Genomic DNA, 230,686 nt, shown 5'->3' with positions numbered 1-230,686 from the left:
GGCGGATTTAAAGACATTACACGCATTGCATCTAGTAGCCCGAAAATGTGGAGTGATATTGTAAAGCAAAATCGTGAGCATTTAATGGTATTATTAAAAGAGTGGATCTCTGAAATGGAAGAATTATATGATACTGTTTCTACTGGAGATGCAGGCGAGATTCAAAACTATTTTGCAGATGCGAAAGAATACCGTGATTCTTTACCAGTACGAAAAAGAGGGGCAATTCCTGCCTATCACGACTTATACGTCGATGTTTTAGATAAAGTAGGGGCATTGGCTCATATTACGAGTATTTTGGCGCGTGAAGAAATTAGTATTACGAACTTGCAAATATTAGAAGCGCGAGAAGGATTGCTTGGCGTATTACGCATTAGCTTCCAAAGAGAAGAAGATCGTATGAAAGCGAAACTAGCGCTTGGAGAAGAAGAATACCAAACTTATGAAACAATTTAAATGAGAAGGTGAAAACGTGAAAGAAAGAACGATACAACCTATAAATAGCGGATTGAACGGCAACATTACAATTCCAGGTGATAAGTCCATTTCACATCGTGCTGTTATGTTCGGCGCAATTGCAGAAGGAAAAACGACAATTAAAGGTTTCTTGCCCGGTGCAGACTGTTTAAGTACGATTTCGTGCTTTAAGGAAATGGGAGTAGAAATCACGCAAAATGGTGATGAAGTAACTGTAGTCGGAAAAGGAATTGAAGGCTTACAAGAACCGAAAGCTGTATTAGATGTTGGTAATTCTGGTACAACGATACGATTAATGTCAGGAATATTAGCAAATACACCATTTTTCTCTTGCGTACAAGGTGATGCGTCTATCGCAAAAAGACCGATGAAACGTGTTACAAATCCATTAAAACAAATGGGCGCAAAAATTGATGGCCGAGAAGAAGGAACGTTTACGCCGCTCACAATACGTGGCGGAGATTTAAAAGCAATTGAGTATATTTCTCCTGTTGCAAGTGCACAAGTAAAGTCAGCTATTTTACTTGCAGGTCTTCGGGCAGAAGGTGTAACAGCTGTTACAGAACCACATATTTCGCGTGATCACACGGAAAGAATGCTTGAAGCATTCGGTGTTAACGTAACTCGTGAGGGAAAAACAGTGAAACTGGCAGGTGGACAGAAGTTAACAGCGACAGACGTTCAAGTACCAGGTGACGTATCATCAGCAGCATTTTTCTTAGTAGCGGGAGCAATTATTCCAAATAGTAAACTAGTCTTACAAAATGTAGGAATGAATCCAACTCGTACAGGTATTATTGATGTTTTAGAGACAATGGGTGCTACATTTACTGTAGAGCCGATTAACGAAGGGGCATCAGAACCAGCTGCAAACATTACGATTGAAACATCTTCATTAAAAGGAATTGAAATTGGTGGGGATATTATTCCAAGACTAATCGATGAAATTCCAGTTATAGCTTTAGCGGCAACACAAGCAGAAGGTATTACAGTTATTAAAGATGCACACGAGTTAAAAGTAAAAGAAACGAACCGTATTGATACAGTCGTTGCGGAGTTAACGAAACTAGGAGCTCGCATAGAAGCAACTGATGATGGCATGATTATATACGGAAAATCAGCTCTAAAAGGCAGTACAGTAAATAGTTACGGTGATCACCGCATCGGAATGATGCTTGCGATTGCTGGCTGTCTAGCAGAGGGAAAAACAACAATTGAAGATGCAGAAGCAGTAGGCGTATCATACCCTACATTCTTTGAAGAACTTCAAAAGTTAGCAAAATAAGGTGATGAGAAGCAGATACATTATGTATCTGCTTTTTTATGTTAGGTTGTTGTAAAATCGATATTTTTTGTTGAAACGTCTGTGTAATTTCACTTACCGAACTAAAATAGTAAGAATTATGATACAATTCAATCAGGGAATGGAGGAGAATTATATGAATGTCATACAATTACAAGAAGATAAATTTAGAGAAGCATTATGTTTATCAGAATACGCTTTTCAATATAAAGTAAATGAGGAACGATTGCAGCAGCAAATCACTCGAATGAAAGAAAGTCATGAAATATACGGCATTATGGAAGGGGAAGACTTAGCAGCAAAACTACATCTTATTCCATTTCATATATACATAGGAAAAGAAACATTTAAAATGGGCGGCGTTGCAGGGGTAGCGACGTATCCTGAGTATAGAAGAAGTGGGTATGTAAAAGAGCTACTTCAGCATTCTCTTCAAACGATGAAAAAAGATGGATATACAGTATCGATGTTACATCCATTTTCTGTTTCATTTTACCGTAAATACGGCTGGGAACTTTGTGCGAATCTTCTCGTATGTCATATGACTAAGAGCGATTTAGTGATGAAAAAACAAGTAAATGGCACCGTGAAACGTTTCAATAAAGAAAATCATCCAGAAGAAGTCGAGAAGCTATATGAAATCTTTGCAAAACGTTTTTCAGGTATGTTAGTTCGAGAGAAGAACTGGTGGTTACAAGTGGTTTATGATGATTTAGCATTAGCGATTTACTATGATGAAAATAAAACGGCAGCTGGTTACATGTTATATAAAATAGAAAACTATAAAATGACAGTAGAAGAATTTGTACCACTGCATAATGAAGCACGAAATGGTCTGTGGAACTTTATTTGCCAGCATGATTCTATGATTAAAGAACTTGAAATGACAGTAAGTGAAAACGAACCGTTGTTATATACATTGCAAGAGCCACGCGTGAAGACAGAAGTGAAACCATATTTTATGGGCAGAATTGTAGATGTAGAGCAGTTCTTAAAACAATATGAGTTGAGCTGGAACAATGTACAGCAAGAAGTGATCTTACATATTACAGATTCATTTGCTCCGTGGAATAACATAACAGTGAGACTTGCAAATCATGAAATAACAATTATGAAAGAAGAGACAATTGATAAAGGAATAAAGCTGGACATTAATGCGCTATCTACAATAATGCTTGGCTACAAACGTCCGTTAGAGCTAAGTAAGCTGGAATTAATTAGTGGAAGCGAAGAGGAGATACGAACATTTGAAAATGTAGTCCCGGTGCGTGAAGCGTTTATTTATGATTTCTTTTAATTGTATATTTGAAAGTGAACTGTACCAAATAAAGTTTTGGTACAGTTCACTCTTATTTTGTTGTCTTTTGTCGTTAAGTCGATATATCTTGAAAATCGCTGATCAAATTTGAGTTGCGTAGATACGGGATTAAAAACACAACGGAACGGTGTAGCGCACTTGACTTTTCATCCATCTAATTTATAATTAAAAGCGGAATGAATTTTCATTCCTGAAAATTGAGGTGAAAAAATGGCTAAAAACAAACAAGAAGACATTTTTGATGCTGCAATACAACTTTTTGCAGAGCGAGGTTATGATGGTACAACAATTCCGATGATTGCTGAAAAAGCAAAAGTAGGTGCAGGTACCATTTATCGTTATTTTGAAAATAAAGAGTCGTTAGTTAATTCTTTATTTACGAAAAGCGTTTTACAACTATCAGAATTAATAAAAACCGATTTTCCAGTCAATGCAAATATTCGTGAACAGTTTAGCCATACGTACAACCGTTTATTTGAATTTGCGAGACAAAATGCAGATGCTTTTCTTTTTACAAATTCTCACTGTGATAGTTATTTTCTCGATAAGCATAGTAATGAAATATTCGAGGACTTTATGGGTTTCTTTATGAACTTAATTGAAGATGGAATCGAAAAAGGTTTTCTTCGTCCATTACCACCAATTGCTTTAATTATCATTGTATATCAACCAATTGAAAAATTAATTAAAGTAATGGAAACAGGGCAATTAGAATATACAGAAGAATTGGTAAAAGAACTGGAAGAAAGTTGTTGGAATGCTATTAGAATCATTTGATTCTATAGCTTTATAAGGACAGGAATGAACATTCATTCCGTTAAAGGTAATTTAATAAGGTTTTAAAAAAATTTAATAGAGTGATAGGAATGAACGTTCATTCCGGAATGATAGTTTTAAAAGGGTAGGAATGAATGTTCATTCCGAATTTAACATGAAACGCTAAAAACGGGAGATGATTGAAATGAGCAACCTAAAAAGTTGGAGAAGTTTATCTTTTCTATTATGGATCGTTATTACTATTACAATGGTCGTAACGATGCCTAATATGGATAAACTAGTGAAGGAAAAAGGGAAAATTACAATTCCTAATACAGAACAAAGCAGTATTGCTGACAAAATGATCAAAGAAATGGATAAAGAAGGGGTTGAAAAATACGAAGTTATCGCCGTATTTAATAGTGGCAATAAAGCAGCTTTAACTACTGAGCAAAAAGAGGAAATAACAAAAACAATCAACGCTTTGCAAAATGAAAAAGAGCAATTAGGAATTAAGGAAGTTGTTTCACATTTAGATAATAAAGAACTGGAGAAACAATTAGTTTCTAAAGATAATACGACGATTTTAACGCAAATATCAATAGATAAAAAGCATGGTGAAATATCAAAAGTTGCAAATAATCTTCATAAAAAAGTACAAACGAAAGGAGTAAAAACGAAAGGAGTAAAAACGTACTTAACAGGAAGTGACTTAATAGCAGGTGATTTTCTTACATCCTCTCAAGAGGGAGTGAAAAAGACTGAAGTTATTTCAATCATTTTCATTCTTATAGTATTAATCATTGTATTCCGTTCACCAATTGTTCCGATTGTTTCTCTTCTTACAGTTGGTGTGTCTTATTTGGTTTCAATGGGGATTATTGCACATCTTGTAGATCAATTTAATTTTCCGTTTTCTAACTTTACGCAAGTGTTTGTAGTTGTCGTACTGTTTGGAGTGGGAACAGATTACAACATTTTATTATATACGAGGTTTAAAGAAGAATTAAGTAAACAAGAAAATGCATTTTTGGCCACGAAAGAAACATTTAAATCGGCAGGTAAAACCGTTTTATATAGCGGGATAGCGGTGCTAATTGGTTTTGCATCACTTGCTTTAGCGAGTTTTAAATTATATCAATCTACTTCAGCGGTAGCAATTGGTGTTTTAGTATTACTACTCGTAATAACCACTTTAAATCCATTTTTTATGGTGCTTTTAGGAAAAGGAATGTTTTATCCAGTTAAAACATTTAAAGGTCATGAGGATAGCCGTTTATGGGGATTCTTTGCGAAAAATTCAGTAGCAAGACCATTTGTTGCTTTAATCATCGTATTCGTGATATCGATTCCTTTCGTATTAAAGTACTCTAATACACTGAATTACAATGATTTGTTTGAAGTGGATAATAAGTATGAATCAAAAATGGGTATTAATGTGATAGAAGAACATTTTCCACCAGGATTTTCTTCACCAAGTACGTTAGTGATTCAATCTAACAAAAAATTAGATGAAGGAACGTCTCTACAAACTTTAGATGAATTAACTGATAAAATTTCGAAAGTTAAAGGTGTTTCAGAAGTATATGCACCGACGCGTCCAACTGGTGATAAGATAAAAGAATTATATTTAAATAAACAAGCGGGAGAACTAAATACTGGTTTAGGCGATGCCAATGGTGGCATAAAGGAAATTAATGATGGCTTAACGGATGCGAAAGATAAAATGGGTAGTAATGACTCAAATAGTCTTGCAAATGTTCAAAAGTTAATTGATGGAACGAACGAAGCGAAAAATGGGGTATCAGCATTAGGAACAGCTTTAAATCAATTATCCACTGGCATAAACGAAGGTGCACAAGGAGCGCAGCAAATTGAGAGTGGGTTAACTTCAGTAAATGAAAATATAAATGTCCTATCGGGTGCAACGTCACAGCTTCATGCTGGTTATGCACAGTTAGAAAAGGGTTTAAGTTCTTACGATCAATACTTCGGAAGTATTTCTCAAGCGATTGACGGTGCGAAAAAAGGATATGAACAAATTGAAGTGTTAATGACTAATTTCATTCAAACGAAACCAGAAGTAGCAAATGATCCTAATGTACAGCAAACGATAGGAATTGCGAAGGAAGCTCAAAAGCAATTAAGTGGACTTTCAAAAGAATTAAATCAATTAGCAGTGCAACATAAAGCTGCGGTGAATTCATTTAAAGAAGCGAATCAATCATTACTGAAAGTAGATAACGGTTTAAAGGAAATGAATAATGGCGTTACCGAGTTACAAAAAGGAGCTGCCGGACTAAAAACTGGATTAAACGAAGGAGCTACAGGTTCAAAACAAATTGCAAACAAATCATCTGAGCTACAATCCGGCTTAACAAAAATAAATGATGGGCAAGGGCAGCTTTTAACTGGATTGAAAGACCTGCAAGAAAAGATGGGGCAATTACAATCCGGCTTATCTAAAAGTACAGAAGGGCTTGGAAAAGTAAGTAACGGCCTAGGGGATGCTCAGAAATATTTAGGCGAGCTTAATGAGTCAAAAAGCTCTGAGAAATTTTATATTCCTAAAGAAGTGTTAGCGGGAGAAGATTTCCAAAAAGCATTGAATACGTACATGTCACATGATAGAAAGACTGCTAAAATGACAATCATTTTAGACGTAAATCCGTATTCAAAAGAAGCGATGCCAATCATTCAAGAAATTAATAAAACGATAGATGGTACGCTAAATGGTACTGAATTAAAAACGGCGAAAAAAGCGATGGGCGGGACAACAGCTAGAAATGTTGATTTAAAAGAAGTAACCGGGCAAGATTTCTTGCGTACAGCTACGATTATGTTGATTGGAATTGCGATTGTATTAATCGTAATTACACGCTCATTACTAAACACAATATTTATTATTGGCTCATTACTATTAGCGTACTTTGCATCACTTGGTATAAGCGAACAAATTAGTGCACATGTATTACATGTAGATTCATTAAGCTGGAATGTTCCATTCTTTAGCTTCATTATGATTGTCGCTTTAGGAGTGGATTATAGTATTTTCGTAATGATGCGCTATAACGAGATAGAAGGGGATTCGGTAACGAAAATTGTAACTGCATCTCGTCATATAGGAGGAGTTGTATTATCAGCGGCGCTAATTTTAGGTGGGACATTTGCCGCATTAATTCCATCAGGTGTATTGACACTTATACAAGTAGCATCAGTTGTTGGCGTTGCACTATTACTATTAGCTTTAATCGTGATGCCGATATTGTTACCTGCTTTAATAGGGTTAACGAGTAAATTGAAGAGTTATAAAGAGAAAATAATAAATACGAAATAAGAAAAAACTGTAGGGAATGTTTTCCCTACAGTTTTTTCTGTATATAAAAATTAAAAATAGGAAATTAATCCAATGTATTACAGAGTGAGAATCGATAAAAACTATCCGATTTCATTGTAGAAAGGTAATCAACCGTTGCTATTCATCCAGCTTCTACTATATAATAGCTATAGTCTACAATAATTGAGTCGTAATATGCGATTTTTTAAGACAATCGGTGAGAAAACGCTGAAATAAGCGGTATTAGTAGGAGGACACAAATGATTACAGTAAGTAACGTTAGTTTGCGTTTCGCGGATCGCAAATTGTTTGAAGATGTTAACATAAAATTCACGCCAGGTAATTGCTACGGTTTAATTGGAGCAAACGGTGCTGGTAAATCAACATTTCTAAAGATTTTATCTGGAGAAATTGAACCATCAACAGGTGACATACATATTACGCCAGGTGAGCGTCTAGCAGTATTAAAACAGAACCACTTCGAATATGAAGAGTTCCCAGTATTAGAAACAGTAATTATGGGTCACACGCAACTTTATAAAGTAATGCAAGAGAAAAATGCTATTTACATGAAAGAAGACTTTAGTGATGAAGATGGTATGCGTGCTGCTGAACTTGAAGGTGAGTTCGCTGAGCTTAACGGTTGGGAAGCTGAGTCAGAAGCTGCAATCTTACTAAAAGGACTTGGTATTGGTGAAGATCTTCATGATAAGAAATTGTCAGAATTAACTGGGGCAGAGAAAGTAAAAGTATTACTTGCTCAAGCTTTATTCGGTAAACCTGACATTCTATTACTAGATGAGCCTACCAACCACTTGGACTTAAAAGCGATTCAATGGTTAGAGAACTTCTTAATGAACTTTGAAAATACAGTAATCGTTGTATCCCATGACCGTCACTTCTTAAATAAAGTTTGTACGCACATGGCTGATCTTGATTTCGGTAAAATTCAACTTTATGTTGGTAACTATGACTTCTGGTATGAGTCAAGCCAATTAGCTTTAAAATTAACACAAGATGCTAATAAGAAAAAAGAAGAGAAAGTAAAAGAGTTACAAAACTTCATTGCACGCTTTAGCTCAAACGCATCTAAAGCGAAACAAGCAACCTCTCGTAAAAAATTATTAGATAAAATTACATTAGATGATATTAGACCATCATCACGTCGTTATCCATTCGTTGGTTTCACACCTGAGCGTGAAATAGGAAATGACTTATTAACTGTTGAAGGACTTTCTAAAACAATTGATGGCGAAAAAGTGTTAGATAATGTGTACTTCACTTTAAATAAAGGTGATAAAGTTGCATTTATCGGTCGTAACGATATTGCGATGACAACATTATTTAAAATCCTTATGGGTGAAATGGAGCCAGATAGTGGTTCATTCAAATGGGGTGTTACAACATCTCAATCGTATTTCCCAAGAGATAACTCTAAATACTTTGAGAACAGTGACTTCAACTTAGTTGATTGGTTACGCCAATTCTCTCCACAAGATGAGTCAGAGAGCTTCTTACGTGGTTTCTTAGGCCGTATGTTATTCTCAGGTGAAGAAGTTAAGAAGAACGTTTCTGTATTATCTGGAGGCGAAAAAGTTCGTTGTATGTTATCTAAAATGATGTTAAGTGGTGCGAACGTAATCACACTTGACGATCCGACGAACCATTTAGACCTTGAGTCTATCACTGCATTAAACAACGGTTTAATTGCGTTCAAAGGTACAATGTTATTCACATCTCATGACCATCAGTTCGTACAAACAATTGCAAACCGCATTATCGAAGTAACACCAAACGGTGTAATCGATAAAGAGGCAACTTACGATGAGTACTTAGAAAATGAAGAACTTCAAAAACAAGTAGATGCAATGTATAAAGGTCAATAATATATGATGAAAACCCCCGCTCTTTGTTAGAGCGGGGGTTTTGTTGAAAAGAGATGAAGACCAAGGTACGAAATAAATAATTATTCAAATATAACATTTATGGTGGTAAGAAGTAGTAATGTTATGATTGCATAGATTTTTGACATATAGATGACATGTAATGTGTTTAGAATTGAAGGAGTTAATTGTAACAGGAGAAGTGTATTTTGAGTAATAAGATTAAAATACACTATTTTTTTATGTGAAAAATGTACCAAAAATGGAGATAGATTAGTTTGCGAAGTAGTGAATAAAGGTTTATAGTATGTGGTGTCATAATTAGTGGATGAAACTTGGGAGAAAACAGGAAATGTTACAAATGTATTTTGTTAAATAGAAACCAAGGTCAAAATGTCTAGAAAGAAATAGTTGAATAAATACTAGCTTCAAATTATAATTACTAATATTCTTCATATAGTTAAATAAAAATAATCTATTTGAAGAAGAAAAAATGAATAGAGAGACAGACTTATAAAAAATAAGCCTTGGATGATCAAAAGAGGTGGAGAAATGAAACAATTCTTATTAAAGAGCAAAAGTGTGTTAAGTAATCATTTTGGATTCTTTCTGTTTGCCGTTATTTTATTATGGCTCAAAACATATGCAGCCTATGTAACGGAATTTAATTTAGGAATTTCAAACACAATCCAAAAATTCTTGCTGTTTTTTAACCCGCTTAGTTCAGCAGTTCTATTTTTAGGACTTGCATTATTTGCAAAAGGGAAACGATCTTATATTTGGGTAATTATTATTAATTTGTTATTGTCGATACTTTTATACGCAAACGTAGTATATTATCGCTTTTTCAGTGATTTTATTACGTTCCCGACATTAACACAAACGAATAACTTTGGAGATTTAGGTGGTAGTATTTTCGCTTTACTACACTTATATGATCCACTATATTTCTTAGATACAATTATTTTAATTGCTTTAGTCGCAACAAAATTTGCAAATCCAAAACCTATTCGTGTTGCGAAACATAAACTATCACTAGTATTTGTAGCGGGTATTTTATTATTCAGTGTGAACCTAGGGCTTGCAGAATCTGACCGTCCTGAATTGTTAACAAGAACGTTTGACCGTAATTATATCGTGAAATATTTAGGGGCATACAATTATACGATTTATGATGGTATTCAAAGTGCGAAAGCATCAACAGAACGAGCATTAGCTGATGGAGATAATATGACAGAAGTTAGAAATTATCTTGCATCAACATATGCAAGTCCAAATCCTGAGTACTTCGGTAAAGGAAAAGGAATGAACGTAATTTATATTCATTTGGAGTCATTCCAAAACTTTTTAATCAATTATCAATTAAATGGTCAAGAAGTTACACCATTTCTAAATTCATTTACAAAAGATGCGAATACGTTATACTTTGATAACTTCTTCCATCAAACAGGACAAGGTAAAACATCTGATGCGGAGTTCATGTTAGAAAACTCAATGTACGGATTACCACAAGGATCTGTTTTTACAAATAAAGCTCATAACACGTATCAATCGGCACCAGCTATTTTAGGGCAACAAGGATACACTTCAGCAGTGTTCCACGGTAACTACAAAACGTTCTGGAACCGTGATGATATTTATAAATCATTTGGTTTTAATAAATTCTTTGATGCGTCATACTATGATATGAACGAAAAAGACGTTGTAAACTATGGCTTAAAAGATAAACCGTTCTTTAATGAATCAATTCCATTATTACAAACGTTAAAACAACCGTTCTATACGAAGTTCATTACGTTATCAAACCATTTCCCTTATCCTATTGATAAAGCGGAAGCAACGATTGAACCGGCGAAAACAGGTGACTCATCAGTAGATACGTATTTCCAAACAGCAAGATATTTAGATGAATCTGTAAAAGGGTTCATCGATTACTTGAAACAATCTGGTTTATACGATAACTCAATTATCGTTATGTACGGTGACCATTACGGTATTTCAGATAATCATAATGCAGCAATGTCACAAGTAATGGGTAAAGAAATGAACTCATTTGAAAATGCACAGTTACAACGTGTACCATTAATCGTTCGTGTACCAGGAGTGAAAGGTGGCGTACAACATCAATATGGCGGTGAAATTGACGTTCTTCCAACGTTATTACACTTACTAGGTACAGATACGAAAAATTATGTTCAATTCGGTTCAGATTTATTATCACCAGATCATAAACAAGTCGTTCCATTCCGTAACGGTAATTATGTAAGCCCAACAGTTACGGCATTGAACGGAAAATATTATGATACAACAACTGGAAAACCTGTAGAATTAACAGATGAAATAAAACAAAATGAACAAATGGTTCAAAACTCATTAAAATACTCTGACCAAGTCGTAAATGGTGACTTATTACGATTCTACACACCAGAAGGCTTCACTCCAGTAGATCGTTCAAAGTATAACTATAACCATCGTGATAAAAATAAAGCGAAGGTAAAAACGACTGAAGACGGGGAAGCTAAATAAATATGAAAAAGCGCTACTCATATGAGTAGCGCTTTTGTTTGTAACTATAATCACATTGACATTATATAGTATCATCTTTAGTTTTTTGTTTCATCTTTCCGAAGAATACCACACCGATGATGATAATAATGATGAATGCCCATTTCATGAAAGGGTTACTTTCGAAAAATCCAGCGAACCATTTCTCATCTACAATCATTTTTGCGGCAGTATAAGCTAAAACAGCTGCTCCAATCGTAATGATGACAGGGAAACGGTCAACCCATTTTAAAATTAAGGTACTGCCCCATACAACTACTGGAATAGACACTAATAATCCGATGATTACTAAAGAAAAGTTACCATGGGCAGCTCCCGCAACAGCGAGTACGTTATCAATTCCCATTAACGCATCAGCTATAATAATGGTTTTAATAGCAGACCAAAATCCTTCTTCAGCTTTAATATCATGATTTTTGCCCTCAGCAATTAATTTGTAAGCAATCCATATGAGGAGTACACCACCAATTAGAAGTAATCCTGGTATTTTTAATAACCAAACGACAATTAAGGTGGCGAGGGCTCTAATAGCGATAGCCCCGACAGTTCCCCATATAATAACTTTCTTTTGTTGATCTTTCGGTAATCGCCTTGCTGCTAATCCAATTACGATGGCATTATCTCCAGCTAACACTAAATCAATTACAATAATGGCAAGCAAGGCAGACAAATATTCAGATGAAAGAAAATCCATATACATATCACTCCTTATGATTAATATGTACTTATAAGCTATTCAGTATTAAGAATTCTAACGATTATTTAAAAGCATAACTGTAAAATATAATCTCTTCAAATAGTAATCGAGGATTATAATTATAGTCGTAAGCACTCAAAAAGATGGCTTCGGTATAATTCCGGAGCCATCTTTTAAGTGCTTAATTTTTAACAATCATTTTATGTTTGAAGATTTACTTTCGTATCTTTTGATTACTACTTTTTTGGGCATGAAACTTGCGATAATCAAAGCTATAAAAGATAAGACTAACATAAACACGTATGCATCACTTGAGCTGAAGATAGAAGATAATTTTGTTACTTGCGTAGCTGTTATATTTCCATTCCCACTAGATAACTGTGATATGTGTGAAGTAGATTGAATTGTATACACCGTGATGATAACTGCTGTCCCAATCGCACCTGCTAATTGGCGAATTGTATTATTTACTGCTGAACCATGTGAACCCAGTTCTATTGGCAAAGCGTTTAAGCCGGCTGTATTTAAAGGCATTGAAATGAAACTTAACCCAATTCGTAAAATAATGGTACGAATCATTAAATACATATAAGTTGTGGAGTCGGTCAAATCAATTACACCCCACATCGAAATAATGACACAGATTAAACCGGTAATAAAGAGTGGTTTCGCTCCATATTTATCAAACATTTTGCCTGTGATAGGTGATAAGAAGGCGTTAATGACAGCTCCAGGTAATAGAAGTAAACCTGATTCAAATGCAGTAAAACCTCGTCCGTTTTGTAAGTAAATTGGTAATAGAATTAAATCTGCATACATAATCATCGTAATGAGTACGTTAATGACGGAAGTAAGAGTGAAAACTTTATATTTAAATACTGATAAATTCAATAATGGATTATTAGACTTTATTTGACGTAAACAGAATAAAGCTGTAACGATGATACCGATAGTAATTGTTATAATAACAACGGGATGATTCCATCCTTTACTTCCTGCACTACTGAATCCGTATATAACACAACCAAAGCCAATTGTTGATAAAATGACACTTACGATATCTAATTTTGCTTTTGTTGTATTTGCAACATTCATTAAATATTTAAGCGCGAGAATAATTACGATGAATATAAATGGAGCTAATCCAATAAATAGCCATCTCCATGATACATATTCAATAATAAAGCCAGATAAAGTTGGAGCGATAGCTGGCGCAAAAATTATAGCGAATCCGATGGTCCCCATAATACTTCCGCGTTTTTCACTAGGGTACAAATATAAAATAATAGTCATCATGAGTGGCATAATAATTCCTGCTCCAACTGCTTGAATCATTCTTCCTGTTAACAAAATGCTAAAATTCATGGCGCATGCACAGAGAACGGTCCCAATAAACAAAGAGAGCATTGAGCTAATAAATAGCTGCCTTGTTGTAAATCGTTTCATTAAAAATGCAGTAATTGGAACTAGAACACCATTTATGAGCATAAAGCCTGTTGATAGCCATTGCACTGTTGCAGCTGTTACATCAAATACCTTCATTAAATTACTCATTGCCACATTTAATAGCGTCTGATTTAAGGTTGATAAAAAACAGCCGGTAATGAGGACAACTAATATAATTTTTTTATTTCTTTCTGATATTTCCTTTTGCATTGGTAATCTCCTTCATTGTTACCTTGATTTATCGACATTGTGTCGATAAAATTAATGGTAACAAAATACGTTTTCTCTGACCATGAACAGTTTTGTTGAAAATGTTCACTACTCGACAGAGTAGATATGTACTGTCGAGAAAGTAAAGAGAAAATCTATAAAGGAGTTTCAAAATGTCTACACTTAAAAAAGAGGACCCTCGTACAGTTCGTTCAAGAGAAATGTTTAAAAATGCTGTTTTTTCTCTTTTATGTGAGAATCCTACTATTTCAAGCTTAACGGTTCAGAAAATCGCAACAAAAGCAGGATTAAATCGAACAACATTTTACTTACATTATCAAGATATTCAAGATTTACTAGACCAAATCAATAGCGAGATTTTAAATGAGCTTTCTAATAAAATTGTTGATTTAATACATGCAAAAGATTTATCAGAAAAACAAAAGCTAACACAATTGCTAGATTATTTATATATCCACCGGAATTTTTTATTTATATTATTTAAAATGAATCAATTTGAAGAACAATTATTTTTATTTTTAAAGCAATTAATAGAAACGAGAAGAGAGAATACGAAAAATAAATTACCTGATGATTATGTTGCAGTTGATATTAAAACAGCCTCTTTGGTAGGTATTATCATGTGGTGGATAAGGAATGGACTTCACTTTAGTTCAGATTATATAGCAAATCAAATATATTTAATGTATAAAGGATAATATGTTAGAATCAGTCATGTGTATTAATAAACGAAAATCATTATATTTAAGAATTGAAATTAACAGGAGATAGAAAAATAATTGTCTTGCAAGTAAAGGCTTATATATTTCAAATTTATAAAGTAAAAGTTTTATAGCAAGAAGGGGAGCAATTTATGGATTTTCAAAATGAAAAAGTAGCATTACATTTAGAGGTGGTGAGATACCAATTTAAAGATGCAAAAGAGGAGTGTGATAGAAATTGGCTTATAGTAAAAGCGAAACTGTCAGAAGGAAATAAAGTTTTTGAAACGATGGATCCTTTTCTACAAACTTTCGACTTACAGCATATGAAAAAATGGTTTCAATCATTACCGAATCCTACATATACCGAACTAGATTTCATAGAGCCTAATATAGCGTTTGAATTAATGGGGAAAAATGAAGGTGAGTTTCAAATTGTAGTCCGATTATCTCAGGAACTTATCCCTTCATGGTGTAAGGAAGAGGAGTACGAATTTTCTATAAGTATTACGCATGAGGACAGAGAAAAGATTATTCGTTTTATTGAAGAGCAACAAAGAAACTTTCCAAAACGTTAAAAAAGACTTGATATCCTACTAGAGGGAATCAAGTCTTTTCATTACATACGATTATCATGCCAGAAGTTTAATGGGAAGTGTTCGTTCTCATTATAGGCTTCTAATTCATATCCTTTTTCTTTCAGTCCTTTTATAATTCCAGGTACTGCTTTAACTGATTGTGGGTGAATATCGTGCATAAGGATAACTTCTGTTGGATTTGTAGCACCATGTAGAACGTTTTCTACAATTTTAGCTGATGCAGCATCAACTTGCATTTTGTTGTATCTCCAGTCTAAAGAATCAATTGTCCAATCCCAAACTTTCAACCCGTTTTCCACCACTTTGTTGCGAAGTGCTTCGTTTAATCCTGGCATTGAGCCGTATGATGGACGAGTTAATACGGGTGATTTGCCTAGAACGCCAGCGATTAAGCCTTGATCTTCTTTCATTTCATCTACGTAATGTCCTTCTGTGTATAGTTTCTTATAGTTATGAGTCATACTGTGCATCCCAACATAGTGGCCTTCAGCATCTTCACGTTTCACAAGATCAGGGAAAGCTTTCACGTTTGAACCAATTAGGAAGAATGTTGCTTTTGCATTTTCTTTCTTTAACATATCTAAAAGCTCAGCTGTGTATTTTCCAGGACCGTCATCAAATGTTAAGTAAGCGACTTTTCTAACTTGCCCATTATAGTGTTTTGGAGCTTCTTTCGGTGCAAGAGATGTTTGAATTTCACTTACAAATTGAACAGACTTTGCTTCATCTTCTGTACTTGCTAGAGCAGTATGTACCGATCCTAAAGCGGCCTCATATGTAAATAATACCCCAGCGCAAATCAACATAGCCCTTTTTACTAAAGTTGTCATTCGAATTCCATTGTGCATAATTTTCCTTCTCTCTATAAAAGTTCTACTCTACTATATTAGCAATTATAGGTAGGGAAATGCAAAAAAACTTTTTTACAACTGTAAAAAAGTTTGGTCAAAAATATGCAAGATTTTGTATCAACTGCATTCTTGAAAAATTGGAAGGTTTTAAACTTTATTATGAAAATCTTCAAGCATCAAATTTAATTCTTCTAATAATGATGCGGATGCTTTTTTTGGTGAACCTGTATCAAAAGGAGGCTGTGGGTCGTATTCTAACATGAGCTGAACTGCTTTACTCTTTTCATCTCCGAATTCCCAAGCCATCAACTGGAGAGCCATATCAATACCTGCAGATACACCAGCTGCTGTTATGATTTTTTCATGGCGAACGACTCTCTCTTCAGTTGGAATAGCCCCGAGAGAACGAAGTAAGTCAAAAGAGCTCCAATGACTAGTGGCTTTAACACCATTTAGTAGGCCAGTAGCACCTAAGATTAAAGAACCTGTACATACAGTTGTAGTCCATTTAGTAGTTTCATGTATTTGGAGAATCCAATTGAGAGTTTCTTCGTCCTCCATAAGTTGTTTAAAGTTAGGCGGGCGACATCCAGGAATAATAAGGATATCAGCTGAATTAACTTCAGTAAAATTATAATCGGCATGTAAATAGCCCATTTTTGAATCTAATTTAATTAAGCCCGTAGTTTTAGCAACAAACTTTATGTTGTTATTGCTTTCTGCTGCAAATACTTCGTACGGACCAATAGCATCTAATGCAGTAATCCCTTCATAGAGCATAATAACGATTTCCATTATAATCTCCCCTTAAGTTATTACAAATTTAATCTAGTAACGATTAAAAAAGAATTTATTCAATATTCTTTTTTATCGTTACTTTAAATATACTATACCCCAGATGTGTATTAGTTTATACTACTGTGTCAAACTTGTGACAAGAACTATGAATAGGTTCATTTATTTCGTATAGAGTTACTCTTTCATGTAATGATTGAAAAATTTAACTTACTAGATATTACGACTGAAAGTAAAATGTAACTTCCCAGAAAGAAGAAATATAAAATATAGTAATTAGACTAAAGTCTTAAATAGAAGGGGAATAATCGTACTTTCGTATGACTTCATTTTAGTCACAATTATTGATTTAATTATTTTCGTTTTTTATTAAAATATTGGTAAAGAATCAATTACATTTAAAAAGGGAGTGGGAATATGGTTCATTATATTTGCACGACATGTGGAGTTCAGTATCCCGAAAATAAAGAGGCACCTTCTCGTTGTAAAATTTGTAATGAGGAAAGGCAATATATGAATCCAGTGGGGCAGTCATGGACAACATTAGAAACAATGCAACATAGCAATTTATACAAAAATGAAATAATAAAAGAAGAAACTGGTTTGTATAGCATTACTACTAAACCTAAGTTTGCAATTGGACAAACAGCATTTTTAATACAAAGTAAAACTCTAAATGTTTTGTGGGATTGTATTAGTTATTTAGATGATAAAACGATACAACGTATATATGATTTAGGTGGTATTCAAGCAATAGCACTTTCTCATCCACATTATTACTCTACACAAGTAAAATGGGCGGAAACATTTCATATACCTATCTATATTCATGAAGATGATAAAGAATGGGTGGTCCGCCCGAGTAAGCAAATTAAATTTTGGTCTGGGGAACATTTGATATTATCGGAAGAACTTACATTGTATCGGTTAGGTGGCCATTTTAAAGGTGGAACTGTTATGCACTGGAAAAACGGTAATGAAGGGAAAGGTATTTTGTTATCAGGTGATATTATACAAGTAGTTTCGGATCGAAAATGGGTAAGTTTTATGTATAGTTATCCCAATCTTATCCCATTACCAGCGAATAAAGTTAGAAAAATGGCAGAGAAAGTAAAAGGAATCCAATTTAGTCGACTGTATAATGCGTTTCATGGTGTTGTGATGGAAGATGCGAATAGGGCTGTACAAAGATCTGCTGATCGATATATAAAGGCCCTACAAGGAGAATTATTTCATACGTAATAATATATATGGAAGAAATCGTTATTTTATCTCCATATTTGTATAACTAAGTTTATATGAATTTTATACTAAAGTCCTACTATGTATGAACGAATAGGTCTTTCAACTTAAGCAGTTCTCACACTAATGAGGGATATTAAACTAAATATATGTAACTTATAATGGCTACTATAAAGCTTTGGAAAATGAAAAGGAGGAGATTTGCATGAAGAATTGGGTTCAATTTAGAATTGCAAGACCAACAGATAAATTTGAAGAAGTTATAAGTTTTTACGAAACAGGATTAGGGTTAAAACGTATAGGGGAATTTCACAATCATGAAGGATATGACGGGGTTATGTTTGGATTACCGGGTGAAGAGTACCATTTGGAGTTTACTACGCATGTAAATGGAAGCCCATGCCCAGCACCGACAAAAGATAATTTACTAGTTTTTTATATGCCGAATAAAGATGAAATTGAAATAATCGCGAATCGGTTAAGTGAAATGGGCTACCATGAGGTGGAACCGGAAAATCCGTATTGGATAGAGAAAGGTACTACAATAGAGGATCCAGATGGCTGGAGAATTGTGCTTATGAATGCATTTGAATAAAGAAGTTCTTTTCGTATGTAATAGAGTGCAACAAAATGATTTAGACAAAAATCCCTACAACGTTTGTAGGGATTTTTTATAGGAAAATATAGTTAATAGCGTAATTGAAATATAGAAAGTATTTTGACTAAGAACAAATGTTATAAATATGATGTATGACGGAGGTATAAAAGTATGATAGTAAACCATTTTGAAGAGTTTTCTAAAAATGTTGGAAATACCCCTCTCATTAAATTAGAATGCGAAGAAACGAAGAATCTTTCAATCTATGCTAAATGTGAATGGCACAACCCTACAGGATCGATTAAGGATAGAGCAGCACTTGGAATGATCAATAAATATTTACAAGAAGCGAACAAAAAACAACATATTTTAGAGTATAGTGGTGGAAGCTTAGCGAGGTCAATTGGCTATCTTTGTTATTATTTAGGAATTGAATGCACGTTAGTGTTAAGTTCTGCAACTGGTCAATCTCTATTAAATGAACTCGAATATTATGGTGCTAACGTAATCTTAGTTGATAAATGTAAGGGGTTTTACGCTGTAATTGAGAAGACAATAGAGATTAGCAAACAAAAACAAGAGTTATACTTTTTGTTCCAACATTATAATAATGCAAATTTATTAAGTCATATAGAAGGAACAGGCCGAGAAATTATTGCGCAAATGAACGGAAAATCAATACACGCATGGGTAGCATCCGCTGGTACTGGTGGAACTCTAATCGGGGTCTATAAAGCAGTAAAGAAGTATACAAAAAATGTTGAGCTACATTTAGTAATGCCTGCCGAATTACCATATGGATCTGAACAACCGCCAAATGCTTTAAAGAAATATGCAGGATCAGGTGGATTCGGCCTAGGACGGAAACAACATTTCATAGAAAAGGAAGACAATTTGATAGAAAAGCAATGGACTTATTCATATGAAGAAACCTTGTATGAAATGGCCCGTTTTTATAAGGATACTGGTATGAAAATAGGAACGTCTGCGGCAGCAAATTTATTAGCTGCAAAACAACTAGGAAAAGAAAAAGGCGCGAATTTTAATGTAGTTACCGTTTTTCCGGATGCAGGCTCTATAGAAGAGTGGTCAGATGTAAAGAGTTTAGCCAAAATATAGCGGGGAAAAATTATTGAGAGAACGAACAAAGGTGGTTCCTTCGTTTATTTCTTATTTTATGGAAATTTGACACCATGAAAAACCTGTCTGTTTACAATGTACAGGTTTTTCATGGTGTGATTGCGTAGTATACAAAAAATTTCACATACCGTATTAAAAAAATAAATATAGGAAAATCAAAAAATAATGTAGAATATATCGTACATACCTATATGAAGTCAACAGAAAACATAAAAAGAGGTGGACATATGCTACTAGAAGAAGTCATGCAGCAACTAGAGGAATATGGAACGGAGCAAAATCGAAAAACGTATAAAAATCATGGGGCGAAAGAGCCGCTATTCGGAGTCAGTTTTGCGAATTTAAAATTATTAAAAAAGAAGATAAAAATAGATCATAATTTAGCAATTTCATTATGGGAAACAAAAAATATGGATGCAATGACTTTAGCAACGTATATTTTAGAACCGAAGAATGTAACATCAGATCAGCTGAATAGTTGGATTAGGGATGTTGATTATTATTGTTTAATGGACGTTCTTATGACAGCTATATGTACGTCGCCAATCGCGATAGAAAGAATGGAAGAATGGACGAAATCTGATGATGAATGGATTGGGAGAGCAGGTTGGTCATTATTAGCGAATATCGCAATAAAAAATAAAAAGTTAGACGATAACTTCTTCATGCCGTATTTAGAAGAGATTAAAGTTCATATACATAATGAAAAAAATAGAAAAAGAGAAGCAATGAATAGCGCTTTAATTGCGATAGGGATTCGAAATGAAGCTCTAGAGCAACAAGCAATTGAAATTGCTCGTGAAATTGGAAAAGTAAAAATTGATCACGGTGCAACGTCATGTAAAACACCAGATGCAGAACCGTATATAAAAAAGGCTCGAGAAAGAGCAGAAAAAAGAAAGTAAAATAAGCGAAGGAGAAAAGAAAATGAAACCAATTGAAGCGGCACAAAGCATAATTACATCACAATTTCCGAATTGTGATGTAGCTTTACTGGGAGGAAGCGTTGTACGAGGAGAAGCGACAAAAACATCTGACCTTGATATTGTTATAGTCGATCAAAGTTTGTCATCTTGTTATAGAGAATCCTTCTATAGTAATGGATGGCCCGTTGAAGTATTTGTACATAATTTTGTAACGTATAAAACCTTTTTTAAAATGGATTGTGATCGCGGGCGACCTTCTCTACCTCAATTAGTTTCAGAAGGAATTGTATTAAAAGGGGAAAGTGAAATTGTTGAGAAATTAAAAAAAGAAGCGAACGATTTACTAATTAAAGGACCAGATAAATGGACCGAAGAAACGATGAAACAGAAGCGCTATTTTATTTCGGATACTTTGGATGACTTCATTGGTGCATCAAAAAGAGAAGAAGAACTATTCATTGCTAATTTATTAGCGGAATTAATACATGAATATGTATTAAGAGTAAATGGCCAATGGCTTGGAAATTCAAAATGGTTTATTAGAGTTTTAAGAAGATATGATGACCATTATGCAGAACAATTTGTAGCGGCTTTTGATCATTTTTATAAAAACGGGGATAAAAATGTATTAATTAATTTTACAGAAAAGACGTTAGAACTATACGGAGGAAGAGTGTTCGAAGGATTTTCTATTGGCAAATAAAAAGGGGATAGTAAAATGAAAATACCATTCGTTCAATTAAGGGAATTGACATTAGAGGATGTAGAAGATCGATATCAATGGTCAGTAGATACAGAAGTGACAAAACACTTAGTCGTACCAGATCAATATCCTCCGTTCACTCGTGAAGATACGAGAAAATGGATTGAAGCATGCATAAGTCGAAAGAATGGTTATGAACAAAGGGCTATCGTTACAGAAAACGATATACACATTGGCTGGGTAGACCTTAAAAATTTTGACAAAACAAATAAAAATGCGGAACTAGGAATTACGATTGGGGATAAAGAGTATTGGGGAAAAGGGTATGGAATAGCATCTCTATATAGTATATTACAACTCGGATTCTTTGATTTCGAATTGGAGAAAGTTTGGATACGTGTAGATGAGGATAATTTACAAGCTAGAAAGAGTTATGAAAAGGCTGGCTTTGTTTGTGAAGGACTAATGAGAAATGATCGATTACGTCAAAAGAAGTTCATTCATCGCTATCGTTATAGTATGTTAAAAGAAGAATATCAATCTATAATTAGTGGTTTATAAAAATATTATGTAAATTAAAAAGGGGTAGAGATACATGATTCGATTACTTACGAAAGAAGATGCAAAAAAATATTGGGATTTACGTTTACAAGCATTACAAGTAAACCCAGAGGCGTTTATAACAACTTATGAAGAGGCGATTCGTCAGGAAAATCCTATTGAGCGAGTTGAAGGGAATTTAACATCTACTATTAGTTGTACACTTGGCGCGTTTAATGAAGAAAAATTAATTGGTGTAGTCACTTTACTAACGGAAGAGAAAGTAGCATATAAGCATAAAGGCCATATCGTTGCGATGTATGTAGACGCACAAAACAGACGAAACGGGTTGGCACGTGAGCTAATTGCAAATGCAATTCAAAGAGCGCGGGATATACAACTAGAGCAATTGACATTAGGTGTTGTATCTACAAACGAACCAGCAAAAAATTTGTACGAATCAATGGGCTTTAAAACATATGGAATTGAAAAAAGGGCTATAAAGATTAATGGTGCGTACAGTGATGATGAACATATGGTGCTGTTCCTTTAAAGGACGGAGTTTATCATGAAAGATCTTTATTTAGAAAAAAACATGAATCCGCAAGTAGCAATTTTGTATGCAACGGTTCGAGATACATATATACGATTGCGAAATTTAGTAGAAAGTACTGAAGAGAAGGAATTATCTTTTAAAGGGTCTGAAAATAATGAAAATAGCATCGGACAGCTACTTCAGCATTTAGCAGTTGTCGATTTACATTGGGTGTATCGCTTAAAGGAAGAAGAAGTTCCACTGGCACTAAAAAATAAATATGGGCCTATGTTGAATGAAGTGGGAGAACTGCCAGTTTTAAGAAAACACACGTTACAAGAGTTAATGCAAGATTATGAAGCAGTGCAACAATTGTTTTATCCCGCATTAACGGGCAGCCCGATTGGTTAAACTAATAATCAGTGGGGGATGAACAAAACCCCCACTGATTAAAGTTTCACTTTATGAAGAATGTATGAAACTAACAGAAAATGATTTAACACGGGAAGTTTTTTATGAAAAGGGCGAAAATGCGACAATAAGATGGGGCATATGGCATATAGCTGATCATAATCGGTATCATCAAGCGCATATTGGTCAGTTAAGAAAATTATATAGAGCTAGATTACATGTAAGTTAAAGTGCGTGAATTTTAATTATATTCATTTTGTTGTATAGTAATAAGAAGAAACTAAACAAGGGGTTTTATAATGAAAGCAATTGCAATAGGGATATTGGCATCATTTTTCTTTGCCTTTACCTTTGTTTTAAACCGGGCGATGGACTTAGAAGGTGGAAGTTGGATTTGGAGTGCATCATTACGGTATTACTTTATGGTACCAATGCTACTACTTATTGTCATGTATAGAGGCAACTTAAAGCAACTCTTTCAATATATGAAAAACAATCCGAAAGAATGGTTGGTATGGAGTATTGTAGGTTTTGGTCTTTTTTATGCACCACTTAGTTTTGCTGGCGCATTTGGACCAGGGTGGCTTGTTGCATCAACATGGCAAATTACGATAGTCGCAGGGATTTTGTTAACACCATTTTTTGCGGCAGACCCATTACATAAAAAACTTCCGATGAAAGAACTAGTAATGTCGGGTATTATTTTATTCGGTGTTGTACTCATGCAAGTAGAACATGCTTCTTCTTTAGGAATTCGTGAAACCATTTTATGTGTAGTTCCTGTTCTCATTGCGGCGTTTGCGTACCCTCTTGGAAATCGAAAAATGATGCAAGTATGTAAAGGGGAATTAGATGTATTCCAGCGAGTTCTCGGGATGACATTAGCAAGTTTACCATTCTGGTTTTTACTATCTGGTTACGAAGTATCAACAGGTGGATTACCGTCAAGTAGTCAAGTTTTTCAATGTTTTATTGTAGCAGTTAGTTCAGGTTTAATCGCGACAGTATTATTTTTCTTTGCGACAGACCTTGTGAAAGATGATTCGCAAAAACTAGCAACGGTTGAAGCGACACAATCCGGTGAAGTTTTATTTGCTTTAGTAGGAGAGCTTATTTGGCTTTCTGCTCCAATTCCATCTTCTTTATCTTGGGTTGGAATGAGTCTCGTTATTGTCGGAATGATACTGCATAGTTATGTGGCGGTCGTTGTGAAAAAAGAAGAAAAGATAACAGCGTAATGAGATTAGCTCTTTTTTATAAAGAGCTAATCTTTTTTCATAGAAAGGGGTGAAGATATGAATTTGCAACGTGTTGAACAAATTGGAAGGGATTCAATTTTAAATGTGCTACAGTATGCAGTCGGTCCAAGTGAAACAAGCTTAAAGAAAGCAGTAGTATTTTATCAAAGCAATAAAGGTAGATTATATAAATATGAAAAAAAGGCTTGTATAGGTATTGAAATAATCGGAGCAAATGAAGCGAGAATATGCCACATAGCAGTCGTTCCAGAATATCGTCATACAGGAATTGCGTTTCAAATGATAAGGGAAGTAGTAAGAATGCATCAATTGACTTATGTCGAAGCTGAGACAGACAATGAGGCAGTAGAATTTTATAAGAAAATTGGTTTTAAGGTTAAAAGTTTAGGAGAAAAATATCCAGGGATAGAAAGATTTCATTTGTATTTTAAAAATAAAACATATTGAATTAATCTGAGAATATAATATCCGGAATAGGAATTGAAGAGATAGTTCGTTTTTTATTTATCTGTTCTATTTTTAATAGAAGATCTTTCTTAGTTTTTGACGAAAACTTAAGAAAGATTGGAATGTTCATTTGATGTTAAGGAAGGAAGTAAAATATGGATAGATCAATAAATGATAGAACAATTGAAAAAAAGCGTGCAGTCTCATTGGATTTAGCAAGAGGCACTATGCTACTGTTAATCGTACTTGCTCATGCACCGCTTTACTTGTATGCAGCAGATCCTGGAATTATGCATAGAGTGGAAAGCAGTAGTTTCTTTGATCAAATTGTAAATCTTTTTGGTATATTCATAATTGATAACCGTGCAAGAGCAATGTTTGCCGTATTATTAGGCTACGGTTTAGTTCTAGCATTTGAAGGGCAAATATCAAAAGGGAAAAATGAAATTCAGGCTGTAAAAATAGTAAGAAAACGCTCCTTGTATTTAATACTGTTTGGGATTGTGTTAGCGGTCTTAATTGGAGGGCAAGATATTCTTATGGCCTATGGTTTAGCGGGTATTTTTGTTAGTCCACTATTAAAGTGTAAAATGAAAACATTAATTCGAACGTTTATAATTATCGCTATATTGTATACCATTTTTATTCCAATAATATGGGGACTTAATATGCAATCAATAGGTGATTATGGTTTTTCACCAGATGTTTCGGCAAAAGACACGTATCTTAGTACTACAATGATACGATTACTTTTCTTTCCTATTATACCTGTACTCATCCATTTTATGTTCCCAATTCTTCCTTCTATAATTCTTGGTTTATGGATTGCTAGATATAAGTTATTAATAAAACCAGAGCAACAGTTAAAAAAATTATATTTTATAACAACTATAGGATTAGCAATTTCTTTAATAGGTGCTTTGCCTTTATCTTTTATAGGGACTATATGGTATCCAACTGTATTTACAGCTGGAATGATAAATGGAATCCATATTTTAACTGGAATTGCTGGAGGATTAGCATATGCAACAGGTTTCGGGATAATAGGGAGTAGATTGAAAAATCCAGGGTACTTTAGCCTTGCATTAATCGCTCTAGGAAAACGTTCATTAACATTTTTTGTTTTAAATGAAGCACTGCTTGTTATATTTTTATCACCAGTAGCATTTGATTTAGGAGGGCATGTAAGTAACGCTTTTGCTGCATTGATAGCAATATGTATTTGGATATCGTCTGTCATAGTAGCTTTAATAATGGAAAAAAATAATCTTAATGGACCATTAGAAATTTTATTGAGACGTTTAGTATATAAAAAATAAATAAAGTGAAAGACGACATAAAACAAAATCGTCTTTCACTTTATTTAGGTGTACAGATAGACAATTCGGCTATTATAATATTTCATTTTCATTTAGGGAATAAATAGCATGAAAATATGTAAATATGCATATTGAGTATAGTTTGTAAAAAGTGATATTTGCATTATATAATATAGTTAAATGGAAAAATATAGATAAAAGAAATTAGGTGTATAGCACATGAGAATGGAAAAAAATAAATTTTTGAAAGTCGCTGCTTCAATTGGCGTGTCATCTTTTTTATTAACAGGTTGTGGTGACTATGAAGAAGAAAATGTACAACAAGAAAATACCGCTGTTAAAACGGATGGTGGGAAGCAAGGGAGCGAACAAGAACCATTAAATTGTGATGATAAAGCCCCAACTACTGAAAATGTAGAAAAAGATGAGTTATGCAAGGAAAATAATCCATCATTTTCATCGTATCAAGAAAACTCTCACTTACCGATATTACCGTTCGTAGCAGGATATTTATTAGCAAGTAAAACCTCAAATATGAACTATACAGCCAAACCAAATGTAATGAAGAAACCATATACAAACAATGTTCTTTCTTATCGTGAAAAAGATGAACGGAGAACTGGTGGCAGCGGTGGCGGAGGTTATTACGGCGGAACTACTAGCAACAACGATTCTTCAAAGAAAGTGGATTTAAATAAACAACAGCCCAATCCATCAAATAAAGTGACGCCAGATACAAATACATCTAAATCATCTACGACACAAACGCCGAAAGTAAATTCTGGTTCAAGTGGAATTGGGAACGCAAAAGCGCCGGCCGGATCATAAAGAGAAAGGATAATAGAGACATGTATACAGAACAAGAACAGAAAGAGTATATGAAAATATGGTTTTCACTTGCGGAAGAGGCTGGTAGGAATGGTTTTACGTGGCCGAGTCTATTAGAGAATGAAGAGTGGAATCAGTATATGGCAACAGGGATGTTTCGTATGTCGGTAAACACATATACCGCTATTTCGAAAGCGACAGAAGAAATAATGTATGTGTTATATAGAACGTATCAATATATTGTACATACGACAGAAGATTTTCAAAAGCTCGGATTCCCGCCTGAAACGTGGGAGATTGCGAGAATGAAACATACTGGTTTGTTTTCTTATTTTACAAGGCTCGACTTTATTGTAAATGGTGATGTTATTAAATTAATAGAAGTGAATTGTGATACACCAACAGGATATTTAGAACCTTCTGTTGCAAATGAAGTGTTGTGCCGTTATCACGATGTGAATCACCCGAATCATATTGAGGAGCATATTGTACAGGCATGGGAACAAATTAAACATGACTATAATATTGATCCTGAAGAAACGATATATTTTAGTAGCTATGATTGGCACGATGAAGACCATCAAACAGTCCAGTTTTTAAGAAGTTATTGCCTAAATCAGCCCACGGAATATATAGGAATTCAAGATATTGTAGTTACAGATGATGGAATATATACGCCAAATGGCAAGCGAATTCATTATTTATATCGACTGTATCCAATTGAATATTTAGTTACAGATGTTGATAAAAATGGAAAAAGAATTGGTCTGCAGTTTTTAAATCATATAGCGCAAGGAAGAGTGAAAATTATTAATCCACCAGCCGCATTCGTAATGCAAAATAAAAATGTGCTTGCATTAATTTGGAAGCTTTATGAAAAAGCGGTTTTCTTTGAAGAAGAAGAGCGTGTTATTATTAATAAATACTTCTTACCAACATATTTTACAAATAAGCCATTTAAAGAAAGAAATGAGTCATTTGTTTCTAAACCTTTATATGGACGTGAAGGTGGGGGCGTATCTATATACGAAAATGATGAACTGTTAGCTGAAGATAAAACGGAATATTACTTTGAACAACGGAAAATATATCAGCAATACATAGAAATGCCTGACTATACCATTGATACATGGGATGGTCCGTATACTGGTAAATTATTAATTGGCTCACATTGTATTAGTGGGAGAGCGGCAGGGTTATTTTTACGAGTTGGTGAGAAAATAACGGGAAACTTATCGATGTTTACTGGGGTTACGATTGAAGGATAAAATGAAAAGAAAAGCCCATCATTTTTGATGGGCTTTTTCGTCTATCTATAAAGTGTAAATTGAAATGGTAACTTTTTATTGCTGTGATGTAACACTTTCATCTTTCTTCATTTCAAAGATTTTCTTTCCATCTTCATCTACAATTTTAATAGTGTTTCTAAGTTTTGGTACACCAATATATAAAACGGGATTTTCATCTTGCCCTTTATCTTTTTCAATATGTAATACGATAACAGATGTGTCTTTTTCGTCTTGTACTTCTTTTACTGTAATTTTATCGTTTTTATACTTTTTTCCAAATGCTACATACACCATTCTTTTTCCTTCACTAATACTACCATTTGAGTAATGAATCATAGTTGGATCTTTTTGTGCTTTTTCATATAAATTTAATGGGCCATATCCGCCTTCATTATATCTGGATTTTTCTAATACCCAATACCCCTCATAGTCATTGTTAATAGAAACACATGCATGTAAAGAAATGAGCCCAAATAGTAGAAAAGGAAATAGAATTTTTTTCATTTGTTCACCTTCTTTTATTAATTCAAATGAATATACCATAATTTAACTATTTTTTACGTAATAATACTACCATTTTTTTGTAGTATTGAATACGATCAAGTTAAAAATTAAGAAAAATATGATAATATATTTATATAAAAGTTTAAATTTTAATATACGTGGTTAGTGGGGGAACCGTTATGAAAATGAATGAAATAGTTGAGAGTACACATTTTCCGAATACAACTCAAACAATTACAAACGATTTAAAAGCACTAGGAGTCGAAAAAGGAATGACAATTATTGTTCATTCATCATTAAGTTCTATCGGCTGGATATCTGGCGGAGTGGTTGCAGTAGTAGAAGCTTTAATGAAAGTCGTTACAGAAGAAGGAACAATTATAATGCCAACACAATCTTCGGATTTATCTGATCCGAAACATTGGTCAAGACCGCCTGTACCTGAAGATTGGTGGCAAATTATACGTGATAGCGTCCCAGCATTTGATCCACGTATAACACCAACAAGAGGAATGGGGAAAATAGTTGAATGTTTTCGTACATACCCGAATGTAGTACGAAGTAATCATCCATTAGGAAGTTTTGCTGCATGGGGGAAACATGCAGAGGAAATAACAATGAATCATTCGCTATCGATGAGTTTGGGAGAGGAATCACCATTAAAAAAAATATACGATTTTGATGGGTACATATTATTAATTGGTGTTGGCTATGACTCGAATACGTCTGTTCATTTATCTGAAGTACGTTCTGGTGCATGTGAATTAATAAAAGTAGGAGCACCAATTATAGAAAACGGTGAAAGAGTATGGAAAGAATTTGTTGAAATGGATTACGAATCAGATACGTTTGTAGAAATTGGTGTAGAGTTTGAGCGAAAAGGAACTGTAACAATGGGGAAAATAGGTAATGCAACGAGCCGTCTTATGAAGCAACGTGATATAGTTGACTTTGGAACAGAATGGTTTCTTAAGAAAAATCAGTAAGGGATGGTTACAATGAAGGGGAAAAAGGTATTAATTACGAGCGGTGGTTGTTTAGAAAAATGGGATCAAGTACGCGGACATACGAATATGGCTAAAGGTACGATTGGAAGAATAATCGCAGAAGAACTTATAGCTAAAGGGGCACACGTTATATATTTACACGGTTATTTCGCTGAGAAACCGAACGATGTAAATAGAGGATTAGAGTTACATCCATTTGAGGGAATTGTTGATTTGCAAGATAAAATGAAAAGTATCATTACGCATGAAAAAGTCGATGCGGTTATTATGGCAGCGGCTGGATCAGATTGGGTTGTGGAAAAGATTTGTGATCAAGATGGCAATGTTCTTAATATGAATGGGAAAATTTCAAGTGATATAGCACCAATTATACATTTTCAAAAAGCTCCAAAAGTTTTGAAGCAAATAAAACAATGGGATCCGGAAACAGTACTCGTTGGTTTTAAGCTTGAAAGTGATTTAAGTGAAGAAGAACTGTTTGAGAGAGCGAAAAATAGAATGAAAGAAGCGAAGGCGAATGTAATGATAGCAAATTCACCACATTCTTTATATTCGCGCGGGGCTGTACACTATGTAATTGGACAAGATGGTAAAGGAAAGTTATGTAAAGGGAAAGATGAAACAGCGAAAGAAATTGTCAAAAGCTTAGAGATATTATGTAATCGTATTACTGCTTTGTAAAATTAAGTTTTTAGATAAGAATGAATCCGCATAGTATATAGGTAAGCGAAACTTTAATTAGTGGGAATTTTACTTTTACACGAATGTGAAGCATAAACCAATCAAGAGCTATACGCAGAATAATTGGTGAGGAGTGGATTCTATGGAACATTTATTAAAGCAAGCTATTAAACTTAGAAATGAAAAGAAATATGCGCAGTCTAGAGAAATACTTATAGGATTAACAAACTTTACAAAAGATGCAGAAGTACTGTACCAATGTGCATGGATACACGATGTCATGGGATTAGAAACAGAAGCAGTTCCGTATTATGAGCAGGCGATCGCAAATGGACTTGATGGTGAATCCCTTTGCGGTGCCTATATCGGTTTAGGGAGTACATATCGTTGCATTGGAGAGTATGAAAAGGCAATTGTGGTACTAGAAGCTGGAGTAAAGAAATTCCCTGAGAACGATCCGATGAGAGTATTTTTATCATTAGCAAAGTATAATGTAAACGAACATGAATCCGCAATGAAATTATTACTTGAAACAGTCGTGAAAGTAGATGAAGTAAAAGAATTTGAACGTGCCATTTCATTTTATAAAGACCACTTAAACGAGGTGTTTAAATAGAGGAGTGAACGTATGAGTGTCACACTATCGCGAAGGCGAAAAGGTATTTGGATTGGACTCGTATCTTGCATTATGTTATCCAACTATTTATTGTATGCCCTTCCCATTGTACCAGCTGCTCCAAAAGAAGTAGTGCTTGGGTCATTATTAGATTGTATGTTTGTAATTCCAGTCATCACGTATTTCTTTATTATTCGAAAAAGATACTCGTTAACGTATATCTTTCCTGTCGTAATAGCTGGATATATATTTGCGAGATTTATAATTCCAAGCGACTATTTACAAGCTTTTTCATTCGTTTCTTATATAGTAGTGACGGGGGAAATTGCATTTGTAGCTTTAGAACTGTTCCTTCTATATAAAATCGTGACAATGCTTCCTAAAATAATTAATAAATATAAAGCATATAAAAAAGAGTATTCTTCATTCTCTTATTCAATTGATGCAGCATTTGATGACACTATGAAAAGAAGTAAAGTTATAAATATCATGCTTACTGAGTGTAAGCTAATCTATTATGCGTTATTATCTTGGCGTGCAAAAGTACCAGATGACGAATTTACCTATTCCTACCATAAAAACACCGGTGCTATAGGTGTTTATATCATGATAATTCACGCAACAGCAATTGAAAGTATCGGTTTTCATTATTTACTTCATCAATGGAATCCAGTAATAGCTTGGATTTTACTTATTTTAAACGTATATGCGATGATTTATTTTATAGCTGAAATACAAGCGATACGTAAAAATCCAATTATCATAACAGAAAAACAAGTAATGATTCAAATCGGATTAGGAAAGAAAATCGTTTTGCCATTTACACAAATTGATAATATTACGTTTTACAAGGGGGAATCACAAACGGCAAAAGAAGAGAAAGAGGTATTGGATGCAACTGTTATGGAGTTCATAAAAGAACCTGCTACTTTTGAAATAACGTTAAAAGAGCCAGTAAAAGCGCAGGTGTTATATGGTTTTTCTAAAACAGTAAATCGTGTGCACTTAAATGTTGATGAGGAACGGAAATTTTATAATGCGATTTCTGAAAGGTTAAAACTTATAAGTCATGAATAGTGAAAAACTCCTTCTAAAATAAGAGGGAGTTTTATTGTGTAATTGTAGAAAACAATATAAACAACTATATACTTCTTAATTGATATATAAATGGATATAATTAAGGATAGAAACAGCATAAGGGGAACAAAATAATGAATCAATTACGTACATCAAAAATTGAAATTACAGAAAGAAAAATTCGGTATGATTCGACAATAGTGGATTACGATTGCTTATTGCTGAAAAAACAATCGGAAAGTATCGTGTTATTCCACGAGGTCCAGTATTCATTTACAATGACGGCACACGATACAAAGTTAACTATTCAAAAAGGAAGTTACACAATTGCATACTACTGGGAAGATCGTCCTTACAATTTATACGTATGGAGAGATAAGGAAGAGAATTATGTAGGCGCCTATTTTAATATCGTAAAAAATACACAAATAACAGAAGAAGTAGTTTCCTTCGAAGATTTAATTATCGATATTATGGTACTTCCAAATGGAGAATATTTCATATTAGATGAGGATGAATTACCGGAGCCGATAGAAAACTTTGAAGATGGATTTGTAAAAGAAGCTCTTCATACATTGACGGATACAATTCAAGAGTTGCTTCCTAAAATTATAATAGAAACTGCTACTATCTTTAAAAATAAATAATGTTCATTAAAACCTAGTTGACTTATCGGAAATATTTGTATAATATGTAGTTAATTCTATAACAAGTGGCTGATTGGAGAAACCAAAGGCATTTTATCTATTGATAAAATGCCTTTGGTTTTTTTATTAGTTACATAACAGCATAATCAATTAATCCAAATGATTCATAGTAGGGAGGATGAACGTGTGACAGTTTCGATTAAAGGGGTATCTAAGAAATTTGCGAAAGCAGCAGGTAGTGTTCAAGTTTTAGAAAATATTCAATTTCAATTAGAGAAAGGGGATTTTGTTACAATAATTGGTCCGAGTGGGTGCGGAAAAAGTACATTACTAAAAATTGTTGCAGGTCTAGATAATGATTTTGAAGGTGAAGTTGTTATTGACGGAGAGCCTATCTTAAAACCGAGTAAGAAACAAGGTTTTATTTTTCAAGAACATAGGCTTTTTCCATGGTTAACAGTTGAAGAAAATATAGCGGCAGATTTGTCGTTAAAAGATAAGTATGTGAAAGATAAAGTGAGAGAATGGGTTGAAATCGTTCGGTTAGATGGCTTTGAAAAATCGTATCCGAAAGAAATTTCAGGTGGGATGTCACAACGTGTTGCGATAGCAAGAGCTTTGTTAAGAGATCCGAATGTATTATTACTTGATGAACCTTTTGGAGCGCTGGATGCGTTTACTCGAAGTCATTTACAAGAAGTATTGCTAAATATTTGGGAGCAGAAGAAAACAACAATGATATTCGTTACACATGATATAGACGAAGCGATATATCTTTCAAACCGAATCATCATTATGAGTGCAAAACCAGGGGAAATACATAAAGTGATTGAAAATAAGTTGCCTTATCCGCGAAATAAAACTTCACAATCGTTCCAACAACTTCGAACGAAAGTATTACAGCAGTTTGAATATGGAGGATTGATTCAAACAAGTATATAGGAAAAGGGTGATTTTATATGTATAAAAAATTTATAGTTCTTTCTTTTGCTTTAGCTATATCAGTATTTTTATTAGGATGCGAAAAAAGTACAGCAAGTAGTAAGAAAGAAGATGTAACAATACAAATTGGTATACAGCAAGGATTAAGTCCACTATTACTAGCAAAGAAAAAGGGGTGGTTTGAAGAGGAGTTTAAAAAAGAAGGAGTTAAAGTGAAATGGACAGAGTTCCAAAGTGGACCTCCTTATTTTGAAGCAATCGCATCAAACCGATTAGATTTTGGTGAAGTAGGGAATTCTCCAGTCATTTCAGCGCAAGCAGCAGGTATTGGATTTACCGAAATCGCCAATACAAGTTATGCGAGAAAAGGAACTGGAATTCTCGTTCAAAAAGATAGCAAGATTGCGAGTATAAAAGATTTAAAAGGTAAAAAAATTGCAGTAGCAAAAGGAAGTAGTGCCTTTAATTTATTATATCGAGCACTTGATAAAGAAGGTATTGATGCAAAAGATGTAAATGTCATTCAATTACAACCAGATGAAGCGCAGCCTGCATTCGAATCAGGATCAGTAGATGCATGGGCGATTTGGGATCCATTTATTTCGTTACATACGGTAAATAAGGGCGCGAAAGTGATTGCAGATGGTGAAACATTAGATGTCTCTTCACCAGAATTTTTAATTACGAGAACAAAATTTGCGAAAGAACATTCAGAATTAGTTGAGAAATTTCTCAAAGTTTATGAGAAAGCACGTGTATGGCAAGAGGCTAACTTAGATGAAGCAATAAAAGTATACACTTCTGTAAAAAAGATAGATGCGGAAATCGTAAAAGAAGTTTTTAATCACGACAAACCAATTTTAGTTCCGGTAACGAAGGAAATAATAGCAGAACAACAAAAGACAGCAAAATTTCAATATAAGCTCGGTTCTATAAAGAAAGAAATTAAGACGGAAAAAGTTGTAGATAATTCTTTCGTAGAAAAAGCGTTGAAAGCGAAGTGAAAAGAGGTTTTGTAAAGTGGAAAATACGAAAGCTGTTATGAAACCAGCGAGTATAATGATTGAGAAAAACAGCGTAAAGAAGGTGCGGAAGTTAAATATAAAAGTTTTAGTAAGGGCGATTACTATACCGGTTATTATATTAATAATTTGGCAGTTGGCTGGCGTATTCGGTCTTGTCACTAAAACAGTTTTACCAACACCATTAGATATTTTTCTAGCTTTCCAAGAGCTTATTAAAACAGGAGAGTTATTCGGCCATTTAAGTATTAGTGTATTCAGGGCCACAGCTGGTTTCTTTATTGGCGGGGGCTTAGGGGTTATTTTAGGAACGATTGTTGGATTTTCAACGAGAAGTGAGCAATATTTAGATCCATCTGTGCAAATGTTAAGAACTGTACCTCATTTAGCTGTTGCGCCACTTTTCGTATTATGGTTTGGTTTTGGCGAAACATCGAAAGTATTATTAATTGCGGACGGTGCATTTTTTCCTTTATACGTAAATGCGTTTTTAGGGATACGAGGTGTAGACTCAAAGTTATTTGATGTTGCGAGAGTATTAGAGTTTAATAAACGAAAATTAATTACGAAACTAATTTTACCAGCTGCATTGCCTAACCTTTTACTAGGAGCAAGGTTATCGTTAGGTGTTGCATGGGTGAGTTTAGTAGTAGCAGAACTTATGGGATCTACAGAAGGTATCGGTTATATGATTATGGATGCAAGGCAATTTTCAAATACAGATATCGTATTTGTCGGTATTATAATCTTTGCATTCGTCGGGAAGTTTTCTGATTCACTCGTCCGTTTACTAGAAGTGAAGTTTTTAAGGTGGCGAGATAGTTTTAAAGGTGAGACAGGGAATTAATATGTAAATTATTAGGGGTAATTTATATACAGATTTTTAGTTTGCGTTTCAAAATAAATAAGGGGTGTGCAAGAGTATGGAAATATTATGGTTTATTCCGGCTTATGGAGATGGTCGATATTTAGGAACGACAAAACGAGGAAGAGCAGCTGAGTATGGTTATTATAAACAAGTTGCTGAGGCGGCTGATTATTTAGGATATACGGGTGTTTTACTTCCAACTGGTCAAGGATGTGAAGACCCTTGGGTGTTAGCTTCAGCTCTTGCTGCTGAAACAGAAAAACTAAAATTTTTAGTAGCAGTGAGACCAGGATTAATGTCACCTACAGTTGCAGCGAGGATGGCATCTACATTTGATAGAATTTCAGATGGTCGATTACTTATTAATGTAGTAGCTGGAGGAGATCCCGTTGAACTACAAGGAGATGGATTGTATCTTGAACATGACGAAAGGTATGAAGCAGCGGATGAATTTTTAAAAGTTTGGAAATCGACCTTGCAAGGTGAAACGATCTCATTAGAAGGAAAACATATTAAAGTTACAGAAAGTAAAGTCGTGTTCCCGCCAGTCCAAACACCGTATCCTCCTATATATTTCGGAGGGTCATCAGCTGCTGGAAAAGAAGTTGCAGCTGAACATAGTGATGTATATTTAACGTGGGGAGAGCCACCTCAGCAAGTAAAAGAGAAAATAGAGGAAGTAAGAAAACTTGCAGAAGAGAAGGGGCGTACGGTACGATTCGGTATCAGGTTGCACGTAATTGTAAGAGAAACAGAAGAAGAAGCATGGGAAGAGGCAGAACGTTTAATTCAATATGTAGATAATCAAACGATTGAGCTTGCTCAAAAGACATTTGCAAGATATGATTCAGTTGGCCAAAAACGGATGACATATTTAAATAAAGGAACAAGGGAGTCGTTAGAGATAAGCCCAAACTTATGGGCTGGAATCGGACTTGTAAGAGGTGGTGCAGGCACTGCACTTGTAGGAGATCCGCAAACGGTAGCGGAAAGAATAAAAGAATATGAAGCGTTAGGAATTGATACATTTGTTTTATCGGGATATCCTCATTTAGAAGAGGCATATGAAGTGGCAGAACTGTTATTCCCTTTATTGAAAGATGAGAAGAAACAAGAAAATAAAATTGTTGGTGAAATGATAGCTGATGCATTTGCATTAAAAAAATAATGAGAAAAAACCCGCAAGCGATTCGCATGCGGGTTTTCATCGTAAACTATCAGAAAATATGGTAAAATTAAATAGTAACTTAAGGTACGGTTGGTTGTTCAATTATCACTTCTCCGAATAGGAGGGGGGTGATAATACATGAGTGAAATAGCGTTGCTACTGCAGGGTGGACTGTTTCTCGTTGCATTGTTAACGTTCGTCGTCGTTTTAATAGACAAGCTCAAAAAATAACAACCCACCTAAGCCAATAGAATGTGGGTTGTTTTGTTTGTAAGAAACAAATAGGATAAGTGAACAATCCAATCTGCTAAGTTACGTGGACTAGTGTGTAGCCGCACACTAGTCTTTTTTATTTATATACAATTTATAATTAGTTTATGTGATTGTATTGTTCTTTTCATACTCATTATAACACAGTGTCTTTTCATGAAGAAAGGAGACCGTATGTTCTGATTTTGATTAAATAGTAGATGATGTTTCTTTAAATAACCCATCCATATACTGTTTTAAAGTTTGGACATAAAATTCTTGCTTATTCACATTATTTACGCCGACAATTGGCGATGCAAGTTCATATCGCTTTTCTGATAAATGAACGACAACATCAAAGATGTCAAACAAACGAATGAAGCAGAATAGGCCGTCTTTATCGCTAAGTAAAATAAAGTAATGGTTTTCACTATTTGTATTTAATGTATTCCATAATGAACTTTTGCTTAAGTCACGAACAATACTCTTTTCTTTTAATTCCATGAAATCGGCATTTGATAGAATATTAGAAATATCAATTGCATCTGGATCTTCAAAGTAGCCATCAATTGTTTGTACAGCGAAAGCGTAAGCCATTTTTAATACGCTCATTTTGTATTTACGGTTATCTAAAAGTAATTCACGTTGAATAGAGCTAGCTACTTTCGTTACACGTTCTTCTTTCCAAATTTCATTATGTAGAGAAATATCGTGCTTTTTACATAGTTTCATAATTAATGCATTGGAATAAAGTATTTCATCACTTACTTCAACAACATCTGTCTCAGCCGCCGCAAGTTCCTCACCATGCTCATTTGTATAGAGAGGGGAGTCGATTTGTTTTTTCATTTGCTCAATCTTAAATTGACTTAATTTATGCCTAATTAAAGGGCGATCAATATTTGTTGTCATTTGTTCATGACAAGTATCACAAATTGAGTTTGTGAAATAATAGCCACATAATATTTCTGGGATGACATATTGTTCACTCAGTTCTTTCGTATCTTTTCTGCAAATGATGCATTTTGTCATTTTTATCACCTTTACCTGCAAATTTGTATGTATTCTCATTGTAGTGTATTTATTGGTATTTTGGAATATTGTAAAGGAAAATATTATGTGAAATTAAAGTTTAATTTGGTACAATAAAGAGAAGTGCTAGTTTAAAGGAGGACGTTTGTTTGAAATCGAAAGTGCACTTTTGGACATTAGAAGTGCTAATGGTTGTAGGAATCATATTTATTTGCACAAAAATATCGTTTCTATTTCAACCGATTGGTATCTTCATATCAACATTGTTTTTCCCAATCTTAATCGCGCTTTTTTTATACTTCATATTTAATCCTGTATTAGTCTTTTTGGAGAATAAAAAAGTACCTAGAAATTTAGCGATTCTACTGTTATATCTTTTTATCATCACATTAACTGCGGTTGGCGTTGGAGTAGTTGTTCCGACGATTTCACAACAGTTAATGGATTTAGTGAAAAATATGCCAGGGTATATAAAAGAGGGAAAAGTATACATACAAGATTTATCACATCACAGATTGTTTGAATGGTTATCTACACAAAATTACGTATCCATTGAAACAATTGAAAAAAATGCAATTGAATACTTAAAGGATATACCAAATACAATTACGTCGAGTGCAACGGCTTTATTTGGTATCATCACGAACGTTGCGTTAGTTATCTTTACAGTACCGTTCATTTTATTTTACATGTTTAAAGATGGGCATGCCTTTCCAGGAAAAGCGGTTAGCTTATTACCAGAGTCTTACCGTGAAGAAGGGCTTCGTATCATAAAGGAAACGAATGAAACGTTATCTGCATATATTCAAGGGCAAGCGCTCGTTTGTATATTTGTTGGTGCTTTTACTTTCATCGGTTATTTAATTATCGATTTACCGTACGCTTTTGTTTTAGGAATTATTGCAGCATTTACAAATATCATTCCTAACTTAGGTCCATTTATCGGTGCGGCACCAGCTGTTATTGTAGGTTTGTTCGTATCTCCGATGCAAGCATTGTACGTAATTATTATTGTTACAATAGTACAACAGTTTGAAAGTAATATTATTTCACCACGTATTATGAGTTCGAAATTAAATATTCACCCGTTAACAATTATTATCTTAATTTTAGGGGTAGGTAATTTCGCGGGAATTATCGGAATGATTTTAGCAGTACCAGTTTATGCAGTAACAAAAACAGTTGTTTCAAACTTAGTAAGATTGTTTAAAACGAAACGAAATAATCGAAAATAGTATATGTTGAGGAAGATACACCGCTTTTTAAGTGGTGTATCTTTCGTTTGTTAATCAATATAAAAAAGTGTATTAATGCGATTTTATTATATGTTTTTTATATATCAAATTTAACGGTAAACTTGTGGGATTTAAGGTCTATAAAACTATGTGGAATCCCTCTGAACTATCCAAATCATTTCTTTACACCGTACTATCAACATCATAATCGACTCCTTTCAAGTTAATTCATATAAATTATAGGTGAGTGTAATATTTACTTTTACAATCACGAATTTCATCAATAATTTGTTTATACTGTTGCTCTTGTTTTAATTCATTTTGAGAAATCGTTTCTTTTTGAATCGTAATAGTTAAAAAGAAAAGGTGAAACTTCATATGTGAATTCCTCCTTTCAAATGGGAATTACAAATGACTACAGTAATGACTCTGTCTTTCTTTTACATAATCCATAGCCTGATTAATTTGACGTTCGTGAAGCATTTCAGTTTCAGAAAAATTATGTTTTCGAATGGTAATGCTTAAAAAGAATACTTTAAATTTCATTAGATTTTTACCCCTTTATAAGTTATTTAGAACAGACGATTGTAAAAAGAAGATTGAAGCTCTTTTACTTCGTCCATAGTAGTTTGAACGTGTTGATCGTGTAAAACCTCATTTTGTGAAAGTTTACGCTTTTGAATGGTAATGGTTAAAAAGAATGCTTTAAATTTCATTGAATTATTACCCCTTTAGGATTTATTTAGAACAGACGATTGTAAAAAGAAGATTGAAGCTCTTTTACTTCGTCCATAGTAGTTTGAACGTGTTGATCGTGTAAAACCTCATTTTGTGAAAGCTTACGTTTTTGAATGGTAATGGTTAAAAAGAATGCTTTAAATTTCATGAAGATATTGCTCCTTTAAAATATATTTTTAATACATTTGTGTATAGTATGAAATTTTAATGTCAGTTATTTTATCAGTTGTTTGTTTTACTTGTTGTTTACGAATGATTTCATCTTCTGATAAAGTGTTTTTCTGAAGTACAGTCGTAAAAAAGAAAATATGAAAAGTCATAAATGAATTCCTCCTTTCGAAAAGGAATTACAGGTGATCACAATAAAGCACTTGGCGCTCCTTAACATCATCCATAGCTTTTTCAATTCGCTCATTATGAAGCAGTTCCGTATTGGAACGTCTATTTCTTTGAATCGTAATACTTAAAAACAATACGCTAATAGTCATTGAATGTTGCTCCTTTCTTTAAAAAATAATGTAAGAGACTAAAAAACCGCACAAAAAAACCACAGGAAGATACAGTTCTCCTACGGCTGGGCGTGAAAAAGCCACAGGAAAGTATACGACCTCCTGTGGCGAATTTATGAATTAAAAGAAATAATATACGATCTTCAATTCTCCATTAGGGTGGTCGAATTCATATTCAATTGTCCGAAAAACAAAGGTGCAGCTAACGCAAAAGTTAATGCATGTAATTGTAATTTCATCATTTTCTTCGACCTCCTTTTAGAATTTTTTTCTTACGTTAGTAAGTATATACAATTAATGGATAATTGTAAACATAAAAATTGAAAATTTTTAATTTTGATTAAAATGCTTATGTTTAAAAGGGATTTGAAAAGCAGTATAGTAAGTAACGAAATATCGCTAAAAATGGGGGATGCTAAATGAAATATATGCATCGTAATGTGCTCGTTATGCTAACAATTTTTTTATTTATGACGGCTTGTTCTAACGGAGAAAGAATAAAAGATATATCTGATGTTAGGTCAGATGATTTTAAGAAATATACTGGAGCGTACGTTGGTAATAATTCAGATGTGGTTGCAATTGTTAAAAATTTACCCGGTGGTGGAACAGTTCAAAGTATAAGTTTAGAAAATGAAAGTATAAAAGTGAACTATGGCGTAAAAGAGAGTGGGACTCTTACAGAAGAAATGATTGAGACGTATTGGTTTGATGGGAAGGATACGATGAAGAAGAATTTTCTCTTTAATGCTATATATCTAGTGATTTTAGTACCAAATGCAAAAGCGTATGAGTTTCAAATAGAAAATAAAAACTTTAAGATAACGAGGGAAGAAATGTTATCAATTTTGCATAGGAAATTCGATGATTTTCCAAAAGAAAAAGATATATGGGATAAAAATAAAGTTATAAAGTTTTTTAAGGGCAATGAAGAAAAAATTAAAATGCTTGTGAATGATAAAGATTTTAGGCAATCTTTATTTGCTAAATATCGAGTGAAGCAGTTGGAATAATTGTTGAAACTACGAGTTTTTTTAGGGAATCATTCTTAAACGAATGATTCCTTTTTATGTATAAGAAATTTATGGAAAAAACATTTGTAATGTGCTATGGTTAATTACATGAGTAATGAACCTATGAACCTAAGGGGGTGAAATTGTGAAACCTACTCTGGAGCAAAATAAATTAATATACTTACAAATTGCGGAAACAATTGAATCTGATATTTTAAAAGACATATTGCTTGAAGAAGAACAAGTGCCATCGACAAATCAATTTGCAAAGATGTTACAAATAAATCCAGCTACTGCAGCTAAAGGGGTAAATGTATTAGTGGATGAGGGGATTTTGTATAAAAAGAGAGGGATCGGGATGTTTGTTGCAAAGGGAGCGAAAGAATTCGTATTAAAGAAGCGTCAAAATACTTTTATGACCGAATATTTACCTAAAGTGTGGGAAGAAGCAAAAGTACTAGAAATATCAAAAGACGAATTGATGAATATGATTCAAAAGATTACAAAGGAGGGGAAAGAGGGATGATTGCACTTGAAACGAAAGATTTAACGAAAAAATATAAAAAGAAAATAGCTGTAAATGAAGTAACTATTTCATTGGAAGAGCATAAAATATATGGTTTGCTTGGAAGGAACGGAGCAGGGAAAACGACACTATTAAATTTACTCGCAGGGCAAATTATTTCAAGTAGTGGAAGTGTATCAATATTAGGTGAAAATGTATTTGAAAATAGTAAAGCGATGCAAAATATTTGTTTCGTTAGAGTGAAAGAAGGAGCTCATTTAAGTTATAAAGTAAAAGAAATTTTTAAGATGTGTAGCATGTTTTATAAGAATTGGGATGGAGAGTACGCTGAAAAACTTGCTGATAAATTTCAGCTTAATATGACAGAGAAATACCATAAACTATCACATGGTATGCAAACAGTCGTTGGAATAATACAAGGACTAGCAAGTAGAGCACCAATTACTATTTTTGATGAACCAACTACAGGTTTAGACGCAGCGCATCGTGAGTTGTTTTATAGTTTACTATTAGAAGATTATGGCGAGCATCCTCGAACAATTATATTATCAACACATTTAGTAGAAGAAGTAACTCATGTAATTGAAGAGGTAATCATCATAAAAGAAGGAAGATTAGTTGTTCAATCATCAGTGGAAGATTTATTACAACAAGGACATATTATTTCGGGAAAAAAAGATAAAGTGGATGAGTTCTTAATTAATAAAAAAGTTTTAAATCGAGAAGTTTATGGAAATAAGGGGATTACTATTATATGGGAAGAACTTTCTAATGAAGATTATTACTCTCTTGAAATAGAAGGGTTAGTAGTTGATAGAATTACATTACAAAAATTATTTATTCACATAACTGGTGGTGAAGTGGAATGACAATGTTAATGAAGCAGTTGAAGTTACATATAAATTTTCATTATAAAGCAATTTTAATATTTTGGATTACAGCTTTACTTATAAAAGGAATCGCAAGTGTAATGGATTTTAAAGAAATAAGAGAAGGATTTTTACAACATATATTAAATAACCCTTCGATTGTAATTACATTGTTTATAGTAGTAAGTACTTTTATTATACAGGATGATGTGTTTCGTTTAGCAGTTTCATTTGGAGTAACGAGATTTCAGTTTTTCATTGGATCAGTTTGCTATATCATATTACAAGCTGCGGTTTTCTCATTCCTTCAAGTGATTATTTTACAAAATACATTGTATAGAACAGTAAATATTAGTTTAGGAGAACACTCAGTTAAACAGTTTATTGTACAACTATTATTGTATGTTACAATTGCAACTTTTTTTCAAGTAGCAGTAGTGATTAAGAAACGTTTTAAGTGGATTGGTCTTATGATAGGCGGAACATTTTTTATATCATTGAATAGTGTACTTTATGCAGAAGTAGGAATACAGGATTTAAATTCTACATCTAATCTATCTTTAATAGATATCCCATACTTTATTGTCATTTCAATTGTTTTAACTATCGTCTATATCGTGACTAGCGGTATATTTATTCGAAAAGTATCATTTGAGCAAACCATTTAAAGTGTAATTAAGTATATATTTTGGGAGAGTAGGAAAAACAAATGGGAGACACTTCTTCACTAATAACCGTCTTTGTATGCATTGCACTACTAATATTTTGGCGTCGTTACCGTTCTATGTACAAACCGATAAAAGGAACAGGAAAACGAATTTTGTGGCCATTACTATTTTTAACGCCAGGGATAATATGGTTTTTTGGTCCCGTACATCCAGCTATTTTACAAGTAGTTTTAGCAGCATGCATTGGGATTCTTTTCGCCGTACCACTTATAATTTTAACAAATTACGAACGAAGAGATGATGGGAATATTTATACGAAAAAAAGCACAGCTTTTCTAATTACTTTTATTGCACTTGTTGTTTTAAGATACGGTTCAAGGCAATATATTGTTGATTTGGATCCACAAACGATTGGTTTATTATTTTATGTCGTTGCCGTTTCGTATATTATTCCATGGAGAATTGCTTGTTATATAAAATTTAGGAAAGTTTGGCGGGAAAATAATAATCCTGCTATATGAAAACTTCTCATTTGAGAAGTTTTTTATTTTTAGATGTAAGCAAAACAATTTGTTGAAGTACAGGCTGCCATACAATATGATAAATATAAAAAATCAAGGGGAAGTAGGGGGATATAAAAATGCGTACCATTTTACTTTTTCTAAACAACATGTCCATCCATGAAATAGAGGACATTAGACTAGAGCATGATCCTTTATTCGGATTAATCCCACCGCATGTTACAATTGTATTTCCATTTGAAAGTCCTATTTCAAATGATGAGTTGAAATTACATATTTTGAATGTATCAAAAAAGATATATAATATAGAAATTGAATTTGCGAATCAAATAACGAGTGAAGGAGCATATTTGTTTTTACGAGTTGAAAAAGGGAAAGAACAAATAGAAGATCTACGTAATATCCTGTATACAGGACCTTTATTACAGTTTTTGAAAGAAGACATTCCGTACATCCCGCATGTAACAGTCGGGAGAAAAGAAAGTGCCGAGCTAGCTGCTGAAGTAGTTAAAAGTATTCCTAGTTTTCATGAGAAATTAAATTGTGTGATTAATAGAATTAGTGTGGAGCGAATTGGAGAGAACGAAGAGTCAATTATTGAATTTGAAGTACCATTGCAAAAAAGCTGACAAAAGTCAGCCTCTTTATTTTGTAGCATGAAGTAAAGCGCCAATCGCACCACTATAACCATTATCTTGTAAAAAGATTGGTGTTTTATTTTGATATTTTGTGTAACTTCTAATAATATTTTGAAGGTGTACATTATTACATAGAGTCGAACCGATATAAATAATATGGTCAATGTTTTTTGCTTCGGCGAATTGAAGGCTTAATGCAGTAACGACTTCACCGACAAGTCCTTGTACAGTAGCAATTATATCTGAGCTACTATAATTTGAGTCTGTAATAGCGGCTTTACCAAAATTGCTTGCAGTTAAACTATTATCAATAGGAGAGAGAATACCACCATAAATATCTCCCACCGTAATATCTAGTTCTTTTCTAGAACCTATTTTTGTAAGAGGGATTACATCTTCAAAATGATCAATATTTGTTAATAATTTTGAAAGTCCCATAATAGTACCTCCGCCAACTCCAGTTCCTCCAGCTCGAATATAATGGTCATTATAAACGTAATGGATAGAAGTACCTGTACCGATATTTGTTAAAATAAAGTTGTTTATAGAATGTTTTTCTTCTTTTAATATGTATCGTACACCTGCAAGAGTAGCTTCAAATTCATTTAGCTCTACTATTGTATATGCATCCGAAAGTAGTTGTTGTAATAGTTTCGCTTTACCACCTGTAATACATATTTGTTTCATTCTATTATTGCTCTGAAGCCAATCTATAATTTTATCTTGTTCATGTGAATAAAACTTTTCAAAAGCTAATTCCTTTTTTTCATTAATATAAGCAATTTTCGTTAATGTTCCTCCAGCATCGATACCGATAGTTCTTTCCATTTTCCTACTCCTAACTACGTAATATATTTATCTTATAAGCCCAATTGGCGTGGGATAGATATCCCGGGCGGATCAAATAGTGATTAATCTGCTTGATATATTAATAGTTTTTTTATAGTTACAATAGGGTGGCTGTTAACTGTTGCCGTACCTGTACCGAGAACAAACCCTCGACGGTTACGTGTTAGCTCATAATGTAAATCAAGTTTATCACCAGGGTATGCTTTCTCATGGAACTCAACTCCATCTAATGAGGAGAGAAAGCCTAATCCTTCAGAGTCACTTGTATTTACAAATGCACTAAGCTGAGCAAGTGCTTCTACAATTAACATATGAGGCATATGTTTTTGCGTATCATTTATAAACCATTCGTTATTTGTAATGAGTTTGTATCCTGTCACGGATTCACCTTGTTTTATACTTGTTACTTTATCAATCATTAAAAATGGATAACGATGGGGTAGTGTATCTTTAATGTGCATATGAAAGTACCTCCAATAAATAATACCCCTGCTAAAGTTAAGCAGGGGAGTAGTAACTAATTTTTAACTAATTCCTCTATTATTTCAAGAGAAAAAATGCCGCTATTTCTAATGTTTTCAACGACTTGTTGTAATACCGCTTTATCTTGAACAAGAGCAATACGTACAAAGCCTTCTCCGTGAGGTCCGAATGCATGACCTGGTGTTACAACGACATTTGCACGATCCATTAATGCATAAGCGAATTCTAGAGAAGTCCATCCTTTCGGTATTTCAGCCCATACGAACATACTGCCAGCTGGCTTATCGACATTCCAGCCAAACGTTCGGAACCCATTGACTAAAGTATCTCTACGTTCTTGATAAATGGTGCGGTTTTTCTCGCAAAACTCCGCACCATTTCTTAGTGCTGTAGATGCTGCTTTTTGAATAGGCAAAAATACACCGTAATCTGTATTAGACTTAAATTGCGTAAGCGCTCCGACAATTTCCTCATTTCCAATCATATAACCAATGCGGCTACCTGCTAAACTATAACTTTTTGATAAAGAGTTTATTTCTACGCCAACTTCTTTTGCACCAGGTACAGAGAGGAAGCTAATTGGTTTGTTGCCATCGAAATAAAATTCAGCATAAGCAAAATCATGGACAACAATAATATTATGTTTTTTCGCGAATGCGATTACTTCTTTAAAGAAATCTTCATGTGCCATTGCTGGAACTGGATTCCCTGGGAAGTTCAAAATCATCATCTTTGCTTTATCGGCGATCTCTTCAGGGATAACTTGTAAGTTAGGTAAGAAATCATTCTCTTTCTTTAATGGCATGTAGTACGATGTTGCACCAGCCATTTGAATACCTGTTTCATAAGCTGTATATCCTGGATCAGGAATTAATATAATATCTCCTGGATTTGCATAAACCATCGGTAAATGAACGAGTCCATCCTGTGAACCCATTAATAATAAAATCTCTTTTTCAGCATTTAATATAACGTTATGAGTGTTATTGTAATATTCAGTTACAGCTTCGTGAAATTCTTGAATACCTGTTAATGTGTATCCATAGCTTTCTTTTTCACTTGCTGTATGTACCATTGCTTCTCTTACGAAATCAGCAGGAGGCATATCAGGATTTCCGATGCTTAAATCAATCATTTTATGACCTGCTGCAATTTTCTCTTTTTTATAGGCCCCTAATTCACTAAATATAGAAGATTGGAATGCTTTCATTCTAGTTGCTAACGTGTAAGTCATCAAAACCCCTCCTAAAAACAGTGCTTTCTTTCTACGTATTTAATTATTCTGAAAACACATGTTTACATTTTATCACTTTTTTATGAAAATTAAAACGATTGACAAATTTAGAGGAAGGGTTAGTCTATTTTGAAAGAGGAAGCTGTATATAGGCTAGAATGGTTAATTGAAATGTCTATTATATCTTTCTACGCGGATTAGGATGACGGGACAAATTGTTGATATAAGTAAGGAACTTAAACTTCTCATAATAAGCACCTCACAGTGAAATTATTTAGATTATTAAGTAATTATACATTCAAATTAAAAGATTAAAAAGAGGGAAATGTTTTTGAGAAAGCTTTCTAAAGTGAAATAACGCAGAAAATATTTCCTGCGTCTCATCTGAAATGTAATCATTTCTTTTTATATGTACATAATTTTTCAGTTGTCAAAAAATATACATTTAATGTATCATCGACAACCTTTAAAGTTTGATCTGATGTAAATGAGTTGCCATAATCAATGTGATATACAGTAGAATTTTTGACAAATGAACCTTTATATAAATCTTCTTTTTTATTTGTAGTTTGCATTTCTACTAAATTTTGAACAATTTCCTCTTTATTTTCTTTTTTGACAACTGTTTCAAATTTATAATATACAGGACATTCACCGTTTTTATTGTCAACGACTTCCCAAGAACCGTATATATCATTCTTGTTGCAGCCACTAAGTAAAACGATCAGTATAGGAAATATAAGTAGATATTTTTTCATTTTGTGCTCCTTTCTTATTATGGCTAATAAACGTGCGAATACGATAGAAATATTGTAATAAATAAAGTTTAAATTTTTTTAAAGAATTACTTAATTTCACATAAAAATTGGGAAAAGCATAGCAAAAATAAAAGACATGAATTTACCGTAATACTAGTTTTTCATGCCTATCAGTATAATTTTTGCTATGCCTTTTTGAGGATAAATGAGGAGGAAAGTAGGATGACTATTCCATTTAAAATATATACACTTGCAATAATAAAGGCTAACGTACCTACGCTAAATCCACTTTTATCGAATAAAGAAGCGAATGCTGTAGTAGTCAAAAAGACAATGGGAGTTAACAATAAGAAAACGAAACCTGCCACAATTCGCCTTTTAAAGCTATGTTGAGAAAGGGAAATGGTTAAAAAGTTTAGGATGCTAAATATAACTATTACAAAAATAAAGATAATAAATAACTGCATGCCATCATACATTTTCGCAACTCCTTTATTTATTATTTATATACTATATTCGAAAGCGAAAGGGGGACTCCTTTAAATCGTTTCACTTAACATATTAAATGGTTTTTTATAAAACAAAAAGGCATGGCCCAGTATAAAACTGAATCCATGCCCAATAATGTTTACGTTATAAATTCGCAGATTGCGAAGGTTGTTTTTCATAATGTTTCTGTTTAGAAAGGGAAATAGAAATAATCAACAACGAAACGACTCCGAAGATGAGAACCATATATTGCAACCCAATCGTATCTAAGAAGAAGCCAGTTCCAAGTAAGACAATTTGGAACATAACTCTCTCAAACATATTACGGAATGAGAAGAGGCGGCCGTGATAGCTTTTTTCTACTTTCGTTTGGAAAATTGTCGACATAATAGGGAAGAAACAGCCGACACTAAAGCCAAACAAACCAAATGATGTAAGAGCCATCCATTTTATATCGCTAAAGAACAATGAAAGGTGTGCAAAAGCGGTACAAACTGCGAAGAAATATAGTAATTTTTCAGGTTTAAAATGATCAGATAAACGTTTAATAACGAAGGCACCTAACATAAATGCAACACCTTCAATTGTATATATGAATCCTTTAATCGTTGGATCATGTTGCATTTCACTAATGTTAATAACCATTAAATTAAAACCAGCAATAAATAATAGTGGGATGATACTTAATATAAGTGCTGTGAAAGCAATAGGAATTCCTTTTAAAATACGAAATACTTCCATAAAACTATTATCTTTTGCAGCCTGTTTACTTGGCACTGTTGATTTTTTATCTTCAAATTGTAGAAAGAAAGTTGAAAGGAACAATAGAGCATATGCAGCCATTGAGAAGGCATACATATATTGTAAACTCATTACAACTAAAAGAATTCCACCTAGTGAAGTACCTGCAATACGAGCGATTGTACCAACATTCATATGTACACCGTTCATTTGTAATAACTCATGTTCACGTACGATGAGTGGAATTACAGATTGTAATGCAGGGAAATAAAATGCGGCTGAAATTTGAAGTGCAACCATAAAGGCGATCATAAAGGCTATACTTTCAAATTGAATAGCGAAAAACATAAAAATAACACTTAAAACCCGACCAAACCCAGCATAAAGAAGAACTTTTTTCTTATCATACTGATCGATGACCCGACCAGCCATTGGACCAACGATAACACCTGCTAATAGTCCGATAAATAATATAACTGATTTCATAAAATCAGAAGGGACATATTTTTGCATAAATTCTAAGTTGCCAAGAATACCAAGCCATAAACCTAGACCAGCAATAAACTCCCCAATTAAAACGATCCAAACATTTTTATTACGCCACATAATGTAAAACCTCTCCGTCTTTTAAAGTGAAAAACTCGTATATAAAACCTCCTTATTTACGTAGTATTTTTTTACGAACTTTTTTCGAGTCAGAGTCTATATTACGTGTTTCATTAGTGGATTTCAATCTTTTTGATTTGGCGAAAATTGGATTTATGAGTTGATGAAATAAGCATTAAAAATAAAATGAACTTTGAATTAATTACATATAAAAAATAAAAAAAGCAAGAGCGTAATAGTACGTCTCACTTTTCTAAAATACACTTTGTAAATAGAGTTGCTTAATAACTATTATGACCTTGTCCAATTGCTAATGCACTAAAGGTGAGGGGGCCAATAACATCTGCACTTGCAGCACTTGTTAAATTTTCCACAGTTAAAGTGTATTCGTGAATCCCACAGCTTATATTTTTATTAATTGTTTGAAATGTTTCAACGTAATATTGTTCAGAATCTGTAGATCTAATACTTACTTGTGTGTTGAAAATTTCAATGTTGTTACGGAAAACCCTAAACAATATTTGTGATATATCAGTTATACCTTTAACTCCAACTGTAGCAATTAATTCTACTCGATTATCACGTGAATCTTTTATTGGAATTTTTAATTCAATATTTGCTAGAATTGCTTTGTTTGGGGAATCGGGAATTGTAAAAGTAGTTGCGTCAGTTTTATTTATTGGCTGAATAGCTTGGTAATCAATGATATGAGTTATGGTTGTCACCTCCTCATATATTAAAATATGAAGGTAATGACGGATTAGATTGGACGTATATTAGAAGATAGTAATAGAATAGGGTTGAATATAGGGGAATAATATAAAAGTATCAAGAAGAGAACCACGAGTATGTGGTTTATTTCTTGATGCCCTTCCTACATTAAGCAGAATATTCTTCTTTACGAACTTCGAAAAATTCATTACGTCGTAAGTAATTATAAATTTTTTCTGAAACCTCTTCTTCTTCAGACACTAAGTAACGATGATCAAACGCATAGAATGATTTTCCTTTAATTAATTTTACGTAATAGATTTTGCACGCCTCCTCTATCGAATGTATTACTTGCTTTATATTATGGTGGCCTATATACCTGTTAATCATACTTTGGGTTTCAAAAGGTAGAAGTAAAAATGTTAGCATGTTGAAATAGCTTACAAATCTGTAATGTTTTTGTCACCTTTTCCGATAGTTAAAAATAACCAATCTCTTCTATACTACAAATAAGTTACATAAAATAAGGAGGGAAAAAGATGGATGAAGTAATTGGAGAAGTTGTAGCAGGTATTTGTGAATTTGTGGTAGAAGTAACGGCAGATGCTATAGGAAATTTAGTTTCTGGAAATGATGAGGAAAAGGAAACATTGTAATAGGTTGTAAAAGTATAAAGGTAACTAAAATATAAAGGCTGATTCCTAAAGGGAAGTCAGCTTTTTTATTTTTTACATTTTATTAACTTTATTTAAATATTCATTTGTTATGATATTAGTGAAGCTAATTAAGGGGGTGAAAAAATGAATATGCCGAATTTGGGGACTGATATATCTGATTTTCGTTTGATTGTGGCGAATGTAGATGAAAGGGAATATCATTTTATTGTTCGGGAACATCCGATTTTAGGGAAAATTATATCGCTATTTGAAAATGGAAAAGAATATGGCTTAATAGACAAACAAATCGCTATTAAAGATAAATTTATTAAATCGGAGCTTACTAAGTTAGATGGTTTTAATATCGATATACTTCATCATACACCTGGATGGATATGGATTGGCATGAATCAATTTGGTTTACATGCTCGAGAGGCTACTTATAATGAAGTAGAAGTTATTATGAAGTTGAAAGAGGATTTATATTACATAGATATATATAAGGAAATAAAAATGTAATAGATATTTAGTTGGGTTAGGGGATTAGTTCCCATAACCTTTTTTGTTTTAAAGTAATATTCATATCATTTTGACGACGGTCTGTCTGTATTACAAGAGGTGAGCTGAAAAGAGGATTTGAAAATACATAAAGAGAACTTTAATTATTATATGAATCATATATGTTAATAACAATAGAAGGAAGATGATAAAATGAGTAAGGAAGAGCTTATGAAACAACAGTTTGGTAATAATGCAGAAAAGTATGTAAAAAGTAAAATTCATGCTAAAGGATTGGATTTACAATATGTAGTTCAACAAGTTGAACCTCGTCATAATAATCGTCTTCTTGATATTGCTACTGGTGGTGGACATGTTGCAAATTTATTAGCACCATTGTTTAAAGAAGTAGTTGCATTAGATTTAACTGAAAAAATGTTAGAGAATGCGAAAAAATTCATTTTAGGTAATGGGCATGACAATGTATCTTTTATCGTTGGACATGCTGAAAAATTGCCATTTGCTGATAAAGCATTTGATACAATTACATGCAGGATTGCAGCACATCATTTTACAAATCCGACGCGATTTATTTATGAAGTAAATCGAACGTTAGAAGATGATGGATTATTTATTTTAATAGATAATGTTTCGCCAGAAAATAATGAATATGATACATTTTATAATTTTATAGAAAAAAAGCGTGATCCGAGTCATGAAAGAGCTTTGAAAAAGACAGAATGGATTACTTTATTAGAAAAAAATGGTCTGCAAATGCAGTCATGCTTCACTTTTGATAAAAAGTTTGATTTCGACTGGTGGTGTGACATGCTGGAAGTACCTATGCAAAAGCGTGAAAAATTAACAGAGTGTATGATGAAAACACCAAACGAAATGAAGGAATACTTTCATATTCTATTTGAAAATAATAAAGTAAAGTCGTTCTATACTGAAATGGCTATGTTTATTTGTAAAAAAAGTACAACATTAAAAAGATAAATTTCTTGAAGTCTTTTCAAAGTGCGTTATACTTAGTACTGAGAAAATGAGAATTGAGGAATTGCAATAATGATTCGCGTACGTATTGAAGGAACTGAAGAAGAAATGCTTGAATTTATGGAGAAAATGCCGGACATTCCTGGATTTGAAAAAACGCATATGAGAGAACCGAGAAAAGGAAACAATCCAAAATACGATTCAAGTAAGAATGTATTAGCATATTTGTCTTATAAAAAGATTGAAGTCGCCAATAAATAGGCGGCTTTTTTAGTTTGCATCGTTTCACCGCCTTGTCTTTTTCACATAATAATAATAGTAGATTATGCTGAAGAGAGGTGAGGATTGTTAATAAGAAAATTATCTTTTTTGGAGACTTTGGTATTGACGATGCAGTTGCGTTAATTTATGCAAATAAAACTTGTAAATTAGATATTATAGGAATTGTCGCAGAGTATGGGAATGTATCGCGAGAAATCGTTACAGAGAATGTATATTTTTTAGAAAAATACTATGCTACAGAAGTGAAAATCATCGAAGGTGCAGCTAGACCAATGACAGCTGAAAAGCCTTTATTCTTCCCGGAAATTCATGGGGATCACGGTTTAGGGCCAATTATTCCACCTGAAATGAGAATTTGTAAACGGGAAAATTTTTGTGAATTAATTAAATTAATTGAGCCTTGTCCAGAAGATATAGTTATTGTGGCGACAGGAAGATTAACAACACTTGCAACGTTATTTTTATTATATCCAAATGTAATGAATCGTATTTGTTCTTATTATATTATGGGAGGCGCTTTCTTATTTCCAGGTAATGTTACACCCGTGTCTGAAGCGAATTTTTATGGCGATCCAATTGCGGCGAATATTGTTATGAAGTATGCACAGAACGCTACTATATATCCGTTAAATGTAACACAGGCTGCGCTTATTACTCCTGAAATGCTTGATATTATTAATAAAGAAGGAACGGGACAGGCGAAACTCATTAAACCAATGATCGATTTTTATTATGAAAACTTTTATAAAAAGGAATACCCGGGTATTACTGGGAGTCCTATTCATGATTTACTGCCGTTTATTTCGTTTATAAATGATGATATTTTTGAATATAAAAAATCAGCAGTTTGGATTAGTACGACGAATGATGTAACGAGAGGACAAAGTGTTGCGGATTTTAGAAAAATAGCTAAGCCAACGACGTTTGATAATAGGCCTGTCCAAAAAATTGCGGTTGGTTTTAATTATCCAGCTTTTAAAGAAGAATTTATGAGGACGATATTAAAGCCTGATTGTCCTTAATATGTAAAATGTGAAGTTGTAAAATCATTTGTCCAGTGAGCTTCGTTCTCAAATAATCTAATAGTTAAGCTGTATGAATAACTTATGAAAAATGAAACATAACTAATGGTAAGCAATTGTTCCTGATTATATTTTGATTGGTGAATTATAAAGGAGGTTATCATATGATTTGGTCTTTAATTGTCGGTGGTATATTAGGTTGGTTTGCAAGCTTAATTACTGGAAGGGATGTACCTGGCGGTGTAATTGGTAATATTATTGCTGGTATTGTCGGTTCTTGGCTTGGTACAGCGTTGCTTGGTAAATTTGGACCTATTATAGGTGGATATGCGATTGTTCCAGCCTTAATAGGTGCGATTATTTTGATTTTCATCGTAAGCCTTATATTCCGGGCAATGCGAAAATGAATACAGGGGGCTGTTTACATTTGTAAGCAGTCCCTTTGAATTATATGGCCTAATCTGTTATGCTACTGTTATACAATCAGGAGGTGTCAGCATTGAAATCATATACAGTAAATTTCCATCAAGAAGATAATGCAAAAGCGACAACAGTACATAAATTAAGTGAAGAGGACTTCAATAAAGCAACAGAAAAAGGTACTCGTCATCTATTTGATTTAGATACAAACGTTGGTTTCTTCGTATTCTTTGACGCAGAAGATGCAGAAGGAAATGATCAATACTTAATGTTACAATATGAAGGAGATCACGAAGAGCCAAGTGCTTGCTACGGATTTGATTTGAAATTATACTATCAATTTTTAGCATTATACTTAAATGATCTTGAATTCCAAGGTGAAACAAATGAAGAAGAGGAAGAATATGGTCCAATTCATCATTTAGCGCACTTACTTTATCATATTGTAGAAGATGGTAAGTCAATCGAAGTGTAATATACATATTTGAAGCTGTCCAATATTGGACAGCTTTTTAATTATATAATAAAGGTACATGTATGTTGTATGCTAAAAAGTTGAGGGAAAATGGAATTTTCCGAAGGGTTGTTTATTTCTTCCATGTTTCAATCGGAATACATCTGTTATAATGAGCATAATTAAATTCATGGGGGCTAATTCAATGCTTGTAGATGTAAAACATTTTATTAAAGCGGCAAGTTTAACATGTATAACGGCACTGAGTGGAGATAATACATTTGCTCATAATTTTGAAACTGTAAAAAGTACGATTTCTACATACGTAAAGAAAGTAAGACTTACCTCTTAGTTTTGCTTTTAAAGCTTATCTACATATGTTATTTTGGAAAGAATCTGTATTATTTCAGGTTCTTTTTAATTTATACTAAAGTATAGATAAGTTCATCTATTATTTTAAAATCTTTTTATATAAATGTATTATTATAAAGGTCATAAATTTTAGAAAAGAGGTGAATTTCGTGAAAAGTTTTGGCATGCTAGCAAGCTCTGCTTTGTTTTCTCTGTTTCTGTTATTATTTAATGTTCAATCGTTTTATAATAAATACACAGAAGAAAATACATATTATTGGATAAATGGTGTATTAGCAGTGATATTCCTTATATCGTTTATCATACATATAAAAGATATTATAAAGAAAAATTATACAACTTCATTAAAACAAGAGTAGAGAGAATCATATGTTTACTAATAAGAAATGATGTAATTAAATTTCAAACCTTAAAAATATGAGACCAGCAGGGAAATGTTACGTAGTTTCTGTTGGTTTTTTGCGTTTTTGTGACGTACTTTATTCAAGGTGACAGAAGAAGGATAAAGCATGTAAGAAGAGAAGGTGTATAGTAAGGAAAAACAACACATCTCAACCTGTTTGAAATCAATGTAAGATAAAAATCATGTTATAGAGTGTTTACGAATGGGAGGTAGTAAAGAATGAAAGCGCATTTGAGAATATTGTTCACTTTAACATGTGTATTAACATTGATGGCTTGTACGAATAATGAGGAAAAGAAACAGACGAACCCAACATCTGAAAAAAATACGGAACAAAAGAATGAAGGAACTGCACCTCAAAAAGAGAACGAGTCAGCGAATAACCCCAAAAATCAAGATTCAACAAAACCTTCGACAGGGCCAGATTCAAAAAGTCCAACTCTTAACCAAAAATCAATTAACTATGTTAAAGAATTATTTGAACTAGCGAAAGAAGGGAAAGTACCTAATGTTCCATTTGCTGCTCATACAGGAGATATCGAAGAAATAGAAAAAGCATGGGGGAAAGCAGATAAAACAGAACAAGCAGGGAGCGGAATGTACGCAACCTTTACAAATAAAAATGTTGTCTTCGGTTTTAATAAAGGATCACAAGTTTTTGATGTACGTTCGTATCAAACAGAACTAGAATCAATTACATTAAAAGAAATTGAAAAGGCGTTAGGAAAACCAACTTCAGTTAAAGTAAATGGTGAAGATCAAATATATGTATATAAAGTAAACAATCAGTTCGAGTTAAAATTCATCATTCCAAAATCGATCGGTAAGGTAGATCATATTTCGGTATTTTCGCCAGAGGATAGTATTAATAAAATGGCAGGATAAAAAATCAAATAATCTCCAGAACACCTCACTTATTTTAAAAGTGAGGTGTATTCAATTGTAAACAAGGTATGTTTCCGACCTTATGATACATACTTTCATATGGCGAAATAATTCAATTATATTTTTGAAAAAAATACAAAGCAAGTAAAAAAACGCTATCTGCCTATAGATTTATAGGGAAGGATGACGTTTTTTATAATTCATCCAATAAGAGATATCGATTTATTAAAAAAGTAGCATCCTATAAAACTTGAGGGGTATGTTGCGAATTATCTTTTTGGACATTTCCCTTTATTTTTTTACGTTCTAAATTTTGAACAAAAAGTGCCTGAACAATACCTCCAACTATTAAGAAACATGCACAAATATAAAATAGCATATTACCGTTTAGTTTACTTAATAATACTGCACCAATAACAGGACCGCACGTTCGAGATATATCCCAGTGTATGCCATAAATCGAAAAATACAATCCACGTTTATCTGTAGGAGCGATCTCTGAAACGAATCGCAATAAATGGTTTAAAGCAATACTTTCTCCAATGACTAAAAATAGTAATGTGAAAAATAGTGACGAGATTGTTGCTGAAAGCCCGTAGCCAATTGCGGCTATCGTATAGCAGGCGTAAGAAATAAGGATGATTTTCGTCATGGAAAATCGTTCAGACCATTTTACGAGGAAAATTTGTAGAATGATTTCCAAAATGGCTTTGCAAGTTGAAATAAATGCGAGTATGAATACGAAATTCGGAAATACATGTTCTGCGAAAATACGATAATTTGTTTCCGTTTGTGCATAGAAAAAGCTAATAGGAAGTGTAGAAGCCATAAGTCCAAATACAGCGTAATGTTTGCGTACAAATTGTTTTGGAGATGATGCTACTTCAAGTTTTTGTTTTGGCGTTGTAATTGCTGGAGCAGTTTCTGGGAGCTGCGTCCAAACAACTATTGCATATATCATAAGTGTAATACTTTGCATCATAAATAAATATTCAGGGTGAGTAGTATAAAAGATAGCACCAATTAAAGGACCGATTACGGATCCAATTGCTCCCATCGTTTGCAGGAGAGCAAAAATTTCTGCTTGCTGCTTTTGTTTTGTTAAATCGGCAATTTGCGCACGTTGAGCTGGAATGTATAAAGAACGACCAATACCATTAATAACGTATAACAGTGCAAATATAAAAATGGATTGAGCAAAAATAAAACTACCGATTGCAACACCTTGCAGCAATAGGCCGAGTAACATAATTTTTTTTCTCCCATATTTATCAGTAACGCCTCCAGCAATAAGTGTAAAGACAATGTCTGAAAGTGGTTGTAGTCCGAAAATAAGCATAGTCATCATTATATTGCCGTTTAACATCTTATTAACGTATATAATCATAATGAGGGCTAACATTGATTCCGTTGTTCGGGTTAATAATTCACCACACAGTCTAATGATAATAGGTTTATTGTAACGTAGTAAGAGATGCTTCAATTTGATTTCCTCCTTTCTATATTGAAATGATAAGATGAAAGGAGAAATGGAAAAAGGGTAGAAATAAAAGGGAGTATTTTTCACCTTTTAGGGGGATTATGATGTTTATTTTAGATCAATACATTGAATTATGGTTTGCCTATGGGAAAGGGAAACGAGAAGGAGAACAATTAGAGATAACAGTGCAAAATATATCTGAAACTTTATTTTGTACAGAGCGTAATAGTAAATTAATTATAAAAAAATTAGAAGAGTTACATTGGATCGTTTGGTTTCCAGGTCGCGGGAGAGGAAATCGTTCTAAATTAATATTTAAAAAGAATCCGGCACCATTGATTTTAGATAGAGGAAAAGAAATAACGAAAAAAGGGGATGTGAAAAGCGGGATCTCATTTGTGGAACGCTATAGCGCACATTTTCCATCAGTAAAGGGAGAATACCAGTCTTGGGTTGATTCTATATTTGGTCATAAAATTGAAATGACTTCTGAAGGGAGAAAAGATGTACTCCGTTTACAAGTACAAATGAATCTGGACATCGCTTTAGATCCAGTTTACGCTACAATGCGCTCGGAATGTCATATGGTTAAACATATTTTTGATACACTCGTATATATCAATGAAGAAAGAACTGCTATTGAGCCGAGACTTGCTTTTCACTGGGAATATAATGATGAGGAAAAAATATGGACATTTTATTTACGAAAAGGAGTTCACTTTCATAATGGAAAACGCCTTACTGCACATGATGTTATATATTCATTGAATCGATTTATGACAGCTGTAGACAACCCGCACGCATGGATGTTACAGCATGTGGAAAGTTTTCATGCAGTAGGTGAATATGTTTTAGAAATTAAATTACATACGGAAAATATGATGTTTTTACATATGCTAAGTTTAGAACAGTGTTCTATCGTAAGTGAAGATGAAGCAGGAAAATTAATGGGGACAGGACCTTTTCAGTTATACAAAAGTAATGAAGATCTGTTTATACTGGAAGCGCATCATTTATATTTTCGTGAGAGACCTTTTCTAGATCGCGTTGAGTTGTGGAATGTAGAACAAAGTGTAGATACATATGATGTTTTAGTAAAGGCACAGTATAAAGATAAAGAGAAACATAATAAAGAACTGTCTCGACTTGAGTCGAACGTGACTTATGTAACATGCAATCTTACGAAAGAAGGACCAATGCAAGATAAGTTATTTCGGAAAGCGTTATATAAAATCATTCATGGCGATATAATCGTTCAAGAACTCGGTGGAGAACGTGGAGAAGTGGCAAAGGAACTAATATCAGCAAAGGCCAGCATAGTAGAGATAGAGGAAGATATAGAAAGTTTAATGAAAAGAAGTATTTATCATAATGAAGTGCTACAACTGTATACATTTAAAGGACGAGATCACGTTGAAGATGCACAATGGATACAAAAAGAGTGTGCGAAGTATGGAATTTGTGTAGAGATTAATTTTCTTGAAATAGAAGAACTATTGCAAATAAGTACGATACAAAAAGCTGATATCATGCATGATAGCGCAACAATTAGTGAACGAATAGAAGATAGTTTGCTATATATGTTTCTGACAAAAAACAGTTTTATTCATGGGCATAGCAGCATGAACTTTCACGAAATGTTGTCCCCTTATTTTAAACAAGAACAAGTAGAGAAAAGAGTTGCACTGTTACGCGATCTTGAGGACACATTGTTACGTCAAATTCATATTATTCCTTTATATCGTAACAAACAAGAGGTAAGTACACATGAAAAAGTACAAAATATAATGATTAATTCGCAAGGTTGGATTGATTTTTATGAAATATGGTTTAAGTCTTGATATATAAAGGTTCTTACGCATTTTTCAGAAGATGTGTCAGAGCCTTTTTTCTATGTAAAACAAGTTTGTTTTACACATTGTTACGCTACTTGTAGTCTAATTCTATTTACAGCGTAACAGTGTTATGTTACATTGTTGTTAGGAAGGAGTGTTACACAGTTGAGTACAGATTTAATTTCAAAAAAAGATTTATTAGAGCTTACAGGTATTTCATACGGACAGTTATATAGGTGGAAGAGAAAAAATTTAATTCCGGAAGATTGGTTTGTACGAAAGTCAACATTCACTGGTCAAGAGACATTTTTTCCGAAAGAAAAGATTTTAGAGCGTATTGATAAAATCCAAACGATGAAAGAAGATTTATCACTAGATGAATTAGCAAATATGTTTTCACCGAGTGTGACAGAAATCCTTTTAACGAAAGAAGATCTCATCCGTAAAGGGATTACATCAGAACCTGTTTTACAATTTTTTATTGAGCAAACGAACAAAACGGCAGACTTTCGATTTGTAGATATTCTTTATGTGTATATGTTAGAAGAGTTACTACAATCAGGAGAAGTTAGTTTAGAAGAAGGTAAAATGGTTCTGCAAGTTTTACGAGAAAATTATGAAGCAATCAAACATAAAAATTGTGATTTAGTTATGATTCGAAAAATAGGAATTTCTACATGTTTCTTAGTATCAAATATTGAGGATTTAATTTTTGAAAAGGGAACGAAGATTGTTTTACGAGAAGCGATTATGAAGTATACCGAAGCATTAAAAACTAAACTGTTGTAGTGGAGGAGAAATAATGCGTACAGAAAATTTAATTATAAATGGTTACGGTTCATCCAATGGCGGTGAATTTCATAAAGTACAACTAAATGGAAAAGGCACTGTAAACGGAAATGTTGAATGTGATGAATTTCAATGTAATGGTTATGGTGCAGTAACTGGTGATTTGAACAGTAGCAATGCAAGAATTAGTGGATCAGGTAAAGTCGATGGTACAGTTAATGCAGAAACGATACGAATTGATGGGAAAGCAACAATTACACAAGATGTAAAGGCGAATAGTTTAAAAATTGCAGGAAAAGGTACGATAGGTGGAAATGTTAAGGGTGAAGAATTTAAAATCAACGGTCAAGCGACGATTGATGGGAATTGTGAAGTTGATATTTTTTCTTCAGAAGGACAATTTACAATCGGTGGTTTATTAAGCGCAGATGAGATTAATATAAATATTCACGGTACATGTAGAGCGAAAGAAATTGGCGGCCAAACGATTAAAGTAAGACATAGATTGAGTACATTTAGTAGACTGTTTAAATCAGTATTTGGCTTGCAGTTAGAAGCTGAATTGTTAGAAGGTGACAATATCGATATTGATTATGCTCACATAAAAACAGTAAGAGGAAACAATGTAACAGTAGGACCGAACTGTGAGATTGAACTGATCGAATATAGCGGTGTTATTACTGTTGATAAAAGCGCAAATGTAAAAGAAATTAAGCAAGTTTAACGGAGGGGAGTAATCAGTATGGAACATCAACATAGTCTCACAGTAAATGGTTCCGGTAATTCAGCGGGCGGAGATTATAACAAAGTGAAGATTCGCGGTGAAGGAACAATTACGAATGATATGAGTTGTAATGAGTTTAAAACATACGGCACAAGTGATGTGCGTGGCAATATGAAAGTTATAAACTATGTCGTGTATGGAGATAGTGAAGTACAAGGAAATGTAGATGCAGCATACGTAAAAGTATATGGTAATACACAAATGCATGGTGATGCTCATATTGAAAAAACAAAAGTTAGAGGTATGATAGATGTTACAGGGAAGTTTTCAGGTGATTTCATAGATGTGAAAGGTGCTTTAAATGTGAAGGGAGATATTGAAGTAGAAGAATTATCACTAACTGGTGGTCTTGAAAGTGATGGTTTGCTTAATGCTGAACATATTGAAATCTCACTTCGTTATGAAGGAAGTAAAGTAAGAGAAATCGGTGGCAAAAAGATTACAGTGCGTAAGAAATCAAGATTTATTCCTTTTACTAGTCATGCTGGAAACCTCCAAACTTCAATTGTAGAAGGGGATGATATTTATTTAGAACATACAATTGCTGAAGTAGTAAGAGGAAACAATGTTACAATTGGTCCTGGCTGTGAAATTAGTGTTGTGGAATATCATACTAGTTTTAACCAAAAAGGTAATGCAGTCGTAAAAGAACATAAACAAATATAAGTAATGCGAGGGAGAGCAAGAGATATGGTTGAGAAGAATAATAAGCTTGGCTTTATTGTGGCGGGCTTATTGCTAGGTATTTTAATGGCATCAATGGATAATACCATTGTCGTAACAGCGATGGGAACGATCGTTGGTGACTTAGGAGGTCTTGAAAACTTTGTATGGGTCGTTTCTGCCTATATGGTCGCAGAAATGGCAGGTATGCCGATTTTCGGTAAACTATCAGATATGTATGGAAGAAAGAGATTCTTTATTTTCGGTTTAATCGTCTTTATGATTGGTTCGGCACTTTGTGGGACTGCTGAAAATATTACACAATTAGGCATTTATCGTGCCATTCAAGGTATTGGCGGCGGGGCATTAGTGCCGATCGCGTTTACTATCGTGTTTGATATTTTTCCACCTGAAAAGCGCGGGAAAATGGGTGGATTATTCGGAGCAGTATTTGGATTATCAAGTATTTTCGGGCCATTACTTGGCGCATATATTACAGATTATATTAGTTGGCACTGGGTATTTTATATTAACTTACCGCTTGGCATTTTAGCACTTATTTTTATTACATTCTTTTATAAAGAATCACGAGTTCATAAAAAACAAAAAATTGATTGGTTCGGCGCAATTACTTTAGTTGGTGCAGTAGTTTCTTTAATGTTTGCACTTGAACTTGGCGGACAAAAATATGATTGGGATTCTAGCTTTATTTTAAGTTTATTTGCTGGATTCGCTATTTTAATAATCGCATTTATTTATATCGAACGAAAAGTAGAAGAGCCAATCATTTCATTTGAGATGTTTAAACAACGTCTGTTTGGAATGAGTACAATTATTGCATTATGTTACGGAGCTGCATTTATGTCAGCAACTGTGTACATTCCGTTATTTATTCAAGGTGTATATGGTGGGACTGCAACAAACTCAGGATTGTTACTTTTACCGATGATGTTAGGGTCAGTCGTAACAGCACAGTTAGGCGGATTTTTAACGACAAAGCTTAGCTACCGAAACATTATGATTATTTCTGCTGTTATTATGCTAATCGGATTATTCTTATTAAGCACGTTAACGCCAGAAACAAGTCGGGCATTATTAACGGTTTACATGATTATTATCGGATTCGGAGTTGGTTTCTCATTCTCTGTACTAAGCATGGCTTCAATTCACAACTTCGGTATGGAACAGCGCGGATCTGCGACCTCAACGAGTAACTTTATTCGTTCATTAGGTATGACACTTGGTATTACCATCTTCGGAATGATCCAAAGAACAGGTTTCCAAGATCAATTAGAAGAAGCATTTAAAGGTATGAGCGGGGGAATGAATTCAAATGCTGTAGGAGATTCAAGAGCCATTTTATCAGAATCGGCTAGATCTCAAATTCCGCCACAAATATTAGATAAAATTATTGACGCTCTTTCTAGTTCAATTGTTCAAACATTCATGTGGGCATTGGTACCAGCTGGTTTAGCATTCGTATTCATTTTCTTTATGGGAAATGAACGCATGGTATTTCAGAAAGAACAAAAGAATATAAAGAGTGAAGCATCAAAATCTTAATGAAAAAGCTCCTTTCAAATTTGAAAGGAGCTTTTGTCGTATGTACGGTGTTAGATTAGCCTTCGATGATTTCGTATTCTTCGTCTGCTAATAATAAAATTTGTGTTTTTTTACCTTTGTTTTGAACTTCGATTACATCATATGTACCTAAGTCTCTTAGTTTGCTTTGAGAAGCATTAACCATAACTTCCATAGAATCAATTAAGATATCTTCTTCAATGTATGATTCAGGCAATGCCATATCTTCAGTTTCTAATACACATGCGTATAGATTTTGTAAGTTTTCAGCAGTTGGGTTTTGTTCCTCAACATCAATGATGTTTTTTACTGCGTCCATATTTTCTTCTTTTGCTTGATATACTTTAATTTTAGCCATTGTTTTAATCTCCTTTATAACGTAATCGTAGAGGCTACACCTTTATTATAACGTTTTTTTCATGAAAGATGAAATTGTTATATGTATTTATAGTAAAAAATATGTGTTATTACTTATTATTGGTGTAAATCCCTTATTAACCTAATGAGTAGCTAACTATCTCCTTACGTTAATATTATATTGTCCAACCTTTTCTTATCTTCCGCTCATATTATATGTATTAGATAAAAACATATAGGGAAAGGATTGAATGTAAGTGGATTGCGAGCCGAAACGAAATTGTGGGTGTTGCCAAAATAGTATATGTGAATTTTTACAAAGTCTAGAACCTTTTACTCAAGTTGAAAGTATCGTAATAGCTGGAAACGAAATCGATGTATCTTATTTTCTTTCATTTAACAAGAGGAAGGGCATTGTATCATTTGTACAAGAAGACAATGAGGTAATATTTGTAGACTGTTCAAAAATTGATGCGATTCGAATAGGAAAAGTGTGTAGTTGTAAAACGAAAGTTAAATTTATTGAAGAGGACTTTAGCTTGCTAGGAAATGTTTGCCCGCAATGTTTAACGGCGGGTAGTACAATCTTTTTTGATTTTAACAATCCTGAATTAAATGTGTCTTTCCAAGCAACCACAATTAATCCACCTAGATGTACTGAATTTACAGATGAACTCGGGAATGTAGTAAAGCAAATTACTATAGTAGGTGAGGCAATTGTTTCTAAAGATTTCGTTCAAGTGCCTGAACTGGTAGGTTTTCGACTGCTTTTATCGCATCCAGCTGGAGATCCTTTAAACTACGGATTGTTATTTATTAATTTTCCTGATACGATTTTTATTTTTATATTGGCATCAAGCGGATACCTTTCCATTTCGAACTGCTTAAAAATAGAGAGTGGAACTGGTAATGCTGAAATAGAAGAGCTGAAAAAAATGATAAACGATGATGATAACACGTACAAATCAGTTGTTAAATTGACTAAAGTATATAAAAATGGTGAGACGGAATCCTTTATTTCTAAGAAGGAGTTATAACGTATCTATTGATTAACCCTCTTAAAATACAGGAGGGTTTTTACATATAATAGGAGCGTTATAGCGGCGGGAAAATCACTTTTGTCATATGTACGGTGTTAGAAGTAAATAGAGTGGTTAGTTGTACTATGATTTGTTATGGATAATCTCCTATAATGCGGTCTTTTGCAGCAAAATATGAAAGAAGCCATTACAGAAAAGCTAGGGGAATAGTATGTAATTGATTTAAATAAAGTGACGGAAGAGCATACAATATTGATAAAGCAATTAAGAAAAGGGCTATTGAAGCAGCCCTTTTCTTAATTATGTACATAGCTGTTGCTATTTTTATTGTGTTTACATAGCTATCCAAACTTGATAGCATGTTTAATCAAAAGTTGAGTAATTTATTTACTAAATTCCTTTTGAGCTCCCATATAGCTTCCTATGATATTTTGATAACTTGGAAGGTGTTTAGCAAGTAAAGCTCCAAAGCCTTCAACATCATTTCGCCAGTCACGCTGTAATTCTGCTGCAACGCTAAACCAGTTCATTAGTTGAACCCCGCCATGAGCCATACGCATAAGAGCGGCATCACTTTTTGAAAGACGAGAATAGAAATCAGTCATTTTATAATCCCCCTTAAAAAGCTTATTTATAAATCAATCTTACAGTGATTCGACTGGATTGGGTATATGTTAAAATTTCATCAATAAATATGTTTTATTTGGATAATAAGATATATATTTTAAAATTGAAAAAGTGAATTTTTATTTTTTGATTTGATGTTATAATGATTTTGTATTTGTGAATAATTTATAATTATATGAAAGTTAAGTCTAAGGGGTGTTTGCTTGTATGCCGAATAAATGGATGTGTAAAAAGGGTATAAGTTACCTCATGAAAATGTAGAGTTATATTGATTTGTAGAAAGCAGGAATGTAAATGATATATGAAGCGAATATACATACTAGAAGAAAATTAGTTTCCATGTTCGAAGATTTTAATAATGTTATATTACTTTCTTATTTACAAGGACATATGGGAAGAGCCTGGGTAAACGATCTTGAAAATCCAACAGTAGCACAAGTTACAGTAGGGATTTTCACATTTTATACTGGAGATCCAAATGTGAAAGAAGCAGAAGAGTTATTACGTAATATTCCTGAAAAAATGTTAGTAATCGTAAATAGTGAAGAATGGAAAAAGCGTTTAGAAACATTTTATGAAAGAAAAATAGATAAGTTTTTACGCTATAAATTCAAACGTAATTCGGAATTTTTTAATCGTTCAAAATTACAATCTTTTATATCAACACTTCCAAAAGGATACGAGTTAAGAAGAATAGATGAGCATATTGCAAATAATTCTACACTACATAAGCTTTCTGAAGACTTTACAAGTCAATTTCAATCGGTAGAAGATTATTTAAATCGAGGTATAGGTTATAGCATTTTGTATAATGGAGAAGTTATATGCGGTGCATCCTCGTATAGTATTTACGATAAGGGGATAGAAATTGAAGTTGCGACGGATCTGAACCATAGAAGAAAAGGTTTGGCGACCGTAGTGAGTGCAGCGTTAATATTGGATTGTTTAGAAAAGGGAAAATACCCAAACTGGGATGCAGCGAATACGACATCTGCCAAACTAGCAGAAAAGCTAGGATATGTTTTTGATAAGGCGTATGATACTTATTTTGTGGATAATAGATGAATGAGCAGAGATTGTAAGAGTTGTACAAAATAAAGAATTTAAAAAGGGAAAGACAAATGACTGGAATGTTTCGATAGCATTGTTAAAAACTCCTATGGAAATATTAGGGGATAAAATGATTATTTCAATAATAAGGAGATTTTATAATCTATTGAGTACAAAAACCGGCTTTTTTAGCCGGTTTTTATTTTTTATAAAGGGGACAATAGTCGTGATGTTCTGTTTTGTGGATAGTATTAAGTTGGCAGATGGTTCTTATTAAATGTATTCTTTGTTAGATAGAATAAAAGACTCTTGAAAAATTAATTTTGGAACACCTATTAGCTCTATCATAAAAAAGTCGAGAAATTCTATTTTATATAGGTAGATATCAGTATAGGCTCCATATATTAATTTATGTATTTTTAACTATCAAGAGGAATTGAAGCTTTTACTATGCAATTGATAAAAGTGACTATGATACAAACCCACGCATTAATAGAAAAAGTACATATACAGTAAAGAGAGTTAAAAAACTCTAAATTTTATTATAAAGGAGATTATAAAATATGAGTGAACAATGTCCAATTAATGTACCATGTCAGGTAGTAGGACAAACCCAAACACCATTAAGTGATGCACCTGCAACGCCAATTACTACTCCGGGAGCACCAATTGTAAAAATACCGGTTGTATTAGCAGAAAGAACAATTCAAATTGTTGTAGAATCTGATATTTCATTAGATCCTCCAGCGGTTGAAATTAAACGTATCTTAAAAAATGCATTTTTAACACAATGTAAGTTAGTTCCTGTAGCATTCGAACCAGTACCAGGTACACCTTACCGTCGAGTTACAAGAGCAAAGTTATTTGTACAAGGATATATTCGTAAAAATATTGAATATGCAAATGACGAGTGTAATGGAGTGCTATATGACCGCATTGCTAATGTTCCATTTTCTGGTTTTGCTGATTTAACAGCTGGTGATTTTCTATCACTAGCTATAGTGGCTGCTTCCTCAGATACTACTTCTCACTTTATTAATCCTAAAAATGGTGATCTACCACGTTTAGACAAATACTTCTTCGAAAATACAGTTTTTTATAATGAACAACCGTATTGCGAATTAGTCAGCGCTCAATTTTTTGAATTAGACTTTTCACCTTGTCCAACAGACCTAAACGAACCATTTGATACTCTTCGTGAAAAAATTGTACTAGATCTTACTTTAAAAGTTTTACAAGTACAACAAGTACAAGTATAAAACTAAAAAAGCATTGTCTTTGATAAAAAGACAATGTCTTTTTTATTATTATAAAACATATATAATGATGAAATGGTCGCGTACAAAAAACATATTTTTATGAATTTCATTAGACGGGGGGATGGTGATGAAAAATCCATGGGTTGGTCAGGAAATATGGAACAAAGTTTATAAAGGGAAAAAGCTGAATGTTCAAGATGATGCACGCGAAATAAGAAAAAAGGAAAAAATTGAAGAAACAGAATCAGAGAAAGAAGATAAAGCATTTGAATTAAAGAAAGAAAGTAAAAAAACAGAATCAAAAAAGGGAGATAAAGCGATTGAATTAGAGAAAGAAAATAAAGAAACAGAATCAAAAAAGGGAGATAAAGCGATTGAATTAGAGAAAAAAAGTAAAGAAACTGAGTCTAAAAAAGAAGAAGAAACAATTGAATTAGAGAAAGAAAGTAAAGAAACTGAGTCTAAAAAAGAAGAAGAAACAATTGAATCAGAGAAAGAAAGTAAAGAAACAGAATCAAAAAAGGGAGATAAAGCGATTGAATTAGAGAAAGAAAGTAAAGAAACTGAGTCTAAAAAAGAAGAAGAAACAATTGAATCAGAGAAAGAAAGTAAAAAAACAAAATCAAAAAAAGAAGAAGCAGTTAAATCCGAGAAAAAGAGTAAAGAAACAGAGTCACAGAAAAAACGTCAAGATTCAGAATCAAAAATAGAGACCTTAGTACGTTCAAAAGTAGTAAAAACCCCATTTTCTATTATTTCAGATGTGACTAGTTTTATAAAATTCCCTAATATGAATGTGAAAAATCAAGAAGTATTTGTATTTCGGAATCAAAAAGATGAAAGGGGTCGTGAATTGGATACTAAGTTATTAACTACAGTGCAACATTATCAAGGAGAAGTTAATTGTAATTTAGTTTCTTCAAACCTTTATGAAAAGAGAGTGCTTTTAGAACTTTCTAATCAAAAAATAAAAAGTAATATGGAAGAGAATTGGGTAGGAACATCTTCGTGGATTCCTATACACGGAATAATTTTAGATAAGGAAGATGAAGGAGGAGTAAATAATTATATACCTGCGAAATTACCAATAGAAATAGGGAAGTATAAAGGTGAAATTAATTTACGAGAAAAAGTGGTATTTAAAGAAAAAGTTATAGAAATAAAAGAGGTGTCACAGGAAATTATTTTAACAAAAAAAGAGTTTTTATTACCAAAAATAATAAGGAAAGGAAATAATCCATCTAAAATTGAAAAAGGGAGCTTACTCGTAGAAGGTTATATTTTTCAATGTATTGAATTTATATCGGAACGAAGTACACCGCATGATAACGCGTATCAGTTAATACAAAACCTTGTATTGGAATTAACTGTGCAATTGTTACAAGAACAGGAAGTTTGGGTGCGGATTAGATAATTAATCATCTCTACATCAATTAGTTAAAAATTTCTTCAGGAAAATGTATTAGAGAAACTTAAAAATAATGCTAGCAAGTTTGTAAATGAGCTTGCTAATAAGCGTTTGGGAAAGATATGAAATACAATTGATGGATCGCTTTAAAAAACTAATTCTTTTAATAGATGAAATGGATAAATATTTGTTAAAACATGAGGTGTAACACAAAGTGTATCCACCCCCATTATAGAAAACTTACAATTTAAACAGTAATACATGTTTATCATAATGTTTTAAACACCAATTATATTTTTTTAGAATAATTGGATGGACAACTTCTTTCGTAGTATCGACCTCAGTATAGCCATATTTCTTATAAAAGTTTTCTAGTTCCTCAAAAGGAAGACAATACACATTTTGTACTTGTAATTTTTTCGCAGTTTCTACTAAAAATGAAACAAGTTCCCCAGCTAATTGTAGACCTCTAAAATTTGGGAGAATAAAAATCCCACCCATTTCTATAGTATTATCATCTATTTTGACTAGTCGTCCAACACCTGCGTACTCATTGTTGTATGTAATGATTGCAACTTTATCTCGCTTTAAATCGCTCCGTACAAATCCTATTGATTCGTATTGATTATTAATCCATTCTAGATCATTATATGTAGCCAGTTGAATACTCATATGCATCCTCCTTCAGAAAACTTTTACTATTTCCATTATACATAATATATTTTCAGGAAAAAGTGGTTAAAATGGCATGATTTTTATTAACAGTTCAAGTTTTGGAGAATAGTGCATACAATATAAAGTGTTTTCCTTTCTTCATTTAAGTTTTACGTATATAATTTAAAAGTACTATTTTTATTTTATTATTTTATATTTATAACAGAATAGAGGTTTAAAAATGGGTGTTAAAATCATTACGGATAGTGCGGCGGATTTACCGGTAGAATTGCTGCAAGCATATGATATTGATTTAATTCCACTCCGTGTATATGATGAAGCAGAAACAGAGTATTTAGATGGAGTTACATTAGAGTCAGTTACATTATTGCAAAAAATGAGAGAAGGCGCTGTTTATAGAACATCATTGCCTTCACTTGAAACTTTCCAAGAAAAATTTGTTTCTTATGCAAAAGAAGGTAATCCTTGTATATATTTAGCTTTTTCATCTGAACTGTCTGGTACATATCAATCGTCAATTGTCATTAAAGAGGAAGTAAAAGAAACATATGCAGATTTAGATTTAGAAATTATCGATACGAAATGTGCTTCGCTTGGTCAAGGGCTTGTCGTTTTAGAAGCTGCTAAAATGGCGAAAGACGGCGCATCAAAAGAAGATATTTTAAAACGTGTCGCTTTTTTAATGAACCATATGGAACATATCTTCACTGTAGCTGACTTACAGTACCTTGTTAGAGGTGGACGTTTAAGTAAAGTAGCAGGTTTTATCGGCGGTTTATTAAACATTAAGCCGATCTTAAATGTGGAAGAAGGAAAACTTGTACCACTTGAAAAGGTAAGAGGGAAAAAGAAAGTACTTGGCCGAATTGTAGATATTATGGAAGAGCGCGGGAAAGAACTTAAAGGTCAAACAATCGCAATGACTCATGGCGACGACTTAGAAACAGCTGAAGCGTTAAAAGCATTAATTACGGAAAGATTCGGCTGTGAAGTATTTATCGTAAATACAATTGGAGCAGCAATTGGAGCACATACAGGACCTGGCGTTATAACATTATTTTTCTTAAATGAAGTAGAGTAAAGGATTGATCTTTTGATCAATCCTTTTTTATTTTTAATCTGTGATAATTGGGCGATATGGTATTGGTGAAGTGATACTTATATCAATCATCGTGTAAAGAAATAATAAAGTCGGTTAAAAAATGCTAGTCATGCTATTCAACAATCGAGCTATATAACGGAACGATTTCTTGTCAAAATTAAAAATATTTGAAATAATTGTTATTAAGTTAAAGGAGGGCGATTACAGAAAAAGGTGATACGACTTTCTCTTACTTAAAAATTGTGGAATATTTAAAAAAATCGATTAATTATATTCCGAAAGGGTGTGTGTAATATATTATCAACTAATGTTTTTACTTATAAATCTAAGGATGGAAAAACAGTAATAATTAGAGAAGCTAAAGAACAGGATGCAGAAAGAATGCTAAATGCTGCTTCAAAAGCTTTAATAAATGCTCCATACATGCTAAGTACGGTTGAGGGTGTAAAAAAGATGAGTGTTGATGCTATTCAAAAAACGTTAAAAGCTTATCATGAAAATCCAAATTATGTACAGTTTATTGCTGAAGTTGATGGTAAGTTAGTCGGTGCAATCGATTTTAAGAATGGAAACAAAGAAAAAATTAGTCATCAAGGGGCTTTTGCGATGACCATATTACCTGAATATCGAAATTATGGTATTGGAAGAGCTCTTCTAGAAACGTTAATCAATTGGGCTAAAAATAACAGTAAGATTGAAAAAGTTTGTCTTGAGGTAATGGAAGATAATCTAGGTGCAATCCAGTTATATAAGAATCTAGGATTTTTTGAAGAGGGTAGAAAAGCAAAGGGTGTAAAATTGGATGACGGCTATCAAAATTTAATATTAATGGCTTTATTCGTTTAAAATTGAACATTATTCAACAATAGGCGCTATTGTTGAATAAAACTTAGATTTTCAAACGACTTTATTGTTATATTTTTAAGTACAGTGAAGTATCTTATATCGAAAATTATACAACTATATTTTAACCCCGTCCAAAATTTAGAACGGGGTTATGCTTGTTTTAGGTTTAAAAGTAAATAACTTTATTGTCTTTTTTACACATCGTATCATTCATGTGTTTATGCTATTTGTGATTGAGTGGTGAAAGAAACGAATATAAATCTAGTCCTGCTCATCAAAAAACGAAATATTTAAAGATATTAAAAAATTGTAGTTTCATATATAATTGGGTAGGGAGAAATATCTGTAACTATTTGTAAAAATAGGAGGCGGCTATAAAAATGCATGAAATTGCTAGGTGGGATTTAGATCGATTATATTCGTGTGAAGATATTATATTTCCGATATTAGAGTTGAAAGAACAATATATAGTGACAAAGGATGTGGAAATCCTTTCAAAACTTATACAGGCTATTGAAAAGGCAGAATACTATTTGTATTGCCGATCGGCTGAAGAAAGTGTTTCATCTGATAATACTATATTGACTGTGAAAGTAAAGGAACTAAAAAGTGAAGTACAGCAAGTAATACAACAAAGTGAGGTGGAACTTTCTGATAATATTAATACTAGGTTCATAAAAGATGAACTTAATGCGTGGGAAAATATGTACATACAATTAAGAAATAAGATAGAAATAGAGCACAATAATAAACAATTATCATTTGGTCAAGCAAATCATATTGCAATGAATAGTGATAATGAAAAGGAAAGATTAGAAGTATTTGTGCTACTAATAAATGCATTACATAAGGAAAAAGAAGTCTTTGCTACTGTATTAAATCAAATAGGGAGATTGCGTAATACAAAGAGTAATGAAAAAGAAGATAGAGAGATTTTAACACAATCTCTTCATGTGAATGGTATTTCTGAAACTGTATTATTACAAATGTGGAATGCGACAGAAGAAAATCTTGATAAATTAGTTAGTGCTTTAAACATGTATAAGATAGGGGAAGCTTCGATTACATGGCATGAACTTATGACAATGAAGGAAAATAATGAGGCTATTATTCCTTTTGCACTAGCAGTACAAAACATATATGATGCATTAAAAGCTATTGATGAAGAATTAGCAGAATTTGCACGTAATGCGATAGAAAGTGGATGGGTAGATGCTGAACCGAGAGAGAATAAACCACCAGGTGGGTTTTGCGCTCCTTTTTTCAGTGAGAAAGAATCCCGTATTTCAATGCGTTATGACGGAAGTATCGATAGTGTAAAGGTACTTGTCCACGAACTAGGACATGCTTGGCATTTTTATAATATGAGTTTTGAACAAACTACTTCTTTCTTAGATGATTATTTGCCAATGAGTACGGCTGAATCCGCGTCTATTTTCTTTGAAACAGTACTCATAAACTATTTAATTGAAACAACAAAGTGTATAGATATGAAAAAGTCATTACTTAGCTGGAAAATAAGAAATACGTTTAATTATGTTATGGCCATTCGAGCATCATTTCAATTTGAGAAGAATTTTTATGAAAAATGTAAAGAGGGTCCTTTAAGTGTTGACGAAATTGAGACGTTATCTATAGCAGCGCAAGAAAAAGCATACGGACATGCTTTAAGTGAATATCAGCCGTTCGTGTGGATGAAATATATTCAATTTTATATTGCGGATGTTCCTTTTTACAATTATCCGTACACATTTGGATATTTAGCAAGTTTTAGTTTAGTAGAAATAGCGAAGCAAAACTCAAGTACATTCCATTTAAAGTATAAAGAATTTCTACGAGAAACAGGAAAGGCTCCAGTAGAAGAGCTCATGAAAAAACATTTTCAAATAGATATAACAAGCTATGAATTTTGGGATAAAGCTTTTATACAAATTTCTAAAGATATTGATGAATATTTGCAGCCTATGTAAGGAGAGGACGACATGTTTCAAGCACTAATTTTTGATATGGATGGAACGTTATTTCAAACAGATAAAATTTTAGAAGTATCGCTAGATGATACTTTTGATCATTTACGGTCACTACAATTATGGGATACAGTAACACCAATTGATAAGTATCGTGAAATTATGGGTGTGCCGTTACCGAAAGTTTGGGAGACGTTATTACCAGACCATTCTATTGAAGTAAGAGAACAAACAGACGCATATTTTTTGGAAAGATTAATTGAAAACATAAAGAACGGAAAAGGTGCTTTATATCCAAATGTAAAAGAAATATTTACGCACATAAAAGAAAATAATTGTTCAATATACATTGCTAGTAATGGCTTAAAAGAATACTTACAAGCAATCGTATCTTATTATGCTTTGGATCAGTGGGTTACTGAAACATGTAGTATTGAACAAATACAATCGCTAAATAAAAGTGACTTAGTCAAAACCATTTTGAACAAATATGATATAAAAGAGGCAGCGGTAGTTGGAGACCGACTATCTGATATAAATGCAGCAAAAGATAACGGTTTAATTGCGATTGGATGCAATTTTGATTTTGCACAAGAAGATGAACTGGCTCGTGCCGATATAATAATAGATGATTTAATGGAGTTGAAGGGGATATTGTCTGAAGTGCAGAATACGCATGCTACGAATTGAATAAGGTAACAACCATAAAAATGCTCAGAATAAATGATTCTTGAGCATTTTTATATATTTTTATATTAAGGGAGGGAATTTACTTGAAAGATATACATATTCAACAAATAGACAATTTAATGAAATATGAAATTAGTCATCTCGTTCAAGACAGTAAGGAAGGAGGTTTTAACTTCCTAATAAAATTAATAAATGAATATGAAAACAAAATAAATGTATTTAATAAAACTGGAGAATGTTTATATGGTATTTTTCAAGGGGAAAAGTTAATTGGAATAGGAGGGCTAAATGAGGATCCATATACAGAAAATAATAAGATTGGTAGGGTAAGGAGATTTTATATTGCAAAAGAATACCGAAGGAAAGGATTAGGGAGGTTACTGTTAGTGCGAATTTTAAGTGATGCTAAAAAATATTTTAATATCGTTGTCTTAAATACAGATACGGAACAGGGTGACAAATTTTATACTTCGGGTGGATTTGTGAAAGGGAAAAAATATGTAGGAGCGAGCCATTATTTGAACTTATATAAAAGGATGTAGTGAATTATTATTTATCCACTCTGACAGAACTTTCGTTCTATTTTTATGTGGATTGATGATATAATTCATTTGAATCTATTATTAGAATGGGGAATTGGATGATGGGAGAAAATAAAATTATTCATGATTTCAATGAATATTCAATTTGGTTAAATACATTGAAAGGTATGAAAGAAGAATTGTGGGTGGCACCAATATCAGAGGGGAAATGGACTATTGGTGAGATTGTATCTCATATTATGAATTGGGATGAATGTCTTTTAAGTAAGGTCTTACCATCAGTGAGAGAAGGACAGGGAGTGGAGTTCCCTGACTTTAATACATATAATAAAATAGCATCTAGTTATGCCAAATCGGGTATATCTAAGATGAAACTTCTTGAAGAAGCAAAAGCAAAAAGAGAGTTACTCGTAAAAGAAATTAGATTATTGCCTGCTGGAAACCTAAAGAAACCTGTAACTGCCAATGGAGTATCACATTGTCCTCATACTGGAACGCCGTATTCTCTTATATATATTATTAAAGAATTTGTAGATCATGATAACCATCATAAAAGACAGGTTATGCATTTTTTAAATGAAAATCAAGTTGTTAACCAATAAAGAAAGATCCCGCAAATGATATTTGTGGGATCTTTCTTAAATTATAATGTAACATTCATTTGTTTCAATAATCTATTTGGATCACCTTTCACATAATAAAAATGCGGATTATTCTCATCATCATATAGCATAATATAAGGTTTTTCATTTTGTGGGAGCAGTATAAGCACTTCGTCTATTGTAGTATGTAACCATTGATTGGCAATAGAAACAGGTTTAGTTAAAGGGATTTTTATCATATGTCCATCTTTCGGAACGACATTTAAGTTTTTAAATGGTCCAGTTATTGCTTTAGCGTATTGAACAGCTTCTTTTTCGATTGTTGGATCTAAAGATTGTTTTTGAATGACCATTTCTTTTTTGCAATCAAACACTTCAATTTGTTGATTTGTATTTGCGAGCGCATTTGTTGATAATAGGAAGAAAAGAAGAGAAATGACCCCGATTTTTTTTATCATAATACAACACCTCATCTTTACTATACCCTCAAAAGGTTTAAATATTTTTCTGTCACATACATGTAACAAAGAAGTTGTATGATACAATTGGTTTTTGTTTAAAAGCAATGGAGGATAAATTATGAAAGTATTGATTGCAGATGATGAACAAGATATGTTGAAAATTTTAAAAGCTTATTTTGAAAAAGAAGGCTTCGAAGTTTTACTAGCAAAAGATGGAGAGGAAGCACTTCGAATTTTTTATGATGAGAAAATAGATTTAGCTATTTTAGATTGGATGATGCCGAAACATAGTGGTATTACAGTCTGTCAGGAAATAAAAAAGAATTCAAGTGTAAGAGTGTTAATGCTTACGGCGAAAAGTGAAAGTGAAGATGAATTAGCAGCGCTTCAAAGCGGGGCAGATGAATATGTGAAAAAACCATTTCATCCAGGAGTGCTAATTACCCGAGCGAAAAAGCTTGTACAACAGGATGATGTAATTCAAGTGCAAGATGTAAAGATAAATTTCGCCAAAAATAAAGTATATAAAAATGATATAGAATTAGATATTACAAAAACAGAACTAGAATTAATAAAGTGCTTTTTAAATCATAAAGGAATGATTTTAACGCGTAAAAAATTGTTAGATATCGTATGGGGATTTGACTATTTTGGAGAAGAGAGAACGGTTGATACACATGTGAGGAGATTGCGTAAAAAAATCGGAGAGAATATTATAAAGACGCATCGTGGTTTAGGTTATAGTCTGGAGGAACAAAGTGAATAAACTTGGAAAAAAGCTATTTTTCAGCATTTCTTTAACGGTTATTCTTATTTTTATGATCTCTTTATTATTAATTAATTATCTTTTACCGAAATATAATATTTATAAAACACGTGAAAACTTAAATAAATTTACAACGCAAATACAAGATACATCAGTAAAAGATTTAGAAGATGTTATCCATACAATTGAAAATGAAAGTAATGTTTCAATTGTGTATACGCCAATCAATCAGTCAATAGTTGATATGAACGAAGCACTACACACAAAACTTATGAGAAAGAAGGTAACATTAAATAAACTGTGGATTACGAAAGACGAAGTCATAAAAGTGAAAACGGAAGGGCAATCGAATAAACTATATGATCAAGGAAAGGTAAAAGCAAGCTTTTTTGCTAAGTATATTGCGAAAGATGATACGATAATTTTAATTGGGACTTCTATTGCAAATTCAAATGAAATTATTAATACGTTAAATACATTTTACTTATACATTTTGTGTTTCTCACTCCTTCTCATTATTTTACTTGTGTGGATACTTTCAAAAACAATCACGACACCATTGAAAGAATTAAGTGATGTCGCAGAAGGAATTTCACGTTTGAAGTTTAAAAGAACGAAAGTGAAAACGAACGATGAAATAGGAGACTTAGCCAATAGTATCAATATTATGAGTGATAAATTGCATGAAGCACATCAAGATTTAACAGATCGTAATGAACATTTAAAACAATTTATGGGTGATATGACTCATGAATTAAAAACACCTATAGCATTAGTAAAAGCATATTCTATGGGAATAAAAGATGGGTTAGATGATGGTACGTACGTAGATACAATTATTAAACAAATTGATCACATATCAAATCTAATTGAAGAGTTATTACGATTTTCTAAACTAGAAAGAGATATATTACAAAAAGAAGAATTCCCTATTGAGCCACTAGTCCAAAGTATAATAGATAAACATAAGATTGAACTGGAATCGAAAAAAATCAATTTGCAAGTGAACAATACTGTTGGTGATACAATCATTTATGCAGATTTAAATAAAATGGGAATGGTGTTTCAAAATTTAATTTCTAATGCGATTAAATATACAACGAATCAAAATGTGAAAATTTATTTACAAAATAGAAACGATGGTATATATTTTCAAATTCAAAATGGTATTCATGCTGAACAAATTAAAGATATCGATAAAATTTGGGAACCATTTTACGTCTTAGAGTCTTCTCGTAGTAAAGAAAAATCAGGTACAGGATTAGGACTAGCGATAGTAAAAAGTATTTTAGAAAGACATGGTTTTGAATATGGAGTTTCTACTATAGATGGAGAGATACAATTTGATATTTATATGAAGAGGGGCTAATTAAAAACTAAAAAAACATCGTCTATTTTCAATAGGAGACGATGTTTTTTATGATTATAAGACAGTATTAAGTGGCACTATATAATTTTGAAGGCTCGTAGGGAGAGTGTTCTACAAATTTCTCAAGTTATTGCATAAAATATAAACTGAATTTTCAGTAATTTCGTTGTATAGTAAGAGAAGGAATATTTGGGGAGGGAAGGGCATGGGGAAAAAGAAAATTGCAATTACACTATCAGCTATTTTATCTTTATCAATTACATCAGGAGTTTCTACTATGACTGCGTATGCAGAAAATAAAGAAACAAACAACAGAAATGAAAATGGCGTTAAGTTAAATGGAAAAGTTTCAGAAGCATTACATTCGAACACGAAAATTGAATTAGAAAATGGGATGACAAAACCTATTTACTCACTTGATGAAGCGATTATTGAAAATTTGTTTGTAGAAACAGAAGTTGATAGTGATCGCGATGGTAAAAAGGATCGTGTATCAGTAAAGGTTATGCGTCCAAAAACTGATCCGAATGTGAAAGTTCCTGTTATTTATGAAATGAGTCCATATCGAGCTGGATTAAAAGATGTTCCTGTATATAATGTAGATGAAGAATTGTATGCGTATGAAGGAAAACCGTATGGAGCGGTTAATCTTGGTTCGTACGGAAACTATTACGTGCCAAGAGGTTATGCAGTTATTTTAGGAGAAAGTATCGGTACTGGAAAATCAGATGGCTGTCCTACGACTGGAGACGCACAGGAAATATTGGGGACGAAGTCTGTCATTGATTGGGTAAATGGGCGTGCGAAAGCATATACAGAAGATGGAAAAGAAGTAAATGCAAATTGGTCTACTGGAAATGTAGGTATGACAGGGGTTTCTTATAATGGTACGTTACCAAATGCTGTTGCGACGACTGGAGTTGAAGGGTTAAAAACAATTATTCCAATCGCAGCGATTAGTAGTTGGTATGATTATTATCGTGCAAATGGCGCAGTCATTGCGCCAGGTGGGTATCAAGGGGAAGATGCAGATAATATGGCAGAAGCAGTACTAACAAGGGAAAACCCTGAAGTTTGTGGACAAGTTATAAAAGAGCTCACTGATGGACAAGACCGGAAAACTGGTAATTATAATGATTTTTGGGATAAACGTAACTATGTGAAAGATGCTAAAAATGTAAAAGCGAGCGTATTTGTCGTTCACGGTTTAAACGATTGGAACGTAAAAACGAAGCAGTTTTCACAATGGTGGGATGCGCTTGGAGAAAATGATGTACCTCGTAAAATGTGGTTACATCAAGGTGGACACGGCGGAACATCAAGTAATAACTGGCAGCAAACACAAAATAAATGGTTAGATTATTGGTTGTACGGAATTGAAAATGGAATTATGGATGAACCAATGGTTGATGTTCAACGAGAAAATAAAACATGGGAAAGGTTAAAAAATTGGCCAGATCCAGCGGCTGTGCCGTCAAAAATCCGAATGTATTTAAGTAATAAAGCAGTCAATTTGCCATTAAGTATGGGATCTGCTAATAAGGTTTTCTCATTCGTAGATGATGCAAAAATGAAATCGAACCAATTAGTAGCAAACCCAGAACTCGAAGTAGCCAATCGATTAGTGTATACAATGCCTGTATTGCAAAAAGATACGCGTATAAGTGGTACACCAAAGATTTCAATTACGGGAAATATTGATCGATCTGTATCAAATTTAACCGCTTTACTTGTTGATTATGGAGGAGCGAAGCCAGAGGTCGTAACGAGAGGCTGGATGGATCCTCAAAACTTAAAGAGTATAGAAAATTCAACAGCGATTCAACCGGGCAAAGATTATACATTTACATGGGACATGCAGCCAGATGATTATGTCTTTAAAGCGGGGCATCAAATTGGAGTGGTTTTAATTGCTAGCGACTATGATTATACAATTAGACCGAAAGCGGGTACGAAGCTTACAGTAAAATTAAGCGAATTAATATTACCGATCGTGAAATAAATGATTTTTAATGAAGAGCTTACTATATAGTAAGCTCTTTAAATTTTGGGGTGTAATTGTTTATCAATACGAGGAGGCAATTATGAATTTCTATTAAAAGTACTTACAACAAATAAAAAAATTGCATTTAGGATTAAAATGCCACTGGCAATTTTCTATATTCGCCTATACTTCTTTGCAATAAAGAAAATTAGAGCATTAAAAGTGATAAGAAGAAAAAGAAATCCAATTAATGAATTCATCATATCATCCTTTCAAAATAAGTCTGAATTTTCGATTTCTATATATTCATTTTGAAGGAAATATTATACAATGTGATTATATTCTATGGAAAGCGAGTGATATAGTATGACAGTCAGCTCTTTCGAATTTTCATTAAAATTAAAGGTACAGGAAGATTAATTGAATTGAAATCTTCCGTACGTATAAAACGGAGGAGAAAATAAATGTTTAGTTTTTATAGTACACTTTGTACGGAACTTTATGATTACACAAAGCCTGTCGGTTATTCTTTAAATGGTGATATTGAGTATTATGAAGAACGTTTAAAAAATTGTAGAGGAAGAATTCTCGAAGCAGCGGTAGGATCAGGGCGTGTCATCATCCCACTTCTAGAGGCTGGATTTAAAGTAGATGGGATAGACTATTCACCTGAAATGCTAGAATCGTGCCGTATACGATGTAAAGAGAGAGGATTACATCCTAATCTATATGAAGGAAGCTTACAAAAATTTTCACTGCCACATAAATATGAGGCAATTATCATTCCTACTGGATCTTTTTGTTTAATTGAAAATCGTGTGGATTCTATAAACGCATTGAAATGTTTTTATGAGCACCTTAAGCTAGGTGGTCGGTTAATCGTCGATATTATGCTTCCGCATGACTGGAAGACTGGAGAGATTCATACATCAAATTTTTCTTTGCCGAGTGGTGACGGAATTACATTAGAAAATAAATCAATTGAAATAGATTGGCTGAACCAAGTTACTCTATCCTATTTAAAATATGAAAAATGGAGTAAAGGAAAGTTAGTACAAACAGAACTACAACGCTTCGCACTGCGCTGGTATGGAATAGAAGAGTTTAAACTTCTGTTAGAAAGTATAGGATTCTCTAACATTACTTGTTCGGCTGACTATGTTTATGAAAAAAAATCGTCAAATGCAAATCAAATGTTTACTTTTGAAGCTGTGCGAAAAAAATAGTACAGAAACTATTAATAAAAATAAGGCAATCGATACGAAATCGACTGCCTTATTTTCTATTTTATGTAATTGTTTATAGAGAGCGATAGGAGGGAAATAAATGAAATTCATATTAATATTTGGCCCACAAGCAGTTGGGAAAATGACAGTGGGGCAAGAATTAGCAACATTAACCGGTTTAAAACTTTTTCATAACCATATGACAATTGATTTAGTAAGTCCAATTTTTGATTACAGTACGAAAGAAGCAAAAAGACTAGTAAGTTTATTTCGTAATGAAATATTTGAAGAAGTATCTAAAAGTGATTTATCTGGAATGATTTTTACTTATGTATGGGCATTTGACCTCCAATCCGATTGGGATTATATACATCATGTAGTAAGTATTTTTGAATCAAAAGGTGGGACGGTATATTTTGTAGAGCTGGAAGCGGAATTAGATGAAAGATTAGAACGGAATAAAAGCCCGCATAGATTAGAACATAAACCGAAAAAAGAGATATTGAATGGTCTGAAAATAATTTAAAAGAAACGATGAAAAAGCATAGATTAAACTCTCTTCATGGTGAAATTGAAAAAGAAGAGTATATGAAAATTAATAATACTTACTTGAGTCCAAAAGAAGTAGCGGAAATGATTAAAGAGAAGTTTCGATTGTAAAATTTTTAAATGCTGATACGTTTTCATTGTCCAAGCATTCTTCTACTACCTACATATACTATTTATGTTAAAATCGGTCACTATTTTAAACAGGACTGCTATTTTAATATATATAACTATTCAAGGAAAAGGGGAGAATAAATTTGGAAAAAGAAGAACAAGGAAGAATTGAAAATCAAGTGTATTCTAATCGGGTAGTTAGATCAGAATTTGATGAGAATTGGGAAACGTGTATTTCAAAAAGCGGTTATGTAATCTATGTAGCTACAAGTGATCATGCGGAAGTAATAGTACTTCTTGCAGATGGTTCAAGTAAATTGTTAATCTTTGGAAAAGGAGGTAAAGTAGTAGTAGGTGGCGGCGGAACGAGTCATTACAGCAAACCACATATTGCAAGAAATATATAAGGTAGAACGTGTTTATTAAAAAGACACTCGAAAACGGTTAGCCACTCATGTTTAGAACATGGGTGGCTAACCGTTTTTATTTGTTTAAGTGATTTTAGAAAAACTTAATTTATTATTAACTTATGCATCATTCATATCATTTCGTCAAATGAATGTCACATAAAGGCTTTATAGTGTGAGTAGGAAGTGAAACATACACAAAGCAGGAGATGAAATGATGAAAAAAGCGTTACAATATATATTCATATTACTTACGTTAGTAACAGTAACGAATGCTCTTTATTCAAAATATGAGAAGTATAAAGAGATTGAAAATAATAAGAAAATAATTGGTGAAGTTGCTAAGAGGTATGATATTCCAGATTGGATTCCACTATCTATCGCAGACCATGAAACAAAATTGAATCGAAAAGCGATAGGGGATAAGGGCACATCATTTGGATTATTCCAATTGCATCGGGGCGGATTAGCACCAGCCTCTTTATCTGAAGAAAGTTTAATGGATTCACAAATCAATGCAAAAATAGCAATCACTAATATGGTCAAATCATATGAGCGCGGTGTGAAAAAAGGATTAAAAGATTGGAAGTTATTAAAATATGTCGCTAATACATCAGGATGGCCAGGTAATTTAGGAGAAGACTGGACGGATAAAAACACGAAATATAATATAGGTTTGGAAGAATCATATAAGCAATATAAGAAAGTGAATTAAGAACAAGCATTTCCTATTTCGGGAAATGCTTGTTCTATGTTATAGTATAATAGTGTTTTAAAATGATGTTATTTTAATATACTTCAGATTTTGTTAAGTATTATTTTCATATTAAATAATCATTTAAAGTATTTTTTTATATAAGGAGCAATAATTAGAGAAATGAAAAATATAGACTTTATACTAGAAAGTGATGAGACATTAAAACCGTCAGAACGATTAGTACTATTATTATTAGAAAAGCATAGAATGTTATATACGAACGATCTATTGGCATTGTCTAATTTATCATATAAAACATTAACGGATTCATTAACTGCGCTTGTTTTAAGATCATATGTGTTAAAGGAAACAGGTAAGGGGAGAAGGCAAAATTGTTATAGATTAGTATGATAAGTCTGCTCATATTAGAGGGTTTATACGTATTTTTTCAAACGAAAGGTTAAAATTCATTTTAGCTTTCAAATGACAAATGTTTAATAGGTAGCTATTTTTTGATATGCATAATGCGCTCGGTTTTTAATATATATTTTTATTTCATTATTATAAATCCAATTCAGTTAAGGTAAAAACAATTAAATTATTTAAAAAATTATAAAAATGAAACATAAAAACAATCCATTTGTTAGATGGATTGTTTTTTATTGGGATAATAAATTATAAAAATAATAGTATTATGTAAACAATTTAAATGGAGAAGTAATGCGCCGTTAGTAATAGAGTTTATCCCGCTATTTGCCGGGAAGTAAAACTCCCACCTCAAAACTCGGCTGGGGCAAAGAAGTTAGGTGGGAGTGGGGCTGGACCGATTGGTGAGGGCTGATAATTAGTGGGGGTGAACATAACCCACATTGATTAAAGTTTTACTTTATAAAAATAAAAACATTATATATTAATAAAAAGATGTAATTGTAGAATGATTCATATTAATATTAAAAGTAGTTACAGGTTGGCATAAAATTCAACTTGTAGTCTGTAGTAAAATGGAACGATTGAATTAAATAATAATTTATTTTTAATAAAGGTGTGAGATTAATGGATGAAACGCAAGTAATGGTTTATTTCAATCTGTCTGGAGATGAATTTCCAGTAGAGGTTGTTTCTGAAAGATTGCAAGTAAGCCCAACTAAAAGTTATAAAAAAGGGGACATAATTAGAAAAACAAACGAAACTGAAAACATAACAAGAAACTATACATCTTGGCAACTAAGTACAGGATATCAGGAATCATTAGATGTAGGAGATGTAATGGAGCAATTAATTCTAAAACTAAAAGATAAGTCAGCCATTATTAATGAACTAAAAAGAGAATTTGGATTAGAATGTAGATTCACTATTGTAATTAAAATAAATGATAGTCATACACCAGCTTTTCATTTAGATAATCCAGTAATTGATTTTGCTAACAGTATTAAAGCTGATTTTGATATTGATTTATATGCGAATCCTTATGTTGAGGAGATAAAGTAAAGTGCTAAGTAAAAAACTCTTCTACAATAGTAGAAAAAGAATAACATAAACTACTATTTTATTGCAGCATACATAAAAAATCTCGATGCAAATATGGAAATGTCGTCGAATGCTATCTTTAATTGGTTAATTTGTGAGATATTTTTGTGAAGGAACTTATTTTATAAGAATAGAATTTAGTTTAGTAAGAAAGCGTGCCTATGGTAGTGAAAAATATGGGTTAGGGGGACTTGAAATGAGGAAACTCAAAAGAGTAAATGTTCCTAATATACCAGAGCAACTATCACAACCTAGTGACAATCGTACTATAAACAAAAAGAAGTTAAGACGACTTATTTTAATGGTTCTTTTTATTGCAGCGACTACTTTGTATGTTCAATATATTTTAACGAAACAGCAAGAGATAATAATGAATAAAAAAGATACGATTACAAATCAAAAGAAACAATTAGTTACATTAAAGAAGGATCAATCGTTTCTAAAGACTAACATTGAGAATTTAACGGATAATGAAGAGGAAATTTTGAAGTTTGCGAGAAAAGAGTACCAATTTTCTAAGTCAAATGAAACGATTTTCGTATTACCAAAGTAATGAAACAGTTAGCGTTGGCTAACTGTTTTTTATTTGTAAATGAAGTACGAAAACAGAAAAGCTAAATTTTTGCATGGTACAAGGAGTTCTAACATAATGTAAGATGTACAGTTGAAGCCATTACATCAATGGAATTCACAATTATCCATAATTATGGAATATGTGTAAAGATAAATGTTGTTAAAATTCTGATAATTTTATATAATATTCATAAGCGGATACATTTTTTAATGAACGTTGAGTTTATCGCTCGTACGACTATTAAGAAACCCGTTATCCTCGTATAAGAAAGGAAGATAGCTGTGTATGCTTCAAATACAATTTATGTCGTAGGGGATGCGAAAGCGCCTCAAAATAATCCCATTACGGAAAAGTTTAAAAGCTATTTTGTAGCATTTATACTTGTGAAGGAGACAGGGGAAATTGTAGATGCAGATTGCTCAGCGACAATTGCATTAACATCTCAATTCGTTAAATATTTATTTCTACATAAAAATATTAATGATCCAGCGCTAGTAACAGAAATAAAAGATCGTTATTTCGGTTCATCTCAAAAGGCATTATTAGTAGCGCTAAAAGATGCGCAAAAAAAATATAATCAGATTGCTGCTTTGTCTACTCAATCATAGACAAAATCCAGCCGTAAGGAAGTTCTTGCGGCTGGATTTTTTTATTGGACAACGAAAGGATGAGCGAAATGAAAATTACGGATATAAAGGTGAAGCGTCGTTGTGTAAAGCTTCATACTCCATTTAAAACCGCACTTCGTACCGTAACTGAAATTGAAAGTATTGATGTGTTTATTCATACAGATGAAGGAATTGTTGGAAAAGGAGCTGCGGTCGCAACACCGGTTATTACGGGAGATTTCGCTAGTGGGATTGAGGAAGCTATATTAGGGCCGCTGCGTTCATGCTTAATTGGTCAAGATATAATTCAATTTCAGCAGTTATTACAGCATATCCAAATGAGTTGTATAGGAAATACAAGTGCGAAAGCAGCGGTTGATATCGCTTTATATGATGTGTATTGCCAATATCAAAACGTTCCACTTTACGCATTATTAGGCGGTAAGAAAGAAATCTATACAGATATTACAGTAAGTGTAGATGATCCTATTATTATGGCAAAAGAGGCAAAACAACATGTAGAAAAAGGATTTCAAACTTTAAAAATTAAAGTTGGTAAATCTGTGCATTTAGATTTAGAGCGTATTGAGGCGATTCGAAATAGCGTACCAAAAAATACAACGTTACGATTAGATGCAAATCAAGGATGGAATCCAAAAGAAGCGGTTTCTATTGTTAAAGAGATGGAAAATCGTAATTTAAATATAGAATTCATTGAACAACCAGTTCACGCGAAAGATTGGGATGGATTAAAGTACGTGAAAGAAAATGTACAAACGCCTATTATGGCTGATGAAAGTATATTTTCAGCAAGTGACGCATTAAAACTCGTGCAAGGAAGCTACGCGGACTTAATTAATATTAAATTAATGAAATGCGGTGGTATACGTGAAGCGTGGCGTATTGCAGATATTGCAGAAGCGGCAGGTGTGAAATGTATGGTTGGCAGTATGATGGAATCTTCACTTTCCGTTAGTGCTGTAGCACACTTAGCTGCTGCACATCCAAATATTCATTATTTCGATCTTGATGCACCGCTATGGTTAATGGAAGAACCGGAAGGAATGACTTACTCCGGCTCAAAGGTAAACCTTCATTCTAAAGTGAATATGTAATCTTAGAAGAAATGACTAGTAACTTACCTTTTAAGGAGGATATATATGAAAAAAGTAGGAACTGCATTATTAACAACTTTATTTATATTTTCATCGTTTACATTGGCAAATGCTGAAGAGAAGAAAGATAGCAAAGCGTTTATAGATGTATCTGCCGCAACATTATGGACTGCACCTGATTCGTTACGGCCAATTGATGCACCGAGTGCAACAAATCCAGTTGATTTATGGAAATGGACGAAATCAATGACGCTCGATGAAAAACTATGGTTAACAAATGCAAATAAATTAGAAACACAAGCACTACTCGGTCAAGAAGTAACGGTTGTTGATAAGAAAGGTGACTGGGTAAAAGTGTTAGTACACGGACAACCGACACCGCGAAATGAAGAAGGTTACCCGGGATGGATGCCGGAAAAACAATTAACGTATAATCAAGAGTTTGCAGATAAAACAAACGAACCGTTCGTATTAGTAACGAAACCGACCGCAATTTTATATATAAATCCTTCTGAAAAACAAAAAGCACTTGAAGTTAGCTATAATACGCGACTGCCGCTACTAAGTGAAGATACCATTTCATACCGCGTATTGTTGCCAAATGGACAGAAAGCATGGCTACGAAAAAATGATGGAGCGGTTTACCGTTCTCAAGATGATATTCCAACACCGACAGCCGATGATTTAATCAACACAGGGAAAATGTTTTTAGGTTTACCATATATATGGGCTGGTACAAGTGGGTTTGGATTTGATTGCTCTGGATTCACACATACGATTTATAAATCGCACGGTATTACAATACCGCGCGATTCTGGACCGCAATCAAGAGCGGGGATTGCTGTTGATAAAGAAAACTTACAAAAAGGGGACTTAATCTTCTTTGCGCATGATCAAGGGAAAGGTAGTGTCCATCACGTTGGGATGTATATTGGTGATGGTAATATGATTCACTCACCAAGAGCTGAAAGATCAGTTGAAATAATCCCGTTAAATACACCAGGATATATAGAAGAATACGCTGGTGCTCGCCGTTACTTACCGTAAAAAATAGAGGGGGTTTGGAAATGAAAAAGGTAGTTCGCTACTCGTTAGTTAGTACTCTATTAGTTTCTTCATTTTTAGTTGGTTGCGCAAAAGAAAAAACAGCTACAAAGCCGAAAGATGAGAAAAAAGTATTGCAGCTACTAGAAACGGGTGAAATTCCATCATTAAATTCAGGGAAAGTAACAGATGCGATATCATTTAACGTTTTGAATAACGTAATGGAAGGGCTATTCCGATTATCGAAAAATGATGAAGTAATTGAAGCCGGAGCGCAAAAATATGAGGTTAGTAAGGATGGAAAGACTTATACATTTCATTTACGTGATGCGAAATGGTCTAACGGAGATCCAGTAACGGCTCACGATTACGTATACGCTTGGAAGCAGCTTATTAATCCAGATACAGCTTCTCAATATGCATATATTGCGTATGATGTGAAAAATGCGGAGAAAATAAATAAGAAACAACTAGGATTAGATGAATTAGGAGTAAAAGCAAAGGATGATAAAACATTTGTCGTAGAGCTGGAACATCCTGTACCGTATTTTACGAAACTACTCATTTTGCCATCTTTCTATCCGATTAATGAAAAATATGCGAAAGAGCAAGGTGATAAATACGGATTAGAAGCAAATAAAACGGTATATAATGGACCGTTTACATTATCAGAATGGAAACATGAAGCTAGCTTTACAATGAAGAAAAATGATAAGTATTGGGATAAACAAGAAGTGAAGTTAGATGAAGTAAACTATCAAATTGTTAAAGAAATTTCAACTGCGGTAAATTTATATGAAACAGATAAGGTTGATAGAGCGGTCATTTCTACAGAATTTGTAGATAAATATAAAACGAATAAGGAACTGAAACAATATACAGATCCAGTCATGTATTTCTTCCGTTTCAATGAAAATGTACCGATTCTTAAAAATAAAAATGCGCGTCTGGCACTAAGTACAGTGTTTGATAAGAAGGGCCTTGCGACTTCATTTTTAAATGATGGTTCTGTTGCTGCAAACTACTATGTACCAAAAGGGTTTTTAAAAGGGCCAGATAAGAAAGACTTTAGAAGTACAGCGGGCGAATTTAATAAGACAGACGTAAAACTGGCAAAAGAATATTGGGAAAAGGCAAAGCAAGAAACAGGAACGAATGAAGTAACGCTTGAGTTATTAAACTATGACTTAGAAAACTTTAAAAAAGTAGGCGAATATATTAAAGAACAGCTTGAGAAAAACTTACCTGGCTTAAAAGTAAATGTGAAATTACAACCACATACGCAAAAACTAGCGTTAGAGAAGAAAAAAGAATATGAAATGTCGTTGTCGCGCTGGTTACCTGATTATCCAGATCCGATGACTTACTTAGAAGTATTCCTTTCAGGAAGTACTGTAAATAATACAGGGTATGCAAATCCAGAATATGATGCGTTAATTAAGAAGATAAAAACTGAATTAGGTAACGATGAAAAAGCACGTTGGAAAGCACTGCAAGATACTGAAAAAATGCTTCTGGATGATGCAGTAATTGCACCGGTATTCCAGCGCGGTCTATCTTACTTACAAAAACCATATGTGAAAGACTTATATGTGCATCAATTCGGTCCAGCTACAAGCTTAAAATGGGCAGATGTACAAAAATAAAGTGATGGAGAAACAGACTTCACGTATGTGGTGGTCTGTTTTTTTCTTATGTAATACATAATCGGATGAATTATAGACATTTCATTTGTTTTTTCGACGTTTAAAAATAAAATTATTACTAAAATTCCAGTGTGAAATTTATGTAGAATCTTGTATAATTAACGTGTTTCTATGGAAACATTTGCTTGCGCTATTTGTATAGGACTTAATAGAACAAGGAAGGAAATACATACATGTATATAATAGATAAATAGAATGGAACATGTATAGAGAAAAAGGAGAGAAAAGATGACGTGTCAAAAACAAGGGTTACAATTTAATAGTAATGGAATGAGGAATATTTAATGAAGATGAAGCATGCTTTCGGACCAATTATTTTAGCCTGTGTACTTTTTTTCATTGTATTGCTTATTCCGTCTAAAAGTTTAGTATCGCTAATTAGTGATAAAAAGATAGAAGATGCGGCAACGTCCTTACAAAAAGAAAAACTACAAAGTGTTTTCTTACAACAGAAAATGTTAGAGAATTCGCAGTATTTACCGATGTACGGTTCATCTGAATTTTTACGAATGGATGCATACCATCCATCTAACTATTTCAAAGTAAATCCAGCAGGTTTTACACCATTTTTAATTGGAACTGGCGGTACGCAAAGTTTAGCTCATATTTTAAATATGACGTCTACAATGGATGATTTGGAAGGTAAAAAAGTCGTCTTTGTTCTTTCGCCACAATGGTTTACAAAAACGGGTGTATCACAAGGAGATTTTACTAATAATTTCTCCAAACAACAAGCATATCATTTTATTTTTAATGATGACATTAAACCTGAAATGAAGAAGCAGATCGCGAAACGACTATTAGATTATAAAGTTGTGCAAAAAGATGATATATTAAAAAATTCATTAGAAGGTATTGTTTATAATGATACGAAACATAACATAAAAGCAGGTCTAGCCAAACCACTTGCTTATATGTACCGAAACATTTTAGATCATAGAGATTTATTTAATTCTTTATTTAAGATTGAACCGATGAAAGAGAAAACAAATATGGGACTACGTTCAATTTCTTGGGAGAATGCACGTAAACATGCGGAACAAGAAGGGCAAGCGGAGTCTACTACAAATACATTTGGAATTGAAAACCCGTATTACTATAAACATAATTTAAAGAAAAAATTAAAAGGCCTAAAAAATTTTAGAGCAAATGAATCGTATGATGAATCACCAGAATATGATGACTTACAAATTGTTTTAGATCTTTTCAAAGAAAAAAATGTTAAGCCACTCTTTATCTCTGTACCTGTAAATGGACCTTGGTATGATTACGCTGGTTTCCCGAAAGAACGCCGTGAAGTGTATTATACAAAGGTTAGAGAGCAAGTTGAGAAAGCAGGGTATCCAGTAGTCGATTTCTCTAGCCATGAATATGATAAGTATTTCTTAAAAGATACGATTCATCTAGGCTGGAAAGGCTGGATCTATTTTGATGAAGCTGTGCAGAAGTTTTATTCTGAGAAATAACAACTAAGAAACAGGAACGGCTATGAGCTGTTCCTGTTTCTTAATAAAGAGGATTTTGATGTGGGCAATTCGGAAATGCGTGTATATCTTGAATTTGTCTGAAATCATAATGTTTCATCGCGAACTGAGATTGGTAAAGGTATTCATACACATATAATTGGCCATCATGTGCTGAACATAATACCCCAGTAGTTCCTTGCCCATTCATGAAGGAAATGCCGATAGGGCGTCCAATTAAGTATGGTATTTTTTGTTGCCAGTGCATTGGGGGAATCACTCCTTTTTGGGATAATATACGAAAGGAATGCCTAAATTGTTGCTTATCCATGTAAATATGGGGGCTTTTCATACAATTTCTAGAAGGTGTTATTAGGAGTGGGTTATAAATGGCAGAAAGGAATGAAAAATGAAGAAAGAAAATATTATGGATGAAAAGTTAAGTTTAATAGAATGATGTTAAGCATTGAAAGAGATATGCGATGATATATGGTTTAAGCCATTAAAAAAAGGTTCGTGGAGAATTGCGGATGTGATTTCACATTTTATCGTTCGAGACGAGTTTGTAATGAAATATCGAATTTCTTATTTTCTAAGTACTCAATCTGTACCTAATGTTTCGATAGATGTAGAGCAAATTGAGCGGATTCCCACCCGATATTTTTATAATGACTACTAATTTGATACAAAAAAGTGAGATTAAATAATTACTTTTCATTACTCATTCAGCATGACTTGAAGCATAAAGAGGAAATAATACAATTTTTAATACATAGTCGAGCCTATAATAAAAACCGCTATAATTCTGAATGAATTTTTAGCGGTTTTTTTATTATCTTAAGCAAGTTTTTTACGTTTTTTTGTCCACTTTTTTATTACGAAATATAAAAGAATAAGTACGACGCCACCGATAGCGAATGATTTCACATACGGTCCAGCAATATCATTAATATTCTCCCAGTTTTCACCTAGTTTTTCACCTAAATAAATAAAAATAATAGACCAAGGGATGATTGCAAGTGCCGTTAACGTAGTGAAACGTAGTAATGGCATTTTTGTAATACCAGCAGGGATTGAAATCGCATGACGCACTACCGGAATGAAGCGAGCTGTGAAAATTACGCCAGTTCCGTAACGATTAAACCAATCTTCGGCAGCATCGATTTGTTTTTTATGAATGAAAATATATTTTCCGTAACGTTCTAATATAGGGCGTCCACCGTATCGTCCAATCCAATAAATAAAGATTTGAGCAATAACGCCGCCAATAGTACCAAATACAACTGCGCCTATAAATGAGATGCTACCATTGAATACTAAGTATCCTGCATAAGCGAGAACAATTTCGCTTGGAATAATCTCGATCATAAGTCCAAGCATAATGCCCCAATAACCTAATCCTTCAAAAAACGTTAATACTGAGTGAATAAAACTACTTAACATTGTTGCACCTTCTAATGTATGGATTTTTGAATGTAGGCCCTTTTACTTAACAAAATAAAAGGTTCACTATATGTAGATTATACCTTATTTATATAGGGGATTGCTATTTCAATTCTTTTATGTCTCGTATAAGTATTATAGTAAAGGATATAAGCCAAGCTTTCATGCAGAAATAATGAAAAGTTTATTAAAAATTTCTCATATGTTAATGAAAATAGACTGAAAATTAAGTATGATAATATAGGTTTTAATTTATAAAATAGGAGGAGAATGTATGCATGTTGCAGATCCAATTTATGGCCCAATCTCTATTCATGATAGAGATATCCTTCAATTGATAGATACAAAAGCATTTCAAAGGTTGGCCTATATTAAACAACAAGGACATACTTATTTTTTACATGAGAACGCAATACATACGAGGGAAGAACATTCGATAGGTGTATATGTACTAGTAAATAAAGTGATCGAACACCTTACTGAGATTGGTGATATACATTTATCGAAATATGAACGAAAGCTAGTATCTACTGTAGCTCTTCTACATGATGTTGGACATGGTCCGTATTCACATTGTTTTCAGCAAATATCAGGTGAAGATCATGGTGAGTGGACGATACGAATCATTCAGGAGGATGAAAAAATACGCGCGATTTTAAACCAAACTCCTGGATTATTAGATGATATAACGAAAGCTTTAACAGAAGATGGAGTTTTTCCAATTATAGATGAACTATTATTTAATTCATTAGGAATGGATCAATTAGATTTTTGGAATAGAGATTTATATTATTCCTCGCTTGAATTAGAAGGTTTACAGATAGAAGAATTGATTGCTAGTATGCGTTTTATTAACGGTAAACTTGTTATTGCAGAACAAGGAATCCCATACATTGAACAACTAATGAAAATGAAAGAAGGGCTTTACAATAATGGCTTTGGCCATCCGTTTGTAGTAGGGAAAGATTTATTGTTGCAATCCATATTTCAAAAGATAAAGGAGAAAAATCTTTCGTTCCATACTCCTGAGCTACAAAATTTCTTTTATAAAAGAAAGAAGATAGAGGACTTTCTTCCATTACAAGATGAAATGATTATAAATGAAATAAAGTGCTTTGCAAAATCAGATGACATAGAAATAGCAGCATTAATCTATCTTTATTTCTCAGCAACTAAAAGTTTGTCATTTGAAAAAGGAAAAGAGGGCGATTATAAAAAGGAAAATAGCACCGCAGTGGTAATAACTGAGAAAAAGGCTTACAGTTCATACGTAGGTGGTATTTATGTGTATAGTGAGGGACAGCTAGATGACATTTTAGAAAAATCGAATTTTATTCAAGAGATAGTAAAATTGCCTAAAAAAGAATATGTGTATTTTTTTAATTAGGTGTAGTAATTTGAAATGTAGATGAGGTAAAAATATGGAGTGGCATGAACGTTTATTACAAATAGATGATTTATCAATTATATTAGAATGGTATAACAATGAAGAATTACATAATATAGCAGATGTGAAATCATTTAAGCGATATACAATTGAAGAGCTTCGGCAGTATTGGACTGAAAAATTGTCGCGGTCTTATGCGAGCTATCATGTAATAGTAGTAGAAGATGAAGTAATAGGGAGAGTCGGATTAAAAAAGAAGAAATATGAAGATGCGTACGTGATGGAATACTCTATCCTCATTGGTGTTTCGAATTTATATTCAAAAGGGCTTGGAACGGAGATTACAAAGTATTTTATTAGTAAATCATTTTTAAATCCTGATATAGAAGCTGTTGTATTACAAGTTAGGGAAGATAATAAGAGGGCCATTCGTTGTTATGAGAAAGCTGGATTTAAAAAAGAAAAATCGTATATAGAGAATCAAGTGAAAGTGTATGATATGCACAGAGTTAAGAAAGAAGAAACAATATAGAAAAATACATGCAGTTAATTCGGAATATAATGTTAATTTAGGGGGATGAAATACATGAAACATAAAATTGCTGTACTGGCAGATGTACATGGAAATGCAACTGCTTTAAAAGCAGTTATCGAAGATTCTTTGAAAGAAGGTGTGACTGATTATTGGTTTTTAGGAGATTTAATTATGCCTGGTCCTGGATCGAATGATTTATTTGAAATGTTAGATAGTATTAACGTTGATACTTATGTACAAGGAAACTGGGAAGATAGCTTTCTTGACGTTCTTAATAAAAACATTGATATTGATAACGCAACTGATATTTATGTTTCTAGATTAGTTCAGTATCAATGTGAAAACTTGGATAAAAACTATATTAATCATATTAAAAATTTACCATTACATATAACAAAACAGGTTAATGATTTATCAATCAGTATTAGTCATAATCTACAAAATAAAAATTACGGAGGGGATTTATGGCCCACTAATAATCAAGAACAGTTTGATCGGTTATTTGATCGTGATTATGATATTGCGATTTACGCTCATACCCACCATCAATTGTTGCGCTATAGTAGCGATGATCAATTAATTATTAACCCAGGAACAGTTGGACAACCTTTTTACAAGTGGAATAAGCTAAACTCTGACTTACGTGCTCAGTATGCAATTCTTGAAATTGATGAGGCAGGGATTACCGATGTGAGGTTTAAAAAGGTTTTTTACGATGTAGAAAAGGAATATAAAAATGCCACTAATAAACATCTTCCTTATATTGATTTATATCGAGAGCTGTTAGAGACAGGAAGAACTCATACGCATGATATTGAATTATTACAAGAAATTAATGAAAAATATAATTATAAAGATGAAGTAATTAAGTTTATCGAGAAAATCTGATAGGAATTTAATAGAAAGAAATGAACATTGTAGAATGAATGATAGGTTAGTAATGATAATTACATAATCAAGAGCTATTGTAAAATGAAACTTAGATGTAAAATGATTTATTTATTTTATATTGATCGAAAACAAGCATCCCCCTGTCATATATGTAGGACAGGGGGATGCTTGTTTTTTACGATTTCACATCTAAGTTCTGTAAAAATAAAGTTGCTGTTACGTAACGTTTCGCTAACATTTGTACATATGCGGTATGTACAGAAAGGGTCGCAATAATAATAGCGTTACGAATTGCTTCGCGTTGTTCGTTATTAATTTGATCGAACTTGCTTGCGATTTTATCAGCTTTTTCTTTTACGATGTTTTCAATTGTATGAACGGTATCTGTTGCATTTAATTGTAAGCAATTCCCTTGATTGAGTTCTTCAAATAGAGAAGAGTATGCTACATATAAATGAACAGGATTGATTAAATCATCACTTCGATCGGCTGGGTCATTTACGATAAGACGTAATAGCTTACGAATGGATTCAAAATCAAGTGCTGTTTTTAAATCTTCGACAATAAATAGTAAGGCTGCTTGTTCAATTGAATATTTTTTCCCTTTTTGAGGAGAGCCAATCATTTCTTTTATATCTCGTTTCACCCAGTTTTGCATAGCAGTTACAGAGAAACTTGTGTTTTCAATCTGATTGCCAAGCGCAACTATTTCATTTAAAGAAAAACCGACATCAGTATCGTCAATTTTAATCAGCTTTTCAAAAATAGGTGAAAGTGCGGTAGTAATAAAAGCTGTAACGCTTTGTCCGCTTTCAATATCTTTTTTATGTGACTTTGCCCAAGCTTCTTGTAAAATACCGAGAGGCTTTTTCGTATTCCATCCTCTTAGTGATAGAAGAAGGGTAGCCATTTCGTTTCGTGTGAGATGAAATGTTTCCATCTTTTCACCTCCAAAATAATAAAAAGTTCTTATGAACTTATAATATGTTTTGTTTCATTTAAAGTCAATTCTGTTTTGCTTAATTTTTCCTTTGTGACCAAACTGTTGAAAGTAAATAATACTTGCATATTTCGACAAAAGTTCATATAATAAGTTCATAAGAACCTTTAAAATGTTCTTAAAAACAAATCTATCATTCTAAATTTAAAAGAAAGATAGATTTCACATATATCTATATAAAAGGAGAATGGATATAATATGTTGAAAAAACTTGTAGCAGTAATGACAGCATTCATGGTTATCTTTGGAGCTAGTAGCTTCATGTTTGTAGATCACGCAGCAGCGAAGAGTTACAAATCTGGTAAAAAATCTTTTACACCAAGTTCAGGTCAAAAGTCAAAAGTTGATTTAAACAAAAAAGACTCAAACGTGAATTCTCAAAAAACGAATCCAGATTCAAAAACAAAAGCAACAAACACAGCGCCAAAAAGTAATAAAGGAAGCTTTATGAAAGGTTTATTACTAGGTGGTCTTGGTGGTTTACTAATGGGTAGCTTATTTGCAAATATGGGAGCTCTTGGTTCTGTATTAGCGTTTATGGTAAATATGTTAGTAATGGCTGGTATCGTAATGTTAGCAGTTCGTGCATTTAAATACTTCAAAGATCAACGTAAGAAAAAGGCAGATGAAGTAGCATGGAAACAATAAAAATTTCTGAGCAAGAGCTTATAAATGCGCTTTGCGTATATATCGCTGAAAAAAGACAAGTGGGTCCAGAAGAAGTATTAGTTGAACTAATGTATGATGATGAGTATGGTTTCTCTGCTGAAGTAGAGGTAAATGGTCGTCAACAAATTTTAATTCAAGCGAACTTAATCGAGGCACTACGCTTATTACTTGACAGAGAATACAATGTCAATTCATTCGCAGCAAGATTACAACTTGAATTAGATGATGAAGAAGGCATTTATGCATTAGCGAAATTTAATAACTCGGATGAGTAGTGAAAAGAGCTGTTGAGAGTAATCTCAGCAGCTCTTTTTAGTATGTGCATATGTGGTGGAATAATCACACCAAATTTCATTCATCTTTCGTCTACCAGCATCAATCATTGGATTAAACTGAATCGCAGCATGATGGCGTACGGTGTGAACATGTTGGATTGCTTGTTGTAAGTGTTGTTCAACTGAATTTGATTTTATATTAGCTTGTTTTACGATTGAATATCCAGCGACACTCCCTTGCGCCATCGCGATTTTCCCACTTTCAATCCCAGTAATATTTCCGGCTACAAATAAACCTGGAAGAGAGGTTTCCATTGTTTCGGAATGAAGAGGGACGTGTCCACCTAATTCTGGGATGTAATGGAAAGGGCATCCAGCTACAGCAGCAAGCTCAGCAAGCGGATATAAACCTCCAGCGATACAAACGAAATCTGCCTCATATATCTTCTCTGATCCATTCATAATGTTTCCTTTAGAATCAATAGTAGCAACACGAACACCTTCAACTTGATCTGTTCCAATAATTTCAAGTGCAGCTTTCCGAAGATGAAGTGGTGTCCCGTTTATTTTCATTCCGTTATTTGGATAGAAGGTTAATCCGGCTTTTCGAATCCAATCATATTTCATAAAACGGCTACCTATACGCAAAAAAGCAGAAGGAGCGAGATGAGCTGCATTTAAAAGGGAGTTCAAAACTTCTTCTGGTTCACCCGCTTTTTGGCTTAACTCACTTTTTTCAGGTAGTACGATATGATCCACTTTAATTCCAGCTAATTGCAATTCATTTAAAATGGCGAATGATAAAATGTTAGCACCAATAATGATTCCTTTTTTTCCGACTTGCACGCGATGAACATTTGTCATAACTTGAGCCGCTCCAATTGACATAACTCCTGGAAGTGTCCAGCCAGGAAGTGGGATAGAATACTCCGCAGCGCCAGTAGCAATTAATACGAACGGAGCTTCTAACGTACCGATATTTGTATGTACGAACCAAGAACTATCATCTTTATCTAAATTATAGACGGAAACACCGCACCGAATATCGACTGACAGTGATTCGGCTTCTTCGTAAAGATGTTTTGCTTCTTCAATTCCGTTCCACCATTCTCCAGTAGGCTCTTGATGTAACTGTCCTAACAATCTCCCGCCAGGTTTCATAAATTCATCAATAACGAGTACGTTAAGTCCAAAACGTGCACAAGAGATGGAAGCTGATAATCCTGCCGGCCCTGCACCAATAATAATTACATCGATCATCGCTTTTTCACCATCTCTCTCACGATATTTGGATGCTGTTTTCCGCTTTCAACAATCATATCGTTTTCTACAACTGTTAAGCATGCGCGTACATTCGTTTGATTATTTACTGTCACACGGCATTCTGAACAATGACCGATATTACAATAAATACCTCGCGGGTTCCCGCTATCTTCATGTACGCGTAGCGTTCGTATTCCATTTGCTAGCAGGGCAGCAGCAATTGTTTCATGCCCATATGCTTCATATTGTTGCCCGTTAAATTGAAAAGTGATGCGCTGACTATTATGTAAACTACCTAAAATAGGGTGATGTGTAATTCTACTCATTTATTATCACCTACCGCTCCAAAGGTAACAGCACGTATTGGTGGTTGATATTTTAACGGTATTTCATTAGGAGTTACGTCAGGATTTGCACTTTCAATCATTCGATCTAACATCATTCTACATGTGCGGCCACCGCAAAATCCCATACCGGCACGTGTTCTTAGTTTTAATTCTCTTGCCGAGCATTTATATTCAGCAATTGTCGATTGAAGTTGTCCGTATGTAACCTCTTCACAACGACAAACAATTAAGTTCTCTTTATTCGTCATATGTATTCCTCCTCTAGTTCGGTTTGCACAAATTATAATGCAAAAACTATGCCAATATAGAGGAGTTAAGAATTATCCCGCATTAACGGGCAGTAAGACCCCACCGCAAAATCCAGCGAAAGTAAAGAAGTTAGGAGGGGGATCAACTGCCCGTAAAAGCCTGATTGGTGAGGACTGATAATCAAGTGGGGATGAACAAAACCCCCACTGATTAAAGTTTCACTTTATTGTAACCCAAGTTTTTTTAAACGATTATATAAAGTGGCTCGCGTTACCCCAAGTTTTTTCGCACATTCTAATTTATTCCCCTTTAAAATGTGTAAAGCTCTTTCAATGACTTTTTTCTCATGCTCATCCATCTCTTCTTGTAAAGAAAGAATCGTATGATTATTGCTGAGTAATAGGGAATGAGACGTATGATTGTCTAAAGTATCATTTGTATGAAATGGCAAATATTCTTGTTTTATAATACCGTCTGTCGCAAATACGACGAGTCTCTCAACTACATTTCGAAGTTCACGAATATTACCAGGCCAATCGTAATGAAGTAGTTCATGCATAATGCTTGAAGGTAAGTCACGAATAGGTCTGTTATAGTTAATCGAAAAATCGTTTAAGAAAGAGTATGTTAATTCAATAATATCTTCTCGTCTTTCTCGCAGCGGTGGAATCTGTAAGCTAACTACATTTAAACGATAGTATAAATCTTCTCGGAAAGTTCCTTTTCGCATTTCTTCTTGTAAATCACGATTTGTAGCAGCGATAATACGGAAATCAATATTTATTTCTTTCTCTCCACCAACTCGGTAATACTTTCTTTCTTGCAATACACGTAAAAGTTTCACTTGCATATCGAGAGGCATTTCACCTATTTCATCAAGGAACAAAGTACCACCTTGAGCGAGCTCTATTTTACCTTTTTTTCCTTTACTATTCGCTCCAGAAAACGCCCCACGTTCATATCCGAATAATTCACTTTCAAATAACGCTTCTGGAATTGCGCCGCAGTTAATTGAAATGAAAGGCGCCTTCGCTGCCTCACTTGCTTCATGTATTGCTTTCGCAAATACTTCTTTTCCGACACCGCTTTCGCCGAGTATTAATACGGTTGATTTCACTGAACAGACCTTTCTAGCTAATTGAATAGTCCTTTGTATAACAGGGCTTTTTCCATTCATCGCGAGGAAAGGATCGGATGTGTCTTTATATTTTGCTACTTCTTGCTCTAATCGGTGCATTTCATGTGACATATTAAATAGTTTTTCATTCAATACAACTTGATTTGTCACATCTGTTTCTGAAACGACTGCTCCTATAATTTCATCGTTACAGTAAACGGGGTTTGAATTTATTAATACGAACAAATCAGGACGAGGCTGATGGAATTGAGCGATTATACTTTTTCCGTCATGCAATGATTGCAAGATTTCCAAGTCTTTATAATCAAAAAAACGAGTAATTGGTTGTCCAATAATTTCATTATGATTAACCGAAAAGATTTTTTCAGCACCATCTGTCCACGTACGGACACATTCTTTTTCATCAATGACTGTAACAGAAGAATCAGTCGTTTGAATTACAGTGTTATAAAAAGATTGTAGCTCAGTGTAAGACTTATAAAGAAACGGAATCATTTGCTGAGCCGTTATACAACATATTGGCTCTTCGTTTTTGTTAATGATGACAACGGCTAATGCATGTGAAAGTGCATCAATTAAAGTAGTGAACGAGTCGTCCTCATATATATAGCCGCAACTATATTCTTCTGTAGTAGAAGGGAGGTAATAAAATGTCCCATCTACTTTGTTAATGTGTTTCATGCTACTTGTATAATCGATAGACAAAATTTTCATAAACTCTTTGATTGTTGGAAATGAAAATGTCATAGCGTCCTCCTGATATGTATAAAAATTTAGACAGTGATAAAAAAATAATACACCTATTTACGATAAATTTAAAATATTTTTACAAATAAAAATATTATTTATAAAAAGTGTATATATGTAGAGTTGGCACGTCAATTGCATAAAAGAAAATGAGAGATGTAAGTGAAAGGAGGGGTGTTTTGTGAGGCACTGTGACGTTTTAATAATAGGTGGTGGAATTATAGGATGTTCTATTGCATATTACACTTCAAAATACGGAAGAGACGTAACAATCATTGAAAAAGGTGAGTTTGTCAGTGGGACGTCTTCACGGTGTGACGGAAACATTTTGGCGATTGATAAAGACCCAGGGTTTGATAGTCAAATGTCATTAGTAAGTCAAAAATTAGTAACAGATTTAAGTGAGGAGTTGGAGCACTCATTTGAATATAGGGCGCCAGGAAGTATTCTAGTCTGTGAATCAGACGAAGAGATGGAGGCAGCGCAGCAATGGGTGAATCGTCAAAAAGATGTTGGGTTACCGTTTCGAATGCTTGATAGGCAAGATATAAGAGAGGAATCACCATTTTTTGCGGATGATTTATTGGGTGGTTTAGAATGCGCAACTGATTCTACTGTAAATCCATATCTCCTTGCATTTTCACTTCTAGCAGAGTCGAAAAAAATGGGTGCGAAAGCGATTAATCATACAGAAGTAAAAGAAATGAAAAGAGATATAGACGGCTCCTTTATTGTAGAAACGACAAATGGGACGTTTACTGCGAAGCAAGTTGTGAACGCAGCCGGTGTGTGGGCTCCTAAAATCGGGCAGATGTTAGATGTAAATATTCCAATCGAACCGAGAAAAGGGCATATTATTGTAGCCTCAAGGCAACAACATGTAGGTTGCCGTAAAGTAATGGAATTTGGTTATTTAATTTCTAAATTTGGCGGAAAACGAAAAGTGGATGCTTTAACTGAAAAATACGGGGTAGCTCTTGTATTTGAACCGACAGAAAGCCAAAATTTTTTAATTGGTAGTAGTCGAGAGTTTGTAGGATTTCATACGAGAATTAACAACGAGGTTATTAAATGCATTGCGAACAGAGCAATTCGTTTTTATCCGAAAATGGCAGATATGATGGTGATTCGTTCATATGCCGGCTTACGTCCGTGGACAGAAGATCATTTGCCAATTATTTCACGAGTGGATCATATTCCGAATTATTATATTGCAGCTGGACATGAAGGTGATGGAATTAGTCTTGCGGCAGTTACTGGGAAAGTGATTGAAGAGTTATTAAATGAAAAAGAAACAATTATTCCTATTGAACCACTTCGTTTGAGTCGTTTTACAGAAAGGGTGTTAAACGGATGAGGTCACAAAGAGTCTTTACGACGATTGATACACATACGGGCGGGAATCCAACGAGGACATTAATTAGCGGACTTCCTAAGTTAATTGGAGAGACGATGGCAGAGAAGATGTTACATATGAAAAAGGAATATGACTGGATTCGCAAATTGTTAATGAATGAGCCGCGTGGTCATGATGTAATGTCTGGAGCATTGTTAACAGATCCGTGTCATCCTGAAGCTGATATAGGCGTTATATACATAGAGACAGGTGGATATTTACCGATGTGTGGTCACGATACAATTGGTGTGTGTACAGCTTTAATTGAATCAGGTTTAATTCCAATAGTTGAACCGATTACTTCTTTAAAGCTTGATACACCAGCCGGCTTAGTTGAAGTGGATATTACTGTTCAAAATGGAAAGGCGAAAGAAGTTTCATTCTGTAACATACCAGCTTTTTTACTGAAAAATATTACTGTACAAGTCGAAGGAATTGGAACTGTAGAGGCTGATATTGCGTATGGAGGGAATTTTTATGCCATTATCGATGCGAAGTCAGTAGGTTTAGAGTTAGTACCAGAAAATGCATCCATAATTATTGATAAGGCGATTCATATTCGAAACACAATAAATGAGAAGTTTGAAATTATTCATCCAGAGTATTCGTTTATAAAAGGATTAACACATGTTGAATTTTATACAGATCCCACTCATAAAAGTGCGCATGTGAAAAATACAGTTGTTGTTCCGCCAGGAGGAATTGATCGATCTCCATGTGGTACAGGAACATCAGCGAAGTTAGCTGTATTATACGCTCATAAAAAAATCGACATCGATGAAGAATTTGTTCATGAGAGTATTGTAGGTTCACTATTTAAAGGGTGTGTCATGAATACAACATATGTAGAAAATATTGAAGCGGTAGTAACAAAGATTACCGGCTCAGCTTGGCTTATGGGGATGCATAGATTTTTCTACAATGAAAAGGATCCACTGAAAGAAGGCTTTTTGCTAATTCCGCCGATGGAACATGAAACGGAGGATGTAAAATGAACATTCAAAAAATGTATACAGCAGTAGATGTGCACGTAGCTGGCGAAGCGTTTCGTGTAATAAAGGACGTACCATGCAAATACTACTACAGTTTAGAACATTTAAATGAACAATTTTCAGGCGAATTAGCAGAAGAAATGCAGCTTTTATTAAATGAACCACGTGGTTTTATTGGGTTAAATGGATGTATTGTCGTTCCTTCTATTCATAAGGAAGTGGATGCAGCTGTGTTATTTTTTAATCATGAAGGAACCATTCCTCTTCATTATGGAGGTATTGTGGCAGTAATAACGATGTTACTAGAAAGTGGATATTTAAAAAAGAGAGAGTCTAATCAATACAAAATTGAAACACTATCTGGAATATTTTCAGTCCATGCCTATGTAGTGGATGATGAAGTGATATCGGTGTCGTTTGAAAGTAAACTATGTTATATGGTTGAGAAAGATTTGAAGATTGGTAATATACGTTACTCTCTTATACAGGCTGATAAAGTATATGCAGTTGTAGAAAAGGATGCGTATTCACCAGAAATTGGTATTAAAAATATCTCTGAATTAAAGAAATGGGGAGAAGCTACACTTCAAGCGATACAAAAACAGTCGCTTATAAAAAGACTTATTTTAGTAGATTCTTCGCAAACAGAAGAGAAACATATAAAGTCGATTACATTTCATGAAGATAACTTTATTGTCCGTTCTCCCGGTTTTGTTTCTACTATTGTGTCCTATGTACATGCGTTATTTAATAATGAGTATATAACGGATAAACCTTTTAAAAATGAAAGTATATTTAATAGCTTTATAACAGTAGAAAAAGTGAAGAGAGAAGAATTAGGATATATTTTCCGTTTTGAGAGTAGAGGATTTATTACAGGGATGCAGACGTTTCTATTAGACCCTACTGATCCATTTCCAACAGGTTTTTTATTAAAATAAAATGTTAAAGGGAGAGATAAATATGCAAAAAATTAAAGGGGCATTTCCAGTATTAATAACACCAATGGATGAATTTCAAGAGATTGATTGGAAAGGTGTAAAACAAAACGTAAACTACTTTATTGAGCAAAAGGTAGCTGGAATTATTATTAATGGAAGTACGGGGGAGTTTGTTAGTTTATCAAAAGAAGAACGATTTAACATGGTAGAAACAGTATTAAAAGAAGTCGATGGCCGTATTCCAGTCATTGTTGGAACTGCAGCAGAAACGACGAAAGAAACGATTGAATATACGAAACATGCAGAAGCACACGGAGCGGATTGCGCATTAATTATAAACTCTTACTATTGTAAACCGAAGGAAGAGGAAATTTATTTTCATTTTAAAGAAATCTCACACGCTGTAAATATACCAATTATGTTATACAATAATCCATTTACTTCTGGTGTTGATATGAGTACAGAGCTAATGCTTCGAATTGGAAAAGAGTGTGAAAATGTTACACATATTAAAGAGTCTAGTGGAGATATTCGTAAAGCAAGAGATTTAGTAAGACAAGGCGAAGGTGCTTTTCAAGTTTTCTGCGGATCTGAAGATTTAGTTATGGAGTCTTATTTAGTTGGTGCCTCGGGATGGGTTTCAGTTGCAGGAAATATCGTACCAGGACTCGTTACGAAAATGTATGAGCATTTTCAAAATGGTGAATTAGAAAAAGCATGGGAGATAAACGATACGATTTTACCGCTTTGTGAATTTCTTGAAGGTTCAGGGAAATATGTGCAAATCGTTAAACGGTCAATGGAATTACACGGGCAAGTTGGAGGACCTTCTCGTTATCCGAGATTAGGATTAACTGAAGTAGAAGATCAAAAGCTTCAAACGATATTATCTGAAATCGCAGCTCATGCAGCTGTTTAAATAGGGAGGCGTGTATATATGTTAACGACAAACATTGAGCTAAAACCAAAAGTGAAAGCGTTTTTAAATGAAGAAGTTAAAATGTTTATTAATGGTGAATTTGTTCCTTCTATTAGCGGGAAGACGTTTGAAACATATAATCCAGCAACAGAGGATGTTCTAGCTGTCGTATGTGAAGCACAAGAAGAAGATATTGATGTCGCAGTAAAAGCTGCGAGATTGGCCTTTGAATCAGGCCCTTGGACAGAAATGACTACTGCTGAAAGAGCACATCTTATATATAAACTAGCGGATTTAATTGAAGAAAATAAAGAAGAATTAGCACAGCTAGAAGCATTAGATAATGGAAAACCATATCAAGTAGCACTTGAAGATGATATTGCAGCGACGGTTGAAAACTACCGTTATTATGCAGGTTGGGCTACAAAAATTATCGGACAAACAATTCCGATTTCAAAAGATTACTTAAATTACACACGCCATGAACCGGTTGGTGTTGTAGGTCAAATTATTCCGTGGAATTTTCCGCTCGTTATGTCTTCTTGGAAAATGGGAGCTGCACTTGCAACTGGTTGTACGATTGTATTAAAACCTGCAGAACAAACACCTTTATCATTGCTATATACAGCAAAACTTTTTAAAGAAGCTGGTTTTCCAAACGGTGTTGTAAACTTTGTACCAGGTTTCGGCCCTGAAGCAGGAGCTGCGATAGTAAATCATCATGATATTGATAAAGTTGCTTTTACAGGATCTACTGTTACAGGAAAATATATTATGCGTCAATCTGCAGAAACAATTAAACATGTAACGTTAGAGCTTGGTGGTAAGTCACCAAATATCATTTTAGAAGATGCTGATTTAGAAGAAGCGATTAATGGTGCATTCCAAGGGATTATGTATAATCATGGCCAAAATTGTAGTGCGGGATCCCGCGTATTCGTTCATCGGAAGCATTATGAAACGGTAGTAGAAGAGTTAGTAAAAAGGGCAAATAATATTAAACTTGGAGCTGGGATGGAAACAGATACAGAAATGGGGCCACTCGTATCTAAAAAACAACAAGAGCGTGTGCTGCATTATATTGAACAAGGAAAGAAGGAAGGTGCTACTGTTGCAGCTGGTGGTGAACGTGCATTTGAAAAAGGCTATTTTGTTCAGCCAACTGTATTCACAAATGTTACTGATGATATGACAATTGTTAAGGAAGAAATCTTTGGACCGGTTGTCGTTGTACTTCCATTCGATTCAACAGAAGAGGTAATCGAAAGGGCAAATCACTCTTCATATGGACTTGCAGCAGGCGTATGGACACAAAATATTAAAACAGGACATCAAGTTGCCAATAAATTAAAGGCAGGAACAGTATGGATTAATGATTATAACTTAGAAAATGCAGCTGCACCATTTGGTGGATATAAGCAATCTGGTATTGGGCGCGAACTAGGTTCCTATGCGCTTGATAATTATACAGAAGTGAAGAGTGTTTGGGTAAATATTAAGTGAAAAACTAGTTTGTGAGAGTCTTGCAGACGATGAATAGTGAGATAAAAGAATGATGAAATAGTATGAGAAGCGGACAACTGGAATGTGGGATAAAGGTTGTCCGTTTTCTTATATAAAAAATTACTTTTTTAAAAGAATGATAAGGGGGATTTGGATGGAAAAGTTAGTAGAGTGGTTAGTGGGGCAAGTATGGAGTATAGGTTTAGTTGTTTTCGCATTAGGAGCAGGAGTGTATTTTACCATTGCGACTCGTTTTTTACAGATTCGTTATTTTAAAGAGATGATTAAGCTACTTTTTGAAGGAAAAAGTTCAGAGACTGGAATATCATCCTTCCAAGCATTTTGTTTGGCTCTATCAGGAAGGGTTGGAATAGGTAATATCGCAGGGGTAGCAACAGCAATAGCTTTTGGGGGACCGGGCGCTGTATTTTGGATGTGGGTGATGGCACTTTTAGGAGCCGCTAGCGCATTTGTTGAATCAACATTATCTCAAGTATATAAAAGTAAAGTAGGAAATGAATATCGTGGTGGTACACCATATTTCATTGAGAAAGGTTTAAAAATGAAATGGTTTGCAGTCATTGTAGCGGTAGTTGTAACACTTTCATACGGCGTTTTATTACCAGGTATTCAATCGAGTAGTATCGCTGTTGGATTTGAAAACTCTAACGGTATTAGTAAATATGTAACAGGTATATTTTTAGTTGTGTTACTAGCAGCGATTATTTTTGGGGGAGTAAAAAGAATTGCTGGTGTGTCACAAATGTTAGTACCTTTTATGGCAATTGGCTATGTAATTGTTACATGCATCATTTTAATTGCAAATGTAACAGAAATTCCAAGTATGTTTGCTTTAATTTTCTCAAGTGCATTTGGTGTAAATGAAATGTTTGGCGGGATCGTTGGTGCAGCAATTGCATGGGGTGTAAAGCGAGCGGTGTTTTCAAACGTTGCAGGTGTTGGAGAGGCAACATATAGTTCGGCTGCTGCAGAAGTATCGCATCCTGCAAAACAAGGTTTAGTTCAAGCGTTTTCTGTATATATCGATACAATTGTAGTTTGTACAGCGACAGCGCTTATGGTATTAATAACAGGTATGTACAATGTTATACCTGAAGGGAAAAGTGCAATTGTACAAAATATAGGCAATGTAGAAGCAGGTCCTATTTATACACAACAAGCAGTTGAAACTGTTATGACTGGATTTGGTCCAATATTTATTTCAATCGCAATCTTCTTCTTCGCATTTACAACTTTGCTTGCTTATTACTATATCGCAGAAACGACTCTCACTTATTTAGATCGTGAATTGAAATATGGATGGTTAAAACCAGTTTTAAAAATTGGATTTTTAATTATGGTATACATCGGTAGCGTAGAATCAGCTTCACTTTTATGGAATCTTGGAGATTTAGGAATCGGTAGTATGGCATGGTTAAACCTTATTGCAATCCTATTATTAAGCAAAACCGCATTAAAAGTGTTAAAAGATTATGAGGCGCAGAAAAAAGAAGGGAAAGATCCAGTATTTGATCCTAAAAAAGTAGGAATGGAAGGTTTAACGATTTGGGAAGAGCGAAGTAAAGAGGGAGAAAGGAAAAGTTCTAAAGAAAAAATGTCGGTGGATGATGGGCTGAAACTGTAAACGTGTAAATTTAAAAGTTTAATAAACTGAAAATTCTTTCTATTTTTAAAGTGAGTATTTGTATATATCATTCATTTTATCTCATACTAAAGTAAGTGTAAATAAAATGAATGGAGGATATACGATGGAAAATCAACAATTTGGCTCTATAAATGATGTATTACTTCATTACAAAGAAGGTATTGGGAATTTCACAAAACAAATTCCTGAAATTGCAGAAACCTATAACGCTTTTACACAAGCGTGTTTTCAGGAGGGGGCATTAACTAAAAGAGAAAAACAGCTTATTGCATTAGGGATTAGTTTAGCAACACAAGACGAATATTGTACGATTTATCATACAAAGGGATGTATTGACCAAGGATGTTCTGATAAAGAAATTTTAGAAACTTGTGGTGTTTCGGCCGCGTTTGCTGGCGGAGCTGCAATGAGCCAAGCAGTAACTTTAGTACAAGAGTGTATGGTGGAATTAAAAAATCAAAGTCATTAAACTAGAAAACCCTCCTTAAAATAATATTTTAAGGAGGGTTTTCTAGTTTATCCTAATTTTTTTGAAAAAGTTTCAATTGCTTCATATAGTCGATAGCTTTTGTTTTATTTCTTTGCTTAGAAACATATTGTGCCTCGTTTAAATATCTATAATAATTTTTAAATATTTCTTCAGAAAGAATTCCATCAGACATGGCTTTTTTAACCGCGCATTGTGGTTCATTTGTATGTGAACAGTTAGAAAATTTACATTTCCTAGAGATATCAACTATATCTTCATATCCAATATTTAAGTTACCTTCATGATTTATTAAGTCAAATCCTATTTTACTAATAAGTAATCCCTCCACTTTTAAATGAGTTTTTTAGAAGCATACTTACAAATTGTATCGTTTTTAAGTTATGCTTGTTTTAATATTCTGTATGCTTATAAATTGATTTCTCTACATCAGGGAGAAGGGTGTATATGCTCTTCCCAATTAAAGATTCTAATTCATTCTTAATTGTATAGAATCCTTTCCAATGTAAAGAAGTATGAGAGGTTGTGCCATGACGTAAACCAACAGAAACCAATCTTCTTTCAAGCGTAGTAAAACCATCTGCATCAGCGAGAGCGTCGCAAAGAGTAATTACTTTATTGTATAAGTCATAGTCACTATGTTCATTCAATATTTCAATTAACCGGCTTTTCATATAATCAGGAACAAGGCTCCACTCTGCTGCGATATCTATATGCTCATTTTTGCAAGGAAATGAATGCGTCACACATATAACGGCGTTTCCTGTATACCCTAAATCATTCATATACATGTAACCATCATAGGAATGAATAACAGATTTAGTAAAACCTTTATATCTTCCTATATCATGCAGGAGAGCGGCATTGTATGCTATATCAACATCTAAGTCATACCCGTTTTTTATAAGTTCTACAATTATTTTTTCAGTTGCATTGGCAACATGAATTGAATGTTCGAACCAAGGACCTGGGTTTTGTTCATATGCCCAATCCAGTAATTTTCTTGCGTATTTCCTGTCTAATATATATTTCATATAGTGATCCTTTCTCTAAAAAATCGTATCTTAATTAATTTCATCTTAATATTTAATTATTCCTGCTATAAAAATTGTTAAAATGAAAACAAAAGGGGGAAAAGTAATGCGAAATTTAGTAATTGAAGAAATGAAGCAACTAGAAAATGAGATTGAAGATCTTTCTAAACTTTTGACAACGGTTGTAGATGATGGGGCATCAATTGGTTTTTTACCTCCACTGGAACAAAAAGAAGCAACAAATTATTGGCAAACGGTATTAGCACCAGAAGTAATATTGTATGTTGCTAAAATAAACAATGAAGTGGCAGGAAGTGTTCAATTACATTTAGTTACAAAGCCTAACGGGACCCATAGAGCTGAGATTTGCAAGTTAATGACTCATCCGAATTTTAGACGTAACGGTATTGGACGTTCACTTATGCAAAAAGCAGAGGAAAGAGCGAAACTAGAAAACAGATCTCTTTTAGTATTAGATACTAGAGAAGGAGACCCTTCCAATAGATTGTACAATTCATTAGGCTTTCAAGAATCCGGTAAAATACCGGGGTATGCAATTTCTCCGGATGGTGAGTTAGATGCAACGGTTATTTATTATAAAATGATTTAGTTTTTTCTTTTCATTCTTTAACTTCAAATTGAACGTTCAATTTGAAGTCCAGTTTATATAAGAGTTTAACAGGTTTTTAAGAGGTAGTATTAAAATAGGGATTTTGAAGCCATTTGGTGAATAGTAAATATTAATCTAAAAGATGGAGGTTGCTGTGATGTTGAAACTGTTTCAATATAACTGGCAAGTTCGTGATGATTGGTTTACATGGTGCGAAGACATGTCGGCTGAAGAACTGGTAAAGAAACGGGTCGGTGGGTTCGGCAGTATACTACATACCCTATTTCATATTGTAGATGTGGAATGTATGTGGATCTTAGGGTTGCGCGGTGAATCAGTCCCTGAGGAACCAGTGTTTGAAGAGTATGCCAGCTTACAAAAAGTGAAAAATCTTTCAGCTCAATACCACGAGAAAGTGAAGCCGTTTGTGACTTCTTGGACAAATGAAATGGATTCTCGGAAACTTTCAAAAGCTGACTTCAAGGAAGAGCCGATTAGCTCAAGAGACGCACCAATTAGGCGCCGAGTCATTGAATGTACACACGGAGAGTTAATACGTCATGTCATTGTCCACGAAATCCATCATATCGGCCAGTTGTCTATATGGGCACGTGAGATAGGAAAGGAGCCAGTTTCCGCAAATCTGAGAGGGAGAGGGCTATTTGATAACTAGACTACCTTTGCCAAATTCGTAATTGCACGCTTTAATGGCACAAGGATCAAGTAATAATCAACCTTTTTCAAAACCCACTTTTTCTATTTATTATTTTATCTAGGTTTATAGAGTTAATGTAATCAAACTTTTTTAAGCGCTACACTGTGATATATAATTGTAAGTAGTTAACAATAAAACGACAAAATAAATAATAGATGTGATAACTGGTAATTAAAATGCGTGAAGAATTGATATTGTTGTAGTTAAACGAATTTGAGAAAGTTTTTAGAGGGTTCTTTTAGTAATGCTCTTCCACTTATAATGGATGTAGAGAAGATGACTAGGCAACTATAGTTATTTTCGTTTCATTTTTGGGAAGGGGATGAAAGAATGAAAAAGACAAGTTTACAAAAGATGAAAAAGGTTATGTTAAGTGGTGGGATATTACTTACGGGATTATTAACATTTGGGTTTTCAGAAAAGGCTTCAGCTCATGGGTATGTAGAATCACCAGCGAGCCGATCTTATTTATGTAAGCAAGGAGTAAATGTAAATTGCGGTCCAGTTCAATATGAACCGCAAAGTGTAGAAGGAATAGGCGGCTTTCCGCAATTAGGACCTTCTGATGGACAAATTGCAGGTGCTGGTCATTTTCCTGCTTTAGACGCTCAATCAGTGGATAGGTGGAAGAAAATTACGTTAAACGGCGGGACGAATACATTCAAGTGGAAACTAACGGCTCCTCATAGTACGAAAGAATGGAAATACTACATTACAAAGAAGGATTGGAATCCAAATATGCCTTTAACAAGGTCTAGTTTAGATATAGTGCCGTTCTATGTGAAAAATGATGGCGGAGTTAGACCGGGGACAACAGTAACGCATGAAGCAAATGTACCAACTGATCGTAGTGGCTACCATCTTATTTTAGCTGTTTGGGAGATTGCGGACACTGGAAATGCATTTTATCAAGTTATTGATGTGAATCTTGTGAATAATGGTTTAAATTCCAATGTTGCATTTAACAATGCAGTGCAAGTTCCTACACTATTTTAAATTAAATATACATTTTGATCATCTAATTCATTTTAGATGATCTTTTTTATGAAAAATATAGAGGAAAGTACAATTATTTATAAAAAATTCGGCTTTAAATATTGTCATATTTGCTTCTTTAAGATATCCTTTTCATGAAGAGGTGGAAAACATGGAAAAAGTACTAGTTTTCGGGCATAAAAACCCAGATACAGATGCAATTTGTTCTGCAATTGCTTATGCAGAATTGAAAAAAGAATTAGGAATGAATGCTGAGCCTGTACGTTTAGGCGAAATCAGCGGTGAAACTCAATTTGCGTTAGACTATTTTAAAGTAGAAGGACCGCGTTTTGTTGAGACAGTTGCAAGCGAAGTGGACAACGTTATTTTAGTTGACCATAACGAGCGTCAACAAAGTGCTAACGATATCGAATCTGTTCGTGTGTTAGAAGTAATCGATCATCACCGTATTGCTAACTTTGAAACAAGCGATCCTATTTACTACCGTTGTGAGCCAGTTGGATGTACAGCTACAATCTTAAACAAAATGTACAAAGAAAATGGCGTTAAAATTCGTAAAGAAGTTGCAGGTTTAATGTTATCTGCAATCATTTCAGATTCTTTATTATTCAAATCTCCAACTTGCACAGAACAAGACGTAGCAGCAGCTCGTGAATTAGCGGAAATCGCTGGTGTAGATGCAGATAGCTATGGCTTAGAAATGTTAAAAGCTGGTGCTGACTTAAGCGGAAAAACAATGGAGCAATTAATCTCTCTTGATGCTAAAGAATTCCAAATGGCTAACGCGAAAGTTGAAATTGCACAAGTAAACGCTGTTGATACTAACGACGTTCTTGTACACCAAGCGGAACTTGAAAAAGTTATCTCTGCAGTAGTAGAAGAAAAAGGTTTAGACCTATTCTTATTCGTTGTAACTGATATCTTAACTAACGATTCTGTCGGTCTTGCGATCGGTAAAGCAGCAAACGTTGTTGAGAAAGCATACAACGTATCTCTAGAAAACAATACAGCTACATTAAAAGGTGTTGTATCTCGTAAAAAACAAATCGTACCAGTATTAACTGAAGCATTCCAAGCTTAATACTATTCAGTACTGATTAGCAAAAAGGACAAGTAGTCGGATGGCTACTTGTCTTTTTTATTTGTTACATAGGATACTGGTATGAAAATAAGGACAGCATTAGCTATCCTTATAACTGTTTATTCCGCATTAACGGACAGTAAGAGCATTACCTCAAAGTTCAGCGAAAGTAAAGAAGTTAGGTGAGGGATCAACTGTCCGTAAGAGCCCGATGGGTGAAGGCCAATAATCCGTGGGGGATGAAGAAAACCCTCACGGATTAAAGTTTCACTTTATTCGTAAGACTTTTTCCTGTTTATATAAAATGTAATAACAGCAGTAATGAGGAAAATGGGTATTGCGTACGCTTGCCCAACAAACAACTTCCAACTAATAGAATTATAGCCTTCAGATGCTGGAATAATCATAACAATAACACAAACGATAAAATAGACGAATAGTGCAGGGATAATATTTTTCATTATTGTTCACCTCCTTTAAAAAAACAATAAAATAAATATATTCATATATTAAAATTTTTATGATTCGTTTTGAAGATTAAGCTCACAAAATGTTTATGAAGTAGTATTATATTTGTAAAGAGTGCAGTGTACTACGTAGATGTAGAACGAAAAAAATTGGACTATGCTTCTGAAAAGAAGTGAAATATGAGTGGAAATCGATATAAATATGGTAAAATATTCAATTGTGACGTTTGGAATTATTATATAGTATTTTGCGAGGGAAATGTATGAAATAATTGATTTAACATAAGGAAGAAAAGAGGTAAAAAATATAGATGAAAAGATTATGTATAATCCCATGTGGAAAGAAGAAAATCTGGGATAAGTATGTAGATTATGGACCTACTGAGGCGAAGAATGTATATATTAGTCCTTTCGGGAAAGCATGTCAGGCGTACGCAACTGAGTTTTTTGATGATTGGGTTATTTTATCAGCAAAGCATGGATTTTTAAAGCCGAATGATATTGTACAAGAAAACTATGATCTTGCATTTGATTCGAAGAGTGATGAAGTTATTAGTATAGAGCAACTACAAAAACAGATGATTGATAAAGGTTTAATACAGTTTGACGAAATTGTTTTGCTTGCGGGAAAGAAGCATAAAAAAGTAGTCACAAAGTTATATCCAGAAGAAATCATTACATATCCGTTAGAAGGATGTAAAGGGATCGGGTATATGCTGCAGAGGTTGAAAGGAGCTGTGGCGGAGGTAAAGGAACTATAGTAGTGGTGTTTCATATTTAGTTAACGTAGTAGTTACCTATTATTATGAACGAGAAGTAAGAAAATATACATGAATGTAAAGCCCAAGCATTGGGCTTTTTTATTTGCAATATTTCCTACGAATATTTAATAGAAAATTTTTAAGAAAGTGTAATACTTAAAAAACTATTGTTTAAAAGTAGAAAATAGACTAGTAAACAAGCCTTTTTCTACTTTTAAACATAGAATATGATGAATTCTATTGAGGAGGAAGCATATTCATGGGGAATCATTGTCATTGTGGACGTTCATTTTGGGATGATTTAATGTTTGGAAGATGTAGATGTAAACGCAGGGACTGTGACGAATGTTGCTGCAAAGAGAAACCGAAATGTGATTGTGACGAGTGTCGTTGCAAGGAAAAGCCGAAGTGTGATTGCGAAAAATGTCATTGTAAAGAGAAACCGAAATGCCATTGTAAACAGGAAGGGTATTAATAATAAAAGAGTACTTTACGTACTCTTTTATTTTATGAGTTTATATTCCATCTTGAACTAATTTTTTTTCAATTTCCCATGTATCTCGCTTTTTAATTTTTATAGCTACATTAGTTCCGCCAGATTCTTTATAAAAAATATAGCCATTGTTTGCGTTTACGTATGTTATTGGTTCACTTATGCAATCTCGTGAACAAGATGTATTAACGAGCTCAAGTAAGGATAGCTCGCTCGGGTCGGTTTTACTTTCAGCTATAACGGCATCAATGTTTGTTTTACGATAACCTTGTAAATTCACATGGAAAATCTGTTCAATTTCTCCTGTAATGCTAGTATTCATTACTTCTACTGAATTCTTTTTTTCTTGAAGAAATCCATTTTCATAAAGTAATTTTGTATATCCAAGCCAGGCGATTAAAACTAGCATGATAAACATACTAGACATTTTTAGTGTCCGAAGTCTTTTACTAACAATTGTTTCTGAGTATTTCATTCAGTCTAATCCTCCAATGTTTTTAATTTAAAGTATGCCTGGATACATACCTTTAGAAGAGGATGGAAGGCAACAAGTTGTTGATTCAAAAAAGAAAACATCAGAAGTTAGATGCTTTCTTTTTGAATGATTATTGTTATCTGTTCGTTACTTGTTTCATAAGCGGTCTTATTTCTTTAACAGGTGGTTTTTTATCATAGGCATCAACGTAAGAAAAGTAATAATTTAAATTTCTAAGAAGTCCTTTTCCTATTTTAGCGCTTAAAAAGGGGAATACTTGTCCAGTATAATCATCGAGAGATTTACAGTAGTATTTTTCATCTAAATATATACTGTATTTACAAGTGAGTTCTACTAATGAGTTACCTTCATCATCAATTACCTCTTTAGAATCAATAATGTCTATTAATGCAAATTTTTCATTCAAATACACTTTCTTCTTTTTCTCGTGTTTATTTGTGAGTATAAATACGAGACCGATGGCGTTAATCAAACTATTTCCTCCTATAAAAAACGGATATAAATAAAATATATCGATATACGTTAAATGTAAAGAGGAGAGGCGAAATAACATTGAGAGAAAGCTAAATAAGCCGATTTTTTTTTGAAATCGGCTTATGCTTATTTTTATCCCGCACTGACGAGAAGTAAGAATCACACCTTGAAATTCAGCTTAAGTAGAGAAGTTAGGCGGGAGATAAAATGCTCGTGAAACCCTGATTGGTCTGGGTTAGTAATCGGTGGGGATGTACAAACCCACCACTGGTTAACGTCTCAGTTTATTGAAATACTTGCGGGAATTGTTTTACGATTGCGTTTGTTATCATGTCGGCCATTTCTAATGCTTCTTTTTCAATTTTATCGTAAAGTTTTACCCCTGCTTCATAATCTTTATTTAGGAAGGCAAGCGCTTCTGCTTTCGTTAGTGCTAAATGTTCATAAAACATTTTTCTAAATTCCTCTTTATCTATATGTGGATTGATACTGTGAAGAAATTCAATAATTTCATCACCATTAGCGTACCATTTCTTCTCTATAGCGGCAGCTGCATTTTGATCACCAGCTTTTGCGGCTTTCACAAGATCGGCTGCAATTACTAAATGATCTTTAATTAATGCACTATATTTCTTTACTGCATCCTCGCCATAGAAGGGCTCAAGTGATAGTCCCATATGTGTTGCGTTTTGTAGAAGCCGTCCAACAGTAACGTTAACATCGGGTAAATTAAAGACAATACTTATAATAGCCAATCTCGTCCAAGCGACGTGTTGTTCCCATAAAGAACGCATATATCCTTTTAAAAAATTCTCGTTTTTACTTATTCGGTAGTTACGTACGGATAAATCATAGTTTACATAAAGGTTATGATAGGGGGAGTAATACGATTGCCAATAAGAATACATAAAAAGTAACACTCCTTTGAACATGTATAACTCAAAGTATGATAAAGATTTATTTTTAGTTACGTGTCCTAGATAATTTTCAGGTAATTTGAAATGGAGAAATTCAATGAATGATATTGTGATATATATAAATAAGTTGAATATAAAGTAAAAGAGGCTCTGCAAGGGAAGTTGCAGAGCCTCTAAAGGGTATTGCCGAGATGTCGGACTCGACTACGTAATATTATCATAAAATTCTTTAAAAAAAACCTGGTAAATGTGTCCAAATGAAAATGGAACTTTAATAAAGTCAAAGGGACCTGCTTCCCGCGGCAGGCCCCATTAACTAGATAATGTAGATGAGCAAAAACTCATCTGGAGTACTTTTATAGTAACAAGTAAAATGCGTTTTGTGTATTGAGAAAAAAGAATTGCATAATTACATGTGAACAATTTATATTTTACTTTTTATGATTATCATGAATTGTTGGGATTTAAATCTGGTTATAAAATGGAGAAAAGACTTGGAAGTGAAATTGAAGTGCACAGAAATATGTAATCATGAAAAAGACCTGCTAATATGAGCAGGTCAACTTAAGGGGTTTATCCAACAGATTATTATATATGGTAGCAACTGAATTGTAGTAAGTCTATACGTTTCATATTGAGAAAACTTCTGTGAATGATCTATTTTTTGCGCATATATTAACGTCTAAAAAGTTGAGAAAGAAAATTCAAAAAATTCCTATAAGAAAATAAGGGCTGGTACTTATAATATGATTCATATTTCCACGCATCATTATTAGAGAATTGGAGTTGTTTTGTTTTTGCTTTGATGGAACTCATATTACGATGCTTCATATAGTAACCTCCTGCATTTATATGTATACGATTAGTAGTATTCAAGAAAGGGCAATAAAATGAATATTTAAATTGAAATGCTTTCTTCATGTGTAATGGATGTATGTTTTAAATGTTGTGAAACATACAAAACACCGATGCTAATTAATATTAAATACGAGGTGAAATATAGAATAATGAAAAAATAATAAGCATTTATTCATCGCTTTCAAGTCGCATAAGTGATGATATAATAGAAGTAGATGAAAGATAAAGAAAAGCAGGTGAATCTTTTTTGTTTACAAAAGCACAAGAACTTTTAGCGTCTTATTTCGGTTATTCGTCATTCCGAAGAGGGCAAGATGAAACAATTAAAAATGTATTAGAGGGGAAAGATACAGTTTGCATTATGCCTACGGGCGGAGGTAAGTCAATTTGTTATCAAATTCCCGCATTAGTATTCGAAGGAACGACGTTAGTAATATCACCTTTGATTTCACTTATGAAAGACCAAGTAGATACACTAATACAAAACGGTATATCCGCTACGTATATTAATAGTTCTATTTCAATGACAGAAGCTAATCATAGAATTCAATTAGCGAAACAAGGGCATTATAAGTTACTTTATGTCGCTCCTGAGCGTCTTGATTCAATGGAGTTTGTTGATCAACTTATCGATATGAAAATCCCGATGATTGCGATTGATGAGGCGCACTGTATTTCGCAGTGGGGACATGATTTCCGTCCAAGTTATTTACATATACATCGTATACTAGATTATCTCCCAGAAAAACCGCTCGTATTAGCGTTAACAGCGACAGCAACTCCGCAAGTACGTGATGATATTTGCAAAACGCTTGAAATTAATCAAGAAAATACAATTATGACAACTTTTGAGCGTGAGAACTTATCATTTTCTGTCATTAAAGGACAGGATCGTAATGCTTATTTAGCGGATTATATTCGTCAAAATCAAAAGGAATCAGGGATTATATATGCAGCTACTAGAAAAGTAGTTGATCAGTTGTATGAAGATTTAATGAAAGCGGGAGTTTCGATATCAAAATATCACGCTGGTATGAGTGATCATGATCGAAATGAGCAACAAGAACTCTTTTTACGAGATGAAGTAAGTGTAATGATAGCGACATCTGCATTCGGAATGGGTATTGATAAATCGAATATTCGTTACGTTATTCATTATCAGCTGCCAAAAAATATGGAAAGTTACTATCAAGAAGCAGGACGTGCTGGTCGTGACGGATTAGATAGTGAATGTATTTTGTTATATTCTTCTCAAGATGTGCAAGTACAACGCTTTTTAATTGATCAATCAACAGGAGAATCACGTTTTTCGAATGAACTTGAAAAATTGCAAAATATGACTGATTACTGTCATACAGAACAATGTTTACAATCATTCATTTTGCAATACTTTGGAGAAGAACCGAAAGAAGATTGTGGACGCTGCGGTAATTGTACGGACGACCGTGAGAGCATCGATGTGACGAGAGAATCACAAATGGTTTTATCCTGTATGATTAGAACGAACCAACGATTTGGAAAACAAATGATTGCACAAGTATTAACTGGATCGAAAAATAAGAAAGTTATTGAATTTAATTTTCATACTTTACCAACGTATGGCCTTTTATCAAACCGTAGTGTAAAAGAAGTGAGTGACTTTATAGAGTTTTTAATTTCAGATGAGTTAATTGCAGTTGAACATGGTACGTATCCGACATTAAAAGTAACGGGAAAAGGGAAAGAAGTATTACTTGGTAATGAGAATGTTCTACGAAAAGAACGAGTAGAGACGAGACAAATCGTCCAAGATCATCCTTTATTTGAAGTGTTGCGTGAAGTGCGTAAAGAAATCGCACAAGGAGAAGGTGTACCTCCGTTCGTTATTTTCTCTGACCAAACATTAAAAGATATGTGTGCAAAAATGCCGCGAAATGATTCCGAACTGTTAACAGTAAAAGGTATTGGAGAACACAAACTTGTGAAGTATGGCTCGCACTTCTTACAAGCAGTTCAGCATTTTATTGATGAAAATCCAAACTATGCAGAAACAATTAAGACAGAAGTTGTTTCTGAGCGTAAAAAATCAGGAAAAGCTTCAGCGAATTCTCATTTGGAAACGTATGAAATGTATAAACAAGGAATTGACCTAAATGAGATTGCAAAAGAACGTGATCTATCAAGACAAACAATTGAAAACCATTTAATTCGCTCTTTTGAGGATGGGATGGAAGTAGATTGGCAAAGTTTTGTACCAAAAGAGTATGAATCTCTTATAGAAACTGCTGTACAAAATGCAGAAGGTGGTTTGAAATCTATTAAAGAACAGCTTCCAAATGAAGTGAGTTACTTTATGATCCGTGCTTATTTACAAATAAGAAAGTAGAGACATATAAAGGGGATAGGGATTTATGTATCATGTTTTCGTTTATGGCACGTTAAGAAGAGGGCAAACGAATGCTCATTATATGCAAGGTGCAACATGCATCGCAGACGGAGCATGGACGTATGGGGAATTATTTGATACAAACGAAGGATATCCGGCCATGATTTGTTCTAATGAAGTAAAGGTATATGGGGAAGTTTATGAAGTAAATGATGATGTTTTGCATAAGTTAGATGAACTAGAAGAATATACAGGTAATGCAGAGACTGATTTATATGACCGAATAACGCAAACAGTGTATGTTGCTGATACGGAAATACATGCGTATGTGTATATTGCTCAGGATAAAAAGATGTTAAAGAAAGTGATTGATTCTGGGGATTGGCTTTTATATCAAAAAGTATAATAGAAGTAACTATATAAAATTGGAAAGCAGATAATGAAATATTTCATTATCTGCTTTTTATTGTTTCTTTTAATTGAACTTCTCAAATTAATAAAGAATGTTTTAAATATGTTATATCGAATTAAAGCAAAGCAGAGTAGGGATTAATGGTTACTCTTTTATATTTTAGAAAATTCTCACTAGAACTATTGACTTTGCGAATGGATTTTTAATACAATTGTATTTCGACTGAAAAATTAGAACGGACAGGAGGGAATCGTCGAAATGAGCAACATATTTGAAGATGAGTTACAAAAAATGAGGGATACTTTACATACGATGGATGATCAATTAGAACAGCTTGAAAAAATCCCGGTTTATTATGGAGAAGATTTTAAAGAGCAAATTCTTGAAAGCATGAGGGAGTCAAATAGACAGAACTTACGTATCGGTGTGGAAGAGCCGTATTTTGGAAGACTAGACTTTCAAGAGGATGGAAAAGAACAAGTTATGCCGATTTATATCGGTAAAGTAGGTGTTTCAGATAAGGACACGATGAAACCAATTGTTATCGATTGGCGAGCGCCTGTCGCAAGTATGTTTTATTCATTTACCGGTGGAGAAGAACTAGCGTTTTATCAATCACCAGATGGGTTAGTTGAAGGTGATGTGTATTTAAAACGAAATATTTCCATTCGTAAAAGAGAACTTGAACGTGTTGTTGATACATATGTGAAAGGAAATGAAGATGTATCGCATGCCGATGATTTTCTTCTATATCGATTAGGTGAGAATAAAGATAATAAACTAAAGGATATTGTTTCAACGATTCAATCGGAACAAAATGATATTATTCGAGCGGAAAGAAATTTACCATTACTTATTCAAGGGGTTGCAGGGAGTGGAAAGACAACAATCGCTTTACATCGCCTTGCTTTTTTAATTTATGAATACCGTGAACAGTTAGAGGCAGAAAGAATGATTGTATTTGCTCCGAACAGCTTGTTTTTAGATTATATTTCGAGTGTACTGCCTGAATTAGGGGTAGGGAATATTAGTCAAACAACGTTTCCAGATTGGGCATTGCGTACGTTAGATGATTCAGTGAAACTAAAGCAAACAGAAGAGAAATTGAAGGAAGCATTTTCAATTAATCGTCATGAAAGTAAGGTAATGCTCGGTAAATTAAAGGGTACACTGGAATTTAAGGCGTTTATTGAAGAGAGAATGATTCAATTTGAAAATGACTTAGTTCCGACAAACGATTTTGAGGCGTGGGATAAAGCGATTATTCCAGTGGAAGACATTAAAAAATGGATGCAAGTTGAATATAAACATTATCCACTAAAGAAAAGAAGAGAACGTTTAGTAGGCCGCATGAAGCGCTGGATTGAAATTGAACTTAAAAAGTTTGGGGAAACGAACGAGAAAAAATTGCTCAAAAAAGAAGCGACTAAGAGATTGAACACATATATGAAGTTTTGGCCAAAAATGAGTGCTCTTTCACTGTATAGTTCAATATTGAAAAGTAAAGAAATACTCGAAGTTTTACCTGAAGAACTTGTTAAAGAAACAGAAAAGAGTTGTCGTAAAAAAGAAGTGTATGTAGAAGATTTACCTGCCTTAATTTACATCCATCATCGCATAACAGGTATTGAAATCGGTCAGAAGTTTCATCATGTCGTTATTGATGAAGCGCAAGATTTTTCGCCATTTCAAGTGTATGTATTAAAAGAAATTACACTAGGTAATTCTTTCACTATATTAGGTGATTTATCACAAGCGATTTATGATTACCAAGGAATTGAAGATTGGAACGCATTTAAGGAAGTATTCCAAGAAACAGGTTATTTTGAATTGACTAGAAGTTATCGTTCTACAAAAGAAATTATTGAATTCGCAAATGAAATAATTAAAAATGCAGAAATACCAGTGGGGCTCGCAACACCAGTTTTCCGTAGCGGTGAAGACGTAAAAGTAATCCATGCAGAAGATCAATTTACTGAAGTTTTGAAGACAATAAAGCATTTGCAAAATGAAGATGTGAAAACAATTGCGGTAATAGGTAGAACAGATGATGAATGCCGCGGTATGTATGAGAAATTAACGAATGCAGGATTGACGGTAAATGTCATTGAAGCAAATCAAAGTAAATATGAAGGTGGTATTTCAGTAGTACCTGTATATTTAGCGAAAGGTTTAGAATTTGACGCTGTAATTCTAATAGATGTTGATGAAGAACATTATAAAAATACAAAGCATGATGCGAAGTTACTGTATGTCGCATGTACGAGATCACTGCATGATTTATGGATTTTCCATAGCGGTGAAGCGTCGCCTTTAATTGAAGGATTAAAATAAATGTAAAAAGAGGATTTTCTAGTAGGATATGAAAATCCTTTTTTTTATATTTAAAAGCTAGATGAATTAACGACCTGAGCGGTTATTTAAATAATATAATAAAGTAAAAAAAGTGCAATGGAGTTATATGCATTAATATGTGCGTTTAAGTATAAATCTTGGTGATGGAAGTGTTTCTTGTTCTGCTTCAAAATACGCAACTTGATTTGTAATTGAGTATAGAATAGAAGGCATTCCCATTCCAACAGCAGCCTCTAATGCGTCCAGCAAAGGGAGTGTTTTTCCATCGATTTTTGTGTCCCAAAATATGGCGTAACAAGAATCAACAGCCCCATGTTTTTTTAACAGATCTCCTATATCAATTGGACAAGAATTAGGCTTAGGAATTTCAATCATATATTCTTCACGTAACGTAGTTCTGTAATTATGGCAAAGTCGACCGATCGCATCTTTACGTTTTTTTGAAGAAGAAAGCTCAAATAGTACTCTATTTTGAAGGCGCTTAGTAAAAAATGATTTTACAATGATCTCTTCTAATTTTTTATCCATTGAGATTCTCCAATCAACTAATCATTTGTTGGAAATTTTAGTGTTATTATATCATTACATATATTAAAAAAGGGGAAAAGCTATGATTACAAAAGTAATAACAAAAAGAAAATGGGAAATCGCAAAAACAATTGGAGAAATTCATGAAGAGTCACTTATAAAAGAGGGGTTTATTCATTGTTCATTATTTGAACAAGCTTTAAAGGTTGCAGAAAAACATTTCTTTCATGAAGAAGAGGTTTTATTACTTACAATAAATCCATCCTTGGTAAAAGCAGAAATAGAATATGAACTTGCTTCAAATGGTCAAGAATACCCGCATGTATATGGAGTAATCAATGTTGAGTCGATTGTAGGGGTTATCCCATTTCCTAAAGAAAAAGGAGAGTTTATATTACCAGAGGTACAAAGTTAAGCGTGTTATAAATATATAAGTTAGCTAGAAAAGCACAAATCGTATAGTTCGTGCTTTTTTTATCCGTTTTTTGGTAAATGATAATTGTTTTTGTCACACGAATACTGTACGATACATAGTATAAAACATATACTGTATGACATATAGTAATAAAAATGAGGTGGGTGAATGGATACTTTATTAAATTCATTAATTACTGAGTTAAGAAGAGGGACATTGACATTAGCGGTTTTAAGCCAATTAAGAACGCCGCAGTATGGATATTCACTTGTCCAATTATTGGAGCAATCAGGGATTACAATTGATCAAAGTACTTTATATCCACTACTTCGTCGATTAGAAAAGCAGAAACTAGTTACGAGTAGTTGGGATAAAACGGAGAGTAGACCTCGTAAGTATTATGTTTTAAGTGAATATGGACTAGAGATATTTTTACAATTGAAAAAGGAGTGGATAAAGGATTCGAAAGAACTTTATAACCTATTAAAGGAGGAGGACGAGAATGAGTTTGAGTTTGATTGATATGTACGTCCAAGAAGTGGCGAAGAGATTACCTGAAAAAAATCGTGAAGATATTACGCTTGAGCTACGGTCGACAATAGAGGATATATTACCAGACGATTATAATGAGGATGATGTGAAGAGCGTTCTCGAAAAATTGGGAAGTCCGGTTTCATTGGCTAATGGGTATTTGGATAGACCGATGCATTTAATTGGACCACGTTATTTTGATGTATATACGACGTTATTAAAAATGATTATACCAATTGCAGCTGTTATCGCACTCATTGCAATGGTTGCAGAAAATTTTATAGGCTATACTGGTAATCAAGCAGTATTAGATGTTATTTTAAAATTGATAGGTAAAGGCATTGGGGAAATTGTTGAAGTAGGCCTCCATGTGTTTTTCTGGTTGACACTTGTATTTGCTGTTTTAGAAAGAACTGATAAAGAAAAGGATCCACACCCATTAACAACAAGTTTAAAAAAATGGACGCCAGATGATTTGAAAAATATCTCGTATATCCCGAAGAAAAAGGCAATCTCAAAGTTTGAAGTTTTTGGAGGTTTAATGTGGACAGCAATATGGGCTACCCTTTACTTTTATGCAAACCATCTTGTAGGCGTATATAATGGTACGGAAAACGGACTGAAGTTTATCGCGCCAACGTTTAATCAAGATGTTTTACTTCAATATTGGCCGATTATTTTGGTTGTGATTGTTTTTGAAGTAGCTATATCTCTTTATAAGTTAGTACAAGGACAATGGACGAAAAGATTGGCAATTGGAAATGGTATTCTTCAAGTAGTCGGAACGATAGTATTCATTGTAATTGTAGTAAATCCATATATATTTAACGAAGGATTTATTACGTATTTGGCAAATGTGTTTACTATTTCCCCAGAAGGATTTAAAACGTGGTTAGTTGGCGGTGGAATTATCATTTATACGTTGTCCGCTGCGATTAATATATTTGATGGTTTCCGAAAATCAAGTATTCGTATGTGGAAATAAAACAGAAATTTCGGTAAAATAAAATTATTAAAAATATAGTGAAAGAAGATAAGCATTAGGGAAGGAAGAAAACAATGATCAGGGAAGCAACGAAAAGAGATGTAGCATATATTTTAGACATTTATAATGATGCGATACTTTATACAACAGCTGTATAAAGTATAAACCTGTAACCCTTGAAAATAGAATAGATTGGTTTGAACAAAAAAAAGCTGATGGCTATCCAATTTTCGTATATGAACTAGATAATAAAGTAGTGGGATTTGCGACATTCGGCTCATTTAGAGCGTGGCCTGCTTACAAATATTCAATTGAACATTCTGTGTATGTTGATAAGGAATATAGAAAAAATGGCATTGGCTCCTCTTTGATGGAAGAATTAATCGCAACCGCAAAAGAAAGAGAATATATGACCTTAGTTGCTGGAATCGATGCGGAAAACGAGAAAAGTATAGCCTTGCATCAAAATTATGGATTTGTTCATGCTGGAACAATACAAAAAGCTGGTTATAAGTTTAATAGATGGCTGAATTTAGCCTTTTATCAATTGGAGCTTAACGGGCCTGAAAATCCTATAGAAGAATAAAAGTCTTTCGTGAAAATGAACGTTTTAGGTAGCAAGGAGTAATTCATGCTACCTTTTTCTAATTGTCATTACAAATATAACCTGTCAAAAAGGTTTTTTATATTCCATATTGAATTATTAGGAGGTGATATAACGATGTGAAAAGAGGAATGGAAATGGAAACTGTCATTTAAAAAATGAAAGAGATACATGTTGGTCATGTAGGAGTAGCTATTTATTCTACAAAAAACGAATGTATAATTACTTCATATAATAGTGAATTATATATTCCATTAACATCGTCAGCAAAAGTAGTAATTGGATTTGTAGCAGCACAAATGGTGAAGGAAAATAAACGTAATTGGAATGATATACTTCATCACATTAAATTTCATCCACACGAAGATAGTGCACAGTTATATCCGCATCTACAAGGAAGAAGTACTTTAACACTTAGTAAAGCAGTAGAAGTGATGATAGCTTGTCACGACAGTTATATTGCTCACTCGGTTGTAAAGCACTGCGGTGGATGGGATGCTGTGAAAATAAATGCCCAAACGTATTTTTCAAAAATTTATATACATGAGAATGCTAGAGATTAGAAAAATGTTGGAGAATTAAATCAAGTTCTTTCGCTTTTAGTACATATTTTTCAAGAATATAAAGTAGAACCAGCAGTATGGGAACCAATTATTAATGGAATGGTAAGACAACAAGGGGATTATGAAAATATACCGTATTATCATTTAGCTCATATGACAGGTGGATTGTCTACAGCTATAATAAATATTGGTATAATGGGAATGTTTAACGAATTCCCGTTTCTTTATGTAATTGGAGGAAAAGATTTACCCGAGCGAGTTCATAATATAGAGGTTGATGAAACAATTACAACAGCTTTGAAATACATATACAAAGCATATAGTGAAAGCATGCTAGGAGTGAGCGATTGAAACGAAACTTAAAGACTTCAACAATTATTATTTTAATTGTAACGATTATTGCTCTTGAAGTTGGAATCGCACTATATGATCACAATTTGTCATTAGATACCATTTACTTTGCAGCGATTCTTATTTGTATTGTATCGCTTTTTGGTACACGTGTTTCTGAAGAGAAAGAACGTACATCGAAACAGAGACGAAGAAAAACGGCTCTAATATTTTGGCCATCTATAATAATGTTAATTATTAGTTTTGCAGTTATAAGTTATGTACGAACAGGCTAGGTCTCTGTACCTGGGATAATTGGTTTTTCGTGTTTTGTTACATATGGTGGATTTGTATTCATTAGTATTTTAAAAAGGCGAAATAAAAATTAGATGTAATTTACTAAGTTGAAAGGAAGAAATATATATGAAACACATAGAGAATGGTACTCGTAATGAAGGAGAATACATTAGAAATAAAGTCATTCAATATAATATGTCCATCTTAACAGATGAAGTAAAGCAGCCGATGGAACAAGTAAGCCTTGTAGTGAAAGATGAGGAAGGGAAAATCTTTGGCGGCGTAACAGGAACGATGTATTTTTATCATCTTCATATCGATTTTTTATGGGTTGATGAATCCGTTCGTCATGATGGTTATGGAAGTCAACTGATACATAAAATCGAAGACATTGCGAAGGAAAAAGGATGTAGACTCATATTACTAGATTCATTTAGTTTCCAAGCACCGGAATTTTATAAAAAGCACGGCTACCGAGAATATGGTGTCGTTGAAGATCATCCGAAAGGGTATAGTCAACACTTTTTAGAAAAGAGATTATATAATAATATTATGTATACTAGTTGATGGGAGAAAGAATATGTACACGTATAAATTACAACATGAACGACCAATTTGTGCAGAGAAAATAAAGAAGCTTTACGACTCTGTCGGTTGGTGGCCAGAAAGAAAAGAAATCGATATTGAAAAAATGTTAAAGAATAGCATAGCAATTAGGGTATGGAAAGAAAATGAGTTAATTGGGTTTGCTAGAGTCGTTTCAGATGGTGTTTTTCGAGCGTACATAGAAGATGTTGTCGTACATGAAAGTGTAAGAAATAAAGGCATTGGAAAGAATATGCTTACAATGTTACTGGAAGAGATATCTCATATTGATATTGTTAGTCTATTTTGCGGAGAGAAACTCATAAAGTTTTATGGGGAACAGCAATTTAAAGCGACGAAGCAAATTGTGATGCATCGTAATCAAATAGTGAAAGAATAAGAGGTGCCATTTAAAATGAATGCAACGAGAGCATATTGTTTATCAAAAAGAAAAGCGACAGAGGATTCTCCAGATGGCTGGAGTGCAACATGTATGAGACTCAATAATAAAATATTTGCGATAGTGAACCATGAAGAAGGTGAAAAAGCTGCGATTACATTAAAATGTGATCCTGAGCTCGCTTTACGAATAAGAGAAGATTATCCAGACACAATAATTCCAGGGTATCATATGAATAAGAAACATTGGAATACAGTGTATATACATAAGGGAGTAGAACAGGAGCAAATTAATAAAATGATCGATTGGTCGTATGAGTTAGTACTACAATCATTTTCAAAGAAAAAGCAGCAAGAGTTAATGGATTAATATGTATTAGGGGTGGATATAATGAAAGACGCAGTCAAAGATACGTATGATAAATTAGCGAGTACATATAAAGAAAATGTAGATTTGGCAAATCCATATAATAGTTATTATGAAAGACCTGCGATGATGGAGATTATTCCAAGGGAACTAGAAGGGAAGAGAATACTAGATGCTGGATGTGCCGCTGGATGGTATACTTCTCAATTCGTAGGAAGAGGGGCTAACGTTACAGCAATTGACATAAGTCCTGAAATGGTAAAAGCCGTAAAAGAAAGTATGGGAGAAAAAGCAACGTTCCTTTGTCACGATTTGCAAGAAACACTGCCATTTGAAAATAATACGTATGATATCATTGTAAGTTCGTTAACTCTTCATTACTTAGAAAATTGGACGCAAGTATTTCAAGAATTTCAGCGCGTATTGAAGCCGGGTGGAGAACTTATATATTCCGTTCATCATCCTTTTATGGATTTCACAAAGTTTACATGTGAAGATTATTTTGAAAAACAATTATTAGTAGATACTTGGGTTAAACCAAATATTACAATAGAAGTTAGTTTTTTTAGGAGGTCGCTCCAAGACATAATCAATGAAACAACAAACTATTTTGTATTAGAAAAAATAGTGGAACCGAAGCCGATTGAAAAGATGAGAGAAGTAGACAGAAAATCATATCATTATTTAAGTACAAATCCACATTTTCTTATTATGAAAGCAAGTAATAAATAGCTAGTAAAATGATTGTATTTTACTAGCTATTTGCAGTTTTACATGATGAATTAGGAGCTTTTGAAATGAATATAAAACGAAATCAATTACTATATGTAATGTTTACTATAGTTGTTATTATGTTAGGTCTTAGTTCTAGAAAGTTTGCTTTTGCGTTACCTCATTTATTAAATGATTACTTAGGTGATGCTTTATGGGCATTAATGATTTTCGTTGGATTCGGATTTTTGTTTCCTAAAATAGAAACGAAGAAATTAGCTTTTATGAGTTTAATATTTTGCTACGGGATTGAAATTAGCCAATTGTACCATGCACCTTGGATTGATAATATTCGTGCAACGACTATAGGGGGACTCGTTTTAGGTTACGGATTTTTGTGGAGTGATGTAGTCGCTTATACAATTGGTGTTGGAGTGGGAATGCTTTGTGAATTTATGTTACGGAAGAAATAAGTGAATTTTAAAAGGGGTATTTGTATATGGAGGATATATTAGAAATTGCAAAGTTTTGGTTTCAAGATAAAGATGTCACAACTACTGAAGTTCAACCAAATGTAACGAAGATTCATTGTAATAATAAAGCGTATATTTTAAAGGAAATGAGATCGATAAAACAGTTTCTAGTTGAACTAAATGTATTAGAACAGCTTGATGAAAAAGGAGTTAAAGTACAAAAACTAGTAAAAACGAGAAATGATGAAAGGTACGTATTTTATAAAGAGAAGTATTATTGTTTGTACGAATATATTGGTGGAAGTGTTTTAGAAATAAAAGATACAGAAAAACTAAAAGAGCTAGGAAGTACAATTGGAGAGAAGATAGCTAATTTACATCAAGCACTATATTCAGTGAAAAGTGCTAACGAGTTAATAAAAAGAGAATTGTATAAAGTGGTATACGAATGGGCCTTACCAATTTTAGAAAAGAATGCATCTGTCCATCGGAATGTCGTTCGAAAAATGGATCAAATACGTACGGTTTTCAAGGAAACGGTTCACCCACTACCGAAACAAATTATTCATCGTGATATGCACTTATCGAATGTAATTTTTCATGACAATGAATTTCAAGGATTTATAGATTTTGAACTTTTAGAAAGCAATGTAAGAGTATTCGATTTATGCTACTGCTGTACAAGTATATTAAGTGAGCTATTTAGTGATGAAACAGGAAGAGGGAAATGGTTACATATTGTCAGCAAAATCTTTGAAGGATATTATAAACAAAGCATTTTAACGAGAGAAGAACTACAATCCATTTGGTATGTCATGCTTTCTATTCAAGTTATCTTTATTACTTATTTTGTTCAGTTACCAAATTTATTAAAGTTGAATGAAGAGATGTTCTTCTGGATTTTTGCAAATAAGGAAGATATTGAAGAATCTATAGTAAGGACCGTATGAATATGAAAAAAATCATATTAATTGGTTCTGGTGGTTCAGGAAAATCTACATTAGCAAAGAAGTTAGGAAATAAACTAAATATTAAGGTGCATCATCTTGATGCATTGTTTTGGAAAGCGAACTGGGAAGGTGTTCCTCGAGAAGAACAAAGAAAAGTTCAAAAAAACTTAATTAAAGAAGAAAAGTGGATTATTGATGGGAATTATGGCGGGACGATGGATTTAAGACTGAATGCAGCGGATACAATTATCTTTCTTGATATTCATAGAACGATTTGTGTTTATCGTGCTTTTAAAAGAATTGTACAATATCGAGATAAAACAAGACCGGATATGGGTGCCGGATGTGAAGAAAGACTTGATTTACAATTCTTTAAATGGATATGGGAGTATCCGAATAAGAAAAAACCTGCCATTTTAAAAAGACTAGATCAATTAAGTAAAGGAAAAGAAGTGATTATTTTAAAATCTCCAAATGAAGTGAAACGGTTTTTGAAGAAGTACGATAAGATAAGTAGTTAGATTTTAAAAAGAAGTAATATGGGGGGATACTATTGAATACATTCATTCGCTCGATTGATTCTAATATGATGGAAATTCCAGCAGGAGAGGTAGTATTAAGAGATGATCGAATAAAAAAAGAATGGCAAGTTCAAATAAAACCATTTCTTCTTGCAAAGTATGCTGTAACAATGGAAATATATAATGCCATTACAAATCCTACATTAAATAATGATAAAGATAGTAATAAACCAATTGTAAATATTTCATGGAATGATACAATTGCTTTTTGTAATTTACTTTCTAAACAAGCGGGATTAACAGCGTATTATTCTATTAGTGATGATGGAAAAAAGGTTAGTTGTAATATAGAATCTGACGGCTACCGATTGCCATCTGAGGCAGAGTGGCAATACGCATGTAAAGCAGGTACGACGGGATATACATATGGGGAACTTCAGAAAATAGCGTGGTATAATGAAAATTCAATTGGACAAATTCATGACGTCGGTAAAAAAGAGCCGAATGCATGGGGACTTTATGATATGTTAGGAAACGTTTGGGAATGGTGCTATGATTTGTATGATGAAAAAGTGTACGGATCGTACCGAATTTTTCGTGGTGGTAGTTGGGCTGAAGCAGCTAGGGGTTGCGGTGCGACTTGTCGCCGTCGTAGCCATCCTACATTTCATATAGACGATCTCGGTTTTAGGCTTGCTAGGTCAATTGAGCAGGAAAATGATACATAAAATACCGTGAAGAGTATGGAAAATATCCATACTCTTTACAACATAGAAATTTTAAAATGTAAGGAGTATTTTGAATGGCACGTATTTTATTCATTAACGCTGGATCAGAAGGACATATAAATCCAACATTACAAGTTGTAGAAGAACTGATTTCTCGCGGTGAAGAGGTCGTATATTTTTCAATAGAGGCTTTCAGGGAGCGTATTGAGAAGACAGGTGCTACTGTACGAACAATAGATGATCAAAAATTTATACAAGCATTTCTTTCCGGTGGTCGAAATTATTTACAGGAAAGAATAAACGGCCTTCTACATACAGCAGATATTGTAATACCTAGTGTTTTAGAGCAAATTGAAGGAGAATATTTTGATTACATGATCCACGATTCTATGTTTGGCTGTGGTCATTTAATTGCCCAAATTCTTAATCTTCCGGCCATAAATTCCTGTACATCTTTTGCGCAGGATGAAAAATCATTTAAACAAATGTTAGACGATCTTTCTAAAAATATCCCAGTGGAAGTGCAGAATAGAATACATAATGATTTTCAAAACTTAACTAGAGAAATTGCAGGAAAATATGGTGTTGAAATAAATTCACCGTATGAAGTTTTCTGTAATCCAGCACCGCTTACTATTGTGTATACGATTAAGGAATTCCAACCTTTTGGTAATACGTTTAATGAAACATTTAAATTTGTAGGTCCATCTATTTCTGCACAAGGGGAAAATGAAGATTTTGATTATACTTCAATTGAAGAACAAATCCTGATTTACATTTCACTAGGTACTGTTTTTAATGAAGCAATTAATTTTTATAAACTTTGTATGAAGGCATTTGAAAATAGTAAACATACAATTGTTATGTCTATTGGTAGTAAAACGAAAATATGTGATTTAGGTGATATTCCTAAAAACTTCATTGTGAAAAACTATGTACCGCAAGCTGAACTACTTACATATACAAAATTATTTATTACACATGGCGGGATGAACAGTATGCATGAAGGGCTATATAACGGGGTTCCACTCGTTGTAATTCCGCAAAGTGCAGATCAGCCAGTAATCGCAAAGCGAGTGGAGAGTCTCGGAGCAGGAGTTAAATTGCAAATGCAAGGATTAACTGCGAATCAACTTAGTAAAAGTGTAGAAAAAGTATTAAGTAATCCATCATATAAAGAAGCTGCTTTGAATTTGAAGGAGTCTCTCCGAAAATCAGGTGGGTATACGCAAGCTGTTGATGAAATTTTTAAATTTACAGGCCGGTATTAAAACTATATATGTAAAAGGGTGTCTATATTAAATGATGTAGACACTTTTATGTATATGAAGCGAGGAATTGATTATATGGAAAGAATGAAAATATTAAATGTGAATTTTGAAGATATGACAGCTACACCATTTTTTCAAGTGGAGGAAAAAAATAGAATTAGATTCGATATAGAATTATTTGAGGGGAATTTGAGGGAATTAAGAGGGATACTGACTGAACTTTTTAAAAGCCCCGATACAATTGACGTTTCATTTATTTCCGGATATATAACATATGGTAAAAGTAAGAGAGTAAAGGAGAAAACAAAAATTGGAAGGTTCATGAAGATTAAAAATTGGACCGAAACGCAAGTAGACATTGATGATCTTGAAAGTACAATCATATTTACTACGATTAAAGGTGTCCATGAAGATGAAGTATATAAGTATTGCAAGTATGTCGTTAATGGTGGTCAGCAAGCTTATATTTCTTTTTATAACGATACTTATTTGTTGTATATAAGTACAGACGTAATTGAAATTATTTCACCAGATACAAGTTTAATAGAAAAATTAAAAATCCAATACTATAAAGAGTATGACAAGTTTTATGAAACTATTTTGAAACATTAAGGATTATTCGCAATACATAAGTAATTTCACGTACCCAATAGAGACATATATTGAATATGGAAATGCAAGGGTGTTACAAAAAAATATAATCTTACATCGCTATGCATATCAAGTTGATTAACAAATATTTCGAGAAGACTTGGTGCAATCCATCCGCGTATACAAAATGCTTTTATATGGCCTTTTTTTACAAGATTTATAATTGCTATTACGAACTTTTACTTTATAATTTTAAGATGTAGTTTTATGTGTTAGTAATAATTTCACTGTTTCTGCACAACTTCTGCACGTGTTTAGGTAATTTCTATGTCATGATATATTCAGTAAGTGAAATATATCACATGGAATGAAATATTTCTTTACTACGGTGTATGCATAACTTACGCATACAACACTACAATATTGTCTCGTGTTATTCTTTTACATCAAAGCCCACATTACACTACGAAGTATAACAAGAAGGGGACATGAACATGAATAATCGAATTTTAAAACATCTACAGAACATGAAAATGAACAAAAAAAGTCTAGGAGCTGTTGCATTAACAGCGGGAATTATCGGCACGACACTTATTCCTCAAAATGCTTACGCGCATGGTTTTGTTGAAAAGCCTGGTAGCCGTTCCGCTTTATGTAGTCCAACTTATGGTGCACTAAATGTAAACTGCGGAAGTGTTATGTATGAACCACAAAGCTTAGAAGCACCAAAAGGATTCCCGCAAGCTGGTCCAGTTGATGGACAAATCGCTTCTGCAGGCGGAAAATTTGGTGGTATTTTGGATCAACAAACAGCAGACCGTTGGTTTAAAAATACAATCACTGGCGGAGAAAATACGTTTACTTGGAAGTTTACAGCGCCACATTTAACAAGCAAATGGCACTACTACATTACTAAAATAGGCTGGAATCCAAATAAAGCACTAACAAGAGCAGACTTTGAGCCAATTGGAACTGTACAACATGATGGTTCCGCAGCTTCAAATAATGTAGCACACAAAATCAATGTACCTACGGATCGTAGTGGCTACCATGTGATTTTAGCTGTATGGGATGTAGCTGATACAGCAAATGCGTTCTATAATGTAATTGATGTAAATCTCATCAATAATGTGAAACCAGACACAGAAGCGCCAAGTATTCCAAATGGAATTCAGACACAAAAAGTAACAGCGAATAGTATAGAACTAACATGGAACACTTCTACGGATAATGTAGGAGTAAAAGGGTATCAAATCTTCCGTAACGGAGAGATGATTGACACCGTACCAGGCACTCATTTTATTGATAAGAAATTACAACCAAGTACAGAATACTCTTATACTGTAAAAGCAATTGACGCAGCTGGCAATGTATCGAAAGAAAGTACAGCGCTTACAGCAAAAACAACAGTTGAGGCTCCTGATACAGAAGCACCAACACAACCAAAAGGATTACATAGTATGGGAACGACAGCGTCAAGTGTGGACCTAATGTGGAGTCCATCTGACGATAATGTTGGTGTAGACCATTACGATATTTATAGAGAAATAGAAGGAACAATGAAAAAAATCGCAACATCTAATACGACTTCTTATATGGATAATAATTTACTCGCTAATAAGACTTATAAATATGTAGTGAAAGCTGTTGATGTAGCTGGAAATGAATCCGTACAAAGTGATATATTCACAATTACTACAAAAACTGAAAGCGTTTCATATGGAGAGTGGGATGCAAAGAAAGCGTATAAAAAGGGTGATAGAGTCCTATACGAAGGAAAAGTGTATGAAGCAGTACAAAATCATCAAGGAAATGGGGATCCAAACTGGATTTATGCTTTATCCTTATGGAGAGCAGTGTAAGTTTTACCTCAAAATGAAATAAAAGATAATGGGCTTTGATGCAAAAAAAGGAAGCTTGAGAATTCACTTTTCTGCTTATAAAAAAGACGACGTATTCAGCGTCGTCTTTTTTATAAATTTTACTTTCCTCCATTAAATGATGATAAGTCCCGTAATTAAACAAAAGCGTTAATATAATAAAAAAGGAGAAATGAGAAATGTATAGAAAAATCGTTGAGTATGATTCTAAAATGTTTTTAAAAATGTGGTGAGTGAAAAAAAGAACCCTTTATAAAAGGGGTTCTTCTGGTGAGTGAATCTATTAATTGCAATCTTGATAATATTCATCACATGAATCGTTATTCTCGTTACAGCAAATACAAAATATTTTTTGGACAAATAAACTAACTATACTAGTAGAACCTTCCTGTTTTGTAAGAGTAAGACTTTGAAAATCTTCAACTTGAAATATTTTTGTTTGAACAGGTTGTAATGTTGTAGTAATTGGGCGGCTAGATTTTCTTGTGAGAATAGTTACTTGAACGGGTGCACTCATGCCGACGACGAATAACTGAATTAATGTTTTATTATGATTGTTTGTAAAATCCTCGAATACAGTTTGTGGAGCAGTGGTTTCAAGGAAAACAGATACAGGTATATTTCCATTTGCATTTTCTGCAGAACCAGCAATTGTATGGGTTTCAATAAAACAGTTATTTTTTTGATTGTCCGAATGTGATTGTTTTTTATAATATTTTTTACCATCTTTATAAAAATAATTTGCCATACTTATGTTACTCTCCTTTCTTTGAGATATCAATATATATTATTAAACAAAAGGAAAGAGTGCTTGTACAAAAGGTTAACATCCGCTATCGTAAATAATTGAAAACGCTATTTGATATGTATATAATTTGAGAATGTTTTAGTTTTTAAGTAAAAATAAAGCACACATTAAAGTGTGCTCCTATGAAAGCTTTAAATTTGTATGACTAAATAGTCACCATACAATAAAATATGCTTATTTAATATAAATGTGTGTCGAATCTATAAAAATATATTTCGGCTCACATTGAGTTTTTATTACCGAATTTGTGCAACCGTTAACGCTGCCGAACGAATGTCTACAGTACCAATTACTTCAACGGGTACAATTTGAATTAAATCACCAGGGTTTAAGTTAATGAGAATGACACCACTGGATACATCAACTTCACCAGTGCCAAAAATATTAGAACGGACTGCGGTTCCAGATCCTGCAATAATATTAGTTGATGAGTTTAGTGTCAAGAAAAATCGTGCTGCTTCCGGTGCTATGGGAACATTATCAAGGCTAATTGTTAGTGTATAACTAATTTGATATATACCAGCTATTTGAATTCTAATACCAGTTCCAATACTAATTGTATCATTTATTACGGGAACGGTAATATTAGGATTTGGCCCTGTACTAGGTAATAGTAGTGGGGTGAATAATGTTGCAAATTGAGGTGAAGTAGCATTGAAAGCAAAACCAAGGGCAGGTAGTGTACTAGGGGCTTGTGCACCACAATTAAAGTGCGTGAATTTACGACTAGATGAGAGCATATTTTCACTCCTTTCTTTCATTTAGATAACGTAAGTAATAATCTCACGTTTTGGACAAGCATAATACAATATATGAAAATTTATAGTACAAAGTGCAGAAGTGTTACTATTACGGATAATTTTTAATTTTATATAGAAAAAAAGCAGCTAGCCGAATTAGCAAACTACTTGGTAGGTTTTTAAAGAGAAAACAGGAGAATATTGACGGGATATAGATCTTTATTCAGAGGGTTCAAATACCATTAAAGAAAAAAATATAGCATACCGCATTCCAAATCATGCAATCTAAATAATTGTAAAGGTTATATATTATAAAATCTATATAAATAGTCCTCTTGAAAAATTTTGAAATTGGCTAGCAATACAGGGATAGGTGTAATAGTATCAATTTTAAATTTTATATAGAAGTCACTATTAGGTACATGAATGTATGACTCTCAATACATGGTGATTAAATTTTTTGTACAAGAATTTCATCTTGCGGGTCGTTGTTTTTAATAACTCGAAAGCGGTAGGAACATTATACTGCCAGCAAATTGAAAGTTTATAGACATGATATTAGAATATCCACCAAAAATAATTCAAAACGAATAAGATACAAAAAAGGTTACTATAAGAATACTTCATGTAAATTCATATAGTAACCTTTCTATTATGATAATACTTTCGTCATAAGTATATGTGGAATGCTATCTTCCATAAATACATTGGAAGAAGTTTGATAGTCTAATTTTTTATAAAATCCTTCAGCTTGTGTTTGCCCGTGTAGTTTCACCTTTGTAGCTTTTTTACTACGGGCAATTTCTTCTAACGTTTGAATAATTACTTTACCTAATCCGTATGTACGATAATCTTTTAAAATACAAATGCGTTCTAATTTTCCGGCACCATCAACAAATCGTATACGACCTGTACCTACAGGAAGCTCATTATAATAAACTAAAATATGTTTACATTCTTCACCGATTTCATCAAATGTATCGAATTCATCTTCAAGAGGAACACCTTGTTCTTTTACAAATACTTCTTTTCGAATGTGAAAGGCAGTTTCTAAATCTGTAAGTTTTGTTATGAGTTTGGATTGCAAATTGTTCAGTCCTTTCTAGTGTAATCAGTTTTTGTTTTCATAGTATATCATAATAAATAGCTATAAAGAGAAGAAGAAAATAATAAAAAGCCGACTTTAAAAAGTCAGCCTTCATTATAGTTCCTTTATCCCGTTTTTAGTACCGATAATGGCTTTCCTTGTCATATTTATAAACAATCCTGAATCAACTACACCAGTAATCATTTTTAATTGTTCGTGTAAATTAGCAGGATTAGATATATGATTAGGAAATATACAATCGATAATCATGTTATTATTATCGGTAATAAAGGTTTCATTATTTTTTATACGTAACGTTGTTTGACACCCTAAAGATTGAATTTTACTTTCGGTTTGTTTCCATGAAAAAGGGATAATTTCAATAGGCAATGGGAAATTACCTAAACGAGCCACAAGTTTTGATTCATCAGCAATAATAATGAGTTCTTTAGAGGAGGAGGCAACAATTTTCTCACGAAGTAATGCGCCACCGCCGCCTTTTATAAGCTGTAAATCAGAATCAATTTCATCCGCTCCATCAATTGTAAGATCAAGACTTTGTACGTCATTTAAAGAAATCAGCGGGATGTTTAGTTGCTTTGCTAAAGCTTCAGTTTCCTTTGATGTTGGAACAGCTTGAAAGTATAGTCCTTCTTGTACAAGTTGACCTAATTTTTGTATCGTCCAATATACGGTAGATCCTGTGCCTAGTCCAATGTTCATTCCATCTTTTACAAAGTTAGCAGCATATTCGCCAACAAGTTGTTTTAAATTCATCATTTTACTCCGCTGGGCGTGGACCGGCAGCTAATCCTGAATTTTCAACTGTAAGTACCGGACGAACGACTATATCTTTATGTACACGCATTTGACAAGATAATCGTAAATGATCTTCAATCCCTTTTTCTGTCATCGCATTTTTTTCATTCGCACTCGCTTCACAGAAATCACCCGCTATAATTTCTACTCTACAAGTTGTGCAACGTGCATTTCCACCACAACGATGAAGAATGTTTACACCGTTATCTTCAATTGCTAATACTAACTTTGTTCCTTCTTTCACATCAAAAGTGCCAGCACCTTCAATTGTTAATTTTGGCAAATTTGTTCCTCCTCACGTAAAATTGTACATAACATATTTATGACCGCGAATTATTGAACATAAACATTATTTTTTTATAAGTCCCGTAACTTTTTCGTTTCATCAATCGTTTATTAAGTAAGCGCTGAAAAGGAGTGGTTATTTTGTGCACAAAAGTAACGCAATTGTTTAAGAAACATATCGATATGAATCATTCAAATATAAATTTTTTGATTGAAAATTATGCAGAGTTAAAAAGGTATTGTACGTTTTTAACGAAAAACAGATGGGATGGGGAAGATCTCGCCCAAGAAACAGTTTGTAAAGTTCTTCAAAAATATAGTAATAAAGATATTTGCATGACACTTGTATATAAAATAGCTAGAAATCGTTGGTTAGACCAGATAAAGTCAAAATCAGTTCATGAAAAAATAAGGGAACAAATTACTTTCGAAGAACCACATGAAAAAATTGCAGATTTGCATGAAATGGTAGGGAAAGTATTATCTTCATTAAATGTACAACAATCCACAATTTTATTATTAAAGGATGTTTTTCAATATAGTATTGCTGATATCGCTAAAGTATGTTCTGTATCGGAAGGAGCAGTGAAAGCTTCTTTATTTCGGAGTAGAAATAGGCTGAAAACTGTAAGTGAAGAAGGGCTTGAAATCGTTGAATTCACAGAAGATATTGATATTGTTGTAACGTCTATTCGTGAAGAAAGGCCGGAATTGTTAACTAAGCTTCTTCCAACAATAGATTTTACGAAGTTACCAACTAAACAACCTGTCTTATTACTCAGTGCGAAAAACTCTTCTTCCTACAGTTGTATGCTTTGTGCGGCATAACAATTATTGGAGGGATTTAAAATGAATGCAATTCCATATGTAGTAGAGCAAACGAAATTAGGAGAACGTTCCTATGATATATATTCAAGGTTATTAAAAGACCGAATTATTATTATCGGTTCAGAAATTAACGATCAAGTAGCGAGTAGTGTTGTAGCTCAATTATTATTTCTAGAAGCGGAAGATGCAGAGAAAGATATATATTTATACATTAATAGCCCAGGCGGATCAACGACAGCAGGTTTTGCAATATTAGATACAATGAACTTAATTAAACCAGACGTGCAAACACTTTGTATGGGATTTGCAGCATCATTTGGTGCGTTGTTACTCTTATCAGGTGCAAAAGGAAAACGATTTGCATTGCCTAACAGTGAAATTATGATTCATCAACCGCTTGGTGGTGCGCAAGGGCAGGCAACTGAAATCGAAATAACAGCAAAAAGAATTTTAAAGCTAAAGCATGATATTAATAAAATGATTGCAGAAAAAACAGGGCAACCGATTGAAAGGGTAGCACATGATACAGAAAGAGATTATTTTATGACTGCAGAAGAAGCGAAGGAATATGGGATTGTAGATGATGTTGTTACGAAAAAATAAGATAAAATAGGCTAGAGAATATGCGAATTCTCTAGCCTGTTTTATTAATCTTTTATCCATTCAGCAACTAACGATTGATTCTTTTCAATCCATTTTCGTGCTGCTTCTTCTGGATCTTTCGTTTTATTTAGCATGACCATTAATGTACCAAGCTGCTCATCGTTCATTTTCCATTTATCAAAGTATTTCACAATATCCGGATGATCTTTTTCGAAACCTTTACGAACGGAGTAATAAATGTCATCTTTTTCACCATATACTTTCTTAGGATCTTTTAAATATTTTAAATCAAATTCTGAAAAACCCCAATGAGGATTCCAAAGCGTAACAGCGATTGGTTTCTTTTTCGTATATGCCTTTTTTAATTCACTCATCATCGCAGCTTCTGAAGATTGGACAAGTTTTAGTTTAATATCATATTCCTTCATCGCCTTATTTGTTAAATTCATTAGGCTGCTGCCAGGTTCGATTCCGACAATTTTGTTATCTAGTTCATCTTTATGTGCATTTAAATCCTCGATACTGTTTATGTTTTTCAAATAAGAAGGAACGACAAGGCCAAGCCCTGTACCTTCATACCATTTTGATTTTAAGACAATGTCATTTTTATATCGATCATTTAATGGTTTATCCGTAACAGGCAGCCATACTTCTAAATTTGCATCAACATCACCACGAGCGACACCAGTCCAAATTGCCGCTTTTTCTAAATACATGAGTTCAACTTTGTAGCCTTTTTGTTCTAATAACACTTTCCACATGTTTGCAGTTGCAATATTTTCTTTCCAACTTGTTACACCAAGTTTAATTTTCCCTTTCGAATTTGCATTTGTTGCATTACATGAGGTGAAAATCATAGTAATAAATAATGCAAGGCATATAAGCCATATTTTCTTTCTCATTGAAAACCTCCTAAGAAACGTTTGCCTTTTTAAATAAATGTATAAGTAAGCATTCTTATTATGAACGGAAACGAGAATTTTAAAGAAATCTTATGAATGTCATTTTTATGTAATATTTCTTTGTAAAATCGCAACACTATGTAAATAGATGGGTAGAAAAGGAGTAGTGACATGGATAATACAAAGGTGCGTGTTGAAAACGTAACAAAAGTATTTGGGAAACACCCGCAAAGAGCCCTTTCTTTATTAAAAGAAGGAAAAAGCAAATCCGAAATTTTAAAAGAGACCGGAATGAATGTTGGTGTGAAAAAGGCAACGTTTGAAGTATACACCGGAGAAATTTTCGTTATTATGGGTTTATCCGGTAGCGGGAAATCAACGCTAGTTCGAATGCTAAATCAATTAATCAAACCGACAGCGGGGCATATATACATAGATGGTGAAGACATCGCAACGATGGGAAAAGAAGAGTTACGAAGAGTGAGAAGAACGAAAATGAGTATGGTGTTTCAGAAGTTTGCTCTATTTCCGCATCGTACTGTTTTACAAAATGTTGCATACGGATTAGAAATACAAGGAGTTCCAGTAGAGGAACGAGAGAAAAAAGCGTTAGAGTCACTTAAGTTAGTGGGACTCGATCATCATAAAGACAATTATCCAAGTCAACTTAGTGGTGGGATGCAACAGCGAGTTGGTATTGCGAGAGCGCTTACGAATGATCCGGATGTTTTACTTATGGATGAATCATTTAGTGCATTAGATCCGCTTATTCGAAAAGAAATGCAAGATGAATTGTTAGAGCTGCAAGATAAAATGGAGAAAACAATAATATTTATTACTCATGATCTAGATGAAGCGCTTCGAATTGGAGATCGTATTGCATTAATGAAAGATGGAGAAATTGTTCAAATTGGAACGCCGGAAGAAATTATGATGAGCCCTGCTAATGAATTTGTAGAGAAATTCGTTGCGGATGTGAATTTAGGAAAAGTAATTACGGCGGAGTCTATATTAAAACGACCGGAGACTTTATTAATTGACCGTGGACCTCGTGTGGCACTACAAATTATGAGGAATGCGGGCGTTTCTACAGTATATGTTGTAAACAAAAAGTATGAGTTTTTAGGTATATTAACCGCAGATGATGCAAGTAAAGCAGTACAAAAACAGTGGCCGATTGCTGATTTATTACTTAATGATATTCCGCACGTTTATTTAGATACTTTACTTGAAGAGACGTATGCAAAAATGGCAGAGATGAAATATCCGTTACCCGTTATTGATGAGAAGAAAAGGTTAAGAGGAATTATTAAACGTGAAAGTGTCATTCAAGCTCTTGCAGGTAACATTGAGGAAGAGGTGAAAGACGATGAATAGTATACCGCGTATTCCATTAGGGGAATGGGTCGACTCGTTTGTTGCAAGTTTATATGAGAACTTTGAAGGTTTGTTCCGAGGATTCTCGTATATTATCGGCGGATTCGTTGATTTACTCACTAATTTTTTAACAATAATACCAGCCATATTGATGATTATTATCCTATGTTTCTTCATTTGGTACACAACGAGAAAATTATCTTTAGTTATTTTTACACTCATCGGATTGTTATTTATTTTAAATATTAACTATTGGGCACAAACGATGCAAACATTAGCACTCGTACTTACGTCTGTTATTATTTCGATTATTGTCGGAATTCCAATCGGTATTTTAGCATCTCAAAATGAGCGTTTCTCAAAGTTTTTAAAACCAACATTAGATTTTATGCAAACAATGCCAGCATTCGTATATCTCATACCAGCGATTACATTTTTCGGAGTAGGTGTAGTACCTGGCATAATTGCATCAGTAATCTTTGCGATGCCACCAACAATCAGATTTACAGACTTAGGAATTAGACAAGTTCCGGAAGATTTAATTGAAGCAGCGAATGCATTTGGATCCACAGCATCACAAAAACTATTTAAAGTACAATTACCACTCGCAACTGGGACGATTATGGCCGGAGTGAATCAAAGTATTATGCTTTCGTTATCGATGGTTGTAACAGCGTCACTTGTAGGAGCACCAGGACTAGGAGTAGATGTGTACCGTTCTGTAACACAAGTTAATATCGGAATGGGATTTGAAGCGGGACTAGCCATTGTTGTCATCGCGATTATATTAGACCGCATTACACAAGGATTTCATCAAAAAAGAAAATAACAAAAAAACACACTTTATTATACAAAGTGTGTTTTTTTGTTCGAAAAGATTACATACGAACGATAACAGAACCGCCAGCTGGTGCACAAACTTGGTTTTGTTGTTGTTCCATTGATTTTATTAATTGATTATTTTCTTCGATTAATGAGATTAATTTAGCTAACTGACTTTCAAGGCTAGCGATGCGCTGCATCATATATTGAGAATCGTGATGCAGTGTATTTCTTACGGGATGGGGGGAGTAAGCATATTGTTGATTTATATTTGGATTCCAATGAGGATACATTTGAATCGTTCCTCCTTCAATGAATAACTGATCTTTCTTATAGTAAATGCCTATGTAGATGTAATGGTGACTTGAAAATTCTTTCATATAAAGAGGATTAAATAGGGGGAATGGAAAAGTAATAAAGTACATTTTTTGGAAATTTTCAAGTGGGATAGAAAATATATTAGGAAATAGCAACATTCATGTAAATATTATATTGGGAGAAATGATGAGAGGAGATGCTATTTTGGCTAATAATAAAAAAAGAAATAATGCAATGACAATTGGTGTCGCTATAGGCGTTGTAATCGGCGTAGTACCTGGCTTATTTACTGATAATGTAGTAATTGGAATTGCGATTGGGATTGTAATTGGAATGGGGATTGCGGTTTTGAAGAAGGAATGAGGTGCAAATTATTAAAATGAAATAATGTAAAAATTCCTAATTAAAAAGATTGAATTTTCGGAATAAAAAAATGTTTTTTCCTTTTTTTATGATATTATATATAAAAAGGATGGTGATGGATATGTCAATATACAATCCAGCAGAACAAAACTGCTTCATTTGTGAAAAACATAAAGGAAACATTATAGTTCCAGGTGGCGCTATTTATGAAGACGATCTTATATACGTTGGACATGTCCATTGGGATACAGAAGAAACATATCTCGGTTACGTAATGATTGATATAAAAAGACATGTACCTGGTCTTGCTGAATTAAATGAAGATGAGGCGAAAGCATTTGGACTTATAACAAGTAGAATAAGTAAAGCGCTAACAGAAAACGAAGGTGCAGAACATATTTACACGTTTGTTTCGGGTAATGGTGTACCGCATTTACATAAGCATATTATTCCCCGTTATCCGGATACACCAAGAGAATTTTGGTCGCCTACTGAAGTAGAAAATTGGACTGGTGCACCATATGGAGGTTCTGAAGAAATTAAAAAACTATGTGAAAGAATACGAAAGTATATGGTAAATGAGTATGCATACAACAAATAATAACCAATATTCATGGGTTGGAAATACGGAAATGTGTTTAGGGGAAATCTCAGTTAAGCAATATGATGACATTGTACTTGGTAAATACGGTGGGAATATAAGTGCCGGAGCAAAAAAGAATGAAGACGGTGCGTTAGTTTGGTCAAATGATGATTGGGAATTTGCAGCTATTTTAGACGGGCATAATAGCGCAGAAAGTGTTGATTTAGTTATACATACAATCGAAAAAGAATATGAAAATATAAAAATAATGATGAATGAACGAATTGAAACAGTTTTTCAATCAGTTGCAAATCATATACTTACAATTTTTCAATCCTCTTCATTTAAAGAAAAGTGCAAAAGAGTTAAAGGTGAAACAGCTTTTTTACTATGTGTAAGAAAAGAAAACTACATATGGTGGCTATCTATTGGAGACTGTCTCGTTTATGTATTTCATGATGAATTACATAAATTAGGGCAATACGCACTAAATCAACGTCATTTTTACGAATGGATTGGCAATGTAAATACATTTGAATTACCTGTACCTTGCTATTCATCAGGAATTCGTGAATTACGTACTGGCAACAATCGAATTGTAATGGTGACAGATGGGGTATTAGAATGTGGGGAACGTCGTTATGAAACGTCATTAAATCTGTATAACGATATGAATGAAAATAAGATAGAGCTTAAAGAAAATGTTCACAATGTTTTAGAACACGTGCATCATCAATTGGGGCGAGATAGTGCAACAATTATTAGTTGGGATGTTGAAAATAAAAAGAATGCTACGTATCCGAGTGATCAGCCGGAGAAAATGAAAGTAAGAAAATAAAAGGAGGGGGGTTCGTCAATTACAAAAATGGCGCTATTAATTTTATAGGTACTATCCATATTCGCTTATGAAAGAATAGCAAGAAAAAAGTTAAACATCCTGAAACAAAAAGGATGAGAAATAGATTGTTGTTGTACAATACATAAAACATGTCTTGATAAAACTACTACTTAAGCATAAAGAAAATGAAAACATTATCGAAACATGGAAAAATTATATAGTCTACTTTATTAAAAATATAATTAATTTAATAGGAGGGAATGCAATGGGCAACTCTACTATTTGGATTATAGTTATTAGTATGATAATTGGAGGATATTTTTTAGAAAAGTTTTTAAGAAGAAAATTAAATATGCCAAAGGGCAATGTTTGGATATATAAGCATGTAAATAGTTTACATGTAAAATTAGAAATAGGTCTTTTTATCGTATATCTTATATTAAGTTTTATTTATCTGTTCAAAGCAGAAAATGCTAATATAGGAATTGTTGTACTTATTTATTTTGGAGCAATTTCCTTATTACGCGTATGGATGGAATGGAAGTATAGCAGAGAGACAAAGGAATATATTCTTTCTATAATTGGATTCTTTGCATTTGTTTTTATGGTTTCAATGTTGTTTTATTTTGATCCTCTTTCTACATATTGATATCGTTTGGGTTTTTAATGATGAATATTTAATAAGAGTAGCTACCATTATTTATCTTGATAGTTACTCTTTTTATTTACATCTTCCTAAAACTCCTCAAAACAAGAAATTCCCACAATCTCCAAGGAAGAATCTTCTTCGCAAAAATCATAAATTTTACACCTTTTCCAATTGGATATCGTAAATTAGTACGCTTTGCTTCAGCAATTTCAACGATTTTATTAGCAACATCTATCGGATTACCAAATGTATCACTGCCGCTATTAATATGTTTTTGTATTTTATCCATATATTCTTTGTAAGGAGATGCTGTATCAGATTGGTTTCCAGCTAGTTGTTTACCAACCTCCCATATGTTTGTGTTATAAGAACCTGGTTCAAGTAAAGCAACATCAATTCCGAAAGGTTTTACTTCTAAGCGAAGGGATTCACTCCAGCCTTCTAATGCATATTTTGAAGATACATAAGGAGATAAACCAGGGAATCCAACTTGGCCGCTAATGCTACTTATATTAATGATTTTTCCACTTTTTTGTTCTCTCATATATGGTAAAACAAGCTGAGTGATTGATATAGCGCCAAAAAGATTCGTTTCAAATTGTTTACGATATTCCTCTACTAGAATTTCTTCTACAAATCCTCCATTTGCATATCCTGCATTGTTTATAAGGAGGTCTACTCTATTAATTTCTTTTAAAAACAATTGGAAGTTATGTATAGAGTTTTGATTTGTTACATCTAATTGTTGAATTTTTATGTTTTGTTGTAAGTTTAGTTTAGTAGCTTGAGATAGTAAGTTTACTTGTTTTTCAAGGTTTCGCATTGTAGCAATGACAATATAGTCTTTTTTTGCTAGTTCAAGTGTCGTTAATAGTCCGAATCCACTGGATGCTCCTGTAATAACCACGATTTTTTTATTCATTGGTCGCTCGCTTTCTTTTTCTTTTATCATAACGAGTTATAGGAATAAAATCTATTAATGATACATGTTGTTTTAATAAGATTATATGATAAAGTGCTTTAGTTTTTTCATTTATATATGTATTGGAATGATTTAAAAAGGGAATTGTGTAGACTCAGCGTATATAGAGAAGTAAGTATTATATAAGCCAATGAAATGAGGGAAGAAAAATGGTCCATGTGAAAGACGTATTAGCAGATCAATTGTTAGCAAATGCGAATGATCCTAGTTGGTATATGCCATTTTCAGATGCAGTGAAGGATTTATCTGAGAGAGAAGCTTTCTGGAAACCGAATGAAGAGAGTAATAGTATAGCAGAAATTGTACAACATTTACTGTATTGGAACTCAACGTGGCAAACTAGGTATAAAGAATCAAATGTTAATGCGGTACCCGCTATTGGTGACAATAACAAAAGCTTTATGCTATCAGATAATCAAACATTCGAAGAGTTAAGGGAAAAATTATTAGAGAAATTGTTACAATGGCAAAATCTCATTAATGAAGACAAGGTTGAAAGTGATGTAGTTGGATTTCCTGTATCCGCGAAGTGGTGGGAAGTGCTAGGTAATGTAACTACTCATAATGCGTATCATATTGGTCAAATTATTTACATCCGGAAACTACAAAAAAGTTTTGATAGTGAATAAGGGAATGATTCTCTAGTAAGGTGAACAAAAGTGGACAAAACGAGACAGCTGTCTCGCTTTGTCCACTTTTTTATTTTTAAAAAGAAGAGAAAGTCTATTAAATCAAGGTTAGAATTTGGCACGCTTCTTGCAACATAAAAGATGAACAAGAAAATAGGAGGGCTGGACATGTTAAAAACAACTGAAAGTAAAGGGAATGAAATTACGAAAGAACAAGCTCGCTGGATGTATGAAAAAATGTTAGAGATTCGTAAATTTGAAGATAAGGTACATGAATTGTTCGCGCAAGGTGTTTTACCAGGTTTCGTTCATTTATATGCTGGAGAAGAAGCGGTAGCAGTTGGTGTATGTGCCCACTTAACGGATAGTGACAGTATTACAAGTACACATAGAGGTCACGGACATTGTATTGCAAAAGGTTGTGATTTAAATGGTATGATGGCTGAACTTTTCGGGAAAGCGACAGGATTATGTAAAGGTAAAGGCGGTTCCATGCATATTGCCGATTTAGATAAAGGAATGCTTGGTGCGAATGGCATTGTAGGCGGGGGTTTCCCACTTGCTTGCGGTTCAGCATTAACAGCTAAATATAAAGGAACGAAAGATGTAAGTGTTTGCTTCTTCGGTGACGGAGCAAATAATGAAGGAACATTCCATGAAGGGGTTAATTTAGCGGCGATTTGGAAGTTACCAGTTATTTTTATCGCTGAAAATAATGGTTACGGTGAAGCAACTACATTTGAATATGCTTCAAGTTGTGATTCTATTGCTGATCGTGCAAAAGCATATAACATTCCGGGAGTTCAAGTAGATGGAAAAGATTTACTAGCGGTATATAAAGCAGCGGAAGAGGCTGTTGAACGTGCACGTAATGGCGGTGGCCCAACTTTAATTGAATGTATGACATATCGTAATTACGGCCATTTCGAAGGAGAAGCACAAACGTATAAAACTTCAGAAGAAAAAGAAGAACATTTAAATGAAAAAGATGCGATTGTGAATTTCCGTAAGCATTTAATTCATGAAGGTTTATTAACGGAATCTGAACTTGTTGATATGGAAAAAGCAGTAGATGAAGCAGTGCAACGATCAATTGATTTTAGTGAAAATAGTCCATATCCAGAGGATGAAGAATTATTAAAAGATGTATACGTTTCTTACAAATAAGAGGAGGGTGAAAAATAATGACTAGAACAGTAAGTATGTCAACTGCTATCAATGAAGCGATGAAAATATCAATGCACCGTGATGAAAATGTAATTTTAATAGGTGAAGACGTTGCGGGTGGTGCACAAGTTGATCATTTGCAAGATGATGAAGCGTGGGGCGGTGTTCTTGGCGTTACGAAAGGGCTTGTACAAGAATTTGGCCGAAATCGTATTTTAGATACACCAATTTCTGAAGCTGGTTATATGGGAGCTGCGATGGCAGCGGCGGCAACGGGATTACGTCCGATCGCTGAATTAATGTTTAATGATTTTATCGGTAGTTGTCTTGATCAAGTTTTAAACCAAGGTGCAAAATTCCGTTACATGTTTGGTGGAAAAGCAAAAGTACCAGTTACAATTCGAACGATGCATGGTGCTGGATTTAGCGCAGCAGCTCAGCATTCTCAAAGTTTATACGCGTTATTTACGAGCATTCCAGGTATTAAAGTTATCGTTCCGTCCACCCCGTATGATGCAAAAGGCTTATTATTAGCGGCAATTGAAGATGATGATCCAGTAATCTTCTTTGAAGATAAAACACTTTACAATATGAAAGGTGAAGTGCCAGAAGGATATTATACAATTCCTTTAGGAAAAGCAGATATTAAACGGGAAGGCTCTCATATAACGATTGTCGCAATTGGGAAGCAAGTTCATACTGCGCTTGCGGCTGCGGAGCAATTATCGAAAAAAGGACTTGAGGTAGAAATTATTGATCCACGCTCTTTATCACCGCTTGACGAAGATACAATTTTAGCATCTGTTGAAAAAACAAATCGTCTTATCGTTATTGATGAAGCAAACCCAAGATGTAGTATCGCAACAGACATTGCAGCAATTGTAGCTGATAAAGGGTTCGATTTATTAGATGCACCTATTAAACGAATTACAGCACCACATACACCAGTTCCGTTCTCACCACCACTTGAAAAACTATATTTACCAACGCCAGAGAAAGTAATTGAAACGGTATCAGAAATGATTGGGGACCGTTCTTTATTGAATGTGTAATGAAACGATGAGAAGGGAGAGAGAAATATGGCTGTAGAAGTTGTAATGCCGAAATTAGGAATGGCGATGAAAGAAGGTATTATTACGAGTTGGAATATTAAAGCTGGTGATAATGTAGCAAAAGGAGAATTAATTGCTAGTATTAATTCTGAAAAAATCGAGACAGAAATAGAAGCACCCGCTGATGGGACGGTACTGGATATAGCTGTAAGTGAAGATGAAGGAGTTCCACCTGGTACTGTAATATGTTACATCGGAAAACCCAATGAACAGGTATCGGTAAATGAAACCGTACATGCTACAGAAGAATCAATACCGAAAGTAGAACCTCAAAATGTACAACATCCTGAACCGTACGCGGAAGAAAGATCAAAGAAACAAAGAATAAAAATATCTCCTGTAGCAAAGAAAATGGCAACAGTTGAAAATCTTGAGATTTCCACATTAATAGGAACAGGTCCTGGTGGGAGAATTACAAAGGCAGATGTATTAAAAGTGCTTGAAGAAAAAGTTGCTATCCCAGAAATGTTTGTAAAAGAAGAAAGTAAAGTAATTCCTATTACCGGTATGCGGAAAACAATTGCAAATCGTATGCAAGTAAGCCTCCAAAATAGCGCACAATTGACATTAACGATGAAAGTAGATGTTACGGATTTAGTTGCTTTACATAAAGAAATAGCGGAAGTTGTACAAAAACGGTACGATAACAAACTAACCATCACTGATTTCGTTTCTCGTGCTGTTGTATTAGCGCTTCAGGAGCATAAAGAAATGAACAGCGCTTATATAGATGATGCAATCCATCAATTTGAACATGTTCATTTAGGTATGGCAGTAGCGTTAGAAAACGGCTTAGTCGTTCCGGCTATTCGCTTTGCAAATAATCTATCTTTAGTAGAGTTATCTAAAGAGATTAAAAATGTGGCACAAAAGGCACGAGCAGGTAGTTTAAATAGTGATAATATGCAAGGAACGACATTTACAATTAGTAATTTAGGAAGCTTTGGTATCGAATATTTTACGCCAGTATTAAATACACCTGAAACTGGTATTTTAGGTGTAGGTGCAATTGAACATGTTCCAGTATATAAAGGAAAGAAAATAAAAAAAGGTAGTATGTTACCTTTAAGTTTAACATTCGATCATCGTGTATTAGATGGTGCACCAGCAGCTGTATTTTTACGCACAATTAAACAATACTTAGAAGAACCTGTAACAATTCTTTTATAAAGAGAAGGTGAGAGAATGAATAAATTAGTGGTTATTGGAGGCGGACCTGCTGGATATGTGGCGGCAATTACCGCAGCTCAAACTGGGAAAGATGTTACTCTTATTGATGAAGCTGATCTTGGTGGAACTTGTTTAAATGTCGGGTGCATGCCTACGAAATCTTTGTTAGAAAGTGCTGAAGTATACAATATTGTTAATCATGCGCAACGTTTTGGTGTACTAGTAGACAAACAAAGTATATCAATTGATTGGAATCAAATACAGACGAGAAAATCACAAATTGTTGTGCAGCTCGTACAAGGAATACAATATTTAATGAAGAAAAATAAAATTAAAGTTATAAAGGGGAAAGGAAAATTTGAAACGGATCATCGTCTACGAGTTACGCAGAGGAATAAGGAAGCGATAGTGGATGGAGAACAATTCATTATAGCGGCAGGTTCAGAACCTACTGAATTACCTTTTGCTCCATTCGACGGGGAATGGATTTTAAATAGTAGTCATGCGATGTCCCTTGAAAAACATACCAGCTTCATTACTTATTGTTGGGGGCGGCGTAATAGGTTGCGAATTTGCTAGTATATATAGTCGTCTTGGAACGAAAGTAACGATTGTTGAAATGGCACCGCAATTACTACCTGGTGAAGATATCGCAAGCATTTTAAGAGAGAAATTAGAAAATGACGGTGTAGAAATTTTCACAGGAGCAGCTTTAAAGGGATTAAACAATTATAAGAAACAGGCTTCGTTTGAATACGAAGGAAGTATGCACGAACTAACTCCAGAATTTGTTCTCGTTTCTGTTGGCAGAAAACCTCGTGTACAAGATTTAGGATTAGAAAAAGCAGGAGTTCAATTTTCAAATAAAGGGATTACTGTAAATGAGCATATGCAAACGAACATAGCACATATTTACGCAGCCGGTGATATTATTGGAGGAATACAGCTTGCTCACGTAGCCTTTCATGAAGGAACGACAGCAGCATTACATGCGAGCGGAGAAGATGTGAAAGTAAACTATCATGCTGTACCTCGTTGTATATACACAGCTCCAGAAATAGCTAGCGTCGGTTTAAGTGAAAAAGGTGCAAGAGAACAATATGGTGATATTCTTATCGGAGAATTTCCTTTTACAGCGAACGGAAAAGCTCTTATTTTAGGAGAACAAATGGGAAAAGTAAAAGTCATTGTGGAACCTAAATATCAAGAAATTGTAGGGATTTCTATTATCGGTCCTCGTGCAACTGAATTAATTGGTCAAGGCACCGTAATGATTCATACAGAAGTTACCGCTGATATTATGAGAGATTATATTGCAGCACATCCAACTTTATCTGAGGCAATTCATGAAGCTTTATTGCAGGCGGTAGGACATGCTGTACATGTTTAAATGAAAATATAATAAACCACTATTCTCTAAATGAATGAGAGAATAGTGGTTTGAATTTTTACTATTTAATTTCAATAGCTGAAGTTATATCGTTCCAATCAGCAGCTAAATTAGCAGTTTTACCATACCAATCAGCGTGTTTAAATAAAACACCTTTTCCATATCCTTGTGTAGAAGTATGCTCCCAAAGTGTCGTTGAATAACTTGCAGAAGGTGACGCTGTACTTACAGAAGAAATTCTGTCGTTCCAGCTGGATGGTAAGTTTTTAAAGCCGCTGCTCCAGTAAATATATTGGCCACCTTTATCTTTATGTTCATAAAAATCAGTACTACCAGCACCACTACCTAAAGGATTAATTTTATTTTTAAGTACTTTTTTATCCTTTTCAATATAAGCATCCAATGTTTCTCTACTAGTAAAACCATAAGCTAGCCAATCTCCATTTTCATTTTGCTCTGGTAATACCATAGTAATTTGGATGTCTTTCTTATCCTGATCACTTAATTTTGCAAATGAAGTAACATTCTGTTCATCCACTTTTAAATAATCAAATGACTTAATTGTGTTACCTTTTTCTTCAGCACTTGCTACGCCTAGTCCGCCAGTTAATGCAAAACCCGCTACTAATGTTCCTGCTACTAATTTCTTCAACATATAACCATCCCTTTTTGTTTAGATTTTTGTACAGGTGAATCTTGTACAACTAAAATGTATTCTAATTTCTTATTTTTGTAAATATTCTGAAGTTTTAGAAATAATAGGCGGAATATTTACATTTTTACATTTTTTCTTTAGAAAAAATGGTTATTGGAATGATATAATAAGCGGATACATTGCTTTTCTTGGATGATAAAATGTTTTAGGAGAGATGTAATTGAAATATTTCACAAAAGATTGGTATAAAGAAATGCAAATTTCAGGATTTGTGCATTTCATAGAGTCAATAGAAGAATGGAAAGACATAGATCCCGATTATATACAAAGTTTGAAAGACGAAGTAGAAGAAAGGAAAGAAGTTTTATTACACTATCTTCCTGAAACACTACATCCATACATTCATAACAACATGTTTGATTCAGTATATCTACCTAATGAATTAAAGAAACTTTTGTTAGAGTGGACAGCAGATTATGAGGCAAGAATGGCACAATTAGATCAATCATACTTAAAACATTTTAATTCCATTAAGAAAAAACTTCCGTCTCATGTCGCTCAGCTACATGAGATGTCACTACATGATAGTGTGATTAAAGTAGTAAAGAGAAAATCAGAAGATACTTTGTCTATCGTATTAGATTGCAGTGGTACTTTTAGTGAATTTGATAAACTTGAATTGACTTTTATAGGAGTAACCAAGTGTTCTATGCTAGAAAACTTTGAAAGTGCTTGGTGGCTATATCATGAAATAGCTCTTACTGAAGATGGTTTTGAACTAGGTGTTTTATTTGACTGTCCATTTAGAGAAGTGACGATTTGTGCAGCAGATGTATTCCTTGAGAAAAAATGATTAAGTTACATGTATATTAACTAATAATAAAGAGAGTTTCTTTAGATGGTATTTACAAGTTCAACAATAAAAAAACAGTCAATAAAGACTGTTTTTTTATTTTGATGCTAGATTCCCAAGCTTCCAATATGTATTTGTTAATGGAGCAACTTTACTATCAATATACAAATACATGTTATTTAAGTCTTTAGGAGAAGTTTTCATTTCAAATACAACGTCAGTAGTTAAAGAAAATTTGTGTGGAACATTTTTATAGTGCTCGTCATCTATCGGATGAGCTTCACCTTCATATTTCTGACCAGTTTTTTCATCTTGTATGAAATATTTTATTTTCGAAAGATCAATAGTTTGTCCATCGTCTCGAACATTATTAATCATAACACGAGTAGTAAGGCGCCACTCTTTGTCTATTTTTTCAAATTTTGCATTTTCAACTGTTGCTCTATAATATTCATTTTTAACTATTTCTCCATAGTGCATTGCATTCTTTTCGAGAGCGCTCTTTTCTTGTTTTGGTGTAGTATTGCTATTACATCCTGTTAATATTCCTGTAAATAATAATGCTGTACATGTCGTTTTGATTAATGATTTCATAGTAATTCCTTTCTGTATTAAAAAGTAAAACATAGGAATAATTTTACATGAATAAGGAAATAAATAGAAGTCTTTTAGTAGAATATGCAAATGTGCATTTATTTTATGTAAAGTTAACAAAATAGAAAAAGAGAGAAAACCTGCATAAGGACGGAAGAAAAAGGATTGAAAATATTGTGAAACGGAAGAAACGTGCATATAATTAACATAAAGTTCAAATTTCTGAATCTTCAATAACGGTGGTGATAACATGTTTACTGAAGAACGTCGGGAGAAAATTTTAGAACTACTTAGTACAGATGGAAGAGTAATCGCAAAGGATCTTGCGGAAAGATTTGATATGTCTATTGATTCTATAAGAAGAGATTTGTCTATTATGGAAAAGGATGGTTTATTAAAAAGAACGCACGGAGGTGCAATTGAACTTACGCGAGTGAGGAACTTAGCTGAGGAACCAGCTAAACGTTATAGTGATAGCTCAATATATGAGGACACAATTGCAAAGGTTGCGGCATCATATATACAAGAAGGTGATTCAATTTTTATTGGTGGGACTTCCATTCATAATGCTATGCTGAAATATTTACCGGAAGTATCATTTACAGTTATTACGAATTCTATAGAAATAGCGGGTCATCTAAGAGAATATAAGAATATTGATACGTATTTAATTGGCGGAAAAGTAAAACCTTCAGGAAATATTACTGATACACTTGCCTCTGAATTGATAAGTAGATTTTCTATTGATCTTTATTTCTCTACAGGTGGAGGCATTTCATTACAAGGTATTAGCACTGCAACACCTGAAGTTGCTTATTTTAGTAAAAGAGTAAGTGAAATTGCTAGAAGAAATATTTGTTTAGCTCCGCATAATAAACTTGGAATAGATTGTTTTATAAGAGGAGAGTCTCTAAAAGAAATTGACCTTATTATAACTGACGAAGAGGCTAGTAAAGAAACTGTTCAGGACTTTGAGAAACAAGGTAAACAAGTTGTAATAGCGCCATTATATTCATTTGAAAGGAGTTTGACATGATTGTAAAAGAGCAAAAGTTTCATATAAATGGATTAACTTATACAATTCGTTCTGCAGCTGAGAAAGATGCTGAGCAGTTATCGAAAATTAGAGTTCAGATTGATGGAGAAACTGAAAATATGGATAGAGATGCTGGAGAGGGATTTATAGATAATCTAGGGTTTCAAAAAATAATAAAAACAGATATTGAAGAGACGAGGAATCTCTTTTTAGTTGTAGAAGTGCACAATCGAATTGTTGGATTTTCAAGATGTGAAGGATCAAATTTTAAGAGATTATCTCATAAAGTGGAGTTTGGCGTTTGTATTTTAAAAGAGTTTTGGGGATATAGAATGGGTAAGAGCCTATTACAACAATCTATTAAATGGGCTGACGAAAATGCAGTAAATAAAATATCTTTACAAGTATTAGAGACAAACGAGAAAGCTATTCATCTTTATAAAAAATTAGGTTTTGAAGTAGAAGGCGTTTTGAAAAATGACAAAAGACTATCTGATGGAAAGTATTATAATACGGTAGTGATGGGAAGGTTTACTGATACTTTTCATAAAAGAGGTGAAGAAGTATGTTTTACAGAAGGAAGTACTATGTAGTGAAAAATGAATTCATAGAAGTATTTAATGATCATTTCAATAACACGAACTTACCTAATCAGTTACAGCATGGTTCTAGGCTGATAGGACGCTGGATGAAAGATAATAAGAATGGTACGTCTGAAGTATTTGCCATATGGGAATATGATAGTTATGAACAGTATAAAGAAATAGAATCGAAAATTAGAAGTGACGAGATGCATGTTAGAAGAATACATGAATGGTATGAAAACTATGGCGGGAAAGAATATGTTTTACAAGAGTACATAGTAGAGATGAAAAATGAAGAGTTAGTATGTACTGTAAAATAATAGGAGTTAAGACTAATGCAGGTCAGAACGAAATTATATATTAGTTTATCAGCCGCTATTTTATTTGCAATAGCCGTGATTGTTTTCTTTATAAATGGTAATCCACAAAAGTGGTTTTGGTTATGTATTTTCTTTGCGTCCATTATACAAAATATAGTAGTGCTACTAAAAAAGAATAAAGAAGTGCATTAAAATATTCAAATTATTAACATATTTGTGTCGTCTTTCTAGTTGTATTGAAAACGCTTTTATTCAGTTTTATAATAAAAGTATGTTTTATAAAGTGAAACTTTAATCAGTGGAGGTGTTATTCATCCCTCACTAATTATTAGTTAAACCAATCAGGCTTTTACGGGCAACCGGACCCGCACCTAACTTCTTTGCTCTAGCTGAATTTTGAGGTGGGGGTCTTACTGCCCGTTAATGCGGAATAAATCTCCAAAACAATTAAAAGGGAGATGATACAATGTTAGCTTCACCGTTTTACTTACATACATGGAAAAAGATTATTGATAAAGGAGTCCTTGATTCGAACCGTATAAACGAAAGAATTTCAGAGTCATGGCATCGATGTAAACAAGCAAATGTGAATCCTCATATGAATAAAGGTCAGAAAATTTTGTCTTCTAATATTTTTCAAGAACAAAAGAAAAAGAGTGAAATTTTCCTTGATATAGCATTACCTCAAATACAAAATATGAGAAAAACCATTGATGAACTACAAATGATGGCATTATTAATCGATCCAGATGGTTATGTTCTATCCTTAAGTGGAAATAAACAAACGTTAAAGCGAGCGAAACATATTAATTTTATTGAAGGTGTAAAATGGACGGAAGCAGCTGTGGGGACAAACGCAATAGGAACAGCATTAGAAATTGAAGAAGCTATTATGATAAGTGGTACTGAACATTACTCCGTGGCATCTCATAGCTGGAGTTGTGCGGCTGCTCCCATTCATAACGATGACGGGAAATTAATTGGTGTTCTAGATTTCTCCTGTCCAATTGAATTTTCGCATCCATATATGCTCGGTATGGTAACTTCAATTGCACATGCGATAGAACGTGAATGTAGCATAAGAGTTCATCAAAATGAATTACACTTAATTCATCGTTTTTTAGATGTCATTGATAGTGATGAACAAGTAGTTATTTGTAATCATCGTGATGTTATCGTTTCTGCGAGTAAGAGCGTTCGGGAACGAGTAACTAATTGGTCAAGAATGAAACTTGAAGATTTAATGCGCTATGGATTGGAAACTAAATTAGAGATACCAGTATATAGTAATGAAAGAATAATCGGGAAACGTATGTATTTAAAGGAAAACAAACAAATGAATACATATTCTGCTTTCACATTTATAAAAGGAATTACTTTTTCAGGAGTTACCGGGACAAGCAAAGCATTTCAACACACACTAGAAGAAATTAAGCTTGTTTCACCGACTGATGCTAGTGTGTATGTATGTGGTGAGACAGGAGTAGGAAAGGAATATGTTGCGAGAGCGATTCATGAAAATAGTCCAAGAAAATACGGGCCCTTTATAGCTGTTAACTGCGGTTCTTTGCCTAAAGAATTAATGGAAAGTGAATTGTTCGGTTATGCTGAAGGTGCGTTTACAGGTGCGCGACGTCAAGGATATAAAGGAAAATTTGAACAAGCGAATGGAGGAACGTTGTTTTTAGATGAAATTGGTGAAGTACCATCAGAGATGCAAGTAGCATTATTGCGTGTTTTACAAGAACGCACAATAACTCCAATAGGAAGTTCAAAAGAGGCACCAGTAAATATTCGTATTATTACTGCCACACATAAAGATTTACTGCGGTTAGTAGAAGAAGGGAAATTCCGTCAAGATTTATATTATCGTTTGCACGTTTATCCGTTATATGTTCCATCGTTACTAGAAAGAAAAGAGGATATTCCATATTTTATACAACACTTTTGCGAACGGAAGAATTGGAATGTTGTATTTCCGAAGAGTATTTGCAATCAATTTTTACAACATACATGGCCCGGAAATATTCGAGAACTAGTAAATGTATTAGAACGCATTTACATTTTGTCGCAAGGACGGGAAATATGCGAAAAACAAGTCGCTTTTTTGATACAAACAATGATGGGAAGTGAAAGACAATCCCAGTTGCAAACAGAAAATAATGAAGAACATACATTAAGTTTCCGTGAAAGAATACAGCATGATAGTATGATTGAAGCGCTTCAAAAGACGAACGGAAATGTTTCGTTAGCCGCAAAACTATTGGATGTACCCCGTAGTACATTTTATAAACGAATGCAAAAATTTAATCTATAAAAGTAGATTTTTGTAATCTGCTTTTTCTTTTTGAGCTCATGTTCTGTCGGAATGTGCGCTTCCCAGGGAAATAATAAAATAGTTAGACGGGAAATTCCCTAAAGGAGGTTAGTATGTGAAGTATATTGAAATTGGTATCGGGAATAGATGGTTCGTTCGAACAGAGACCGAAAATACAGACGGTACTGAATTTGAGGAAAAAGGAATTGTGAGACCTATTTATTTTGAATCATTTTATGTCCGTGTTTGGTTTCGGAAAACGTGTTTTATTTTTGATACGAAAGAGGGCTTTAAGAAAGTAAGGAAAAGTAGAGCTGAGTATAAGTTTATTATTGGAATTGTGAGTAGGTTAAAACAATAAAATAAAACAGGTTGTATTCTTATGATTATAATAATCACATACATACTCGCAATTATTATAATAGGCTATTCCATTTATAGTTAGAATGATGATTTTAAGAAAAAATAGCACACTTTAAATATGTGAAGTGCGCTATTTATATAATCCCGTTGTATACATCTCCGTTAATGTATACACTATTTCTTCTAGTTTTACTTCTTTGTTATTTTGTACAATAGTCCAAAGAAACATTTCATTCATTGCGAACCAACCGCGTGCCACGAGCTCTTTATTTAATTCAGGATGCGCTAATCCACTTTCTTGAGAGTAAGTAATATCCTGCGAAATACTGTTTATAAAGCGTTCGCGAATCTCACCCCATTTTTGACGTATCTCTTTTGATAATCCGATTGCTTCTTCGACAACTTGCAAAATAGCTCGTTCTTCTTCTGCTAATTGTAGGAATGCTCTAACTTGATTTTGAATCAAGTCACGTGCTGCTGCTTTCGTTTGAGGGAAGAAAGAGCGCCCAGCAATATTATAAAAACGATTCATAACATCTTCCATTAACACGATAAGGAGATCATCTTTGTTTTTAAAGTATACATATGCTGTTCCATAACCAGTTTCTGCATGTTTAATAATTTGCGTGATTGTCGTTTTCTGAAATCCATTAGTAATAAAAATAGTGTAACCCGAATGTAATAGTTTCTTTTTTGTTTCTAAGGAGCGGTGCTTTCTTGTTGAAAGAGTAGTGTTTTTCAAAGAATCACCTCTTTATACTGAAATATCTGAAAATATAATTGTATTGTAAAAGAAGATAGTATGTAAAGTCAACTGACATAATATCATTGACGTTATATCAACTAAGGTGATATATTTCAATTAGTTAGAATAAAAAGAAAATTAAGAGAAGGTGACACCATGTATAAAGAACCATTTCAACCAACTTATGAGTATGCGCTTGAGTGTGATAAACATGATGAACTGAAAGATTTTCAAACTGAATTCTATAAAAAAGAAGGAACTATATATTTAGATGGAAACTCATTAGGACTACTTTCGAAAAGAGCAGAAAAATCGTTACTTACTTTACTAGATTCATGGAAAGAGTATGGCATCGATGGTTGGACAGAAGGCGAACATCCATGGTTTTTCCTTTCGGAGAAATTAGGTGAACTGACGGCACCTCTTATTGGAGCTTTACCAGAAGAAACTATTGTAACCGGTTCCACGACTGCGAATATACACCAAGTTATTGCGACGTTTTATGAGCCGAAAGGAATACGTACAAAAATTCTTGCGGATGAATTAACTTTCCCGTCAGATATTTATGCACTTCAAAGTCAAATTCGTTTAAAAGGCTTAGAGCCAGATGAGCATTTAGTAAGAGTGAAAAGCCAAGATGGTCGAACACTTTCTGAAGAAGATATTATTCAGGCAATGGAAGATGATATCGCTTTAATTTTATTACCTTCAGTTTTATATAGAAGTGGTCAAATTCTTGATATGAAACGTTTAACAGCGGAAGCTCATAAACGCGGCATTCATATCGGATTTGATTTATGTCATTCAATTGGTTCTATTCCACATCATTTTAAAGAGTGGGATGTTGATTTCGCTGTATGGTGCAATTATAAATATTTAAATGCAGGGCCGGGTGGTGTTGCAGGCCTTTATGTAAATAGTAAACATTTTAATAGACTGCCAGGATTGTCTGGATGGTTTAGTTCTAGAAAAGATAAACAGTTTGATATGGAGCATACATTAACAGCTGCTGATCATGCAGGTGCTTATCAAATTGGTACACCTCACGTATTAAGTATAGCACCATTAATTGGTTCTCTTGAAATTTTCAAAGATGCTGGTATGGAACGTTTACGTAAGAAATCTTTACATATTACGAGATACATGCTGGATTTAATTGATCATGAATTAAAAGATTTCGGATTTACAATTGGAAACCCGTTAGAGGATGAAAAACGAGGTGGACATATTTATTTAGAGCATGCGGAAGCAGCGCGTATCTGTAAAGCACTAAAGGCAAATGGAGTAATTCCAGATTTCAGAGCACCAAATGGGATAAGACTTGCGCCAGTAGCTTTATACAATACGTATGAAGAAGTATGGAAGTCTGTTCAAATTTTAAAGAAAGTTATGAAAGAGGAAGAGTATAAACAATTTGAAAATAAACGAGAGGTTGTGGCATAAGAATGAAAACATCAAAGTGGATTGATATTTCACAGCCATTAAATAATGATATTGCAACTTGGCCAGGAGATACACCGTTCTCGTATGAAGTTTCATGGTCAAAAGAAGAGAGCGGTTCAGTGAACATCGGAAAGTTAACGATGAGTATTCATACAGGTACTCATATTGATGCGCCTTTTCATTTTGATAATGACGGAAAGAAAGTAATAGATTTAGATGTTCAAGTTTATGTCGGACCTACGCGAATCATTGACGTTTCTAACCTTGAAAGCATCGGAAAAAAAGAATTAGAAAGTTTTCATTTAGAAGGTGTAGAACGACTATTATTACGTACATCTTCACATGGTAAAGCAGAAGAATTCCCAGATGTGATCCCGCATTTACGTGCTGATATTGCACCGTTTCTTTCTGATAAGGGAATTCGTTTAATCGGAGTGGATGTACCATCAGTTGATCCGTTAGATGATAAAGAACTAGCAGCACATCATCAATTGTTTAAATATGGAATTCACATTTTAGAAAATGTCGTACTAGATCATGTAGCAGATGGCGATTACGAATTAATTGCATTACCACTTGCGTTAACAGATGCAGATGGAAGTCCAGTTCGAGCTGTCATTAGACCAATATAAGTAGAAACATATAAAAGGGGTGTTTGACTAATATGAAAGAAAACGAAAAGGTAATTATGGAAAAAGGGATTCACACGGATTTTAAGGAAAATATGACGTATGGTGAGTATTTACAATTAGATAGTTTACTATCTTCTCAAAAGAGATTATCAGACCATCATGATGAAATGTTATTTATCGTTATTCACCAAGCTAGTGAGCTTTGGATGAAGCTTATTTTACATGAACTAAATGCAGCAATTGAATCGATTAAAAACGATAAATTAGCACCGGCATTTAAAATGTTAGCACGTGTATCAAAAATTCAATCGCAAATTATTCAATCTTGGGATATTCTTGCGACATTAACGCCATCTGAGTATATTGAATTCCGTGATTCACTCGGTCAAGCTTCAGGCTTTCAATCGTATCAATATCGAATGATTGAGTACGCACTTGGTTATAAAACACCACATGCATTAAAGATTTATGAAAAAGATCCAGAATTACACGCTCGACTTCATAAAGCGCTACACGCACCAAGTTTGTATGATGTTGCGATACAGGCGCTTGTTAAAGAAGGCTTCCCAATTCATAAAGATGTGTTAAATCGTGATATTACGCAGCCTTACGAAGAAGATGCAACTGTAGAAGCGGCTTGGATAGAAGTGTATGCGGACGTGAAGAAATATTGGGATTTATATCAGCTTGCTGAAAAATTAATTGATATCGAAGATTGGCTACAACAATGGCGTTTCCGTCATATGAAAACGGTAGAACGCATTATCGGAAATAAAATGGGAACTGGCGGATCTTCAGGTGTATCTTATTTAAAACGAGTACTTGATCAACAGTTCTTCCCTGAACTTTGGAATGTTCGTACGAAATTATAGGAATAAGCTTGTCAGCTAATTATGGTTGATAAGCTTATTTTTTTATTTGAGCACAATTATGTTTTAATAAAAGGAACAAGATATAATAAATGAAGTAACTATTTTAATGGAGGTAAGATTTTTGGATTTTAAGCTACTACAAAATAAATTTGAAAAGAAAAAAGTGAATACATTTCTTGTTTATCAAAAAGGGGAATTAACAACTGAGTATTATAAAACACCCGAATGTGCAAATAACTTATATAAAATAAATTCGATTACAAAAAGTATCGTGTCTTTATTAATTGGTATTGCAATTGATAAGGGCTATATAAATGATATACATACACCGATTACAGAGTGGATTGAAAATGTACCTGGGGAAAAACATGATTTAACGCTGTATCACTTATTAACAATGACTACTGGTGAGGATTGGAAAGAGTTTGGGAATGGAGTAGTATTCCCAAACGACTTTGTAGAATCAGAGAACTGGGTACAGTACATATTAGAAAAGCCAATAATTGAAGAACCTGCTACAAAAATGAATTATAATTCAGGTTCTTCACATTTACTTAGCTATATTATTCAAGAAGCTACTGGGATGTCGACAGAGCAGTTTGCGAAAAGATATTTATTTGAGCCATTAGAAATTAGCGAATATGAGTGGCAACAAGATCCGCAAGGTATATATGTCGGCGGCTTCGGTATGAAAATGAAATCAATAGATTTATTAAAGGTAGGAAAATTATGTTTGCAAAGTGGATATTGGAATGAGAAAGAAATTGTATCAGCGAAATGGTTAGAAGAGTCAAGTAGGGCGCAATTTGAAACATATGAACATGTCGGCGCATATGGATATCACTGGTGGGTATTACATAACGAAAGATTTCACATACCGTATTGTATATATTTCGCTATGGGATACGGCGGACAATACATCGTTATCATTCCTCAGTTAGAAGTAGTAGCTATTATAAGTAGTCATATGCCAAAACGTGGGCTCGTTCCATTAAAATTATTTATTGAGCATGTACAGGGAAATTCCAATTATATATAAGAAAAGGAGGGAATGTATGAGGAATGAAAAAACTTTATCTTTATTTAGACTATGTTTAAGTCTTCTAGCATGTAGTGCCATTATTACGCAATTCATAATCAGGGCACAATTGAAACCGTTCAATCCAGTTAATTTTTTTAGTTTCTTTACGATTGAAAGTAACATTTTAGTTGTATGTATTCTCCTTTTAAGCAGTATCGGAACAGCTACATTTGGTCGCTCAGAACAATTTAGTATACTTCGAGGTGCGGCAACGGTATATATACTTACGACAGGACTCATTTATTTTTTGCTATTAAGAGGATTAGAAGAGTCACTTCAAACGGCAATACCATGGGTAAATACAGTGCTACATTATATCATGCCGATTGCAATGCTTTTAGATTGGATTTTAAATCCACCTATTAAGAAAATCACTTGGAAACAATCTGCAAGTTGGCTCTTATTCCCGTTTTTTTACGTTGTATATAGCTTAATACGTGGCCCAATCGTGAATTGGTATCCATATCCGTTTTTAGATCCAAGAATAGGTGGGTATGGTAAAGTACTTTTATACAGTATAGGGATAGCGGTTGTAATTGGCGCTATTTGTATATTGGTAAGGTTTTTAGGGAATCGAAACTTTAGGAAAGAATTTTAGAAATGCAAGGAGCCCCACTGTTTCCGTTTTTAACAGTGGGGTTTCATTTTATCCCGCATTAACGGGGCAGTAAGACCCCCACCTCAAAATTCAGCGAAAGCAAAGAAGTTAGATGGGGGATCAACTGCCCGTAAAAGCCCGATTGGTTCAACTAATAATCAGTGGGAGATGAACAAACCCCCCACTGATTAAAGTTTTACTTTATCTACTCGTCTTCTGAAACGACAACTTTATAAATTTCTCTGTCTTCGTTTCAAATTCTACATCAACAAAAACACCATATTCTTTTCCATCTTCACGTAGCCACAATTTAAACTTTTCAACAGTTATTTGAACCGTTTTTGGTTTTCTACCTATATGAAGATAATCAACAATCTCTGCTTTCGGATATTGTTCTTTCGTCTTTTCTACAGCAAGTTTACCCCATTTTGCATAAGGCGGTTGTGCATGAACAATCGATGACCCGGTATATATATTTAAACATGTTGTTAATAAAAGAATGACGAATGCGATACGCTTTAACAATTGCTTCATAATGAACTCCTTTTCTCCTTTTTGTATATTGTTTACATATTCTTTCAACGATATAAGTTTGGATTTTTTTGTCTTCTTTACATAAAAGCGAGGCTTTTACAAAACATAACCAAGAAATCATTTCTGTAATTAAGGAGGGAAAATTATGCGCCAAAAAGCTATTTTTAAAATAGCAGTTTTACTTGCGTTCATAGGACTGTCTTTAATGGTCAGTAGTATACAACTAAAGAATGTAGAAGCTTTTTCTAATCAAGTCATTCAAAGAGGAGCATCTGGCCAAGATGTCATTGAACTGCAATCTCGTTTGAAATATAACGGGTTTTATACGGGAAAAGTGGATGGTGTTTTCGGATGGGGTACATACTGGGCACTTCGGAATTTTCAAGAGAAATTCGGATTACCCGTTGATGGTTTAGCTGGAGCTAAAACGAAGCAAATGCTCGTGAAGGCAACGAAGTATGACAAGTCAACTGCTAATAAAGGGACGACAACGAATAAAGGAAATAGTGGTGGCTCTGCACAAGAGAATAAACCACCTCAAAATAAAGGGACAAATGTTCCGAACGGTTATTCTCAAAATGACATTCAGCTCATGGCAAATGCAGTATATGGAGAATCACGTGGTGAGCCGTATTTAGGACAAGTTGCAGTAGCTGCAGTTATTTTGAACCGTGTTACAAGCGCATCATTCCCAAATACCGTTTCAGGTGTAATCTTTGAGCCGAGAGCGTTTACAGCGGTGGCTGATGGACAAATATATTTAACGCCAAATGAAACAGCGAAAAAAGCGGTTTTAGATGCGATAAACGGCTGGGATCCAACAGGAAATGCTTTATATTATTTCAACCCAGATACTGCGACAAGTAAATGGATTTGGACTCGTCCACAAATTAAAAAAATTGGTAAACATATTTTCTGTAAATAGAGCGGAGGTGGGACAATGTTAAGAGGTATTATCATTGTATTATTAACAGTTGGTGTAGTTGGAACAGGATATTGGGGCTATAAAGAGCACCAAGAGAAAAATGCGGTTTTAATTCGAGCGGAAAATAGTTATCAACGAGCATTCCATGATTTAGCATACGAAGTTGATTTATTACACGATAAAATTGGTACAACACTTGCGATGAATTCACGCTCATCTTTATCACCTGCATTAGCAGATGTATGGCGTTTAACATCTGAAGCTCGTTCAGATGTAGGACAACTCCCGTTAACATTAATGCCGTTTAATAAAACGGAAGAGTTTTTAGCAAATATCGGTGATTTTAGTTACCGTGCAGCCATTCGTGATTTAGAAAAAGAGCCGTTAAATGAACAAGAATATAAAACGTTGCAAACTTTATATTCAAATGCGGGAAATATACAAGATGAACTAAGGAAAGTACAACATCTTGTTTTGAAAAATAATTTACGCTGGATGGATGTTGAAATGGCACTTGCATCAAATCGCGATCCAGCAGATAACACAATTATTGATGGATTAAAAACTGTAGAGAAAAACGTAACATCATACTCTTCTACAAACTTCGGACCGACCTTTACAAGTGCACAAAAAAATAAAAAAGGTGGATTTGAAGCAGAAGGAAAGGCAATTTCTAAAGATGAAGCAGCAAAAATCGCAAAATCATTTTTAAATTTAAAAGGAAATGAAAAAGTCGATGTAGAGAAAAGTGGAAAAGGTGCGAAAGAATCATTCTATAGTGTGAAGATTAAAGACTCTGCAACGAATAATGAGTTTTACATGGATATTACCGGAAAAGGCGGATATCCAATTTGGGTAATGAATAATCGAGAAATTAAAGAACAGAAAATTAGTTTAAACGATGCAGGAAGTAAAGGATTGACGTTTTTAAAGGATCATAAGTTTAATAATATGGAGCTTTATGATAGTTCCCAATATGATACTATCGGCGTGTTTACTTATGTAGTAAATGAGAATGGCGTACGGATCTATCCGGAAGCAATCCAAATGAAAATTGCTTTAGACGACGGATCTATCGTTGGATTTTCTGCAAAAGAATATTTAGCATCACATCAAAAACGAACAATTCCGTCTGCCAAGCTAACTGCAGCAGAAGCAAGGAAGAAAATTAACCCTGATGTGAAAGTGATGGAAGAGCGAAAAGCAGTCGTAGTAAATGATTTGCATAATGAAGTACTTTGCTATGAATTTGTTGGAACGTTAGGGAAAGATACGTATCAAATTTTCATCAATGCGAATAGCGGAGCAGAAGAAAAAGTGAAAAAAATGCAAGCTGTTGAAAAAATTTATGATTAAACCTTAATAGTAAAGTGGTGAAAAGAATGAAAATTCTAATATATGTGTTGATGCTTTGCTTTTTTATAACTGGATGCAGTATTGGAAAAAAAGACAATCCAAATGAAAAGCCAGAACAAAAAAATGTCTCAATGAAAAATGTTAATTATACAAACAAATCAAATAAGCCAAATGAAAAAGCAGCGGATCATTTAGCATCTTTAGCGGCAAGTGTGCCAGGTGTGAATGATGCAACAGCAGTATTTGTTGGAAAATATGCTATTGTAGGTATTGATGTAAAAGCGAAACTAGACCGAACTCGTGTTGAGTCAATTAAGTACTCTGTTGCAGAAAGTTTAAAAAACGATCCGGATGGTGCGAATGCAGTCGTTGTAGCTGATGTTGATACGTATGAACGGCTGAAACAAATTGGAAAGCAAATTAAAAAAGGGAAAACTGGCGAAGGTATACTGGATGAATTAGCAGCAATTGTTGGCCGCGTGATGCCACAAGTTCCGAATGATATGATTGAAAATAGAGAAACGAATCCAATTAAAGATAATGACAAGCAATTACCAAAAGATGAAGAACAAGAACTAAGAAAAGAACAGAATGACCAATCTAATAATCATTTGAATAAGTAAAATGAGCCTCGTACTAAATTGTACGAGGCTTTTTAAATATAATATTAAATATTCAGTTTATTTTTAAGGGAATATATGGTTTAATTATTGTGGGAGGGACAACTGTTATGATGAAAAAAAGTGCATTTATTTTATGTGGTTTCTGCCTAAGTTTCAGTATGACAGCGTGTGAACAAAAGAAAGAAGTGAAAAAGCAAACAGCGACTTCTTCTACTGTGATGGAAAGTCAGAAGAAAGAATTTATCAATATAAATCATTTCTCAAAAATAGATGAAGGAATGACTTATACAGAAGTGAAAGATTTAATCGGTTTTGAAGGGAATTTACTTATAGAAGAAGGGGTAGAACATTCTACACAAATTAAACAAATTTTTGCTTGGAAGGGGAATAATCCAAATTCATTTGTTGAAATTACATTTTTGGATGGAAAAGTGCATTCTAAATCACAGCAAGGTTTAAGTTAATTTGATAAAAATGGGAGAGTATAGCATGAACATACATACTGGGGAAATACAATTAGTTCCGTATAAGGAGACGTATAAAGAAATTATACAATCATTTACTTTACCAAGTGAACAAGTTCAATTCACATCAGATCCAGGCGAATTATTGAAAAAAGCAAAAAGCGATCGCACAAAAAATGTAATTGTTATTTTAGATTACAACGGGGTACCTGTTGGTCTTTTCGCATTACAAACAGGCGAAAGAGTACAAGAGTTCACAGAGAATGAAGATGCTTTACTTTTAACATCATTTTCTATAAATTATAATAAACAAAGAAGAGGATACACTAAAAAATCATTGGCATTATTACAAGATTTTGTAAAACTTTATTTTCCAATAAAAAATGAAGTTGTACTTGCTGTAAATGAAAAAAATATGCCAGCACAAAAGTTATATGAAAAAGTTGGCTTCGAAGATAGAGGCTTTAGAAGAATGGGACCGATTGGTCAACAAATAATAATGCATTTACCTATAATAAAATAACGGGATAGAAAACTTACTCTTGAACATTCATGTAGTAAGTTTTTTTTATTTTGTGTTATGTTAGTAAAAACGAAAGTAGGTATCCAAAAAAGATAAAGGTTTCAACATATATAATTGAAAGGTCAATGAATATGCGAGGAGTAATGATATGACAATTTATATTGCGTTACTAAGGGGAATCAATGTAGGTGGACATAAAATAATCAAAATGGCAGATTTAAAACGATTGTTTGAATCAATAGGATTAAAACAAGTGAAAACATATATTCAAAGCGGTAATATCGTGTTTGAATCTGAGGAAGATATAAACGCTCTAAAAGTAAAAATTGAATTTGAAATTAAAAGGGAATTTAATTTTGATGTTACAGTCATGCTAAGAACAAATGAAGAATTTATAAATACTATAAAATATTCCCCTTATACAGCGGATGCTTTGTTAGAAGGAGAAAGTATGCACGTTGCCTTTTTAGCTCATCCACTTTCTGAAGATGAGAGGAAGCAGTTACTTATGTACAAAAGTGAACTTGAAGATTGCTATATAGATGAGAAGGTTGTATATTTGTATTTCAAAAATAGCATTCGGAATTCTAAATTAATGAACCAATTTCAGAAGTTACATACACCAGCTACAGTAAGGAATTGGCGAACTGTTAATAAATTAAAAGCAATTGTAGAGGGGATGTAAATATAAAAAGATGAGGTTTTCCATATATAGAAAACCTCATCTTTTATTTATATTGTTTTGCAACTATGATTTCGACAATAGGATAAATAAAGAATGAAGAACAAAGTGCGATAAAAAGAGGAAGATTCTTTATTTCATCGAGTAATAGGAATGCAAATCCTTCTGAAAATATTAAAATTAGAAACATAAAACATATAAGTACAAAATAAGCAATTTTAAAGCTTTTATATTTGATTTGCTGTCCCATTTCATCTTGGCTTTCTACCGTTATTCCGTCTGGATCTCCCCAAGTAATTTGATTAATTAAATTACCGAGTATTAGTGAAAAAGCGAATATTGTGCCTCCAAAAATAGAACCTTCTGTTACATATTTATATGCACTATGTATGAGGACTCCGATTAATGATAAAACGATAATTATGAAAATATATTTTTTATGATTCAATTTAGAAATGACACCTCCTATAGTGTAAAAAACTCTTTACATACATAGTATAAAATTGGAAAAGATTAATGTCAAATACTTTTTACATAAAGGGTGCAATAATATGATATTTTGTTTTTACGATTAATAAAAAATTACATTACATTTGAATGTAAAAGAATAGGCTCGCATATATTTGGAAGGGATGTCAGATTAATTTAGGGGGTAGTTATGTCTATACTTTTAAAAGCTGGTGCAGATGCAGGAAATAACGGTTTGAAGTTAATGGTGAAAGGGCAAGACCCTATTTTTATTCCGAGTATTTATTCTTTATATATAGGTGAGCCTACAGGATTGTTAGATGAGGGAGATGTGTCATTATCTGAATTAGAAAATCATATCGATGTGACCATTAGTTCTCCATCGCTAATGTTAAATAATGTACGGTACATCGTTGGAGAAAAAGTGATTCAAGATCAATTAAAAGGTACTGAAGTGGAGAAGAAATCGAATAAGTCGACGGATGAGCTAATGGTTATTACAATACTATCGGGTTTAGCAGTAAGTGCTATGCGTCAAAGTCCAACTTCTAGTCATATTAACATTCGATATGATTTATCTGTCGCTCTTCCTATGCAGCTTATTACACAAGAAATAGCTGCCGAAAATGCAAAACGTTATATGGGAAATCACAAGGTTGTTTTCCATTATCCGAACGGTCGTGATGTTACTATTAATGTTTCTATTGAGTTTTGTAAATGCCTGCCTGAGGGCGCTTCTGGGACGTGGGGCATTGTATATGATGAAGAAGGAAATGTTGTGAAACATAAAATAGAATGTGAACAAAATCAAGTTTCAGAAATTGATTTTGTTGATAAAACTTTATTGTCTTTTGATATTGGTGCGGGGACAACAGAAGAAGTTGTTTCGTTAGGGGTAAATTTCCGTCCGCAATTAAGTAAAGGATTATCGTACGGTGTAAAAGAAACGTTACTACAAATTATTACGAGATGGAACCGGAAGTATCCAACAAAGACGATTGATAGTATTACAGAATTCAATCAAATTTATTTAAATGATAAACATCCTAGGAATGCATTATTAGTTGAGGAATCACAACCAGCACTATTAGGTTTAGCTGCGCGCGTCGCAACTGATATTATTAATAAAATTGATGATATGAAAGACGATCCATACGTGTTTATTTATGGTGGGGGCGCAGTTATCATTAAAAATAGCTTGAAAATGATTTTAAAACAAAAAGGGCGTTTAACAAATGTTATCTTTGTAGATAATCCACTATTTACAAATGCAAGAGGATTATTAGTCTACACTTGTTCGCCAAAATATAGAGAGCATAAACAAAAAGAGTTAGGGTTTACAAACTTAACGATAAGTTAGTTGGTGGAAACATGCGATCTAGGCGATATAAACGTGGTGATCGAGTGAAAATCAATATTCATAAATCAGTATCACCTGAAATGCTTGCATGGCTTAATAAACAATCAAACCCAACTAATTTCTTTTTCTTTGCAGCACAGCAATTATTTAAACAAGTAGGAGATATTGATGTGTCAAAAACTTTACCAAATAGCCATGTTTTCTCATTATATATGGAGCCATCGTCCTTATTAAAAGTCGAAGTAAATCCTTTTAAAAACGTACCACTAGAAGCGAATAAATCCACCGAAAGTGTAAAAAAAAAATCATGGGAATCTGTTGATCAATTAGATTGTCCATTTTTTTAAACATAGAAACATTTATGTAAGCCCATCACTATACATATGGATACAGTGATGGGTTTTTGTTAGTGTATCGCTATTCCAATAAATAGAAGGGGCACAAATTTGTGCCCCTTCTATTTATTATTTATCTATATTTTAGATGTATGTTCTGTTACTGCTTGAATAATGTTTTTCCAGTCATCAGGATGGTTTTCATGTCCTGCTCCTTCAAGAGTTAAAAGTGCTGAGTTTGGAATTTCATCAATAAGTGCGAGACCATGTTCAAATGGTAGTGCTGTATCGTCAGTTCCGTGAATTACTAATGTGGGTGCTTGTATGGAGCTAAGTACACCTTCATAAGCATCATCACCTTGAAGTAAAGCGTGATTAAACATACTTAATAGATTGTTAGCCCTTTCTATTTCGAGTTTTACTTGTGTATAAACTCTGTTTTCATCAAATGAACGTTTTGAGCCGCACAATAGACGAGAGCCTGTAACTAAATACTCTGTCACAGCGTTTTGATTTGACCAATCTAAATTTGCACCATTTGCATGATGTATTAAAATTCTTTCATCCATCGGAGGTAAATCGCGAGTGTTGTTATCTGAGCCTATAACACTTGTTGCTAGTAAAGTTAACGTTAAAATTCTTTCAGGATGTTTTACAGCGGCAATTTGAGCAATCATGCCACCTAATGACATACCAAATAAGTGCGCTTTATCAATATGATAGGCATCCAGCACCCCAATTGCATCTTCAGCCATAGTTGTTACCGTATAATTGGAAGTTCCAGGTTTGTATGTAACAGAGCGTCCTACATCACGGTTATCAAAGCGAATGACAAATTTCCCTGTGCTAGCTAACTGTTCACAAAATTCTTCATCCCAATAAACCATTGAACACGTAGCTCCCATAATTAATAAAATTGCTGGATTATTAGGATTTCCAAAGCTTTCTGTACAAATATCAGTCCCGTTTGTTTTAATCATCTTTTCGGTCATAGTGTTATCTCCATTTCTTTTGGATTTAATTACAAACATAGAAAATAAAACTCTGTATGATTCTAAGATGTACACAAAATTGAATTTGGAACTCACATTAATTAATAGCGTAGCATAAATACCACCTCTAAACATGTTTATTGTCATTCAAAGCAAAAAATTTTGAAAAATAATTGTAAGTTATTAAAATAAACAGCAAGGAGGAGAGGAAATGAAAGCAATTGTTATTGATCAATATGGTAGTGTTGAAGAACTAAAAGAAAGACAAATTTTAAAACCAGTTGTTACATATAACGAGGTATTAATACGCATTCTCGCAACATCTGTTAATCCAGTTGATTGGAAAACTAGAAAAGGAGACTTACAACAACAATTGCAATTTTCATTTCCAATTACTTTAGGGTTAGATGTAGCTGGAGTTATCGAAGAGGTTGGAGAAGAGGTAGAAGGTTTCAAAATAGGAGATAAAGTGTTTACGAAACCTGAAAATATAGGGAAGGGATCTTATGCTGAATTCATTGCGGTAAAATCAGATTTAGTAACTTATATGCCTACTAACCTAAGTTTTGAAGAGGCAGCTTCTATTCCACTCGCAGGACTTACTGCTTGGCAAAGTCTTGTAGATTACGCAAAAATAAAAGAAAATGACCGAGTATTTATTCACGCTGGAGCTGGTGGTGTCGGAAGTTTGGCAATCCAAATTGCAAAATCATTTGGAGCTTTTGTTGCAACTACTGCAAGTGGTAAAAATGAAGAATTTTTAAAGGATTTAGGAGCGGATCTCGTTATTGATTATAAAAAAGATAAATTTGAAGAGCTACTATCAGATTTTGATATTGTATTAGATACAATCGGTGGCAAAGTACAAGAAAAAAGTTTTCAAATTATTAAACCTGGCGGTGTTCTAGTTTCGATTGTTCATGAACCAAATTATAAAGTGAAAGGGATAAAATCAGGATTTTTATGGCTAAAACCAAGTGGAAAACAATTAGAAGAGTTATCAAATTTAATTGTACATGGAAAAATCAAACCGATCATAAGTAAAGTTGTGTCACTTAATGAAGAAGGGGTTAGAGAAGCTCATATTTTGAGTGAAGGGCAACATGTTAGAGGTAAGATTGTAATTAAAGTGGAATGATGATAGCCGCTGTATATTGACTTGTAGTGAATAAAGATAAATTGGAGTACTCCATAATTTTATAATACCCCAAAGTACTTTTATTTTGGGGTATTAGCTTTTCTTAGTTTGATGGGCTAGTGAACATACTTTTAAAAATTAAAGTTTCGTATTGTATCATGTAATTTCTCTAATCCAATCGCCATATCTTTTTCATTTAACATGGAATAGCTAATTCTTAATTGGTTATTATTTGTATCGTTATTTAATAGACAAGCTGTTCCAGGTAAAAAAGAGACATCTGCTTCATTTGCTTTTTGTAATAAGTTAAAAGGATCAATTGTATTAGGAAGTGTAATCCATAAATTAAAGCCGCCATTTGGTATTTTAAAGTGTATTTCTTTTAGTGGCGATAATATAGCGATTGTTAAATCACGTCTAATTTGTAAAGCGGTGCGTAATTTTTCTAAATGATTTTTCATACGTTCTGCACGTAAGAAAGGAAGTAGTGCTTTTTGCGTTAATAACGGGCTACCGATATCCATCGAACCCTTCACAGCATATAACCATTCAAAAATAGGCCCATCGGCTATAAGTGCAGCGATACGTAGTCCAGGTGCTAACGTTTTACTAAAACCTTTTAAATATATTACATGACCATTCGTATCAAAACTTTTGATTGGAGGAGGGACTATAGCATCCTCAAAATATATTTCTCCGAAAGAATCATCTTCAATTATAAAAAACTCATATAACTCCGCTAGTTCTATAAGTTCCAATCTCCGTTCTTTACTCATTACTGTACCTGTTGGGTTTTGAAAAGTAGGATTCACATATAACAAAACAGGATTCTTTCTTTGACAAAGGTCATCTATTAAGTCTGAGCGAATGCCGTTTTTATCAAGACTAATAGGTATAATCTGCACTCCTTTGTTGAGAAAAACATCAAGTGCTGCGCCATAACAAGGGCTTTCTACTAATACTATATCTCCAGGTTTTAATAATGTTTGAGCGATCAAATCAATTCCTTGCTGGGCACCACTTGTAATTAATAATTGAGAGGGGTCTGTCACTAATTTCTGATGTTCTTTTAGATAATTAACTATTTCAACTCGAAGTTCATAATCGCCTTGAATAGGTCCATAAGTTGCTAGTAACATCGGATTTTTATCCAGCAATTTGTGCATTTCGTCTGCTAGAAATGGATTTGGTAATAGACGTGGATATAAAATCGCTTGTGAAAAATCATAATATTTTCGGTGTTGATTCATTGCATATTGAGAACGCATAACATTAATAGTTTTCGTTTGTTGCCATTTATAAGGAATAGTTTTGAACTCTTTCTTTACACGTTTATATATATAAGCCCCTTTTCCTTGCTCGATGCGTATATATCCTTTCGTTTCTAGCTGCTTATACGCCTTACGAACAGTCAATAAGCTAATTTGTAAATCTTCGGCCATATAACGTAATGATGGAAGGGAGTCACCATATGAAAGCATGCCACTTTGTACTCTTTCAACAATTTGCATATATATTTGTTGATAATACGGTATGTTGGATTCTTTCCGTATTACAATCTTCATGGCTTCACCTTGTTTCTTTTTTATTTAATTAAAGCGAAAAAAATAAAGAGAATCAACTACAATTTGATGTAACTGTTATAAGCATAGATACACTGTTATACACGAAACCCTCTATACTCATGTTAAGAGTAAAAAGGAGGAAGAAAAATGGTCATTTTCAATTATATTTTAGTATGTATTATTTTCGGCACAACATTTTTAACGATTAAAATCGGAATTGAAGCAGGAGCGCCTCCATTATTTTCAGCAGGAATTCGTTTCTTTTTAGCAGGAGTAATCTTGATGTTTATATTTAAGTTGAAGCGAAAAGAAATTATGCCGCATGTATTTTCAAAACGTATTATGTATGCTGGCTTTTGTTTAACGTTCATGACATTCGCATCTTTGTACTGGGCTGAACAATATATTTCTTCTGGGTTAGCTGCTGTACTTTCTGCAACAGGTCCTATGATGATTTTATTATTACAAGCAAGAAGAAATAAGAAAAAATTGCAAAAGGAGCAATTTTTCGCTTTAATTATTGCGTTAATAGGCGTTGTTTTTGTTTCTTTACCAGGAATGCATCAAGAAGTAAGTTTCATATGGAGTATTGCTTGTATTATTTTAGTAGTAGGGGAGTTATTTTACGGAATAGGTTCTATTCGCTCAAAAGAAATACTTTCGGATTTACGAAGTGTATCACCATTTCTTATTAATGGTATTCAAATGTTTTATGGAGGGATTTTGCTACTAATCGTATCATTCATAGTAGAGCAGCCGAATGTAACTGTATTAACCTCATGGAGCGTACAGTGGCCTATTTTATACCTCATATTTATCGGATCAATTGGTGGGCACGGATTATATTACTGGCTTTTATCAAAAACAAATCCTGTATTCCCATCGACGTGGTTATATGTATCACCATTAATAGCAATTATTGTAGGATATATTGTATTAGGAGAACCATTAAATCCTGCAATGGGTATAGGTGCTTGTTTCATATTGATAGGTGTATTTTTGGCCAATCGTTCAACACTACGGACTTATTTCAAACAAGGACGGTTATTAGAGAAGGAAATGTAGTTGGATAATGTAACGGCCCTGTATATTACCGGGCTAGTAAAATCAAAAACACAGCTGGGAAAATAACCAACTGTGTTTTTATAATTAATTCACTTTTTTAATAAACCCTTTGTAATGACGTTTCACAAGTTGACTTTCTAACGTCTTCATCGTTTCTAGTGCTACACCGACGATAATAAGTAAGCTTGTACCACCAATTTGAGCAGAAGGTGGTAACGTAGCAATTTTCGTAAATACGAGTGGTAATATTGAAATTGCACCTAAGAAAATTGCACCGATAAATGTTAAACGGTATAAAATTTTGGTTACATATTGCTCTGTCGCTTTACCAGGACGAATACCAGGAACATAACCGTTTTGCTTTTTCAAATTCTCAGCCATTTGTTCAGGATTTACTTGAATAAATGCGTAGAAGTATGTGAAAGCAACGATAAGACCGACATAAAGCGTCATTCCAATTGGATGTGCAAAATCAAGATTTGCGACTAACCATTTGGATACGCCTGAATCAGGGAAGAGCTGCGCAATTGTACGCGGCGTCATTAAAAAGGCTGAAGCAAAGATTACTGGAATTACACCAGCACTATTTACTTTTAGAGGTAAATGAGTGTTTTTTGCTCCTTGATATGGATTGTTTCCTGATACAGCTTTTGCGTATTGAATCGGTATTTTACGAACAGCTTGTTGAATGTAAATGACACCAACAACTATCGCTAAAATTACAAGTCCAATTAAAACCATTTTTATTATGTGCATGAATAATTGATCGCCTGCATTTTGAAATTGTTGCAAGTAAATTTGATTAGCAACATTCGGAATTGCCGCAACAAGACCTGCGAAGATAATCATTGAAATCCCATTACCAACACCATTAGCGGTAATTTGTTCACCTAACCAAAGTAAAAATGCAGTACCTGCAGTTAAAACTGTCGCAATAAATAAGTATGTAGTCCAGCTTTGATCTGTTATTAATTGCCCACCTGCTATATTATTAAAACCATAAGACATCCCAATGGATTGTATGAATGCAAGAATGATTGTAAAGTATCGAGTAAATTGAGCTGACTTCTTACGGCCCATTTCACCTTGCTTTGCCCATTCCGAAAATTTAGGTATAACGTCCATTTGTAGTAATTGTACTATGATGGAAGCTGTAATATATGGTGTAATACCTACAGCGAAGATCGAGAAGTGTTGCAATGCTCCTCCACCAAATACGTTTAGCATACCTAAAACGTTGGCTTGATCTTGTACCTTTAATACCTCTGCGTTAGTATGAGGAACTGGAATAAACGTGCCAATTCGAAAAACAATTAGCATCGCTAGTGTAAAAAGAATTTTGTTTCTTATCTCAGCTACTCTCATGAAATTTGAAATCGTACGAAACATTATGTCGCCTCCTATATTTTTATCAGTTCAAAACTGATTATTATATCCCGATGAAGTAACCACAAACCTCCTTCCGCATTAAATTCATTTGACAAATGGAATTTCATACATTTTGCAGTTTTCACGGATATAAAAATATAAGGTGTTATACGAGCGATCTATTATCTTTTCGTAATCATTCAATACCCATAATATATCGAATAAATTAACAAATGTACATACATACGCATGAAAAATGAATAAATAGGGTGATTTTTTACATTTACTTAATGCTAGATTGATAATTAGGAACGTTTTACGTAGTTGTATTGAAAGGATTCAGTGGAAAGTATTATGGTGTAGCTGTAGCACATGAAAACCTCAAGGATGTTGAGAAAACGCATATATTTCGTCGTGAATTAGAGAAACTATTAAAGCAAGAAAAGATTTGATTGAAATAGTAGTGAAGGAAAATCTTTTTTCTATAGAGAATATTTCTAACGTAGGAATCTAAGTATGTAGGTTCTAATGAAAGGAGAATTCACATGAATACATTTGTAAATGACAAGTTTGATGAAACGAGAAAGCAATTATTTGAGGAAATTACTTTGTTAAGTGATGCTCAATTTAATAGGAAACCAGATCAAGATAAATGGAGTATAGCACAAGTTTGTCATCATTTAGTTTTATTAGATGAGAGAGTTATAACAGTTATTTCGTCAGGATTAAAAAAGATGGATAGTATCCTAAATGAGCGTAAAGAAATTCACACTATTGTATTAGATAGATCGATAAAATTTATAGCCCCAGAAATGATTGAACCAAGTATAGAAGCATTTGAAGTGCCGAAAATGGTTGATTTGTTAACCAACGCTAGAAAAGAATTGATGCGTTTCCTGAGTACAATAGAAGATGAATCTATATTAGCGAAAAAATCAGTGATGCATCCAGCTCTTGGAGAATTACTTCTAGATCAGTGGATAGAACTGATCTATTTGCATGAACAGCGTCATATAGAACAAATCAAAGAGATAAAATTGCTTTGTGAAGTTGAAAAGTAAAAATCATTATCTTTTTATTGAGTGATTTTGGATAGCGTCCAGAGTTCGAGTGATAAAATACAAGTCCGGATTAAAATTATGATGAATTTAGTTGAAAGCAACCAATAAGCAGAAGAAAATACGAAACTAGCAGATCTTACTCCTGAAGAGGAAACGAACATTCAAAAAAAAACTGAATCCGATTTGCTGTATAAGTGGAACCCCGTCTTAAATGAAGAGCGGGGTTATTATTTTTGGAAGTGATCTCAGTATTTTCATATAGAAGGAAATAAATTGGTAATGAAATCCGAAAATGAGTTATATGTCCAAAATTTTGAAAGCACATATACATCTACCGTTGGTTTAGCGCTCTTCACACGTTGGAGGAAGAAGTATTTTGTTAGAAAACGATAACATACTATTCTGTTAGGGGAAATATGCATTTGATTCTCTATATTTTCACAGTAAAACCACCTCCAAAATTATCTTTTGTAGTTGAATTTTTCCGAATAATAAGTTACATTTTTAAAGTTCAAGCAACTTTATGCCAGTACAAAAAGGGGAGAAATATTGTTATTATGCAAAAAATGAAATGGAAGAACTATGTATGCTATTTTATTATTCTTATGCTTCTTGTAACAGCAGTAACAGTCAAACCAGCTATTTCTAAGGCTGAGGAATCTGATGTTAACATTACATTGTTAGGTACTGCAGATATTCATGGTAGATTTATGCCTTGGGATTATGCGCTTGATGGAGCAAATATGAGTGGAAGTTTGACGCAGCTTTATACGGTTATAAAGAAGGTACGTCAAGAAAATCCAAATACCATATTAGTAGATGCCGGGGATACAATTCAAGGAAACTCAGTAGAATTATTCAACGATAAGCCACAATCGCCAATGATGGTAGCAATGAATACAATGGGATATGACGCCTGGGCATTTGGAAATCATGAATTCAACTTTGGATTAGATACATTGAAAAAAGTTAGTGAGCAATATAAAGGAAAGACGTTAGCAGGAAATATTTATAAGGAAAATGGAGAGCGTTTTCTTCCTGCATATACGATTGTTGAAAAAGGTGGAATTAAAGTCGGGATTATTGGTATGAATACACCAATGATTAGTGATTTTGAAAAAGGGACAGATCATTTGGATGGTTTAGTAGTGAAAAATCCAGTAGAAGAGACAAAAAAGGCAATTAAAGAATTAGAAGGTAAAGTAGATGTAATGGTAGGGGTTATGCATATGGGACTAGAAAATGAGAATGGAATCCCAGGTACAGGTGTTCAAGATATTGCGAATGCTTGTCCGGAACTAAGCGCTATTTTTGCGGCTCATATGCATAAACTTGTAAAAAAAGAAGTTGTAAATGGCGTAATTATTACAGAACCAGATAAATATGGAACGCATATTTCACGTATTGACCTTACTTTTACAAAGCAAGATGGAAAGCTTGTTTTAAAAGATAAAACAGCTACCGCTATACCTGTAAAAAATGCTGATGGAACAACAGTATTATCTGATTCTGCACTTGAAGAAACATTAACACCTTTTCATGAGTATGCAAGAGGAGATGCAAATGTTGTAGTTGCTCAATTAAAGGGGAGAAACCTTGTTCCTGAAAATGAAATAAAGGGTATTCCAAGTGTGCAGATTCAAGAGACACCTTTATCAGATTTCTTTCATGAAGTCATGCTCCATTACAGTAAAGCGGATGTAGTAGCCCATCAAATTGATAATGATTATGCCCGTTTGGATATAGGTCCTATAAAGAAGAAAGATATTGCGTATAATTATCAATATGCTTTGGGAGAAATTACAGTTTACAAGATAACTGGAAAAGATTTAAAAGACTATATGGAATGGGCAGCAGGATATTTTAACTCATCTCGTGCCGGAGATGTAACAGTTAGCTTTGATAAAAACCGTCGCGCGTCTAAATACAGTACGAACGATTTCTTTGGAGGCGTAAAATACGAAATTGACTTAACAAAACCATATGGAAGTAGAATTACAAATTTGCGCTCTATTCGTACAAATAAACCAATCAAAATGAGCGATGTTATGACGCTAGGAATGAATGCGTATAGAATGGAGGCTCTACAGGCAAAAGGGGGAGCATTAGAGGGACGTAAATTTGAACAAACTTGGTCATCTAAACAAGAGAATGCATTCGGAGAAACAGGTGGAACCATTCGTAACCTTGCTATTACGTATTTAAAAGAGGTAAAGAACGGTGTATACACGCCAAAAGTTATGCGTAATTGGAAAATTACTGGTGTAGATACACATTCTTCAGAGTATAAGGCTGTAGTTGATCTTGTTAATAAAGGGATTTTAGAAATTCCAAAAACAGAAGATGGAAAATATACAAATATAGCATCTATAAATACTAAAGATTCAATTACAAAAGAAGAGATTGTAGCACTCTCACAAAAAGCTAATATTAATCCAAATCAGTTTAATCATGTAAAAAGAAAAGGTGAATTTTACAAAAAACTTAGTAGGATAATTAAATAAATATAAAATAGATGGATCTCATACAAAAAAACTATTAAACTTGGATATACTATTATTCTAAAAAAGTTTGTAATCGGTATAGAAATATAAGGAATCATCGATATAAAATCCCCCGGATTATTAAACAGATCCGGGGGATTTTTCATTTGAATAATTATTGTTTTATTTCTTACTATGCATATTTAAAATATGCTTTAAAAGAACATACCTTGAGCTTATAACATGCAATAGATGTGTCCTTTTCTATATTTAAATGGGAAACAAATTTATCTTTAAAAGATATTTTTGACAAAATAAAATAGCCTGAAACTCAAATGAGACTTCAGCTATCTCATAATGTTACAATCCAGGCAGCTATAGGTATACATAACAAAATTATATTAAAAAATCTAAATTGTAGATGCACTGCCTCACTAAAGTATGTATCTACTATATACATCATAAAACAAAACACACACTTTCATTTTCTTGTTTATCAAGGGCATTAGTATTCATTTGATTCATCTGTATTCTAAATTAACTTCATGTCCGAAATAACAATTTTAAGGTGTCCTATAATAATTACTATTTTAATAGCATTAAACCTACTCTTAAAATAGTAAAGAGTGGGTTTTTATGTTGTTATTTAGATGTAAGGGTACTTTGATTAGAATGGATATAGATAATTAACAACTAACCAATTGGTGAGCACCTAAAGGGGCTCATTTTTTATTATATTGACCACATATATGTAATTTTGCATAATATTACATAAATTTTGTATTTTCTCTTTTTTTCGACAGAAATAGACAGTATACTTTGTACAAGCTTTCTATTTCAAAAATTATACGAGGTGAAAAAATGAAAAACACAAAGACATTAACTAAGGTAGCGTTAACAACAGGATTAGCTTTAACAGCTGTGGCACCCTACGGAATAGGTCATGCAGAGGAAACAGATCAACTACAAGTTCAAATTCAGGAGGAATCGTTCCGTTCGGGTGAACTTACACAACCGTCACAAAAGGCACCAGAAAATGTGGTAAAGGATGCACTTAAGGAGAAAACAGAACAAGCTCTGTCCCAAAAACAAGTCAATGGAGAAACAGGAGTAGATTATAAAGTTCTTCAAAAACGTGATTCGTATGATGGGACTACACTCGTACGTATGCAGCAAACATATGAAGGAAAAGAAGTATATGGCCATCAATTAACTGCACACGTAGATAATAAGGGTGTTATTAAAAGTGTATCAGGCGATAGCGCGCAAAATTTAAAACAAGAGGAATTGAAAAAACCTATAAATCTATCAAAAGATGAAGCAAAACAATATATTTATACGAAGTACGGGAACGATATCAAGTTTATTTCTGAGCCAGAAGTTAAGGAAGTTATTTTTGTTGATGAAAATAATGGACAAGCTAGCAATGCATACCAAGTTACATTTGAAGCTGCAACACCAAACTATGTTTCTGGAACTTATTTAGTAAATGCGCAAAATGGCGATATGTTAAAAAATATGGTACAAGAATCTAACTTAAAAGCAAGTGAAAAACTAGTTGGAGCCTTAAAGGAAAGTAAAAAAAGCAGTCTTACATCATTAACTGGAACAGGAAAAGATGATTTAGGTATTTCTCGTTCATTTGGTATTTCTAAACAAAGTAATGGCAAATATGCACTTGCTGATTATACAAGAGGGCAAGGAATTGAAACTTATGATGTGAATTACAAAGATATTACTAAAGAAGAAAGCTATTATCCTGGTACATTAGCAACTAGTACTTCAACAACATTTAACGATCCAAAAGCAGTAAGTGCTCATTACTTAGCAACAAAGGTATTTGATTTTTATAAAGATAAATACAAGCGTAATAGTTTTGATAATAAGGGACAAAAGGTAGTATCAGTTGTACATGCTTGGGATTCTGAAGATACGAACGATCCGAAAAATTGGCAGAATGCATTAAGTGCTAATAATGGAAGTATGCTTGTATATGGCGATCCTATCGTTAAAGCATATGACGTAGCTGGACATGAATTTACACATGCTGTTACTTCTAGCGAATCTAATCTTGAATATTACGGTGAATCTGGTGCAATCAATGAGGCACTATCTGATATTATGGGAACATCTATTGAGAAATACGTAAATAATGGAACATTTAACTGGACAATGGGAGAACAAACCGGATCTGTTTTCCGTGATATGGAAAACCCAGCTTCTGTGCCATCTTCACTTGGAGTACCTTATCCAGATGATTACAGTGAATTTAACGATTTTAATGGCTGGGATCAAGGCGGCGTTCATTTTAATTCAAGCATTATTAATAAAGTTGCGTATCTCATCGCAAAAGGCGGAACTCATAACGGAGTAACTGTTAAAGGAATTGGTGAAGATAAAATGTTTGATATTTTCTATTATGCAAATACAGATGAGTTAAACATGACTTCTAATTTTAAAGAATTGAAGTCTGCATGTATTCGAGTGGCAACTAATAAATATGGAGCGAATACAGCTGAAGTTCAAGCAGTTCAAAAGGCATTTGATGCAGCAAAAATTAAGTAATTTAGAAATATAGTTATTATTCATATATTAATACATTATGAAAAAACAGCTAATATCATTTTAAGGATATTAGCTGTTTTTTTACGTAGCAATGTATTGTTGAAAATAAACTGACTAAGCAATAATTAGGTGCGTTATCTGTAAGAAGTTACGACAAATAAATAAGGTTTAAAGTGTGTAAAAACAGAAAATTAATAATATATTGACCTCTTGATAGAAAGTCTATAAAATGAAAGCGATAACAAACGATTGCTTTAAAATGATTTCCCTGACCTTTTAGCATTTACAAATATATGAGGGCATACACAAATCTATTTTTTTAAGTATTAATGCAAACGCTTTCGTATTAAAAGGTCATTGAAATGCATAGGTGAAAATAGACAATATGGAGGTGAATTAAAAGAGATTTCTAGATTAATTTAAGCAGTGTTATTCAGTGTAAGCATAATAAATCGCTAGTAATATTTGAAGAAAGGGTGTATGTGGTGCAAATTACAAAAAGGTTAATTAACAAATCATTCTTATTACTTTCCATAATCGTTATGTTATCATCTGTTTTCTCCTTTCAGAGTGTGAAGGCAATTTCAAATTCGAAAACAACTGAAATTATCATTCATTACAAAGAAAAGCTTGGAAATACAAAAGACTGGAATCTTTGGTTATGGGGAGAAAATGCGAATGGTACATCTTATGAATTTACTGGTGAAGATGAATTTGGAAAATACGCTAAGATAAAAATAGACGGTGACTATAATCGTGTAGGATTTATAGTTCGAACAAATGAATGGGAAAAAGATGGTGGGGATCGTTGGATTGAAAATATAAAGGACGGTCGTGCTGAAGTATGGATTCTTTCGGGTGATGAAAAAGTATATAACTCTAAGCCTTCATCGGATCTCTCAATTCAAAAAGCAACTATTGATAGTTTCCATGAAATTACTGTAACGACTAATGTTCCTTTTAATAGTAAGGAACAGAAAATTGAAATTGAGGGCATTAAAATTAAGGAAATTAATCCTTTTGATAAAAATGGTGGAGATATTACTAATAAGGTGAAAATAATTACAGAACAGAAAATTGATTTAAAACAGACTTACAAAGTTAAAATAGAAAACTTAGCTTATACGAATACTGAAATCGGTAAAGTCATTCGTAGTGAAGAGTTTGATAAATTATTTTATTATAGTGGTAACGATCTAGGGAATATATATTCCCCGCAACATACAAAATTCCGTGTATGGGCTCCTACTGCGAGTGAAGCAAAGTTAGTTACATATAAAAAATGGAACGATAAAATAGGTACTGAAATAAACATGCAACAAGGTGAAAAGGGAACTTGGAAAGCAGAAATTAAAGGGAACCAAAAAGGTCTCTTTTATACGTATAAGGTGAAAATTGGGGATAAATGGACTGAAGCAGTTGATCCATATGTGCGTGCTGCTTCTGTAAATGGAGATAAAGGTGTAGTCATTGATTTAAACGAAACAAATCCGAAAAAATGGAAAGCAAATAAAAAACCGGAATTTAAAAAACCGGAAGATGCTATTATTTATGAATTGCATGTACGCGATCTTTCCATCCAACCTGAAAGTGGCATTAAGCAGAAAGGGAAATATTTAGGGGTAACAGAAAAAGGAACAAAAGGTCCTGAAGGTGTTAAAACAGGACTTGATCATATGAAAGATCTTGGTGTTACGCACGTTCAGTTTTTACCGATATTTGATTATGCATCAGTCAATGAAGAGACTTTAAATGAACCGCAATATAACTGGGGATATGATCCTAAAAATTTCAATGTTCCAGAAGGCTCCTATTCTACAAATCCATATGAGCCGACTTTTCGAATAACTGAATTAAAGCAAATGGTTCAAACACTGCATGATAATAATCTTCGTGTGGTGATGGATGTAGTATATAACCATATGTATAGTGCTGCTGAATCTAATTTTCATAAGTTAGTTCCAGGTTATTATTATCGTTACAATGAAGACGGAACATTTGCAAATGGAACTGGAGTAGGAAACGATACTGCTTCAGAACAAAAAATGATGAGGAAATTTATGGTTGATTCTGTAACATACTGGGCAAAAGAATACAATTTAGATGGATTCCGTTTTGATTTAATGGGCATTCATGATTATGAAACGATGAATGAAATACGTAAAGCTGTTAATCAAATTGACCCTTCAATTATTCTGCATGGGGAAGGTTGGGATTTAAATACACCTCTTGCAGCTGAGTTGAAAGCAAATCAAAAAAATGCGGAGAAAATGAAAGGGATTGCTCATTTTAACGATAATATACGTGATGGATTGAAAGGTAGTGTATTTGAGGAGAAAGAAAATGGTTTTGTAAATGGAAAAGAAAACATGGAAGATCGTATTAAAAAAGGCATTACAGCAGGTATTGACTATGATACAAAGTCGTCTACCTATCAAGATCCAGAGCAGGTGCTAACTTATGTGGAAGCACATGACAATCATACATTATGGGATAAACTTGAGTTAACTAATCCAGGTGATAGTGAAGAAGTGCGAAAACAAATGCACAAATTGTCTTCTTCGATTTTATTAACATCACAAGGGATTCCATTCTTACATGCAGGACAAGAGTTTATGCGCACGAAATATGGTGATCATAATAGTTACAAATCTCCAGATTCAATTAACCAGATGGATTGGTTGCGCCGTGCAGCATATAATAATGAAGTAGATTATATGAAGGGCTTAATAGATTTACGCAAAAAGTACCCAGCTTTTCGAATGACATCTACTGAGCAAATTAAAAAGCATATATCATTTATAGATGCTCCCAAAAATGTTATAGCTTATTCAATAGATGGAAAGGGCAATGGGAATAAAAATGAAAACTTTATGGTGGCTCACAATGCAAATAGAGAATCCGTTGACATAACTTTGCCATCGAAAGGTCCTTGGAAAGTACTAGTAGATGGTAAGCAGGCAGGTAGTAAAACACTTTATGTTGTCCATAATAATAAAATTAAAGTTCCTGCATTAAGTTCATTCGTTTTAAAAACAGCGAAACCGATTAAATAAAAGCAAGTCATGTGGAAGTATATACTGAATTGGGTACATGTAATAAGGATTGTACATGCAAAAAGCGAAGTGACGATTATGTTCACTTCGCTTTTAAAGTTAAATTAGTATAATTTCACATACTGTAATTATACTACAATTTAATAAAAAAATAGACAAGAGATCATTTCTATTGTAACAGGAGGAGGAGAAGATATCTTTGTATTTATTTATAAAATTATCCGAAGCACATTCTTAATTTATACAATTTTTATTATATATTCGAACATTTAACAGGCTAGATGTTCGAGTTGTATTAATTCCTACAAAACGTTTAAAAAATAACAACGACGTAAAAATAATATGGATTTAAAATAGCGAAAAGACACCTTAAATGGTGTCTTTTCGCTATTTTAAATGAGAATCGGCTATTCTATTTATGAGTAGTTCTCTTATAAAGTGATTAAGCCTCAACCTTAGAGACTCTTTTGAAACCAGTCTTTACTGCCTGTACCATTTCGTTCACAGCGTAAATAGATACATCGGCACTTGGATTCAATCCTTCAAACCAGTGATAGGAATTTGGATATAAATGAAATTCAACATCAACACCAGCTTGGGCTAGTTTGCTTACATAGGTTAATGTTTCACTACGAAATGGATCTAATTGACCAACAAATGTGTAAGTATATGGTAAGTCACTATAATCCTCAGCCCGAGAAGGCGCTGCATAGGCAGGGATTTGATCCGTTCCATACATTTCTCCTAAATACATTTTCCACCCAGCTTCATTTGCCTTTTGGTTCCAAACAAACCCCTCTTTAATTTCATTCGCTGAAGGTGTATTATTTCGGTCATCAATCATTGGATAGAGTGGCATTTGTAAACAAATTGAAGGATATTTTCGATCACGGGCTAATAATGATAATGCTGCTGTAAGTCCACCGCCAGCGCTTGCTCCAGCAACACCAATTCGATTCGAATCAATGTTTAATGACTCTTCATTATCAGCAATCCATTTTAAAGCTGAATAACAATCCTCAATTGGTGCTGGATAAGGATGTTCAGGAGCTAAGCGGTAGTCTACAGACACAACCACACAGTTAGCTTCTTTTGCAAACCTCATACAAGTATCATCGTTATCATCTATAGACCCTAAAATATAACCACCACCATGTATCCATAATAAGACAGGTAAAGGTTCATTATTTGATTTTGGACGATAAATTCTTAATAGTAACGGATTAGTTTCTGGCCCAACAATGACTTTATCTGTTAACGAAAGGGATTCATCAACAACGGTAGGTGGTCTCATTTGAGCTATTCCTTCTCTAATTGATTGCAAGTTCTCGGGGCGTAAATCGAGATCTGGAAACATCTCTAACCCTTGTAATAATTCTGGATTTACTCTTGTTTTCATTTTAGCACCTCTATTTGTAATTGTTTTCAAATAAATGAAGTGTATCCCAGTAGTTTAATGGTGAAAAAACATCATAAATAAATTTTAAATTGGATATGTCATAACAGTCAATGAAATATTCAGAAATTAAAATCTTTCTCAAGAAGGAGTTTTTTGCAACTAGTAATACAAGTACGTAATTTAGGAGAAAAGTGTATTCATATCATTGGGTAAGTGTGGGGAGTTCAATCGATTTTGAATAAAATTGATAGTATCAGTTGCAATTTTTTTACGTTTAAAAACAATCCCAGCATGCCCACATGTATAAATATATCGAGTAGGTTTTCCCCAAGATGCCCACAAGTAGTCCGTATCCTCAGGGTGCACATATAGATCGTGCTTGCCTGAAATTAATAAAATATTTTCTTTTTTCACTTTTGGTAATGCTTGACTCGGTTCAGTGATTTTCCAATAATCTATTAAATCATTATACGTTACACCATGATGTTCCAAATCTTTTCTAATGAATTTACCTGGATTTGTCTTCCAAATTGAATAAGAAAGTCGATTCGCGTAGAAAATGGATGCTAATACATCAATGTCTGATTCAACAAGAGCTGTTAGGTTAGTAATAACCCCACCTAAACTGATTCCTATTAAAATCAAGGGGCCATTTTTATTTGCTTTAATCCATTTAATCAAAGTTCGTAAATCAGCTACCGCTTGTCTAGTGGCTTGTACAGTTCGTTCAATATTAGCACTTATCATGTACTCTCCACTGAATAGGGATTGGTTGGGTTTTCTTTCAAAATGATAGGGTAGAGTGAAATAATACATATTCCACTTCAAGTTAGTCATATGGTCGTGAAATATTTTTTTTATACGTTCGTTAGAATCCATTCTCCAACCGTGAACAAAGATGACATGAGGTGCATCTTCATTTTCATGTAAAAATAATTCCCCAGTTACAGAGTCGTTGCGTGAATCACCAGATTGAACCGAGCTTTTATATTTGAACTGTCCAACCATGTATTCCTTTTCTTGCTTTGCATGCTTAATGTTAAAATGAATATTAGATGGTTGTCCTTTATAAAAAAATTCTATGTCCTTTATATCTATTAAGGTGTTAGAAAGAGAAGTATATTGAAACTCTCCACTTCTTTTTTTGTGCAAATCATACAAGGCGTATCGATCAATGAGTTTTGAAAAAATCAATTTACTTCCTCCAAAATACATATTGTTTAAAACATGGACAAAATTTATGTTTTATTTATGCTGTATATTAAATTTAAAATATTCTTTTCGTCTAATATTACGTGCTTGAATTATAAAGCTAGGTAATAAATTTGTATATTATATTATAAAACTAACAATAAAATAAAACCATAAATAATTTATACTACAATTTAAAAGAAAAGTTAATATTCTCATTTATATGAGAGAACATTAACTTGCTTATTTTCGTATCAAAAGATACACCGTTTGAAGTGATGTAATTTATATGATAAACAATGTGTCAATTAATATATATTATTCAGTGCTAGTTACTATAGTTTTCGAAGCCAATAGTCAATGAACCTTACAATATGCGTCTTTTTGGTATATAAATAACAATATTCATTAAAGAAAAAGTTTTAATCCTTCATGAGAATCTTTAAATCCTAATTTCTTATAAAATTGCAAAGCTTCCTGTCGTTCTTTATCTGTTGTTAACTGTACTAAATGACATCCCCGTAATGTAGCACGTTGAATAGCCCATTTAATAAGTTTAGTTCCTATACCTTTACCACGTTTTGATGAGGCTGTCCGTACACCCTCAATAGTAGCTCTCCAACCCCCTTGACGTGCAATGTAAGGCGTAAATGTAATTTGTTGAAGACCAACAATCTCCGTCCCATCACACGCTACAATCAACTCATTATTTGGATCACAATCAATAGCATGAAATGCTCTTATATAACTATCAGGGAGTGGTGTTTCATAGCGCTCTCTTTTATTTCCTAAAACATCATCAGCAAGCATTTTTACAATTTCATCTAAATCATCTGCCGTAGCAATCCTAAATGTTATAATTTCTGCCACTATTAAAAAACCTCCTTAATGTATGCACTTATTACTTTTATTTTACTCGTTTAAATACAATAGGTTAAATTATGAAATATTATGAGTCTTTATAACTTTTTCTTATAGATAACATAAAAGCCTAACTTATAAAATGATAAGTTAGGCTTTTTAACACAATATTATTATTAAAAAATCTGACCAACTTCAATAAAGCGCCATATTCATTAATGGATTTTCATATTTAACAAACACACATATAACCATTCAAATAGGGTGCTTTTAATTTGTTCTATAGAAATTACATAATAAGCATAGATTTGTATGCTCTCATTCAATGAATCTTAATATATATGCTCCTTACCAATATTCTTCACCAAGTCATTGAATAACTACACATAAACTCCTTATATCTCTAGATAAACTACCGATTAGCTCCATATAGACTCTAGATAACCTATATAGAATATAAGTTATCAAGGAGGTAAGAAAAAATGAACTTTATGAAACGAGCAATTCTCAGTATGAAAAAAAGAATAGGAACATCATTAATTTTGATGGCAGTCTTCCTAATTGTTACAAATTTAGTGTTGGCAGGATTTACAATCCAAAATGCATCAAAAAAAGCTGCGGATGCAGCAAGAAAAAAACTAGGTGCAGATGTTACTTTAAGTCTTGATTTTGACAAATTAGGTCAACAAGCTCGGGAAACTGGAGAGATGCCTAATCCACCGAAGCTCAACATGAAAGAAGCAGATCAATTAGCGAAGTCAAAGTATGTAAAAGACTATAATTACATAAGTAATACTTTCGGAATCTCGGATGGACTTAAACTAGTAGGAGCTTCAGAAGGAGAAGAAGAAGGAAAAGGTAAAGCGGGAATGGCGGCTGTACGAGGCGGTTCAAGCTCCGGTACAGAAATAGATATGAATGCTTCCTTTATGATTGAGGGAGTTCGCAAGACTGCATTACAAGAAAGTTTTAAGAATGGAAAAAGTAAAATTATTGATGGGAAACCAATTACAGAACAGATGAAAGACCAGAATGTAGCTTTAATGGAAAAACGATTAGCGGAATTAAACAATTTGAAAGTAGGAGACAAAGTTAAAGTGCAATCAGGGGATAAGAAGGAAACCCTCGAGGTTGAAATTATCGGTATTTACGAAACGAATGAGCAAGCAATGGGTCAACAGGCGCCTCCTATAATGGATCCAGCTAATAAACTATATATGCCGCATTCAACTATGAAAAAATTAGAAGTAGATCAAGGTATAAGTAGCATTCAAGTCGTGTATTTCTTGAAAGATCCACAAAACATTGAAGCATTTAAAAAAGAAGCAAAAAAATCTGATATTGATTTTAATTATTATAAATTAGATGCACATGATTCGTTGTACAAACAAATGATTGGGCCTATCGAAAATATCTCATCTACTTCTCAAATGATTATTTATATTGTATCAATTGCAGGTGCGATTATATTAGGGTTAATCATTATGTTATCGATTAAGACACGCCGTAAGGAAATGGGGATTCTATTGTCCATTGGAGAGAAAAAGTGGAAGCTGATGGCGCAGTTCGTAGTAGAAGTAGTATGTATCGCTATTTTAGCATTTGGATTATCCATAACAACAGGAGCTAAAGTTTCTCAATATATAGGGGATAATTTACTTTCAAGTGAAGTTGCTACAGCAAGCGAAGAAACAAACACCCCGCAAAATGGTACTGTAATGATGTCTGGACCTGGTGGAACTGTACAAAATCAAAAAGAGGACCCGATTGATAAAATTGATGTAAGTGTAACAGGAGAAGATGTAGGGAAAATGGGAGGGATAGGACTAGCTATTGCTATATTAGCAACGCTTCTTCCAGCATCATCTATTCTACGTTTAAATCCAAAACAAATTCTTTTAAAAGATGAATAAGGAGGCTCGATATGGAAACGATTTTACAATTTAAAAATTTAGACTATTACTATGAAAGTAATGGCAAAAATGTAGCGATACTAGATAATGTTAATTTTTCTTTTCAAAAAGGGCATTTCTACACAATTTTAGGACCATCCGGATCTGGCAAAACCACAACTCTAAGCTTAGGTTGTGGACTAGATATCCCTAAAAATGGTTATGTACTGTATAATGGCAAAGATATTAGAAAAATTGGTTTGGATCGATACCGTAATCAACATGTATCTGTAATTTTCCAATCTTATAACTTGATTACCTATATGACCGCTCTTCAAAATGTCCTAACAGCAATGGAAATTACAGGTGTTAAAGTGCAAAATAAAACAGCAAGAGCATTAGAATTATTAGAGCGGGTAGGACTCACAGAAGCTGAAGCGAAACGAAACGTCCTGCAACTAAGTGGTGGGCAACAACAGCGTGTAGCAATTGCTCGAGCATTATCTTGTAATGTTGATTTACTGATTGCGGATGAGCCAACAGGAAACCTCGACGAAGAAACGGCAATGGATATAATAGAACTGTTTCAAGAACTTGCACATAAAGAAAATAAATGTATTATTGTTGTGACGCACTCTCAGGAAGTTGCTAAAAAATCAGATCGTGCAGTTTATTTAAGTAAGAAGAAGTTAGTAGTAAACGAAATTTAATATAAACACTCTAGCTTTTCAATTCACATAATTTTCAAGAATTGGTTTCTTCAAATATTAATATTTGATATACAATAAAACCAAGCCATAATCAAAATGGTCTCACTGTATGGAATGTTAAGATAGTTTGTTGTTCCTTTTTTTAACAATATTTGAAAAAGAACTTGTAGCATATTCTACAAGTTCTTTTTGTTATGACCGGTTATATTATTTAGGAATTACATATAAAAAAAGGGACAGTATTTAGATCATACATCTAGAGAATGTCCCGTTTAACTGTTTATCTGTATAGTTATTGAAGAATTAAACCTACAATCATAATGAAACTAAATACTATCATCCAACCAAACGCACAATATCCGAAAATTCTAATCCATTTAGGCAATTGATTCATGTTAACTTTATTTGTGGGAATTCCTTGCATAGAAAACATCATTTTTTGATCTCTATCCCTATTATTTTGTTGTTCATACATAATATCATCACCCTTCTAGAACGATTGTGTTTATAGTATATCAGCCTGGAGGTAACTAAGCACAGAATATTCGACAACTATAGTGAATTAATCTGTTTTCCAGTGCTGCATACTAAATTTTAAAAAACTAAAATTGGATTACTCAACAGCTATATACTAAAGTATTTGCTCATTTAAAACATAGTAAACCTTTTAACAAGAGATGCTTATTATTTGGTATTGAATAATGTAAATACATTCAATAATACTTCTTAGCGTTTAGATACGTAATTGTCTTTCAAACGATATGTACCGTAAAGTAGGAGCAGCTTACATTCATGACTATTATTATTTATTCGTTACTTTTAAAACATCTAACACTATTTTCGTTGCATCTGCAATAAGCTTATCATCGTACTTCGCATCCTCTTTCGCATGATTAGAAAGTATCGCAAGAATAATTGGCTTCTTATTTGGTGGCCAAATGATTGCGATATCATTCCTTGTTCCATAAGATCCAGAGCCAGTCTTATCGGCTACTTCCCATTCTCCTGGAACTCCAGCACGAATTAAGTTGTCCCCCGTAGTATTTCTTTTCATCAAATCTATTAAAAAGTTCCGATTCTCAATTGAAAGTATATCGCCTAGCGCATAAGCTTGAAGACTAGTAGCTAATGCCTTTGGGGTACTAGTGTCACGTGTGTCTCCTGGCTGCACTTCGTTTAATTCTGGTTCAAAACGTTCAGGATTTGTGACAGTATCTCCTATTTCTCTCAGTGATTTTTTGAATTCACTTGGCCCACCTAATTGCGTAAGAATAAGATTTTGTGCAGTATTATCGCTATATCGAATGGAAGCATCCGCAAGTTCTTTCAAAGTCATACCTGTATCTATATATTTTTCAGTAATTGGATTGTAATTCACAAAATCTTTGCTAGTATACTTAATTCTTTGATCTAAATCTTCTATTGATTTCTTTTGTAACAGTGCTCCAACAGCAAGTGCTTTGTGGGTAGATGCGTATGCAAAACGTTCATCTGAACGATAAGTAACAGTTTGATTCGTACTTGTGTCCAATGCATAAATACCAAGTTTAGCATCATATTCTTTTTCAAGTTTAACAAAAGAATGATTACTTGTATTTTCTTGTTTTGTTTGTTTCGGAGGTTCGGATTGAATATTACTATTGGAACAGCCTATAAGCGTTACACATGAAAGTAATACTACAGGTAGCATCTTTTTATAATGCGAAATGTGAAAAAACTTCTTTGGAACGATCATACATTTTCAACCTCTTTCAAGAATTTATGGATTTTGTATTGGTATTTTACATACCAATACAATTAACAAATGTACAGGATAGGACTCATCTTGTATTTCTTGCATTACAAAAGGAGAGAACTACCAAGAACACCTTTTTATACGTAATAGACAATCTAAGTAACACATTTGTTCCATTTATGAGTACGGTTATTAATATATCCATTAATTTTATTTATAAAAATCACAAAAACAAGAAGCTCCATCACAATATCATCGGAAATATTATCTAAAGACGATGATTTTTCAAATGGCTTTTATACTAGACGAATTAATGTCATGTTGTGGCTACGCGGATACATTGCTAACCATCTGCACGTTTAGAAGTCTGAAGACCACTTTATCTTTAGTAAACAAAAAGATTTGCAAAGTGAGAAACAATGAGAGGATTCTTTTTTTTCAACTAAAGGGGTGCTTTAGTTCATGGGACCTTCCTCAGTCTTTCTTTTTAGGGAACACATCACCATCCAGCTAAGGAAAGCTGCCTTTAAACTAGAAACTTATTCTATCCAAGGAAATATATTGCATTATATAATAAATACTATACCATTCTTACAAATAACGGGAGAGACTCTATGAGAAATGTAATAATTTATTTCGGAATCTTTTTTATGATTGTATTAAGCGGTTGTATCCGATTTGGAAAAGACACCACAAATACGATTTATCTCATTCCTGAAGCGTACGTAGGAGATCTAGTGGTACTATACAATGTACCTGGAGCGGAATTATTGCCAGAAGAAGACGGTTTTCGTGTAGTTACATTCACCGCAGACGGAACCGCAGTAACATCTACAGCCGATATGAAATATGGTACGGTTAACGATACCTATTACACGGTAAACAAGGAAGGGAAGCGCACTAAACTTGACGAGAATTGCATACGCGCTGGTTCAAATGGAAGCACTACTGAAAACGTTGGTGAAGAAAATGAGTACACTTTCCCATATGCAAAATTTGAAGTTACACAAAGTGCATGCTCACAAAGCTTTTCATCAAATGGAAGAGAAGTACCAGAAAATCAAGAACATCCTGTAAAAAATAAGATGATGGACTTACTGGCACGTGTAAAAGAGCAGTATATGAAAGTGAAAAGCTAGATTTTTAAATTTTAAAAAGGGTGAATTGATGTATGATGTTAGGGATAGGATTGATTGTGTTAGGCATTTTAATTGTTAGCATTGTATCTTACCGAGAAATAAAAAAAGCAGGGGGCGTAACCTGGATCGAAATTGTATTCTATCCCTTTGGATTATTAATAGGTGCGCTACTAGACCACTTTGATCTACCAGAGTTTCTAATCCTGTTAGGTTTACTGTGTATTGTATTTGGTAGCTGTATGGTCATGGGCGTCAATATTTTATTCTGTAATTCTTATTTTTACTGTCTTGTATGGTGAAGACTAAGGCACATAGGGATAGCAGTGCAAGTATAAAGCTTAACCAGTTAAATGTACTGTCTATAATAAGTATTGAGATGAAGATGCCAGAAAAATAAATTAACATCGCAATAAAAAGATATGCATCACGTTTTAAAGACTTTAAAGTTCCTATTCGTTTCATCTCTACTTTCTGATGCTATGTTACAAAAAAGAACCCGCACATCTGCAGATTTTCCAGATTGTGATTTTTAAATATGTAACTCAGTTCTAACGATATAATATGTTGAGTTACTAAAAAATCAAATATAAAATTGTAAAAAACTTTTATAAATCTTGATGCGTTAGAAATATAGGGCGAATCTTTACGAACTGTTTCCTATGAATACGATTCTATTAATCAATTAAGGAAAGAAACATTAGCAGATGGAACGATCAATGCGTATGAATATGATGGATTTGGAAACCGTACGAGTGATATCATTTTAATTCTTCTGCAAATGGTAGTAGTTCATCTTGAATCGAGGGATTCATTAGAAAGGATGACGCTTTTGAGTATTTGAGGGTATTAAAACCTCTTGAGTTGATGGACATGTATGGTGACCCCCGTTTATGAAAAATAAAATTCTTTAAAAATGGAGAGCCGCGACCATAAACCTGCATTATTAATGTAGAATTGTGATGCCGGCTCTTTATTCACTAAAACGGCAAGTTAGTGAATAAATTGTTCATATGTATTTAAAGCTTATTTTCGGGAGGAGCTTAAACAATGAGAGCATCATATCAAGTATTGATTTTTCCTTATATAAAAACGGATGATTCCATTCAATATGCCATTTTTAACCGAAGTGATTATGGTTATTGGCAAGGAATAGCTGGTGGTGGAGAAGATGGTGAGACTCCTATTGAATCAGCAAAACGGGAAGCGTTTGAAGAGGCTGGTATTATAAGAGAATGCCCATATATAACATTAGATTCTGTGTCGCCATTACCAGTAGAGGATGTAGTTGGCGGATTCCTTTGGGGAGAAGAAGTTTATGTAATAAAAGAATTTTCTTTTGGAGTTAAAGTTCCTACAAAAAATATTTCATTATCTAAGGAACACTTCAATTATAAATGGTTATGCTTTGAGGAAGCAGTAACCCTTTTGAAATGGGATAGCAACAAAACAGCATTGTGGGAATTAAACAAAAGGCTATTAAAACAATTAAAGTGTTAGCTAACAAAGACGTTAGTGGAACAACAATTGAGCAATTTAAAAAAGCTTTGCCACACTTCAAATGCAGCAAGGCTTTTATTTTTCTTAGTGTGGTTTTTTTTGATTTGCGGTCTGTACCTCAACATCAATGGTAATAACTATAGGTTTTCTAAAACCAACTAGTGATCAAATCCATTTAAGAATTTTATATATACAATTGTTATGCTAACTCCAAAATCAAATTATAAAATGAACTATCCTAAACTTGAATCAATTTCATAATCTATTTCCACTATAATGATTTCATCATAAGTTTATACTTACTACAAAAACAAATAAACTCGTCCTACTAAGAGGGGAGTTTGTTTGTTTTTTGTTTAGATAATGGAATGTTCATGCAAAATTGCACACTATGTTCCATATTTTTTATAGAATACTTTATATCTAGCGTTTCAAGAATTTGTTTCACAATATATAGTCCTAAACCGCTTCCTCCAGTATTTCGATTCCTTGATTTTTCAATTCGATAAAACGGTTTGAAAATTTGTTGTATATCTTCTTCTTTAATATTGACACCTGTATTCATAATTTGCATTTTAATTTGACCTTGTTTAGGATCCTTACTTAACTGTATATAAACTTTTTCATTATGTGGTGAATACATAACCGCATTATGGATAATATTTTTACATGCTTTTTCTAAAAGAATATAATCTGTATAAACGGAAAGATCAGAATCAATTTCTTTTATTATTTGGATGTTTTTTTGTGAAGCGAAAAATTCGAGATCTTTTGTAATTGTATTTATTAACTTTGAAAGATTAACTTTTTCTACTTTTAGTTTAAAGGTGTGTTGTTCTAATTTCGATACGCTTAAAATTTCACGAACTAATTGTTCCATACTTTCAATAATTTGATGATTCTTCTTTAAATATTGATCGCGATTTTGATAAGGGCCAATATTGTATATCATTCCTTCTAAGTATCCTTTCATTACAGTAAGAGGGGACTTTAATTCATGTGCTACAATCGCAAAAAACTCTCTGCGTTTTGTTTCTATTTCTCTTTCTTTTTCAATATCATTTTTTAATTGTTCATTTGCTTTTTTTAAATCAAACATAGCTTGTTGCAAGTTAATAGACATGTCATTCAAACTATTAGATAATTCTCCTAACTCATCTGTAGAGCGAACCTCAATTTTTTCGGAGAAATCTAAATTTGCCATCTTTTGTGCACCTTCATTAATATAAATAAGTGGCTTTGTAATAAACCTGGAATAAAAATAAGCACTCCCTATACCAATAACGAGCACAATGATACTAATATAGGGGAGAAAGCGTACTAAAACCTGTGAAGCTTCATCAATCGGTTGAAATGTAGCAAACACTACAAGCGTTAAACTACCATCTTGAAATTGAATTGGTTTCGTAACGTTATATGAATTGCTAAGGGTACTTGCATTCTCGAATCGTGTTGCTTTAGTAACTACTGTTTTTTGCGTACCACTTTGAATAAAAGAAAATGAAGGAGAGTAAATAATTATTCCTTCTTTATTTTGAAGATAAAGCATCGCATTATTTTTTTTGGCGTATTCATCAAAAAGTGGTATCGCATCTTGAAACGTAAGATTTTTAGATTTATCAATGATTTCGTTTATCCCTGTTTGAAGTTGATCTGTTTTATATTGCTCATAAAACGTCGGAAGAAAGAAGTATAAAGTTAAATAAATCAATATTGCAAAGGATAATAAAATGAGAGATGTAGTCATAAAGAGTTTATAAGTAATTTGCTTCATTTTCATGAGTTTCACAATACTATTCATCAATTTTATATCCAATACCCTTTATTGTTTTAATATAAGGGATAGCTAATTTTTTGCGTAGGTTTTTAATATGTGTATCGATTATTCGTGTTTCTCCAAAATAATCGTAACCCCAAACTTTTTCTACGATATTTTCTCTTGTAAGTACTTTTCTCTCATTTTGAAATAGTAGTTGTAGAATTTCAAACTCTTTTGTCGTTAATATAATTTCAACGTCATTTACATATACTCTATATGCATCCACATCAATACGCACTTCTTTAAATATTAAATGATTATTTACATTTTTATCATAACTTCTTCTAAGTACAGCTTCGACTCGTCTAATCAAAACATGAAATGAAAAGGGCTTTGTTATATAATCATCGATCCCAAGGTCGAATCCTTTCATTTGATCTTCCTCTTCTTCCAACGCAGTTAGCATAATAATTGGTACGTTTGACTGACTTCGAATCATTTTAGAAACTTCAAACCCATTAAGATTGGGCATCATGACATCTAGAAGAATTAAATCAAATGATTGCTTATTAAATTGTGTCATACCCTCTAGTCCATCTGAAGCGACTACCACTGTATAATGCTGTGTCATTAAAAATTGTTTAATTAATTCCTGAATTTCTTGATCGTCCTCTACCACGAGAATATGATAGTTTTTCATAATATCACCTCTGGTAGTCATTATAGCCGTACTATCTGGAGTTTATGTGGAGATACAATAGGAACTTCATAGGACGTTTAACGTATTAGCTTCATTTTCAAGAATGTGTATTCTCCAAAAAAATATTATTAGCCATATTCCGTTTTATGAAAAAATAATTGTATGCTTGAAAAAACTTATCGTATGAAAAGCTGAACGATTTATATTTCTAAAAAACTAATGTATAATATTGGGAAATACATGTGATTTCTTAAACTGTGTGAACATATACTTTCGCTACTTACTAGAAGGGGAAACGGAAATGAATTTCAATATAAAAAAAGCTAGCGAAATTATAGAGTGTACGTCACAAACTTTAGAGTTTTTTTGCTAATTTAGTAAGCGCTTAAGGTGTGAACTAAGGATTATTTAAATCATGCGAGAAAGGTTGTGAAATTATTTGATGGGTTATAAAGCGATGCTGTTTGATTTAGATGATACATTACTTGATAGGGATAAAGCAGTAGAGGCATTATTTTTAATTGTTTTAGAAAAGTGTTATGAAAATGTAGACGGTGTGGCTAAAAGCAACATGTTACAGAAATTCAAAGAATACGATAAAAGAGAATATGGCATAAGTAATAAAACGACAGTTTTAGAATCATTGTTCGATGAATTCACGCCAAGGTATAGATTGCCACGCAATTACATCCAAGATTTTTGGAATAATAATTTCCCTAGATGTTTTTCAATAGACCAAAATACTATTCATTTCTTAAATCAAATAAAGAAGCACTTTAAAGTTGGAATTATAACAAATGGATCAACTCAGAGGCAAAAAGCTAAAATATTTAACACGAATTTAAATAGGTATTTTGAAACAATCATTATTTCTGAAGAAGTGGGATTGAGTAAACCTGATAAACGTATATTCGAACTAGCATTACATGAGCTAAATTTACAACCGGAAAATACTTTATTTGTTGGGGATGACTTAGAAAAGGATATTGCTGGTCCTCAAAATGCAAATATAAAAGGTGTGTGGTTTAACCCTCAGAAAATCAAGAATACTACCAAAATACAACCATATGCCGAGATTAACACTTTGGATAGTTTGTTAAGTTATGTTACTCCACAATATTTTTATAACAAATAAAGGCGATTATATATATATTCAAAAATACAAAAAAAGAAACTATCATTAATTTCATTGACCGTATTAGTAATAAAAAATAGAGGCGATTTTAATAGCTGCAGCTAATTTAATCTATGATTAAAACAATTTTACTCATACTGTGTAAATTATAAAGGGGTGGGACTATGGAAATAAAGAAAGTAGTAATCGATGGAATCAATATTGCGGTCATTAGAAACGATAAGGTATTAATATCGGATGTTCAGTCTGCATTAGATACTATGGCAACAGTTCAATATGAGGTAGATGCGAAACATATTATTATCCATAAATCTTTAATAAGTGAAGATTTCTTTGATCTAAAAACACGGCTTGCGGGCGATATCCTTCAAAAGTTTATAAACTACAAAGTAAAGATTGCTATTGTTGGGGATTTTTCTACGTACACTAGTAAAAGCTTAAAAGACTTCATTTATGAATGTAATAAAGGTAATGATATTTTTTATTTAGCAACTGAACAACAAGCAATTGAAAAATTGAGTACATTGAAATAATCTAGTCAACCTGCATAATCATGTTCCACTAAAATACCCCTCTTTTTCACGTCGTTATTACTATATATTATCTATACGATATATAAGAACTAACGTTTGTGATAAACTAAAAGATGGATAAAGGGGGCGTTTACTTGAACAACTTTAATGATATCATTCAAAATTTAAATAACATAGTATATAAACCTAATAACTTAATAATCACTAATCTAAAAGAAGAAAGACAAAACTCAGAGTATGCTGGGGCGTTATTTCACTTAAATAACAAAACGATACGTTTTAGAGTATCAAAAATTACTCCTAACAAAATTGGTCAATTTGTTTCTTTTTGGGAGAAAAATGAAAACATGCAAAATCAAGCGTTTTCTTATGACGCTGCTCCTGACTTATTAGTTATCACTTGTATTAACGATCATAAACTAGGACAATTTATTTTCCCAAAAGAGATTCTTCTTGAAGAAAAAATATTAAAAATTCAAAGTCAAAAAGGAAAGATGGCTATGAGAGTTTATCCTATATGGGATAAACCTGTTAGTAATCAAGCTAAAAAGAGCCAAATGTGGCAACTTCAATATTTTATTGATTTAAGTAATATTAATAATGTATCCATAGACAAACTATTACATTTATATTCGTAACATCCCAGAGTAAATAAGAGGCAATCTTGTGAATTAGAATTTTTGTACCGGTACAGTTAAACGAAATGTACATTGTTACAGTACCTCATCACATATACAATCAGCATATATTATTTAAACTTATAACTTATTAAGGGGTGCTGAATATGACAAAGTTACAAGACCAACTCTTTACAAGATTAAACCTTGAAAAACGTACTGAAATAAAATTTGAAGAATTAAGTACAATACTCTTTGCATTTGCTCACACAATACCGTTTGAGAATTTAGATGTTATAGCAGGTAATATAAATGCAATTTCTATGAAAAACTTACAAGAGAAAATTTTAACTAGTTCCCGCGGTGGGCTTTGTTATGAATTAAATACTCTTTTTTATTATTTTTTAAAAGATAGTGGTTATGATGTACAACTCGCACTAGGTACTGTATATAAAAATGATATAAACGCTTGGGCGCTTGAGGACGGACATATAACAATTATTTTAAATAAAGATAACGTACAGTATTTAATTGATGTAGGTATAGCTTCGTTAGTACCCCTCGTTCCTGTACCTTTTACTGGTGAGTCTGTTTCTTCAAAAAACGGTTCGTACCGGGTAAGACGAAAAGATACGAGTAAAGGCAATTATGTTCTAGAAAGAATAGATGTTGCTGGAGAATGGAAAGTTTGTCATGCTTTTTATACTCATATTATTGACGAGACAGTAGTAAACGATGTTCAAAGAAGAGTGGTAGAAGATGAAAAGTCTATTTTCAATAAAGGACCAATTGCAGTAAAGTTGACGAACGCTGGCCATATCTCTTTAACGAATTCTAGTTTAACTAAAATGATGTATGGAGCAAAAACTAAGCGTGAAATTACAGAAGATCAATATAGAGAGCTTTTATATACTTTATTTGCTATTGAGTTGTGATTGTACAAATAGCCTGTTCTTATTCGGAATCGGCTATTTGTATAATTTTTGGTTTAAAAGGTTTTCTTCTAATGTTTTTAATGTTTCTGCAGCCTCTTCATATGAATTAAAAACTGGTTCTTTTCCATCATCCTCTTGTAAAACCAATTCTTCAAATAAAGATTTTTGTTCTTTTGAAACAGAATAATACTATTTAAAGTTTGATTTTCTAAATAGATATAATACACTAGAACAGTATAAAAAAGTATGTACAATGAATTTCGAATGTAAAGGAAGATTATTATGTCAGTTATCGATAAATTGAAACTTAATAAGTATACGAATATGGTTGTTATTAACGAACCAATTGATTATGACATTTTCACAGGTAAAGAAACTGCATTTTCAAAAGAACACGATGCTATTTTTATTTTTGTTGAAACGCTCGATGAAATGGTGAAACAAACGAATTTTATTATTAGTAATGAAGCATTATTACTTGAAAAAGGTTATATCTTTTTCGCATATCCGAAAAAAGGTAATGCTCGTTACAGTACGTTTATTCACCGCGATGAGATGTTTCCAGCATTAAGCGTTGGAGAAGATGGCTATGTAGGAGAAAGCGAAATTAAATTTGCTCGAATGGTAAGTATGGATGACGTCTTTACTGTTGTAGGCTTAAAGCGTGAAAAGAAAAAAGCGACGAAAACGCCTGCTATGAGTCAATGTGTTGCTGATTATGCAGATCGAATTAAAGATGTTGAAGCTTTATTAGCTAATCATCCCAATGAACTTAAATTTTATCAAAGTTTAACTCCTGGATATCAAAAAGATTGGGCACGTAATTTATTTTCTGTGAAACAAGAAAAAACACGTGAAAAACGTTTTGAGAAAATGATTGAAATCCTTTCACAAGGCTATAAAACAATTGAATTATTCCGTAAGAAGAAAAAATAACGATTAGGAAAGTCACAATGATGAAACAATTAATTGCGATGAGTACATTGAAAAAAGGATTCCTTCTATTATACTTAAGAATGTTCTTATATTTATATAATTAGCAAAGAGAAAAGGTGTTTGAAATGAAATCGTATATTGTAGTTGGATCTGGAATTTTAGGAGCGTCTACTGCTTATCATCTGGCTAAGGCTGGTGCGAATGTTACTATCGTGGATCGCCAACAATTAGGGCAAGCAACTGATGCAGCAGCGGGTATAGTATGCCCATGGCTTTCACAACGTCGTAATAAAGCGTGGTATAAAATCGTTAAAGGCGGTGCACGTTACTATTCATCGTTAATTCAACAATTAGAAGAAGACGGTGAAACGGATACAGGGTACAACCGTGTAGGTGCAATTAGTTTACATACTGACGAGAAAAAACTAGATCAAATGGAAGAGCGAGCTTATAAACGCCGTGAAGATGCTCCGGAAATTGGTGAAATCACTCGCTTATCAGCTGAAGAAACGAAAAAATTATTCCCAGCATTATCGGAAGAATATAGTTCGGTTCATATTAGTGGTGCTGCACGAGTAAATGGAAGATTATTACGCAACGCATTAATAAGCGCTGCGAAAAAACATGGTGCAACTTTCATAAAAGGAGATGCAGTATTAGTTCGTGAAGGGAATCATATTACTGGAGTTAAAGTAAATGACGAGACAATTTTAGCAGAAAAGGTTATTGTAACTGCTGGCGCATGGGCGAACGAAATATTAAACCCATTAGGAATTAATTTCTTAGTTACGTTCCAAAAAGGACAAATTGTTCACCTGCAAATGGAAAATACAGCAACAGAAAATATGCCAGTTGTTATGCCACCAAACGATCAATATATTTTAACATTTGATAATGGTCATGTCGTAATTGGTGCGACACATGAAAACGAGACTGGTTTTGATCATCGTGTAACAGCAGGTGGATTACATGAAGTATTCCATAAAGCATTAGCAGTTGCACCTGGTTTAGAAAATGCTACAATGCTTGAAACGAGAGTTGGATTCAGACCATTCACGCCTGGATTCTTACCTGTTATTGGCCCACTACCTAACTTTGAAGGTATTCTCGTTGCGAATGGATTAGGAGCTTCAGGTTTAACGGCTGGTCCATATTTAGGATCTGAATTAGCTAAACTAGCGCTAGGACAACCAATTGAATTAGATTTAAATGATTATGACGTTGCTGGTGCAATTGAATAAATAAAAAAGATTAGGAGCGAATCCTAATCTTTTTTATTTATAAATATTTTTTGTAATTATATCACTATCAATTCCAAAACGGGATATTTTGAATAAATGAAAACGTCAAAATAATTGTTGATGTGGAACCGGCCGTTAATAAAGTTACTATTTTTCGTCCATTCTGTTCTTTTGAAGGTTTTAAAAGTTCTGTAATCAACACAATCCATATTATTATAGAAACTATAGAAATAATATTTATAGACATATGTAACACACTCCTTCTTGTTTTTAAATGGACATTTCTTCTTTTGTAAAATAAAAGCAATATGATAAGAAAATATGTACAGCGTTACAAATTAGTATTTTCCTGTCAGACCTCCTTTTTTAAATAGAAATACGACTGATAGAATGATAACAACAGCTTTCAAACTGCCCCAATATGGATAAACAGCATGATCTGTTAAACTAGCATATTGAAAAATATTCTCTAAACCGAAAATCCCAATTATGACCGCTAAAAGGAATGAAGCTGATCCAAACTTCTCATTACGATAGAGGATAAATAAATACACTGTGAAAATTAGTGGTAAGATGATTTGTAGTACGATTGTCATCGTTGGTCCCCCTAGATTGTATATACTTATATTATATGCAAAATTGTAATAAAAAGGAATATTGTTTGTTTAATACTAATAGAACTACTTTTATCATATTCTTCTATAAAAAGAAGCAAAAGGGGTGTAAAGTTAATTGACAAAAATTCAAGTTAGTTTACGGCCCATTGTTCATAATATAAATTTACCGACTGTGATGAAAACCACTATACTTCCGGGTGATTCAACTGAAAGACTATTTGTCGCAACTCAATTAGGAGAGATTTTTTACATAGGAGACGGAGCGATAAAGACATTTTTAAATATTCGTAATCGGATTATTAAATTAGGCACATCTGAAGAAGGCGTTTCTAGTAGTGGCTATGATGAGCGAGGGTTACTAGGACTAGCGTTTCATCCACAATTTAATCATAACGGTTTATTTTACCTTCATTATTCAGTAGCTGGAACTCAAGGGGCTGGTGCGCTTTCAGAACAATTTAAACCGAATCCTTGTGACCCTAAATCTTTAAACTTAAAGTGGGTAAATAGAGATGCTCAATATGACCATATTGATGCAATTGAGGAATGGATTTTACAATCAAACGGTCAACCTGAAAAACGAAGAACATTACTTAATATAAGAAGGCCATTTTTCAATCATAACGGCGTTAATAGTTTAAATTTTTCACCGGAGACTGGAAAACTTATTTTTACAAATGGAGATGGTGGATCAGGTTATGACCCATTTAATTTAAGCCAAGATGATTTAGAAATAGCAGGTAAAATCATTGAAATCGATGTAAGTAAAAATACAATCATACATAATCCTCCAGTAGTAACGTGCTTTAATGAACTTCCTTTATCTATACAAGAAACCCTTACAGTAATTGCGAAAGGTGTTCGAAATATAACCGGTATTACATTCCAAAGGTTTTATAATCAATATATCAAATACGCTGGAAATGTCGGACAGGATATCGTAGAGTCGATTTTCTCGTTTGTTCATTATAAATCAATTCCGGTTACAGAACTTGTTCAAACGTATTTAATGAGTTCTACTCCTAATCAAGAAGGATTTCTTAATTTTGGTTGGCGAGGATGGGAAGGAGATTTACCAACCTCTTTTATAAGACACTGTTCTGAGAATCCTACTTTGGATGAGAGGATAATGGCTTATTATGATGAAACAATCCAAACATCAGTGAAGCGTATTCAGCCTCTTATTAGTTATTTCCATAAAGACTCTAGACCAGATAAATTTGGAGGAACTTCACTTACAGGAGTTCAGCCATATATGGGGACTGCAATTCCAAATTTAACAGGTAGTGTCGTATTTACTGACCTCGCTAAAAAAGAAGATTCTCGTCCTCCAGTTAAAGGTGTTTTAGCATATACTAGAGCCGGTATAGACGGTAAACATAATGATTTTCATGTTATTGAAACCAATTATGATTTTGGTACGCAAGCAGCTTATTATATGAGTTTAGGAGCAAATTTGGATCAAACTAAATTATATTTAGGTGTTTACGGTTCTATGAAAGTATCTGATTTTAACAAAGGTACTATTTATGAGATTGTTCCTTGATATGATATAAACTCTCAGTCTACATTCTTCAAAATGCACGACCTGTCGTCTCCCTAAAAATACTACTATGAATAAATGACTCCTGGATAGTGAGTCATAACCAGGCAGAAAGTAACACATAAACAAAAAGTGTATGAATAATATAGAAAGTGATGAATGAGGTATCTTTAGGGGGTATTTTGATGAATCGGTTTGTACGTTATTGGTATCAACTGATGATAGAGCATGACGCGAACTTTGTTCATAAAAGAAAGTTGTCCCTTGTAAATAAGTTAGCAATGACAGCTTTAATGAGCGCATTGGCCATCATGTTTCAAGTAGCTGGGAACTTAATTCCTAGTATAGGATTACTCATTAGTCCATTTGCGACGTTACCGATTTTCTTTGCTATTTGTTATTCTATTCGTGAGGGACTACTTTCTTATGCCCTTACTATTTTCCTGTTATTTATTATTCAACCAAGCGAACTATTTGTTTTCCCTTTTACTACTGGCTTATTAGGCATAGCGTTAGGAGTATCCTTTTCAAAATTAAAGAGGAGAATATGGGTTGTTTCCTTTTCTGCGATATGCCTACTTATAGGTATTATGATCATTCTCGATATTTTCCGTTTTCCAGTACTTGGCCCTACTGTTCATACAACTTTAGACATAAAAATTATTTTATCAATCTTTGTACTGAGCTTTCTTTACTGCTGGATCTATGCAGGTTTTTGTAGAATAATATTGAATAGAGTATATAAAGTATTGTATTAATCATGTCATATAATAGTTTTAGACGAATATATGTTGTGATGATATATAAATTCAAAAAGAAGCAATTCACATGATAAAGTTATTGTTTAACACCAAAATACATTTACAATATAAGCTGTTCTCGTATATTTTCATAGATTGGAGAATTCATTCATGACTAACGTTGCGATTAGAAGGCCGAATTTGGATGATTTAGAGGAACTTCACTTGTTTTTCCGTATAGTTATTACGGATACATATAAAAATGAAGGATTATCACAATTATTGGATGACATAGAAAATGAAATTAACTCGAAAAAGCAATATTTAAAAGATGATTTTGATAGTAATGGAGAAAATCGTTACTTTTTATTAGCGATAGATACAAATAACGATAAAATGATTGGAACAATTGAAATTGGTCCAGCAAGTACATTGATTACTAGTTGTACAGGCGGTGTACTTAAGGATTTGTATGAAATAGGAACTGTATTTATACTTCCTGAGTATCAAAGAAAGGGTATAGGGAGTTTACTATTACATGCAATGTATCTTACATTACTTAGCAGAGGAATAACAGAATACTGTTTAGATAGTGGATACAAAAAAGCACAAAGTATATGGACGAAGAAGTTTGGAGAACCTAGTTATGTACTGAAGGATTATTGGGGAAAATCAAGTAATCATATGATTTGGAAGAAGAGTTTACATGATACACCTATAATATTTGAATTATAAAATGAAATATGCCTCTGGACATAGCTTTTCTTACGTATGTATGCTATTATTTATCTTTATAATAAAAGAGGACGTGAATGAACTTGATTAAAATTAATATTCCTGAAGCTGATGTTTCAATTACTGAACGTAAACAAGTTATTAAAGGAGACGAGGCAATCATTACTCCAATTAATGGTTTTATCGATTTCCACTTGTTCCCTAGAGATAAAGGTGGCATTTTTATGTTTTACAATATTAATGACGAACTGCTTTTCGTAGGTAAAGCTCGTAAAATTAGACAACGTATTAAAAAACACTTTGAAGACAATGTTTCACCAATTAAAAATCATCGTGACGAAGTATACCGTATTGATGCATGTATCGTAGAAGATCCAACAGAAAGAGAAATTTACGAAACATATATCATTAATGAATACAAAGCAAAATATAACGTTGATAAAGTATTCTATAAATAAGCAACATAAACGAAAAACAATCCTAGCATTTATACTGGGATTGTTTTTTTATTTAGCTTTATTCTTCATTTCTTTCTCCTTTTTTAAAATAATTAGCAGCAATTAAACAGAAAACCCCTATAAATAAAATTATTATTCCGAGCGTTTTATGTTTTCCTTCAAAGAAAGGAATGTCTGAAATAACATTAGTCATACATAATCCTAAAAACACAAGGATAGGACCCACCCAAAGTAATACATTGCCGAATTTTGTATGCCTCCACATATTAACCCACCTCGACTCTCTTTACATATATATCCATAATTTAAAAGTAAATTCATAGAGAAATATAGTTTTTTTCATATCGAAAATTTAACCTTCATATATTGGTACAAGCAAACGAGAAAGGAGACCATCATGAATTGGTTAGAAGCTTTTATTTTAGGCATAATTCAAGGTTTAACAGAGTTTTTACCGATCAGTAGTACAGGGCACCTTTATTTGGGACGACATTTGTTTCAATTAGATGAAGCAGGATTGTTTTTAGATACGATGCTGCATATTGGGACTTTGCTTGCGGTGTTTATTTATTACAAAAAAGAATTTATATATTTAATGAAAAATCCATTTTCAAAGCTTATGTCATTACTTATCGTTGGGACGATACCTGCGGTTGTAATCGGTTTATTATTTAAAGACTTCTTTGAAGATATTTCAAAAACAGGCATTACCATCGGTTGGGAGTTTTTAGTGACAGGTTTCTTTCTATATATGACCGATAAACAAAAGGATGGTCGTAAAAAAATGGACGACATTACATATAAAGATGCATTTATCATTGGTTCATTTCAAGCGGCTGCTATTTTCCCGGCAATTTCTCGATCTGGAATGACGATTGTCGCTGCTTTATGGAGAAAACTAGACCGTGAAACAGCAGCATACTTTTCTTTTTTATTATCTACGCCAGCAATAGTCGGAGCAATCATCTTGCAATTTATAGATGTTTTGCAAGGGAAAGCAGAATCTATTTCTAGTACATCATTAATTGTCGGAACGTTATCAGCAGCTTTCTTTGGTTACATAGCAGTTTCATGGATGATTCAATATTTAAAACGTCATTCCTTAAAAGTATTCGCGTATTACGTATGGGGATTAGGTATTTTAATTTTAGCGTTGCAATTTACTCATGTATTTTAATTATAATGATAAAGAAGCAATGTAATTAAGGTCCTGTTTCATTTATACACGACAGGATCTCTTTTTATTAAGGGGGAGAATATGTTTAATAAGGCTATTGTTATTGGTGGAAGTATGGCAGGAAAGTTTGCAGCAAAGGCATTATCAACTTCTTTTAAAGAAGTAATCATTTTAGAAGTCGGTGACAAATGGGATGGAAAAGCTTCAAGAAAAAGAGTTCCACAAAGCGATCATCCTCACGTGTTATTAAAAGGTGGAGAAAAAGCAATTGAAGAATTGTTTCCTACTATTACGAATGAATTAATAGAAGCGGGCAGTATTATAAATAACTTTACGCGTGATTTGAAATGGCATCAATTTGGTCTATGGAAACAACCATTTATAGGGGAAGTACATATGATTCAACAAAGTCGTCCTTTATTAGAATGGCATATTCAAAAACGAATTGATCAAGTTTCAAATATTACTATTACATATAAAACATTGGTTAATGGTTTATTAGTAGATGGGAAGCTTAACAAAGTGTGTGGAGTAAAAGTTAAATATTTAGAGACAGGCATGCAAGAAGAAGTTTATGCAGATATTGTAGTTGATGCAAGTGGATTTGGCTCAAAAAGTATGGAGTGGCTACGAGAATACGAAATTGAAGTACAAGAAGAGAAAGTTCGTATCGATTTATTTTACACAACAAGAATGTTCCAACTTAAAGAAAATGAGGAGTTAGACTGTTGTAATATGCTAATGTCTCCGAGTTTCCCTGAAAACCCTTATGGCGTTCTTATTCAAACGATTGAAGATAATCGTTATTTTGTTACTTTCAGTGGATACGCAAATGAGAAAGCACCACAAACAGATAATGAATTTTATGATTTTGCTGAAAATCTATCAATCCCTAATGTAACAGAGTTTCTAAACAAAGCTGAGGGGATTACTGATATAAAGACATACAAAATTCCTTATCAAGTACGTCGGCGATTTGATTTAGTTAACAATGTACCAGAAGGGTTGTTAGTAGTTGGAGATGCACAATGTCGTTTTGATCCTGTTTTCGGTCAAGGTGTTTCAGTTGCTGCTATGGAAGCTCATCAATTGCAATTACTTCTGCAAAGTAGAAAACAGCTCGATAAAACATTTACACAACAATTTTATAAAAAGACAGCTGACATAATAGAAACCCCTTGGGATATGACAACAACGGAAATATCACGTCACCCGCAGCTAAAGAGAGAATTAACTACGAAACAAAAATTTCAGCTATGGTATACGAAACAAATATATCGACTTTCCGCAAGTGATTCTGATGTTTATATTCGGTTAGTACGAGTGATGAATTTAATTCGTAGTCCATTTCACCTTTTTCATCCTAAAGTGCTACTAGCTGTATTACTTAATCGAAAGAAATAGCAGGAATATAATTGATTAAAAAAGAATGTATAACAGTTAGTAAATCAAGAAGGAGAATACGGGATGGAAATATACATAGAGCAACTAAAAAAACAAGATGCTGCGGATTTATTTACATTTGAACTTACGAATAAATCTTTTTTTGAAACGATGGTACCAAATCGTGGTTCGCAATATTTCGATTTTGAATATTTTCAAAAACTATTAGACGATTTATTAATTGAACAGGCAGATGGAAATTCTTATTTTTATTTAATTCGTAATGAAGAAAAAGAAATTGTAGGACGAATTAACTTAGTAAATATAGATACCGAAACTCGAATCAGTTCGTTAGGTTATCGAGTCGGAGAAAAATTCACTAAAAAAGGAGTTGCAACAGCAGCTGTAAAATTAATTTTAGACGTAGCGAAAAAAAATGAAATTAATGAGGTTCATGCTAAAACAACGACTAATAATCTTGCATCACAAATTGTACTAGAAAAAAGCGGATTTTCTTTTAAAAATGAAGCAGATACAACTTCTGTAGAATTAAACGGAGAACGAGTAAATTTTGTACATTATATTTGCAGAACTACTTCGTGTTCAAAATAATAGGGGGGACTTATTCATGAATGATTTACGATATCCAATTGGCCAATTTACATACAAGCGTCCTATTACTGAGGAAATGATTGATAAATGGATTCAAGAAATTGAGGATGTACCTACTGATTTAGCACAGGCAATTAAAGATTTAGATCAGAAGCAGTTAGACACACCGTATCGCGTTGGTGGATGGACAGTTCGTCAAGTTGTTCATCACGTTGTTGATAGCCATATGAATAGTTACATACGCTTTAAATTAGCACTAACAGAAAAGAATCCAACTATTAAACCGTATAAAGAAGAAAAGTGGGCAGAATTGCCAGATTCGAAACTACCTGTAGATGTTTCACTAGTAATGCTAGATTCATTACATAAAAGATGGGTTAACCTTTTATATTCATTAGAACCTACTGATTTAGAAAAGACATTTAATCATCCTGAATCTGGTGAAACAAAACTGGCTGTTGCAATTGGACTATACGCATGGCACGGTCGTCATCATACAGCTCATATTACTTCATTAAGAAAGCGTCTAGATTGGTAAGATGAATATTATACTAAAAAGAGCAACTGAGAAAGATGCACTGGACATATTTACAATGCAAATTACATCATTTTATCCGTTATTAGAGAAGTATCAAGACTATGAGACGAGTCCAGCAAATGAGCCGATTCAACGAACGATGACAAGAATAAAATACCCAAATGGTGGATTTTATAAAATTATAGTAGATGGTCAGTTTGTTGGGGCAATATGTATATATCATAAAGAAAAAACAAATCAATTTTGGATAAGTCCTATGTTCATACATCCAGAGTTTCAAGGAAACGGAATTGCTCAAAAAGTATTATTATTAATTGAGGCGATGTTTCCTGAAGCGATGAGTTGGGAACTTGCTACTATTTTAGAAGAAGAGAGAAATTCTTTTTTATATGAAAAGATAGGTTATAAAAGAACAGAAGTTATAAAGAAATTAAATGATAAAGCTACGCTTATTTATTACAAAAAAGAAAGGTAAAGCATTAGAAATACGCTTTACCTTTTTATGTTAATAGTGATTAAATATACAAAAATATTGTATATACTTCCAAAATATTCGGGTTAGTAATTTCGTAAATGAATAAAAATACGAAATTACTATTTTGTCGTATATGTTACTAACGCTTTTTGAATGCTTAAAATACTATCGTCACCTTTAAATTCTTTTGCAATTGGCTCATCCATACTAGACACCCAAATTTTAAGCTCTGCATCTAAATCAAAATGCCCAGCTGTTTCAATGCTAAATTGTGTAATACTTTTATAAGGAATAGAATGATACTCTGTTTTTTTACCTGATATTCCTTGTTTATCTACTAAAATAAGACGACGATTTGTAAATACGATTAAATCGCGAATTAATTTATAAGCATGCTCAACTTTCTCATCGTCTAGCATAATCTTCTCTAAATCACGTTCTACACTTTCTGTACTCGCATTCGATGCATTTCCTAAAATACCGCTAAATAAGCCCATATGAAATTCCTCCTTTAATATATGTAGGATGTGTTACTTATATTGTACCATGCTACTTACTAAGAAATTATGACATTACTTTAGTAGTTTCTGGTTATTGTTGTAATTCAATTATATAACCTCATCTTAAAATCTTGTGCTAATATGTAAGTAAGAAAAAAGGAGTAGAGGGATATAGCATGAAGAATATTGGTTTAGTATTAGAGGGCGGAGGAATGAAAGGTTTATATACTGCAGGAGTACTCGAATATTTCATGGAACAAAACTTATTCTTTCCGTATGTAGTCGGTGTATCTGCTGGAGCGTGTATGGGAGCAACCTATTTGTCACGTCAAAAAGGAAGGAATAAGAAAGTAAATACAGAGCTAGTAGCAGATCACAGATATATATCTTATCGAAATTTAATCCGAAAACGTGAATTATTTGGTATGGATTTTTTATTTGACGAAGTACCAAACAAGATTGTACCTTTTGATTTTCAAACTTTCCTACATTCAAATGAACAGTTTGTAATTGGAACGACCGATTGCGATTCAGGACAGGCTGTTTATTATAATAAAACAGAACATGGAAATGATATTTTAAAAATCATTCGTGCCTCAAGCTCTGTACCGTTTATAGCACCTGCTGTAGAATACGATAATCGAAAGTTGTTAGATGGAGGGATTATAGATCCTATACCAGTTTTTAAAGCGCAAAATGATGGTTATGAAAAGAACGTTGTTATTATGACAAAACCAGAAGGATATGAGAAGCAGCGAAATAAATTTTCTGGCCTGGCTAAAATTTTATATAGAAAATATCCGAAAATCGCAGAGACTTTAGTAGAGCATTATCGTTTTTATAATGAGACGATATCTTATATGAATCAAAAAGAACAAAAAGATAATTTTTATGTTATTCAGCCTAGCGTACAACTTCCTATAAGCGGAATAGAAAGAAATAAGGAAAGGCTTGTTAATCTATATAATCTTGGGTATATCGATGCTCAATATCACTATGAAAACTTATTAAATTGGATAGAGAAATAAAGGAGTGGGTATTTGAAGTTAGGAAAACAAGTTATGTTTAATGAATTGCAAAAAATGCATAGTCCTCTATATAAACCATTTCCGAATTGTGACATTCGAAAAATACGGAAAGATTATAAAAATATGTTCACAGAAGATGATTGTATAAGCGCTGATTTAAATTATTATTGGATGCATACAGCAGCGACTTTGAGTTACGTACTTAATGAAAACGAAAAGGAAATTTCGTTTGAGCAAATAAAGTGGCTGAGAAAATCATTTTTCGAATGGTTTCCGCAATATCGTTCTATAGAAACAGAAATTGTGAAGTATCCCGTTTTGTATAGAGATTTCATGAATTATGAGAAGACCCGGAAACTATTACTTTATTACCTTACCGAATAAAAGCGAAAACGTACAGGTTACATTACTTGTGCGTTTTTTTGTTCATAAAATACACAATATTAACAACTTGTTTTTATAGGAATTCTATAGAGAAAAGAGAAGTACATATAGAATACGACAAAGAAGGGAAGAGGAGTGTACTCAATAATTAGTCCTAAGTTAGAGGAACTTAATAATCAATTAAAAAATGGAAACGAGAAAGCCTTATACACTTTTTTGCATGTAATAAAGTCAAATCATACACCATTAATAGAACAATGTCCTGTAGATAATCAGTGTAAGCTTATCACATATTCATATTTATACTCCTCATAATTATTCTCAAACTCCACACCTTCAAGAACTTCTCATTGTATTTGATGGGAATTCATTCATTAATAACCTTTCAATCGCAAGAACACTCAATTATTTAATTCACACAAAAGAAATCCCATCTTGTATTGCTGTTGCAATAGATCCTGTTGATCGACTAGAAGAGTTAACTTATAACGATAAAATGAATTTATTTTTAACGGAGGAATTACTCCCATGGATTCAGACAAAGTATTGTGTGCATCAAAAAGTGAACCATACAACAATTGCTGGATTCAGTCTTAGTGGCTTAGCAGCTTGGTATGCAGCGCTTCAAAATCCACACATTTTCGGGAACGTGTTGTCAATGTCTTGATCCGTTCATTAGAAAAAAGATGGTTATGAAAATAAAATTCCTTGGATTTAAAATCAAATTTCAACTATAGGTTCAAATGCAACTCAACCTCATTTTTATATAGCAGCAGGAGAACTTGAAAATAAACCTCTTTTAACGGCTAATAGACGCCTGTATAAAGCTTTAATAGAAAAAGAATACCAAATTACTTACGAAGCGTTTCAAGGCGGTCATGACGGTGTTTGGTGGCGAGAAAAGCTATTTGATGGGTTGAAAGCATTAAAACTTACAAAAACAACAATATAAAATAAAAAGGAGAGAGTATCTATGAATCAAGAAGAACTAGATAAAAAACTAAAAAAGCAAGAGATTTTAGTAAAAGATGAGAAAGTTTGGTCCTTTACGTATGAGGATCATATTAGTTCTATCGTTAAAGAAGCAGAAAAGAAAGGTTCTTTTGATAATTTACCTGGTAAAGGGAAACCTCTTAATCTTGATAAAGACCTTTCGTACAATCCTGAAAAGCAACTTTATAGAACGTTAAAGAATAATCATGTTTTACCTAGATGGATTGAGCTTTCAAAGGAAATTGATGATTTAAAAGAAAGGCTTAAAGAAAATACAAATACTGAAGAAGCATCGGATTTAATTCGAGCTATAAATAAAAAAGTTTTAGAACATAATTTACTTTGTCCACCAAGTGCGCAAAAAACGAGGGTGAAAACGGATTTTTAACTATTTTCAATTAAGCAATCTCTTGCTATATAATTAAGTAAGGCATTTTCAATTCATTATTAAAGGGAGGCAAATGTGATGAAGAATACGTATCAACTTCAAATTCCGAAAGAACTAGAACAGTATCGTAGTATTTTAGAAGAAAGTGTGAAACCGTATGTTAAAGTGTCTGGAACATTAGCAGAGACAACCCTTTTTGAAAGTAAGTTTGGTGGTTATCCGTATTTACCAATAGATCAAGAGCATCCTAAAGACTCAAATGGACAACCGATGATGTTACTTGCGCAATTAAACCTTGAAGAAATACCACACATTGAACATATGCCTCAACATGGAATGTTACAGTTTTTCATAAGTGCCGAAGAAGATCTTTTTGGAGCAGATTTTGATCATCCCACAAGCCAAAAAGACTTTCGAATTGTTTATCATTCTACAATCACAGCGGATTTAACTAAGGTTATTACTGATTTTAGTTATTTAAACACTTTAGATTTAGAGAATTTTATTATACCCGAAACAGCAAAACTGAATTTTGAGTTAGCTTATCAACCAGTAACACCAAGAGATTATCGATTTGAATTGATTTTTAGTGATAACATTGATTGGGAAGAAATTGTTGATGAAGAAAATAATACAGAGTTAGGCGAACTGTATGATGATTTATGCGAAGAACAAGGACATAAAATCGGCGGTTATCCATTTTTCACACAGACAGATCCAAGAGAATGGGAAGAGAAATACCAGCAACATGATATATTATTGCTGCAAATTGATACAGACGATTCATTACATATTATGTGGGGAGATTCTGGTGTTGCTAATTTCTTTATTCGTAAAGAAGATTTATTAAAACTAGATTTTTCCAATGTTATTTACAATTGGGATTGCTACTAAAAAAATATAAATAATATAATAGCAAGCTAAAAAATCTTCCTGAAGGTGAGGAGGATTTTTTTATGTTACAAATAAACGTTATGTTAACTAGCGTGAAGAACGGTAAGTGCAATAAAAGTCAAGCGTAAATAACAGAAATAACAACAAATAAAGTAAAGTTATAAAACGTGTGTAAATAGCAATATAAACTCATTAAGTAAAACATAAAATAAAATTACTAATTTATATTTTGTATAGAACTAATTTTTTTACATGAAAATTTCTTGCCGATCAAAAATGATTTTGATTCGATAATTCTTAATGGATTATTGATTTGAATTTGCTGTGATGGATTTGTAGCAAAATAAATGATAAAAACTGTAGAAATTCGTTTAGATAAGATTTTATGTGAATCTCACTAGAAATCTCTGTTTCGTCTCATTAAGTATAGTTTACTTGGTTTTTGATACCTGAGATTGCTTTGGTTCTGTAACTGCCTATAATATATATTATGTTAACTAATTAAAAATAATAAACTTATTATATGTTATTGTCAGTCGTTATGCTTCCCCTTTCTCTTTGAATTAATACTGTGTGACGGATTGTGTGGTAATTATATTTATGACAATAAAAAATACAATTCGTTTGAAATAAACACATTAAACGAATTGTATTGATATTAATTCCGAATAAGCTTTTAAATTTAGTTTGCTACAGCAATTGCTTCAATTTCAATTAATAAGTTATCGTTAATTAATTTTCTAACTTCCACAGCAGAACTTGCTGGTGGATTCTTAGTATCAATGTATTGATCTCGAATATCTCTAACAATGGCCATTTGAGAAATATCTGTTAAGAAAAATGTTAATTTTACTACATCATTAAAGTTTAAATTTGAAGTTTTTAATGCACATTTAATATTTTCGAAAACTTGTCGTGTTTGTGTAGCTAAATCACCAATGCCGACTATTTGACCATCAGTGTTAATCGCTACTTGTCCAGATATGTAAATTGTTCGTTTAACGTTAGTAACTTCGACTACATGTGAGTATCCAAAAGTTGGTGGCATCGTTTCTGGATTGATAAATTTCTTTTGCATGGCTCTTCTCCCCCTTGAATATCTTATTTTCTTTATATTAGATTTTAATTTCAGATTATCCCTATTTACTAATAATTATTTATCCATTCAGCTGCTACATATGTAAAAGTATATTAGCACTTTAATTTAAAGTTATTAATGGATCATATACGTTTGATTTTCTTGTGCGCTTGTTATAATTACACCTTGTTTTATTAATTCTTCAGTTACTTTTGTATAGAAAAAGTGATACCACCAGATAAAAAACTCTTCATAAGTTATTTCATTTGAGTATCTGCTGCTGGCAAAGTATTGTTTTAAAGGTTTATCGTATTCTTTAAATAACGAGATTAAATCTTCACTGATTGTGTTTGCAATTTCGTTAAGCGTAGATAAGTCTTTTCTTTTAAACACCGAGATAATAGGTTATGAATTTTGATATAAGCCTAATTTTTCATAAACTACATTTAAATTTAAATCTATTTGTCTATCTGCTGCTACGAAACCTTTTACAAATTGCTTTTTCTTATAATTAATATCAGTATTAGTGTTTTGAAAATATTCTTCAAATATTTCGTTATTTGCTGTTATTAAATTTAATGTAGAATATCGAGGATTTCCATAAAGACCAATTTGCACTTCTCCTAAATCTTAATACGCATTACTATACATCCCGAAAGCCTCTATATCTGCTAGTTCTTGTTCTTGAATAGCATAATAATATCTTTTCTTATTTCTTAAAGGTCGTTTCTTTTTTAAATAGTTTTCTTCAATGTAATTTATTTGTCCAAAATCTAATAACACACCACTATACAGTAAAAGACTATACGATTCTTTAGATAAATGATTAAACGTGTCGATTCTTTTTGAAATAAATTCAATTTGATTTGAATGATTTTCAATGATCTTAAGTGTTGGTTTAATTAGAGGTTCACAAAGATTATAAAGTTTTTTTCCTTCACAAGTTGTTATCACCATACACGTTGGATAGTACCTCCCTCCTGTTTGTTTCAATAGCCCCTCTACTTCTAATGAATTAACGCGCTTTTCAAATTTATCATTTGTCCAATTTAGCATCATTTTTATAGCATTTGACTCAAAACCAAGATGAAATCATTTTAGTTTCATAAGATGTATGTAATATATTCTCCGGACTATTATTAGTGGGCATTTCATATTCCCTCCCTTACTAGTAAATTCATTGTAAAATCTATGTATTTATTAAGTTCTATAAACGAAAATAAGTATCCTCTAATAATCTCAAATTAAAAACCTTAGCATAGATATACTAAGGTTTTTGCATTTTTATAGTGAATGAATTCTTTCATAGTCTTTTTTAAATTGATTATCATTTTTTAACCAACGCTTAAAAGTTGATTCGCTTATTTTTAAATTAGAGCAAGTTGTAGCGATACATTTATTTTTCATATACTCCTTAAGAAAAATTTGTTTTCTCTGCTTAACAGCGGCTTGAGTTCTTTTTAGTTTTCGATCTTGTAATTGATCTAGACTTAGACTTTCTTTCTGAAATACTTCATATTTTCTATGCAAATAAATATCTTTGTCTTTATAAATCCAATTTGAAAATAGTTGTATTGATTTTCTTCCGGATAAAATGACGCGATAATGTTTATTTTGTTTTAGTAAATCGACTGGTAAATTATGATTTTGTAGTATTAGATTTAAAGAATTCATAAAATTATATGATCCACCTACAAAGCTAACTGTATAAGATTCATATTTGACGTAACCATCTCCATCAAAATACCCACGAACAAAATGATGTAAAAATGTATGTTCATAATGTCGTCTTTTATTTTTTTGCTATTAATATTTAGCATGTATACACCTGTTTTTTTATTTTGGTATAGCAGCTGATTTGTGTGTAGTTCTTTTTTTATATCTTCTAAAATGTAACTTTCTTTTTGTGATATGCTGACACATTGATTTTCTTTTTGTATAACGCCGTCAGCTGCTATAAACCCTAAAATATAAGACATGTTATTTGACCAAGTTTTAACATAATCTTCTTTTAGGTCATACTTCCTCTTCCAACTACCTATAGCTCGTCTTGGTACGTTATTGTCTTTTAAAACCATACGAATATACCTTGCAGACACATTAGCAAGTATAGCAATTTCTGAGGTACTCTTCCCTTCTGCATACAACTGGATGATTTCAGATTTTGATAGTTTACATTTTGACTTCTTTTTTCTCTCTATTTGCATCTACATCCTCTCCTTCCTATTGTTCATTAGAGACATATTCTCTTCTATAACATACAACGAAACATATGTTCTTAGATTCTTATAAGAGGAATTTTACTAAATTAAAATAATTTACATTTACTTCATATTAGTTTTATCTGCTGCTGAATGAATTTTATTTTATATATACGAATAATAAATTTGACGAATTTATGAAATGTACTGCATGTAAGATGAAAGGTAAAATGATATAGTTTAAACTACAAATAGCTACAATAACAACATACGTATATTGTTAAACGTAAAAAGGAGAACCAATGAATAAGAAATATAAAAATCAAATTCATACTGATATGAGTTTTAAACCGAAAGATATTATAGATTTAATGACGGATTATTTTAAAATGAAATCAAAGCTGCGTCCTATAAAGGATTTACCTATCGTTTTATCAAATAAAGACGATGAATCTTTAGAGAGTGTTACATGGTTTGGCCATTCTGCGTCTCTTTTAAAAATAAAAGGTAAAAAGCTGTTATTAGATCCTATGCTTGGTGATGCATCTTCCCCATTTCCTATTTTTAATAGTAAGCGGTATAGTGGTGCGTTTTCTTTAGAACGTGAAGACCTTCAAGAAATTGATGCGATTATCATTTCACATAATCACTATGACCACTTAAATTATAAAAGTATTATGGAGTTAAAAGATCGTACGAAGCATTTTTACGTTCCGATGGGAGTTGCACAATATCTTATTAAATGGGGTGTTTCACCTAGTAAGATTAGTGAGCATAAATGGTGGGATGAAATTACGTTTGATACTATTAAGTTAGTATGCGCTCCTGCAAGGCATTTCTCTGGACGAAGTATGACAGATAGAGATCGTTCGTTATGGTGTTCATGGCTTATTCTTGGTCAAGAAACTAAAGTCTTCTTTAGTGGTGATAGCGGATATGCTCCTCACTTTAAAGAGATTGGTGATAAATACGGTCCATTTGATCTTACTTTAATGGAATGCGGGCAATATGATACACGTTGGTCTGCTATTCATATGTTGCCAGAAGAGACGGTACAAGCTCATATTGACGTTAAAGGAGAATTACTACTTCCGATTCATTGGGGTGCTTTTACATTAGCGTTGCATGAATGGAGCGATCCAATTGAACGCGTTACGAAAGAAGCAAAACGTTTAGGAGTTACAGTTGCAACGCCACAAATTGGTGAATCAATTACATTAAAATCTACAAACTATCTTTCATCAGCTTGGTGGCGCGAAGTTTAATTGTATATGTAAAAAAGAGCGAACCTTTTTATAAGGGATTCGCTCTTTTTGTAATTAGGTTTCTTTGCATTTAAGCGCACCTATTAGTTAAAAATTATCCGCTCTTTTATGTTAAAAGATTTACTTCTTTAAAAATATTTCTTAAATAATTACATCTGCTTCTTCCTATTAAATTTGCTATCCAACATAACCAATTCTTCATTCCTATAATCTATTAATTTATGATTAGATAATACAAAATTGTGCTCTAATATGAATTCATTATGAAGTACTTCAGGTAATAAATTTAGGTAACATCTCTCCTACACCGTAATTATAGTCGCTTAATATCCAAGACACACTTTTCCAATCTAAAATCCCTTCGGATACTTTTTTAGGTGTACCATATGTAACTTCATTTTGTAGTTCTACCACATAAATATACATGCCACCAGAGTAGGAAGAGTCTTCTCACTTAACAATTCCTTTAAATTGAATTTGATTTTGCTTAACATCTATATCAGTCTCTTCTTTTATTTCACGAATTGCACTTGCTAAAGGTGTTTCTCCCGGTTCTATCTTTCCTCCTACCCCGTTCCATAATCCTTTTACAGGGTCATATTCTCTATTTAGCATCAGTATTTCTTCATTTCTTTTTATAAAGCATAAAGTGTGCTTGTGCATAATGTAAGCCCTTCCTTTGTTCCTAATAAGCTCTTACTGGCGATATAAGATGTACTGCGGCAGATTGCTCTCCTGCTTCGATTAATATCGGTCTCATTGAACCACCAAAACTTAAAGTAACCATTTCTTCTGTTATTGCCCTTAAAGCATCTACCATAAATCGTCCGTCGAAAGATATATTTAATTGTTTTTCACCTTGAATCGCATCTACTTGTTGTGTTTCAGCTATTTTACCAATCTGAGAAGCGTTAGAAGAAATTTTAATTGTGGATTCGTTTATGATTTCTAAGTTGACGTTGTTATTTGCCCATTCACTTGCTAATAAGCTCGATCGATCTACACCTTGTAAAATCTTTTTTCTTTCTACGTTAATAACCGTTTGAAATTCATTTGGAATGAGATTAGATATATTAGGATATTTCCCTTCAATGAGTCTTGAATATAACGTAGTTGTTCCGAATGTAAAAATAACGTGACTGTCTGAAAGGTATATGTATACGAATTCCGTATGACTGTTCATTAATTTTAGAAGTTCACTAATGGTTGCGCTTGGTACGATACAATTTGCTTTCGCATCTGAAGAAATTAGCGTTTCACGTATAGCTAGTCTATGCGAGTCAGTAGCAGCGCAAACTAACTTATTATGATCTAACTCTATATGTACTCCGGTGAGAACAGGTCTGGATTCGTTTTTAGCTACTGCAAAGACAGTTTGTTTAAACACTTCAATCAATTGTTCTGTTTCTACTTGTATTTCTGCATGATCCTCTATAAGTGGTACATTCGGAAACTCATTTGCTGGAAGTCCATTTAAGTTTAATGTGATTTCTTCTGATTGTATCGTAATGATTTGTTCATTCTTACTTTTTATTACTATATCACTTGGCATTTTCTTTATAATTTCAATGAAATATTTTGCAGGTACAACAATAGTTCCTGCTTGTAATATAGTTGCAATCTGTTCGTCTTCGATTGAATTAGGTATAAATTTTTTAATAAAAACATTCGAGTTACTTGCGATTAAAGTAATTCCAGATTGATCGGCTGTTATTTTGATACCAGATAATATAGGAATTAAAACTTTTGTAGATATAGCTTTACTTACTTCTGAAAGTGCTTGAGTGATATGTTTGTGATTAACGATAAACTCCATGTTTTTCCCCGCCTTAAATGAAATAATTTATTTATAAAGATTGATGAACGATTGTTCCGTTAAAAAAGTAAGGTACTATTTCTTTCCTTTGTAAAAAATCTAGTAACTGTTCAGGTATACGTAAATACGGTGCTGCTATATGTAATTCCATCCAAGTAATCTCTTCGATTTCTTTTGGACGGGATATATATGTCTCTCCGCCGATTATTTCACCTAAAAAATTAAAGAAAATGGCATGATGGCCTCTCTCCTCGAAAAAGGCTTCGCTTATGGAACAAATCCCCTTTACAGTTATATGTAGCCCTGTTTCTTCTTTTACTTCCCGAATGACTGCCTCTTCTAACGTTTCCCCAAATTTAACTGCGCCACCTGGTAATGTGTAATAAGATCCATTTTTCCCTTTGTTTTTTACCATTAAGATTTTTTCGTTCGTTTTATCGTACAAAAGCGCGTATGTAACATTAACCTTTTTCATATTTACCCCTTTATTAATAAGAATTTTCTGTCTCTATTTCATTTTACCAGATACATACAAATTAAAAAGAACGTATTTTGATATAGATGATTCAAAATACGTTCTTTTCAATTCATTAAATTTTATATATTGAGATTAATTAATTTTATACACTTTATAACCTTTTCTCTAAATAATAATGATTATGTCCTTTTGGATGATCTTCACTCACTCCAATTACTTTAAATCCATGTTTTTTATAAAAATCCGGAGCTTGAAAGCTAAACGTATCTAAGTTGATTAGCCTACATCCTTTTTCAATTGCAAATTCTTCGATAAGTTTTATTAATTTACTTCCGTATCCTTCGTGTCTGCATTCTTCAGAAACCCATAGAAAATCAACATGTACATGGTGCCAAAATGTTATAGCTGTTATCCCTCCTACTATTTCCTCTTTTTCATTTTTCACTATAAAACTAACCTTTTCTGAAGGAGCTTTCTCTTCATTTGAAAGATGCTTTTGATTATATTCAATTACTTTTTCTCGTATGTAATTACTATCTTCTTGAACCCATTGTTTTACTATCTTCATTTTACATATCACGCTCCTTTTATTTTATCTATTCCATTTCATAATTGTATTGTCCTGTCTTTACTAAACAATGAAAGGAGCATAGTTAACGTTGTAATGAAAAAGAGCCCTAGCATAAGGACTCTTTTTAAAACTAAGCTATTTTTCGATGTAACTGCTTGATTTCTTTTTTCTTCTCTATATTTGGTGGACGAATTAATATAGAAATAATGAAAGAAATCGTACATAAAACACCTATTGTAATAAAGGTTGGTTGAAATCCACCAAGTAATGCTCCAATGAATGAACCTGCAAGTGCACCAAATCCGAAACCTTGATATACAATCCCGTAATTTGTACTATGATTTTTTAAACCGAAGAAATCTCCGACAATAGCTGGGAATATTGTAATATTACCGCCGAAGCAAAAGGCGACACTTGCTACACAAGCAAAATAAATCCCGTAATTTAATGGAATGAAACTAAGAGTAAAGACGGACACTCCAATAATAATAAATGTTGCAGAGACAATTTTCATTCTACCAATTTTATCTGATAACGTTCCAAGAATGATTCTACCTACTGTATTAAAGACTGCAATCATTGCGACGGCGTTAGCGGCGGTTGCTGCACTAAGTCCAACGAGTTGTACTCCGATATCTTTTACCATACCAATTAAGTACAGACCACCCATACACGATGTGAATAACATGAAAAACAACAGATATACTTGTTTCGTTCTCATCATTTCACGTGGCGTATAGTCATTGTGTAATGTTTCTGTTACCGTATTACTTACAATCGCTTCACGTAAGAAGAACGATCCGATTAATACTAAAAGTAAGACGATAATGCCCCAATATAAAAATGCTTGTGATACACCAAGGCTATCGATAAGATTTCCGTTTATATATCTAAAAATTAAACTGCCCATTCCATATGCTGAAACAGATATTCCAGAAATAAGTCCTTTTCGATTTGGAAACCATTTAATTAAATTAGATAGTGACGTAATATAAGCTGTTCCATCCGCATATCCAACAACAACACCAGCTAATAAATATAGTAATGGTAAGGAAGAAACTTGTGAACTAAGTATTAAACCGAGTCCTAGAACAATTCCTGCAGTAGCGATAAGTTTACGAAGTCCTAATTTTCGCTGCAACTTTGCTGCAAACAAGGTTGAAAATGATAAAGAAAAGCTTGTTATGGAGAAAGTTATCGCAACTGAATTGAGATTCCATCCGAACTTACTTACAAGGGGTTGATTAAATAAACTCCATGTATAAATTGTTCCAAGGCCAATTTGAACAATGATTGTACCTAAAACAATTAATAGCGGATTTATAGAAGTTTGTTTCATACTAACTGTCCCCTTCTTTTATCTTGACATGAATTTTCACAGTTAGTATATCCATTGAAAAATACAAGATACTGTACGGAAAATGGAAATTAAGTTTATGTACACAAAAAGACACTTCATAATGAAGTGTCTTTTCGCAGGTTATATCAGATACATTTAAAGAAAGCTTTGTTAAGATAAGCCATTTTCAAGTGCTTATGTATATATGTTATCAAATATTTTCTTACATGTGATGGGACTTAAGACGTATTTTTTATTCGTCATATAGTCGGATGAGAAATTAATATTCGATTTCATCAAAATCTTTCGGTTGCGGTACAGTTTGCATGTTAGCTGCATCTTTCGGATCGCTAAAAATTGCATTTTGCTCTGTATTTACATCTTTAATATTTTGCTTTTTATCTTTACTCACTTTATCTTTCAAATTCTTTCCCTCCTTTTTGTTATAGGAGTAATTATGCCCTATTACAGCTAGTAAATGTATCGGCGACTAAATTGCTAAATTCACGTAAATAATATAAGTAATTATCACCGCCGTAGTTATATCTTTTATTGTACATTTTCGCAACAACTACATTATACTCAGGTATTACTAAAATGGTTGGTCCAGTAATTCCTAATATTTGATACGAACCTTTTGGAACACGTTCACCAAGTTCACTTAATTGTTTTGGTTCATTTTGAACGAACCAAAACAACCCGTTTTGTGGTAGTTCATTATTTTTATAAGCTGGACTCTGCAAGCTAGTAGCAATTTTTATAACTTCTTTTGGAACAACTTGTTTACCATTTATCATGCCTTGATTTAAATGAAGGTTGCCCCAATAAGCAAACTCTCTAGCTGAGACAAACAGATTTTTTTCGGTACCGTCATCTACTGTACCGACCTCACTGATCGCGTCTTCATTTGGATTATTAACAACGTTAACTAAATTTTCATTTTGCTGTATTCTCCATCCTGTTTCTTGGAAATTAGCAGGAGTAAATACACGCTCCTTTAACAATTCAGGAAAACTTTTATTATAAAGCCGATAAATGAGCTGCGTCATCATTCTTACATTAATATCTCTATACGCCCAATCTTGTCCAGCTTCAAATTCACGGAAAATTGTCCCGTCATCCGTTTCTCCTAGACCGTGTGAATGAGTTACTAAATGTCTAATCGTTGTTTTATCAAGTAATGTAGGATCAAATTCTTTAAAATACTTTATCGCTTCATCATCAATAGAGTTTATTTTCCCATCATAAAGCGCATACGCTACCATGAATCCTAAATAACTTTTTCTCGCAGAAGCGACGTTGAACTGTGAAGATGCTGTTACTTTTTTACTAGTAGATGTATTTGAATGATATCCACTATAATGCTCTAGTACAATTTTGTTATCCTTTATAATACATAGCGCTGTAGCAGAACTATCGTTTTTCTTTTTTATACTCTCTACCCAAGAAATCAACTTATCGTATGTATACAAATAAATCCCCCTTAATACTCATAAAAAATCACAACATGAAAGAAAAGTATTACTATAAACACCTTTCTTTCATGTGAAATATTATTGATTTTCTATACTTAAATAATCCACCAGTTCCAGCAATTAAAGCAGCTGAAACATCCTGCGCAACCTACACATCCGCCGCAACGTCCTGCACAACCACCGCATCTGCCGCCACATCCACCACAGCGTCCACCACAACCTCCGCAGCCACCGCAACGACGTCCATCGTCTTGAATATAATAGTATGGATATTGATTTTGTTGTTGATCCCAATAAACTACATTACCAGATTGATAATCATTAAGGTTTAATGATTGTAGTTCTTGTTGAAACTGATTCATTACGAACCCCTCCATTTATAAGTAATTCCGCCCAAATGTAAAAAGTTTATATATTTTTGTAAACCAAATAGAAACAAAGCTACAGACTAAATACGTACATCAACAAAATATGAACTTACACTAGGTGATGTACCTTGTTTTTTAGCCTATTTTCTTTATATCCTTTCGATGGACGTATTTACTATAAAATAGAGTGATTTAAAAATTACTTATCCAACAATTTAGTAGTTCATCACTTAATTTTCTTTCTAGTAATTCTTTAACGGAGGGCATTGGCATGATTTTATAAGTTTTTAAAGATTCTTTACTATAATCTATCCAATGAAATGCTAAATGAGATTCTCTAGACTTTGGTGATAAATCAATATACAACTCTTTTGAAGATACTTCAAAAATGTGGTTGATTTCATGATGAAGCATTCCTTTATCTTGCCATCGGTTTTCTATAACTCCTAAAAATTGTTTTATACTGCAGTTTACTCCAAGTTCTTCTCGTAGCTCTCTTATTAATGCATGCTCTGCTGATTCCCCGATTTCAACATGGCCACCTGGTAAAAAATAATGATGCCCAATATATTCAGCAACCAATAATTTCTCATCTTTTATCACGACTGCTCGTACAATATGATGGAATTTACTTTTCAATTGATATTCCTCCTAGTCATTCGCTATTCCCTTGATTAAAGTAGTCATTTTCATTTCACGCCAATACTTAATAAAAGTTAAACAAATACACGATATACTTCCTCGCCATCATAATCATGTCCCAATGGTTGAAAACCGTAATTTTCATATAATTTCTTTGCACATATATTATCTTTATGTACTGTTAATCTTATTTCTTTACACGCCTTAAACGTATTTTTTATTAAATAAATACTTTCTTGTAATGCCGCTTTTCCATAACCATTACCTTGCTGCGATTGATCAATAATAAATCCGTTAATCCAATACATATCCGATGACTCTATTACAACAGCATGCATAACAAAACCAACCATAAGGTCACCATCGTATATAGCAAATGGTATGTATTCTACATTGTCACCATCTGGTTTTATATATACTTTAGCAAGCGAAACTGCTACGGATGGAACAAATTTCAACTGATTTTCTTTAACTTGTAAC

General features: G+C 33.3%; 249 protein-coding genes and 14 pseudogenes (2 of these 263 cut by a window edge). 184 read left to right on the top strand and 79 right to left on the bottom strand.

What is annotated here, in order from left to right; all coding sequences use genetic code 11:
• The 7 genes from tyrA to ACS2MN_RS04975 all read left to right on the top strand — a co-directional run.
• On the top strand, window positions 1-456 hold the end of the coding sequence (gene tyrA, locus ACS2MN_RS05005) for a prephenate dehydrogenase (protein WP_000335164.1). The gene continues 645 nt to the left of window position 1, outside the view; 456 of the gene's 1,101 nt are visible here — the last part of the coding sequence; its start codon lies beyond the left edge, outside the window; it ends in the stop codon at window positions 454-456.
• 16 nt (window positions 457-472) lie between these two features.
• Window positions 473-1,762, top strand: a complete 1,290-nt coding sequence (aroA, locus tag ACS2MN_RS05000; protein WP_000664599.1) for a 3-phosphoshikimate 1-carboxyvinyltransferase — start codon at window positions 473-475, stop codon at window positions 1,760-1,762.
• Window positions 1,763-1,916: 154 nt separating this feature from the next.
• Window positions 1,917-3,077, top strand: a complete 1,161-nt coding sequence (locus tag ACS2MN_RS04995; RefSeq protein WP_001100935.1) for a GNAT family N-acetyltransferase — start codon at window positions 1,917-1,919, stop codon at window positions 3,075-3,077.
• Window positions 3,078-3,308: 231 nt separating this feature from the next.
• Entirely contained in the window at window positions 3,309-3,875 is a 567-nt protein-coding gene (locus ACS2MN_RS04990; RefSeq protein ID WP_001107297.1) for a TetR/AcrR family transcriptional regulator, read from the top strand.
• 184 nt (window positions 3,876-4,059) lie between these two features.
• Window positions 4,060-7,191, top strand: a complete 3,132-nt coding sequence (locus ACS2MN_RS04985; protein ID WP_346994537.1) for an MMPL family transporter — start codon at window positions 4,060-4,062, stop codon at window positions 7,189-7,191.
• Between the two features lie 260 nt (window positions 7,192-7,451).
• Window positions 7,452-9,077 carry an ABC-F family ATP-binding cassette domain-containing protein gene (locus tag ACS2MN_RS04980; RefSeq protein ID WP_000633859.1) on the top strand — a complete coding sequence of 542 codons (1,626 nt, stop codon included), beginning with the start codon at window positions 7,452-7,454 and terminating at the stop codon, window positions 9,075-9,077.
• 549 nt (window positions 9,078-9,626) lie between these two features.
• Window positions 9,627-11,600 (top strand): LTA synthase family protein, encoded by a 1,974-nt coding sequence (locus ACS2MN_RS04975; protein ID WP_088054795.1) that lies wholly within the window; start codon window positions 9,627-9,629, stop codon window positions 11,598-11,600.
• Window positions 11,601-11,661: 61 nt separating this feature from the next.
• Here the strand turns inward: ACS2MN_RS04975 and ACS2MN_RS04970 are convergent, their stop codons facing one another.
• Window positions 11,662-12,333: a TerC family protein gene (locus ACS2MN_RS04970; protein WP_000346961.1), complete on the bottom strand. Its 672-nt coding sequence runs from the start codon at window positions 12,331-12,333 to the stop codon at window positions 11,662-11,664.
• A 198-nt stretch (window positions 12,334-12,531) separates the two neighbouring features.
• Window positions 12,532-13,992 (bottom strand): DHA2 family efflux MFS transporter permease subunit, encoded by a 1,461-nt coding sequence (locus tag ACS2MN_RS04965; protein ID WP_198130395.1) that lies wholly within the window; start codon window positions 13,990-13,992, stop codon window positions 12,532-12,534.
• Window positions 13,993-14,165: 173 nt separating this feature from the next.
• Here ACS2MN_RS04965 and ACS2MN_RS04960 point away from each other — a divergent pair, with 173 nt between their 5' ends.
• Both ACS2MN_RS04960 and ACS2MN_RS04955 read left to right on the top strand, forming a co-directional pair.
• The gene (locus ACS2MN_RS04960; RefSeq protein ID WP_000105643.1) at window positions 14,166-14,711 is read left to right on the top strand and encodes a TetR/AcrR family transcriptional regulator; all 546 of its coding nucleotides are present in this window, start codon (window positions 14,166-14,168) and stop codon (window positions 14,709-14,711) included.
• A 155-nt stretch (window positions 14,712-14,866) separates the two neighbouring features.
• Window positions 14,867-15,292, top strand: coding sequence for a WapI family immunity protein (locus tag ACS2MN_RS04955; protein ID WP_000347501.1), 426 nt, complete (start codon window positions 14,867-14,869; stop codon window positions 15,290-15,292).
• Between the two features lie 41 nt (window positions 15,293-15,333).
• On the opposite strand, the gene ACS2MN_RS04950 is transcribed toward ACS2MN_RS04955, so the two are convergent.
• Together ACS2MN_RS04950 and ACS2MN_RS04945 are read right to left on the bottom strand one after the other, a co-directional pair.
• On the bottom strand, window positions 15,334-16,161 hold the full coding sequence (locus ACS2MN_RS04950; protein WP_000551438.1) for a peptidoglycan-N-acetylglucosamine deacetylase: 828 nt from the start codon (window positions 16,159-16,161) through the stop codon (window positions 15,334-15,336).
• A gap of 150 nt (window positions 16,162-16,311) precedes the next feature.
• Window positions 16,312-16,959, bottom strand: a complete 648-nt coding sequence (locus ACS2MN_RS04945) for a DJ-1/PfpI family protein (protein WP_000407027.1) — start codon at window positions 16,957-16,959, stop codon at window positions 16,312-16,314.
• A gap of 417 nt (window positions 16,960-17,376) precedes the next feature.
• On the opposite strand from ACS2MN_RS04945, the gene ACS2MN_RS04940 reads away from it, so the two are divergent.
• From ACS2MN_RS04940 to ACS2MN_RS04880, 13 genes and pseudogenes are all read left to right on the top strand, one after another.
• Window positions 17,377-18,201 (top strand): MBL fold metallo-hydrolase, encoded by an 825-nt coding sequence (locus ACS2MN_RS04940; RefSeq protein ID WP_000233818.1) that lies wholly within the window; start codon window positions 17,377-17,379, stop codon window positions 18,199-18,201.
• A gap of 205 nt (window positions 18,202-18,406) precedes the next feature.
• Window positions 18,407-18,796, top strand: a complete 390-nt coding sequence (locus ACS2MN_RS04935) for a VOC family protein (RefSeq protein ID WP_000800673.1) — start codon at window positions 18,407-18,409, stop codon at window positions 18,794-18,796.
• Window positions 18,797-18,970: 174 nt separating this feature from the next.
• A complete protein-coding gene (locus tag ACS2MN_RS04930) occupies window positions 18,971-19,918 on the top strand; it encodes a PLP-dependent cysteine synthase family protein (RefSeq protein WP_000636773.1) in 948 nt (315 codons plus the stop codon).
• Between the two features lie 248 nt (window positions 19,919-20,166).
• On the top strand, window positions 20,167-20,844 hold the full coding sequence (locus ACS2MN_RS04925) for a DNA alkylation repair protein (RefSeq protein WP_000923423.1): 678 nt from the start codon (window positions 20,167-20,169) through the stop codon (window positions 20,842-20,844).
• A gap of 22 nt (window positions 20,845-20,866) precedes the next feature.
• Entirely contained in the window at window positions 20,867-21,568 is a 702-nt protein-coding gene (locus ACS2MN_RS04920) for a nucleotidyltransferase domain-containing protein (protein WP_000802436.1), read from the top strand.
• 15 nt (window positions 21,569-21,583) lie between these two features.
• Window positions 21,584-22,129, top strand: coding sequence for a GNAT family N-acetyltransferase (locus ACS2MN_RS04915; RefSeq protein WP_346994538.1), 546 nt, complete (start codon window positions 21,584-21,586; stop codon window positions 22,127-22,129).
• A gap of 34 nt (window positions 22,130-22,163) precedes the next feature.
• The gene (locus tag ACS2MN_RS04910; RefSeq protein ID WP_000620331.1) at window positions 22,164-22,661 is read left to right on the top strand and encodes a GNAT family N-acetyltransferase; all 498 of its coding nucleotides are present in this window, start codon (window positions 22,164-22,166) and stop codon (window positions 22,659-22,661) included.
• A gap of 15 nt (window positions 22,662-22,676) precedes the next feature.
• A pseudogene (locus ACS2MN_RS04905) lies at window positions 22,677-23,283 on the top strand (DinB family protein).
• 70 nt (window positions 23,284-23,353) lie between these two features.
• Complete coding sequence (locus ACS2MN_RS04900; protein WP_098806227.1) at window positions 23,354-24,292, top strand: DMT family transporter; 939 nt, start codon at window positions 23,354-23,356, stop codon at window positions 24,290-24,292.
• Between the two features lie 57 nt (window positions 24,293-24,349).
• Window positions 24,350-24,760, top strand: a complete 411-nt coding sequence (locus tag ACS2MN_RS04895; RefSeq protein WP_001053326.1) for a GNAT family N-acetyltransferase — start codon at window positions 24,350-24,352, stop codon at window positions 24,758-24,760.
• A 155-nt stretch (window positions 24,761-24,915) separates the two neighbouring features.
• Window positions 24,916-26,079: a DUF418 domain-containing protein gene (locus ACS2MN_RS04890; RefSeq protein ID WP_000376141.1), complete on the top strand. Its 1,164-nt coding sequence runs from the start codon at window positions 24,916-24,918 to the stop codon at window positions 26,077-26,079.
• Between the two features lie 219 nt (window positions 26,080-26,298).
• Window positions 26,299-26,907 (top strand): hypothetical protein, encoded by a 609-nt coding sequence (locus ACS2MN_RS04885; protein ID WP_001242215.1) that lies wholly within the window; start codon window positions 26,299-26,301, stop codon window positions 26,905-26,907.
• A 20-nt stretch (window positions 26,908-26,927) separates the two neighbouring features.
• The gene (locus ACS2MN_RS04880; protein WP_000287859.1) at window positions 26,928-28,175 is read left to right on the top strand and encodes a glutathionylspermidine synthase family protein; all 1,248 of its coding nucleotides are present in this window, start codon (window positions 26,928-26,930) and stop codon (window positions 28,173-28,175) included.
• Between the two features lie 75 nt (window positions 28,176-28,250).
• Here ACS2MN_RS04880 and ACS2MN_RS04875 read toward each other — a convergent pair whose 3' ends face one another.
• Window positions 28,251-28,700, bottom strand: coding sequence for a hypothetical protein (locus ACS2MN_RS04875; protein ID WP_016108610.1), 450 nt, complete (start codon window positions 28,698-28,700; stop codon window positions 28,251-28,253).
• 185 nt (window positions 28,701-28,885) lie between these two features.
• Between ACS2MN_RS04875 and ACS2MN_RS04870 the strand changes: the two genes are divergently transcribed.
• The 10 genes from ACS2MN_RS04870 (at window position 28,886) to ACS2MN_RS04825 (ending at window position 36,959) form a co-directional block, all read left to right on the top strand.
• Window positions 28,886-29,686, top strand: a complete 801-nt coding sequence (locus ACS2MN_RS04870) for an aminoglycoside N(3)-acetyltransferase (protein WP_140154222.1) — start codon at window positions 28,886-28,888, stop codon at window positions 29,684-29,686.
• 12 nt (window positions 29,687-29,698) lie between these two features.
• On the top strand, window positions 29,699-30,388 hold the full coding sequence (locus tag ACS2MN_RS04865) for a phosphopantothenoylcysteine decarboxylase domain-containing protein (RefSeq protein ID WP_000676697.1): 690 nt from the start codon (window positions 29,699-29,701) through the stop codon (window positions 30,386-30,388).
• A gap of 142 nt (window positions 30,389-30,530) precedes the next feature.
• Window positions 30,531-31,004, top strand: coding sequence for a tetratricopeptide repeat protein (locus ACS2MN_RS04860; RefSeq protein ID WP_000400640.1), 474 nt, complete (start codon window positions 30,531-30,533; stop codon window positions 31,002-31,004).
• A gap of 12 nt (window positions 31,005-31,016) precedes the next feature.
• Window positions 31,017-32,081, top strand: a complete 1,065-nt coding sequence (locus ACS2MN_RS04855; RefSeq protein ID WP_346994539.1) for a hypothetical protein — start codon at window positions 31,017-31,019, stop codon at window positions 32,079-32,081.
• A 134-nt stretch (window positions 32,082-32,215) separates the two neighbouring features.
• Complete coding sequence (locus ACS2MN_RS04850; RefSeq protein ID WP_001072800.1) at window positions 32,216-32,728, top strand: DUF402 domain-containing protein; 513 nt, start codon at window positions 32,216-32,218, stop codon at window positions 32,726-32,728.
• 186 nt (window positions 32,729-32,914) lie between these two features.
• The gene (locus ACS2MN_RS04845) at window positions 32,915-33,670 is read left to right on the top strand and encodes an ABC transporter ATP-binding protein (protein ID WP_346994540.1); all 756 of its coding nucleotides are present in this window, start codon (window positions 32,915-32,917) and stop codon (window positions 33,668-33,670) included.
• Window positions 33,671-33,687: 17 nt separating this feature from the next.
• Window positions 33,688-34,674, top strand: coding sequence for an aliphatic sulfonate ABC transporter substrate-binding protein (locus tag ACS2MN_RS04840; RefSeq protein ID WP_098709441.1), 987 nt, complete (start codon window positions 33,688-33,690; stop codon window positions 34,672-34,674).
• Between the two features lie 16 nt (window positions 34,675-34,690).
• The gene (locus ACS2MN_RS04835; RefSeq protein WP_000432126.1) at window positions 34,691-35,539 is read left to right on the top strand and encodes an ABC transporter permease; all 849 of its coding nucleotides are present in this window, start codon (window positions 34,691-34,693) and stop codon (window positions 35,537-35,539) included.
• A 76-nt stretch (window positions 35,540-35,615) separates the two neighbouring features.
• On the top strand, window positions 35,616-36,728 hold the full coding sequence (ssuD, locus tag ACS2MN_RS04830) for an FMNH2-dependent alkanesulfonate monooxygenase (protein WP_000404867.1): 1,113 nt from the start codon (window positions 35,616-35,618) through the stop codon (window positions 36,726-36,728).
• 138 nt (window positions 36,729-36,866) lie between these two features.
• Window positions 36,867-36,959 carry a putative holin-like toxin gene (locus ACS2MN_RS04825; RefSeq protein WP_001289320.1) on the top strand — a complete coding sequence of 31 codons (93 nt, stop codon included), beginning with the start codon at window positions 36,867-36,869 and terminating at the stop codon, window positions 36,957-36,959.
• Between the two features lie 228 nt (window positions 36,960-37,187).
• On the opposite strand, the gene ACS2MN_RS04820 is transcribed toward ACS2MN_RS04825, so the two are convergent.
• A complete protein-coding gene (locus ACS2MN_RS04820; protein WP_000158826.1) occupies window positions 37,188-38,009 on the bottom strand; it encodes an HNH endonuclease in 822 nt (273 codons plus the stop codon).
• 149 nt (window positions 38,010-38,158) lie between these two features.
• Here ACS2MN_RS04820 and ACS2MN_RS04815 point away from each other — a divergent pair, with 149 nt between their 5' ends.
• The gene (locus tag ACS2MN_RS04815; RefSeq protein WP_000837897.1) at window positions 38,159-39,244 is read left to right on the top strand and encodes an AI-2E family transporter; all 1,086 of its coding nucleotides are present in this window, start codon (window positions 38,159-38,161) and stop codon (window positions 39,242-39,244) included.
• A gap of 237 nt (window positions 39,245-39,481) precedes the next feature.
• On the opposite strand, the gene ACS2MN_RS04810 is transcribed toward ACS2MN_RS04815, so the two are convergent.
• Genes ACS2MN_RS04810 through ACS2MN_RS04785 form a run of 6 tightly spaced genes read right to left on the bottom strand, consistent with a single transcriptional unit; the run spans window position 39,482 to window position 40,470 of the window.
• Window positions 39,482-39,622, bottom strand: a complete 141-nt coding sequence (locus ACS2MN_RS04810) for a YrzI family small protein (protein WP_000668494.1) — start codon at window positions 39,620-39,622, stop codon at window positions 39,482-39,484.
• A gap of 27 nt (window positions 39,623-39,649) precedes the next feature.
• Window positions 39,650-39,790: a YrzI family small protein gene (locus ACS2MN_RS04805; RefSeq protein WP_000669795.1), complete on the bottom strand. Its 141-nt coding sequence runs from the start codon at window positions 39,788-39,790 to the stop codon at window positions 39,650-39,652.
• Window positions 39,791-39,816: 26 nt separating this feature from the next.
• A complete protein-coding gene (locus ACS2MN_RS04800; protein WP_000668979.1) occupies window positions 39,817-39,960 on the bottom strand; it encodes a YrzI family small protein in 144 nt (47 codons plus the stop codon).
• 26 nt (window positions 39,961-39,986) lie between these two features.
• Window positions 39,987-40,130 carry a YrzI family small protein gene (locus ACS2MN_RS04795; RefSeq protein WP_000668979.1) on the bottom strand — a complete coding sequence of 48 codons (144 nt, stop codon included), beginning with the start codon at window positions 40,128-40,130 and terminating at the stop codon, window positions 39,987-39,989.
• A 28-nt stretch (window positions 40,131-40,158) separates the two neighbouring features.
• Window positions 40,159-40,302, bottom strand: coding sequence for a YrzI family small protein (locus ACS2MN_RS04790; protein ID WP_000142723.1), 144 nt, complete (start codon window positions 40,300-40,302; stop codon window positions 40,159-40,161).
• 27 nt (window positions 40,303-40,329) lie between these two features.
• Entirely contained in the window at window positions 40,330-40,470 is a 141-nt protein-coding gene (locus ACS2MN_RS04785) for a YrzI family small protein (RefSeq protein ID WP_000156183.1), read from the bottom strand.
• Between the two features lie 440 nt (window positions 40,471-40,910).
• Between ACS2MN_RS04785 and ACS2MN_RS04780 the strand changes: the two genes are divergently transcribed.
• The 6 genes from ACS2MN_RS04780 to ACS2MN_RS04755 all read left to right on the top strand — a co-directional run bounded on the left by ACS2MN_RS04780 (window position 40,911) and on the right by ACS2MN_RS04755 (window position 44,717).
• On the top strand, window positions 40,911-41,504 hold the full coding sequence (locus ACS2MN_RS04780) for a DUF4825 domain-containing protein (protein ID WP_000876549.1): 594 nt from the start codon (window positions 40,911-40,913) through the stop codon (window positions 41,502-41,504).
• Between the two features lie 145 nt (window positions 41,505-41,649).
• Window positions 41,650-42,030, top strand: a complete 381-nt coding sequence (locus ACS2MN_RS04775; RefSeq protein WP_000805189.1) for a GntR family transcriptional regulator — start codon at window positions 41,650-41,652, stop codon at window positions 42,028-42,030.
• Window positions 42,027-42,899, top strand: coding sequence for an ATP-binding cassette domain-containing protein (locus tag ACS2MN_RS04770; protein ID WP_088054780.1), 873 nt, complete (start codon window positions 42,027-42,029; stop codon window positions 42,897-42,899). The genes ACS2MN_RS04775 and ACS2MN_RS04770 overlap by 4 nt, the downstream gene beginning before the upstream one ends.
• Window positions 42,896-43,567, top strand: coding sequence for a DUF4052 family protein (locus ACS2MN_RS04765; RefSeq protein ID WP_000178191.1), 672 nt, complete (start codon window positions 42,896-42,898; stop codon window positions 43,565-43,567). Before ACS2MN_RS04770 ends, ACS2MN_RS04765 begins: the two co-directional genes overlap by 4 nt.
• A gap of 41 nt (window positions 43,568-43,608) precedes the next feature.
• Window positions 43,609-44,088 (top strand): CcdC family protein, encoded by a 480-nt coding sequence (locus tag ACS2MN_RS04760; protein WP_000502991.1) that lies wholly within the window; start codon window positions 43,609-43,611, stop codon window positions 44,086-44,088.
• A gap of 119 nt (window positions 44,089-44,207) precedes the next feature.
• On the top strand, window positions 44,208-44,717 hold the full coding sequence (locus ACS2MN_RS04755) for a 2'-5' RNA ligase family protein (RefSeq protein WP_088054779.1): 510 nt from the start codon (window positions 44,208-44,210) through the stop codon (window positions 44,715-44,717).
• A gap of 15 nt (window positions 44,718-44,732) precedes the next feature.
• On the opposite strand, the gene coaW is transcribed toward ACS2MN_RS04755, so the two are convergent.
• The 8 genes from coaW to ACS2MN_RS04715 all read right to left on the bottom strand — a co-directional run bounded on the left by coaW (window position 44,733) and on the right by ACS2MN_RS04715 (window position 50,918).
• Window positions 44,733-45,554, bottom strand: a complete 822-nt coding sequence (coaW, locus tag ACS2MN_RS04750; RefSeq protein ID WP_000442508.1) for a type II pantothenate kinase — start codon at window positions 45,552-45,554, stop codon at window positions 44,733-44,735.
• Window positions 45,555-45,637: 83 nt separating this feature from the next.
• A complete protein-coding gene (locus tag ACS2MN_RS04745) occupies window positions 45,638-46,036 on the bottom strand; it encodes a 3-hydroxyacyl-ACP dehydratase FabZ family protein (protein WP_000547668.1) in 399 nt (132 codons plus the stop codon).
• 56 nt (window positions 46,037-46,092) lie between these two features.
• A complete protein-coding gene (locus ACS2MN_RS04740; protein WP_142285890.1) occupies window positions 46,093-47,292 on the bottom strand; it encodes an LL-diaminopimelate aminotransferase in 1,200 nt (399 codons plus the stop codon).
• 395 nt (window positions 47,293-47,687) lie between these two features.
• Window positions 47,688-48,050 carry a hypothetical protein gene (locus ACS2MN_RS04735; protein ID WP_088054777.1) on the bottom strand — a complete coding sequence of 121 codons (363 nt, stop codon included), beginning with the start codon at window positions 48,048-48,050 and terminating at the stop codon, window positions 47,688-47,690.
• 185 nt (window positions 48,051-48,235) lie between these two features.
• Window positions 48,236-48,529: a hypothetical protein gene (locus tag ACS2MN_RS04730; RefSeq protein WP_087951064.1), complete on the bottom strand. Its 294-nt coding sequence runs from the start codon at window positions 48,527-48,529 to the stop codon at window positions 48,236-48,238.
• Window positions 48,530-48,683: 154 nt separating this feature from the next.
• Window positions 48,684-49,886, bottom strand: a complete 1,203-nt coding sequence (locus ACS2MN_RS04725; protein WP_000269230.1) for an MFS transporter — start codon at window positions 49,884-49,886, stop codon at window positions 48,684-48,686.
• Between the two features lie 281 nt (window positions 49,887-50,167).
• Entirely contained in the window at window positions 50,168-50,602 is a 435-nt protein-coding gene (locus tag ACS2MN_RS04720; RefSeq protein ID WP_033657360.1) for a hypothetical protein, read from the bottom strand.
• A 163-nt stretch (window positions 50,603-50,765) separates the two neighbouring features.
• Window positions 50,766-50,918: a YqbF domain-containing protein gene (locus tag ACS2MN_RS04715; protein WP_079996667.1), complete on the bottom strand. Its 153-nt coding sequence runs from the start codon at window positions 50,916-50,918 to the stop codon at window positions 50,766-50,768.
• Window positions 50,919-51,403: 485 nt separating this feature from the next.
• On the opposite strand from ACS2MN_RS04715, the gene ACS2MN_RS04710 reads away from it, so the two are divergent.
• The 9 genes from ACS2MN_RS04710 to ACS2MN_RS04670 all read left to right on the top strand — a co-directional run bounded on the left by ACS2MN_RS04710 (window position 51,404) and on the right by ACS2MN_RS04670 (window position 56,585).
• On the top strand, window positions 51,404-51,772 hold the full coding sequence (locus tag ACS2MN_RS04710; RefSeq protein ID WP_346994549.1) for a hypothetical protein: 369 nt from the start codon (window positions 51,404-51,406) through the stop codon (window positions 51,770-51,772).
• Window positions 51,773-51,964: 192 nt separating this feature from the next.
• Window positions 51,965-52,750, top strand: a complete 786-nt coding sequence (locus tag ACS2MN_RS04705; protein WP_000031294.1) for a class I SAM-dependent methyltransferase — start codon at window positions 51,965-51,967, stop codon at window positions 52,748-52,750.
• Window positions 52,751-52,819: 69 nt separating this feature from the next.
• Complete coding sequence (locus ACS2MN_RS04700) at window positions 52,820-53,008, top strand: DUF3970 family protein (RefSeq protein ID WP_000621879.1); 189 nt, start codon at window positions 52,820-52,822, stop codon at window positions 53,006-53,008.
• Between the two features lie 77 nt (window positions 53,009-53,085).
• Window positions 53,086-54,051: a nucleoside hydrolase gene (locus tag ACS2MN_RS04695; protein WP_346994541.1), complete on the top strand. Its 966-nt coding sequence runs from the start codon at window positions 53,086-53,088 to the stop codon at window positions 54,049-54,051.
• 164 nt (window positions 54,052-54,215) lie between these two features.
• Window positions 54,216-54,458: a GlsB/YeaQ/YmgE family stress response membrane protein gene (locus tag ACS2MN_RS04690; RefSeq protein WP_438894664.1), complete on the top strand. Its 243-nt coding sequence runs from the start codon at window positions 54,216-54,218 to the stop codon at window positions 54,456-54,458.
• Window positions 54,459-54,550: 92 nt separating this feature from the next.
• On the top strand, window positions 54,551-54,946 hold the full coding sequence (locus ACS2MN_RS04685) for a hypothetical protein (RefSeq protein WP_000844593.1): 396 nt from the start codon (window positions 54,551-54,553) through the stop codon (window positions 54,944-54,946).
• Between the two features lie 184 nt (window positions 54,947-55,130).
• A complete protein-coding gene (locus ACS2MN_RS04680; RefSeq protein ID WP_000959555.1) occupies window positions 55,131-55,277 on the top strand; it encodes a hypothetical protein in 147 nt (48 codons plus the stop codon).
• A 169-nt stretch (window positions 55,278-55,446) separates the two neighbouring features.
• Window positions 55,447-55,656 carry a hypothetical protein gene (locus tag ACS2MN_RS04675; protein WP_000834516.1) on the top strand — a complete coding sequence of 70 codons (210 nt, stop codon included), beginning with the start codon at window positions 55,447-55,449 and terminating at the stop codon, window positions 55,654-55,656.
• Window positions 55,657-55,919: 263 nt separating this feature from the next.
• Window positions 55,920-56,585 (top strand): YjgB family protein, encoded by a 666-nt coding sequence (locus tag ACS2MN_RS04670; protein ID WP_098072334.1) that lies wholly within the window; start codon window positions 55,920-55,922, stop codon window positions 56,583-56,585.
• Between the two features lie 241 nt (window positions 56,586-56,826).
• On the opposite strand, the gene ACS2MN_RS04665 is transcribed toward ACS2MN_RS04670, so the two are convergent.
• Entirely contained in the window at window positions 56,827-58,068 is a 1,242-nt protein-coding gene (locus ACS2MN_RS04665) for an MDR family MFS transporter (RefSeq protein WP_098955385.1), read from the bottom strand.
• A 101-nt stretch (window positions 58,069-58,169) separates the two neighbouring features.
• On the opposite strand from ACS2MN_RS04665, the gene ACS2MN_RS04660 reads away from it, so the two are divergent.
• The 5 genes from ACS2MN_RS04660 to ACS2MN_RS04640 all read left to right on the top strand — a co-directional run bounded on the left by ACS2MN_RS04660 (window position 58,170) and on the right by ACS2MN_RS04640 (window position 63,699).
• A complete protein-coding gene (locus ACS2MN_RS04660) occupies window positions 58,170-59,906 on the top strand; it encodes an SgrR family transcriptional regulator (RefSeq protein ID WP_098806209.1) in 1,737 nt (578 codons plus the stop codon).
• A 159-nt stretch (window positions 59,907-60,065) separates the two neighbouring features.
• Window positions 60,066-60,689, top strand: coding sequence for a YhbD family protein (locus tag ACS2MN_RS04655; RefSeq protein ID WP_000102264.1), 624 nt, complete (start codon window positions 60,066-60,068; stop codon window positions 60,687-60,689).
• Between the two features lie 13 nt (window positions 60,690-60,702).
• Window positions 60,703-61,413, top strand: a complete 711-nt coding sequence (locus ACS2MN_RS04650; RefSeq protein WP_001258572.1) for a bactofilin family protein — start codon at window positions 60,703-60,705, stop codon at window positions 61,411-61,413.
• A gap of 18 nt (window positions 61,414-61,431) precedes the next feature.
• Window positions 61,432-62,139: a cytoplasmic protein gene (locus tag ACS2MN_RS04645; RefSeq protein WP_098806207.1), complete on the top strand. Its 708-nt coding sequence runs from the start codon at window positions 61,432-61,434 to the stop codon at window positions 62,137-62,139.
• Between the two features lie 24 nt (window positions 62,140-62,163).
• A complete protein-coding gene (locus ACS2MN_RS04640; RefSeq protein WP_000229597.1) occupies window positions 62,164-63,699 on the top strand; it encodes an MDR family MFS transporter in 1,536 nt (511 codons plus the stop codon).
• 55 nt (window positions 63,700-63,754) lie between these two features.
• Here ACS2MN_RS04640 and ACS2MN_RS04635 read toward each other — a convergent pair whose 3' ends face one another.
• Window positions 63,755-64,075 carry a hypothetical protein gene (locus ACS2MN_RS04635; RefSeq protein ID WP_001062729.1) on the bottom strand — a complete coding sequence of 107 codons (321 nt, stop codon included), beginning with the start codon at window positions 64,073-64,075 and terminating at the stop codon, window positions 63,755-63,757.
• A 256-nt stretch (window positions 64,076-64,331) separates the two neighbouring features.
• Here ACS2MN_RS04635 and ACS2MN_RS04630 point away from each other — a divergent pair, with 256 nt between their 5' ends.
• A complete protein-coding gene (locus ACS2MN_RS04630; protein WP_438894663.1) occupies window positions 64,332-65,111 on the top strand; it encodes a BC_2878 family exosporium-associated protein in 780 nt (259 codons plus the stop codon).
• Between the two features lie 386 nt (window positions 65,112-65,497).
• Here ACS2MN_RS04630 and ACS2MN_RS04625 read toward each other — a convergent pair.
• A pseudogene (locus ACS2MN_RS04625) lies at window positions 65,498-65,695 on the bottom strand (isochorismatase hydrolase); the annotation flags it as partial.
• 340 nt (window positions 65,696-66,035) lie between these two features.
• Here ACS2MN_RS04625 and ACS2MN_RS04620 point away from each other — a divergent pair.
• The 3 genes from ACS2MN_RS04620 (at window position 66,036) to ACS2MN_RS04610 (ending at window position 69,464) form a co-directional block, all read left to right on the top strand.
• Window positions 66,036-66,806, top strand: a complete 771-nt coding sequence (locus tag ACS2MN_RS04620; protein ID WP_000638739.1) for a GNAT family N-acetyltransferase — start codon at window positions 66,036-66,038, stop codon at window positions 66,804-66,806.
• A gap of 548 nt (window positions 66,807-67,354) precedes the next feature.
• Window positions 67,355-68,050, top strand: a complete 696-nt coding sequence (locus ACS2MN_RS04615) for a CsxC family protein (protein WP_001294998.1) — start codon at window positions 67,355-67,357, stop codon at window positions 68,048-68,050.
• Between the two features lie 127 nt (window positions 68,051-68,177).
• Entirely contained in the window at window positions 68,178-69,464 is a 1,287-nt protein-coding gene (locus ACS2MN_RS04610) for a BC_2427 family protein (RefSeq protein ID WP_438894662.1), read from the top strand.
• Window positions 69,465-69,698: 234 nt separating this feature from the next.
• On the opposite strand, the gene ACS2MN_RS04605 is transcribed toward ACS2MN_RS04610, so the two are convergent.
• Window positions 69,699-70,130, bottom strand: coding sequence for a GNAT family N-acetyltransferase (locus ACS2MN_RS04605; RefSeq protein ID WP_000027174.1), 432 nt, complete (start codon window positions 70,128-70,130; stop codon window positions 69,699-69,701).
• A gap of 223 nt (window positions 70,131-70,353) precedes the next feature.
• On the opposite strand from ACS2MN_RS04605, the gene ACS2MN_RS04600 reads away from it, so the two are divergent.
• From ACS2MN_RS04600 to ACS2MN_RS04575, 6 genes are all read left to right on the top strand, one after another.
• A complete protein-coding gene (locus ACS2MN_RS04600) occupies window positions 70,354-71,214 on the top strand; it encodes a DegV family protein (RefSeq protein WP_000538270.1) in 861 nt (286 codons plus the stop codon).
• Between the two features lie 306 nt (window positions 71,215-71,520).
• Window positions 71,521-72,081, top strand: coding sequence for a GNAT family N-acetyltransferase (locus ACS2MN_RS04595; RefSeq protein WP_015000610.1), 561 nt, complete (start codon window positions 71,521-71,523; stop codon window positions 72,079-72,081).
• Between the two features lie 380 nt (window positions 72,082-72,461).
• Complete coding sequence (locus ACS2MN_RS04590; protein WP_346994810.1) at window positions 72,462-74,051, top strand: M3 family metallopeptidase; 1,590 nt, start codon at window positions 72,462-72,464, stop codon at window positions 74,049-74,051.
• Between the two features lie 12 nt (window positions 74,052-74,063).
• Window positions 74,064-74,738 (top strand): HAD hydrolase-like protein, encoded by a 675-nt coding sequence (locus tag ACS2MN_RS04585; protein ID WP_346994811.1) that lies wholly within the window; start codon window positions 74,064-74,066, stop codon window positions 74,736-74,738.
• Between the two features lie 83 nt (window positions 74,739-74,821).
• On the top strand, window positions 74,822-75,280 hold the full coding sequence (locus ACS2MN_RS04580; RefSeq protein ID WP_000651653.1) for a GNAT family N-acetyltransferase: 459 nt from the start codon (window positions 74,822-74,824) through the stop codon (window positions 75,278-75,280).
• A gap of 101 nt (window positions 75,281-75,381) precedes the next feature.
• A complete protein-coding gene (locus ACS2MN_RS04575) occupies window positions 75,382-75,882 on the top strand; it encodes a DinB family protein (protein WP_000504403.1) in 501 nt (166 codons plus the stop codon).
• Window positions 75,883-75,923: 41 nt separating this feature from the next.
• Here ACS2MN_RS04575 and ACS2MN_RS04570 read toward each other — a convergent pair whose 3' ends face one another.
• Window positions 75,924-76,340, bottom strand: coding sequence for a hypothetical protein (locus ACS2MN_RS04570; RefSeq protein ID WP_000591755.1), 417 nt, complete (start codon window positions 76,338-76,340; stop codon window positions 75,924-75,926).
• Between the two features lie 121 nt (window positions 76,341-76,461).
• Here ACS2MN_RS04570 and ACS2MN_RS04565 point away from each other — a divergent pair, with 121 nt between their 5' ends.
• The 15 genes and pseudogenes from ACS2MN_RS04565 (at window position 76,462) to dltD (ending at window position 91,492) form a co-directional block, all read left to right on the top strand.
• Complete coding sequence (locus ACS2MN_RS04565) at window positions 76,462-77,109, top strand: response regulator transcription factor (protein WP_000865960.1); 648 nt, start codon at window positions 76,462-76,464, stop codon at window positions 77,107-77,109.
• Window positions 77,102-78,478, top strand: a complete 1,377-nt coding sequence (locus ACS2MN_RS04560) for a HAMP domain-containing sensor histidine kinase (protein WP_088056250.1) — start codon at window positions 77,102-77,104, stop codon at window positions 78,476-78,478. The genes ACS2MN_RS04565 and ACS2MN_RS04560 overlap by 8 nt, the downstream gene beginning before the upstream one ends.
• Before the next feature lie 205 nt (window positions 78,479-78,683).
• On the top strand, window positions 78,684-80,480 hold the full coding sequence (locus ACS2MN_RS04555) for a Xaa-Pro dipeptidyl-peptidase (RefSeq protein WP_000516705.1): 1,797 nt from the start codon (window positions 78,684-78,686) through the stop codon (window positions 80,478-80,480).
• A 446-nt stretch (window positions 80,481-80,926) separates the two neighbouring features.
• On the top strand, window positions 80,927-81,688 hold the full coding sequence (locus tag ACS2MN_RS04550) for a class I SAM-dependent methyltransferase (protein WP_070173333.1): 762 nt from the start codon (window positions 80,927-80,929) through the stop codon (window positions 81,686-81,688).
• A gap of 100 nt (window positions 81,689-81,788) precedes the next feature.
• Window positions 81,789-82,348, top strand: a pseudogene (locus ACS2MN_RS04545) (AAA family ATPase).
• Between the two features lie 143 nt (window positions 82,349-82,491).
• Complete coding sequence (locus tag ACS2MN_RS04540) at window positions 82,492-82,755, top strand: hypothetical protein (RefSeq protein WP_098054935.1); 264 nt, start codon at window positions 82,492-82,494, stop codon at window positions 82,753-82,755.
• A 214-nt stretch (window positions 82,756-82,969) separates the two neighbouring features.
• Window positions 82,970-83,470 (top strand): hypothetical protein, encoded by a 501-nt coding sequence (locus ACS2MN_RS04535; protein ID WP_015000608.1) that lies wholly within the window; start codon window positions 82,970-82,972, stop codon window positions 83,468-83,470.
• A gap of 162 nt (window positions 83,471-83,632) precedes the next feature.
• Window positions 83,633-83,863, top strand: coding sequence for a hypothetical protein (locus tag ACS2MN_RS04530; protein ID WP_000789037.1), 231 nt, complete (start codon window positions 83,633-83,635; stop codon window positions 83,861-83,863).
• A gap of 642 nt (window positions 83,864-84,505) precedes the next feature.
• Window positions 84,506-84,940: a DUF4279 domain-containing protein gene (locus ACS2MN_RS04525; RefSeq protein ID WP_000344619.1), complete on the top strand. Its 435-nt coding sequence runs from the start codon at window positions 84,506-84,508 to the stop codon at window positions 84,938-84,940.
• Window positions 84,941-85,175: 235 nt separating this feature from the next.
• Window positions 85,176-85,532 (top strand): FtsB family cell division protein, encoded by a 357-nt coding sequence (locus tag ACS2MN_RS04520; RefSeq protein ID WP_001228732.1) that lies wholly within the window; start codon window positions 85,176-85,178, stop codon window positions 85,530-85,532.
• A gap of 302 nt (window positions 85,533-85,834) precedes the next feature.
• The gene (locus ACS2MN_RS04515; RefSeq protein ID WP_000271321.1) at window positions 85,835-86,161 is read left to right on the top strand and encodes a DUF3870 domain-containing protein; all 327 of its coding nucleotides are present in this window, start codon (window positions 85,835-85,837) and stop codon (window positions 86,159-86,161) included.
• A gap of 68 nt (window positions 86,162-86,229) precedes the next feature.
• Entirely contained in the window at window positions 86,230-87,276 is a 1,047-nt protein-coding gene (locus ACS2MN_RS04510; RefSeq protein ID WP_346994812.1) for a dipeptide epimerase, read from the top strand.
• A gap of 45 nt (window positions 87,277-87,321) precedes the next feature.
• Complete coding sequence (locus tag ACS2MN_RS04505) at window positions 87,322-88,323, top strand: C40 family peptidase (RefSeq protein WP_000755461.1); 1,002 nt, start codon at window positions 87,322-87,324, stop codon at window positions 88,321-88,323.
• 20 nt (window positions 88,324-88,343) lie between these two features.
• On the top strand, window positions 88,344-89,966 hold the full coding sequence (locus ACS2MN_RS04500; protein ID WP_000758251.1) for a peptide ABC transporter substrate-binding protein: 1,623 nt from the start codon (window positions 88,344-88,346) through the stop codon (window positions 89,964-89,966).
• Window positions 89,967-90,310: 344 nt separating this feature from the next.
• Complete coding sequence (gene dltD, locus ACS2MN_RS04495; RefSeq protein WP_000782332.1) at window positions 90,311-91,492, top strand: D-alanyl-lipoteichoic acid biosynthesis protein DltD; 1,182 nt, start codon at window positions 90,311-90,313, stop codon at window positions 91,490-91,492.
• A gap of 40 nt (window positions 91,493-91,532) precedes the next feature.
• Here the strand turns inward: dltD and ACS2MN_RS04490 are convergent, their stop codons facing one another.
• Complete coding sequence (locus ACS2MN_RS04490) at window positions 91,533-91,757, bottom strand: hypothetical protein (RefSeq protein ID WP_000558696.1); 225 nt, start codon at window positions 91,755-91,757, stop codon at window positions 91,533-91,535.
• 198 nt (window positions 91,758-91,955) lie between these two features.
• On the opposite strand from ACS2MN_RS04490, the pseudogene ACS2MN_RS04485 reads away from it, so the two are divergent.
• Window positions 91,956-92,302, top strand: a pseudogene (locus tag ACS2MN_RS04485) (DinB family protein).
• A gap of 24 nt (window positions 92,303-92,326) precedes the next feature.
• On the opposite strand, the gene ACS2MN_RS04480 reads toward ACS2MN_RS04485, so the two are convergent.
• The gene (locus tag ACS2MN_RS04480) at window positions 92,327-92,932 is read right to left on the bottom strand and encodes a DedA family protein (RefSeq protein WP_000952907.1); all 606 of its coding nucleotides are present in this window, start codon (window positions 92,930-92,932) and stop codon (window positions 92,327-92,329) included.
• Between the two features lie 274 nt (window positions 92,933-93,206).
• Here ACS2MN_RS04480 and ACS2MN_RS04475 point away from each other — a divergent pair, with 274 nt between their 5' ends.
• The 3 genes from ACS2MN_RS04475 to ACS2MN_RS04465 are packed head-to-tail and all read left to right on the top strand — an operon-like array spanning window position 93,207 to window position 95,742.
• Window positions 93,207-94,319: an HD domain-containing protein gene (locus ACS2MN_RS04475; protein ID WP_000557839.1), complete on the top strand. Its 1,113-nt coding sequence runs from the start codon at window positions 93,207-93,209 to the stop codon at window positions 94,317-94,319.
• A 34-nt stretch (window positions 94,320-94,353) separates the two neighbouring features.
• Complete coding sequence (locus tag ACS2MN_RS04470; protein WP_088056247.1) at window positions 94,354-94,851, top strand: GNAT family N-acetyltransferase; 498 nt, start codon at window positions 94,354-94,356, stop codon at window positions 94,849-94,851.
• 54 nt (window positions 94,852-94,905) lie between these two features.
• Window positions 94,906-95,742, top strand: coding sequence for a metallophosphoesterase family protein (locus ACS2MN_RS04465; protein WP_000680862.1), 837 nt, complete (start codon window positions 94,906-94,908; stop codon window positions 95,740-95,742).
• Between the two features lie 178 nt (window positions 95,743-95,920).
• Here the strand turns inward: ACS2MN_RS04465 and ACS2MN_RS04460 are convergent, their stop codons facing one another.
• The gene (locus ACS2MN_RS04460; protein WP_000447233.1) at window positions 95,921-96,685 is read right to left on the bottom strand and encodes a DUF1836 domain-containing protein; all 765 of its coding nucleotides are present in this window, start codon (window positions 96,683-96,685) and stop codon (window positions 95,921-95,923) included.
• A gap of 258 nt (window positions 96,686-96,943) precedes the next feature.
• Here ACS2MN_RS04460 and ACS2MN_RS04455 point away from each other — a divergent pair, with 258 nt between their 5' ends.
• On the top strand, window positions 96,944-97,393 hold the full coding sequence (locus ACS2MN_RS04455) for a hypothetical protein (RefSeq protein WP_000914476.1): 450 nt from the start codon (window positions 96,944-96,946) through the stop codon (window positions 97,391-97,393).
• The gene (locus ACS2MN_RS04450; RefSeq protein WP_000447764.1) at window positions 97,381-97,689 is read left to right on the top strand and encodes a YxcD family protein; all 309 of its coding nucleotides are present in this window, start codon (window positions 97,381-97,383) and stop codon (window positions 97,687-97,689) included. The genes ACS2MN_RS04455 and ACS2MN_RS04450 overlap by 13 nt, the downstream gene beginning before the upstream one ends.
• A gap of 24 nt (window positions 97,690-97,713) precedes the next feature.
• On the opposite strand, the gene ACS2MN_RS04445 is transcribed toward ACS2MN_RS04450, so the two are convergent.
• From ACS2MN_RS04445 to ACS2MN_RS04430, 4 genes are all read right to left on the bottom strand, one after another.
• Entirely contained in the window at window positions 97,714-98,949 is a 1,236-nt protein-coding gene (locus ACS2MN_RS04445) for an NAD(P)/FAD-dependent oxidoreductase (RefSeq protein WP_000567611.1), read from the bottom strand.
• On the bottom strand, window positions 98,946-99,278 hold the full coding sequence (locus tag ACS2MN_RS04440; protein WP_000087054.1) for a (2Fe-2S)-binding protein: 333 nt from the start codon (window positions 99,276-99,278) through the stop codon (window positions 98,946-98,948). Before ACS2MN_RS04440 ends, ACS2MN_RS04445 begins: the two co-directional genes overlap by 4 nt.
• Window positions 99,275-99,547: a (2Fe-2S)-binding protein gene (locus tag ACS2MN_RS04435; protein WP_000182286.1), complete on the bottom strand. Its 273-nt coding sequence runs from the start codon at window positions 99,545-99,547 to the stop codon at window positions 99,275-99,277. The genes ACS2MN_RS04440 and ACS2MN_RS04435 overlap by 4 nt, the downstream gene beginning before the upstream one ends.
• Window positions 99,548-99,771: 224 nt before the next feature.
• The gene (locus ACS2MN_RS04430; RefSeq protein WP_000144298.1) at window positions 99,772-101,433 is read right to left on the bottom strand and encodes a sigma-54 interaction domain-containing protein; all 1,662 of its coding nucleotides are present in this window, start codon (window positions 101,431-101,433) and stop codon (window positions 99,772-99,774) included.
• A 181-nt stretch (window positions 101,434-101,614) separates the two neighbouring features.
• Here ACS2MN_RS04430 and ACS2MN_RS04425 point away from each other — a divergent pair, with 181 nt between their 5' ends.
• The 7 genes from ACS2MN_RS04425 to ACS2MN_RS04395 all read left to right on the top strand — a co-directional run bounded on the left by ACS2MN_RS04425 (window position 101,615) and on the right by ACS2MN_RS04395 (window position 109,319).
• Window positions 101,615-102,790: an NAD(P)/FAD-dependent oxidoreductase gene (locus tag ACS2MN_RS04425; protein WP_098805435.1), complete on the top strand. Its 1,176-nt coding sequence runs from the start codon at window positions 101,615-101,617 to the stop codon at window positions 102,788-102,790.
• Window positions 102,787-103,824, top strand: a complete 1,038-nt coding sequence (locus tag ACS2MN_RS04420; protein WP_001257527.1) for a proline racemase family protein — start codon at window positions 102,787-102,789, stop codon at window positions 103,822-103,824. The genes ACS2MN_RS04425 and ACS2MN_RS04420 overlap by 4 nt, the downstream gene beginning before the upstream one ends.
• Window positions 103,821-104,762: a proline racemase family protein gene (locus tag ACS2MN_RS04415; RefSeq protein WP_001025534.1), complete on the top strand. Its 942-nt coding sequence runs from the start codon at window positions 103,821-103,823 to the stop codon at window positions 104,760-104,762. Before ACS2MN_RS04420 ends, ACS2MN_RS04415 begins: the two co-directional genes overlap by 4 nt.
• 22 nt (window positions 104,763-104,784) lie before the next feature.
• Window positions 104,785-105,681 carry a 4-hydroxy-tetrahydrodipicolinate synthase gene (gene dapA, locus ACS2MN_RS04410; protein ID WP_001169443.1) on the top strand — a complete coding sequence of 299 codons (897 nt, stop codon included), beginning with the start codon at window positions 104,785-104,787 and terminating at the stop codon, window positions 105,679-105,681.
• Window positions 105,682-105,699: 18 nt separating this feature from the next.
• Window positions 105,700-107,184 carry an aldehyde dehydrogenase family protein gene (locus tag ACS2MN_RS04405; protein WP_198130414.1) on the top strand — a complete coding sequence of 495 codons (1,485 nt, stop codon included), beginning with the start codon at window positions 105,700-105,702 and terminating at the stop codon, window positions 107,182-107,184.
• Window positions 107,185-107,320: 136 nt separating this feature from the next.
• Window positions 107,321-108,829 (top strand): alanine/glycine:cation symporter family protein, encoded by a 1,509-nt coding sequence (locus tag ACS2MN_RS04400; protein WP_179192258.1) that lies wholly within the window; start codon window positions 107,321-107,323, stop codon window positions 108,827-108,829.
• Between the two features lie 124 nt (window positions 108,830-108,953).
• Window positions 108,954-109,319, top strand: coding sequence for a carboxymuconolactone decarboxylase family protein (locus tag ACS2MN_RS04395; RefSeq protein ID WP_000431411.1), 366 nt, complete (start codon window positions 108,954-108,956; stop codon window positions 109,317-109,319).
• A 52-nt stretch (window positions 109,320-109,371) separates the two neighbouring features.
• Here the strand turns inward: ACS2MN_RS04395 and ACS2MN_RS04390 are convergent, their stop codons facing one another.
• Both ACS2MN_RS04390 and ACS2MN_RS04385 read right to left on the bottom strand, forming a co-directional pair.
• Complete coding sequence (locus ACS2MN_RS04390) at window positions 109,372-109,668, bottom strand: hypothetical protein (protein ID WP_000398688.1); 297 nt, start codon at window positions 109,666-109,668, stop codon at window positions 109,372-109,374.
• 61 nt (window positions 109,669-109,729) lie between these two features.
• Entirely contained in the window at window positions 109,730-110,371 is a 642-nt protein-coding gene (locus tag ACS2MN_RS04385) for an HD domain-containing protein (RefSeq protein ID WP_000874098.1), read from the bottom strand.
• Window positions 110,372-110,477: 106 nt separating this feature from the next.
• Between ACS2MN_RS04385 and ACS2MN_RS04380 the strand changes: the two genes are divergently transcribed.
• The 4 genes from ACS2MN_RS04380 to ppaC all read left to right on the top strand — a co-directional run bounded on the left by ACS2MN_RS04380 (window position 110,478) and on the right by ppaC (window position 113,773).
• Window positions 110,478-110,981, top strand: a complete 504-nt coding sequence (locus tag ACS2MN_RS04380) for a GNAT family N-acetyltransferase (RefSeq protein WP_001245267.1) — start codon at window positions 110,478-110,480, stop codon at window positions 110,979-110,981.
• A 157-nt stretch (window positions 110,982-111,138) separates the two neighbouring features.
• The gene (locus ACS2MN_RS04375; protein WP_000915559.1) at window positions 111,139-111,654 is read left to right on the top strand and encodes a DinB family protein; all 516 of its coding nucleotides are present in this window, start codon (window positions 111,139-111,141) and stop codon (window positions 111,652-111,654) included.
• A gap of 372 nt (window positions 111,655-112,026) precedes the next feature.
• Window positions 112,027-112,692 (top strand): lytic polysaccharide monooxygenase, encoded by a 666-nt coding sequence (locus ACS2MN_RS04370; protein WP_000753782.1) that lies wholly within the window; start codon window positions 112,027-112,029, stop codon window positions 112,690-112,692.
• A 151-nt stretch (window positions 112,693-112,843) separates the two neighbouring features.
• Entirely contained in the window at window positions 112,844-113,773 is a 930-nt protein-coding gene (gene ppaC, locus ACS2MN_RS04365) for a manganese-dependent inorganic pyrophosphatase (protein WP_087951088.1), read from the top strand.
• A 272-nt stretch (window positions 113,774-114,045) separates the two neighbouring features.
• Here the strand turns inward: ppaC and ACS2MN_RS04360 are convergent, their stop codons facing one another.
• Window positions 114,046-114,234, bottom strand: a complete 189-nt coding sequence (locus tag ACS2MN_RS04360; RefSeq protein ID WP_000789479.1) for a DUF4017 family protein — start codon at window positions 114,232-114,234, stop codon at window positions 114,046-114,048.
• A gap of 317 nt (window positions 114,235-114,551) precedes the next feature.
• Between ACS2MN_RS04360 and ACS2MN_RS04355 the strand changes: the two genes are divergently transcribed.
• Together ACS2MN_RS04355 and ACS2MN_RS04350 are read left to right on the top strand one after the other, a co-directional pair.
• Window positions 114,552-115,001 (top strand): DUF6884 domain-containing protein, encoded by a 450-nt coding sequence (locus ACS2MN_RS04355; protein WP_000824892.1) that lies wholly within the window; start codon window positions 114,552-114,554, stop codon window positions 114,999-115,001.
• A gap of 308 nt (window positions 115,002-115,309) precedes the next feature.
• Window positions 115,310-115,537 carry a hypothetical protein gene (locus ACS2MN_RS04350; RefSeq protein WP_023440958.1) on the top strand — a complete coding sequence of 76 codons (228 nt, stop codon included), beginning with the start codon at window positions 115,310-115,312 and terminating at the stop codon, window positions 115,535-115,537.
• On the opposite strand, the gene ACS2MN_RS04345 is transcribed toward ACS2MN_RS04350, so the two are convergent.
• The 3 genes from ACS2MN_RS04345 to ACS2MN_RS04335 all read right to left on the bottom strand — a co-directional run bounded on the left by ACS2MN_RS04345 (window position 115,517) and on the right by ACS2MN_RS04335 (window position 117,372).
• Window positions 115,517-115,969, bottom strand: coding sequence for a hypothetical protein (locus tag ACS2MN_RS04345; protein WP_000877597.1), 453 nt, complete (start codon window positions 115,967-115,969; stop codon window positions 115,517-115,519). The genes ACS2MN_RS04350 and ACS2MN_RS04345 overlap by 21 nt on opposite strands.
• 136 nt (window positions 115,970-116,105) lie before the next feature.
• Window positions 116,106-116,462: a hypothetical protein gene (locus ACS2MN_RS04340; protein WP_000606238.1), complete on the bottom strand. Its 357-nt coding sequence runs from the start codon at window positions 116,460-116,462 to the stop codon at window positions 116,106-116,108.
• Window positions 116,463-116,748: 286 nt separating this feature from the next.
• Window positions 116,749-117,372, bottom strand: a complete 624-nt coding sequence (locus ACS2MN_RS04335; RefSeq protein WP_000287706.1) for a hypothetical protein — start codon at window positions 117,370-117,372, stop codon at window positions 116,749-116,751.
• 1,114 nt (window positions 117,373-118,486) lie between these two features.
• On the opposite strand from ACS2MN_RS04335, the gene recQ reads away from it, so the two are divergent.
• The 3 genes from recQ to ACS2MN_RS04320 all read left to right on the top strand — a co-directional run bounded on the left by recQ (window position 118,487) and on the right by ACS2MN_RS04320 (window position 123,350).
• On the top strand, window positions 118,487-120,604 hold the full coding sequence (gene recQ / locus ACS2MN_RS04330) for a DNA helicase RecQ (RefSeq protein WP_000494301.1): 2,118 nt from the start codon (window positions 118,487-118,489) through the stop codon (window positions 120,602-120,604).
• Between the two features lie 25 nt (window positions 120,605-120,629).
• Complete coding sequence (locus tag ACS2MN_RS04325; RefSeq protein WP_000274911.1) at window positions 120,630-121,010, top strand: gamma-glutamylcyclotransferase family protein; 381 nt, start codon at window positions 120,630-120,632, stop codon at window positions 121,008-121,010.
• A 264-nt stretch (window positions 121,011-121,274) separates the two neighbouring features.
• Window positions 121,275-123,350, top strand: a complete 2,076-nt coding sequence (locus tag ACS2MN_RS04320) for a HelD family protein (protein WP_346994813.1) — start codon at window positions 121,275-121,277, stop codon at window positions 123,348-123,350.
• A gap of 132 nt (window positions 123,351-123,482) precedes the next feature.
• Here ACS2MN_RS04320 and ACS2MN_RS04315 read toward each other — a convergent pair whose 3' ends face one another.
• Entirely contained in the window at window positions 123,483-123,899 is a 417-nt protein-coding gene (locus ACS2MN_RS04315) for a hypothetical protein (protein ID WP_346994814.1), read from the bottom strand.
• An 82-nt stretch (window positions 123,900-123,981) separates the two neighbouring features.
• Here ACS2MN_RS04315 and ACS2MN_RS04310 point away from each other — a divergent pair, with 82 nt between their 5' ends.
• From ACS2MN_RS04310 to ACS2MN_RS04230, 17 genes and pseudogenes are all read left to right on the top strand, one after another.
• Window positions 123,982-124,314: a DUF952 domain-containing protein gene (locus tag ACS2MN_RS04310; protein ID WP_346994815.1), complete on the top strand. Its 333-nt coding sequence runs from the start codon at window positions 123,982-123,984 to the stop codon at window positions 124,312-124,314.
• Window positions 124,315-124,482: 168 nt separating this feature from the next.
• Window positions 124,483-124,836 (top strand): PadR family transcriptional regulator, encoded by a 354-nt coding sequence (locus ACS2MN_RS04305; protein WP_000380298.1) that lies wholly within the window; start codon window positions 124,483-124,485, stop codon window positions 124,834-124,836.
• Window positions 124,823-125,830, top strand: coding sequence for an HAAS signaling domain-containing protein (locus tag ACS2MN_RS04300; protein ID WP_438894667.1), 1,008 nt, complete (start codon window positions 124,823-124,825; stop codon window positions 125,828-125,830). The genes ACS2MN_RS04305 and ACS2MN_RS04300 overlap by 14 nt, the downstream gene beginning before the upstream one ends.
• Before the next feature lie 74 nt (window positions 125,831-125,904).
• Window positions 125,905-126,416 (top strand): annotated as a pseudogene (locus ACS2MN_RS04295) (GNAT family N-acetyltransferase).
• Window positions 126,417-126,592: 176 nt separating this feature from the next.
• Window positions 126,593-127,348 (top strand): annotated as a pseudogene (locus ACS2MN_RS04290) (serine hydrolase).
• Window positions 127,345-127,716 (top strand): annotated as a pseudogene (locus tag ACS2MN_RS04285) (hypothetical protein). Before ACS2MN_RS04290 ends, ACS2MN_RS04285 begins: the two co-directional pseudogenes overlap by 4 nt.
• Window positions 127,717-127,750: 34 nt before the next feature.
• On the top strand, window positions 127,751-128,191 hold the full coding sequence (locus ACS2MN_RS04280; protein ID WP_346994816.1) for a GNAT family N-acetyltransferase: 441 nt from the start codon (window positions 127,751-127,753) through the stop codon (window positions 128,189-128,191).
• Window positions 128,192-128,204: 13 nt separating this feature from the next.
• Window positions 128,205-128,609 (top strand): GNAT family N-acetyltransferase, encoded by a 405-nt coding sequence (locus ACS2MN_RS04275; RefSeq protein WP_098710106.1) that lies wholly within the window; start codon window positions 128,205-128,207, stop codon window positions 128,607-128,609.
• A gap of 15 nt (window positions 128,610-128,624) precedes the next feature.
• Window positions 128,625-128,978, top strand: a complete 354-nt coding sequence (locus tag ACS2MN_RS04270) for an MmcQ/YjbR family DNA-binding protein (protein WP_000994617.1) — start codon at window positions 128,625-128,627, stop codon at window positions 128,976-128,978.
• A 21-nt stretch (window positions 128,979-128,999) separates the two neighbouring features.
• Window positions 129,000-129,707 carry a class I SAM-dependent methyltransferase gene (locus tag ACS2MN_RS04265; RefSeq protein WP_000650686.1) on the top strand — a complete coding sequence of 236 codons (708 nt, stop codon included), beginning with the start codon at window positions 129,000-129,002 and terminating at the stop codon, window positions 129,705-129,707.
• 65 nt (window positions 129,708-129,772) lie between these two features.
• Window positions 129,773-130,159 carry a DUF2809 domain-containing protein gene (locus ACS2MN_RS04260; protein WP_001022592.1) on the top strand — a complete coding sequence of 129 codons (387 nt, stop codon included), beginning with the start codon at window positions 129,773-129,775 and terminating at the stop codon, window positions 130,157-130,159.
• Between the two features lie 26 nt (window positions 130,160-130,185).
• A complete protein-coding gene (locus ACS2MN_RS04255; protein ID WP_087951095.1) occupies window positions 130,186-131,109 on the top strand; it encodes a phosphotransferase enzyme family protein in 924 nt (307 codons plus the stop codon).
• Window positions 131,110-131,111: 2 nt separating this feature from the next.
• Window positions 131,112-131,630: a DNA topology modulation protein gene (locus ACS2MN_RS04250; RefSeq protein ID WP_043322991.1), complete on the top strand. Its 519-nt coding sequence runs from the start codon at window positions 131,112-131,114 to the stop codon at window positions 131,628-131,630.
• 32 nt (window positions 131,631-131,662) lie between these two features.
• The gene (locus tag ACS2MN_RS04245) at window positions 131,663-132,358 is read left to right on the top strand and encodes a formylglycine-generating enzyme family protein (protein ID WP_001091309.1); all 696 of its coding nucleotides are present in this window, start codon (window positions 131,663-131,665) and stop codon (window positions 132,356-132,358) included.
• 74 nt (window positions 132,359-132,432) lie between these two features.
• A complete protein-coding gene (locus ACS2MN_RS04240) occupies window positions 132,433-133,629 on the top strand; it encodes a macrolide family glycosyltransferase (RefSeq protein WP_346994817.1) in 1,197 nt (398 codons plus the stop codon).
• A 75-nt stretch (window positions 133,630-133,704) separates the two neighbouring features.
• Complete coding sequence (locus ACS2MN_RS04235; protein ID WP_043322988.1) at window positions 133,705-134,241, top strand: hypothetical protein; 537 nt, start codon at window positions 133,705-133,707, stop codon at window positions 134,239-134,241.
• Between the two features lie 473 nt (window positions 134,242-134,714).
• Window positions 134,715-136,082: a lytic polysaccharide monooxygenase gene (locus ACS2MN_RS04230; RefSeq protein WP_001065212.1), complete on the top strand. Its 1,368-nt coding sequence runs from the start codon at window positions 134,715-134,717 to the stop codon at window positions 136,080-136,082.
• Between the two features lie 301 nt (window positions 136,083-136,383).
• Here the strand turns inward: ACS2MN_RS04230 and ACS2MN_RS04225 are convergent, their stop codons facing one another.
• The 5 genes from ACS2MN_RS04225 to ACS2MN_RS04205 all read right to left on the bottom strand — a co-directional run bounded on the left by ACS2MN_RS04225 (window position 136,384) and on the right by ACS2MN_RS04205 (window position 139,837).
• On the bottom strand, window positions 136,384-136,848 hold the full coding sequence (locus tag ACS2MN_RS04225) for an exosporium protein D (protein ID WP_346994818.1): 465 nt from the start codon (window positions 136,846-136,848) through the stop codon (window positions 136,384-136,386).
• A gap of 296 nt (window positions 136,849-137,144) precedes the next feature.
• A complete protein-coding gene (gene exsF, locus ACS2MN_RS04220; protein WP_000953227.1) occupies window positions 137,145-137,648 on the bottom strand; it encodes an exosporium protein ExsF in 504 nt (167 codons plus the stop codon).
• Window positions 137,649-138,300: 652 nt separating this feature from the next.
• On the bottom strand, window positions 138,301-138,735 hold the full coding sequence (locus ACS2MN_RS04215) for a GNAT family N-acetyltransferase (protein ID WP_001190886.1): 435 nt from the start codon (window positions 138,733-138,735) through the stop codon (window positions 138,301-138,303).
• Window positions 138,736-138,849: 114 nt separating this feature from the next.
• Window positions 138,850-139,512: a ribose 5-phosphate isomerase A gene (gene rpiA, locus ACS2MN_RS04210; protein ID WP_346994819.1), complete on the bottom strand. Its 663-nt coding sequence runs from the start codon at window positions 139,510-139,512 to the stop codon at window positions 138,850-138,852.
• 4 nt (window positions 139,513-139,516) lie between these two features.
• The gene (locus tag ACS2MN_RS04205; RefSeq protein ID WP_001125383.1) at window positions 139,517-139,837 is read right to left on the bottom strand and encodes a 2Fe-2S iron-sulfur cluster-binding protein; all 321 of its coding nucleotides are present in this window, start codon (window positions 139,835-139,837) and stop codon (window positions 139,517-139,519) included.
• Window positions 139,838-139,980: 143 nt separating this feature from the next.
• On the opposite strand from ACS2MN_RS04205, the gene ACS2MN_RS04200 reads away from it, so the two are divergent.
• Both ACS2MN_RS04200 and clpP read left to right on the top strand, forming a co-directional pair.
• A complete protein-coding gene (locus ACS2MN_RS04200) occupies window positions 139,981-140,667 on the top strand; it encodes an RNA polymerase subunit sigma-70 (protein WP_000337531.1) in 687 nt (228 codons plus the stop codon).
• Window positions 140,668-140,688: 21 nt separating this feature from the next.
• Entirely contained in the window at window positions 140,689-141,270 is a 582-nt protein-coding gene (clpP, locus tag ACS2MN_RS04195; protein ID WP_000991620.1) for an ATP-dependent Clp endopeptidase proteolytic subunit ClpP, read from the top strand.
• A gap of 44 nt (window positions 141,271-141,314) precedes the next feature.
• On the opposite strand, the gene ACS2MN_RS04190 is transcribed toward clpP, so the two are convergent.
• A complete protein-coding gene (locus ACS2MN_RS04190) occupies window positions 141,315-142,172 on the bottom strand; it encodes a glycine betaine ABC transporter substrate-binding protein (protein ID WP_001227650.1) in 858 nt (285 codons plus the stop codon).
• Between the two features lie 171 nt (window positions 142,173-142,343).
• On the opposite strand from ACS2MN_RS04190, the gene ACS2MN_RS04185 reads away from it, so the two are divergent.
• A complete protein-coding gene (locus tag ACS2MN_RS04185; RefSeq protein WP_000370617.1) occupies window positions 142,344-143,549 on the top strand; it encodes a quaternary amine ABC transporter ATP-binding protein in 1,206 nt (401 codons plus the stop codon).
• Complete coding sequence (locus ACS2MN_RS04180) at window positions 143,542-144,378, top strand: ABC transporter permease (RefSeq protein ID WP_001084771.1); 837 nt, start codon at window positions 143,542-143,544, stop codon at window positions 144,376-144,378. Before ACS2MN_RS04185 ends, ACS2MN_RS04180 begins: the two co-directional genes overlap by 8 nt.
• A 49-nt stretch (window positions 144,379-144,427) precedes the next feature.
• Here the strand turns inward: ACS2MN_RS04180 and ACS2MN_RS04175 are convergent, their stop codons facing one another.
• Entirely contained in the window at window positions 144,428-144,664 is a 237-nt protein-coding gene (locus ACS2MN_RS04175; protein ID WP_000283218.1) for a hypothetical protein, read from the bottom strand.
• Between the two features lie 211 nt (window positions 144,665-144,875).
• Between ACS2MN_RS04175 and ACS2MN_RS04170 the strand changes: the two genes are divergently transcribed.
• The 4 genes from ACS2MN_RS04170 (at window position 144,876) to ACS2MN_RS04155 (ending at window position 147,122) form a co-directional block, all read left to right on the top strand.
• Window positions 144,876-145,052, top strand: coding sequence for a hypothetical protein (locus ACS2MN_RS04170; protein WP_001213777.1), 177 nt, complete (start codon window positions 144,876-144,878; stop codon window positions 145,050-145,052).
• Window positions 145,053-145,167: 115 nt separating this feature from the next.
• The gene (locus tag ACS2MN_RS04165) at window positions 145,168-145,653 is read left to right on the top strand and encodes an HIT family protein (RefSeq protein WP_346994820.1); all 486 of its coding nucleotides are present in this window, start codon (window positions 145,168-145,170) and stop codon (window positions 145,651-145,653) included.
• Window positions 145,631-146,473 carry a PP2C family serine/threonine-protein phosphatase gene (locus ACS2MN_RS04160; RefSeq protein ID WP_087951098.1) on the top strand — a complete coding sequence of 281 codons (843 nt, stop codon included), beginning with the start codon at window positions 145,631-145,633 and terminating at the stop codon, window positions 146,471-146,473. Before ACS2MN_RS04165 ends, ACS2MN_RS04160 begins: the two co-directional genes overlap by 23 nt.
• Before the next feature lie 265 nt (window positions 146,474-146,738).
• A complete protein-coding gene (locus ACS2MN_RS04155) occupies window positions 146,739-147,122 on the top strand; it encodes a DUF4181 domain-containing protein (RefSeq protein ID WP_346994821.1) in 384 nt (127 codons plus the stop codon).
• A 76-nt stretch (window positions 147,123-147,198) separates the two neighbouring features.
• Here the strand turns inward: ACS2MN_RS04155 and ACS2MN_RS04150 are convergent, their stop codons facing one another.
• Window positions 147,199-148,044 (bottom strand): oxidoreductase, encoded by an 846-nt coding sequence (locus ACS2MN_RS04150; protein WP_217810001.1) that lies wholly within the window; start codon window positions 148,042-148,044, stop codon window positions 147,199-147,201.
• Window positions 148,045-148,253: 209 nt separating this feature from the next.
• Between ACS2MN_RS04150 and ACS2MN_RS04145 the strand changes: the two genes are divergently transcribed.
• From ACS2MN_RS04145 to lpdA, 5 genes and pseudogenes are all read left to right on the top strand, one after another.
• Window positions 148,254-148,733 carry a DinB family protein gene (locus ACS2MN_RS04145; RefSeq protein ID WP_000233795.1) on the top strand — a complete coding sequence of 160 codons (480 nt, stop codon included), beginning with the start codon at window positions 148,254-148,256 and terminating at the stop codon, window positions 148,731-148,733.
• Between the two features lie 168 nt (window positions 148,734-148,901).
• A complete protein-coding gene (gene acoA / locus ACS2MN_RS04140; protein ID WP_000921287.1) occupies window positions 148,902-149,900 on the top strand; it encodes an acetoin:2,6-dichlorophenolindophenol oxidoreductase subunit alpha in 999 nt (332 codons plus the stop codon).
• Window positions 149,901-149,917: 17 nt separating this feature from the next.
• Window positions 149,918-150,952, top strand: a complete 1,035-nt coding sequence (acoB, locus tag ACS2MN_RS04135) for an acetoin:2,6-dichlorophenolindophenol oxidoreductase subunit beta (protein WP_000198876.1) — start codon at window positions 149,918-149,920, stop codon at window positions 150,950-150,952.
• A gap of 27 nt (window positions 150,953-150,979) precedes the next feature.
• The gene (locus ACS2MN_RS04130; RefSeq protein ID WP_000257786.1) at window positions 150,980-152,182 is read left to right on the top strand and encodes a dihydrolipoamide acetyltransferase family protein; all 1,203 of its coding nucleotides are present in this window, start codon (window positions 150,980-150,982) and stop codon (window positions 152,180-152,182) included.
• A 15-nt stretch (window positions 152,183-152,197) separates the two neighbouring features.
• Window positions 152,198-153,572: pseudogene (lpdA, locus tag ACS2MN_RS04125) on the top strand (dihydrolipoyl dehydrogenase).
• Window positions 153,573-153,633: 61 nt separating this feature from the next.
• Here the strand turns inward: lpdA and ACS2MN_RS04120 are convergent.
• Entirely contained in the window at window positions 153,634-154,227 is a 594-nt protein-coding gene (locus ACS2MN_RS04120; RefSeq protein ID WP_000914451.1) for a hypothetical protein, read from the bottom strand.
• A gap of 220 nt (window positions 154,228-154,447) precedes the next feature.
• Here ACS2MN_RS04120 and ACS2MN_RS04115 point away from each other — a divergent pair, with 220 nt between their 5' ends.
• On the top strand, window positions 154,448-155,080 hold the full coding sequence (locus ACS2MN_RS04115; RefSeq protein WP_000873426.1) for a DUF4085 family protein: 633 nt from the start codon (window positions 154,448-154,450) through the stop codon (window positions 155,078-155,080).
• A gap of 96 nt (window positions 155,081-155,176) precedes the next feature.
• Here the strand turns inward: ACS2MN_RS04115 and ACS2MN_RS04110 are convergent, their stop codons facing one another.
• Entirely contained in the window at window positions 155,177-155,674 is a 498-nt protein-coding gene (locus ACS2MN_RS04110; protein ID WP_000838463.1) for a hypothetical protein, read from the bottom strand.
• 250 nt (window positions 155,675-155,924) lie between these two features.
• Between ACS2MN_RS04110 and ACS2MN_RS04105 the strand changes: the two genes are divergently transcribed.
• From ACS2MN_RS04105 to ACS2MN_RS04080, 6 genes are all read left to right on the top strand, one after another.
• Entirely contained in the window at window positions 155,925-156,710 is a 786-nt protein-coding gene (locus ACS2MN_RS04105) for a DeoR/GlpR family DNA-binding transcription regulator (RefSeq protein WP_087951103.1), read from the top strand.
• Window positions 156,707-157,303 carry a GNAT family N-acetyltransferase gene (locus tag ACS2MN_RS04100; RefSeq protein WP_346994822.1) on the top strand — a complete coding sequence of 199 codons (597 nt, stop codon included), beginning with the start codon at window positions 156,707-156,709 and terminating at the stop codon, window positions 157,301-157,303. The genes ACS2MN_RS04105 and ACS2MN_RS04100 overlap by 4 nt, the downstream gene beginning before the upstream one ends.
• Window positions 157,276-157,614 carry an NIPSNAP family protein gene (locus tag ACS2MN_RS04095; RefSeq protein WP_043321931.1) on the top strand — a complete coding sequence of 113 codons (339 nt, stop codon included), beginning with the start codon at window positions 157,276-157,278 and terminating at the stop codon, window positions 157,612-157,614. The genes ACS2MN_RS04100 and ACS2MN_RS04095 overlap by 28 nt, the downstream gene beginning before the upstream one ends.
• Window positions 157,615-157,629: 15 nt before the next feature.
• Window positions 157,630-157,806, top strand: a complete 177-nt coding sequence (locus tag ACS2MN_RS04090) for a hypothetical protein (protein WP_176281096.1) — start codon at window positions 157,630-157,632, stop codon at window positions 157,804-157,806.
• 274 nt (window positions 157,807-158,080) lie between these two features.
• Window positions 158,081-159,931 carry a sigma-54-dependent Fis family transcriptional regulator gene (locus ACS2MN_RS04085; RefSeq protein ID WP_438894661.1) on the top strand — a complete coding sequence of 617 codons (1,851 nt, stop codon included), beginning with the start codon at window positions 158,081-158,083 and terminating at the stop codon, window positions 159,929-159,931.
• A 115-nt stretch (window positions 159,932-160,046) separates the two neighbouring features.
• Window positions 160,047-160,292 (top strand): DUF3977 family protein, encoded by a 246-nt coding sequence (locus tag ACS2MN_RS04080; protein WP_000873854.1) that lies wholly within the window; start codon window positions 160,047-160,049, stop codon window positions 160,290-160,292.
• 132 nt (window positions 160,293-160,424) lie between these two features.
• Here the strand turns inward: ACS2MN_RS04080 and ACS2MN_RS04075 are convergent, their stop codons facing one another.
• Window positions 160,425-161,036, bottom strand: coding sequence for a TetR/AcrR family transcriptional regulator (locus ACS2MN_RS04075; protein WP_000799617.1), 612 nt, complete (start codon window positions 161,034-161,036; stop codon window positions 160,425-160,427).
• Window positions 161,037-161,195: 159 nt separating this feature from the next.
• On the opposite strand from ACS2MN_RS04075, the gene kynU reads away from it, so the two are divergent.
• The 5 genes from kynU (at window position 161,196) to ACS2MN_RS04050 (ending at window position 165,665) form a co-directional block, all read left to right on the top strand.
• Window positions 161,196-162,482 (top strand): kynureninase, encoded by a 1,287-nt coding sequence (kynU, locus tag ACS2MN_RS04070; protein WP_000276278.1) that lies wholly within the window; start codon window positions 161,196-161,198, stop codon window positions 162,480-162,482.
• A 2-nt stretch (window positions 162,483-162,484) separates the two neighbouring features.
• Window positions 162,485-163,114, top strand: coding sequence for an arylformamidase (gene kynB / locus ACS2MN_RS04065; RefSeq protein ID WP_000858201.1), 630 nt, complete (start codon window positions 162,485-162,487; stop codon window positions 163,112-163,114).
• Between the two features lie 32 nt (window positions 163,115-163,146).
• Window positions 163,147-163,986, top strand: a complete 840-nt coding sequence (gene kynA, locus ACS2MN_RS04060) for a tryptophan 2,3-dioxygenase (protein WP_000661947.1) — start codon at window positions 163,147-163,149, stop codon at window positions 163,984-163,986.
• 121 nt (window positions 163,987-164,107) lie between these two features.
• Window positions 164,108-165,025, top strand: coding sequence for a serine hydrolase domain-containing protein (locus ACS2MN_RS04055; protein ID WP_346994824.1), 918 nt, complete (start codon window positions 164,108-164,110; stop codon window positions 165,023-165,025).
• Window positions 165,026-165,041: 16 nt separating this feature from the next.
• The gene (locus ACS2MN_RS04050) at window positions 165,042-165,665 is read left to right on the top strand and encodes a Pr6Pr family membrane protein (RefSeq protein ID WP_346994825.1); all 624 of its coding nucleotides are present in this window, start codon (window positions 165,042-165,044) and stop codon (window positions 165,663-165,665) included.
• 201 nt (window positions 165,666-165,866) lie between these two features.
• On the opposite strand, the gene ACS2MN_RS04045 is transcribed toward ACS2MN_RS04050, so the two are convergent.
• Window positions 165,867-166,199 carry a YqzG/YhdC family protein gene (locus tag ACS2MN_RS04045; protein WP_000811610.1) on the bottom strand — a complete coding sequence of 111 codons (333 nt, stop codon included), beginning with the start codon at window positions 166,197-166,199 and terminating at the stop codon, window positions 165,867-165,869.
• 145 nt (window positions 166,200-166,344) lie between these two features.
• Here ACS2MN_RS04045 and sleB point away from each other — a divergent pair, with 145 nt between their 5' ends.
• From sleB to ACS2MN_RS04015, 6 genes are all read left to right on the top strand, one after another.
• Window positions 166,345-167,124 carry a spore cortex-lytic enzyme gene (gene sleB / locus ACS2MN_RS04040; RefSeq protein WP_001249059.1) on the top strand — a complete coding sequence of 260 codons (780 nt, stop codon included), beginning with the start codon at window positions 166,345-166,347 and terminating at the stop codon, window positions 167,122-167,124.
• 15 nt (window positions 167,125-167,139) lie between these two features.
• Entirely contained in the window at window positions 167,140-168,480 is a 1,341-nt protein-coding gene (gene ypeB / locus ACS2MN_RS04035; protein ID WP_000943731.1) for a germination protein YpeB, read from the top strand.
• A gap of 26 nt (window positions 168,481-168,506) precedes the next feature.
• A complete protein-coding gene (locus ACS2MN_RS04030) occupies window positions 168,507-169,103 on the top strand; it encodes a YhcN/YlaJ family sporulation lipoprotein (RefSeq protein ID WP_346994826.1) in 597 nt (198 codons plus the stop codon).
• A 107-nt stretch (window positions 169,104-169,210) separates the two neighbouring features.
• Window positions 169,211-169,567: a hypothetical protein gene (locus tag ACS2MN_RS04025; RefSeq protein WP_000976449.1), complete on the top strand. Its 357-nt coding sequence runs from the start codon at window positions 169,211-169,213 to the stop codon at window positions 169,565-169,567.
• 25 nt (window positions 169,568-169,592) lie between these two features.
• A complete protein-coding gene (locus ACS2MN_RS04020) occupies window positions 169,593-170,090 on the top strand; it encodes a GNAT family N-acetyltransferase (protein ID WP_346994827.1) in 498 nt (165 codons plus the stop codon).
• Window positions 170,091-170,238: 148 nt separating this feature from the next.
• Window positions 170,239-170,775 carry a DUF1697 domain-containing protein gene (locus ACS2MN_RS04015; RefSeq protein ID WP_000158248.1) on the top strand — a complete coding sequence of 179 codons (537 nt, stop codon included), beginning with the start codon at window positions 170,239-170,241 and terminating at the stop codon, window positions 170,773-170,775.
• A 43-nt stretch (window positions 170,776-170,818) separates the two neighbouring features.
• Here the strand turns inward: ACS2MN_RS04015 and ACS2MN_RS04010 are convergent, their stop codons facing one another.
• Window positions 170,819-171,220 (bottom strand): hypothetical protein, encoded by a 402-nt coding sequence (locus ACS2MN_RS04010; RefSeq protein ID WP_001015827.1) that lies wholly within the window; start codon window positions 171,218-171,220, stop codon window positions 170,819-170,821.
• 210 nt (window positions 171,221-171,430) lie between these two features.
• Between ACS2MN_RS04010 and ACS2MN_RS04005 the strand changes: the two genes are divergently transcribed.
• The gene (locus ACS2MN_RS04005; protein WP_000025613.1) at window positions 171,431-172,600 is read left to right on the top strand and encodes a ParM/StbA family protein; all 1,170 of its coding nucleotides are present in this window, start codon (window positions 171,431-171,433) and stop codon (window positions 172,598-172,600) included.
• A gap of 11 nt (window positions 172,601-172,611) precedes the next feature.
• Window positions 172,612-172,947, top strand: a complete 336-nt coding sequence (locus ACS2MN_RS04000; protein WP_001257765.1) for a hypothetical protein — start codon at window positions 172,612-172,614, stop codon at window positions 172,945-172,947.
• Window positions 172,948-173,072: 125 nt separating this feature from the next.
• Here ACS2MN_RS04000 and ACS2MN_RS03995 read toward each other — a convergent pair whose 3' ends face one another.
• Window positions 173,073-173,927, bottom strand: a complete 855-nt coding sequence (locus ACS2MN_RS03995) for an alpha/beta fold hydrolase (RefSeq protein WP_000136876.1) — start codon at window positions 173,925-173,927, stop codon at window positions 173,073-173,075.
• Window positions 173,928-174,138: 211 nt separating this feature from the next.
• On the opposite strand from ACS2MN_RS03995, the gene ACS2MN_RS03990 reads away from it, so the two are divergent.
• Entirely contained in the window at window positions 174,139-175,065 is a 927-nt protein-coding gene (locus tag ACS2MN_RS03990; RefSeq protein ID WP_087951111.1) for an NADP-dependent oxidoreductase, read from the top strand.
• A 131-nt stretch (window positions 175,066-175,196) separates the two neighbouring features.
• On the opposite strand, the gene ACS2MN_RS03985 is transcribed toward ACS2MN_RS03990, so the two are convergent.
• Window positions 175,197-176,630 (bottom strand): PLP-dependent aminotransferase family protein, encoded by a 1,434-nt coding sequence (locus tag ACS2MN_RS03985; RefSeq protein ID WP_000706569.1) that lies wholly within the window; start codon window positions 176,628-176,630, stop codon window positions 175,197-175,199.
• 147 nt (window positions 176,631-176,777) lie between these two features.
• Here ACS2MN_RS03985 and ACS2MN_RS03980 point away from each other — a divergent pair, with 147 nt between their 5' ends.
• Entirely contained in the window at window positions 176,778-177,695 is a 918-nt protein-coding gene (locus ACS2MN_RS03980; protein WP_000234344.1) for a DMT family transporter, read from the top strand.
• Window positions 177,696-177,779: 84 nt separating this feature from the next.
• On the opposite strand, the gene secY is transcribed toward ACS2MN_RS03980, so the two are convergent.
• Window positions 177,780-179,084: a preprotein translocase subunit SecY gene (gene secY, locus ACS2MN_RS03975; RefSeq protein ID WP_000490108.1), complete on the bottom strand. Its 1,305-nt coding sequence runs from the start codon at window positions 179,082-179,084 to the stop codon at window positions 177,780-177,782.
• Window positions 179,085-179,608: 524 nt separating this feature from the next.
• Between secY and ACS2MN_RS03970 the strand changes: the two genes are divergently transcribed.
• From ACS2MN_RS03970 to pulA, 4 genes are all read left to right on the top strand, one after another.
• The gene (locus tag ACS2MN_RS03970) at window positions 179,609-180,124 is read left to right on the top strand and encodes a DinB family protein (RefSeq protein ID WP_001091623.1); all 516 of its coding nucleotides are present in this window, start codon (window positions 179,609-179,611) and stop codon (window positions 180,122-180,124) included.
• Window positions 180,125-180,681: 557 nt separating this feature from the next.
• Window positions 180,682-182,628, top strand: a complete 1,947-nt coding sequence (locus tag ACS2MN_RS03965; protein ID WP_087951171.1) for a bifunctional metallophosphatase/5'-nucleotidase — start codon at window positions 180,682-180,684, stop codon at window positions 182,626-182,628.
• Window positions 182,629-183,468: 840 nt separating this feature from the next.
• Window positions 183,469-185,172, top strand: coding sequence for a M4 family metallopeptidase (locus ACS2MN_RS03960; RefSeq protein WP_000799181.1), 1,704 nt, complete (start codon window positions 183,469-183,471; stop codon window positions 185,170-185,172).
• Window positions 185,173-185,657: 485 nt separating this feature from the next.
• A complete protein-coding gene (pulA, locus tag ACS2MN_RS03955; protein WP_088056226.1) occupies window positions 185,658-188,228 on the top strand; it encodes a type I pullulanase in 2,571 nt (856 codons plus the stop codon).
• A gap of 442 nt (window positions 188,229-188,670) precedes the next feature.
• Here the strand turns inward: pulA and ACS2MN_RS03950 are convergent, their stop codons facing one another.
• From ACS2MN_RS03950 to ACS2MN_RS03940, 3 genes are all read right to left on the bottom strand, one after another.
• Window positions 188,671-189,627, bottom strand: a complete 957-nt coding sequence (locus tag ACS2MN_RS03950; RefSeq protein WP_000857950.1) for an alpha/beta hydrolase — start codon at window positions 189,625-189,627, stop codon at window positions 188,671-188,673.
• A gap of 180 nt (window positions 189,628-189,807) precedes the next feature.
• Window positions 189,808-190,821, bottom strand: coding sequence for an alpha/beta hydrolase (locus tag ACS2MN_RS03945; protein ID WP_000577693.1), 1,014 nt, complete (start codon window positions 190,819-190,821; stop codon window positions 189,808-189,810).
• Window positions 190,822-191,226: 405 nt separating this feature from the next.
• Entirely contained in the window at window positions 191,227-191,688 is a 462-nt protein-coding gene (locus ACS2MN_RS03940; RefSeq protein ID WP_000807824.1) for a GNAT family N-acetyltransferase, read from the bottom strand.
• Between the two features lie 473 nt (window positions 191,689-192,161).
• Between ACS2MN_RS03940 and ACS2MN_RS03935 the strand changes: the two genes are divergently transcribed.
• Together ACS2MN_RS03935 and ACS2MN_RS03930 are read left to right on the top strand one after the other, a co-directional pair.
• Window positions 192,162-193,592 (top strand): ABC transporter permease, encoded by a 1,431-nt coding sequence (locus ACS2MN_RS03935; protein WP_198130435.1) that lies wholly within the window; start codon window positions 192,162-192,164, stop codon window positions 193,590-193,592.
• Between the two features lie 11 nt (window positions 193,593-193,603).
• Window positions 193,604-194,281 (top strand): ABC transporter ATP-binding protein, encoded by a 678-nt coding sequence (locus ACS2MN_RS03930; protein WP_000447842.1) that lies wholly within the window; start codon window positions 193,604-193,606, stop codon window positions 194,279-194,281.
• A gap of 292 nt (window positions 194,282-194,573) precedes the next feature.
• Here the strand turns inward: ACS2MN_RS03930 and ACS2MN_RS03925 are convergent, their stop codons facing one another.
• Window positions 194,574-194,756 carry a hypothetical protein gene (locus ACS2MN_RS03925; protein ID WP_000273228.1) on the bottom strand — a complete coding sequence of 61 codons (183 nt, stop codon included), beginning with the start codon at window positions 194,754-194,756 and terminating at the stop codon, window positions 194,574-194,576.
• 327 nt (window positions 194,757-195,083) lie between these two features.
• Entirely contained in the window at window positions 195,084-196,016 is a 933-nt protein-coding gene (bla, locus tag ACS2MN_RS03920) for a class A beta-lactamase (protein ID WP_346994829.1), read from the bottom strand.
• A gap of 240 nt (window positions 196,017-196,256) precedes the next feature.
• On the opposite strand from bla, the pseudogene ACS2MN_RS03915 reads away from it, so the two are divergent.
• The 5 genes and pseudogenes from ACS2MN_RS03915 to ACS2MN_RS03895 form a co-directional block, all read left to right on the top strand.
• A pseudogene (locus ACS2MN_RS03915) lies at window positions 196,257-196,379 on the top strand (helicase); the annotation flags it as partial.
• Between the two features lie 251 nt (window positions 196,380-196,630).
• On the top strand, window positions 196,631-197,155 hold the full coding sequence (locus tag ACS2MN_RS03910; RefSeq protein ID WP_001246654.1) for a DUF6843 domain-containing protein: 525 nt from the start codon (window positions 196,631-196,633) through the stop codon (window positions 197,153-197,155).
• 32 nt (window positions 197,156-197,187) lie between these two features.
• Window positions 197,188-197,454: a hypothetical protein gene (locus tag ACS2MN_RS03905; protein WP_000979112.1), complete on the top strand. Its 267-nt coding sequence runs from the start codon at window positions 197,188-197,190 to the stop codon at window positions 197,452-197,454.
• A gap of 356 nt (window positions 197,455-197,810) precedes the next feature.
• Window positions 197,811-197,906, top strand: a pseudogene (locus tag ACS2MN_RS03900) (RHS repeat domain-containing protein); the annotation flags it as partial.
• Between the two features lie 296 nt (window positions 197,907-198,202).
• Window positions 198,203-198,652: an NUDIX hydrolase gene (locus tag ACS2MN_RS03895; protein WP_001202789.1), complete on the top strand. Its 450-nt coding sequence runs from the start codon at window positions 198,203-198,205 to the stop codon at window positions 198,650-198,652.
• A gap of 328 nt (window positions 198,653-198,980) precedes the next feature.
• On the opposite strand, the gene ACS2MN_RS03890 is transcribed toward ACS2MN_RS03895, so the two are convergent.
• Complete coding sequence (locus ACS2MN_RS03890; RefSeq protein ID WP_346994830.1) at window positions 198,981-200,453, bottom strand: sensor histidine kinase; 1,473 nt, start codon at window positions 200,451-200,453, stop codon at window positions 198,981-198,983.
• Window positions 200,446-201,111, bottom strand: coding sequence for a response regulator transcription factor (locus tag ACS2MN_RS03885; protein WP_000800727.1), 666 nt, complete (start codon window positions 201,109-201,111; stop codon window positions 200,446-200,448). The genes ACS2MN_RS03890 and ACS2MN_RS03885 overlap by 8 nt, the downstream gene beginning before the upstream one ends.
• A 442-nt stretch (window positions 201,112-201,553) precedes the next feature.
• Between ACS2MN_RS03885 and ACS2MN_RS03880 the strand changes: the two genes are divergently transcribed.
• The 6 genes from ACS2MN_RS03880 (at window position 201,554) to ACS2MN_RS03855 (ending at window position 206,508) form a co-directional block, all read left to right on the top strand.
• On the top strand, window positions 201,554-202,246 hold the full coding sequence (locus ACS2MN_RS03880; protein ID WP_000540722.1) for an HAD-IA family hydrolase: 693 nt from the start codon (window positions 201,554-201,556) through the stop codon (window positions 202,244-202,246).
• A gap of 164 nt (window positions 202,247-202,410) precedes the next feature.
• Window positions 202,411-202,779 carry a DUF4180 domain-containing protein gene (locus ACS2MN_RS03875; protein ID WP_000403467.1) on the top strand — a complete coding sequence of 123 codons (369 nt, stop codon included), beginning with the start codon at window positions 202,411-202,413 and terminating at the stop codon, window positions 202,777-202,779.
• A 134-nt stretch (window positions 202,780-202,913) separates the two neighbouring features.
• Window positions 202,914-203,417: a MepB family protein gene (locus ACS2MN_RS03870; protein ID WP_140154215.1), complete on the top strand. Its 504-nt coding sequence runs from the start codon at window positions 202,914-202,916 to the stop codon at window positions 203,415-203,417.
• 146 nt (window positions 203,418-203,563) lie between these two features.
• Window positions 203,564-204,331, top strand: coding sequence for an arylamine N-acetyltransferase family protein (locus ACS2MN_RS03865; protein WP_000164014.1), 768 nt, complete (start codon window positions 203,564-203,566; stop codon window positions 204,329-204,331).
• Window positions 204,332-204,613: 282 nt separating this feature from the next.
• Window positions 204,614-205,267, top strand: coding sequence for a YdeI/OmpD-associated family protein (locus tag ACS2MN_RS03860; RefSeq protein WP_000110840.1), 654 nt, complete (start codon window positions 204,614-204,616; stop codon window positions 205,265-205,267).
• 125 nt (window positions 205,268-205,392) lie between these two features.
• The gene (locus ACS2MN_RS03855; RefSeq protein WP_000844378.1) at window positions 205,393-206,508 is read left to right on the top strand and encodes an NAD(P)/FAD-dependent oxidoreductase; all 1,116 of its coding nucleotides are present in this window, start codon (window positions 205,393-205,395) and stop codon (window positions 206,506-206,508) included.
• A 67-nt stretch (window positions 206,509-206,575) separates the two neighbouring features.
• On the opposite strand, the gene ACS2MN_RS03850 is transcribed toward ACS2MN_RS03855, so the two are convergent.
• Both ACS2MN_RS03850 and ACS2MN_RS03845 read right to left on the bottom strand, forming a co-directional pair.
• On the bottom strand, window positions 206,576-206,755 hold the full coding sequence (locus ACS2MN_RS03850; RefSeq protein ID WP_346994831.1) for a hypothetical protein: 180 nt from the start codon (window positions 206,753-206,755) through the stop codon (window positions 206,576-206,578).
• 91 nt (window positions 206,756-206,846) lie between these two features.
• A complete protein-coding gene (locus ACS2MN_RS03845) occupies window positions 206,847-207,104 on the bottom strand; it encodes a hypothetical protein (RefSeq protein WP_088056219.1) in 258 nt (85 codons plus the stop codon).
• Between the two features lie 136 nt (window positions 207,105-207,240).
• Between ACS2MN_RS03845 and ACS2MN_RS03840 the strand changes: the two genes are divergently transcribed.
• The 4 genes from ACS2MN_RS03840 (at window position 207,241) to ACS2MN_RS03825 (ending at window position 210,601) form a co-directional block, all read left to right on the top strand.
• Window positions 207,241-208,671 (top strand): PQQ-dependent sugar dehydrogenase, encoded by a 1,431-nt coding sequence (locus ACS2MN_RS03840; RefSeq protein ID WP_438894660.1) that lies wholly within the window; start codon window positions 207,241-207,243, stop codon window positions 208,669-208,671.
• A 182-nt stretch (window positions 208,672-208,853) separates the two neighbouring features.
• On the top strand, window positions 208,854-209,426 hold the full coding sequence (locus tag ACS2MN_RS03835) for a hypothetical protein (protein WP_346994833.1): 573 nt from the start codon (window positions 208,854-208,856) through the stop codon (window positions 209,424-209,426).
• Window positions 209,427-209,579: 153 nt separating this feature from the next.
• Window positions 209,580-210,143 (top strand): GNAT family N-acetyltransferase, encoded by a 564-nt coding sequence (locus tag ACS2MN_RS03830; RefSeq protein ID WP_224993232.1) that lies wholly within the window; start codon window positions 209,580-209,582, stop codon window positions 210,141-210,143.
• Window positions 210,144-210,220: 77 nt separating this feature from the next.
• On the top strand, window positions 210,221-210,601 hold the full coding sequence (locus ACS2MN_RS03825) for a nucleotide excision repair endonuclease (protein ID WP_001048938.1): 381 nt from the start codon (window positions 210,221-210,223) through the stop codon (window positions 210,599-210,601).
• Between the two features lie 58 nt (window positions 210,602-210,659).
• Here the strand turns inward: ACS2MN_RS03825 and ACS2MN_RS03820 are convergent, their stop codons facing one another.
• A complete protein-coding gene (locus ACS2MN_RS03820; protein ID WP_000269008.1) occupies window positions 210,660-210,866 on the bottom strand; it encodes a hypothetical protein in 207 nt (68 codons plus the stop codon).
• A 132-nt stretch (window positions 210,867-210,998) separates the two neighbouring features.
• Between ACS2MN_RS03820 and ACS2MN_RS03815 the strand changes: the two genes are divergently transcribed.
• The 5 genes from ACS2MN_RS03815 (at window position 210,999) to ACS2MN_RS03795 (ending at window position 214,786) form a co-directional block, all read left to right on the top strand.
• Window positions 210,999-211,778 (top strand): undecaprenyl-diphosphate phosphatase, encoded by a 780-nt coding sequence (locus ACS2MN_RS03815; protein WP_001104285.1) that lies wholly within the window; start codon window positions 210,999-211,001, stop codon window positions 211,776-211,778.
• A gap of 81 nt (window positions 211,779-211,859) precedes the next feature.
• Window positions 211,860-213,182 carry an NAD(P)/FAD-dependent oxidoreductase gene (locus ACS2MN_RS03810; protein ID WP_103592144.1) on the top strand — a complete coding sequence of 441 codons (1,323 nt, stop codon included), beginning with the start codon at window positions 211,860-211,862 and terminating at the stop codon, window positions 213,180-213,182.
• 63 nt (window positions 213,183-213,245) lie between these two features.
• Complete coding sequence (locus tag ACS2MN_RS03805; protein WP_346994834.1) at window positions 213,246-213,773, top strand: GNAT family N-acetyltransferase; 528 nt, start codon at window positions 213,246-213,248, stop codon at window positions 213,771-213,773.
• 16 nt (window positions 213,774-213,789) lie between these two features.
• On the top strand, window positions 213,790-214,311 hold the full coding sequence (locus ACS2MN_RS03800) for a YfiT family bacillithiol transferase (protein ID WP_000999061.1): 522 nt from the start codon (window positions 213,790-213,792) through the stop codon (window positions 214,309-214,311).
• 1 nt (window position 214,312) lies between these two features.
• Window positions 214,313-214,786 carry a GNAT family N-acetyltransferase gene (locus ACS2MN_RS03795; RefSeq protein WP_346994835.1) on the top strand — a complete coding sequence of 158 codons (474 nt, stop codon included), beginning with the start codon at window positions 214,313-214,315 and terminating at the stop codon, window positions 214,784-214,786.
• 119 nt (window positions 214,787-214,905) lie between these two features.
• On the opposite strand, the gene ACS2MN_RS03790 is transcribed toward ACS2MN_RS03795, so the two are convergent.
• Complete coding sequence (locus ACS2MN_RS03790) at window positions 214,906-215,283, bottom strand: PH domain-containing protein (RefSeq protein WP_000522468.1); 378 nt, start codon at window positions 215,281-215,283, stop codon at window positions 214,906-214,908.
• Window positions 215,284-215,462: 179 nt separating this feature from the next.
• Here ACS2MN_RS03790 and ACS2MN_RS03785 point away from each other — a divergent pair, with 179 nt between their 5' ends.
• The 5 genes and pseudogenes from ACS2MN_RS03785 to ACS2MN_RS03765 all read left to right on the top strand — a co-directional run bounded on the left by ACS2MN_RS03785 (window position 215,463) and on the right by ACS2MN_RS03765 (window position 218,973).
• On the top strand, window positions 215,463-216,314 hold the full coding sequence (locus tag ACS2MN_RS03785) for a patatin-like phospholipase family protein (protein WP_000789302.1): 852 nt from the start codon (window positions 215,463-215,465) through the stop codon (window positions 216,312-216,314).
• A 12-nt stretch (window positions 216,315-216,326) separates the two neighbouring features.
• A complete protein-coding gene (locus ACS2MN_RS03780; protein ID WP_346994836.1) occupies window positions 216,327-216,698 on the top strand; it encodes a YxiJ-like family protein in 372 nt (123 codons plus the stop codon).
• A gap of 135 nt (window positions 216,699-216,833) precedes the next feature.
• A pseudogene (locus tag ACS2MN_RS03775) lies at window positions 216,834-217,650 on the top strand (alpha/beta hydrolase).
• Window positions 217,651-217,671: 21 nt separating this feature from the next.
• A complete protein-coding gene (locus ACS2MN_RS03770) occupies window positions 217,672-218,079 on the top strand; it encodes a DUF1992 domain-containing protein (protein WP_087951132.1) in 408 nt (135 codons plus the stop codon).
• 78 nt (window positions 218,080-218,157) lie between these two features.
• Window positions 218,158-218,973, top strand: coding sequence for a YwqG family protein (locus tag ACS2MN_RS03765; RefSeq protein ID WP_087951133.1), 816 nt, complete (start codon window positions 218,158-218,160; stop codon window positions 218,971-218,973).
• Window positions 218,974-219,655: 682 nt separating this feature from the next.
• On the opposite strand, the gene ACS2MN_RS03760 is transcribed toward ACS2MN_RS03765, so the two are convergent.
• From ACS2MN_RS03760 to ACS2MN_RS03750, 3 genes and pseudogenes are all read right to left on the bottom strand, one after another.
• Window positions 219,656-220,051 carry a RidA family protein gene (locus ACS2MN_RS03760; protein ID WP_001169715.1) on the bottom strand — a complete coding sequence of 132 codons (396 nt, stop codon included), beginning with the start codon at window positions 220,049-220,051 and terminating at the stop codon, window positions 219,656-219,658.
• Window positions 220,052-220,186: 135 nt separating this feature from the next.
• A pseudogene (locus tag ACS2MN_RS03755) lies at window positions 220,187-221,201 on the bottom strand (hypothetical protein).
• 134 nt (window positions 221,202-221,335) lie between these two features.
• Window positions 221,336-222,258, bottom strand: a pseudogene (locus ACS2MN_RS03750) (LAGLIDADG family homing endonuclease).
• Window positions 222,259-222,554: 296 nt separating this feature from the next.
• Here ACS2MN_RS03750 and ACS2MN_RS03745 point away from each other — a divergent pair.
• Window positions 222,555-223,517 (top strand): MBL fold metallo-hydrolase, encoded by a 963-nt coding sequence (locus ACS2MN_RS03745; protein ID WP_001037044.1) that lies wholly within the window; start codon window positions 222,555-222,557, stop codon window positions 223,515-223,517.
• A gap of 149 nt (window positions 223,518-223,666) precedes the next feature.
• Here the strand turns inward: ACS2MN_RS03745 and ACS2MN_RS03740 are convergent.
• From ACS2MN_RS03740 to ACS2MN_RS03695, 10 genes and pseudogenes are all read right to left on the bottom strand, one after another.
• Window positions 223,667-224,180 (bottom strand): annotated as a pseudogene (locus ACS2MN_RS03740) (NUDIX hydrolase).
• 22 nt (window positions 224,181-224,202) lie between these two features.
• Complete coding sequence (gene dnaN / locus ACS2MN_RS03735) at window positions 224,203-225,333, bottom strand: DNA polymerase III subunit beta (RefSeq protein ID WP_000394464.1); 1,131 nt, start codon at window positions 225,331-225,333, stop codon at window positions 224,203-224,205.
• A gap of 31 nt (window positions 225,334-225,364) precedes the next feature.
• On the bottom strand, window positions 225,365-225,808 hold the full coding sequence (locus tag ACS2MN_RS03730) for an NUDIX hydrolase (RefSeq protein ID WP_000757631.1): 444 nt from the start codon (window positions 225,806-225,808) through the stop codon (window positions 225,365-225,367).
• A 154-nt stretch (window positions 225,809-225,962) separates the two neighbouring features.
• Complete coding sequence (locus ACS2MN_RS03725; RefSeq protein WP_000706730.1) at window positions 225,963-226,379, bottom strand: GNAT family N-acetyltransferase; 417 nt, start codon at window positions 226,377-226,379, stop codon at window positions 225,963-225,965.
• A gap of 133 nt (window positions 226,380-226,512) precedes the next feature.
• Window positions 226,513-227,721: an L-lactate MFS transporter gene (locus ACS2MN_RS03720; RefSeq protein WP_088056213.1), complete on the bottom strand. Its 1,209-nt coding sequence runs from the start codon at window positions 227,719-227,721 to the stop codon at window positions 226,513-226,515.
• 280 nt (window positions 227,722-228,001) lie between these two features.
• On the bottom strand, window positions 228,002-228,145 hold the full coding sequence (locus tag ACS2MN_RS03715) for a hypothetical protein (protein ID WP_000653682.1): 144 nt from the start codon (window positions 228,143-228,145) through the stop codon (window positions 228,002-228,004).
• 31 nt (window positions 228,146-228,176) lie between these two features.
• Window positions 228,177-229,193: a serine hydrolase domain-containing protein gene (locus tag ACS2MN_RS03710; RefSeq protein WP_000288919.1), complete on the bottom strand. Its 1,017-nt coding sequence runs from the start codon at window positions 229,191-229,193 to the stop codon at window positions 228,177-228,179.
• 98 nt (window positions 229,194-229,291) lie between these two features.
• On the bottom strand, window positions 229,292-229,558 hold the full coding sequence (locus ACS2MN_RS03705; protein WP_001071378.1) for a heterocycloanthracin/sonorensin family bacteriocin: 267 nt from the start codon (window positions 229,556-229,558) through the stop codon (window positions 229,292-229,294).
• Window positions 229,559-229,756: 198 nt separating this feature from the next.
• Window positions 229,757-230,203, bottom strand: coding sequence for an NUDIX domain-containing protein (locus ACS2MN_RS03700; RefSeq protein ID WP_000836843.1), 447 nt, complete (start codon window positions 230,201-230,203; stop codon window positions 229,757-229,759).
• 77 nt (window positions 230,204-230,280) lie between these two features.
• Window positions 230,281-230,686 carry the 3' portion of a GNAT family N-acetyltransferase gene (locus ACS2MN_RS03695; protein WP_001102675.1) on the bottom strand. The gene runs 53 nt beyond the window's last position, so only the last 406 of its 459 coding nucleotides appear in the window; the start codon falls outside the window, past its right edge — the gene reads right to left on this strand; its stop codon occupies window positions 230,281-230,283.

The organism is Bacillus cereus group sp. BceL062, from assembly GCF_051780025.1.
Lineage (GTDB): Bacteria > Bacillota > Bacilli > Bacillales > Bacillaceae_G > Bacillus_A > Bacillus_A toyonensis.
Note: the sequence above shows the minus strand (reverse complement) of the source record. Positions and strands in the feature narration are given on the sequence as shown.

What these genes read in the sequence shown, in the direction of transcription:
- ACS2MN_RS04995 (WP_001100935.1), top strand. Translation starts at nt 1,917, where the DNA reads ATGAATGTCATACAATTACAAGAAGATAAATTTAGAGAAGCATTATGT.
- ACS2MN_RS04990 (WP_001107297.1), top strand. Translation starts at nt 3,309, where the DNA reads ATGGCTAAAAACAAACAAGAAGACATTTTTGATGCTGCAATACAACTT.
- ACS2MN_RS04985 (WP_346994537.1), top strand. Translation starts at nt 4,060, where the DNA reads ATGAGCAACCTAAAAAGTTGGAGAAGTTTATCTTTTCTATTATGGATC.
- ACS2MN_RS04980 (WP_000633859.1), top strand. Translation starts at nt 7,452, where the DNA reads ATGATTACAGTAAGTAACGTTAGTTTGCGTTTCGCGGATCGCAAATTG.
- ACS2MN_RS04975 (WP_088054795.1), top strand. Translation starts at nt 9,627, where the DNA reads ATGAAACAATTCTTATTAAAGAGCAAAAGTGTGTTAAGTAATCATTTT.
- ACS2MN_RS04970 (WP_000346961.1), bottom strand. Translation starts at nt 12,333, where the DNA reads ATGGATTTTCTTTCATCTGAATATTTGTCTGCCTTGCTTGCCATTATT.
- ACS2MN_RS04965 (WP_198130395.1), bottom strand. Translation starts at nt 13,992, where the DNA reads ATGCAAAAGGAAATATCAGAAAGAAATAAAAAAATTATATTAGTTGTC.
- ACS2MN_RS04960 (WP_000105643.1), top strand. Translation starts at nt 14,166, where the DNA reads ATGTCTACACTTAAAAAAGAGGACCCTCGTACAGTTCGTTCAAGAGAA.
- ACS2MN_RS04955 (WP_000347501.1), top strand. Translation starts at nt 14,867, where the DNA reads ATGGATTTTCAAAATGAAAAAGTAGCATTACATTTAGAGGTGGTGAGA.
- ACS2MN_RS04950 (WP_000551438.1), bottom strand. Translation starts at nt 16,161, where the DNA reads ATGCACAATGGAATTCGAATGACAACTTTAGTAAAAAGGGCTATGTTG.
- ACS2MN_RS04945 (WP_000407027.1), bottom strand. Translation starts at nt 16,959, where the DNA reads ATGGAAATCGTTATTATGCTCTATGAAGGGATTACTGCATTAGATGCT.
- ACS2MN_RS04940 (WP_000233818.1), top strand. Translation starts at nt 17,377, where the DNA reads ATGGTTCATTATATTTGCACGACATGTGGAGTTCAGTATCCCGAAAAT.
- ACS2MN_RS04935 (WP_000800673.1), top strand. Translation starts at nt 18,407, where the DNA reads ATGAAGAATTGGGTTCAATTTAGAATTGCAAGACCAACAGATAAATTT.
- ACS2MN_RS04930 (WP_000636773.1), top strand. Translation starts at nt 18,971, where the DNA reads ATGATAGTAAACCATTTTGAAGAGTTTTCTAAAAATGTTGGAAATACC.
- ACS2MN_RS04925 (WP_000923423.1), top strand. Translation starts at nt 20,167, where the DNA reads ATGCTACTAGAAGAAGTCATGCAGCAACTAGAGGAATATGGAACGGAG.
- ACS2MN_RS04920 (WP_000802436.1), top strand. Translation starts at nt 20,867, where the DNA reads ATGAAACCAATTGAAGCGGCACAAAGCATAATTACATCACAATTTCCG.
- ACS2MN_RS04915 (WP_346994538.1), top strand. Translation starts at nt 21,584, where the DNA reads ATGAAAATACCATTCGTTCAATTAAGGGAATTGACATTAGAGGATGTA.
- ACS2MN_RS04910 (WP_000620331.1), top strand. Translation starts at nt 22,164, where the DNA reads ATGATTCGATTACTTACGAAAGAAGATGCAAAAAAATATTGGGATTTA.
- ACS2MN_RS04900 (WP_098806227.1), top strand. Translation starts at nt 23,354, where the DNA reads ATGAAAGCAATTGCAATAGGGATATTGGCATCATTTTTCTTTGCCTTT.
- ACS2MN_RS04895 (WP_001053326.1), top strand. Translation starts at nt 24,350, where the DNA reads ATGAATTTGCAACGTGTTGAACAAATTGGAAGGGATTCAATTTTAAAT.
- ACS2MN_RS04890 (WP_000376141.1), top strand. Translation starts at nt 24,916, where the DNA reads ATGGATAGATCAATAAATGATAGAACAATTGAAAAAAAGCGTGCAGTC.
- ACS2MN_RS04885 (WP_001242215.1), top strand. Translation starts at nt 26,299, where the DNA reads ATGAGAATGGAAAAAAATAAATTTTTGAAAGTCGCTGCTTCAATTGGC.
- ACS2MN_RS04880 (WP_000287859.1), top strand. Translation starts at nt 26,928, where the DNA reads ATGTATACAGAACAAGAACAGAAAGAGTATATGAAAATATGGTTTTCA.
- ACS2MN_RS04875 (WP_016108610.1), bottom strand. Translation starts at nt 28,700, where the DNA reads ATGAAAAAAATTCTATTTCCTTTTCTACTATTTGGGCTCATTTCTTTA.
- ACS2MN_RS04870 (WP_140154222.1), top strand. Translation starts at nt 28,886, where the DNA reads ATGAATGAAATAGTTGAGAGTACACATTTTCCGAATACAACTCAAACA.
- ACS2MN_RS04865 (WP_000676697.1), top strand. Translation starts at nt 29,699, where the DNA reads ATGAAGGGGAAAAAGGTATTAATTACGAGCGGTGGTTGTTTAGAAAAA.
- ACS2MN_RS04860 (WP_000400640.1), top strand. Translation starts at nt 30,531, where the DNA reads ATGGAACATTTATTAAAGCAAGCTATTAAACTTAGAAATGAAAAGAAA.
- ACS2MN_RS04855 (WP_346994539.1), top strand. Translation starts at nt 31,017, where the DNA reads ATGAGTGTCACACTATCGCGAAGGCGAAAAGGTATTTGGATTGGACTC.
- ACS2MN_RS04850 (WP_001072800.1), top strand. Translation starts at nt 32,216, where the DNA reads ATGAATCAATTACGTACATCAAAAATTGAAATTACAGAAAGAAAAATT.
- ACS2MN_RS04840 (WP_098709441.1), top strand. Translation starts at nt 33,688, where the DNA reads ATGTATAAAAAATTTATAGTTCTTTCTTTTGCTTTAGCTATATCAGTA.
- ssuD (WP_000404867.1), top strand. Translation starts at nt 35,616, where the DNA reads ATGGAAATATTATGGTTTATTCCGGCTTATGGAGATGGTCGATATTTA.
- ACS2MN_RS04825 (WP_001289320.1), top strand. Translation starts at nt 36,867, where the DNA reads ATGAGTGAAATAGCGTTGCTACTGCAGGGTGGACTGTTTCTCGTTGCA.
- ACS2MN_RS04820 (WP_000158826.1), bottom strand. Translation starts at nt 38,009, where the DNA reads ATGACAAAATGCATCATTTGCAGAAAAGATACGAAAGAACTGAGTGAA.
- ACS2MN_RS04810 (WP_000668494.1), bottom strand. Translation starts at nt 39,622, where the DNA reads ATGAAGTTTCACCTTTTCTTTTTAACTATTACGATTCAAAAAGAAACG.
- ACS2MN_RS04805 (WP_000669795.1), bottom strand. Translation starts at nt 39,790, where the DNA reads ATGAAATTTAAAGTATTCTTTTTAAGCATTACCATTCGAAAACATAAT.
- ACS2MN_RS04800 (WP_000668979.1), bottom strand. Translation starts at nt 39,960, where the DNA reads ATGAAATTTAAAGCATTCTTTTTAACCATTACCATTCAAAAGCGTAAA.
- ACS2MN_RS04795 (WP_000668979.1), bottom strand. Translation starts at nt 40,130, where the DNA reads ATGAAATTTAAAGCATTCTTTTTAACCATTACCATTCAAAAACGTAAG.
- ACS2MN_RS04790 (WP_000142723.1), bottom strand. Translation starts at nt 40,302, where the DNA reads ATGACTTTTCATATTTTCTTTTTTACGACTGTACTTCAGAAAAACACT.
- ACS2MN_RS04785 (WP_000156183.1), bottom strand. Translation starts at nt 40,470, where the DNA reads ATGACTATTAGCGTATTGTTTTTAAGTATTACGATTCAAAGAAATAGA.
- ACS2MN_RS04780 (WP_000876549.1), top strand. Translation starts at nt 40,911, where the DNA reads ATGAAATATATGCATCGTAATGTGCTCGTTATGCTAACAATTTTTTTA.
- ACS2MN_RS04770 (WP_088054780.1), top strand. Translation starts at nt 42,027, where the DNA reads ATGATTGCACTTGAAACGAAAGATTTAACGAAAAAATATAAAAAGAAA.
- ACS2MN_RS04765 (WP_000178191.1), top strand. Translation starts at nt 42,896, where the DNA reads ATGACAATGTTAATGAAGCAGTTGAAGTTACATATAAATTTTCATTAT.
- ACS2MN_RS04760 (WP_000502991.1), top strand. Translation starts at nt 43,609, where the DNA reads ATGGGAGACACTTCTTCACTAATAACCGTCTTTGTATGCATTGCACTA.
- ACS2MN_RS04755 (WP_088054779.1), top strand. Translation starts at nt 44,208, where the DNA reads ATGCGTACCATTTTACTTTTTCTAAACAACATGTCCATCCATGAAATA.
- coaW (WP_000442508.1), bottom strand. Translation starts at nt 45,554, where the DNA reads ATGGAAAGAACTATCGGTATCGATGCTGGAGGAACATTAACGAAAATT.
- ACS2MN_RS04745 (WP_000547668.1), bottom strand. Translation starts at nt 46,036, where the DNA reads ATGCACATTAAAGATACACTACCCCATCGTTATCCATTTTTAATGATT.
- ACS2MN_RS04740 (WP_142285890.1), bottom strand. Translation starts at nt 47,292, where the DNA reads ATGACTTACACGTTAGCAACTAGAATGAAAGCATTCCAATCTTCTATA.
- ACS2MN_RS04735 (WP_088054777.1), bottom strand. Translation starts at nt 48,050, where the DNA reads ATGAAAAAATATCTACTTATATTTCCTATACTGATCGTTTTACTTAGT.
- ACS2MN_RS04730 (WP_087951064.1), bottom strand. Translation starts at nt 48,529, where the DNA reads ATGTATGATGGCATGCAGTTATTTATTATCTTTATTTTTGTAATAGTT.
- ACS2MN_RS04725 (WP_000269230.1), bottom strand. Translation starts at nt 49,886, where the DNA reads ATGTGGCGTAATAAAAATGTTTGGATCGTTTTAATTGGGGAGTTTATT.
- ACS2MN_RS04710 (WP_346994549.1), top strand. Translation starts at nt 51,404, where the DNA reads ATGCCGAATTTGGGGACTGATATATCTGATTTTCGTTTGATTGTGGCG.
- ACS2MN_RS04705 (WP_000031294.1), top strand. Translation starts at nt 51,965, where the DNA reads ATGAGTAAGGAAGAGCTTATGAAACAACAGTTTGGTAATAATGCAGAA.
- ACS2MN_RS04700 (WP_000621879.1), top strand. Translation starts at nt 52,820, where the DNA reads ATGATTCGCGTACGTATTGAAGGAACTGAAGAAGAAATGCTTGAATTT.
- ACS2MN_RS04690 (WP_438894664.1), top strand. Translation starts at nt 54,216, where the DNA reads ATGATTTGGTCTTTAATTGTCGGTGGTATATTAGGTTGGTTTGCAAGC.
- ACS2MN_RS04680 (WP_000959555.1), top strand. Translation starts at nt 55,131, where the DNA reads ATGCTTGTAGATGTAAAACATTTTATTAAAGCGGCAAGTTTAACATGT.
- ACS2MN_RS04670 (WP_098072334.1), top strand. Translation starts at nt 55,920, where the DNA reads ATGAAAGCGCATTTGAGAATATTGTTCACTTTAACATGTGTATTAACA.
- ACS2MN_RS04660 (WP_098806209.1), top strand. Translation starts at nt 58,170, where the DNA reads ATGTTTATTTTAGATCAATACATTGAATTATGGTTTGCCTATGGGAAA.
- ACS2MN_RS04650 (WP_001258572.1), top strand. Translation starts at nt 60,703, where the DNA reads ATGCGTACAGAAAATTTAATTATAAATGGTTACGGTTCATCCAATGGC.
- ACS2MN_RS04645 (WP_098806207.1), top strand. Translation starts at nt 61,432, where the DNA reads ATGGAACATCAACATAGTCTCACAGTAAATGGTTCCGGTAATTCAGCG.
- ACS2MN_RS04640 (WP_000229597.1), top strand. Translation starts at nt 62,164, where the DNA reads ATGGTTGAGAAGAATAATAAGCTTGGCTTTATTGTGGCGGGCTTATTG.
- ACS2MN_RS04635 (WP_001062729.1), bottom strand. Translation starts at nt 64,075, where the DNA reads ATGGCTAAAATTAAAGTATATCAAGCAAAAGAAGAAAATATGGACGCA.
- ACS2MN_RS04620 (WP_000638739.1), top strand. Translation starts at nt 66,036, where the DNA reads ATGATATATGAAGCGAATATACATACTAGAAGAAAATTAGTTTCCATG.
- ACS2MN_RS04615 (WP_001294998.1), top strand. Translation starts at nt 67,355, where the DNA reads ATGAGTGAACAATGTCCAATTAATGTACCATGTCAGGTAGTAGGACAA.
- ACS2MN_RS04610 (WP_438894662.1), top strand. Translation starts at nt 68,178, where the DNA reads ATGAAAAATCCATGGGTTGGTCAGGAAATATGGAACAAAGTTTATAAA.
- ACS2MN_RS04605 (WP_000027174.1), bottom strand. Translation starts at nt 70,130, where the DNA reads ATGAGTATTCAACTGGCTACATATAATGATCTAGAATGGATTAATAAT.
- ACS2MN_RS04600 (WP_000538270.1), top strand. Translation starts at nt 70,354, where the DNA reads ATGGGTGTTAAAATCATTACGGATAGTGCGGCGGATTTACCGGTAGAA.
- ACS2MN_RS04590 (WP_346994810.1), top strand. Translation starts at nt 72,462, where the DNA reads ATGCATGAAATTGCTAGGTGGGATTTAGATCGATTATATTCGTGTGAA.
- ACS2MN_RS04585 (WP_346994811.1), top strand. Translation starts at nt 74,064, where the DNA reads ATGTTTCAAGCACTAATTTTTGATATGGATGGAACGTTATTTCAAACA.
- ACS2MN_RS04575 (WP_000504403.1), top strand. Translation starts at nt 75,382, where the DNA reads ATGGGAGAAAATAAAATTATTCATGATTTCAATGAATATTCAATTTGG.
- ACS2MN_RS04570 (WP_000591755.1), bottom strand. Translation starts at nt 76,340, where the DNA reads ATGATAAAAAAAATCGGGGTCATTTCTCTTCTTTTCTTCCTATTATCA.
- ACS2MN_RS04565 (WP_000865960.1), top strand. Translation starts at nt 76,462, where the DNA reads ATGAAAGTATTGATTGCAGATGATGAACAAGATATGTTGAAAATTTTA.
- ACS2MN_RS04555 (WP_000516705.1), top strand. Translation starts at nt 78,684, where the DNA reads ATGGGGAAAAAGAAAATTGCAATTACACTATCAGCTATTTTATCTTTA.
- ACS2MN_RS04550 (WP_070173333.1), top strand. Translation starts at nt 80,927, where the DNA reads ATGTTTAGTTTTTATAGTACACTTTGTACGGAACTTTATGATTACACA.
- ACS2MN_RS04535 (WP_015000608.1), top strand. Translation starts at nt 82,970, where the DNA reads ATGATGAAAAAAGCGTTACAATATATATTCATATTACTTACGTTAGTA.
- ACS2MN_RS04530 (WP_000789037.1), top strand. Translation starts at nt 83,633, where the DNA reads ATGAAAAATATAGACTTTATACTAGAAAGTGATGAGACATTAAAACCG.
- ACS2MN_RS04525 (WP_000344619.1), top strand. Translation starts at nt 84,506, where the DNA reads ATGGATGAAACGCAAGTAATGGTTTATTTCAATCTGTCTGGAGATGAA.
- ACS2MN_RS04520 (WP_001228732.1), top strand. Translation starts at nt 85,176, where the DNA reads ATGAGGAAACTCAAAAGAGTAAATGTTCCTAATATACCAGAGCAACTA.
- ACS2MN_RS04510 (WP_346994812.1), top strand. Translation starts at nt 86,230, where the DNA reads ATGAAAATTACGGATATAAAGGTGAAGCGTCGTTGTGTAAAGCTTCAT.
- ACS2MN_RS04505 (WP_000755461.1), top strand. Translation starts at nt 87,322, where the DNA reads ATGAAAAAAGTAGGAACTGCATTATTAACAACTTTATTTATATTTTCA.
- ACS2MN_RS04500 (WP_000758251.1), top strand. Translation starts at nt 88,344, where the DNA reads ATGAAAAAGGTAGTTCGCTACTCGTTAGTTAGTACTCTATTAGTTTCT.
- dltD (WP_000782332.1), top strand. Translation starts at nt 90,311, where the DNA reads ATGAAGATGAAGCATGCTTTCGGACCAATTATTTTAGCCTGTGTACTT.
- ACS2MN_RS04490 (WP_000558696.1), bottom strand. Translation starts at nt 91,757, where the DNA reads ATGCACTGGCAACAAAAAATACCATACTTAATTGGACGCCCTATCGGC.
- ACS2MN_RS04480 (WP_000952907.1), bottom strand. Translation starts at nt 92,932, where the DNA reads ATGTTAAGTAGTTTTATTCACTCAGTATTAACGTTTTTTGAAGGATTA.
- ACS2MN_RS04475 (WP_000557839.1), top strand. Translation starts at nt 93,207, where the DNA reads ATGCATGTTGCAGATCCAATTTATGGCCCAATCTCTATTCATGATAGA.
- ACS2MN_RS04470 (WP_088056247.1), top strand. Translation starts at nt 94,354, where the DNA reads ATGGAGTGGCATGAACGTTTATTACAAATAGATGATTTATCAATTATA.
- ACS2MN_RS04465 (WP_000680862.1), top strand. Translation starts at nt 94,906, where the DNA reads ATGAAACATAAAATTGCTGTACTGGCAGATGTACATGGAAATGCAACT.
- ACS2MN_RS04460 (WP_000447233.1), bottom strand. Translation starts at nt 96,685, where the DNA reads ATGGAAACATTTCATCTCACACGAAACGAAATGGCTACCCTTCTTCTA.
- ACS2MN_RS04455 (WP_000914476.1), top strand. Translation starts at nt 96,944, where the DNA reads ATGTTGAAAAAACTTGTAGCAGTAATGACAGCATTCATGGTTATCTTT.
- ACS2MN_RS04450 (WP_000447764.1), top strand. Translation starts at nt 97,381, where the DNA reads ATGGAAACAATAAAAATTTCTGAGCAAGAGCTTATAAATGCGCTTTGC.
- ACS2MN_RS04445 (WP_000567611.1), bottom strand. Translation starts at nt 98,949, where the DNA reads ATGATCGATGTAATTATTATTGGTGCAGGGCCGGCAGGATTATCAGCT.
- ACS2MN_RS04440 (WP_000087054.1), bottom strand. Translation starts at nt 99,278, where the DNA reads ATGAGTAGAATTACACATCACCCTATTTTAGGTAGTTTACATAATAGT.
- ACS2MN_RS04435 (WP_000182286.1), bottom strand. Translation starts at nt 99,547, where the DNA reads ATGACGAATAAAGAGAACTTAATTGTTTGTCGTTGTGAAGAGGTTACA.
- ACS2MN_RS04430 (WP_000144298.1), bottom strand. Translation starts at nt 101,433, where the DNA reads ATGACATTTTCATTTCCAACAATCAAAGAGTTTATGAAAATTTTGTCT.
- ACS2MN_RS04420 (WP_001257527.1), top strand. Translation starts at nt 102,787, where the DNA reads ATGAGGTCACAAAGAGTCTTTACGACGATTGATACACATACGGGCGGG.
- ACS2MN_RS04415 (WP_001025534.1), top strand. Translation starts at nt 103,821, where the DNA reads ATGAACATTCAAAAAATGTATACAGCAGTAGATGTGCACGTAGCTGGC.
- dapA (WP_001169443.1), top strand. Translation starts at nt 104,785, where the DNA reads ATGCAAAAAATTAAAGGGGCATTTCCAGTATTAATAACACCAATGGAT.
- ACS2MN_RS04405 (WP_198130414.1), top strand. Translation starts at nt 105,700, where the DNA reads ATGTTAACGACAAACATTGAGCTAAAACCAAAAGTGAAAGCGTTTTTA.
- ACS2MN_RS04400 (WP_179192258.1), top strand. Translation starts at nt 107,321, where the DNA reads ATGATAAGGGGGATTTGGATGGAAAAGTTAGTAGAGTGGTTAGTGGGG.
- ACS2MN_RS04395 (WP_000431411.1), top strand. Translation starts at nt 108,954, where the DNA reads ATGGAAAATCAACAATTTGGCTCTATAAATGATGTATTACTTCATTAC.
- ACS2MN_RS04385 (WP_000874098.1), bottom strand. Translation starts at nt 110,371, where the DNA reads ATGAAATATATATTAGACAGGAAATACGCAAGAAAATTACTGGATTGG.
- ACS2MN_RS04380 (WP_001245267.1), top strand. Translation starts at nt 110,478, where the DNA reads ATGCGAAATTTAGTAATTGAAGAAATGAAGCAACTAGAAAATGAGATT.
- ACS2MN_RS04375 (WP_000915559.1), top strand. Translation starts at nt 111,139, where the DNA reads ATGTTGAAACTGTTTCAATATAACTGGCAAGTTCGTGATGATTGGTTT.
- ACS2MN_RS04370 (WP_000753782.1), top strand. Translation starts at nt 112,027, where the DNA reads ATGAAAAAGACAAGTTTACAAAAGATGAAAAAGGTTATGTTAAGTGGT.
- ppaC (WP_087951088.1), top strand. Translation starts at nt 112,844, where the DNA reads ATGGAAAAAGTACTAGTTTTCGGGCATAAAAACCCAGATACAGATGCA.
- ACS2MN_RS04360 (WP_000789479.1), bottom strand. Translation starts at nt 114,234, where the DNA reads ATGAAAAATATTATCCCTGCACTATTCGTCTATTTTATCGTTTGTGTT.
- ACS2MN_RS04355 (WP_000824892.1), top strand. Translation starts at nt 114,552, where the DNA reads ATGAAAAGATTATGTATAATCCCATGTGGAAAGAAGAAAATCTGGGAT.
- ACS2MN_RS04345 (WP_000877597.1), bottom strand. Translation starts at nt 115,969, where the DNA reads ATGAAATACTCAGAAACAATTGTTAGTAAAAGACTTCGGACACTAAAA.
- ACS2MN_RS04335 (WP_000287706.1), bottom strand. Translation starts at nt 117,372, where the DNA reads ATGTATTCTTATTGGCAATCGTATTACTCCCCCTATCATAACCTTTAT.
- ACS2MN_RS04325 (WP_000274911.1), top strand. Translation starts at nt 120,630, where the DNA reads ATGTATCATGTTTTCGTTTATGGCACGTTAAGAAGAGGGCAAACGAAT.
- ACS2MN_RS04320 (WP_346994813.1), top strand. Translation starts at nt 121,275, where the DNA reads ATGAGCAACATATTTGAAGATGAGTTACAAAAAATGAGGGATACTTTA.
- ACS2MN_RS04315 (WP_346994814.1), bottom strand. Translation starts at nt 123,899, where the DNA reads ATGGATAAAAAATTAGAAGAGATCATTGTAAAATCATTTTTTACTAAG.
- ACS2MN_RS04310 (WP_346994815.1), top strand. Translation starts at nt 123,982, where the DNA reads ATGATTACAAAAGTAATAACAAAAAGAAAATGGGAAATCGCAAAAACA.
- ACS2MN_RS04305 (WP_000380298.1), top strand. Translation starts at nt 124,483, where the DNA reads ATGGATACTTTATTAAATTCATTAATTACTGAGTTAAGAAGAGGGACA.
- ACS2MN_RS04280 (WP_346994816.1), top strand. Translation starts at nt 127,751, where the DNA reads ATGAAACACATAGAGAATGGTACTCGTAATGAAGGAGAATACATTAGA.
- ACS2MN_RS04275 (WP_098710106.1), top strand. Translation starts at nt 128,205, where the DNA reads ATGTACACGTATAAATTACAACATGAACGACCAATTTGTGCAGAGAAA.
- ACS2MN_RS04270 (WP_000994617.1), top strand. Translation starts at nt 128,625, where the DNA reads ATGAATGCAACGAGAGCATATTGTTTATCAAAAAGAAAAGCGACAGAG.
- ACS2MN_RS04265 (WP_000650686.1), top strand. Translation starts at nt 129,000, where the DNA reads ATGAAAGACGCAGTCAAAGATACGTATGATAAATTAGCGAGTACATAT.
- ACS2MN_RS04260 (WP_001022592.1), top strand. Translation starts at nt 129,773, where the DNA reads ATGAATATAAAACGAAATCAATTACTATATGTAATGTTTACTATAGTT.
- ACS2MN_RS04255 (WP_087951095.1), top strand. Translation starts at nt 130,186, where the DNA reads ATGGAGGATATATTAGAAATTGCAAAGTTTTGGTTTCAAGATAAAGAT.
- ACS2MN_RS04250 (WP_043322991.1), top strand. Translation starts at nt 131,112, where the DNA reads ATGAAAAAAATCATATTAATTGGTTCTGGTGGTTCAGGAAAATCTACA.
- ACS2MN_RS04240 (WP_346994817.1), top strand. Translation starts at nt 132,433, where the DNA reads ATGGCACGTATTTTATTCATTAACGCTGGATCAGAAGGACATATAAAT.
- ACS2MN_RS04235 (WP_043322988.1), top strand. Translation starts at nt 133,705, where the DNA reads ATGGAAAGAATGAAAATATTAAATGTGAATTTTGAAGATATGACAGCT.
- ACS2MN_RS04230 (WP_001065212.1), top strand. Translation starts at nt 134,715, where the DNA reads ATGAATAATCGAATTTTAAAACATCTACAGAACATGAAAATGAACAAA.
- ACS2MN_RS04225 (WP_346994818.1), bottom strand. Translation starts at nt 136,848, where the DNA reads ATGGCAAATTATTTTTATAAAGATGGTAAAAAATATTATAAAAAACAA.
- exsF (WP_000953227.1), bottom strand. Translation starts at nt 137,648, where the DNA reads ATGCTCTCATCTAGTCGTAAATTCACGCACTTTAATTGTGGTGCACAA.
- rpiA (WP_346994819.1), bottom strand. Translation starts at nt 139,512, where the DNA reads ATGAATTTAAAACAACTTGTTGGCGAATATGCTGCTAACTTTGTAAAA.
- clpP (WP_000991620.1), top strand. Translation starts at nt 140,689, where the DNA reads ATGAATGCAATTCCATATGTAGTAGAGCAAACGAAATTAGGAGAACGT.
- ACS2MN_RS04190 (WP_001227650.1), bottom strand. Translation starts at nt 142,172, where the DNA reads ATGAGAAAGAAAATATGGCTTATATGCCTTGCATTATTTATTACTATG.
- ACS2MN_RS04185 (WP_000370617.1), top strand. Translation starts at nt 142,344, where the DNA reads ATGGATAATACAAAGGTGCGTGTTGAAAACGTAACAAAAGTATTTGGG.
- ACS2MN_RS04180 (WP_001084771.1), top strand. Translation starts at nt 143,542, where the DNA reads ATGAATAGTATACCGCGTATTCCATTAGGGGAATGGGTCGACTCGTTT.
- ACS2MN_RS04175 (WP_000283218.1), bottom strand. Translation starts at nt 144,664, where the DNA reads ATGTATCCTCATTGGAATCCAAATATAAATCAACAATATGCTTACTCC.
- ACS2MN_RS04170 (WP_001213777.1), top strand. Translation starts at nt 144,876, where the DNA reads ATGAGAGGAGATGCTATTTTGGCTAATAATAAAAAAAGAAATAATGCA.
- ACS2MN_RS04165 (WP_346994820.1), top strand. Translation starts at nt 145,168, where the DNA reads ATGGATATGTCAATATACAATCCAGCAGAACAAAACTGCTTCATTTGT.
- ACS2MN_RS04160 (WP_087951098.1), top strand. Translation starts at nt 145,631, where the DNA reads ATGAGTATGCATACAACAAATAATAACCAATATTCATGGGTTGGAAAT.
- ACS2MN_RS04155 (WP_346994821.1), top strand. Translation starts at nt 146,739, where the DNA reads ATGGGCAACTCTACTATTTGGATTATAGTTATTAGTATGATAATTGGA.
- ACS2MN_RS04150 (WP_217810001.1), bottom strand. Translation starts at nt 148,044, where the DNA reads ATGAATAAAAAAATCGTGGTTATTACAGGAGCATCCAGTGGATTCGGA.
- ACS2MN_RS04145 (WP_000233795.1), top strand. Translation starts at nt 148,254, where the DNA reads ATGGTCCATGTGAAAGACGTATTAGCAGATCAATTGTTAGCAAATGCG.
- acoA (WP_000921287.1), top strand. Translation starts at nt 148,902, where the DNA reads ATGTTAAAAACAACTGAAAGTAAAGGGAATGAAATTACGAAAGAACAA.
- acoB (WP_000198876.1), top strand. Translation starts at nt 149,918, where the DNA reads ATGACTAGAACAGTAAGTATGTCAACTGCTATCAATGAAGCGATGAAA.
- ACS2MN_RS04130 (WP_000257786.1), top strand. Translation starts at nt 150,980, where the DNA reads ATGGCTGTAGAAGTTGTAATGCCGAAATTAGGAATGGCGATGAAAGAA.
- ACS2MN_RS04120 (WP_000914451.1), bottom strand. Translation starts at nt 154,227, where the DNA reads ATGTTGAAGAAATTAGTAGCAGGAACATTAGTAGCGGGTTTTGCATTA.
- ACS2MN_RS04110 (WP_000838463.1), bottom strand. Translation starts at nt 155,674, where the DNA reads ATGAAATCATTAATCAAAACGACATGTACAGCATTATTATTTACAGGA.
- ACS2MN_RS04105 (WP_087951103.1), top strand. Translation starts at nt 155,925, where the DNA reads ATGTTTACTGAAGAACGTCGGGAGAAAATTTTAGAACTACTTAGTACA.
- ACS2MN_RS04100 (WP_346994822.1), top strand. Translation starts at nt 156,707, where the DNA reads ATGATTGTAAAAGAGCAAAAGTTTCATATAAATGGATTAACTTATACA.
- ACS2MN_RS04095 (WP_043321931.1), top strand. Translation starts at nt 157,276, where the DNA reads ATGTTTTACAGAAGGAAGTACTATGTAGTGAAAAATGAATTCATAGAA.
- ACS2MN_RS04090 (WP_176281096.1), top strand. Translation starts at nt 157,630, where the DNA reads ATGCAGGTCAGAACGAAATTATATATTAGTTTATCAGCCGCTATTTTA.
- ACS2MN_RS04085 (WP_438894661.1), top strand. Translation starts at nt 158,081, where the DNA reads ATGTTAGCTTCACCGTTTTACTTACATACATGGAAAAAGATTATTGAT.
- kynU (WP_000276278.1), top strand. Translation starts at nt 161,196, where the DNA reads ATGTATAAAGAACCATTTCAACCAACTTATGAGTATGCGCTTGAGTGT.
- kynB (WP_000858201.1), top strand. Translation starts at nt 162,485, where the DNA reads ATGAAAACATCAAAGTGGATTGATATTTCACAGCCATTAAATAATGAT.
- kynA (WP_000661947.1), top strand. Translation starts at nt 163,147, where the DNA reads ATGAAAGAAAACGAAAAGGTAATTATGGAAAAAGGGATTCACACGGAT.
- ACS2MN_RS04050 (WP_346994825.1), top strand. Translation starts at nt 165,042, where the DNA reads ATGAGGAATGAAAAAACTTTATCTTTATTTAGACTATGTTTAAGTCTT.
- ACS2MN_RS04045 (WP_000811610.1), bottom strand. Translation starts at nt 166,199, where the DNA reads ATGAAGCAATTGTTAAAGCGTATCGCATTCGTCATTCTTTTATTAACA.
- sleB (WP_001249059.1), top strand. Translation starts at nt 166,345, where the DNA reads ATGCGCCAAAAAGCTATTTTTAAAATAGCAGTTTTACTTGCGTTCATA.
- ypeB (WP_000943731.1), top strand. Translation starts at nt 167,140, where the DNA reads ATGTTAAGAGGTATTATCATTGTATTATTAACAGTTGGTGTAGTTGGA.
- ACS2MN_RS04030 (WP_346994826.1), top strand. Translation starts at nt 168,507, where the DNA reads ATGAAAATTCTAATATATGTGTTGATGCTTTGCTTTTTTATAACTGGA.
- ACS2MN_RS04025 (WP_000976449.1), top strand. Translation starts at nt 169,211, where the DNA reads ATGATGAAAAAAAGTGCATTTATTTTATGTGGTTTCTGCCTAAGTTTC.
- ACS2MN_RS04020 (WP_346994827.1), top strand. Translation starts at nt 169,593, where the DNA reads ATGAACATACATACTGGGGAAATACAATTAGTTCCGTATAAGGAGACG.
- ACS2MN_RS04015 (WP_000158248.1), top strand. Translation starts at nt 170,239, where the DNA reads ATGACAATTTATATTGCGTTACTAAGGGGAATCAATGTAGGTGGACAT.
- ACS2MN_RS04005 (WP_000025613.1), top strand. Translation starts at nt 171,431, where the DNA reads ATGTCTATACTTTTAAAAGCTGGTGCAGATGCAGGAAATAACGGTTTG.
- ACS2MN_RS04000 (WP_001257765.1), top strand. Translation starts at nt 172,612, where the DNA reads ATGCGATCTAGGCGATATAAACGTGGTGATCGAGTGAAAATCAATATT.
- ACS2MN_RS03995 (WP_000136876.1), bottom strand. Translation starts at nt 173,927, where the DNA reads ATGACCGAAAAGATGATTAAAACAAACGGGACTGATATTTGTACAGAA.
- ACS2MN_RS03990 (WP_087951111.1), top strand. Translation starts at nt 174,139, where the DNA reads ATGAAAGCAATTGTTATTGATCAATATGGTAGTGTTGAAGAACTAAAA.
- ACS2MN_RS03985 (WP_000706569.1), bottom strand. Translation starts at nt 176,630, where the DNA reads ATGAAGATTGTAATACGGAAAGAATCCAACATACCGTATTATCAACAA.
- ACS2MN_RS03980 (WP_000234344.1), top strand. Translation starts at nt 176,778, where the DNA reads ATGGTCATTTTCAATTATATTTTAGTATGTATTATTTTCGGCACAACA.
- secY (WP_000490108.1), bottom strand. Translation starts at nt 179,084, where the DNA reads ATGTTTCGTACGATTTCAAATTTCATGAGAGTAGCTGAGATAAGAAAC.
- ACS2MN_RS03970 (WP_001091623.1), top strand. Translation starts at nt 179,609, where the DNA reads ATGAATACATTTGTAAATGACAAGTTTGATGAAACGAGAAAGCAATTA.
- ACS2MN_RS03965 (WP_087951171.1), top strand. Translation starts at nt 180,682, where the DNA reads ATGCAAAAAATGAAATGGAAGAACTATGTATGCTATTTTATTATTCTT.
- ACS2MN_RS03960 (WP_000799181.1), top strand. Translation starts at nt 183,469, where the DNA reads ATGAAAAACACAAAGACATTAACTAAGGTAGCGTTAACAACAGGATTA.
- ACS2MN_RS03950 (WP_000857950.1), bottom strand. Translation starts at nt 189,627, where the DNA reads ATGAAAACAAGAGTAAATCCAGAATTATTACAAGGGTTAGAGATGTTT.
- ACS2MN_RS03935 (WP_198130435.1), top strand. Translation starts at nt 192,162, where the DNA reads ATGAACTTTATGAAACGAGCAATTCTCAGTATGAAAAAAAGAATAGGA.
- ACS2MN_RS03930 (WP_000447842.1), top strand. Translation starts at nt 193,604, where the DNA reads ATGGAAACGATTTTACAATTTAAAAATTTAGACTATTACTATGAAAGT.
- ACS2MN_RS03925 (WP_000273228.1), bottom strand. Translation starts at nt 194,756, where the DNA reads ATGTATGAACAACAAAATAATAGGGATAGAGATCAAAAAATGATGTTT.
- bla (WP_346994829.1), bottom strand. Translation starts at nt 196,016, where the DNA reads ATGATCGTTCCAAAGAAGTTTTTTCACATTTCGCATTATAAAAAGATG.
- ACS2MN_RS03910 (WP_001246654.1), top strand. Translation starts at nt 196,631, where the DNA reads ATGAGAAATGTAATAATTTATTTCGGAATCTTTTTTATGATTGTATTA.
- ACS2MN_RS03905 (WP_000979112.1), top strand. Translation starts at nt 197,188, where the DNA reads ATGATGTTAGGGATAGGATTGATTGTGTTAGGCATTTTAATTGTTAGC.
- ACS2MN_RS03895 (WP_001202789.1), top strand. Translation starts at nt 198,203, where the DNA reads ATGAGAGCATCATATCAAGTATTGATTTTTCCTTATATAAAAACGGAT.
- ACS2MN_RS03890 (WP_346994830.1), bottom strand. Translation starts at nt 200,453, where the DNA reads ATGAATAGTATTGTGAAACTCATGAAAATGAAGCAAATTACTTATAAA.
- ACS2MN_RS03885 (WP_000800727.1), bottom strand. Translation starts at nt 201,111, where the DNA reads ATGAAAAACTATCATATTCTCGTGGTAGAGGACGATCAAGAAATTCAG.
- ACS2MN_RS03880 (WP_000540722.1), top strand. Translation starts at nt 201,554, where the DNA reads ATGGGTTATAAAGCGATGCTGTTTGATTTAGATGATACATTACTTGAT.
- ACS2MN_RS03875 (WP_000403467.1), top strand. Translation starts at nt 202,411, where the DNA reads ATGGAAATAAAGAAAGTAGTAATCGATGGAATCAATATTGCGGTCATT.
- ACS2MN_RS03865 (WP_000164014.1), top strand. Translation starts at nt 203,564, where the DNA reads ATGACAAAGTTACAAGACCAACTCTTTACAAGATTAAACCTTGAAAAA.
- ACS2MN_RS03860 (WP_000110840.1), top strand. Translation starts at nt 204,614, where the DNA reads ATGTCAGTTATCGATAAATTGAAACTTAATAAGTATACGAATATGGTT.
- ACS2MN_RS03855 (WP_000844378.1), top strand. Translation starts at nt 205,393, where the DNA reads ATGAAATCGTATATTGTAGTTGGATCTGGAATTTTAGGAGCGTCTACT.
- ACS2MN_RS03850 (WP_346994831.1), bottom strand. Translation starts at nt 206,755, where the DNA reads ATGTCTATAAATATTATTTCTATAGTTTCTATAATAATATGGATTGTG.
- ACS2MN_RS03845 (WP_088056219.1), bottom strand. Translation starts at nt 207,104, where the DNA reads ATGACAATCGTACTACAAATCATCTTACCACTAATTTTCACAGTGTAT.
- ACS2MN_RS03835 (WP_346994833.1), top strand. Translation starts at nt 208,854, where the DNA reads ATGAATCGGTTTGTACGTTATTGGTATCAACTGATGATAGAGCATGAC.
- ACS2MN_RS03830 (WP_224993232.1), top strand. Translation starts at nt 209,580, where the DNA reads ATGACTAACGTTGCGATTAGAAGGCCGAATTTGGATGATTTAGAGGAA.
- ACS2MN_RS03825 (WP_001048938.1), top strand. Translation starts at nt 210,221, where the DNA reads ATGAACTTGATTAAAATTAATATTCCTGAAGCTGATGTTTCAATTACT.
- ACS2MN_RS03820 (WP_000269008.1), bottom strand. Translation starts at nt 210,866, where the DNA reads ATGTGGAGGCATACAAAATTCGGCAATGTATTACTTTGGGTGGGTCCT.
- ACS2MN_RS03815 (WP_001104285.1), top strand. Translation starts at nt 210,999, where the DNA reads ATGAATTGGTTAGAAGCTTTTATTTTAGGCATAATTCAAGGTTTAACA.
- ACS2MN_RS03810 (WP_103592144.1), top strand. Translation starts at nt 211,860, where the DNA reads ATGTTTAATAAGGCTATTGTTATTGGTGGAAGTATGGCAGGAAAGTTT.
- ACS2MN_RS03805 (WP_346994834.1), top strand. Translation starts at nt 213,246, where the DNA reads ATGGAAATATACATAGAGCAACTAAAAAAACAAGATGCTGCGGATTTA.
- ACS2MN_RS03800 (WP_000999061.1), top strand. Translation starts at nt 213,790, where the DNA reads ATGAATGATTTACGATATCCAATTGGCCAATTTACATACAAGCGTCCT.
- ACS2MN_RS03795 (WP_346994835.1), top strand. Translation starts at nt 214,313, where the DNA reads ATGAATATTATACTAAAAAGAGCAACTGAGAAAGATGCACTGGACATA.
- ACS2MN_RS03790 (WP_000522468.1), bottom strand. Translation starts at nt 215,283, where the DNA reads ATGGGCTTATTTAGCGGTATTTTAGGAAATGCATCGAATGCGAGTACA.
- ACS2MN_RS03785 (WP_000789302.1), top strand. Translation starts at nt 215,463, where the DNA reads ATGAAGAATATTGGTTTAGTATTAGAGGGCGGAGGAATGAAAGGTTTA.
- ACS2MN_RS03770 (WP_087951132.1), top strand. Translation starts at nt 217,672, where the DNA reads ATGAATCAAGAAGAACTAGATAAAAAACTAAAAAAGCAAGAGATTTTA.
- ACS2MN_RS03765 (WP_087951133.1), top strand. Translation starts at nt 218,158, where the DNA reads ATGAAGAATACGTATCAACTTCAAATTCCGAAAGAACTAGAACAGTAT.
- ACS2MN_RS03760 (WP_001169715.1), bottom strand. Translation starts at nt 220,051, where the DNA reads ATGCAAAAGAAATTTATCAATCCAGAAACGATGCCACCAACTTTTGGA.
- ACS2MN_RS03745 (WP_001037044.1), top strand. Translation starts at nt 222,555, where the DNA reads ATGAATAAGAAATATAAAAATCAAATTCATACTGATATGAGTTTTAAA.
- dnaN (WP_000394464.1), bottom strand. Translation starts at nt 225,333, where the DNA reads ATGGAGTTTATCGTTAATCACAAACATATCACTCAAGCACTTTCAGAA.
- ACS2MN_RS03730 (WP_000757631.1), bottom strand. Translation starts at nt 225,808, where the DNA reads ATGAAAAAGGTTAATGTTACATACGCGCTTTTGTACGATAAAACGAAC.
- ACS2MN_RS03725 (WP_000706730.1), bottom strand. Translation starts at nt 226,379, where the DNA reads ATGAAGATAGTAAAACAATGGGTTCAAGAAGATAGTAATTACATACGA.
- ACS2MN_RS03720 (WP_088056213.1), bottom strand. Translation starts at nt 227,721, where the DNA reads ATGAAACAAACTTCTATAAATCCGCTATTAATTGTTTTAGGTACAATC.
- ACS2MN_RS03705 (WP_001071378.1), bottom strand. Translation starts at nt 229,558, where the DNA reads ATGAATCAGTTTCAACAAGAACTACAATCATTAAACCTTAATGATTAT.